The 178,526-nt window shown below is 69.2% G+C and carries 168 protein-coding genes, 1 tRNA gene, 4 pseudogenes and 3 riboswitches; of the genes and pseudogenes, 84 read left to right on the plus strand and 89 right to left on the minus strand.

What is annotated here, in order from left to right; translation table 11 throughout:
* From MET9862_RS29790 to argC, 8 genes and pseudogenes are all read right to left on the minus strand, one after another.
* Nucleotides 1-188: pseudogene (locus MET9862_RS29790) on the minus strand (RluA family pseudouridine synthase); the annotation flags it as partial.
* Between the two features lie 53 nt (nt 189-241).
* On the minus strand, nt 242-1,489 hold the full coding sequence (locus MET9862_RS00005; protein WP_142581060.1) for an Hsp70 family protein: 1,248 nt from the start codon (nt 1,487-1,489) through the stop codon (nt 242-244).
* A 98-nt stretch (nt 1,490-1,587) separates the two neighbouring features.
* Nucleotides 1,588-2,127: a tellurite resistance TerB family protein gene (locus tag MET9862_RS00010; protein ID WP_142581061.1), complete on the minus strand. Its 540-nt coding sequence runs from the start codon at nt 2,125-2,127 to the stop codon at nt 1,588-1,590.
* Nucleotides 2,128-2,236: 109 nt separating this feature from the next.
* Nucleotides 2,237-3,562, minus strand: coding sequence for a replication-associated recombination protein A (locus MET9862_RS00015; RefSeq protein WP_142581062.1), 1,326 nt, complete (start codon nt 3,560-3,562; stop codon nt 2,237-2,239).
* 48 nt (nt 3,563-3,610) lie between these two features.
* Nucleotides 3,611-5,095 (minus strand): Do family serine endopeptidase, encoded by a 1,485-nt coding sequence (locus tag MET9862_RS00020; RefSeq protein WP_142581063.1) that lies wholly within the window; start codon nt 5,093-5,095, stop codon nt 3,611-3,613.
* A 116-nt stretch (nt 5,096-5,211) separates the two neighbouring features.
* Nucleotides 5,212-6,039, minus strand: a complete 828-nt coding sequence (locus MET9862_RS00025) for an alpha/beta fold hydrolase (RefSeq protein ID WP_142581064.1) — start codon at nt 6,037-6,039, stop codon at nt 5,212-5,214.
* Nucleotides 6,040-6,142: 103 nt separating this feature from the next.
* Nucleotides 6,143-6,655, minus strand: a complete 513-nt coding sequence (locus tag MET9862_RS00030; RefSeq protein ID WP_142581065.1) for a Ros/MucR family transcriptional regulator — start codon at nt 6,653-6,655, stop codon at nt 6,143-6,145.
* Nucleotides 6,656-7,150: 495 nt separating this feature from the next.
* The gene (gene argC, locus MET9862_RS00035; RefSeq protein ID WP_142581066.1) at nt 7,151-8,101 is read right to left on the minus strand and encodes an N-acetyl-gamma-glutamyl-phosphate reductase; all 951 of its coding nucleotides are present in this window, start codon (nt 8,099-8,101) and stop codon (nt 7,151-7,153) included.
* Between the two features lie 213 nt (nt 8,102-8,314).
* On the opposite strand from argC, the gene MET9862_RS00040 reads away from it, so the two are divergent.
* Nucleotides 8,315-8,827, plus strand: coding sequence for a DUF5872 domain-containing protein (locus tag MET9862_RS00040; RefSeq protein ID WP_142581201.1), 513 nt, complete (start codon nt 8,315-8,317; stop codon nt 8,825-8,827).
* Nucleotides 8,828-8,931: 104 nt separating this feature from the next.
* Here the strand turns inward: MET9862_RS00040 and MET9862_RS00045 are convergent, their stop codons facing one another.
* The 3 genes from MET9862_RS00045 to MET9862_RS00055 form a co-directional block, all read right to left on the minus strand.
* On the minus strand, nt 8,932-9,687 hold the full coding sequence (locus tag MET9862_RS00045) for a lytic murein transglycosylase (protein ID WP_142581202.1): 756 nt from the start codon (nt 9,685-9,687) through the stop codon (nt 8,932-8,934).
* 224 nt (nt 9,688-9,911) lie between these two features.
* On the minus strand, nt 9,912-11,807 hold the full coding sequence (locus MET9862_RS00050; RefSeq protein ID WP_142581067.1) for a DEAD/DEAH box helicase: 1,896 nt from the start codon (nt 11,805-11,807) through the stop codon (nt 9,912-9,914).
* 75 nt (nt 11,808-11,882) lie between these two features.
* A complete protein-coding gene (locus MET9862_RS00055; RefSeq protein WP_142581068.1) occupies nt 11,883-13,367 on the minus strand; it encodes a DUF2252 domain-containing protein in 1,485 nt (494 codons plus the stop codon).
* 226 nt (nt 13,368-13,593) lie between these two features.
* Between MET9862_RS00055 and MET9862_RS00060 the strand changes: the two genes are divergently transcribed.
* Nucleotides 13,594-14,646 (plus strand): phosphatase PAP2 family protein, encoded by a 1,053-nt coding sequence (locus MET9862_RS00060; protein ID WP_142581069.1) that lies wholly within the window; start codon nt 13,594-13,596, stop codon nt 14,644-14,646.
* A gap of 134 nt (nt 14,647-14,780) precedes the next feature.
* Here the strand turns inward: MET9862_RS00060 and MET9862_RS00065 are convergent, their stop codons facing one another.
* A complete protein-coding gene (locus tag MET9862_RS00065; protein ID WP_142581070.1) occupies nt 14,781-15,059 on the minus strand; it encodes a hypothetical protein in 279 nt (92 codons plus the stop codon).
* 172 nt (nt 15,060-15,231) lie between these two features.
* Between MET9862_RS00065 and MET9862_RS00070 the strand changes: the two genes are divergently transcribed.
* Nucleotides 15,232-16,170, plus strand: coding sequence for a metal-dependent phosphohydrolase (locus MET9862_RS00070; RefSeq protein ID WP_244612492.1), 939 nt, complete (start codon nt 15,232-15,234; stop codon nt 16,168-16,170).
* A gap of 95 nt (nt 16,171-16,265) precedes the next feature.
* Here the strand turns inward: MET9862_RS00070 and rfbA are convergent, their stop codons facing one another.
* The 8 genes from rfbA to fliL form a co-directional block, all read right to left on the minus strand.
* Entirely contained in the window at nt 16,266-17,153 is an 888-nt protein-coding gene (gene rfbA, locus MET9862_RS00075; protein ID WP_142581071.1) for a glucose-1-phosphate thymidylyltransferase RfbA, read from the minus strand.
* A complete protein-coding gene (rfbD, locus tag MET9862_RS00080) occupies nt 17,150-18,049 on the minus strand; it encodes a dTDP-4-dehydrorhamnose reductase (RefSeq protein WP_142581072.1) in 900 nt (299 codons plus the stop codon). Before rfbD ends, rfbA begins: the two co-directional genes overlap by 4 nt.
* A 4-nt stretch (nt 18,050-18,053) precedes the next feature.
* Nucleotides 18,054-19,109 (minus strand): dTDP-glucose 4,6-dehydratase, encoded by a 1,056-nt coding sequence (rfbB, locus tag MET9862_RS00085; protein WP_142581073.1) that lies wholly within the window; start codon nt 19,107-19,109, stop codon nt 18,054-18,056.
* 113 nt (nt 19,110-19,222) lie between these two features.
* Nucleotides 19,223-19,774: a dTDP-4-dehydrorhamnose 3,5-epimerase gene (rfbC, locus tag MET9862_RS00090; RefSeq protein ID WP_142581074.1), complete on the minus strand. Its 552-nt coding sequence runs from the start codon at nt 19,772-19,774 to the stop codon at nt 19,223-19,225.
* 159 nt (nt 19,775-19,933) lie between these two features.
* A complete protein-coding gene (locus MET9862_RS00095) occupies nt 19,934-20,872 on the minus strand; it encodes a MotE family protein (protein WP_306438877.1) in 939 nt (312 codons plus the stop codon).
* Nucleotides 20,869-21,339 carry a DUF6468 domain-containing protein gene (locus tag MET9862_RS00100; RefSeq protein ID WP_142581075.1) on the minus strand — a complete coding sequence of 157 codons (471 nt, stop codon included), beginning with the start codon at nt 21,337-21,339 and terminating at the stop codon, nt 20,869-20,871. The genes MET9862_RS00095 and MET9862_RS00100 overlap by 4 nt, the downstream gene beginning before the upstream one ends.
* A gap of 6 nt (nt 21,340-21,345) precedes the next feature.
* On the minus strand, nt 21,346-22,560 hold the full coding sequence (fliM, locus tag MET9862_RS00105) for a flagellar motor switch protein FliM (protein ID WP_142581076.1): 1,215 nt from the start codon (nt 22,558-22,560) through the stop codon (nt 21,346-21,348).
* Nucleotides 22,561-22,637: 77 nt separating this feature from the next.
* A complete protein-coding gene (gene fliL, locus MET9862_RS00110; protein ID WP_142581077.1) occupies nt 22,638-23,141 on the minus strand; it encodes a flagellar basal body-associated protein FliL in 504 nt (167 codons plus the stop codon).
* 268 nt (nt 23,142-23,409) lie between these two features.
* Here fliL and flgF point away from each other — a divergent pair, with 268 nt between their 5' ends.
* The 8 genes from flgF (at nt 23,410) to MET9862_RS00150 (ending at nt 30,843) form a co-directional block, all read left to right on the plus strand.
* The gene (gene flgF / locus MET9862_RS00115; RefSeq protein WP_142581078.1) at nt 23,410-24,150 is read left to right on the plus strand and encodes a flagellar basal-body rod protein FlgF; all 741 of its coding nucleotides are present in this window, start codon (nt 23,410-23,412) and stop codon (nt 24,148-24,150) included.
* A 17-nt stretch (nt 24,151-24,167) separates the two neighbouring features.
* Nucleotides 24,168-24,959 (plus strand): flagellar basal-body rod protein FlgG, encoded by a 792-nt coding sequence (gene flgG / locus MET9862_RS00120; RefSeq protein WP_142581079.1) that lies wholly within the window; start codon nt 24,168-24,170, stop codon nt 24,957-24,959.
* Between the two features lie 8 nt (nt 24,960-24,967).
* Nucleotides 24,968-26,050, plus strand: coding sequence for a flagellar basal body P-ring formation chaperone FlgA (gene flgA / locus MET9862_RS00125; protein WP_244612493.1), 1,083 nt, complete (start codon nt 24,968-24,970; stop codon nt 26,048-26,050).
* Between the two features lie 14 nt (nt 26,051-26,064).
* Complete coding sequence (gene flgH / locus MET9862_RS00130) at nt 26,065-26,817, plus strand: flagellar basal body L-ring protein FlgH (RefSeq protein ID WP_142581080.1); 753 nt, start codon at nt 26,065-26,067, stop codon at nt 26,815-26,817.
* A gap of 116 nt (nt 26,818-26,933) precedes the next feature.
* On the plus strand, nt 26,934-27,995 hold the full coding sequence (locus tag MET9862_RS00135) for an NAD(P)H-dependent flavin oxidoreductase (RefSeq protein ID WP_142581081.1): 1,062 nt from the start codon (nt 26,934-26,936) through the stop codon (nt 27,993-27,995).
* A gap of 138 nt (nt 27,996-28,133) precedes the next feature.
* Nucleotides 28,134-28,970 carry an ABC transporter ATP-binding protein gene (locus MET9862_RS00140; protein ID WP_142581082.1) on the plus strand — a complete coding sequence of 279 codons (837 nt, stop codon included), beginning with the start codon at nt 28,134-28,136 and terminating at the stop codon, nt 28,968-28,970.
* Between the two features lie 12 nt (nt 28,971-28,982).
* Entirely contained in the window at nt 28,983-29,768 is a 786-nt protein-coding gene (locus MET9862_RS00145) for an ABC transporter permease (protein ID WP_142581083.1), read from the plus strand.
* A 73-nt stretch (nt 29,769-29,841) separates the two neighbouring features.
* A complete protein-coding gene (locus tag MET9862_RS00150) occupies nt 29,842-30,843 on the plus strand; it encodes an ABC transporter substrate-binding protein (protein WP_142581084.1) in 1,002 nt (333 codons plus the stop codon).
* 197 nt (nt 30,844-31,040) lie between these two features.
* Here the strand turns inward: MET9862_RS00150 and MET9862_RS00155 are convergent, their stop codons facing one another.
* The 9 genes from MET9862_RS00155 to purB all read right to left on the minus strand — a co-directional run bounded on the left by MET9862_RS00155 (nt 31,041) and on the right by purB (nt 40,878).
* Entirely contained in the window at nt 31,041-31,943 is a 903-nt protein-coding gene (locus MET9862_RS00155) for an ROK family protein (RefSeq protein ID WP_142581205.1), read from the minus strand.
* Between the two features lie 5 nt (nt 31,944-31,948).
* Nucleotides 31,949-33,331 carry a dicarboxylate/amino acid:cation symporter gene (locus MET9862_RS00160; protein WP_244612494.1) on the minus strand — a complete coding sequence of 461 codons (1,383 nt, stop codon included), beginning with the start codon at nt 33,329-33,331 and terminating at the stop codon, nt 31,949-31,951.
* 345 nt (nt 33,332-33,676) lie between these two features.
* Nucleotides 33,677-34,591: a hypothetical protein gene (locus MET9862_RS00165; RefSeq protein ID WP_142581086.1), complete on the minus strand. Its 915-nt coding sequence runs from the start codon at nt 34,589-34,591 to the stop codon at nt 33,677-33,679.
* A gap of 271 nt (nt 34,592-34,862) precedes the next feature.
* Complete coding sequence (msrB, locus tag MET9862_RS00170) at nt 34,863-35,270, minus strand: peptide-methionine (R)-S-oxide reductase MsrB (RefSeq protein ID WP_142581087.1); 408 nt, start codon at nt 35,268-35,270, stop codon at nt 34,863-34,865.
* A gap of 63 nt (nt 35,271-35,333) precedes the next feature.
* On the minus strand, nt 35,334-36,479 hold the full coding sequence (locus tag MET9862_RS00175; protein ID WP_142581088.1) for a YihY/virulence factor BrkB family protein: 1,146 nt from the start codon (nt 36,477-36,479) through the stop codon (nt 35,334-35,336).
* 102 nt (nt 36,480-36,581) lie between these two features.
* The gene (locus MET9862_RS00180; RefSeq protein WP_142581089.1) at nt 36,582-38,093 is read right to left on the minus strand and encodes a malonate--CoA ligase; all 1,512 of its coding nucleotides are present in this window, start codon (nt 38,091-38,093) and stop codon (nt 36,582-36,584) included.
* A gap of 82 nt (nt 38,094-38,175) precedes the next feature.
* A complete protein-coding gene (locus tag MET9862_RS00185; RefSeq protein WP_142581090.1) occupies nt 38,176-38,517 on the minus strand; it encodes a hypothetical protein in 342 nt (113 codons plus the stop codon).
* 137 nt (nt 38,518-38,654) lie between these two features.
* On the minus strand, nt 38,655-39,509 hold the full coding sequence (locus MET9862_RS00190) for a D-amino-acid transaminase (protein ID WP_280178942.1): 855 nt from the start codon (nt 39,507-39,509) through the stop codon (nt 38,655-38,657).
* 61 nt (nt 39,510-39,570) lie between these two features.
* Nucleotides 39,571-40,878: an adenylosuccinate lyase gene (purB, locus tag MET9862_RS00195; protein WP_142581091.1), complete on the minus strand. Its 1,308-nt coding sequence runs from the start codon at nt 40,876-40,878 to the stop codon at nt 39,571-39,573.
* A gap of 383 nt (nt 40,879-41,261) precedes the next feature.
* Here purB and MET9862_RS00200 point away from each other — a divergent pair, with 383 nt between their 5' ends.
* The gene (locus MET9862_RS00200; RefSeq protein WP_142581092.1) at nt 41,262-43,433 is read left to right on the plus strand and encodes a TonB-dependent receptor; all 2,172 of its coding nucleotides are present in this window, start codon (nt 41,262-41,264) and stop codon (nt 43,431-43,433) included.
* A 142-nt stretch (nt 43,434-43,575) separates the two neighbouring features.
* Here the strand turns inward: MET9862_RS00200 and MET9862_RS00205 are convergent, their stop codons facing one another.
* Together MET9862_RS00205 and carA are read right to left on the minus strand one after the other, a co-directional pair.
* A complete protein-coding gene (locus MET9862_RS00205; RefSeq protein WP_142581093.1) occupies nt 43,576-43,953 on the minus strand; it encodes a hypothetical protein in 378 nt (125 codons plus the stop codon).
* 125 nt (nt 43,954-44,078) lie between these two features.
* Nucleotides 44,079-45,317, minus strand: a complete 1,239-nt coding sequence (gene carA / locus MET9862_RS00210; RefSeq protein WP_142581094.1) for a glutamine-hydrolyzing carbamoyl-phosphate synthase small subunit — start codon at nt 45,315-45,317, stop codon at nt 44,079-44,081.
* 189 nt (nt 45,318-45,506) lie between these two features.
* On the opposite strand from carA, the gene MET9862_RS00215 reads away from it, so the two are divergent.
* The 3 genes from MET9862_RS00215 to rpoD all read left to right on the plus strand — a co-directional run bounded on the left by MET9862_RS00215 (nt 45,507) and on the right by rpoD (nt 50,203).
* Complete coding sequence (locus MET9862_RS00215; RefSeq protein ID WP_142581095.1) at nt 45,507-45,968, plus strand: GatB/YqeY domain-containing protein; 462 nt, start codon at nt 45,507-45,509, stop codon at nt 45,966-45,968.
* A 137-nt stretch (nt 45,969-46,105) separates the two neighbouring features.
* Nucleotides 46,106-48,013, plus strand: coding sequence for a DNA primase (gene dnaG / locus MET9862_RS00220; protein WP_142581096.1), 1,908 nt, complete (start codon nt 46,106-46,108; stop codon nt 48,011-48,013).
* A gap of 195 nt (nt 48,014-48,208) precedes the next feature.
* Nucleotides 48,209-50,203: an RNA polymerase sigma factor RpoD gene (rpoD, locus tag MET9862_RS00225; RefSeq protein WP_142581097.1), complete on the plus strand. Its 1,995-nt coding sequence runs from the start codon at nt 48,209-48,211 to the stop codon at nt 50,201-50,203.
* A gap of 6 nt (nt 50,204-50,209) precedes the next feature.
* On the opposite strand, the gene MET9862_RS00230 is transcribed toward rpoD, so the two are convergent.
* Together MET9862_RS00230 and MET9862_RS00235 are read right to left on the minus strand one after the other, a co-directional pair.
* Nucleotides 50,210-51,517 carry an MFS transporter gene (locus tag MET9862_RS00230; RefSeq protein ID WP_142581098.1) on the minus strand — a complete coding sequence of 436 codons (1,308 nt, stop codon included), beginning with the start codon at nt 51,515-51,517 and terminating at the stop codon, nt 50,210-50,212.
* 20 nt (nt 51,518-51,537) lie between these two features.
* The gene (locus MET9862_RS00235; protein WP_142581099.1) at nt 51,538-52,545 is read right to left on the minus strand and encodes a helix-turn-helix domain-containing protein; all 1,008 of its coding nucleotides are present in this window, start codon (nt 52,543-52,545) and stop codon (nt 51,538-51,540) included.
* A 336-nt stretch (nt 52,546-52,881) separates the two neighbouring features.
* Between MET9862_RS00235 and MET9862_RS00240 the strand changes: the two genes are divergently transcribed.
* The 5 genes from MET9862_RS00240 (at nt 52,882) to MET9862_RS00260 (ending at nt 57,392) form a co-directional block, all read left to right on the plus strand.
* Nucleotides 52,882-54,132: an adenylate/guanylate cyclase domain-containing protein gene (locus MET9862_RS00240; RefSeq protein ID WP_142581100.1), complete on the plus strand. Its 1,251-nt coding sequence runs from the start codon at nt 52,882-52,884 to the stop codon at nt 54,130-54,132.
* Nucleotides 54,133-54,160: 28 nt separating this feature from the next.
* A riboswitch (TPP riboswitch) is annotated at nt 54,161-54,288 on the plus strand.
* 66 nt (nt 54,289-54,354) lie between these two features.
* Nucleotides 54,355-55,581 (plus strand): glycine oxidase ThiO, encoded by a 1,227-nt coding sequence (gene thiO, locus MET9862_RS00245; protein WP_438616580.1) that lies wholly within the window; start codon nt 54,355-54,357, stop codon nt 55,579-55,581.
* Complete coding sequence (gene thiS, locus MET9862_RS00250) at nt 55,578-55,790, plus strand: sulfur carrier protein ThiS (protein ID WP_142581101.1); 213 nt, start codon at nt 55,578-55,580, stop codon at nt 55,788-55,790. The genes thiO and thiS overlap by 4 nt, the downstream gene beginning before the upstream one ends.
* A 3-nt stretch (nt 55,791-55,793) precedes the next feature.
* Nucleotides 55,794-56,612: a thiazole synthase gene (locus tag MET9862_RS00255; RefSeq protein WP_142581102.1), complete on the plus strand. Its 819-nt coding sequence runs from the start codon at nt 55,794-55,796 to the stop codon at nt 56,610-56,612.
* 114 nt (nt 56,613-56,726) lie between these two features.
* On the plus strand, nt 56,727-57,392 hold the full coding sequence (locus tag MET9862_RS00260; protein ID WP_142581103.1) for a thiamine phosphate synthase: 666 nt from the start codon (nt 56,727-56,729) through the stop codon (nt 57,390-57,392).
* A gap of 10 nt (nt 57,393-57,402) precedes the next feature.
* Here MET9862_RS00260 and MET9862_RS00265 read toward each other — a convergent pair whose 3' ends face one another.
* The 6 genes from MET9862_RS00265 to map form a co-directional block, all read right to left on the minus strand.
* Nucleotides 57,403-58,158, minus strand: a complete 756-nt coding sequence (locus MET9862_RS00265; RefSeq protein ID WP_142581104.1) for a proteasome-type protease — start codon at nt 58,156-58,158, stop codon at nt 57,403-57,405.
* Nucleotides 58,159-58,218: 60 nt separating this feature from the next.
* Nucleotides 58,219-59,046, minus strand: a complete 828-nt coding sequence (locus MET9862_RS00270) for a transglutaminase family protein (protein ID WP_142581105.1) — start codon at nt 59,044-59,046, stop codon at nt 58,219-58,221.
* A gap of 103 nt (nt 59,047-59,149) precedes the next feature.
* On the minus strand, nt 59,150-60,094 hold the full coding sequence (locus MET9862_RS00275; protein WP_142581106.1) for an alpha-E domain-containing protein: 945 nt from the start codon (nt 60,092-60,094) through the stop codon (nt 59,150-59,152).
* A 73-nt stretch (nt 60,095-60,167) separates the two neighbouring features.
* Nucleotides 60,168-61,607: a circularly permuted type 2 ATP-grasp protein gene (locus MET9862_RS00280; RefSeq protein WP_142581107.1), complete on the minus strand. Its 1,440-nt coding sequence runs from the start codon at nt 61,605-61,607 to the stop codon at nt 60,168-60,170.
* Nucleotides 61,608-61,699: 92 nt separating this feature from the next.
* Nucleotides 61,700-62,434, minus strand: coding sequence for a RadC family protein (gene radC, locus MET9862_RS00285; RefSeq protein WP_142581108.1), 735 nt, complete (start codon nt 62,432-62,434; stop codon nt 61,700-61,702).
* A 1-nt stretch (nt 62,435) separates the two neighbouring features.
* Nucleotides 62,436-63,269, minus strand: a complete 834-nt coding sequence (gene map, locus MET9862_RS00290; protein WP_142581109.1) for a type I methionyl aminopeptidase — start codon at nt 63,267-63,269, stop codon at nt 62,436-62,438.
* Between the two features lie 202 nt (nt 63,270-63,471).
* Here map and MET9862_RS00295 point away from each other — a divergent pair, with 202 nt between their 5' ends.
* The 4 genes from MET9862_RS00295 (at nt 63,472) to MET9862_RS00310 (ending at nt 65,523) form a co-directional block, all read left to right on the plus strand.
* Complete coding sequence (locus tag MET9862_RS00295) at nt 63,472-63,729, plus strand: zinc-finger domain-containing protein (RefSeq protein ID WP_142581110.1); 258 nt, start codon at nt 63,472-63,474, stop codon at nt 63,727-63,729.
* Nucleotides 63,730-63,747: 18 nt separating this feature from the next.
* A complete protein-coding gene (locus tag MET9862_RS00300; RefSeq protein WP_142581111.1) occupies nt 63,748-64,929 on the plus strand; it encodes an FAD-dependent monooxygenase in 1,182 nt (393 codons plus the stop codon).
* Between the two features lie 46 nt (nt 64,930-64,975).
* A tRNA-Leu gene (locus MET9862_RS00305) sits at nt 64,976-65,062 on the plus strand.
* A gap of 182 nt (nt 65,063-65,244) precedes the next feature.
* On the plus strand, nt 65,245-65,523 hold the full coding sequence (locus tag MET9862_RS00310; RefSeq protein WP_142581112.1) for a hypothetical protein: 279 nt from the start codon (nt 65,245-65,247) through the stop codon (nt 65,521-65,523).
* Between the two features lie 153 nt (nt 65,524-65,676).
* On the opposite strand, the gene mgtE is transcribed toward MET9862_RS00310, so the two are convergent.
* On the minus strand, nt 65,677-67,047 hold the full coding sequence (gene mgtE / locus MET9862_RS00315) for a magnesium transporter (RefSeq protein ID WP_142581113.1): 1,371 nt from the start codon (nt 67,045-67,047) through the stop codon (nt 65,677-65,679).
* Nucleotides 67,048-67,454: 407 nt separating this feature from the next.
* Here mgtE and pqqA (MET9862_RS00320) point away from each other — a divergent pair, with 407 nt between their 5' ends.
* Nucleotides 67,455-67,544 (plus strand): pyrroloquinoline quinone precursor peptide PqqA, encoded by a 90-nt coding sequence (gene pqqA, locus MET9862_RS00320; RefSeq protein ID WP_018042171.1) that lies wholly within the window; start codon nt 67,455-67,457, stop codon nt 67,542-67,544.
* A gap of 64 nt (nt 67,545-67,608) precedes the next feature.
* Complete coding sequence (pqqA, locus tag MET9862_RS00325) at nt 67,609-67,698, plus strand: pyrroloquinoline quinone precursor peptide PqqA (RefSeq protein ID WP_109951178.1); 90 nt, start codon at nt 67,609-67,611, stop codon at nt 67,696-67,698.
* 146 nt (nt 67,699-67,844) lie between these two features.
* On the opposite strand, the gene ldtR is transcribed toward pqqA (MET9862_RS00325), so the two are convergent.
* Both ldtR and MET9862_RS00335 read right to left on the minus strand, forming a co-directional pair.
* Nucleotides 67,845-68,357, minus strand: coding sequence for a transcriptional regulator LdtR (gene ldtR, locus MET9862_RS00330; RefSeq protein WP_142581114.1), 513 nt, complete (start codon nt 68,355-68,357; stop codon nt 67,845-67,847).
* 160 nt (nt 68,358-68,517) lie between these two features.
* Nucleotides 68,518-68,928: a DUF6163 family protein gene (locus MET9862_RS00335; RefSeq protein WP_244612495.1), complete on the minus strand. Its 411-nt coding sequence runs from the start codon at nt 68,926-68,928 to the stop codon at nt 68,518-68,520.
* 278 nt (nt 68,929-69,206) lie between these two features.
* Between MET9862_RS00335 and hemB the strand changes: the two genes are divergently transcribed.
* The 10 genes from hemB to MET9862_RS00385 all read left to right on the plus strand — a co-directional run bounded on the left by hemB (nt 69,207) and on the right by MET9862_RS00385 (nt 76,854).
* Nucleotides 69,207-70,262, plus strand: coding sequence for a porphobilinogen synthase (gene hemB, locus MET9862_RS00340; RefSeq protein ID WP_142581115.1), 1,056 nt, complete (start codon nt 69,207-69,209; stop codon nt 70,260-70,262).
* Entirely contained in the window at nt 70,259-70,633 is a 375-nt protein-coding gene (locus tag MET9862_RS00345) for a hypothetical protein (RefSeq protein ID WP_142581116.1), read from the plus strand. The genes hemB and MET9862_RS00345 overlap by 4 nt, the downstream gene beginning before the upstream one ends.
* A gap of 113 nt (nt 70,634-70,746) precedes the next feature.
* On the plus strand, nt 70,747-71,235 hold the full coding sequence (locus MET9862_RS00350; RefSeq protein WP_142581117.1) for an RDD family protein: 489 nt from the start codon (nt 70,747-70,749) through the stop codon (nt 71,233-71,235).
* 190 nt (nt 71,236-71,425) lie between these two features.
* Entirely contained in the window at nt 71,426-72,172 is a 747-nt protein-coding gene (locus MET9862_RS00355) for an arginyltransferase (RefSeq protein ID WP_142581118.1), read from the plus strand.
* A 116-nt stretch (nt 72,173-72,288) separates the two neighbouring features.
* A complete protein-coding gene (locus MET9862_RS00360; RefSeq protein ID WP_142581119.1) occupies nt 72,289-73,812 on the plus strand; it encodes a PAS domain S-box protein in 1,524 nt (507 codons plus the stop codon).
* Nucleotides 73,802-74,410, plus strand: a complete 609-nt coding sequence (gene fixJ, locus MET9862_RS00365) for a response regulator FixJ (RefSeq protein WP_142581120.1) — start codon at nt 73,802-73,804, stop codon at nt 74,408-74,410. The genes MET9862_RS00360 and fixJ overlap by 11 nt, the downstream gene beginning before the upstream one ends.
* Before the next feature lie 160 nt (nt 74,411-74,570).
* Entirely contained in the window at nt 74,571-74,963 is a 393-nt protein-coding gene (locus MET9862_RS00370) for a response regulator transcription factor (RefSeq protein WP_244612496.1), read from the plus strand.
* Nucleotides 74,964-75,036: 73 nt separating this feature from the next.
* On the plus strand, nt 75,037-75,756 hold the full coding sequence (locus MET9862_RS00375; RefSeq protein ID WP_244612497.1) for a helix-turn-helix domain-containing protein: 720 nt from the start codon (nt 75,037-75,039) through the stop codon (nt 75,754-75,756).
* Between the two features lie 95 nt (nt 75,757-75,851).
* Nucleotides 75,852-76,067, plus strand: a complete 216-nt coding sequence (locus MET9862_RS00380) for a hypothetical protein (RefSeq protein WP_142581121.1) — start codon at nt 75,852-75,854, stop codon at nt 76,065-76,067.
* A 94-nt stretch (nt 76,068-76,161) separates the two neighbouring features.
* A complete protein-coding gene (locus MET9862_RS00385; RefSeq protein WP_142581122.1) occupies nt 76,162-76,854 on the plus strand; it encodes an MgtC/SapB family protein in 693 nt (230 codons plus the stop codon).
* A 49-nt stretch (nt 76,855-76,903) separates the two neighbouring features.
* Here the strand turns inward: MET9862_RS00385 and MET9862_RS00390 are convergent, their stop codons facing one another.
* From MET9862_RS00390 to MET9862_RS00400, 3 genes are all read right to left on the minus strand, one after another.
* Nucleotides 76,904-78,379 (minus strand): methyl-accepting chemotaxis protein, encoded by a 1,476-nt coding sequence (locus MET9862_RS00390; protein ID WP_142581211.1) that lies wholly within the window; start codon nt 78,377-78,379, stop codon nt 76,904-76,906.
* Nucleotides 78,380-78,646: 267 nt separating this feature from the next.
* Nucleotides 78,647-80,674 (minus strand): threonine--tRNA ligase, encoded by a 2,028-nt coding sequence (gene thrS, locus MET9862_RS00395; RefSeq protein WP_142581123.1) that lies wholly within the window; start codon nt 80,672-80,674, stop codon nt 78,647-78,649.
* 134 nt (nt 80,675-80,808) lie between these two features.
* Complete coding sequence (locus MET9862_RS00400; protein WP_438616581.1) at nt 80,809-82,185, minus strand: RsmB/NOP family class I SAM-dependent RNA methyltransferase; 1,377 nt, start codon at nt 82,183-82,185, stop codon at nt 80,809-80,811.
* Nucleotides 82,186-82,256: 71 nt separating this feature from the next.
* On the opposite strand from MET9862_RS00400, the gene MET9862_RS00405 reads away from it, so the two are divergent.
* From MET9862_RS00405 to MET9862_RS00415, 3 genes are all read left to right on the plus strand, one after another.
* Complete coding sequence (locus MET9862_RS00405; protein WP_142581124.1) at nt 82,257-82,469, plus strand: DUF1674 domain-containing protein; 213 nt, start codon at nt 82,257-82,259, stop codon at nt 82,467-82,469.
* Between the two features lie 143 nt (nt 82,470-82,612).
* Nucleotides 82,613-83,890: a sulfite dehydrogenase gene (soxC, locus tag MET9862_RS00410; RefSeq protein ID WP_142581125.1), complete on the plus strand. Its 1,278-nt coding sequence runs from the start codon at nt 82,613-82,615 to the stop codon at nt 83,888-83,890.
* Nucleotides 83,871-84,422 (plus strand): c-type cytochrome, encoded by a 552-nt coding sequence (locus MET9862_RS00415; RefSeq protein ID WP_142581126.1) that lies wholly within the window; start codon nt 83,871-83,873, stop codon nt 84,420-84,422. Before soxC ends, MET9862_RS00415 begins: the two co-directional genes overlap by 20 nt.
* Nucleotides 84,423-84,456: 34 nt before the next feature.
* Here MET9862_RS00415 and MET9862_RS00420 read toward each other — a convergent pair whose 3' ends face one another.
* Together MET9862_RS00420 and MET9862_RS00425 are read right to left on the minus strand one after the other, a co-directional pair.
* Nucleotides 84,457-85,458 (minus strand): ABC transporter substrate-binding protein, encoded by a 1,002-nt coding sequence (locus tag MET9862_RS00420; protein WP_142581127.1) that lies wholly within the window; start codon nt 85,456-85,458, stop codon nt 84,457-84,459.
* Nucleotides 85,459-85,555: 97 nt separating this feature from the next.
* Nucleotides 85,556-87,172, minus strand: a complete 1,617-nt coding sequence (locus MET9862_RS00425; protein ID WP_142581128.1) for a thiamine pyrophosphate-binding protein — start codon at nt 87,170-87,172, stop codon at nt 85,556-85,558.
* A gap of 567 nt (nt 87,173-87,739) precedes the next feature.
* Here MET9862_RS00425 and MET9862_RS00430 point away from each other — a divergent pair.
* From MET9862_RS00430 to MET9862_RS00440, 3 genes are all read left to right on the plus strand, one after another.
* On the plus strand, nt 87,740-88,996 hold the full coding sequence (locus tag MET9862_RS00430; RefSeq protein WP_142581129.1) for an MFS transporter: 1,257 nt from the start codon (nt 87,740-87,742) through the stop codon (nt 88,994-88,996).
* A gap of 425 nt (nt 88,997-89,421) precedes the next feature.
* A complete protein-coding gene (locus tag MET9862_RS00435; RefSeq protein WP_142581130.1) occupies nt 89,422-91,467 on the plus strand; it encodes a bifunctional serine/threonine-protein kinase/formylglycine-generating enzyme family protein in 2,046 nt (681 codons plus the stop codon).
* Between the two features lie 58 nt (nt 91,468-91,525).
* Nucleotides 91,526-92,029, plus strand: coding sequence for a DUF4399 domain-containing protein (locus tag MET9862_RS00440; RefSeq protein WP_142581131.1), 504 nt, complete (start codon nt 91,526-91,528; stop codon nt 92,027-92,029).
* Nucleotides 92,030-92,212: 183 nt separating this feature from the next.
* On the opposite strand, the gene MET9862_RS00445 is transcribed toward MET9862_RS00440, so the two are convergent.
* Complete coding sequence (locus MET9862_RS00445) at nt 92,213-93,133, minus strand: adenylate/guanylate cyclase domain-containing protein (RefSeq protein ID WP_142581132.1); 921 nt, start codon at nt 93,131-93,133, stop codon at nt 92,213-92,215.
* A 231-nt stretch (nt 93,134-93,364) separates the two neighbouring features.
* Here MET9862_RS00445 and MET9862_RS00450 point away from each other — a divergent pair, with 231 nt between their 5' ends.
* Nucleotides 93,365-93,610: a hypothetical protein gene (locus MET9862_RS00450; protein WP_142581133.1), complete on the plus strand. Its 246-nt coding sequence runs from the start codon at nt 93,365-93,367 to the stop codon at nt 93,608-93,610.
* 72 nt (nt 93,611-93,682) lie between these two features.
* On the opposite strand, the gene MET9862_RS00455 is transcribed toward MET9862_RS00450, so the two are convergent.
* The 3 genes from MET9862_RS00455 to MET9862_RS30385 form a co-directional block, all read right to left on the minus strand.
* A complete protein-coding gene (locus MET9862_RS00455; protein WP_142581134.1) occupies nt 93,683-95,149 on the minus strand; it encodes a phosphatase PAP2 family protein in 1,467 nt (488 codons plus the stop codon).
* An 89-nt stretch (nt 95,150-95,238) separates the two neighbouring features.
* Complete coding sequence (locus tag MET9862_RS00460) at nt 95,239-95,562, minus strand: hypothetical protein (protein WP_142581135.1); 324 nt, start codon at nt 95,560-95,562, stop codon at nt 95,239-95,241.
* Nucleotides 95,563-95,579: 17 nt separating this feature from the next.
* Nucleotides 95,580-95,711 (minus strand): hypothetical protein, encoded by a 132-nt coding sequence (locus tag MET9862_RS30385; RefSeq protein WP_280178943.1) that lies wholly within the window; start codon nt 95,709-95,711, stop codon nt 95,580-95,582.
* Nucleotides 95,712-95,961: 250 nt separating this feature from the next.
* Between MET9862_RS30385 and MET9862_RS00465 the strand changes: the two genes are divergently transcribed.
* Both MET9862_RS00465 and ugpB read left to right on the plus strand, forming a co-directional pair.
* Nucleotides 95,962-98,397 (plus strand): sensor histidine kinase, encoded by a 2,436-nt coding sequence (locus MET9862_RS00465; RefSeq protein WP_244612499.1) that lies wholly within the window; start codon nt 95,962-95,964, stop codon nt 98,395-98,397.
* Between the two features lie 5 nt (nt 98,398-98,402).
* Complete coding sequence (gene ugpB, locus MET9862_RS00470; protein WP_142581136.1) at nt 98,403-99,755, plus strand: sn-glycerol-3-phosphate ABC transporter substrate-binding protein UgpB; 1,353 nt, start codon at nt 98,403-98,405, stop codon at nt 99,753-99,755.
* Nucleotides 99,756-99,943: 188 nt separating this feature from the next.
* Here the strand turns inward: ugpB and MET9862_RS29085 are convergent, their stop codons facing one another.
* The 3 genes from MET9862_RS29085 to MET9862_RS00485 all read right to left on the minus strand — a co-directional run bounded on the left by MET9862_RS29085 (nt 99,944) and on the right by MET9862_RS00485 (nt 102,344).
* Nucleotides 99,944-100,141, minus strand: coding sequence for a hypothetical protein (locus MET9862_RS29085; RefSeq protein ID WP_185156700.1), 198 nt, complete (start codon nt 100,139-100,141; stop codon nt 99,944-99,946).
* A gap of 10 nt (nt 100,142-100,151) precedes the next feature.
* Entirely contained in the window at nt 100,152-100,379 is a 228-nt protein-coding gene (locus tag MET9862_RS00480) for a hypothetical protein (RefSeq protein ID WP_142581138.1), read from the minus strand.
* 219 nt (nt 100,380-100,598) lie between these two features.
* Complete coding sequence (locus tag MET9862_RS00485; RefSeq protein ID WP_142581139.1) at nt 100,599-102,344, minus strand: ATP-binding response regulator; 1,746 nt, start codon at nt 102,342-102,344, stop codon at nt 100,599-100,601.
* Nucleotides 102,345-102,630: 286 nt separating this feature from the next.
* On the opposite strand from MET9862_RS00485, the gene MET9862_RS00490 reads away from it, so the two are divergent.
* On the plus strand, nt 102,631-103,368 hold the full coding sequence (locus MET9862_RS00490) for a response regulator (protein WP_142581140.1): 738 nt from the start codon (nt 102,631-102,633) through the stop codon (nt 103,366-103,368).
* 199 nt (nt 103,369-103,567) lie between these two features.
* On the opposite strand, the gene MET9862_RS00495 is transcribed toward MET9862_RS00490, so the two are convergent.
* A complete protein-coding gene (locus MET9862_RS00495) occupies nt 103,568-104,164 on the minus strand; it encodes a hypothetical protein (RefSeq protein WP_142581141.1) in 597 nt (198 codons plus the stop codon).
* A gap of 136 nt (nt 104,165-104,300) precedes the next feature.
* Between MET9862_RS00495 and MET9862_RS00500 the strand changes: the two genes are divergently transcribed.
* Together MET9862_RS00500 and MET9862_RS00505 are read left to right on the plus strand one after the other, a co-directional pair.
* On the plus strand, nt 104,301-104,771 hold the full coding sequence (locus MET9862_RS00500) for a (2Fe-2S)-binding protein (RefSeq protein WP_142581142.1): 471 nt from the start codon (nt 104,301-104,303) through the stop codon (nt 104,769-104,771).
* Nucleotides 104,772-104,785: 14 nt separating this feature from the next.
* Nucleotides 104,786-107,011, plus strand: coding sequence for a xanthine dehydrogenase family protein molybdopterin-binding subunit (locus MET9862_RS00505; protein ID WP_142581143.1), 2,226 nt, complete (start codon nt 104,786-104,788; stop codon nt 107,009-107,011).
* An 80-nt stretch (nt 107,012-107,091) separates the two neighbouring features.
* Here MET9862_RS00505 and MET9862_RS00510 read toward each other — a convergent pair whose 3' ends face one another.
* The 4 genes from MET9862_RS00510 to pcaB all read right to left on the minus strand — a co-directional run bounded on the left by MET9862_RS00510 (nt 107,092) and on the right by pcaB (nt 112,492).
* Nucleotides 107,092-107,949, minus strand: a complete 858-nt coding sequence (locus MET9862_RS00510) for a manganese catalase family protein (RefSeq protein ID WP_142581144.1) — start codon at nt 107,947-107,949, stop codon at nt 107,092-107,094.
* A 226-nt stretch (nt 107,950-108,175) separates the two neighbouring features.
* Nucleotides 108,176-109,591, minus strand: coding sequence for a class II fumarate hydratase (locus MET9862_RS00515; protein ID WP_142581145.1), 1,416 nt, complete (start codon nt 109,589-109,591; stop codon nt 108,176-108,178).
* Between the two features lie 72 nt (nt 109,592-109,663).
* Nucleotides 109,664-111,016, minus strand: a complete 1,353-nt coding sequence (locus MET9862_RS00520; RefSeq protein ID WP_142581146.1) for a cation:dicarboxylate symporter family transporter — start codon at nt 111,014-111,016, stop codon at nt 109,664-109,666.
* Nucleotides 111,017-111,118: 102 nt separating this feature from the next.
* Nucleotides 111,119-112,492 (minus strand): 3-carboxy-cis,cis-muconate cycloisomerase, encoded by a 1,374-nt coding sequence (pcaB, locus tag MET9862_RS00525; RefSeq protein ID WP_142581147.1) that lies wholly within the window; start codon nt 112,490-112,492, stop codon nt 111,119-111,121.
* Nucleotides 112,493-112,563: 71 nt separating this feature from the next.
* On the opposite strand from pcaB, the gene MET9862_RS00530 reads away from it, so the two are divergent.
* The 5 genes from MET9862_RS00530 to MET9862_RS00550 all read left to right on the plus strand — a co-directional run bounded on the left by MET9862_RS00530 (nt 112,564) and on the right by MET9862_RS00550 (nt 116,709).
* Nucleotides 112,564-113,403, plus strand: coding sequence for a GntR family transcriptional regulator (locus MET9862_RS00530; RefSeq protein ID WP_244612500.1), 840 nt, complete (start codon nt 112,564-112,566; stop codon nt 113,401-113,403).
* Nucleotides 113,404-113,765: 362 nt separating this feature from the next.
* On the plus strand, nt 113,766-114,500 hold the full coding sequence (locus tag MET9862_RS00535; RefSeq protein ID WP_142581149.1) for a response regulator: 735 nt from the start codon (nt 113,766-113,768) through the stop codon (nt 114,498-114,500).
* Nucleotides 114,501-114,529: 29 nt separating this feature from the next.
* The gene (locus MET9862_RS00540; RefSeq protein ID WP_244612501.1) at nt 114,530-115,873 is read left to right on the plus strand and encodes a HAMP domain-containing sensor histidine kinase; all 1,344 of its coding nucleotides are present in this window, start codon (nt 114,530-114,532) and stop codon (nt 115,871-115,873) included.
* A 176-nt stretch (nt 115,874-116,049) separates the two neighbouring features.
* Nucleotides 116,050-116,313 carry a GCG_CRPN prefix-to-repeats domain-containing protein gene (locus tag MET9862_RS00545; RefSeq protein WP_142581151.1) on the plus strand — a complete coding sequence of 88 codons (264 nt, stop codon included), beginning with the start codon at nt 116,050-116,052 and terminating at the stop codon, nt 116,311-116,313.
* 60 nt (nt 116,314-116,373) lie between these two features.
* Nucleotides 116,374-116,709 carry a GCG_CRPN prefix-to-repeats domain-containing protein gene (locus MET9862_RS00550; protein WP_142581152.1) on the plus strand — a complete coding sequence of 112 codons (336 nt, stop codon included), beginning with the start codon at nt 116,374-116,376 and terminating at the stop codon, nt 116,707-116,709.
* A gap of 538 nt (nt 116,710-117,247) precedes the next feature.
* On the opposite strand, the gene MET9862_RS00555 is transcribed toward MET9862_RS00550, so the two are convergent.
* Together MET9862_RS00555 and MET9862_RS00560 are read right to left on the minus strand one after the other, a co-directional pair.
* Entirely contained in the window at nt 117,248-118,129 is an 882-nt protein-coding gene (locus MET9862_RS00555; protein WP_185156701.1) for a transporter substrate-binding domain-containing protein, read from the minus strand.
* Nucleotides 118,130-118,201: 72 nt separating this feature from the next.
* Entirely contained in the window at nt 118,202-119,521 is a 1,320-nt protein-coding gene (locus MET9862_RS00560; RefSeq protein ID WP_142581153.1) for an aspartate aminotransferase family protein, read from the minus strand.
* Nucleotides 119,522-119,707: 186 nt separating this feature from the next.
* Here MET9862_RS00560 and MET9862_RS00565 point away from each other — a divergent pair, with 186 nt between their 5' ends.
* Nucleotides 119,708-120,640: a LysR substrate-binding domain-containing protein gene (locus MET9862_RS00565; protein WP_142581154.1), complete on the plus strand. Its 933-nt coding sequence runs from the start codon at nt 119,708-119,710 to the stop codon at nt 120,638-120,640.
* A gap of 212 nt (nt 120,641-120,852) precedes the next feature.
* Here the strand turns inward: MET9862_RS00565 and MET9862_RS00570 are convergent, their stop codons facing one another.
* The gene (locus MET9862_RS00570) at nt 120,853-121,236 is read right to left on the minus strand and encodes a nuclear transport factor 2 family protein (protein ID WP_142581155.1); all 384 of its coding nucleotides are present in this window, start codon (nt 121,234-121,236) and stop codon (nt 120,853-120,855) included.
* 466 nt (nt 121,237-121,702) lie between these two features.
* Here MET9862_RS00570 and MET9862_RS00575 point away from each other — a divergent pair, with 466 nt between their 5' ends.
* The 4 genes from MET9862_RS00575 (at nt 121,703) to MET9862_RS00590 (ending at nt 125,398) form a co-directional block, all read left to right on the plus strand.
* Complete coding sequence (locus MET9862_RS00575; RefSeq protein ID WP_185156703.1) at nt 121,703-123,733, plus strand: YgiQ family radical SAM protein; 2,031 nt, start codon at nt 121,703-121,705, stop codon at nt 123,731-123,733.
* Nucleotides 123,734-124,027: 294 nt separating this feature from the next.
* Nucleotides 124,028-124,522, plus strand: a complete 495-nt coding sequence (locus MET9862_RS00580) for a hypothetical protein (protein WP_244612502.1) — start codon at nt 124,028-124,030, stop codon at nt 124,520-124,522.
* Nucleotides 124,523-124,592: 70 nt separating this feature from the next.
* Nucleotides 124,593-124,973, plus strand: a complete 381-nt coding sequence (locus tag MET9862_RS29895) for a hypothetical protein (protein ID WP_244612503.1) — start codon at nt 124,593-124,595, stop codon at nt 124,971-124,973.
* A gap of 110 nt (nt 124,974-125,083) precedes the next feature.
* Nucleotides 125,084-125,398, plus strand: coding sequence for a hypothetical protein (locus tag MET9862_RS00590; RefSeq protein ID WP_244612504.1), 315 nt, complete (start codon nt 125,084-125,086; stop codon nt 125,396-125,398).
* 212 nt (nt 125,399-125,610) lie between these two features.
* Here MET9862_RS00590 and MET9862_RS00595 read toward each other — a convergent pair whose 3' ends face one another.
* Genes MET9862_RS00595 through MET9862_RS00615 form a run of 5 tightly spaced genes read right to left on the minus strand, consistent with a single transcriptional unit; the run spans nt 125,611 to nt 131,247 of the window.
* Complete coding sequence (locus MET9862_RS00595) at nt 125,611-126,576, minus strand: DUF6925 family protein (protein WP_142581157.1); 966 nt, start codon at nt 126,574-126,576, stop codon at nt 125,611-125,613.
* The gene (locus MET9862_RS00600; RefSeq protein ID WP_142581158.1) at nt 126,560-127,366 is read right to left on the minus strand and encodes an ABC transporter ATP-binding protein; all 807 of its coding nucleotides are present in this window, start codon (nt 127,364-127,366) and stop codon (nt 126,560-126,562) included. Before MET9862_RS00600 ends, MET9862_RS00595 begins: the two co-directional genes overlap by 17 nt.
* Nucleotides 127,363-128,409 carry a FecCD family ABC transporter permease gene (locus tag MET9862_RS00605; protein WP_142581159.1) on the minus strand — a complete coding sequence of 349 codons (1,047 nt, stop codon included), beginning with the start codon at nt 128,407-128,409 and terminating at the stop codon, nt 127,363-127,365. Before MET9862_RS00605 ends, MET9862_RS00600 begins: the two co-directional genes overlap by 4 nt.
* On the minus strand, nt 128,409-129,251 hold the full coding sequence (locus MET9862_RS00610) for an ABC transporter substrate-binding protein (RefSeq protein ID WP_142581160.1): 843 nt from the start codon (nt 129,249-129,251) through the stop codon (nt 128,409-128,411). Before MET9862_RS00610 ends, MET9862_RS00605 begins: the two co-directional genes overlap by 1 nt.
* A 7-nt stretch (nt 129,252-129,258) precedes the next feature.
* Nucleotides 129,259-131,247 (minus strand): TonB-dependent receptor plug domain-containing protein, encoded by a 1,989-nt coding sequence (locus MET9862_RS00615; RefSeq protein ID WP_142581161.1) that lies wholly within the window; start codon nt 131,245-131,247, stop codon nt 129,259-129,261.
* A 124-nt stretch (nt 131,248-131,371) separates the two neighbouring features.
* Nucleotides 131,372-131,565: riboswitch (cobalamin riboswitch) on the minus strand.
* 315 nt (nt 131,566-131,880) lie between these two features.
* A riboswitch (cobalamin riboswitch) is annotated at nt 131,881-132,086 on the plus strand.
* A gap of 167 nt (nt 132,087-132,253) precedes the next feature.
* On the opposite strand from MET9862_RS00615, the gene MET9862_RS00620 reads away from it, so the two are divergent.
* The 3 genes from MET9862_RS00620 to MET9862_RS00630 all read left to right on the plus strand — a co-directional run bounded on the left by MET9862_RS00620 (nt 132,254) and on the right by MET9862_RS00630 (nt 136,378).
* Nucleotides 132,254-134,323: a TonB-dependent siderophore receptor gene (locus MET9862_RS00620; protein WP_244612505.1), complete on the plus strand. Its 2,070-nt coding sequence runs from the start codon at nt 132,254-132,256 to the stop codon at nt 134,321-134,323.
* On the plus strand, nt 134,323-135,501 hold the full coding sequence (locus MET9862_RS00625) for an acetyltransferase domain-containing protein (protein ID WP_142581162.1): 1,179 nt from the start codon (nt 134,323-134,325) through the stop codon (nt 135,499-135,501). The genes MET9862_RS00620 and MET9862_RS00625 overlap by 1 nt, the downstream gene beginning before the upstream one ends.
* 349 nt (nt 135,502-135,850) lie before the next feature.
* On the plus strand, nt 135,851-136,378 hold the full coding sequence (locus tag MET9862_RS00630; RefSeq protein WP_142581163.1) for a cysteine dioxygenase family protein: 528 nt from the start codon (nt 135,851-135,853) through the stop codon (nt 136,376-136,378).
* Between the two features lie 16 nt (nt 136,379-136,394).
* Here MET9862_RS00630 and MET9862_RS00635 read toward each other — a convergent pair whose 3' ends face one another.
* Nucleotides 136,395-136,856, minus strand: a complete 462-nt coding sequence (locus MET9862_RS00635) for an Lrp/AsnC family transcriptional regulator (RefSeq protein ID WP_142581219.1) — start codon at nt 136,854-136,856, stop codon at nt 136,395-136,397.
* 412 nt (nt 136,857-137,268) lie between these two features.
* Between MET9862_RS00635 and MET9862_RS00640 the strand changes: the two genes are divergently transcribed.
* The 12 genes from MET9862_RS00640 to MET9862_RS00695 all read left to right on the plus strand — a co-directional run bounded on the left by MET9862_RS00640 (nt 137,269) and on the right by MET9862_RS00695 (nt 148,702).
* Complete coding sequence (locus tag MET9862_RS00640; RefSeq protein ID WP_142581164.1) at nt 137,269-138,030, plus strand: GntR family transcriptional regulator; 762 nt, start codon at nt 137,269-137,271, stop codon at nt 138,028-138,030.
* Nucleotides 138,027-138,788: an ABC transporter ATP-binding protein gene (locus MET9862_RS00645; protein WP_142581165.1), complete on the plus strand. Its 762-nt coding sequence runs from the start codon at nt 138,027-138,029 to the stop codon at nt 138,786-138,788. Before MET9862_RS00640 ends, MET9862_RS00645 begins: the two co-directional genes overlap by 4 nt.
* Nucleotides 138,788-139,606, plus strand: a complete 819-nt coding sequence (locus tag MET9862_RS00650) for an ABC transporter permease (RefSeq protein WP_142581166.1) — start codon at nt 138,788-138,790, stop codon at nt 139,604-139,606. The genes MET9862_RS00645 and MET9862_RS00650 overlap by 1 nt, the downstream gene beginning before the upstream one ends.
* Before the next feature lie 58 nt (nt 139,607-139,664).
* Nucleotides 139,665-140,651 carry an ABC transporter substrate-binding protein gene (locus MET9862_RS00655; RefSeq protein ID WP_244612506.1) on the plus strand — a complete coding sequence of 329 codons (987 nt, stop codon included), beginning with the start codon at nt 139,665-139,667 and terminating at the stop codon, nt 140,649-140,651.
* A gap of 67 nt (nt 140,652-140,718) precedes the next feature.
* Nucleotides 140,719-141,723 (plus strand): zinc-binding dehydrogenase, encoded by a 1,005-nt coding sequence (locus MET9862_RS00660; protein ID WP_210248078.1) that lies wholly within the window; start codon nt 140,719-140,721, stop codon nt 141,721-141,723.
* 12 nt (nt 141,724-141,735) lie between these two features.
* Entirely contained in the window at nt 141,736-142,155 is a 420-nt protein-coding gene (locus MET9862_RS00665) for a PaaI family thioesterase (protein ID WP_142581169.1), read from the plus strand.
* Nucleotides 142,152-142,967 (plus strand): VOC family protein, encoded by an 816-nt coding sequence (locus tag MET9862_RS00670; RefSeq protein WP_142581170.1) that lies wholly within the window; start codon nt 142,152-142,154, stop codon nt 142,965-142,967. The genes MET9862_RS00665 and MET9862_RS00670 overlap by 4 nt, the downstream gene beginning before the upstream one ends.
* The gene (locus MET9862_RS00675) at nt 142,964-144,475 is read left to right on the plus strand and encodes a class I adenylate-forming enzyme family protein (protein WP_142581171.1); all 1,512 of its coding nucleotides are present in this window, start codon (nt 142,964-142,966) and stop codon (nt 144,473-144,475) included. Before MET9862_RS00670 ends, MET9862_RS00675 begins: the two co-directional genes overlap by 4 nt.
* 74 nt (nt 144,476-144,549) lie before the next feature.
* Entirely contained in the window at nt 144,550-145,647 is a 1,098-nt protein-coding gene (locus MET9862_RS00680) for an ABC transporter substrate-binding protein (protein WP_142581172.1), read from the plus strand.
* A complete protein-coding gene (locus MET9862_RS00685) occupies nt 145,644-146,447 on the plus strand; it encodes an ABC transporter ATP-binding protein (protein WP_210248076.1) in 804 nt (267 codons plus the stop codon). Before MET9862_RS00680 ends, MET9862_RS00685 begins: the two co-directional genes overlap by 4 nt.
* Nucleotides 146,444-147,229 (plus strand): ABC transporter permease, encoded by a 786-nt coding sequence (locus MET9862_RS00690; RefSeq protein ID WP_142581174.1) that lies wholly within the window; start codon nt 146,444-146,446, stop codon nt 147,227-147,229. The genes MET9862_RS00685 and MET9862_RS00690 overlap by 4 nt, the downstream gene beginning before the upstream one ends.
* A 15-nt stretch (nt 147,230-147,244) precedes the next feature.
* Nucleotides 147,245-148,702: an amidase gene (locus tag MET9862_RS00695; protein WP_142581175.1), complete on the plus strand. Its 1,458-nt coding sequence runs from the start codon at nt 147,245-147,247 to the stop codon at nt 148,700-148,702.
* Nucleotides 148,703-148,820: 118 nt separating this feature from the next.
* Here the strand turns inward: MET9862_RS00695 and MET9862_RS00700 are convergent, their stop codons facing one another.
* The 5 genes from MET9862_RS00700 to MET9862_RS00720 all read right to left on the minus strand — a co-directional run bounded on the left by MET9862_RS00700 (nt 148,821) and on the right by MET9862_RS00720 (nt 152,989).
* A complete protein-coding gene (locus MET9862_RS00700; RefSeq protein WP_142581176.1) occupies nt 148,821-149,768 on the minus strand; it encodes a PDR/VanB family oxidoreductase in 948 nt (315 codons plus the stop codon).
* A 3-nt stretch (nt 149,769-149,771) separates the two neighbouring features.
* Nucleotides 149,772-150,341 carry an MOSC domain-containing protein gene (locus MET9862_RS00705; RefSeq protein ID WP_142581177.1) on the minus strand — a complete coding sequence of 190 codons (570 nt, stop codon included), beginning with the start codon at nt 150,339-150,341 and terminating at the stop codon, nt 149,772-149,774.
* A complete protein-coding gene (locus tag MET9862_RS00710) occupies nt 150,338-150,733 on the minus strand; it encodes a Rid family detoxifying hydrolase (protein ID WP_142581178.1) in 396 nt (131 codons plus the stop codon). The genes MET9862_RS00705 and MET9862_RS00710 overlap by 4 nt, the downstream gene beginning before the upstream one ends.
* 117 nt (nt 150,734-150,850) lie before the next feature.
* Entirely contained in the window at nt 150,851-152,113 is a 1,263-nt protein-coding gene (locus tag MET9862_RS00715) for an MFS transporter (RefSeq protein ID WP_142581179.1), read from the minus strand.
* A 264-nt stretch (nt 152,114-152,377) separates the two neighbouring features.
* The gene (locus MET9862_RS00720; protein ID WP_142581180.1) at nt 152,378-152,989 is read right to left on the minus strand and encodes a helix-turn-helix domain-containing protein; all 612 of its coding nucleotides are present in this window, start codon (nt 152,987-152,989) and stop codon (nt 152,378-152,380) included.
* A gap of 76 nt (nt 152,990-153,065) precedes the next feature.
* Between MET9862_RS00720 and MET9862_RS00725 the strand changes: the two genes are divergently transcribed.
* Nucleotides 153,066-153,728, plus strand: coding sequence for a DJ-1/PfpI family protein (locus MET9862_RS00725; protein WP_210248077.1), 663 nt, complete (start codon nt 153,066-153,068; stop codon nt 153,726-153,728).
* Between the two features lie 156 nt (nt 153,729-153,884).
* On the opposite strand, the gene MET9862_RS00730 is transcribed toward MET9862_RS00725, so the two are convergent.
* Together MET9862_RS00730 and MET9862_RS00735 are read right to left on the minus strand one after the other, a co-directional pair.
* Nucleotides 153,885-155,177 carry an MFS transporter gene (locus MET9862_RS00730; protein WP_142581181.1) on the minus strand — a complete coding sequence of 431 codons (1,293 nt, stop codon included), beginning with the start codon at nt 155,175-155,177 and terminating at the stop codon, nt 153,885-153,887.
* A 205-nt stretch (nt 155,178-155,382) separates the two neighbouring features.
* Nucleotides 155,383-156,456, minus strand: a complete 1,074-nt coding sequence (locus MET9862_RS00735) for an ABC transporter substrate-binding protein (protein ID WP_142581182.1) — start codon at nt 156,454-156,456, stop codon at nt 155,383-155,385.
* A gap of 109 nt (nt 156,457-156,565) precedes the next feature.
* Here MET9862_RS00735 and MET9862_RS00740 point away from each other — a divergent pair, with 109 nt between their 5' ends.
* Both MET9862_RS00740 and MET9862_RS00745 read left to right on the plus strand, forming a co-directional pair.
* Nucleotides 156,566-157,231: a response regulator gene (locus MET9862_RS00740; protein ID WP_142581183.1), complete on the plus strand. Its 666-nt coding sequence runs from the start codon at nt 156,566-156,568 to the stop codon at nt 157,229-157,231.
* 11 nt (nt 157,232-157,242) lie between these two features.
* On the plus strand, nt 157,243-158,628 hold the full coding sequence (locus MET9862_RS00745) for a sensor histidine kinase (protein ID WP_142581184.1): 1,386 nt from the start codon (nt 157,243-157,245) through the stop codon (nt 158,626-158,628).
* A gap of 364 nt (nt 158,629-158,992) precedes the next feature.
* Here the strand turns inward: MET9862_RS00745 and MET9862_RS00750 are convergent, their stop codons facing one another.
* From MET9862_RS00750 to MET9862_RS00805, 12 genes and pseudogenes are all read right to left on the minus strand, one after another.
* Nucleotides 158,993-159,922: a glycoside hydrolase 5 family protein gene (locus tag MET9862_RS00750; protein WP_142581185.1), complete on the minus strand. Its 930-nt coding sequence runs from the start codon at nt 159,920-159,922 to the stop codon at nt 158,993-158,995.
* A gap of 45 nt (nt 159,923-159,967) precedes the next feature.
* Nucleotides 159,968-160,285, minus strand: a pseudogene (locus tag MET9862_RS00755) (TIGR04290 family methyltransferase); the annotation flags it as partial.
* 26 nt (nt 160,286-160,311) lie between these two features.
* A complete protein-coding gene (locus MET9862_RS00760; RefSeq protein ID WP_142581187.1) occupies nt 160,312-160,917 on the minus strand; it encodes a histidine phosphatase family protein in 606 nt (201 codons plus the stop codon).
* Nucleotides 160,914-162,014, minus strand: a complete 1,101-nt coding sequence (locus tag MET9862_RS00765) for an inositol-3-phosphate synthase (protein ID WP_142581188.1) — start codon at nt 162,012-162,014, stop codon at nt 160,914-160,916. Before MET9862_RS00765 ends, MET9862_RS00760 begins: the two co-directional genes overlap by 4 nt.
* Nucleotides 162,014-163,132: a UDP-glucuronic acid decarboxylase family protein gene (locus MET9862_RS00770; protein ID WP_142581189.1), complete on the minus strand. Its 1,119-nt coding sequence runs from the start codon at nt 163,130-163,132 to the stop codon at nt 162,014-162,016. Before MET9862_RS00770 ends, MET9862_RS00765 begins: the two co-directional genes overlap by 1 nt.
* The gene (locus MET9862_RS00775; protein WP_142581190.1) at nt 163,129-164,337 is read right to left on the minus strand and encodes a CgeB family protein; all 1,209 of its coding nucleotides are present in this window, start codon (nt 164,335-164,337) and stop codon (nt 163,129-163,131) included. Before MET9862_RS00775 ends, MET9862_RS00770 begins: the two co-directional genes overlap by 4 nt.
* On the minus strand, nt 164,334-165,452 hold the full coding sequence (locus tag MET9862_RS00780) for a CgeB family protein (protein WP_142581221.1): 1,119 nt from the start codon (nt 165,450-165,452) through the stop codon (nt 164,334-164,336). Before MET9862_RS00780 ends, MET9862_RS00775 begins: the two co-directional genes overlap by 4 nt.
* A gap of 8 nt (nt 165,453-165,460) precedes the next feature.
* Complete coding sequence (locus MET9862_RS00785; RefSeq protein WP_142581222.1) at nt 165,461-166,573, minus strand: CgeB family protein; 1,113 nt, start codon at nt 166,571-166,573, stop codon at nt 165,461-165,463.
* Between the two features lie 20 nt (nt 166,574-166,593).
* Nucleotides 166,594-167,706, minus strand: a complete 1,113-nt coding sequence (locus tag MET9862_RS00790; protein ID WP_142581191.1) for a glycosyltransferase family 4 protein — start codon at nt 167,704-167,706, stop codon at nt 166,594-166,596.
* Entirely contained in the window at nt 167,697-169,004 is a 1,308-nt protein-coding gene (locus MET9862_RS00795) for a TIGR04295 family B12-binding domain-containing radical SAM protein (RefSeq protein WP_142581192.1), read from the minus strand. The genes MET9862_RS00790 and MET9862_RS00795 overlap by 10 nt, the downstream gene beginning before the upstream one ends.
* A complete protein-coding gene (locus MET9862_RS00800) occupies nt 169,004-170,089 on the minus strand; it encodes an SDR family NAD(P)-dependent oxidoreductase (RefSeq protein WP_142581223.1) in 1,086 nt (361 codons plus the stop codon). The genes MET9862_RS00795 and MET9862_RS00800 overlap by 1 nt, the downstream gene beginning before the upstream one ends.
* Nucleotides 170,090-170,103: 14 nt before the next feature.
* Nucleotides 170,104-171,216 (minus strand): NAD-dependent epimerase/dehydratase family protein, encoded by a 1,113-nt coding sequence (locus MET9862_RS00805; protein ID WP_142581193.1) that lies wholly within the window; start codon nt 171,214-171,216, stop codon nt 170,104-170,106.
* A 370-nt stretch (nt 171,217-171,586) separates the two neighbouring features.
* Here MET9862_RS00805 and MET9862_RS29090 point away from each other — a divergent pair, with 370 nt between their 5' ends.
* From MET9862_RS29090 to MET9862_RS00835, 7 genes are all read left to right on the plus strand, one after another.
* Nucleotides 171,587-171,724: a hypothetical protein gene (locus MET9862_RS29090; protein ID WP_185156704.1), complete on the plus strand. Its 138-nt coding sequence runs from the start codon at nt 171,587-171,589 to the stop codon at nt 171,722-171,724.
* A gap of 119 nt (nt 171,725-171,843) precedes the next feature.
* Complete coding sequence (locus MET9862_RS00810) at nt 171,844-172,059, plus strand: hypothetical protein (protein ID WP_142581194.1); 216 nt, start codon at nt 171,844-171,846, stop codon at nt 172,057-172,059.
* Between the two features lie 300 nt (nt 172,060-172,359).
* Complete coding sequence (locus MET9862_RS00815) at nt 172,360-173,868, plus strand: LuxR C-terminal-related transcriptional regulator (protein ID WP_142581195.1); 1,509 nt, start codon at nt 172,360-172,362, stop codon at nt 173,866-173,868.
* An 888-nt stretch (nt 173,869-174,756) separates the two neighbouring features.
* The gene (locus tag MET9862_RS00820) at nt 174,757-174,984 is read left to right on the plus strand and encodes a hypothetical protein (RefSeq protein WP_142581196.1); all 228 of its coding nucleotides are present in this window, start codon (nt 174,757-174,759) and stop codon (nt 174,982-174,984) included.
* A gap of 104 nt (nt 174,985-175,088) precedes the next feature.
* Complete coding sequence (locus MET9862_RS00825; protein ID WP_185156705.1) at nt 175,089-175,325, plus strand: DUF2171 domain-containing protein; 237 nt, start codon at nt 175,089-175,091, stop codon at nt 175,323-175,325.
* Nucleotides 175,326-175,607: 282 nt separating this feature from the next.
* The gene (locus tag MET9862_RS30725) at nt 175,608-175,928 is read left to right on the plus strand and encodes a ClpB D2-like domain containing protein (protein ID WP_244612507.1); all 321 of its coding nucleotides are present in this window, start codon (nt 175,608-175,610) and stop codon (nt 175,926-175,928) included.
* A 14-nt stretch (nt 175,929-175,942) separates the two neighbouring features.
* Nucleotides 175,943-177,040 (plus strand): NADH:flavin oxidoreductase, encoded by a 1,098-nt coding sequence (locus MET9862_RS00835; protein ID WP_142581199.1) that lies wholly within the window; start codon nt 175,943-175,945, stop codon nt 177,038-177,040.
* Between the two features lie 16 nt (nt 177,041-177,056).
* Here MET9862_RS00835 and MET9862_RS00840 read toward each other — a convergent pair whose 3' ends face one another.
* Together MET9862_RS00840 and MET9862_RS00845 are read right to left on the minus strand one after the other, a co-directional pair.
* Nucleotides 177,057-177,509, minus strand: a complete 453-nt coding sequence (locus MET9862_RS00840; protein ID WP_142581200.1) for a hypothetical protein — start codon at nt 177,507-177,509, stop codon at nt 177,057-177,059.
* A 417-nt stretch (nt 177,510-177,926) separates the two neighbouring features.
* Nucleotides 177,927-178,209 (minus strand): annotated as a pseudogene (locus MET9862_RS00845) (IS5-like element ISMra2 family transposase); the annotation flags it as partial.
* 66 nt (nt 178,210-178,275) lie between these two features.
* On the opposite strand from MET9862_RS00845, the pseudogene MET9862_RS00850 reads away from it, so the two are divergent.
* Nucleotides 178,276-178,526, plus strand: a pseudogene (locus MET9862_RS00850) (transposase); the annotation flags it as partial.

A 178,526-nucleotide genomic window follows, 5' to 3' on the forward strand; every position in this document is an offset into this window, starting at 1 on the left:
CGGGCCGCGCGCTGGGCCGCGTCGAGGGCGCTGGTGCGCGGGCCGGTTCGTGCGCGCTCCGGCCAGCCGCCGGGCTTCGGGCCGCGGGCTGCGCCGCGTCCTTTGCCGGCGCCCGCTGCCTTGCCCGGTGTCCTGCCCGGACCTTTGCCCTTGCCGGGCCCGCCGCGATGAGGTGGCTTCGTCGTCATGTCCGCGCTGCTATCACCCGGGCACGACGGCGACAATTCGGGGTGGCGCGACCCTAACCCGCCCGGCGCGCCGCCTCGACGGTGAGGCCGATGCCCACCGAGCCGAAGGTGTCGCCCTCCACCACCCGCGCCCGCGGCAAGCAGGCGGTGAGGCCGGCGCGCACATGCGGCAGGCCCGTCGAGCCGCCGGTGAGGAAGAGCGCGTCGATCCGGTCCGGACCGAGACCGGCCTGGGCGAGGCAGCGCCCGACCCGCTCGGCGATGCGGCTCGCCAGCGTGCCGGTCTGTGCGTCGAGGCTCGCGCGGTCGACGCTGGCCGTCAGGCCGCGCTCGACGAAGGTGAGATCGATCTCCGCGGCGCCCGTGTCGGAGGCCGCGATCTTCGCGCCTTCCACGGCGAGCGCCAGGCCGTGCCCGCGCTCGGCCTCGACGACCCCGTAGAGCCGGTCGATCAATTCCGGACGGGCGGCATCGCGGCGGGTCTCGTCGATCTCGCGCAGCGTCTTCGGGTTGTACAGCCGATTGATGCTCGACCACGTGGCGAGGTCGTGGAAATAGGCGTTGGGGACGGCGAGATCGCCGCGCCGCATCGGGCTGCCGAGGCCCATCAGCGGCATCACCGTGCCAAGGCTCAGCATCCGGTCGAAATCGGTGCCGCCGATGCGCACGCCGTCATTGGCGAGGATGTCCTCGGCACGCTCGGCGCGGGCGTGGCGCTCGGGCGAGAGCCGCACGATCGAGAAATCCGAGGTGCCGCCGCCGATATCGGCAATGAGCGCGATCTCCTCCTGGCTCACGCCCTGCTCGTAATCGAGGGCGGCAGCGATCGGCTCGTACTGGAAGGAAACCTGGCGGAAGCCGACGCTGGCCGCGATCTCCCGGAGCGTCTCCTCGGCACGGCGGTCGCCCTCCGGGTCACCGTCCACGAAATGGACCGGGCGGCCGTGCACCACCGTGTCGAATTCCGTATCGGCAGCGGATTCGGCCCGCGCCTTCACCGCGGCGAGGTAGCGGGCGATCACGTCGCGGAAGCGCAGGCGCTCGCGGCCGAGCGGCGTGGTCTCCTCGATCAGGCCGGTGCCAAGCACCGATTTGAGGCTGCGCATCAGGCGGCCGGGCACGCCTTCGACATAGGCCTCCATCGCCGCGCGGCCGATCACCGGCTCGCGGCCCGGCGCGAAGAAGATCGCGCTCGGCACGGTGCGATGGTGCCCTTCGAGGGGCAGCAGTTCCGGACGGCCGCCCGCGACGCGGCCGAGAGTGGTGTTCGAGGTGCCGAAATCGAGGCCGCAGGCCGCCATCAACGCTCTCCGGCGCAGGTTCGAGAATGGGTCACAAAGGGGCCGGCCGCTCTATAGGCCGCGCCGCGTCCGGTCCAGAGGCCGGGATGCAGCCCCGCTCAGCGCCGGGCGACGCGCCGGGGTGGCCCGGCGCACAGGCGATCCCGGAACCGTGCGAGTGCCGCGCGCTGGAGGTCGCTCGGCGGAGAGTGCGCGCCGGCCACCGCAATCAGCATCGCGATCAGGGCGTCGCGCTCGTCATCGGTCAGGCGCTCGCGCAGCAGCGGCAGCAACAGGTCGGCCGTCTGGTGGAACGGGCGCCGCGCGACCGCGTAGTCCATGGCTCGTTCGAGCATCGCCGCCGGATCCCGGATGTGCAGCGGATCGGCGAGGAAGCCGAGGATCCGGTCGCGCTCGGCTTGGGTCACCGGGCTGCCGGTGCGCACGATCTGCAGCATCAGGATCGCGGCGGCGAGGCGCACATCCCTGACCTGCCCCAGGCGCCAGCGGGCGCCGTCCAGACGCGTCACAGCCGTCCGATGAAGGAGACCATCGATGCCGCTCTCATTCAGATCCGGATCGAGTGGGACACGGTACCTCTGCACGATCCAATAGAGCATGGCGACGATGAGGGCCGCCGCGACGATCAGAGCGGGCATGCCGAAGCCTCCGAAGCCGAATCGACCGCAAGGATCGTCGGCATCGGCATAGGATGATAGTCTGAAAATTTAAGATTATAGAGCCCGCATCGCCTGCGGGCACAGGGCCTCAGTCCTCGCCGCGCCGTGCCCGGCGCAAGGCCTCCCAATGGGCGAGGCGGTCGCGGTAGCGGCTTTCCATGCCTCGCTCGGTCGGCGCGTAGAAGCGCTGTCGGCCGAGCCGCTCCGGCCAATAATCCTGTCCGGAGAAGGCGTCGGGCTCGTCGTGGTCGTAGCGGTAGCCCTCACCGTAGCCCATGCGCTTCATCAGCTTGGTCGGCGCGTTGAGGATAGTGCGCGGGGGCGGCAGCGAGCCGTTCGCCTTGGCGATGCGGGTGGCGGCCTTGTAGGCCTCGTAGACCGCGTTCGATTTGGGTGCGCAGGCGAGGTAGACCGTGACCTGGGCGAGCGCCAGCTCGCCTTCCGGCGACCCCAGGAAGTCGAACGCGTCCTTGGCAGCCGTGGCGACGACGAGGGCCTGCGGGTCGGCGAGCCCGATATCCTCCACGGCCATGCGCACGAGGCGGCGGGCGATGAACAGCCGGTCCTCGCCGCCGTCGAGCATGCGGCAGAGATAGTAGAGCGCCGCGTCCGGATCCGAGCCGCGCACGGTCTTATGCAGGGCACTGATGAGGTTGTAGTGGCCCTCCTGCGCCTTGTCGTAGATCGGGGCGCGGCGCTGCACGATCTCCTGCAGCACCTCCGCATCGAGGGTCTCGCCGGGCCTGGCCGAGCGCCAGACCTCCTCGGCCAGGGTGAGCGCGGCACGCCCGTCGCCGTCGGCCATGCGGACGAGGACGGCGCGGGCCTCCTCGGTCAGCGGCAGGGCTTGCCCGGTGAGATCTTCGGCGCGGGCCAGCAGCTTGGCCACCGCCGCATCGTCCAGGCTGCGGAACAGCAAGACGCGGGCGCGGGAGAGCAGCGCCGCGTTCAGCTCGAAGGAGGGGTTCTCGGTGGTGGCGCCGACGAGCGTCACCGTGCCGTCCTCCATCACCGGCAGGAAGGCGTCGAGCTGGGCGCGGTTGAATCGGTGGATCTCGTCCACGAAGAGCAGCGTGCCCTGCCCGGCCATCCGGCGCTTACGCGCCGCGTCGAAGACCTTGCGCAGGTCCGGCACGCCCGAGAAGATCGCCGAGATCTGCTCGAAATGCAGGTCGGTCTCGTTGGCGAGCAGCCGCGCCACCGTGGTCTTGCCGGTGCCGGGCGGCCCCCAGAACACCAGCGAGCCGAGGGTCTTCGCGCGCAGGAGCCGGGTCAGCGCCCCGTCCGGGCCGGTCAGGTGCTCCTGGCCGACCACCTCATCGAGACGGGCCGGGCGCAGCCGGTCGGCAAGCGGCCGGGGCGCGCCGGAATCGCGCTGGGGCTGCTGTTCGGTCGCGGCGAAGAGGTCGGACATCGGCGCATGAACACCGCATGGGCGCGGGCCGGCAAGCCCGGCCCTGCACTATCCCCCGAACACCGAGGTCAGCACCTCGCCCTTCCGGTTGATCGCCACCTCCCACATGTTGAGGGTGTTGCGAGTCAGCCGGTCGAGATCCTTGGTAGAGGTCACGGGCGCGCCGTTGATCGCGAGGACGAGGTCACCCTTCTGCAGGCCGGCGCGGGCCGCGATCGAGTTGTCGTCCACCGCCTGGACCGCGACGCCTTCTGAGGGGAAATCCACCTGCATCTCCTCGGCCACGGCGGGCGAGGTGTTGACGAAGGTGGCGCCGAGGAAGGGCGAGCGCGTCTTCACCTTCAGCACGTCGCGCGGACGCGTCTCCGGGGCGGGGGAGAGCTTTACCGGCACGGTGATGCGCCCCGTCCCGCGCAGGACGCCGAACTTGGTCTGGCCCTCGATGCCCTTGAGCGCGAAGCGGTAGCCGAACGCTTCCGGGTCGTCGACGGTCTGGCCGTCGACGCTCAGGATCAGGTCGCCGCGCTTCAGCCCCGCCTCGTCGGCCGGGCTCTTCGCGGCGAGACTCGCCACCAGCACGCCGGTCGGGTGGTCGAGGCCCATGCTCTCGGCGATGTCCGGCGTCACATTCTGCACGCGGGCGCCGAGCCAGGGCCGGCGCACGGTGCTGGCGCCGCCCTTGGCGGTGTCGACCACCGCCTTCACCATGCTCGCCGGGATGGCGAAGCCGATGCCGTGGCTGCCGCCGGATTGTGAGTAGATCGCCGTGTTGAGGCCGACGAGCCGGCCTTGCAGATCGACCAGGGCGCCGCCGGAATTGCCTGGATTGATGGCCGCGTCGGTCTGGATGAAGAACTGGTAGTCTGAGGAGCCGACCTGCGTGCGCGCCAGCGCCGAGACGATGCCCTGCGTCACCGTCTGCCCGACGCCGAACGGATTGCCGATCGCCATCACGAAGTCGCCGACCTCGAGCGCCTCCGAATCGCCGAAGGGCATCGGGATGACCCCGCCGGTCGGGTTCTTGATCCGGATGACCGCAAGGTCGGTCCGCGGATCGCGCAGCACGATCGAGGCCTCGAACTCGCGTCGGTCGGCAAGCGCCACCCGCACCTCGTTCATGTTGTCGATGACGTGATTGTTCGTGACGATGAGCCCGGTCTCGTCGACGATCACGCCGGAGCCCAGCGATTTCTGCGCCCGCTCGCCCCGCATGCCGCCGGGGCCACGCCCGCCATCCTCGCCGAAGAAGCGGCGCATGAACTCGTCCATGGCGCTGGCCCGGGCGTTCGAGCGCTTGTCCACATGCGAGGCGTAGACGTTGACCACGGAGGGGGCCGCCCGCTTCACAACGGGTGCGAAGGAGAGCTGCACCTCGCCCCGTCCCTGCGGGACGCTGTTGGCGGAGAAGCCCTCGCGGGCGGCATAGGGTTCGGGGGTCTTCTCGGGCGCCTTGGCCGGCTGCGCGGAGAGGGTGCCGAGGCCGACGAGAAGGGCAGCCACGGCGCCGAGGGCGGGTGGGAGAATGCGGGACATGCAGGGCTCCGGATCAGGACCGCGCGTCGCCGCCGGCGGCCCCGAGGGGCGCGGCCGGCGGCCGGATCGGCCGCGTGTCGCGCCTCTCTATCGCGGCTGATTGCGGCGCGCGAGAGTCAGCCGCGGCTCTGCAGGAAAGCGAGGAGATCGCCGGTCAGCCGCTCGGCATGGGTGAAGGGCACGGCGTGCGGCGCCCCCTCGTAGGCGACGAAGCGCGCGCCCGGGATCGCGGCCGCAGCGGCGCGGCCTGAGATGTCGACCGGGACGATCTGGTCGCCGTCCCCGTGAATCACGAGGGTCGGCACCCTGAAATGCCCGAGATCGGCGCGGAAATCGGTCTCGCCGAAGGCACGCACGCACGCGACCGTCGCCTTGGGCGAGGCGAGCATGGCGATCTGCCCGGTCCATTGGATCAGATCGGTCGAGGAAGGCGAGGAGAACACGCCGACGCCGAAGAAGCTCTTCGCGAAGTTCGACAGGAAATGCGGCCGGTCCGTCCGGAGACCGTCGATCATCCCCTCGAACACGGAAGGGTCGATCCCGTCCGGATTGTCGGAGGTCTTCAGCAGGTAGGGCGGCACCGCCGAGACGAGCACCGCCTGCGCAACGCGGGCGCCCCCATGGCGGGACATGTAGCGGGCGATCTCGCCGCCACCCATGGAGAAGCCGACGAGGGTGACATCCTGCAGGTCGAGGCGATCGAGCACCGCCTTCAGGTCGTCCGAGAAGGTGTCGTAGTCGTAGCCCGACCAGGGCTGGTCGGAACGGCCGAAGCCGCGCCGGTCGTAGGCGATCGTGCGGAAGCCGGCCTCGGCCAGAGCCGGCTGCTGATATTCCCACATATCGGCGTCGAGCGGCCAGCCGTGAATGAGCACGACCGGCCGTCCGCTACCCCAATCCTTGTAGAACAACCGCGTGCCGTCGCCGGTCTCGATCAGGGCCATGCGCCGTCTCCCGTTCCAGCAGGAAGGACCACCAGGGGAGAAGGCCCGGTCCCGCCAGCGGGGAATTCGGCGCAGCCGGGAACGTTCCGGCCGCGCCCGACCGTCAGGCGGTCTCCTTGCGGCGCGCGGCGCGGCGCGGCTTGGCAACCTCCTCGGCCGGGGCCTCCGGCTCGGGGGACGCGGCTTCCATCTCCGGCACCCGGCGCTGCTGACCGAGACCGAGGGCCTTGGCGAGCTGCGAGCGCTGCTCGGAATAGCTCTTGGCGGTCATCGGGTAGTCGACCGGCAGGCCCCACTTGGCACGGTAGGCCTCCGGCGTGAGACCGCGCAGGGTCAGGTGCCGGCGCAGCGTCTTGTAGGGCTTCCCGTCCTCGAAGCTGAGGAGGTGGTCGAAGGTGATCGAGCGCTTGATCTCCTGCGGCGTCGGCTTTGCCGGACCGGTATCGGCCGCCCCGGCCGCGCTGTCGAGAAGCCCGACGATTACCTCGTGCACGTCGACCAGAAGCTTCGGGAGTTCGGCACCCTGTACGTGGTTGTTGCTGACATAAGCCGCAACGATGTCCGCTGCGAGCTTCACAAAACGTGAACGATCAATTTGAGGTTCGGTCATATCCATCTTGCCGTGGTTGTCCTTCAGCCTCAACAGCGCAGGCTGAAAAATTTGCTGGCCCCGGTGTGGCGGATACAATCTCACCCGCGAGAAACGTCAAGAGATGAATGCAATTTTTCAATGTGATGTCTTCACTGGACGTGGAGCGATGCATTTTTGCTGGCCTATCTGAGCGAATTTTGCTCATTTTTGTATGCATTGTGCAAAGCCAAGTCCTAGAAATAGCTTGAAAAGTGTCTTCACAACCGGAAATTGCATGAGCGAATACCGCTCATTCTGCCTCCAGACTCGACCATGGGTAAGCCACGAATCAAAACGGCCGCCCAGGGGGAGCGGCCGTGATGGGACTCTAGGTGGTGAAGGCGGGACGAACGCCCGCTTAGAGTCGCTCCAGATCGTGTTGCAATCGAGAACGGCTCCAAGCCTTTAGTTCGATACGCCCTCATTCGCCGAACCGGCATCCTCTGCGGCAGAAAGCGCTCCAGCCGAGCTCCGCGGCCCTCAAGCGTCGAGGCCGAGCATCAAGCCGATATTCTGGACGGCGGCACCGGACGCGCCCTTGCCGAGATTGTCGAGGCGCGCCACGAGGACGGCCTGGCCGTGGCGGTCCGAGCCGAACACCCGCAATTCCAGCTTGTCGGTGTCGTTCAGAGCCTCCGGCTCGATCCGCTCGCGGTGCGCCCCTTCATTCGCCCCAGTGACCACCTCGACAAGGGGCCGGTTCGCGTACCACGCGACCAGCGCCGCCTCGAGATCGGCCGCAGAGGGCCGGCCCGGCAGAGTGTCAAGATGGAGCGGGATGCTCACGAGCATGCCCTGCCGGAAGTTGCCGACGGACGGAACGAAGATCGGACGGCGGGTCAAGCCGGAATAAGCCTGGGTCTCGGGCAGGTGCTTATGGCCGAAGCCGAGGCCGTAGAGTTCGAAGGCCGGTGCATCGCCCGCCTCGTAGCGCTCGATCAGGCCCTTGCCGCCACCGCTGTAGCCGCTGACCGCGTTGATGCTGATGGGGAAGTCGGCCGGGATCAGGCCGCCCTCCACCAGCGGGCGCAATAGGGCGATCGCGCCGGTCGGGTAGCAGCCGGGATTGGCGACGCGACGCGCGGCGGCGATCGTCCGTCCCTGCTCGGGGGTCAACTCCGCGAAGCCGTAGGCCCAGCCGGGAGCGACCCGGTGCGCGGTGCTGGCGTCAAGGATCTTCGGGCCGCCCCCGGGCAGCGCATCGGCCAGTGCCACGGTCTCCTTGGCCGCGTCGTCCGGCAGGCAGAGCACCACGAGGTCGACCTCGGCCAGCAGCGCCCGCTTGACGGAGATATCCTTGCGGCTCTCGTGCGGGATGCTGCGCAGCGCGATCCGCCCGTCGCGTTCCAGGCGCTCACGGATGCCGAGGCCGGTCGTGCCCGCCTCGCCATCGATGAACACCGTTCCCACCTGACCGCTCGCGTTCGCCATGATGCTCGGATTCCGGTTGCGCCACCCGGAGAGGGCGGATCGACTCGCGGCGCAGGTGGCCGCTCACGGGTCACGAGTCAATGCATCGTCCATGACGGGTTCATGAATTCAGGCCCCACCCCGTGCCGCGCGCTCCACAGGCTTCGCCGTGCCGCAGGAACGGCGGGCATGGGCAGCCTGTTGAGGCGGAAACCCGACGATGAGGTATCGACGATGTCCGAGACTGCGAAGAAGACCGATCCCAAGCTTTGGGACAGGGTCAAGAAGAAGGTCACCAGCTCGCCCAAGGGCGGGAAGCCTGGCCAATGGTCGGCCCGCAAGGCGCAGATGGCCACTCAGGAATACAAGAAGGCGGGCGGCGGTTACGCAGGGAAGAAATCGGACGACAATCACCTCACCCAGTGGACGGATGAGGAATGGGGTACGAAGTCCGGGCAGGAGAGCGGCAAGACGGGCGAGCGCTATCTGCCGAAGAAGGCCCGCGAACGGCTCTCCGACGACGAGTACGCCCGCTCGACCGCGAAGAAGCGCGCCGACAGCGCCAAGGGGCAGCAGTTCTCGAAACAGCCGAAGGACGTGGCCCGAAAAGCGGCCTCGGCGCGCGGAGGAACGGGATCGGCGAAGGAGCCGACCAAGGCGGAGCTGATGAAGAAGGCTCGGGCCCAGGGCGTCTCCGGCCGCTCAAGCATGTCGAAAGCCGAACTCGCGCGCGCCGTCCACGCCTGAGTTCCCATCCTATCAGACGCCCGTTCCATCTTCACGCCGAGGCGAAGGTGCGTCGATGGAACGGGCCGGACGCCGATCCGGGTCCCGCCCGGCCGGCTCGTCCCTCACTCGCCGTCGATGCGCCGGCCGATGATGGCGATGGCCTGCTGGTAGACGGAGGCCGAGTTCCAGCCCTGGATCGCGGCGAAGTTCGGCTGACCTGGCTGATAGCCGGCACCGGCACGCCAGCCGTGGCCCTTGAGGAAGTTCGCCGTGGAATTCAGCGCCGTGCCGACATTGTCGAGACTGCCGCCTGTGCCGTAGGTCAGCACGTTCTTCGGCAGGAACTGCGTGTGCCCGACCTCGCCATGTGCGGCCCCGCGTGTGCTCGCGGTGAGGATGCCGCGGTCGACGAGCTGCAGGGCCGCGTAGAGCTGGTCGGTGAAGTAGGCGGAGCGCCGGCAATCGTAGGCCAAGGTCGCCACCGCGGACAGCGTGTTGACGTTGCCTTTCACGGCGCCGAAGCCGGTCTCCATGCCCCAGATCGCGAGGAGGGGCCCGGGCGGGACGCCGTAGCGCTGCTCGATCGCGTCGAACAGGGCGGCGTTCTGCGCCTTCAGCGAGCGCCCGCGCGAGACGATGGCGTTGGCGCCGCGCTTGGCCATGAACTGGTCGAGGGAGAGCCGGAAGCTCTTCTGGCCCCGGTCGGCCGAGATGGTCGCGGTCGAGTAGGAGGTCCCCATCAGGACGGCGAGGCTCTGCGCGCTCGCCCGGCCGCGGGCCTCCTCGGCGAATTCGCGCTTCCAGGCCTCGAATCCGGCGGCGGTGTTGCCGCATTGCGCGGCTTGCGCCTGGCCGGCCACGCCCAGCCCTACGCCCATCAGCGCGGCACCGGCCAAGGCCGCGACGCCGACCCGTCGCTTGATCTCGCTCACACGTGACTCCTCTCGCAGATGGACCGCGCGCGGCCACCGGGAGCGTGTCCCGACGCGGGCACGCCGCCGGCCCGGAAACAGTGTCCGGGGCCAGCATATAGGGTCTGTCACGATGCCTGCCGAGCTTCAGCCGGCAACGTTGGTGGCGACCGTGCCCTCGCGAGCACGGTTCACGGTCTTGTGATGGCCAGTCGGCCGTCCGGGCCGCCGGCCTGACGCAACCCGCCGCCCCAACGACGGCGGCGCACGGACCAGGCGTAGCGGGCATCCCCGTCCAGCAGGTGGGCATGGTCGGAGAGGCGGTTGCGCTCGAGCCAGGCCAGAGCGGATTCGAGCTCGGCGAGGGTCATCGTCGCGCGCTCCTTGCCGACGACGCGCTTGAGCACGGCGTTGTAGCGGTGGGCGAGGTTCCCGCCGCGCGGGGCCTGCCAGGCGGCCTCGTCTTCCACGGCCTGGGCCGCGACCTGCGCGGTGATGCGCTGGCGCAGCACCCGCTCGGTGAGGGAGGGCGGCGCGTCGAGCGAGACGGCCGGGCCCTGCCGGGGCTTGGGCTGGGGCCCCTCCTCCGCGGGGCGCGGGCGCAGCATCGCGTAGCGCAGGCCGAGGGCGTTGCTCTCCAGCGGCGTGATGCCGGGCGGCGGCTCGTCGCGCCACGGCAGGGGACCGGTGCGGATCGCGGTGACTGCCGGCTTCTGGCGGGGCCGGCTGGCGCTGCCCTGCTCGGTCTCCAGTTCCTCGCGGAAGCGGGCGAACAGCGGGTCGTCCGGGTGGAAGACCAGCGCCTGCTGGTCGGCGTAGGCACCGGCCTGCGGATCGACCCGGGTGGCCCGGGCGAGCATCTGCTCCAGCCAGGGCCGCGAGCGGATATGGGTCAGGGCGGCCACCACCGCGACTTCGGGCGCGTCGAGCCCCTCATAGGCCATGGCCACCGTGACGAGCACGGCGGGCTCGGGCAGCAGGCGGAAGGCGGCGAGCGCCGCGTGCGAGTCCTGGATCGACGAGGTCGCGATGCGCACGTCGCGCTCGGCCTGGGGGCCCGGCATCCAGCCCTGCAGCGTCTCCAGATAGCGCCGCGCGCTCGCCTGATCGGGCGCGACGACGAGGAGCTTGCCGAGGCCCGGCGCGCTCGCACCGGCTTCGAGGCCGCGCTCCGCCCGTCGGAGGGCGCGGATGCGGCGCGTGGCGTGGAAGGCCTCGCCGAGAAGGTCGCGAGCGAAGCCCGTACGCAAGGCGGTGAACAGGGCGGGCCGCGTCGTCTCGCGCAGGCCGCCCGCGAGCCGGTGCGGGCCGACGCGGGGTGCCTCCCCCGCCGGCCGGCCGCCTTCAAGCCAGCTCGCCTCCCCGTCGAGCGCTCCGAAGCTCACCGGCAGCACCGCCCGCTCGGCGAGCGCCTGCGACCGGGAATAGCCGATGACGGCGAAGCCCGGCGCGTCGAGGTCGATCTCCGGCGCGCGGCCGGCGCCGCCGGGATGATAAGGCAGCCCGAGGATGCGCCGCCCGTCCGCCCGCTCCAGGGTGCCCGACAGGAACAGGCGCAGGCGCGCCGCCCGGAAGAGCGGCAGCATCGCCCGGCTCCAGGCGCCGGCCTCGGCCTCCTCATCCGGGGCTTCGGCGGTGCGGGACGAGCCCGGCACCGGCAGGTGGTGGACCTCGTCCACCACGAGGAGGGTCGCGTGGGCCCGCGCCTCGGCGAGGTGCAGGGCGGGGGCCGCCGCGACTGCCTGATAGGTGGTGACGTAGCCCGAGAGGCCGCGGCAGGGATCGGGCTCATTGTCGGCGGCGCGCACGCTGAGGCCGTGCCCGAGGGCGCTGCGCCAGGCCGGATCGGCGAAGGCCTCCTCCGCCTGAAGCCGGAGGGAGTCGCGCGGCACCACCCAGACCACGCGCTCGACCCGCCCCGCGGCGATCAACTCGGCGGCGGCGATGACCGGCAGCAGCGACTTGCCGCCACCCGGCGTGACCGCGGCGAGGATATCCGTGACCGCAGCGGCCTCGCCGCGGGCGATCGCCGCCACGAGGTCGCGCAGCGTGCGCTGGTGCGAGCGGAGCGGGCGTGTCTCGGTCAAGGAGCGGGGCGCGGCAACCGGCGGATCATGCCGGCACCGTGGCCCAAGCGGAACGTTTTGTGAATCCTTGCGACCTCAGAAATGCGGATCGTCCGCCGCCTCGAGCCGCCCTTCGCCGATCGCCGCGCGGAAGCGCTCGTAATCCGCCTCGTTGCGGTCGCCGTAGGCACGCGCCCAGTCGGCGAGCGCTTCCTTGAGGTCGGTGTTGCCGTCGCGCCCGCAATAGCCGCCGATCGCCGCCGCGTCGCCGGTGCGGGCATGGGCGCGGGCGAGCAGCGCGCCGTAGGCCCAGGAGAAGTACCGCAGCGGCTCGCCGCGCAGGCAGGAGACCGGGATGTCGCCCTTCATGTTCTTCATCTGGCGCACGTAGAAGGGCCGCCCATCGATGCTGGTCCAGCCGAGCAGCGGGTCGCCCACCGCCTGCAGCAGGCGCTGCCCGTAGATGACGCGCTCGCCCTCGTGGCTGGCATAGGGCTCGGGCATGCCCGGGAGGTAGGGTGCGTTGGCCGGGCGCACCGCCTCCTTCACTTGGAGGAAGAGCGCGTCCTGGTCGGAATTGCCGCAGAGCAGCGCCACATAGGCCCGGGTGCCGACGCTGCCGACCCCGACCACACGGTGGGCCACGTCCACCACATGGTAGCGGCTCAGCATGAAGCGGCGCTCGCGCGGCAGGGTCTCGGCATAATGCTCGAGCCCGGTGATCACCCCCTCGCGCACCTCCTCCGAGACGGGCGTGAGGATCGGCGGATCGTCGCGGAAGCGCCAGCCGCCATCGACCCGGCGCTCGCCGATCCGCTCGAGCAGGCTGCGGTTGTGGCGCTTCTTCGCCTTGGCCACGGCCTTCAGCACGACCTCCTGGGAATGGTCGTCGATATCGATGCCGGAGATGGCGAGCTGGTCGGCGCGGGTGGCCTGATACCAGACGTCGAGGGAGCCCTGTGGCGCCAGCTCCGTCATGGTGTGCTGGTAGCCGCCGACCGCGGCGAGCACCCCTGCCCGGCGCTCGCCCGGCGCCGTGCCGTCGTCGCGTCCGGCGATCTCGATGCTGGCGACGAGACGCTTGAGGTCCCATTCCCAAGGCCCGACCGTGACCTCGTCGAAATCGTTGAGATCGAGCACCACGTCGCGCTGCGGCGTGCCGAACAGGCCAAAATTCGCGATATGCGCATCGCCGTTCATGACCACGCCGATCTCGCTGTTCGGCGAGCGGGCGAGGTCCCAGGCCATCACCGGCGCGGCCCCGCGCAGGAAGGCGAAGGGCGAGGAGGCCATGCGGGCAACCCGCAAGGGGATCAGATGCGCCTGCCGTCCCTCATGCGCGGCCTCGATCAGGCTCACCGGATCGGGCCGGTCCTCCGGCAGGTCGAGCACGGCATGGGCCTGGTGCGGAACCGCCTCTCGCAGGCGCTTGCCGGCTGCGCGACGCTTCTCCCAGGGCTCGCCACTGCCGCGCAGGTCGATCTGCGGGTAGTCGGCGAGCGGCTCGAGGACGATCTCCTCCGGCGCCTCGTCCAGAGCCGCCTGGGTCGCCTCCAGCTCGAACGCCTGCTCTCGCTCCATCCCGACCGTCCCGCTCCACACGCGTCAGCTTAGACAACACCTATTCCCCGGCCTACGGGGATGAAGTCGCAGTCTCGCACGTATCACCACGATTTCCCGCCTCGCAGAACCAAGCGGCGGCCCGCGCGTATCCCCCGGGCTGTGCGATCCGAGCGCTCGGAAGCCCGTATGGTTTCCGGTACGGCGAAGACGCATCACGAACCGATATGTGGAGAATGGGGGGCGGATGCGTTCGGTCGAGGCAGGGCAGACCCGGCGGGCCGGGCTCGCGCGGCAGGACGATGTCAGGCCCCCACGACCGAACCTCCTTCACACCGCCCGGCGCTTCTCCGCGGGGGTGGCGGCTCCTCATCTCGTGCTCTGGCTCGCCGCCCTCCTGATCTGCGGCATCGATGCAATCTGGCTCGCGGCCTCCGGCATCGCCCTCGATCCGGCGACCCCGATCGCCCTGGCAGCCCTCGTCGCGGTGCTGCTCGTGGCCGCCGCCGGTCTCGGCGGGCTCAAATCCGAGCCGAGCCTGCGCGGGATGGCGCTCGCGAGCGCGGCCCTGATCGCCTTCACCGTGCCGGTCGCGATCCTCCATTACCTCGCAGCAACCCTCGCCCTGCCTCTCATCGACGCCGATCTCGCGCGGGCCGAGGCCGCGATCGGCTTCGACTGGCCCGCCTGGCTCGCCTTCCTCGAAGCCCATCCCGGACTGAACTGGTGGCTGTCGCTCGCCTATCATTCGAGTGGACCGCAGGTGGCGCTGGTCGTCATCGTGCTCGCCGCGACGCGCCGGCTCGGCCGGCTCTGGTCCTATGTCCGTCTGTTCTGTGCGACGCTCCTGGCCGTTGTGGCGGTTTCCGCGCTGTTGCCGGCGGCGGGCGCCTACGCGCATTACGCGCCCCGGGCGATGCCGAGCGAGGCGATCGAGACGATCGGCGCGCTCTGGCATCTCGACGCGCTGGAGCATCTGCGGACGGGCAGTTTCACGGTCTTGCGGATCAGCGAGATCCGCGGGCTCGCGACCTTTCCCTCCTTCCACGCCTGCCTCGCCATCCTGACGGCCTGGGCGCTGGCACCGGTCCGGGTGGTCGGCCCCGTCGCGGCCATGCTCAACGCAGCGATCACGCTGGCGGCGATCGCGTCCGGCGGCCATTACCTGCCGGACATCCTGGCTGGCGGCGCGCTCGCAGGCGCGGCACTCGCGCTCCGCCACCTCGCGCGCACCGCCGAGATCGCGGCGCGGCCCGAAACGCAAGAGGGCCAGCTCGTCGGCCGGCCCTCTCCATCATGACCTTCATCCTACCGGTTCGCACAGCATCACCGAGCCCATCCTGTCCCCTGATCCTGAAGCAGCCGCTTCGCTCGGCGGCATCGGCAGGAGATCCGGGATCGGCACGAGACGGATGCCGTCCGTCTCGCAGGCCCTCAGTAGGGATATCCGTAATAATGCCGGGGCGGCTGCACGCGGCGATAGCGCGGTGCCTCGTCGTAATCGTCCCCATAGCCGTAGGTCCGAAGATAGGGGTCGGTCCGCGGATTGCGGTAATTGCCGTTGTTCACCCCCGCCGAACGATCGTTGCCGTTGAGGGCCGAGTAGGGCGACAGGCCGCTTCCGGAATCGCTGTTGCCCCAGGCAAGCGCGGCGCCGGAACTGCCGGCCGCCAGCGCTCCGGCGAGAAGCGCGGTGGCGATGACCTGCTTCATGTGAATCTCCTGATCGTTGCCTTCGTCTCGTCCATGCGAACGGGAAGCGGCAGGCGATGTTCCGTGATCGCACCGCGCCGATCCAGGGGTCTCGGCACTCCTCCGCGACACGGCGCGCCTTACCTCTTCTTCGACCGGAGGCGCCCGGCGATCGCGCGCGAGGACCTGGGTGATGTTCGACGCCATGAAGATCCTCGCCGACGCCCTCGGCGCGCATCTCGCGCAGACCTATCTGCGCACCTTCGGACGGCGCGAGCCGCGCTACGCTGAGGTGATCGAGGAATCGGCACGGCTGACCGTCGAGCGCATCGTCGGAAGCGACGCGCTCTATCACGACGCGTACCACACCGCCCTCGTGACGCTGGTCGCGCAGGATATCCTGCGCGGCCGGTTCCTCAGTCAGGGAATCTCACCGGAGGATTGGCTGCATGCGATCGTCGCGGCCCTCTACCACGATATCGGCTTCGTGCGCGGCGTCTGCTCGGGGGACCGGGACGGCCATTTCATCATCGACGCCGCGGGTCATACGGTCGACCTGCCCCGCGGCGCCTCGGACGCGGCGCTCGGCCCCTATCATGTCGAGCGCTCGAAGATCGCCGTGCGTGAGCGCTTCCGCAACCATGACCTCGTCGATCCCGAGCGGGTGGCCCGCGCGATCGAGTTGACGCGTTTTCCCGTGCCGCTGGACGCGGACCACGCCGAGACGGCGACCGAGGCCGGCCTGATGCGTGCGGCCGACCTGATCGGGCAGCTCGGCGATCCGCTCTATCCCCGCAAGCTCAACGCCCTGTATCAGGAATTCGCCGAGGTCGGGCTGAACGCGCAGCTCGGCTACAGCAACCCCGCCGACGTGGCCGAATGCTACCCGGCCTTCTTCTGGTCGAAGGTCGAGCCGGTGATCGGCGACGGCATCCGCGCCCTGGACCTGACGGTGGATGGACGGCGCTGGGTCGCCAACCTCTACGCCCACGTCTTCGCCATGGAGCACGACCGCCGCCGGATGGGGCCGCATCCCGGGCTCAAAGCAGCGGCGCCCCACGATCTCTCGGAGCCTGTCCGCACGGACCGGCCGAGTATTCTTCCGGCCGACCCCTTCTCGACCTCATCCTGAGGCCCCGCCTTGCAGCCGACGCCTCAGGACCAGGCGGTCAAAGGGCAGTCGCGGAAGCTTCGAACGATGATCGGCCGATCGCGCCGACCAAGCTATCAGACCGGCGGTGCAGGATGATGCTCGCGGGCGAGGCGGAGCAGGTTCTGGCCGTATCCGGTCTTGGCGAACATCTCGCCGCGAGCGACCAGCTGCGCCTTGTCGATGAAGCCCTGCAGGAACGCGATCTCTTCGAGACACGCCACCTGAAGGCCTTGGCGATGCTGAATCGTGCGCACGAATTCCGAGGCCTCCAGCAGGCTGTCATGCGTGCCGGTATCGAGCCAGGCGTAGCCGCGGCTCATCCGCTCCACGTGGAGCTGGCCCCGCTCCAGATAGGCCTCATTCACGCTGGTGATCTCGAGCTCGCCCCGCGGTGAAGGCTTCACCGCGGCCGCGATGTCGAGGACTTGGTTGTCGTAGAAATACAGGCCGGTGACCGCCCAGGTCGATTCCGGCTCCTTTGGCTTCTCCACGAGCCGCGTCGCACGGCCCGCGGCGTCGAGGGTGACCACGCCGTAGGCCTGCGGGTTGTCGACATGATAGGCGAAGACCGTCGCGCCCTGCTTGCGGCTGGCCGCGCGGCCGAGCAGCTCGCCCATGCCGGCACCGAAGAACAGGTTGTCGCCGAGGATCAGCGCCACGTCGTCGTCACCGACGAAGTCGCGGCCGATGATGAAGGCCTGGGCCAGACCTTCCGGCCGCGGCTGCACCGCGTAGCTGAAGGACAACCCGAACTGTTCACCGGTCCCGAACAGGCGCTGATAATTGCCGAGATGCTCCGGCGAAGAGATGATCAGGATCTCGCGGATACCGGCGAGCATCAGCACCGAGACCGGATAGTAGATCATCGGCTTGTCGTAGACCGGCAGCAGCTGCTTGTTGATCGACAGCGTGGCGGGGTGCAGCCGCGTGCCGGAGCCGCCGGCCAGGACGATGCCCTTCATCGTGAAGTCTCCGCTGCGACCCGGCCCATGAGCCGGTCGAGGATGTCGTCGAGCGCCGCTTCCCACGGCCGTGGCACGACGCCGAAGGCGGCCGTCAGCGTGTCGGTCGAGAGGACCGAGTTGGCCGGGCGCTGCGCCGGGGTCGGATAGGAGGTGGTCGGGATGCCCTCGACCGGGATCGCGCGGCCGCCGCGACGGGCGGCTCCCGCGACGATGGCGCGGGCGAAGCCGCACCACGTGGTGGCGCCGGCATTCACGCAGTGAAAGGTGCCGGTCGGCGCGTCCGCGTCTTCAGCGAGGCGCAGGGCGATCGTCATCAGGGCGACGGCGAGATCGCCCGCGCTCGTCGGACAGCCGTGCTGGTCATCGACGACGGTGAGCTTGTCGCGCTCGCCGGCGAGCCGGAGCATCGTCTTGACGAAGTTGCCGCGGTGCGGGCTCACCACCCAGGCAGTGCGCACGACGGCATGACGCGGGTTGCCCGTGCGCACGGCGAGCTCTCCGCCCGCCTTGCTGGCGCCGTAGACGCTGCGCGGCGCGATCGGGTCGTCGGTCTGGTAGGGGCCCGCCTTCGTGCCGGCGAAGACGTAGTCGGTGGACACATGCACGAGCGGGATCGACCGCCGTGCCGTCTCGGCCGCCAGGATGGCCGGCGCCAGCGCGTTGAGGCGCCAGGCCTCGGCGATCTCGGATTCCGCCTTGTCGACCGCCGTGTAGGCGGCCGTGTTGATCACCGCGCCGTAGCTGCCCGCATCGAGGGCGGCGGCGACCGCAGCCGCGTCGGTGATGTCGAGCTCGGTGCGGCTCGGTGCGTGCAGGACGGTGCCGGCCGGCCAGGCGAGCGCCTGAAGCTCGGTGCCGACCTGGCCCGCCCCGCCGAGGATGAGGACGTTCATCGCCTCAGCCCGCGGTGCCGAGGCCGAGGCGCTCGCCCTTGTAGCGGCCCTCGCGGATCGGGCGCCACCACGCCTCGTTGTCGAGATACCAGCGGATGGTCGCCTCCAGGGCCTCCTCGAAGCTCTTGGTCGGCGCCCAGCCGAGTTCTCCTTCCGCCTTCGACGGGTCGATGGCGTAGCGCCGGTCGTGGCCCGGACGGTCGGCCACGAAGGTGATCAGGCGCTCGTGCGGGCCGCCCTCGGGACGCAGCCGGTCGAAGGCCGCGCACAGGGCCTTCACCACCGCGAGATTGTTGCGCACCGCCCGGCCGCCGAGCAGGTAGGTCTCGCCGAGCCGGCCCCGCTCCAGCACCGCCACGAGGCCGCGGGCGTGGTCCTCGACATGGATCCAGTCGCGCTCGTTCTGACCGTCGCCGTAGACCGGCAGCGGGCGCCCCTCCAGAGCGTTGAGGATCATCAGCGGGATCAGCTTCTCGGGGAAGTGGCGCGGCCCGTAATTGTTCGAGCAGTTCGTCACCAGGACCGGAAGCCCGTAGGTCTCGTGCCAAGCACGGGCGAGATGGTCCGAGGCGGCCTTCGAGGCGGAATAGGGCGAGCGCGGATCGTAGCGGCTCGTCTCCGTGAAGAATCCGCCCGGCGGCAGCGAGCCATAGACCTCGTCCGTGGAGACGTGGAGGAAGCGGAACCGCTCCTTCTCCGCGCCCGACAGGCTCTCGTAATGGCCGCGGGCCGCGTCGAGCATGACCTGCGTGCCGATCACGTTGGTGCGCACGAAGGCACCCGGATCGGTGATCGAGCGGTCGACATGGCTCTCGGCGGCCAGATGCATCACCGCTTCCGGGCGGAAGCTGCGGAAGGCCTCGAGGATCGCCGGCCGATCGCAGATGTCGGCCTCGATCAGGCGGTGGCGCGCATCGCCCTCGAGGCTGGCCAGCGAGACCGGGTTGGCGGCGTAGGTCAGCGCATCGACGGTCGCCACCTCGTGTCCGAGATCGTGCACGAGGTGCAGCACGAGCGCCGAGCCGATGAAGCCGCAGCCGCCGGTCACCAATATCCGCATCGCCAAGCCTTTCCGAAGAGGCGCGGCCTGTCCCGATGGGCTCAGGCCGGTTCGATCACGTCCCGAGGACCGACGCGATACGCGCAGGATCAAGGACTTGGACAGCCCCTGCCTTAGAATTGCGGCCCGATCTCGGCAAGGCGCGGCGCGCGGCGGTCCTTGTCGGAGAGGATCGCCTCCGCCTCGGCCAGCGGCCAGGCGATGCCGACATCCGGGTCGTTCCAGACCAGGGCCCGGTCATGGGCGGGGCTGTAATAGGCGTCCACCTTATAGGCGACCATCGTATCGGGGGTGAGCGTGCAGAAGCCGTGCGCGAAGCCGTGCGGCACCAGGAGCTGATCGCCGGCCTCGGCATCGAGCCTCACCGCGACGTGCCGGCCGAAGCTCGGCGAGCCCGCGCGCAGATCCACCGCCACGTCGAGGATGGCGCCGGCGAGCACGCGCACCAGCTTGGTCTGGGCCGCCGGCGCGAGCTGGAAGTGCAGACCCCGGATCGTGCCCTTGGGCGCCGAGAACGACTGGTTGTCCTGCACGAAGGCGATGTCGAGGCCCGCCCGTGCCAGAACGTCCGCCCGGTAGGTCTCACTGAACCAGCCGCGCGCGTCCCCGTGCCGCTTCGGTCGGACGAGCTTGACCGCCGGGATCTCCGTGTCGATCACTTCCATGGGATCCCCTCCTCAGGGACGCCCCCGCCGCACAACGTCGGCAGGAGGCGGAGAGCCGCAGCAAGACAGGCTATCGGCGCCGATATGCCCGCGGCATCCCGAGATTGCAGGCATCTGTCAAGTCACGGATCCCGGAGCCTGCCCGGAATGACAATCCGGTCAGCGCCCCGGACTTTCGATCGCCGGCAACTCATTCGGCGGCAGGCCGGCAGCGGCCTGTGCCTGCTGAGGCTGCACGCCGCGGGCACGATTGGCGAGCGCGACGGTCAGGCGCTCGGCCGCGTCCGGCTGCATCACGGCCAGGACCTCGGCCATCTTGCGCGGGTTCATGGCGAGCACGATCGGCACCAGCACCTCGTGGCCGAGCCGGTCGAAGACGCGCGCCGCATCCTTCGGCTTCATCGTCTCGTACATGGTGACGATGTTCTTCAGGCCCTGCCGGGCCGCATCCTCCCGCTGAGGCGCGCCGTCGGCCTTCTCCTCCGCCTTCTTGAGATCGCCGACGCCGGATTCGAGCTTGCGCTCGGCCTCGCCGAGGACGCGCTCGCGCAGCTCCAGCTCATCGGTCTTCTGCCGGAGGGCGTCGCGCCGCGCGGCCAGCTTCTCGAGCAGGGCCCGCTCGGTCGGCGACACCGGATCCGGCATCGGCGGCTGGGCGCGCGGCGGCGGTTCCGGCTCCTTCGGCTTCTCGGCCTCCTTGGGCGTCACCGAGCCGGTCGTCGCCGGGTCGGTCGGGACGTAGCCGCTGCGCGCCTCGGCAAGCACGCGGGCGAATTCCGGCAGCGCCCCGTTCGGCGGCGGATCGGACAGGGTCAGGGAGCCGAGCTTCAGAACCAGCAGGCCGCTCGCGGCGAGCGTCACCGCATCGATCAGGCGCAGGCGGAAGGGTCTCGCCGGCTTCAAGCGGGACCGGCGGAGGGCCGATGCCGCGTCGCGCGCGCGCCGCGCCAGGGCCGGCTTGGCCTGACGCGGCTTGACCCGACCCGGCTTGGTTTGAGCCAGCTGAGCTTGGGATAGTTGCGCCTGGGCCAGCCGGGCGTCGGCCGGTTTCGCGAGGGCCGGCTTGTTGGCTGGAGCCTGTTCGGGCGGGCCGCTCATGCGGCCCGGTTCCGCACGCGCTGCAGGGCACGCTCGGTCATGGCGAGGCTCGCCGCGGCCGCGGCACCGAGCCGATCGCTATGCGCCCCCTGGACGGGGGTGGGCGCGGGCGATGGCGGCGCGGCCGGGCGGGCGGCGCTGCGGGCCTCGCCGACGATGGCGCCGATCCGAGCCAGCACGGTTTCCCCGGCCGCGACCTGGGCGGCGATCCCCGCCGCGCAGGCGGAGGCCGTCTCCAGCCGCTCGGCCAGCATCCGGTCGGATTCGTCCACCGCCGACCGCAGCGAGCCGATCGCCCGCTCGGCGGAGCTGGTCGCGATCATCAGGTCGCCGATGGTCTGCCGGAGCGCCGCCTCGTCGCCCTTCAGCTGCGCGATACGCCGCGACAGCCGCACCGAGGTGGCGATCGTCGCGACGAGCAGGACCGCGACGAGGATGTCGGCGAGCAGAGTGATCAGGACGCTCATCGCAGCCTACCCGTCGTTGCGGTTGTTCATGGAGGCTTCGTAGGCCTGCAGCGTGGTGCGCGAGCGCCTGAGCGGACGCGTCACCTGCACGGCGATGTTGTCGTCGATCCGGCCGATCCGGCCCTGCGTCAGGGACCAGTCTCCGCAGCGCACGGTGATGAGGTCGGAGGGCTTGGCGTCGAACATCAGCGTGTCGCCGATCTTGAGCGCCATCACGCGCTTCAGAGGCAGCATCATCTCGTGGAGCACCGCCTCCATGGTCAGGTCCGCCTGCCAGATCTCGGTGGCGAGGTGCCCTTCCCAGATATGGTCGCGGCCGAGCTTCTCACCCATGAAGCTCTGCATGAGCAGTTCACGGATCGGCTCGATGGTCGCGTAGGGGAACAGGATCTGCAGCAGGCCGCCGCGCCCGTCCATGTCGAGGCGCAGGCCGATCAGGATGGCGGCGTTGCCGGGGCGGGTGATGGTGGCGAAGCGCGGATTGGTCTCGATGCGGTCGATCGCGAAGCGGACCGGCGAGAGCGGCTGGAAGGAGAGTTCGAGGTCGCCGAGGATGATCTCGACGAGGCGGCGCACGAGCTGCATCTCGATCGCCGTGAAGGGCCGTCCGTCGAGGCGGGAGGACGAGCCGCCGCGCTTGCCACCGAGCAGGAGGTCGAGGGTCGAGTAGGCGAGGTTCGACTCGACCGTGACGAGGCCGGAATTCTCCCAGGCATCGGCCCGGAACACGCCGAGCAGGGTCGGGAGCGGGATCGCGTTGACGTAGTCGCCGAAGCGGACCGAGGTGATGTTGTCGAGAGTGACCTCGACGTTGTCCTGGAAGAAGTTGCGCAGGCTCGTCGACAACAACCGGATCATCCGGTCGAAGACGATCTCCAGCATCGGCAGGCGCTCGTACTGGACGACGCCCGAATCGACGATGGCGCGCACGCCCCCGGCCCCGGAGGCCGAGAGCTCGCGCATGGAGAAGCCCAGGACCCCGTCGATCTCGTCCTGGGTGAGGATACGGTCGTTGCCGGCGAGCTCGGGGAGGTTGTCGCTCTCCCCGTCCTCGATCATCGTCGCCCATTCGGCGGCGACGTCGCTGGCGGCGCGCGTGGTGCCCTGCTCGGCGAGCGCGGCGCCCCACTCCTCGGCGAGCGACGCGTCACCGCCCTCGGCCCCCTGCTCCAGCAGGGCTGCGGCCCAATCGTCCTCGGCGTTCGGGTCGTCCGGTTCCATCCGCGCGGCCTAAAGCAGGGTTCGGTGAAGAGGGGCCGCAGCCCGCGGGCGAAGACCTGCGGCGCGGCGATCGGGGACTACTGAATGATCACGTCCTTGAAGAGCACCGCCTCGACCTTCGCGGGGTAGGTCGCGACGTTCACGCGCCGGAGCAATTCCTCGCGCAGCCGGTAGAGGCCGGCCGAACCGGACAGGTCGCTCGCGCGCAGCTCCCGCATGTAGACCTGCAACGTATCCTCCACGCGCGGCATCAGCGGCTTCACCTCGCTCTCGACCTTGGCGTCCTTGAGCTCCAGGGCGATGCGGATCTTGGCGAACTTGGCCTTGTCCTGGTTCGCTTCCGGCGTGAGGTTGAGGATCATCTCGCGCACGTCGAGGAAGACGACGGGCTTCTTCTCCTCGACCTGGGCGTGCTCGCCCTCGGCATGGGCGGCAGCGCGCTTCTTCATCACGAAGGCGCCTCCGCCGCCGAGCGCCAGCAGGGCGACGGCGCCGATGATGATGAGCTTCTTCTTGCTCTTCGGGGCTTCCGCCTCGGCGGCCTCGCCCTCGGCGGGCGCCTTCTTCGGCTTCTTGGCCATGAACGTCGCGTCCGGCGTTGATGATGACGTGCCGCCGTTCGGGCGCCAAGTCTGTGGTCCGGTATCGCGAAACGCAGTTAACGCGCCGTTAAGGAGGCAAATTGTGCCGGGTCGGCTTTGCCGCCGGGCGCTGACGGAAGAACCGAAAGCCGACCATCGTTAACCCTAAGACACTGAGAACACACGGCGTTCAGTTCCAGGCCCGGTTGGCACGGAGGATGCGCAGGGGATCCCGACCGTGCCTGCCGCACGTGCCGGACCTCAAGCGATGCAGAACGCCCTCTTCGTCGGTGTGTCGAGCCAGGTCGCGCTCCAGCGCGAGCTCGACGTCATCGCCAACAACATGGCCAACGTCGCCACCAACGGCTTCAAGGGCCGCGGCATTCGCTTCCAGGAATATCTGATGCCGGTGGCGAGCGCGGATTCGTTCCAGCGCTCGGACCGCCGCCTCTCCTACGTCATCGACCAGGGCACCGTGCTCGACCTCGCCCAGGGACCGGTGGAGCAGACGGGCAACCCGCTCCACGTGGCCCTGCGCGGGCCCGCCTTCCTGGCGGTCCAGACCCCGCAGGGCGAGCGCTACACCCGCAACGGCGCGCTGGAGGTGAATGCGCAGGGAACGCTGGTGACGAGCGACGGCCACGCCGTGCAGGGCGATGGCGGCCCGATCCAGATCAACGCCCAGGAGACCGGGCTGACCATCGGCACCGACGGCACCGTCTCCACCAATTTCGGCGTGCGCGGCAAGCTCAAGCTCGTCACCTTCGCCAACCCGCAGCGGCTCACCAGCGAAGGGGGCAACCTCTACGCCTCGCCCGATCCCGCCCAGCCCGCCGGCCTGCAGGGGCGCCTCGAATCCGGGGCGCTGGAGCGCTCCAACGTGCGGCCGGTCATCGAGATGACCCGGCTGATGGACGTGAACCGCAGCTACGCGATGATCTCCAGCGTGATCTCGCGTCTCGACGACATGCGCGGCACCGCGATCCGGCGCCTCGCCGACGTCGCCTAAGGCAAGGACCGCTCCCGATGCGCGCCCTCTACGCTGCCGCCACCGGCATGGCGGCCCAGGAACTCAACGTCCAGGTCATCTCGAACAACATCGCGAACCTGCGCACCACCGGCTACAAGCGCCAGCAGCCGCATTTCCAGGACCTGCTCTACCAGAACCTTCGCCGGGCCGGCTCCTCGACCTCGGAGCAGAACACGCAGCTCCCGGCCGGGCTCGCCATCGGCTCGGGCGTGAAGACGACCTCGACGGCCCGGGTGATGTCGCAGGGCACGCTCACCTCGACCGAGAAGGATTACGACGTCGCGATCCGCGGCGAGGGCCTGTTCCGGGTGACGATGCCGGACGGGCGCACCGCCTACACCCGCGACGGCTCGTTCGATCTCTCCGCGCAGGGACAGCTCGTCACCCGCGACGGATACCTCGTCGATCCGGGCATCACCGTGCCGAACACCGCGACCTCGGTGACGATCAGCGCCTCGGGCGCCGTGCAGGCGACTTTGCCGGGCCAGACCGCGCCGCAGCAGCTCGGCCAGTTCCAGCTCGCTCGCTTCGTCAACAAGGTCGGCCTCGAATCGATCGGCGACAACCTGTTCATCGAGACCGCGGCCTCGGGGCCGGCGATCAACGGCCTGCCCGGCGCGGAGGGCTTCGGCAACCTGCAGCAATCCTATCTCGAAGAAGCGAACGTGAACGCCGTCACCGAGATCTCGTCCCTGATCGCCGCGCAGCGCGCCTACGAGATGAACTCGAAGGTCGTCACTGCCGCCGACCAGATGCTCTCCACCACCTCGCAGATGTTCCGGAGCTGAGGCCGCCCATGAGCGCCCCCTTCGCAGACGCCGATCCGTTGCCCGATCTCTCCGACCTGACACCGATGGTCCGGCGCCTGCCGGCGCGCGCCGTGCCGATGCGCCTGTCCATCGTCCTGCGGGCCATCTTCTCCGTTCTGGCGCTCGGCGCGATCGGCATGTTCGCGAGTCCCGCGCGCGCCGAGGCGCCGATGCGGCTGCGCGGCGACGTGACCGCGCGGGGCGATGTGTTGACGCTCGGCGACCTCGTCGAGAACGCCCCGGATTCCGCGCGCGCGCGACCGTTGTTCCGCGCCCCGGCGCTCGGCGCCACCGGCACCATCCAGGCCCGGCGCATCGTCGAGGCGGTCGCCGCCGCAGGCCTGGGACCGGTGGAGACCGGCGGGCGCGGCCAGATCAGCGTGCTGCGGGCCGCGCGCCGGGTCGCCGCGCCCGAGATCGAGGCCGCCCTGAAGCGGTCCCTGGAGACCCCCTTCGCCATCGACGCGAAGCTCCGGGCTATCCGCCTCGACGGCGAGGCGCCGGTCCTGCTCGCCCCCCTCGACCTCGCCGGGCAGGCCACAGCCCTCGCCGTGAGCTACGATCCGCGCCCCCGCCGGGTTGCGGCGCTGATCAGCCTCGGCGAGCGGCAGGCGAGCCTGCGCGTCTCCGGCGTCGCGGTGGAACTGCGCGAGGTGGTCGTTCTCAATCGGGCGCTGGCGCGCGGCGACCGCGTCGCCGAGGCGGACCTCGCCCTGGAGCGCCGCCCGCGCGAGGGCACGCCGCCCGACGCCCTGACCGTGCCGAGCCCGGGCGAGGTGGCGCAGCGTTCGCTCTCCGCCGGCACGGTGCTGCGGGCCGGCGACACCGCGCCGCCCGAGCTCGTGGCGCGCGGCGAGATGGTGACCCTCGTCTACGACGCGCCCGGCATCAGCCTGTCGATGCGCGGCATCAGCAACGATGCCGGCCGTCTCGGGGCCACGGTCAGCGTCCTCAACGCCACCTCCAAGAAGGTGGTCCAGGGCACGGTCGTCGGGCCGGCCCGCGTCGCGGTCGGCCCGGCCGCGCCGCAGCGGCAGGCCAGCGCCGCCGCCAACCCGATGATCCGCTGAGACCAGGTCGAGCCATGTCCCGTCGCCTGCACCTGCCTTCCCTCGCCCTGCTCGCCCTCGCCTGCGGCGGCCTCGGCGCCTGCAACACGGTCGACCGCCTGTCGCAGATCGGCGCGCAGCCGGCCCTGTCGGCGATCGAGGACCCGACCTCGCAGCCCGGCTACAAGCCGGTTCGGATGCCGATGCCGGATGTGCAGCCGGTCTCCTACGCGCCGAACTCCCTGTGGCGTACCGGCTCGCGCGCCTTCTTCAAGGATCAGCGCGCCGCCCGGATCGGCGACCTCGTCACCGTGAAGGTCAACGTCACCGACAAGGCCAACCTCAACAACGAGACCAAGCGCTCACGGGCGAACACCGAAGGGCTGGGCCTGCCGAACGCCTTCGGCCTCGAGAACAGCGCCGCGGTCACCGCCGCCGGCATCACGCCCGACAAGCTCCTGACGCTCAACTCGAACACCTCGAGCGACGGGGCCGGCTCGGTTCAGCGGGCCGAGACGGTGACCACGAACATCGCGGCCGTGGTCACGCAGGTGCTGCCGAACGGCAATCTCGTGGTCGAGGGCAAGCAGGAGATCCGCGTCAATTTCGAGGTGCGTGAGCTGATCGTGGCCGGCGTGGTACGGCCGGAGGACATCGAGTCCGACAACACCATCGATTCGGCCAAGATCGCCCAGGCGCGCATCGCCTATGGCGGCCGTGGCCAGATCACGGATGTGCAGCAGCCGCGCTACGGCCAGCAGGTCATCGACGTGCTGCTGCCGTTCTGAGGATCGCTCGGGTTGAGGCCGGGCCCCTATCGTCAGCGGACGGGTCCCGGCATCCTTGCCGCGCCTGGCCATAAGATGCATTGAGTTTGCATCTTATGGAGCGGAAGGAGCGAGGCATGAGCAATCCGCGTGCGGCGTTCTGCGAGCGTTTCGGCCTCGAACTGCCGGTGATCCAGGCGCCGATGATCGGGCCGAAGCCCGCGCTCGCCTCCGCGGTGAGCGCGGCGGGCGGGCTCGGCTCGATCGCCTGCGCGGCGCTGACGCCGGACGGCGTGCGTGCCGAGGTCGAGCGTCTGCGCGCGCGGACCGACCGGCCCTTCGCCCTCAACTTCTTTGCCCATACCCGCCCCGCCCCCGACCCGGAGCGCGACGCGGCCTGGATGCGGCGGCTCGCCCCCTACTATGCCGAGTTCGGGCTCGATCCGGACGCGGTGGCGCCGGGGCCGGAGCGCGCGCCCTTCGACGCGGCGATGGCCGCAGTGGTGAGCGCGCTGCGCCCGCCGGTGGTGAGCTTCCATTTCGGCCTGCCGGACGCGGACCTGCTCGCCGAGGTCCGCGCGGCCGGCTGCCGCATCCTCGGCTGCGCGACCACGGTCGCCGAGGCGCGCTGGCTCGCCGCGCGCGGCGTCGACGCCATCGTCGCGCAAGGCTTCGAGGCCGGCGGCCATCGCGGCCTGTTCCTGTCGGCCGACATCGGCCGGCAAGTGGGCACGATCGCCTTGGTGCCGCAGGTGGTCGATGCAGTGAATGTTCCCGTCATTGCCGCGGGCGGAATCGCCGACGCTCGCGGCGTCGCGGCGGCCTTCGCGCTGGGAGCCGCCGCGGTGCAGGTCGGCACCGCCTACCTGTTCTGTGCGGAGGCCGGTCTCTCGGTCGTGCATCGGACGGCACTTTCGGAATCGAGCGATTCCGACACGGCCCTCACCACAGTGTTCACCGGCCGGCCCGCGCGCGGCATCCTCAACCGGGCGATGCGCGAACTCGGTCCAATCAGCCCGGACGCGCCCGCCTTCCCCCGCGCCGCGGCAGCATTGCAGCCCCTGCGGGCAGCGGCCGAGGCTCAAGGGTCCGGCGCCTTCAGCCCGCTCTGGTCCGGCCAGGCCGCTGCCCTCGCCCAGCCCTGCACGGCGGCGGAGCTGACCCGCACGCTCGCTTCCGGCGCCGAGCGGCTGCGCTGATCCCGCTCCGCGAGCGAAACATTCCCTTGGATGCAGGCTCTCTGTCGCGCCTGCGCGCTCACATTCGGTTGATCTCGGCCGCCCACTCCGGGAAAACGTCGCCGGCAACGCCGCATAGCCGGCGACGGGAGATGGCGCATGGGCGAGATCGGCCGGCAGCATGGGGGAGCCCAATCCGGCACGGATGCTGTGCGGCTGGAGGATATCGCCCTCGCCTTCAGTCTGAAGGGAGCCAAGCGCTACGTCGCAGTGGAGCATATCGACCTTGCGGTCCGGCCCGGCGAGTTCGTGGCCGTGGTCGGCCCCACGGGCTCCGGCAAATCTACCATCCTCAACGCCGCCGCGGGCCTGTTGAAGCCCGTCACCGGCCGCGTCTCCATCTTCGGCGACCCACTGCCCAGCCTCAACGCCCGCGCGGGCTATCTCTTCCAGGCCGATGCGCTGATGCCCTGGAAGACCGCCCTCGACAATGTGGCTGTCGCGCTCGAGCCCAAGGGTGTCGCCCGGAGCGAGGCCAGGGATAGGGCACGCGGCTGGCTCGGTCGGGTGGGCCTCTCCGCCTTCGTGGACCGCTACCCGCACATGCTCTCGGGTGGCCAGCGCAAGCGCGTCGCGCTCGCGCAGATGCTGATCCGCGATCCCGAGATCCTGCTGATGGATGAGCCCTTCGGGCCCCTGGATGCGCAAACCCGCCAGATCATGGGCAACCTGCTCCTCGACCTCTGGGCGGCCAACCGCAAGGCGGTGATCTTCGTGACCCACGACCTCGAAGAGGCGATCGCGCTGGCCGACCGGGTGGTCGTGCTCTCCGCCGGCCCCGCGGCGGGGATCGTCGGCGACTTCCCCGTCCCGCTGGCGCGGCCCCGCGACATCAGCGAGATCCGCCTGGAGCCGGCCTTCCACGACCTCTACAGGGAGATCTGGTCATGCCTGCGGGTCGAGGTCTCCCGCGCCTACGCCACCGGACCGGCTTGAGGGGATCCGCGCATGAACCGCCTCGGCCTCCTCGCCCTGCAGATCCTCGTCGGCCTCATCGGGTTGTCGATCTGGCACGTTCTGACTGTCTATCCGGTGCTTGGCAGCCCGAAGCAGATTCAGTTCTTCTTCTCGACGCCGGGCGCGGTCCTAGTCCGGACCTGGGCCGAGCTGACGACGCCCGACATCTGGGGCCATCTCTGGATCACCCTACAAGAGACGGTACTGGCCTTTCTGTTCGGCGCAGCCGGCGGCATCGCCTTCGGCTTCCTGTTCGCCCGCAACGCACTGCTCGCCGCCGTGTTCGATCCCTACATCAAGGCGGCCAATGCCCTGCCCCGGGTCGTACTCGCCCCCATCTTCGCCTTGTGGTTCGGGCTCGGCATCTGGTCGAAGGTGGCGCTCGGCTTCACGCTGGTCTTCTTCATCGTCTTCTTCAACGTCTACCAGGGCGTCCGCGAGGTGAGCCCGGTGGTGCTCAACAATGCCCGTATGCTGGGTTTGAGCGAGCGCGGCCTGCTGCGCCACGTGTACTGGCCCTCAGCGCTCACTTGGATGTTCTCCTCGCTGCACACGGCGGTGGGCTTCGCCCTCGTCGGCGCCGTGGTCGGCGAATATCTCGGGTCCTCCGCGGGCCTCGGCTACAAGATCCACGAGGCCGAGAGCGTGTTCGACGTGACCGGCGTCTTTGCCGGCATGCTGATCCTCACCGTCTTCGTCATCGTGATCGACGCGGTCGTCACACTGATCGAGAACCGGCTCCTGGTCTGGCGCCCGCAGGCGGGGGGACACGGTTGACCCGGTCGGGGCGCCGCCGTTGAATACAAAATGCGGCATGCCCGCAAAGAAGAAGCTTGGGAGAGGGACGATCATGGAACGCCGCAGCTTCCTCGCCGGCGCCGCCGCAGCGCTGGCCGTCGGCTCGACCGCTAGAGCCGACACTGTGAAGGTCCGCATCGGTGTCGGCGGCAAGCCGCTGCTCTATTACCTTCCGCTGACGGTGGCTGAGCAGAAGGGCTACTTCAAGGACGAGGGCATCGAGGCAGAGATCAACGATTTCGGCGGTGGCGCCCGCTCGCTCCAGGCGCTGATCGGCGGCTCCGTCGACGTGGTGACGGGCGCCTACGAGCACACGCTGCGCATGCAGGCGAAGGGACAGGACGTGCGTGCCGTGTGCGAACTCGGCCGGTTGCCCGCCATCGTGATCGGCGTGCGCAAGGATCTCGCCGATAAGGTGAAGTCGGTGGCAGACCTCAAGGGCCGCAAGATCGGTGTGACCGCTCCTGGCTCCTCGACCGCGCTGGCTTTCCAGTACGCGATGATCAAGGCCGGCCTCAAAGCCAGCGACGCCCCCCTCATCGGCATCGGCGGCGGCGCAGGCGCCATCGCGGCGATGAAGAAGGGCGAGATCGACGCCGTCTCCCATCTCGACCCAGTCATCGCCAAGCTCGAGGCCGACGGCGACATCCAGATCCTCGTGGACACCCGCACCGAGGCCGGCACCCGTGCACTCTTCGGAGGCCCGAACCCGGCGGCCGTGGTCTACACCAAGCAGGACTGGATCGAGCATCACGGCGCGGCGATGCAGAAGGTGGTCAACGCGTTCGCTAAATCGCTGAAATGGCTGGCCACCGCCAAGCCGGAGGATGTCACAGCCCTGGTGCCACCCACCTACCATTTCGGCGACAAGGCGCTCTACACACAGGCCGTGAGAAACTCCCTTGAGAGCTATTCCCGCACTGGCCTGCCGACACCGGAGGGCATGGCGAGCGTACTTGAACTGGTGCGCACTCTCGATCCGGAGCTTCAGGGCGCCCAGATCGACCTGTCGAAGACCTTCGAAGACCGCTTCGTCAAACGCGCCATGGGCTGAAGGGAAGCCCAGCTTACAGCGGAGACTAGCCCATTCGCGCGATGACTCCCGAAGGAGGGGCGGATCCCCTCTCCCGAACGGGAGAGGCGGCACGCCGGCGACCTGCGGCACGCTGAGCGCCAAGCCTCGCAGGGGTGATGTGAGTAGCCGTAGGCCCACTCAGAAGAGTTGACCGCTTCCTCTGCGACCGGGGAGACTCAGCCGGTCTCGCTCCACAGCCACGCCGCACCGCGCACGCCCGAGGCGTCGCCGTGGAGGCTCGCCCGGATCGGCGTGTCGAAAGTATCAGAGAAGACGTGGGGCGCGGTCGCGGCGGGCAGGCCGTCGATCAGCTCGGGCAGGCGCGACAGACCGCCGCCGACAACGATCATATCCGGGTCCAGGATGTTCACCACGTAAGCGACGCTGCGCCCGAGCCTGTCGAGATAAGCCGCGAAGGTCGCCTGCGCGTCCGCGTCGCCCGCGCGCATCGCTGCGACGATCGCCTCGCCGCCCGCGACGGCACCGGTGCGGCGGAGATGGTCGGCGGCGAGGCCAGGGCCCGAGACCCAGGTCTCGATGCAGCCGGAGCGGCCGCAATAGCAGGGCGGTCCCGGCCGCTCGGCATCGATCGGGCGCGGCAGCGGATTGTGGCCCCATTCCCCGGCGATGCGGTCTCGTCCCGAGAGGGCTCGCCCGCGTAGCGCGATGCCGGAGCCGACGCCCGTGCCGAGGATGATCGCCCAGACGATCCCGGCCCCCGCCCCAGCCCCGTCGACCGCCTCGGAGACGGCGAGGCAGTTGGCGTCGTTCTCGGCGCGCACCGGCCGGTCGAGCACCGCCTCGAGATCGCTCAGGAAGGGCTGGCCATTGAGCCAGGTCGAATTCGCGTTTTTGACGAGGCCGGTCTGCGACGAGATCGCGCCCGGCATCCCGAGGCCGACGCTGCAACGTCCACCGACCTCGCTCTCCAGCTGCGCCACCAGGTCCGCGATGGCCTGTAGAGTCCCGGCATAGTCGCCACGCGGAGTCGCCACGCGCGCCTCTGCCCGCACCCTGCCCTCAGTGTCGAGGATGATCCCGGCAATCTTCGTACCGCCGAGATCGATGCCGAGGCGCAGCGCGCTCACTCGGCGGCGGCGACCTTGCTGGGCGTGCCGGTCTCGGTCGCCATCGGCTCAGGGCTCTCATCGGAGATGTGCGTGCCGATCGTGACCGGATGCGACATCACCTCGTTGAGCTTGGCCATGTCGAGCTCCCCTTCCCAGCGGCTAACCACCACGCAGGCGACGCCGTTGCCGACGAGGTTGGTGAGCGCCCGGCACTCGGACATGAACTTGTCGATGCCGAGCACCAGGGTCATCGCGGCGACCGGGACCGGGTTGTTCGGGATGGCGGCGAGCGTCGCGGCGAGCGTGATGAAGCCTGCGCCCGTCACACCGGAGGCGCCCTTCGAGGTCAGCATGGCCACGACGATGATCGTAGCGTACTGGCCGATCGACAGGTCCGCGCCCACCGCCTGCGCCAGGAACAGCGTCGCCAGCGTCATATAGATGTTGGTGCCGTCGAGATTGAACGAGTAGCCGGTCGGGATGACGAGGCCGACCACCGAGTCGGAAGCGCCAAGGCGGCGCATCTTGGTCATCATGTGCGGCAGCACGGTCTCGGAGGAGGACGTGCCGAGCACGATGAGCAGTTCGTCCTTGATGTAGGCGAGGAAGCGGAAGATCGAGAACCCTGCGAAGCGCGCGATGCCGCCAAGCACGAGGACGATGAACAGGAAGGCGGTGACGTAGAAGGTCCCCACCAGCCAAGCCAGGTCCACGACCTTGCCGATGCCGTACTCGCCGATCGTGAAGGCCATTGCGCCGAAAGCACCGAGCGGGGCGAGCTTCACGATCATGCCGATGATGCGGAAGAAGATCTGCCCGGCGGTGTCGATCGCGTGGGAGATGCCTTCAGCCTTCGCGCCCATGCCGGTGACGACGACGCCGGTGAGGATCGAGATCAGCAGCACCTGCAGCAAGTCGCCGGTGGCGAAGGCATCGAAGAAGGACTTCGGGATGATCGCCATGATGTGGGCGATGGTCGAATCGGCCGCCGCCTTCTGAGCATAGCCTGCGACCTTGCTCGCATCGAGCTTCGACGGGTCGGCGTGGAAGCCGGCGCCGGGCTGGATAATCTCGCCGACGATGATGCCAATCAGAAGCGCGATCGTGGAGACCACCTCGAAGTAGATCAGTGCCTTGAGGCCCACGCGGCCGACCTTTTTCAGGTCGCCGATCGAAGCGATACCGTGCACGATTGTGCAGAAGATGATCGGCGCAATCATCATCTTGATGAGCGCCACGAAGGCGTCGCCGAGCCATTTGAGCGACTTGCCGAAATCCGGATACAGATACCCGACCGCCACGCCGAGGGCGATCGCAATCAGCACCTGGATGTAGAGGACCTTGTACCACGGCTCCGACGGAGCGACCGCGGCATGCGTCGCGGCGGGTTGGGGCATCTGGGCCATTCGCGTCACCCGTGCACGCGCGGTGCGTGCATCCTCCGTCCCCGGCCGGATTGGCCCGGCACGGCGTCTGATTTTTTTCGACTGTGCCGGATTAACCGGGCTTGCAAGCCGGTCTAGCGGCTTTGCGACAGCGCCTCAACGGCGGACGCGCCCAGGGCGGATCCGGTTCGGTGACAAAATCCTGTCGATGGGCAAAAAGCCACGTCTCGGCACAGCGTGCGCAAGTACGCGCCGCGCGGGCGAACCTGCGCAGTGTTGGATTTAGTGTCGATCAGGCAAAGTCGTGCCGTATCGACGCCGGCAGAAGCGCCGACGTCGATACGGATTGCGCGACGATCAGCTCTGCGGCTGCGTGCGGCGCGGCCGTACGGTCCAGCGCTCGAAGGCGGCGGCCGGATCCTCGGAACCGGTTGCCGGCTCCTGCGGCTGCTGGATCGCAGCGCCGAGCGCTTGCGACAGGCTCTCGATCACATCGTCGATGCGCGCGTCGGTGGATGGCTTGTCAGTCGCGGGCGGTGTCGGCGGCGGGGCTTCCGGTGCCTCTGCCTGAAGCGCTTCGGGGGCCGGCTCACGCGGAGCCTCGGGCGCGGCGGCAACAGCGGCCGCGCCGACACCGCCCGCACCGCCCGCGATGCGGCGGAGCGTGTTCACCACGCCGTCGTCGCCCTCGGGCCGGCCCTCCGGCGCGCGCGGCGGGGCGCTGGCGCCACCGTATCGGCCGAAGCCGAAACGTGGCTCGATCAGATCGAGCACGGCGTCGAGGGCCGCGTTGCTGAGGCTAGTCTCGCCGGCCTGGGGGGCGCCCTGAAGGGCGACGGACTGCCGCTCATAGGCCGAATCCGCCGTCACCTCCTGCCCGAACCAGGGCGGAGCCGAGAAGGCGTTGGCATCGCTCTCGCTGTCGAATGCGACGCTGATTAGGTCGAGGCTGCCGGGGCTGACATAGCGGTCTATCAGAACCTCGCGGCCTGCGACCGTCAGGGTCGTGCGGTCATAGGCTGCCTTACCAGGGCAGACGTCGAGGAGAGCGTCACCGTGAGCCCGCGGCACCTCGGTGCGCTCCTCTGACAAACCGCCATCGGCGGCTTTAGCCACCAGCACGAGATGGCATTGCTGGCCATCGACGCGCACGAAGGAAGTCCGCCCGCCCTGGGGCGCGAAGTAACCCTCGGTGATGCGCGCGCCGCCGCGCTCCTTGCGGATCAGGCGCACCAGCGAGGGCGCCACGAGGAATCGCCGGACAACGCTCATACACTCTCCTCCCATCAGGGGCCTTCCAGCGGTCCGACGACCGGAGGATGGACGCTTCGGGCCACTCGGGGTCTCCGACCGGCGATCTCGCGCACGAACTGGCAGGAGACCCGATCTCGAGATGGGTACCTGAACGGCGCTCAACCACTGGTCGATAGATCCGCAGCAGCCTCTCGTCCTTCAGGGACTACGCGGAAAGGCAGCGAAATCAAGACCGTGCCTGGCCGGAACCCACGATGGAGGTGCCTCGTCCCCACGGAACGCGGTGTTTTCAGGCAGCAGGCTCGAAGATCATCGCGGCGCCGTTCATGCAGTAGCGCAGGCCGGTCGGAGCCGGGCCATCGTCGAAGACATGGCCGAGATGGCCCTTGCAGCGAGCGCAATGCACTTCGGTGCGCACCATCCAGTGGCTGCGATCGGTCTCGGTCTCCACCGCGCCCGCCAGGGGCTCAAAGAAGCTCGGCCACCCCGTGCCCGATTCGTACTTGGTGCCGGAGGCGAAGAGCGGGGTGCCGCAGCCGGCGCATGCGAAGGTGCCCGGTCGCTTCTCGGCCAGCAGGCAGCTCGTGCCGGCGCGCTCGGTGCCGTGCTCCCGCAGGACCCGATACTGCTCGGGCGTGAGTGCCTCGCGCCACTCGGCCTCGGTGCGCGTCTCGGCCTCAGCGTCACGCGTGCTCATTCGTCGTCCTCCATGCGGGGCTCAACACCCAATATGGGGAGGGGACGCCGCCCGGTCAGCCGGTCACGCTGCCGCGCCCAAGGTATCGGCCATGCGGGCTTGGCGCAGGCCCATCGGCAGCGGCGGCCCCGTCGTCGTGTCGGTCGCGGTCTGATGCTCGATCTCGGCGTTGATCTCCCCGCCGAGCAGCACGATCGTGGACGAGATCCAGATCCATGTCATGAAGCCGATCACGGCGCCGAGCGAGCCATACGTCTCGTTGTAATTGCCGAAATTGGCGACGTACCACGAGAAGAGGAGCGAAGCCGCGAGCCAGAGCAGACAGGCGACGATGCTGCCGACACCGACCCAGCGCCAGCGCGCCTGCTCGCGGCTCGGGCCGTATCGGTAGAGCAGCGACAGGCCGGCGAGGAGCACAACGAGGAGCGCCGGCCAGCGCAAGGCCGCGATCAGCCAAGCGGAGTCGCTGATCCCGACAAAGCTGAACACCACCGGCAGGATCACGATCGAGGTCAGCGCCAGAATGGTGAAGACGAGGGCGCCCGCGGTGAAAGTGAGCGAGCGCAAATTCAACATGACGAAGCTTCTCTTCTCCTCCTCTTCGTAGACCACATTGAGGGCGTCGAACATCGCCTTCATGGCCGCATTGGCGCTCCACAGGGAAAGCAGAAGGCTCGTGAAGAAGGTCAGGCCCAGCGTGCCGCCGCCCTTGGCTGCGATGCGCTTGACCTGATCGCCGACGATCTCGATTGCCCCGGAGGGCAGCACGCCCTGCATAGCGGCAAGGTGGTCGTTGATGACGTTCACGTCCGCGAACAGGCCGTAGCAGGTGACCAGCGCGGCGACCGCGGGGAACAGGGAGAGCAGCGTGTAGAAGGTGACACCCGCCGCCACAGAGAGCACACGGTCCTTGTTAAATTCGAGATAGACGCGGTACGCGATGTCCTTCCAGCCTCGGTGCGGGATCTCCTCCGGACTCCCTGCCAAGCGCCCGCGCTCGGGCTGGGTGGCGGCGACCCGGCGGGCCGCGCGCCCGGCATAGGACACGGCTCCGGATCCGTTCCGCTCCGGCGGCGCGTCCTCTTCCGTCGTCTCGGACCGGCGCGGCGCCGCCGCGAGGGCGACGAGAGCGATGCCGAGGAGAAAGGTCCAGAGGAGCGAGGCGGTCTCAGGCGACGGCGTCGGGCGCGCGGATCTGGGCGAGGTCATCGGGTCGAGGGCACCGGCACGCGGGAGTCCGCGCACACGGCCAAACGCCAGCGCGGCCGTCGCGTTCCGCGCCGGCCGTCAGCACGCCGCGCTCGGGAAGGATCAGCTTCTGTAAAGCCCCGTATGCGCATCGCGCAGGAGGTTCTTCTGGACCTTGCCCATCGCATTGCGCGGCAATTCGGCAGCGAAGAGCACCCGTTTCGGGCATTTGAACTTGGCGAGTCGGCCTTCGAGATGCGCGAGCACCGCCGCCTCGTCCGGCGCCCCCTCGCCCGGCACGACCACCGCCGTCACACCCTCGCCGAAATCGGCGTGCGGCAGGCCGATCACCGCCGATTCGACGACGCCCGGCATGGCGTCGATCTCGGTCTCGACCTCCTTGGGATAGACGTTGAAACCGCCGGTGATGATGAGGTCCTTGCCACGGCCGACGATATGGACGTAGCCGCGGGGATCGACCTTGCCGAGATCGCCGGTGATGAAGAACCCGTCCGCCTTGAACTCGGCCGCCGTCTTCTCCGGCATGCGCCAGTAGCCCTTGAACACGTTGGGCCCGCGGACTTCGATCATGCCCACCTCGTCATCGGGCAGCACCGTCCCGCTCTCGGGATCGACCACGCGCAGCGCCACGCCCGGAAGCGGCATGCCGACCGTACCCGCCACCCGGTCCCCCTCGTAGGGGTTGGAGGTGCTCATATTGGTCTCTGTCATGCCGTAGCGCTCGAGGATGGCGTGCCCGGTGCGGGCCTGCCATTCCCGATGGGTCTCGGCGAGCAGCGGGGCGGAGCCCGACACGAAGAGGCGCATCCCGGCGACCGCCTCGCGGCCGAGACCGGGCTCCTTGAGAAGGCGCGTGTAGAAGGTCGGCACGCCCATCATCGCGGTCGCCCGCGGCATCAGGGACAGGATCAGCTTCGCGTCCAGCCGGGGCAGGAACAGCATGGAGCCGCCGGAGGCGAGGACCGTGTTGGTCGCCACGAACAGACCATGCGTGTGGAACACCGGCAGAGCGTGGATCAGCACGTCGTCGGGCGTGAAGCGCCAAGCCTCCGCCAGGGTACGGGCGTTCGAAGCGAGGTTGTCGTGGCTGAGCATGGCGCCCTTGGAGCGCCCGGTCGTGCCCGAGGTGTAGAGGATCGCGGCGAGATCCTCGGGGCCGCGCTCCACGTCCGTGAAGGCTTCGGTCTCGCGGTCGGCGGCCTCGCTGGCGCTGCCGCGGCCCGCGGCGTCGAGCGTCAGGACATGCGGGACCGCCTGGGTGACGGCGGCCAGCGCCTCCCGCCGGGCCGGATCGCAGACGAAGACCACCGGCTCGGCATCGCCCAGGAAATAGCCGATCTCGGCGGGCGTGTAGGCGGTGTTGAGGGGCAGGAAGACCGCACCGGCCCGGACGGCGCCGAGATAGAGGAACAGGATCTCGGCGCTCTTCTCGACCTGCGCGGCGACGCGGTCGCCGGGCTTCACGCCGAGGGCGACGAGCGCGCCGGCATAGGCGCCGGAGCGCACCAGCAGATCGCCGTAGCTGTAGCGGTGCCCGTCCGCCGTCTCGATGAAGGTCTTGTTCGGATCGGCGGGGAGGCGTTCCCGCACCAGCGCGAAGAGGTGGTTCGTCATGGAACGATCCCCTAGAACATGATGCGGGCGAGTGGAATCCGGATTTCCGACCGCGCCGCGTCGTCCAAGGGGATCGCGCCGCCTACTTCGCCTCGGTGCCGGGCTGCCGGCCGGGAAGGTCGCCGGGCTTGATCACCGGCATGGACCCGGTGCTCGAATCCGGCGGCTTCACGACCATGCCCTCGGCGGCGTTGCCGGGCGGCTTGATGACGCCGTCATTCTTCTTGAGCGTATCGCTCAGGTTCGAATCCTTCGGCGGCGCATCCGCCTCGGGCCGAACCCGGTCCGGCGGCGTCTGGCTCTGCGGCGGCAGCGCGGGGTCGCTGTCGCGGTTCTTCAGGGGCGCGTCGGGGTTCTGGGCGAGAGCCGTCGCCGCGACCAAGCCGATGGCGGCTGCGGCGAGCCCGGTGAGAATCCTCTGCATCTCTGGCCTCCCTCACGGGTTGCGGGGTGCAGCATTCTCTTCACGCGAACTCGGCATCCACGTCCCTCGAAAATGCTTCGCGCGTCAGCGCGTCGAGCGAGGGGAACGAGGGGAGGTGGAATCCGTTCCTGCACGCCTCAGCTTGCGCGGGCCATCTCCACATAAAGCTCGCGCAGGCGGCGGGTGAGCGGGCCGGGCCGTCCCTCGCCGATCGGCCGCCCGTCGATCTCGACCACCGGCATCACGAAGGCGGAGGCGCTGGTGTAGAACGCTTCCTGCGCCGCATGAGCCTCCGCGACGGAGAACAGACGCTCCTCGACGCGCAGATCCGCTTCCGCCGCGAGCCTCAGCACGGCGGCCCGGGTGATGCCGGGCAGGAGCGCCGTGGAGAGCGGGCGGGTGACGAGCGTCTGCTCCTGCGTGACGATGAAGGCGGTGGAGGACGACCCCTCGGTGACGGCGCCATCCTCGACCATCCAGGCCTCAGCGACGCCGGCCTGGGCCGCCGCCTGCTTGGCGAGCACCTGGGCCAGCAGCGCCACCGACTTGATGTCGCGCCGCTTCCAGCGGATGTCCTCGACGGTGACGACCCTGGCTCCGGTCTCGACGAGCGGGTTCGCCGAGACCTTCTTGGCTTGGGTGAACATCACCACGGTCGGGGCGACATCGGCCGGCGGAAAGGCGAAGTCGCGCTCGTACACGCCGCGGGTCACCTGCATGTAGACCAGCCCCTCGCTCAGCCCGTTGCGGGCGACGAGATCCGTCTCCAGGCGCTCCCATTCCGCAAGGCTGTGGGGGTTGCGGATGCCGATCTCGCCGAGCGAGCGGTCGAGCCGGGCGAGATGGGCGGCGTTGTCGACGAGCTTGCCGTCGAGCACGGCGGAGACCTCGTAGATCCCGTCCGCGAACAGGAAGCCGCGATCCATCACCGGGATCTTCGCCTCGGCGAAGGGCATGAACTCGCCGTTGAGGTAGACGATGCGGTCGGTCACGGCGCGCGGGCCTTTCGTTGCGGTTCGGTCGAGGGGCGAAGCAGGTTTCGTGCAGGCTCGGTCAGACTGCGCCGAACACCCGCTCGAAAATCGTGTCCACGTGCTTGAGGTGGTAGCCGAGGTCGAAGCACTCCTCGATCTGCTCCGGCTTCAGCGCCGCCGTCACCTCCGGATCGGCTTTGAGCAGGGTGAGGAAGTCGCCCTCGCCGCGCCAGACCGGCATGGCGTTGCGCTGGACGAGGCGGTAGGCGTCCTCACGGGAGACGCCGGCCTGGGTCAGCGCCAGCAGGACGCGCTGCGAGTGAACGAGGCCACCGAGCCGATCGAGGTTCTTCTGCATGTTGGCCGGGTAGACCAGCAGCTTGTCGATCACCCCGGTCATGCGGGCCAGGGCGAAATCGAGGGTCACGGTGGCGTCCGGGCCGATCATGCGCTCCACCGAGGAGTGCGAGATGTCCCGCTCGTGCCAGAGCGCCACGTTCTCCATGGCCGGGGTCACGTAGCCGCGCACCATGCGGGCGAGGCCGGTGATGTTCTCGGTCAGCACCGGGTTGCGCTTGTGCGGCATTGCCGACGAGCCCTTCTGCCCTTCCGAGAAGAACTCCTCCGCCTCCAGCACCTCCGTGCGCTGCAGGTGGCGCACCTCGATGGCGAGGCGCTCCAGGGACGAGGCGACGACGCCGAGCGTCGCGAAGAACATGGCGTGCCGGTCGCGCGGGATGACCTGCGTCGAGACCGGCTCCGGCTTCAGGCCCATCTGCGCGGCGACGTAGTCCTCGACGCGCGGATCGATGTTGGCGAAGGTGCCGACCGCGCCGGAGATCGCGCAGGTCGCGACCTCCTCGCGTGCCGCGACCAGGCGGGCGCGGTTGCGCGCGAACTCGGCATAGGCCTGGGCGAGCTTGAGTCCGAAGGTGACCGGCTCGGCGTGGATGCCGTGCGAGCGGCCGATGGTCGGCGTCGCCTTGTGCTCGAAGGCGCGGCGCTTCAGGGCCGCCAGCAGCGCGTCGACATCCTCGATCAGGATGTCGGCGGCGCGCACGAGCTGCACGTTGAGGCAGGTGTCGAGCACGTCCGACGAGGTCATGCCCTGGTGCACGAACCGGGCATCCGGCCCGACGATCTCGGCGAGATGGGTGAGGAAGGCGATCACGTCGTGCTTTGTCACCGCCTCGATCGCGTCGATGCGGGCCACGTCGAAGACCGCGTCACGGCCCTTCTCCCAGACGGTCGCGGCGGCCGATTCCGGCACCACGCCGATCTGGCTGAGCGCGGTCGTCGCGTGCGCCTCGATCTCGAACCAGATCCGGAAGCGCGTCTCCGGCGACCAGATCGCGCTCATCGCGGGACGGCTGTAGCGGGGGATCATCGGGCGCCTCGAATCCAGTGCATACGGGGCCGCGCCCCCCTGGGACGCCGCCTGCACGGGCGCCTAGCATGCAGGGGCGCCCTGCTCAACGCGGGGCCACGCAGGGCTGGGTCGCCAGCGTTGCCGCCCCGCAACAGTCCGATACATTCGGAAATGCCGGCGCGGATCCGGCGGATTAAATCGCGTCCGGGAATTTTGTCTGCATGAACAGCTTAGCTCTACTTCTCAAGTGCTTCTTAGAATAAATTAAAAGTAACGTGTGGTATAGTATTCCAACACCGCCTTGTACCTTTGCGAGCGGAGGATATGGCCTCTCCACGATACCGGTCCGCAGAGGCCGGATCGGAATACCGACGACAACTTAGGATCTTCGGGGCCAGGCCATGAGAGTACGATGTGATCACGCGCTCGCCAGCGCATTGCTGGCGAGCACTGCGCTGGCCGGCTCGGCCCAGTCTCAGGTCCTCGTGCCGGCCGCGAGCGAGGCCGTGACCCTCGGTGAGCTCAGCGTGCAAGGTGCCAGCGGCATCCCCGGCCCCCAGGGCGGCGTGACCGTCGGCTACCTGACCAAACAGACCCGCAGCGCGACCAAGACCAACACGCCACTCATCGACACGCCCCAGTCGGTGACGGTGGTGACCCGCGAGCAGATCACCGATCAGAACTTCCAGAACCTGACCGACCAGCTCCGCTACGTCCCCGGCATCATCCCGGCTCAGGGCGAAGGCAATCGCGACCAGGCGATCATCCGCGGTCAGTCGACCAGCGCCGACTTCTTCGTCAACGGCGTGCGCGACGACGTTCAGTACTATCGCGACCTCTACAACATCGAGCGCGTCGAGGTGCTGAAGGGACCCGATTCGCTGATCTTCGGCCGTGGCGGCGGCGGCGGCGTCATCAACCGCGTGCTGAAGGAGGCCAACGGTCTGCGCGTCCGCGAGGTCACGGCGGGCGGCGGCCAGTTCGGCGACAAGCGCGTCACCGTCGATGTCGGCGACCGCGTCAGCGACAGCGCCTTCTTCCGCCTGAACGGCGTGTTCGAGGATTCGGGCACCTACCGGCAGTTCGGTGAGCTGACCCGCTATGGCGTGAACCCGACCATGACTTTCCTGCTCGGGCCGCAGACGACGCTGAAGCTCTCCTATGAGTACTTCCACGACGACCGCTTCCCGGACCGCGGCATCCCTTCGCAATTCGGCCGCGCCTACAACTATCGCAACAATATCCGGACCTTCTTCGGCAACCCGGATGTGAATTTCACCAAGGTCGACGCCCACATCGCGACCGCGACGCTCGATCATCGGTTCGATTCGGGCGTGGAGCTGCACAGCCAGCTCCGCTTCGCCGACTACGACCGCTATTACCGCAACACGCTGCCCGGCGGCGCCGTCAATGCGGCTGGCACCACCGTCACAATCACCGGATATCGCAACGAGACGGACCGGACGAACTACTTCAGCCAGAACGACTTCACCTACAAATTCCTCACCGGCGACATCAAGCACACCCTGCTCGGCGGGTTCGAGCTCGGCTACCAGGAAGGTCTGGCCTTCCGTCAGAGCGGATTGTTCGGCTTCGGCAACACCCTCGTCTCGAGCGTGACCGTGAACCCGCTGAGCCCGATCACCCGCGTGCCGGTGACCTTCCGCAACAACGGAGGCTCGGATGCCAACGCGCGCTACGATCTCGGCCTCGCCGCGGTCTATGCCCAGGACCAGATCGAACTGAACCCTTACGTGCAGATCGTCGGCGGCCTGCGCTACGACCACTTCGACTTCGCGGCGCGCAACCAGAACACCGGCATCACCTACGGCCGAATCGACGATCTCGTGTCGCCCCGCGCCGGCCTCGTGATCAAGCCGCTGCCGAACCTCGCCTTCTACGGAAGCTACAGCGTCTCCTACCTGCCGAGCTCGGGCGACCAGATCGGCAACTTCACGCCCGGTCTCGTGATCGCGCAGCCGGAGCGGTTCCAGAACCTTGAGGTGGGCGCGAAATACGACGTCAACCCGACCTTCCAACTCACGGCCGCTGCCTACAACCTCGATCGCGAGAACCAGCGTCTGAACGATCCGAACAATCCCGGCTTCTTCATCCTGGCGGGCAAGACCAACACGCAGGGTTTTGAAATCGGCGCGAACGGCTACGTCACCGATTGGTGGCAGATCGCCGGCGGTTACAGCTTCACCGACGCGCGCATCGTCAAGGGCTTCACGTCAGGCTCGACGAATATCGCTCCCGGCAACACCGTCGGCCTCGTGCCGTTCAACGCGGTCTCGCTGTGGAACAAGTTTGCCGTGACGCCGGAATTCTCGATCGGCGTCGGCTACATCTACCAGACGCACACCTTCGCCTCGTCGGACGATTCGGTGCGGCTGCCGGGCTACTCGCGCTTCGACCTGGGATTGTTCTACCAGATCAACGAATGGACCCGGGCGCAGGTGAATATCGAGAACCTGTTCGACCGGCGCTACATCTACACGGCCGACAACAACAACAACCTGACCCCGGGCGCACCGCGCACGATCCGGGCGCAGGTCATCGTCCGGTTCTGACGATCAGAGCCGTTCCCATCGCGTTGCGATCGGGAACGGCCCCCTGTCTTCGCTGTGACGCGCGCTCGTCCGCCGGGCCGGCGACCGCTTCATCGGAGAGCACTTGAGGCAGAGGCGGCCGACGGCCACCTCTCCGCAGGCGTCAGAGCCCGATATAGAGGGCGGCCACCGCCCGGTCGATCGAGAGGTAGAACAGGCCGAAGGCCACCACCGCCGCCGTGGCGAACTCCACCGCGACGCTGCCGAGGGTCTGCGAGCGGCGCAGGACCTCACGGCCGAAGAAGACGGTCAGCCACGCCACCAGCAGCACGGCGGGCATCACGAACAGGAAGGACAGGGTGCTCTCCACCCGGTCGATGCCGGCCGCGGGATCGAGAAGCGGGCGAATGTTGCGCACCCACGGCGCGTAGACCGACGCGTAGAGCGCCGTCATCCACGACAATCCGACCGCCACGCCGAGGTGGAAGGTGAACAGACGGTGCAGGCGCGCGAAGTCGTCGCTGGTGTCGTCGATGGTCATCGGGCCCCCGAGAACAAAGGTTTCCGTCCGCCGATGATCGTCATAGGTCATCGTTAACGGACCGTTGTCCTCGGGATGCCAGCCGATTCGGCGTTTTCTGTGGCCTGTTCCCGGTCGGCCCTGCCCTATTTGCCGTCCGCGATCTCGGGCTCGGGCTTGCCCGCCCGCATCAGGGTGACGAAGCGGTCGAACAGGTAGTGGCTGTCGCGGGGACCGGGCGAGGCCTCCGGGTGGTGCTGCACCGAGAAGGCCGGCCGATCCGTCAGGGTCAGGCCGCAATTCGAGCCGTCGAAGAGCGAGACGTGGGTCTCCACCGCCGTGTCCGGCAGGCTGCCCGGATCGACCGCGAAGCCGTGGTTCATCGACACGATCTCGACCTTGCCGGTGGTCTTGTCCTTCACCGGATGGTTCGCGCCGTGATGGCCCTGCGCCATCTTCACGGTGCGGCCGCCCAAGGCCAGACCCATGAGCTGGTGGCCGAGGCAGATGCCGAAGGTCGGCACCTTCTCGTCCAGGAGCTTGCGGATCACCGGAACGGCGTAGGCGCCGGTCGCGGCCGGATCGCCGGGGCCGTTCGAGAGGAAGACGCCGTCCGGCTTCAGCGCCAGGATCTCCTCGGCGCTGGTGGTGGCGGGCACCACGGTGACGTCGCAGCCCGCCTGGGCGAGCAGGCGCAGGATGTTGCGCTTCACCCCGTAATCGATCGCCACGACCTTGTAGCCGTCGCCGGCCGTGCGCCGGCCGTAGCCGCCCGACACCGCCCAGACGGTCTCGCTCCAGTCGGAGCGCTCGCGGCTCGTCACCGGCGGCACGAGATCGAGCCCTTCCATGGGGGCGAGCGCCGCTGCGCGCGCCTTCAGGGCCTCGCGGTCGAAGCTGCCGCTCGGATCGTTGGCGATCACCGCGTTCTGCATGCCGTTGTCGCGGATGCGGGCGGTGAGCGCCCGGGTGTCGACGCCGGTGATGCCGACGATGCCGCGCGCCTTCAGCCAGCCGTCGAGATGGCTCGACGAGCGCCAGTTCGATGGCTTCGTCACCGCCGATGCGATCACGGCGCCGCGCACGCCGGAGGCCGGTGCCGCGTCGAGGCTCTCGAGGTCCTCGTCGTTGGTGCCGACATTGCCGATATGCGGGAAGGTGAAGGTCACGATCTGCCCGGCATAGGACGGGTCGGTCAGGATCTCCTGATAGCCCGTCATCGCGGTGTTGAAGCAGACCTCGCCGTCGGCAACCCCGGTCTGGCCGATGCCGAAGCCTTCGAGCACCGTGCCATCGGCGAGCACGAGCAGAGCGGTGGCGACCGGCTCGCTCCAGGGCTCGGGCGCGGTTCGGGGTTGCGCGGGGGCGCCCTCGTCTTGCAGCATCGGCGTGATCTCGCTTATGTCCGGGCCGGACCCGGCGCCCGATGACAGGCGCGACGGGCGGCGTGGCTCGTGCGGGCGCTCTTAGCGAGCGGTCCGCATCGGGGTCAATGTGGCGTGCCCGCCCTCCCCGCTCAACACCCGCTTCGTGCAGAGCCGGCACCCGTTTTCGCTGGGACAGGAGAGAGTTCGATGCTGCGCGCGCGCTTCACCGCCGAGATGAAGGAGGCCATGAAGGCCGGCGAGAAGGACCGGCTCGCCACCATCCGCATGATCCAGGCGGCGCTCAAGGACCGCGACATCGAGGCCCGCGGCCTCGGCAAGGAGGCGATCTCCGACGACGAGATCCTGGCGCTCCTGCAGAAGATGGTGAAGCAGCGCACCGAATCGGCCGGCGTCTACGAGCAGGGCGGCCGTCCGGAACTCGCGGCCAACGAGCGCGCCGAGATCGCGGTGATCCAGACCTTCCTGCCGCAGGCGATGGACGCGGCCGAGACGAAGGCCGCGGTCGAGGCCGCCATCGCCGAGACCGGGGCGGCCGGCCCGAAGGACATGGGCAAGGTGATCGGCGTCCTGAAGGGGAAGTATGCCGGCCGCATGGATTTCGGACAGGTCAGCGGCCTGGTGAAGGACGCCCTCGCCGCGAAGGGCTGACCGCCCCAGGAGCCGCCGCGCCGAGTTCTGCCCGCTTTCCCCTGCAACCACGGCGGGGGAGAACCGGTCGCGGGACTCCGCCGGCCGGCCTGCGGTATAGATGACGGTCCGGCATCCGGCTCAGCAGACCCCCGTCCGTGCGCTACCCGCCCCACATCCTCGAAGAGATCCGCAGCCGCCTGCCGGCCTCCGAGGTGGTCGGGCGGCGCGTGAAGCTGAAGAAGGCCGGCCGCGAATGGCGCGGCCTGTCGCCGTTCAACGCCGAGAAGACACCCTCCTTCTACGTGAACGACCAGAAGCAGTTCTACCACTGCTTCTCATCGGGCAAGCACGGCGACGTGTTCAGGTTCCTGATGGAGACGGAGGGCTTGAGCTTCCCCGAGGCCGTCGAGCGGCTGGCGGGCGAGGCGGGCGTGGTCCTGCCGGCCCCGTCCGCCGACACCATGGCCCTCGAATCGAAGCGGCGGGGCGCCGTCGAGGTGATGGAGATGGCGGCCCTCTGGTTCGAGGAGCGGCTCCGGTCGAGCGTCGGCGCCAATGCCCGCGCCTATCTCGATCGGCGCGGTTTGATGGGCGAGACGGTCGCGCGCTTCCGCATCGGCTACGCGCCGGCCGAGCGCTTCGGCCTGCGCGACCACCTGGCGGGCAAGGATGTCGACAGGGATCTGATGGCCGAGCTCGGCCTTCTGGTCACGGGCGAGGATATCGCCGTCCCCTACGATCGCTTCCGCGACCGAATCATGTTCCCGATCTGCGATGCGCGCGGCCGGGTCATCGCCTTCGGCGGCCGGGCGATGCAGGCGGATGCCAAGGCCAAGTACCTGAACTCGCCCGAGACCCCGCTCTTCCACAAGGGGCAGGGCCTGTACAACCTGCACCAGGCCCGGAAGCCCGCGCATGATCGCGGCACGATCATCACCGTCGAGGGCTATGTCGACGCCATCGCGATGACGCTCGCGGGGCATCCGAACACCGTGGCCCAGCTCGGCACCGCGCTGACCGAGGAGCAGATCACCCTGCTCTGGCGGCATGCCGACGAACCGATCCTCTGCTTCGACGGCGACGGAGCCGGCCAGCGCGCCGCCCACCGCACCCTCGACGTGGCCCTGCCGATGCTGTCGCCCGGCAAGTCGCTGCGCTTCGCCGTGCTGCCCGAGGGCCAGGACCCGGACGATCTGCTCCGCTCGGAAGGGTCGGCGGCGATCGACCGCGTGCTCGCCGCCGCCAAGCCGCTGGTCGAGGTGTTCTGGACCCGGGCCCTCGAATCGGGGCCGGCCGACACGCCGGAGCGGCGGGCACGGCTCGCGTCCACCCTGCGCGAGACGGTGAATGGCATCCGCGACGAGACGGTGCGCCGCTACTACCGCGACGAGATCGAGGAGCGCCTGCGCGGCCTCTCCCCCCGGGCCGGCGGGCGCGGCAGCCAAGCTGCGGGCGCGCCCCGGCCCGGCGGGTTCCAGCGCCGGGGCCGCTTCGCCGAGGCGGCCCCCTCCCCGCGCCTGCGCTCGACTCCGAGCGCCTCGGTGACGGCGTCGGCGGGCTTCGCGGGGGCGGCGCCGGTGCGCGAGGCCGTGATCGCGGCCCTGCTCCTCGTGCATCCGCAGATGATCGGCACCTTTGCCGACGAATTGATGATCCTCGAATTCGAGCATCCCGACGCGCGTGCCGTCCTCTCCCTCCTGCTCGACTGCGCAGCGGAGACTGGCGACCCGGATCGGGCAGTGGTAGAGGCGCGCTTGGGCCGATCGGGCCTCGCTGAGTCGGCCGAACGCCTTGTCGCGATGGCGCGGGCCCGGGACCGCAAGACGCTGGAGCCGCATGCGGATCCTGCGCTCTGCGAAGACGCGCTCCGGCAAGCCATGATCTTGCACCGCAAGGCAGGCGCGCTACATAGCGAACTCCGTCAGGCAGAGCGGGCCTTCGCTGAAGAGCCGACCGAGGCGAACTGGTCCTGGCTCTGTCAGGCCAAGGAGGGGCTGGCGATCGTCATAGCAGCGGAGGCGGAGGCTGACCTGCCGGACACGACCGACTCGACTGTGCCCTGATGCTCGTGCAAAGGCACGAGCGCGCCGCATTCGTGCGGCATGGTTAACAATCGGTCAAGCGTCAGGCTTGCATACAGGACGGTGGGACGGGTGCTGCCGGAGGGTCCGGAAGCGCTACATGCATCGCGGCGTGGTTGACGCGGAGCGGCCTCGAGCCCCCGTCGGCCGGGCTGCCGGACAAACAATAGGCTGATCATGGCGACGAAGGCAACGGAACGGGATGAGGCGGACACCGCTCCGGAGCAGCAGACGGATGGACCGCTCCTCGACCTGACCGACGCGTCGGTCAAGCGGATGGTGAAGCTCGCCAAGAAGCGCGGCTACATCACCTACGAGGAGGTCAACGAGGTCCTGCCCGACGGTCAGTCGGATCCGGACCAGATCGAGGACGTCCTCGCCCAGCTCTCGGAGATGGGCATCAACGTCGTCGAGGCCGAGGAGACCGACGAGGCGGCCGGCGAGAAGGCTGCCAACGGCGAGGCCGCCGACGACGAGGAAGGCGCAGAGGGCACGGAGGTCGCCGAGGTCGCGCCGGCCCGCGCCGTTGCGGTGACGACCACGACGCGCGAGCCGACCGACCGCACGGACGACCCCGTGCGCATGTATCTGCGCGAGATGGGCTCGGTCGAGCTGCTGTCGCGCGAGGGCGAGATCGCCATCGCGAAGCGCATCGAGGCCGGCCGTGAAGCGATGATCGCCGGCCTCTGCGAGAGCCCGCTGACCTTCCAGGCCATCATCATCTGGCGCGACGAGCTCGTCGACGGCAAGGTGCTGCTGCGCGACATCATCGACCTCGAGGCGACCTATGCCGGCCCGGACGGCCGCAACGGCCCGCAGCTCACCGAGGGCGACGAGTCCGAGGACGGCGACGGCGAGGCCACGCCTCCGGAAGGCGCGGACGACGAAGACGACATGGAGAACAACGTCTCCCTCGCGGCGATGGAGGCGGAGATCAAGCCGCGGGTCCTGGAGACCTTCGACGCGATTGCCAACAACTACCGCAAGCTGCGCCGCCTGCAGAACGAGGGCGCCGAGCGCCGCGCCTCCGGGACCGCCGCCACCGAGGCGCAGGAGAAGGCGCAGGGCGAACTGAAGGACACCGTCGTCGCCGACGTGAAGTCGCTCTCGCTCAACAACAACCGCATCGAGGCGCTGGTCGAGCAGCTCTACGGCATCAACAAGCAGCTCATCAGCCACGAGGGCCGACTGATGCGCTACGCCGAGAGCCACGGCGTCGCGCGCGACGAGTTCCTGCGCCACTACCAGGGCTACGAGCTCGATCCGAACTGGATGGAGCGCGTCGCCACGCTCGGCGGCAAGGGCTGGAAGAACCTCGTCGAGAAGGGCGGGCGCCAGGTCCGGGACCTGCGCGAGCAGATCGTCAACCTCGCCTCCGAGACCGGCCTGGAGATCGGCGAGTACCGCCGCATCGTCAACATGGTCCAGAAGGGCGAGCGCGAGGCGCGCCAGGCCAAGAAGGAGATGATCGAGGCCAATCTCCGCCTCGTGATCTCGATCGCCAAGAAGTACACCAACCGCGGCCTGCAGTTCCTCGATCTGATTCAGGAAGGCAATATCGGCCTGATGAAGGCGGTCGACAAATTCGAGTACCGCCGCGGTTACAAGTTCTCGACCTACGCCACGTGGTGGATCCGGCAGGCGATCACCCGCTCGATCGCCGACCAAGCGCGCACCATCCGCATTCCGGTGCACATGATCGAGACGATCAACAAGATCGTCCGCACCTCGCGCCAGATGCTGCACGAGATCGGGCGCGAGCCGACACCGGAGGAGTTGGCCGAGAAGCTGGCCATGCCGCTGGAGAAGGTGCGCAAGGTCCTCAAGATCGCCAAAGAGCCGATCTCCCTCGAGACGCCGATCGGCGACGAGGAGGACAGCCATCTCGGCGACTTCATCGAGGACAAGAACGTCGTTCTGCCGATCGACGCGGCGATCCAGTCGAACCTGCGCGAGACCACGACGCGCGTGCTCGCCTCGCTCACGCCGCGCGAGGAGCGCGTGCTGCGCATGCGCTTCGGCATCGGCATGAACACCGACCACACCCTCGAGGAGGTCGGCCAGCAGTTCTCGGTGACCCGCGAGCGCATCCGCCAGATCGAGGCGAAGGCGCTGCGGAAGCTCAAGCATCCGAGCCGGTCGCGGAAGCTCAGAAGCTTCCTCGACAACTGATCGCGCTCAGCCGGCCGTCCCTCGGGGCGGCCGGTTCCGTTTCGGGGCCGGTGCGCGCCAGCGGCGGTGCGCCCGGATCGCCGCCAGAGCTCCGAGCGCTCCCGTCACGGTGAAGACCGCGACCAAGGCCCGGCCGACCCCCGACTCGCCGAAGACCCGATCGTTGAGGAGCCCGACGAGGAACGGTCCAGTGCCGATTCCGATAAGAGTCGTGGCCGCCAGGAACAGGGCGCTGACTCGGCCCCGCAGCCGCCGCGGCGTCAGGACCTGGATCCCGGCAAGGCCAGGCGGCCCGGTGAAGCCGAGCGTCGCCACGAGCACGGCGAACCCGGCGGAGGAGAGAGCGAGACTCGGCGCCAGGGCCGTCAGCGCGGTTGCCGGCACGGCCAGGCACAATCCGGATCCGAGCAGCAGGGGCGCTGCCGCCTCTCGCCCGCGCCGGCGCAGCCGGTCGAGGAGGCCGCCCCCGGCCAGATGTCCGAGCGGCGCCGCCACGAGAACGAGCAGGCCGAGACGCAGGCCGCTCTCGGCTGGGCTCAGTCCGAAAACCCGGACGTAGAAGGTCGGCGCCCAGGCGGTCAGCGTCTGGGACATCAGGACGGAGGCGATTGCCGCCGCCGCGTGCGGCAGGTAGGCGGCCCGCCGACGCACGAGCCAGGCGACCGCGGCACCGGACGGGCCCGCGACCCGGACCGGGCTCGGCGGCACGCGCAGCAGCAGAACGGCGATCAGGGCGTTCGGCAGCACGGCGAGCACGAACAGCGCCTGCCACGGGGCGAGCGGCCTCAGCCCGGGCAGGACGATGCCGCCCCGGGCCCCGAGCCAGGCGAGAGCCGCACCACCGAGCAGCAGCGCGAAGCTGCGGCCGAGGGTTGCGCCGGCCGTCAGCAGAGAGACCGCTCTGCCGAGCCGCGCACGCTCGAGCCGCGTCGCCATCACGGAGAGCGCAGCCGGCCCCACCACAGCCTGTCCGAGGCCGAGGACGGCGCGCGCCGCAAACAGGGCCGCGAAGCCGCCGACGAGGCCGCAGGCCAGCGTCGCCCCGCTCCACAGCGCGACGCCGGCAAGCAGCAATCCGCGTTGGCCGCCACGATCGGACAACACGCCGACGATGGGCAGCGCCAGTGCGTAGGGTAGCGCGAAGGCCGAGCCCTGCAGCAGGCCAAGCTCGGCGTCGCTCAGGGCAAAGGCCTGTTTGAGCGGCGTCGCCACCAGGGTCAGCAGGAAGCGGTCGCTGAAGGCGAGGAGTTGCGTCGCGGCGAGCAGGGCTGCCAGCGACCAGCCCGAGGCCGCGCGGATGCGGATCGCGCGCATCGGGACGCCGATGCGGTCGCTCAGGCCAGGGCCCGCGACCAGGCGGCGAGCATCGCCCCCGTCTCGGAGGCCAGCGCGCTCCCCGTTCCGGTGACCCGGAGCCGCTCCATCTCGCTGCGATATCGGCCGGGCGGCATGCCGAAGGCCGCGCGGAAGGCCCTGCTGCAATGGCTCTCGCTGGTGAAGCCGTGATCGTAGGTCAGTGTCGTGACCGAGCGCGTCTCGCTCGGCCGTCCGAGCGCGGATCTCAGCCGCTCGAGGCGGCGCGTCAGGATATGGCGGGCGACGCCGCCCGATTGCGCGAACAGGCCGTAGAGCGTTGTGCGCGAGAGAGCGAGCGCGTCGGCGACGCGCTCCGGATCGAGGCGCGGATCGTGCAGATGCGCCTCGATATAGGTTTCCGCGCGTTGGCGGCGCAGGTCGGCCGCGGCGTCGTGGGCACATTCGGCGAGCGCGTCCGGCGCTCCGAACGCCCCCGCGAGCAATTCGGCAAGCGCGCGCGAAGTCCGGCCGGCTGTCTCGGGCGACAGCGAACCGGCGCGGCGGGCGAGAGACTCCATCAGATCCGCGAGGAGCCCAGCGGCTGCGGCGGGCAGGATCTCGCCGTGCAGGCGGCGTGCATCGGGCAAGACGGCTTCGATCAGATCACGCGCGAGGCTGACGGTGACGAAATGCGCTCCGTCCGCGCGGGTGCGCTGCGGACAGGTCATGTCGAACAGGATCACCTCGCCCGGATCGAGCAGGCGCTCGCTGCCCAGGCTGCCGCCATGGAACCGACCGCTGCGTAGGAGCTGGATGGTGAAATGGTCGAACCCATCACGTCGGACGCGGCCGCCATCCCGGCTGTGCATCACGCCGCCGAGCCGCCGGTCGAACACGATCATGCGGCCGAGCCGGTGGGCGTCCACGCGGGCGCGGAAGCGCTCGCCGGTCGCCGACACGTCCGAGCCACCGGCATAGAGGGACCGGTATCCCTCGAAGGTGCCGTCCTCCTCGCTGGAGTCGAAGATAAAGGATTGGATCGCCACTGATCAAACCCGAACGCGTGATGCCCCAGATCCCGGCGGGTTGAAGCTCGACGTTCGGGCTTATCGACGTCTCACAATTGGCATGCAAGCGTTCTCACGCGGACGTGACTTCAACGCTCCGACGCCTCGCCGCGTCGAAGACTCGGATCGCACGGTCCGCGGAAAACCGAGCGGTCGGGCTGGTCCGCTGCCGCGCAGGCGCCTAGACTCAGGTGTTCGACCGGGCTGTTCGATCCTGCCGACGTGTCGGCCGTCGTCCCGCCCAACTTCTGCGCGATAGCTTGGCCATGCAGGGCCAAGCCTTGCTTTGCCCCGCCGAGAACCCACCTTCGACCGATGCTCGACGAGGACGCTCCGCGATCGCCACCGACCGCGCTGGCCGACGGGTCGGAGGCGGACGATGTCCCCTTCGGCGCGCTGCAACCCTGCGTCGCGATCCGCGACTGGCTGCTCAGCGAAGGCGCGCGGCTGCCGCAAGCCAACGATCTGCTCTCCGGCCTCGCGCAACGGCTCAACGCGATCGGCGTGCCGGTCGACCGCGCCTCGACCGCGATCGACACGCTGCATTCCGAGTATTCCGGCATCGGCCGCGTCTGGACCGCGGAATCCGGCTCGACCGTGCGGCTATTCCCGCACGGGGAAGTCTCCGAGAAGGCCTACCGGGCGAGCCCGTTCTTCACGGTGCACGAGAGCGGCGCATGGCTGCTCCTCGATCTCGCCGAGACGCCCGACGACACCTATGCGATCATCCCCGAGCTGAAGGCCGACGGCTACACGCATTATGTGGTCGCGCCCCTCTTCTTCACCAACGGCACCCGCAACGGCATCACCTTCGCCACCCGCGCAGCCGATGGATTCCGCGACGAGGACATCGCGATCCTGCGCTTCGTCATGCCGGCGCTGGCCGCCGTGATGGAGATGCGCCTCGTCAACAAGCAGCTCGACCATGTGCTGCGCATCTATGTCGGCGACGAGCCGCACCGGGCGATCCTGTCGGGCGATATCCGGCGCGGCCAAGTCAAGCGAATCCGCTCGGCGATCCTGTTCGCCGACATGCGCGACTACACGCGGATCTCCGCCGACATGACGCCGGAGGAGGCGGTCGATCTCCTCAACGTCTTCTTCGATTGCCTCGTGCCGCCCATCGAGCGCGAGGGCGGCGAGGTGCTGAAATATCTCGGCGACGGCCTGCTCGCGATCTTCCGCGAGCCCGGCGACGATCTCGGCGGTGCGGCCAAGGGCGCGCTGACGGCCGCCGAGACGGCGCTGGCGGCGCTCGAGGAAGCCAACGCACTCCACCAGTTCACCGTGCCGGTGGCGGCGGGCATCGCGCTGCACCACGGCGAGGCGGCCTACGGCAATGTCGGCTCGGGCGCGCGCCTCGACTTCACGGTGATCGGCCGCGACGTGAATCTCGCGAGCCGCCTCGCCCGGCTCAACCGCCTGCTCGGTGAGCCTCTCCTGATGTCGAAGCCGTTCGTGGACTTCCTCTGGGGCGATCCCGTTCTCATCGGCGAGCATACGCTGGACGGGTTCCGCGAGCCGATGCCGGTCTATCGTCCGCGCCCGCGCAGCCCGGCGTCTTGACCTCGCGGCCGGGCGGGTCCACATCTCGGCCTGTTCCAGGGAGATCCCCGGCAAGGGGCTGAGAAACCGCTGGCACGCTCTTCGAGCATGCGGCGCGGAAATCCTTCGAACCTGATCCGGCTCATACCGGCGTAGGGATTGGACCGCGGGCTCCGCAACGGAGCCACAGCTTCTCAGAAGCAAGGCCATCGATCCCTGCGGGCAGACGCGGAGATCTCGAGCGTGGCAACGAGCGCGGCATCCTGGCCCGCCTCCCCCATCGGACACAGGCGCGGCCTTGGCGCGACAGCGGACGGCCCGACCCTTCCTCAGCGCGCGGATGTGGCGATCGTCGGCGGCGGCCTGATCGGCCTCGCCGCCGCGTGGCGCCTCGCCCAGGCCGGGCTTTCGGTCGTCGTTGTGGAGCGCGACACGATCGGCGCGGGCGCGAGCCTCGCCGCCACCGGCATGCTGGCGCCGGCGGCCGAGCACGAGCCGGGCTCCGACCTGCTCCTGCCCCTCGCCCTCGACTCGCTGCGGCGCTGGCCGGGCTTCCGCGACGACCTCCAGGCCGCGTCCGGCATCGACATCGATTACCGCGAGGACGGCACGCTGGTCCTCGCCATCGGCCGCGACGAGGTCGACCGCCTGCGCTTCCGCTACGATCTGCAACGGCGCTCGGGCGTCGCCGCGGAATGGCTGTCGGGCACCGAGGTCCGCCGCCGCGAGCCGACGCTCCGCCCCTCCGTCACCGCGGGGGTGCTCTGCCCGCTCGATCATCAGGTCGACCCGCGCCTCGTGATGGCGGCGCTCGCCGCCGCCTGTCGCGCGGCAGGCGTCGCGATCATCGAGGCCTGCGCCGCGACGGGGCTCCTCTGGACCAACGGACGGGTCACCGGCCTGCACACGGCGCGCGGCACCATCGCGGCGGGCACCACCGTGCTGGCGAGCGGCGCCTGGAGCGGCGAGAGCGGCCTGCTGCCCGAGCACCTCGCCCTGCCGGTCCGCCCGCTGAAGGGCCAGTCGATCGCCCTGCGCACCACACGACAGACGGGCACGCTGTCGCAGATGGTCTGGACCGAGCAGGTGCACATGGCGCCGAAAGGCGACGGGCATCTCATCGTCGGGGCGACGGTGGAGGATTGCGGCTTCCGGCCCGGCGTCACCGCGGGCGGGCTCTATGCCCTGCTCGAAGGCGCGCGCCGGGTTCTGCCCGGCATCGAGGAGATGGCGGTCGAGGCTGTGTGGAGCGGCTACCGCCCCACCTCGGACGACGACGCCCCGATCATCGACACGCTGGCGCCGGGCCTCGTCGCCGCGACGGGACACCACCGCAATGGGTACCTGCTGGCCCCGGTCACCGCGGACGCGGTGGCGGCGCTGCTGACCGCGGGCGCGCTCCCCGACGTGGCGCGCCCCTTCACCGTGGCACGCTTCGGGCGCACGGAGACCGTGAGGGCCTTCGCATGAACCTGCTGATCAACGGCGAGCCCCGGACTGCCGAGGCTGACACCGTCGAGGCCGTTTTCCGGGCCGAAGCCGAGGAGACCGGCATCGAGAGCCCGGAGGGCATCGCTATCGCCCTCAACGGGCGCGTCGTGCGCCGTCGCGACTGGGCGGGCACGCCCGTCAGCGAGGGCGACCGCATCGAGATCGTCCGCGCCATGCAGGGAGGCTGAAGCATGAGCGACCCCCAGACCGTCACGCCGCTGCGCCAGGGCACCGGCCCGGACAGCGACGACGCCCTTGTGATCGCGGGCGTGCGCCTCGCCTCGCGCCTGTTCATCGGCAGCGCCGGCTATCCGAGCCAAGCGATCCTGCGCGACGCCGTCGAGGCGAGCGGCGCGGACATCGTCACCGCCTCGATCCGCCGGGTCTCGCTGCAGGGCCACGGCTCCGACACGGTGCGGATCCTCAAGGGCAAGCGTTTCCTGCCGAACACCGCCGGCTGCGAGACCGCCCGCGATGCCATCGTCACGGCCGAGCTCGCCCGCGAGGCGCTCGACACCAACTGGATCAAGGTCGAGGTGATCGGCGACCGCGAGACGCTCTACCCGGACGTCGCGGAGCTGATCGAGGCCTGCCGCCACCTCGTGGATGACGGCTTCGTGGTGCTGCCCTACTGCAACGACGACCCGATAGTCTGCCAGCGGCTGGAGGATATCGGCTGCGCCGCGGTGATGCCGATGGGTTCGCTGATTGGCTCTGGGATGGGAGTGGCAAACCCGGCCAATCTCGAACTGATCTGCCGCCGGGCCAAGGTGCCCGTCGTGGTCGATGCCGGGATCGGCACCGCCTCGGACGCAGTGATCGCCATGGAACTCGGCGCGTCCGCCTGCCTGATCAACACCGCGGTCGCCAAGGCCGACGATCCCGTCCGTATGGCGCGCGCCATGCGCCACGCGGTGGAAGCCGGCCGCGACGCGCATCGCGCCGGGCGCATCCCGCGGCGCGGCCGGGCCGAGCCGTCGAGCCCGCAACTCGGTCTGGTCGGCTCCTAACCGGACGAGAAAGCTGTCCGGACAAGGACTTGACGTTATAGCCGTCGGCGTAACGATCGGTTAGGCCTCCTTGGCGACGTGCGCCGAGGGGGATGCCGGTTCGTGAAGGAGAGCGTGCCAGACCCGTCGCCGGATTCCGCGGCCCGTGCCGGGCCGCGTTCCCGCCTTCCCGGGCCTCTCCTCCTCGTCACCGACCGGCTCGGGGCCACCCGGCCGCTCACCGAGACGGTGGCGGCCTTCCTCGGGGCCGGCGGCTCCTGGGTCTGGTTCCGCGACCGCGACCTGCCTCGCGACGAGCGCCGCCGCCTGGCGGAACGGGTCGCCGAGCGCGTGTTCGCGGAGGGCGGCACGCTCACGATCGGGTCCGATCTCGACCTCGCCGCGGAACTCGGCGCGGACGGCGTGCATCTCGGTGGCGGACACGGCGACCGGATCGGTGCGGCTCGAAACCGGCTCGGGACGCGGGCCCTGATCGGCCTCTCAGCCCATAGCTCCACCGAGACCGCCGAGGCCGCCGCGCGGGGGGCCGACTACGCCACCCTGAGCCCGATCTTCCCGAGCGCGAGCAAACCGGGCTACGGCCCCGCCCTCGGTCCGGACGCCATCCGGACGGCACCCGGCCTTCCCATCGTGGCGCTCGGCGGCGTCACCGCCGATACGGTCGGGGCCTGCCGGGCGGCGGGCGCAGCCGCCTGCGCCGTGATGGGAGCGGTCATGTCCGCCCCCGATCCCGGCACCGCGACCCGGCGCTTGCTGGAGGCCTGGAACCGGGCGCAGTGAGGCGTCGCGCCTATTTGGCCGGTGCCGGGGGGCCGTAGGGCGGCCGCGGGATCGCCCGATGGGCAGCCCGAAGTGCGGCGGACCAGCGCTCGCGCAGGTCGTGAAAATAGGTCTCGCCCGCCTCGATCCGGTGATTGACCTCGAGGTCGAGGGCGCCGCGGCGCGCCACCGCGATGTCGATGGGCAGGCCGACGCCGAGATTCGAGCGCATGGTCGAATCCATCGAGACGAGGCCGATCTTGAGCGCGTCGTACAGGTCGGTCTCGAACTTCACCGCGCGGTCGAGGATCGGCTTGCCGTATTTGTGCTCGCCGATCTGCAGGAAGGGCGCGTCGGTCGAGCACTCGATGAAATTGCCGGCGGAGTAGATCAGGTAGAGCTTCATCGGCTCGGTGCCGATCTGGCCGCCGAAGAGCAGCGAGATCGAGAAGCGGATCTGCGCCGCATCGAACCCGGCCTGCTCGATCGACCGGACCCGGCGGATCGCCCGACCGATGAGCTGCGCCGCCTGGAACATGGTCGGCGCCTCGATCAGCTTCTGTGCGGGCTCGTCCTCCTCGCCGGGGACGCCCTCCGAGAGCAGGCTCAGCACCGATTGCGTGATCGAGAGGTTGCCGGCCGAAGCCAGCAGCATCACGCGCTCGCCGGGCACGCTGAAATGGTGCAGCTTGCGGTAGGTCGAGATGTCGTCGAGCCCCGCATTCGTGCGGGTATCGGCGACCATCACGAGCCCGTCCTCGACGAGCAGGCCGACGCAGTAGGTCATCGAACGAACGCCCCCGCCCGCTGGCTCAACCCCCGGGCCGCGGGCTCTTGGTTTCGAGAATCAGGATTGTCTGGCGGCCTGGGATTGCTCCACCTTGAGGCGCACGTCCAGCGTCTCCGTGCCGCCGCCCGTGCGGCTGCCGCGGATCGGGGCGGCGCCGAGGTAGTCGAGGCCGCAGGCGACACGCACATAGTTCTCCGAGGTGCCGGCGCCGTGGGCCGGGTCGAAGGCGACCCAGCCGAGATCGGGCACCAGTGCCTCGGCCCAGCCATGCGGCGCCTCACCGTCCTCCGCCTCGTCCTCGCGCTTGCGGTAGCCCGAGACGTAGCGCGCCGGGATCTGCAGGTGGCGCGCGGCGGCGATGAAGACATGGGCGACGTCCTGGCAATTGCCGGTCCCGGCCGCGAAGGCCTTGGGGGCGGGCACCGCCTGGCCGGCGGGCGCACGCACGAAGGCGACCTTCTCGTGCACCGCGGCAAGCAGCCGGTGCAGGATCGGCAGCTCCGCCCGGTCGCCCGCCGCAGCCACCGTCTCGGCGAAAGCCTGGATCTCGGCATCGGGAACGCAGAGATCGCTCTCGCGCAGATAGAACAGATCGGGCAGGCGCTCGACAGCGCCGCGCACGATGCCGTGCGTCTCGAAGGTGTCGACCTCGCCGGCCACGCGGATGGTCAGCGAATCGGCCGGCTCGTCCGGCGTGAACCAGTGCACGATATTGCCGAAACCGTCCTCGCGCTCGGTCAGGCGCCCGTCGACGGAGGTGTCGATGCGCCAGCGGCGGACATATTGCCCGTCATGGTCGCGGGGCGTCAGGCGCAGGACCTGGATCAGGCCGCGGGCCGGCTGCTCGTAGGTGTAGAGGGTCTCGTGGACCACACAGATGCGCATGCGGGTGTCTATCCCAGAGTGCTCCGCGCCGAACGGGCGGCCGGTTTGGCGCGGAACGATGCGCCGTGGCAGGGGCCTCGGCGCAACCCGGCCCAGCGATCCGTCAGACCAGGTACTGCTCGGCGATCGCCGCGCCGACCCGGTTGTTCTCCCCGATGAAGCCGGTGACGAACTCGTGCAGGCCCGAGGCGAAGATGCGGTCGATATTGTCACCCTCGAGCTTGGCCAGCATGTTGCTGGCAAGCCTCTGGCTCGGACCGCGTCGGCCATAGGCGTCGGCGATCAGGTCGAGATGCTCCACCAGCATGCCGTAGCAGCTCGCGAACGAGCGCGGCATCTGCCGGTTGAGGATGAGCAGGTCAGCGACGAGGAGCGGCTTGATGCTCTCGCGGTAGACCCAGTGATAGGCCGTGAAGGCGGAGACCTCGCGCAGGATCGTGGTCCACTGGAAGTAGTCGAGGCTGCCGCCGACCTTCTCGCTGGCCGGCAGCAGGATCTGGTACTTCACATCGAGGATGCGGGCGGTGTTGTCGGCCCGCTCGAGCGCGGTTCCGAGGCGGGTGAACCAGTAGGCGTCGTTCCGGAGCATGGTGCGGTAGGCCGAGCCATCGAAGGTCAGCGAGATGCCCTTCACCCAATCGAGGAAGCGCGAGAACTCGTCGCGCGTCAGATCACGGCCCTCGTAGGAGCGCAGCTCCAGCCAGGCCCCGTTGATCGTGTCCCACATCTCCGTGGTGAGTGCCGTGCGCACGGCGCGGGCATTCTCGCGTGCCGTCTCGATGCAGGTTCGGATCGAGGACGGGTTCTTTGGACTGAAGGCGAGGAAGTCGCAGACCGTGTGGCTGTTGATTCCATCGTAATGGGCCTTGAACGCCTCCGGATCACCGGCGGACGCCAGCGCCGAGGCCCATTCGTTGGTCTCGCCGCCGCCGTAGTTCGTCGGCAGCGAGGCGAGGCGGTGCGCGGCGTCGAGGATGCGCGCCACGAACTCGGCGCGCTCGACGTAGCGCGAGAGCCAGTAGAGGTTGTCGGCGGTCCTAGACAGCATGGGTACTTCGCTGGGTTGATCCCGGGCCGGCCCGGGACCGCGTTGAAGGATAGGTCTCAGGTCGCGCGGCGCGTCAGGCGTCGAGAACCCAGGTGTCCTTGGTGCCGCCGCCCTGGCTGGAATTCACCACGAGCGAACCCTCCTTCAGGGCGACGCGGGTCAGGCCACCCGGCACGATGCGGATCTCGTCCGCGCCGCAGAGCACGAAGGGCCGGAGATCGACATGGCGGGGGGCGACCCCCGAGGCAACGAAGGTCGGGCAGGTCGAGAGCGAGAGGGTCGGCTGGGCGATGAACCCGTCGGGCGCGTGGCGCAGGCGCCGCCCGAACTCGTCGATCTCACGCTTGGTGGCGTGCGGACCCACCAGCATGCCGTAGCCGCCCGATCCGTTGACCTCCTTCACGACGAGGTCCTTGAGGTTGTCCATCACGTAGGCGAAGGCCTCCTTCTCGCGGCAGCGCCAGGTCGGCACGTTGTGCAGGATGGGCTCCTCGCCGGTGAAGAACTTCACGATCTCCGGCATGTAGCTGTAGACCGCCTTGTCGTCGGCGACGCCGGTGCCGACCGCGTTGGCGAGCGTGACGGTCCCGCGCTCGTAGGCGTTCATGAGGCCCGGCACGCCGAGCACCGAATCCGGCCGGAACACGAGCGGGTCGAGGAAGTCGTCGTCGAGGCGGCGATAGATCACGTCGACCCGGCGCGGCCCCTCGGTGGTGCGCATGTAGACGACGTCGTCCTTGGTGAAGAGGTCGGACGCCTCCACCAGTTCGACGCCGAGCTTGTCCGCCAGGAAGGAGTGCTCGTAGAAGGCCGAGTTATAGCGGCCCGGGGTCAGCAGCACGCAGGTCGGATCGCGAGTCGCGGTCGTCGGCGCGAGGCTGCGCAGCGTCGCCAGCAGCGCGTCCGGATAGTTCTCGACCGGCGCCACCCGGTGGCGCGAGAACAGGTCCGGGAACAGGCGCAGCATCACCTCCCGGTTCTCCAGCATGTAGGACACGCCCGAGGGGATGCGCGCATTGTCCTCCAGCACGAAGAAATCGTTCTCGCCGGTGCGGACGATGTCGATCCCGGCGATGTGGACGTAGAGGTCGTGCGGCACGCGGAAGCCCCGCATCTCCATGCGGTAATGCGCGTTCCGGTAGACGAGGTCGGCGGGGATGATGCCCGCCTTGATGCATTCCTGCGCCCCGTACACGTCTTTCAGGAAGGCGTTGATCGCGGTGACGCGCTGCTTCAGCCCGCGCTCCAGGAAGCTCCATTCCGGCTTGGTGAGCACCCGCGGGATGATGTCGAACGGAATCAGCCGCTCGGTCGATTCGTTGTCGCCGTAGACCGCGAAGGTGATGCCGATGCGCCGGAACAGCAGCTCCGCCTGGCTGCGCCGGGTGTTGAAGTGCTCGGACGGCGTCGCGTCCAGCCAGGCCCGGAGCTGCCCGTAGGCCTCGCGGACCTCGGCGGCGCTCACCGCCGGGCCATCCAGCCCGGTCATCTCATCGAACGCCACGCCCGCCATACAGGTGCCTCCCAGATACCCCACGCTAGAGGCAAGAGGCGCGCCATGCCAAGCCGGCGCGGTCTCCCGCCACGGGCTGGCTTGAGACAGCCTCAGATCAATTTCAGACCTTTGAGGCTGGCATGTCCCCCCCGGCCGAGGATGATGTGGTCGTGGACGACGATTCCAAGGGGTTCGAGAACCGAGATCACGTCGCGCGTCATGCGCACATCGGCCGCCGAGGGGGCCGGATCGCCCGAGGGATGGTTGTGGGCGAGGATGATCGCGGTGGCCGACAGTTCGAGAGCCCGGCGCGCCACCTCGCGGGGATAGACCGGCGTGTGGTCGACGGTGCCGCGGCCCTGCACCTCGTCGGCGATCAGGTGGTTGCGCTTGTCGAGGAAGAGCACGCGGAACTCCTCGCGCGTGCAGAAGGCCATGGTGGCGCGGCAATAGTCGAGCACGGCCGACCACGACGACAGGAGCGGTCGCTCCAGGATGGCGCCGCGGGCGAGCCGCCGTCCGGCCGCCTCGATCAGCTTGAGATCGGCGATCACGCCGGCGCTGACGCCCTCGACCTCGGAGAGGCGGGCGGGCTCGGCGCCGAGCACCTCCGCGAAGCTGCCGAACCGGCTGACCAGCGCCTTGGCGAGCGGCTTCACGTCCCGCCGCGGGATCGCCCGGAAGAGCACGAGCTCCAGGAGTTCGTAATCGGCGAGCGCGTCGGCACCGCCTTGCGCGAACCGGGCGCGCAGACGCTCGCGGTGGCCGTGATAATGCGGCTCCGCGGGCTCCGGCGCGGCTTCCGCGAGCCCGGGCTCCACGGCGTCGCGCGGCCGGCGGCCCATATCAGGTGCCGGCGGGATTGACGGGCTGGTGCAGGCCTTTGGGCGAGGCCGTGAAGATCTCGACGCCGGTCTCGGTCACGGCGACCGTGTGCTCGAACTGGGCCGAGAGCGAGCGGTCGCGGGTGACCGCGGTCCAGCCGTCTGAGAGCACCTTCACGGCGGGGCGGCCGAGATTGATCATCGGCTCGATGGTGAAGAACTGCCCCGGCTTGAGGGGCACGTCGTAGCTCGCCTCGACATAGTGCAGGATGGTCGGAGCGTCGTGGTAGGTGCGGCCGAGCCCGTGGCCGCAGAAGTCGCGCACCACCGAGCAGCGCTCGGCTTCCGCGAAGGTCTGGATCGCGCGGCCGATATCGTTGGTCGAGCCACCCGGCTTCACCGCGGCCACACCCCGCATCAGGGCCTCGTAGGTGATCTCGCACAGACGCGCCGCCTTGCGCGGCACCTCGCCGACGAAGGCCATCCGGCTCGAATCGCCGTGCCAGCCGTCGAGGATCAGGCAGATGTCGAGGTTGACGATGTCGCCCTCGCGCAGCGGCTTGTCGTTGGGGATGCCGTGGCAGACCACATGGTTGATCGAGGTGCAGATCGACTTCGGATAGCCCCGGTAGAGCAGCGAGGCCGGATAGGCGCCGTGGTCCATCGCGAACTCGTAGGCGAGCCGGTCGAGCGCCTCGGTGGTGACGCCGGGCTGCGTCGCCTCCATCAGGAGGTCGAGCGCCTCGGCGGTGAGCCGCCCGGCCCTGCGCATGCCCGCGAACCCCTCGGGGCCGTGGATCGGCGGTTCCCGCGCGCGGCGCGCCCCCCGCGCGCTGGCTTCATCGTGCTGAGTCATGAAGAGCTGATCTGAAAGACGTCCGCCGCCTATGTACGGCGCGGGGACCGGCGCGCCAAGCGCGCATCGAGCCGGCATCCTCCGTGCGGCCCTCGCCTCGCGGCGACGAGGCTTGCGCCGGGCGCGAGGCTGGCGGCATAAGCGGGGCACGATCGGGATCGGGGCGCGTCGTCAGCGCCGCCGCGAGGAGCAGGGCGCCAGGATGGCTGACAAGGCGGTTCCGCACTTCCACAACGACCTGGGCGTGCCTGTCATCCATGTCGGCGCGCGGGAATTCATGTGCATCGGGGCGAAGCCCCCGTTCGACCACCCGCACGTTTTCCTCGACATGGGTGCCGACAACGAGATCATCTGCCAGTACTGCTCGACGCTCTACCGCTACCGCCCTGGGCTGAAGGCGACGGAATCCGATCCGGCCGCCTGCCTGTGGGAGGACAGCGCCCGGGCGGCGGCGGAGTAGGCGGGGCCGCCCCCCGCCGTGGCCGCCCTCGACATCGCCATCGTCGGCGCCGGGATCGGCGGCCTGACGGCGGCGCTCACCCTGCACGATGCCGGGCATACGGTTCGGGTGATCGAGCGCCGCACCGCCTTCAGCGAGGTCGGCGCCGGGCTCCAGCTCTCGCCGAATGCCAGCCGGGTGCTCGGCGGGCTTGGCCTGTCGGCGGCCCTGCGCCGCGCCGCGACCGAGCCGCCGGGCGTCTGTGTGCGCGATCTGCGCGCCGGGCGCGAGATCGGGGCCGTGGCGCTCGGGCAGGCCGCGCGCGCCCGCTACGGCGCGCCCTATTACGTCATCCACCGGGCCGACCTGCAGACCCTGCTCCTCGACGCGGTGCGGGCCCGGCCGAACATCCGTCTCCTCGTCGGGCGCGACGTGACGGGTCTCGCCGAGACCGCGGATGGCGTGCGCCTGACCTGCGCGGGCGAGGCGCGCGACGAGACGCTCGAGGCCGATCTCGTCATCGGCGCGGACGGATTGCGCTCGCGCCTGCGCGGCCATCTCGACGGCGCCCCCCTGCGCCAGGGCCGGATGGCGGCCTGGCGGGCGATCGTGCCGCGCGACGGCTTGCCGGACGCGATCGCGGGCGAGCGCACCGGTCTCTGGCTCGGTCCTGGCCGCCACGTGGTGCACTACCCGATCCGGGGCGGGCGCGACCTCAACGTCGTGGCGATCGTGCCGGAGCGTCAGGGCGACGAGGATTGGGGTCGGCTCGGCGAGCCGGCCGTGTTGCGCGCCCATTTTCGCGATGCCGCCCCGCCCTTGCGCGACCTGCTCGCGCGGCCCGATTCCTGGCTCGTCTGGTCGCTTGCCGAACGGTCGGTGGCCCGTCCCATCGCCCAGGGCCGCGTCGCCCTCCTCGGCGATGCCGCTCACCCGGTCCTGCCCTTCCTGGCCCAGGGTGCCGCGCTGGCGGTCGAAGATGCGGCCGTCCTCGCCCGCTGCCTCACGGAGGCCGCCGTACCACAGGCCCTCCACCGCTACGCGGCACTGCGGACGGAGCGCGCCCGACGGGTGCAGCGGGCCGCCCGCGCCAATGGGCGCAGCTACCATGCCGGCGCGCTGACCGGCCTTGCCCGCGACCTCGTGATGCGTCGCCTCGGTCCGGACCGGATGCGCGACCGCTACGGCTGGCTCTACGGATGGTCCGCGGACGCCGGATGACGGGCCGCTTGATCTCACAGGCCGCCCCCGCTACCGCTCTGGCCGCGCGGACGTGGCGGAACCGGTAGACGCACGAGACTTAAAATCTTGCGGCCGCAAGGCCGTGCGGGTTCGAGTCCCGCCGTCCGCACCACCGCCCTCGCTTCTTCCAACAGGACAGGGGTGCAGCGCGGCCCTGCGATCGATCCTGCGTTGCACGCCTGCAACAGCCAGCCCGAAACCGCGCAGGCCACACATATGTGGCGGTCCCGGCCTTACTGCCCGCACAATGACTTGGCACCCGTCGCTCGAGCCATCACAGCACGGAGCCGAACAGTGAGTGAGCGTCATCGGTCATCCGAGAATGCGGCGGTCGTCGCCTTTCCGACCCGGGTCTCCGCAGAGCCCGACGAAACCATCGCCTCGGTCATCGAGGTCCTTCAGGACCAGCTCGCCCTGGCGCGCGAGGGCAAGCTGCGCTCGGTCGCGGTGGTCACTGTCTCGGCTGACGGCGAGGCGGTCGGAACGCAGTGGTCGTGCAAGCACACCGACATCACCGGCCTGATCGGCAAGCTCACTGTTCTGACTCACGACCTGATGGCCTCGCGCAAGTAGCGCAGTCTCGCGCGAGCGCTGCCGCATCCTTCGGCATTCGGGCCAGTCAGGCGTCACCTCGACCGTCTGATAAGGTGATGCCACCTGCCGATTGCATTGTTATGCAGCAGGCTGCCCGTGGAGTAGGCAGACTGCAAATGATGCGGTGGCTCGCTAGAGGAGCGTTCCACGCAGGATCAGCAGCGCCACCGAGAAATAGATCACGAGGCCCGTGACATCGACGAGCGTCGCCACGAACGGTGCCGACGCGGTCGCAGGATCGAAACCGACGCGCTGGAGCAGGAACGGCAGCATCGAGCCGGCGAGCGAGCCGAACGTGACGATGCCGACGAGGGCCGCCCCGACCGTCGCCGCGACCAGGGGCCAATGCGTGCCGTAATCGTAGAGCCCCGTCTCCTGCCAGATCGCGATGCGCGCCACCGCGATCAGCCCCAGGATCGAGCCGAGCACGATGCCGGTGGGAAATTCGCGCAGCGCCACCTTCCACCAGTCACGCAGGCGGATCTGCTGCAGCGCGAGCGCGCGGATCAGCAGCGAGGTCGCCTGAGAGCCAGAATTGCCCCCCGAACTCATGATCAGGGGGATGAAGAGCGTCAGGACGATCGCCTTCTCGAGTTCGCCCTCGAAGCCCTGCATGGCGGAGGCCGTCAGCATCTCGGAGAGGAACAGGGCGCAGAGCCAGCCCGCGCGCTTGCGGATCATCGTGAGGAAGCCGATGTCCATATAGGGCTCGGGCAGCGCCTCCATGCCGCCGAAGCGCTGCACGTCCTGCGTCTGCTTCGCCACCATCGCGTCGATCATGTCGTCGACGGTGACGATCCCGATCACATGGCCGACCGCATCGATGACCGGCAGGGCCAGCAGATCGTATTTCGAGATGAGCCGTGCCGCCTCCTCGCGGCTCGCAGTCGGAGAGACGGCCAGCGGGCGCCGCCCGGGTGCCACCGAGAGCACGTTATCCTCCGGATCGCCCGAGATCAGCCGACGCAGGGGGACGGCCTTGGTCAGCGCTCGGGTGCGCGGGTCGAGCACGAAGATCGCGTAGATGGTCTCGCGGGTCTTCTCGACCTGCCGGACGTGGTCGAGGGTCTGCGCCACCGTCCAGTTCGCCGGCACGGTGACGAACTCGGTCGTCATCAGCGAGCCGACCGTCTCCTCACCGTAGCCGATAAGGCGGTCGACGGCGCCTAACGTCTCGGCATCGAGACGCGCGCGCAGATCCGAGCGGCCGGGCTCCTCGATCTCGCGGAAGATGTCGGTGACCCGGTCGGCCGACATCCCCGAGAGGTAGCCCGCGACGCGGTCGCGCGGCAGCATCTCGATGATGTCGGCGGCGCAGTCGAGTTCGGGCTGGTCGAGCACCTCGACCGCGCGCTCGTGCGGCAGGCCGAGCAGGATTGCGGCGGCGACCTCGGGCGCCTCCTCGTTGAGGGCTTCCACGATGTCCGGCGCGCGCTCGTCCGACAGGCGCGCGGCGAGCACGGAGGGATCGACCCGGGTGTCGAAGGGGGCGCTCTCGTTCATCGGCCTCGCCTCGTCTTCGAGGCAACGGCTCCCGCGCGTCCGGCCGAGCCCGGGCGCGCGGCGTCCCCGCACAGGGTCTCAGGCGGGTGGGCGCGTCACGGGTCTCGGCAGAATCGGTCGGTCGGGTCCGTCGCTCGGCATCGCTGGAATGGGTTCAGGCATCGCCGGCCTCGACCGGCGCGCGACCCGTTGCGCCTCGGCGCCTGAGCCGTCAAGCGGACGCGCGGCCTGCGCGCGTTGAAATCCTCGCGCATCGGCACCATATCGTTGATCTCGCAGGCGATTCGGCTCCAGAGCCCAGTCCGCGCCAGCGCGGCGGGCTCCTGTGAGAAATATAAGTCTAGGGCCCGCTTGTATTGCGCCCAACGCATCGCCTATCTTCTGCCCATCGACAGAGGAGAAACGCCATGACCTGGTCTGCCCCGATCGTTCAGGAAGTCTGCGTCGGCATGGAAGTCACCAGCTACGAGTCGGCTGAGATCGACACCTTCAACTGAGCGGAAGCGGTCGCAAGGCCGGCTGAACTTTCCTTCCTAGTCACATCATATCAGGAGAAACGCCATGAAGTGGTCCGCCCCCATCGTCCAGGAAGTCTGCGTCGGCATGGAAGTCACCAGCTACGAGTCGGCTGAGATCGACACCTTCAACTGAGCCGACGGTCGCTTCCGCGACCTGACCGGGCGCCGCTTCGTGAGAGGCGGCGCCTTTTTCATGCGCCGGGCGATCCGCCCCAACGCGAGAGGGCCGGACCGCTCCATGGCGGTCCGGCCCTCTCGCGTTGGGACATCGCGTTTCACTCAGAGGCGGTAGCGGATCTGATCGGTCCAGAAGCGCTCGAGGCGGCCGAGCGCTTGGTTCAGCCGGCCGAAATCGTCCTCGGAGATGCCGCCGATCGGCGCGATGGTCCGGGCGTGCTTGTCGTAGAGGCCCTGGATGATGTTGTGCACGTCCCGGCCCTTGTCGGTCAGGCTGATCCGCACCGAGCGGCGGTCGGTCTTCGAGCGGGCGTGGTGGAGATAGCCCGCCTCGACCAGCTTCTTCACGTTGTACGAGACGTTGGAGCCGAGATAGTAGCCCTTGGTGCGCAGCTCACTCGCCGTCAGCTCCTTGTCGCCGATGTTGTAGAGCAGCAGAGCCTGGACGCTGTTGACGTCCTCGCGGCCGCGGCGCTCGAACTCGTCCTTGATCACGTCGAGCAGGCGGCGGTGCAGCCGCTCCACGAGGTGCAGGGCCTCGAGATAGGGGGTCGCGATCGGGGCGGCCTCGGGAGCGGTGGCGGCCGGGACGACCTTCGTTGCCTGGGACTTCATCGTGTGCCTCGCCTGATTCTTCGTCTCGGTCACCGTTGTCGGCGCCGCTTATGAGACGAAGCTACGGGGCGGGAATGAAAAGCGTTTTAAGCGACAGGATGAATTCGCGATTTACCTCTGTCGGTAAATGCAAAATGAAACGAACGCGACAACCTTCTGTTTACCGCAGCTCGCGCGCCGCAAACCAAGACAACAAGAAGTAAATCAGCACAATACTCACCTCGGCCGCGATGATCGGCATCTGCGTCGGCACGAGCTGGGGAACCACGAGCGCGAGCGTCACCGCGGAGGTCACCGCGAGCAGCCAGAGCACGCCGCCCCAGGCGCTGGTGAGCCAGAGGCCGACCGCGGCGGTGGCGTCGATCACCGCGAAGTAGACGAGCGCCGCTTGCCGCCCGAAGGGCTCGCTCTCGAAGGGCCGCGCGCTCGGCAGCGCGTCGAGGATGGTCATCCAGGACAGAACGCTCTTGGCGAGCCAGGCGAGCGCGGTGAGGCGCATCAGCCAGATCAGGGCCGTGTCCCAGTTGGTCTTCGATCCCTGCGCGTTCCGCTCGATGCGGTCGCCGGTCATGCCCCCATCTCGCATCGCGTCGCGACGCCTCTTCACGTCGGAGTCCGGACGTGGACCGGGCAGCGCCGCGCGCGAGGCCGCGACGACGTCGCGCTCCGCCGCCCCTCGAATCGAATTCCGTCCCGTCCCGGATGCGGCTGGCTCACGCGATCTCCCTCATGCCGGCCGGTTAGATGCCGCCGGGCAGGGTCGCGTCAACCGCAACACGCCGGGCGTCGCCCATCGGCGGTGGATGTGCTAGGCCCCGGCCTTTCAACGCGTCCGGTGATCCTGAGCTGATGCCCTCCGATACGCCCGAGCCCCGCCCGCTCGCCGTCGAGGCGGCCCGCGCCACGGCCTGCGAAGGCCTCTCCATCACGCAGCGCCCGCGCCGCAACCGCAAGGCGGCCTGGTCGCGCCGTCTGATGCGCGAGCACACGCTCACCGTGGACGACCTGATCTGGCCGCTCTTCGTCATCGAGGGCGAGGGCCGGCGCGAGCCGATCGCCTCGATGCCGGGGGTCGAGCGCCTGAGCGTAGACGAGGTGGTGCGCGACGCCGAGAAGGCCGCCCGCCTCGGCATCCCGGCCATCTCCTTCTTCCCCTATACCGAGGCGGCCCTGCGCGATCCCGAGGGCTCCGAGGCCCTGAACCGCGACAATCTGGTCTGCCGGGCCGTCCGGGCCGTGAAGCGGGCCGTGCCCGAGATCGGCGTGATGACGGATGTCGCCCTCGATCCCTATACGAGCCACGGGCATGACGGGCTCCTGCAGGACGGGGCGATCCTCAACGACGAGACCGTGGCCCTGCTGGTGGAGCAGAGCCTGATCCAGGCCGAGGCAGGCACCGACATCATCGCTCCCTCCGACATGATGGACGGACGCGTCGGGGCGATCCGCACCGGCCTCGACCGGGCGGGCTTTCGCGACGTCCAGATCATGGCCTACGCGGCCAAGTACGCCAGCGCCTTCTACGGGCCGTTCCGCGACGCGATCGGCACCAAGGCGGCGCTCGTCGGCGACAAGCGCACCTACCAGATGGATCCGGGCAATTCCGACGAGGCCCTGCGCGAGGTCGCTCTCGACCTCGCCGAGGGCGCCGACTCCGTCATGGTGAAGCCGGGCCTGCCCTATCTCGACATCATCCGCCGGGTGAAGGACGAGTTCGGCGTTCCGACCTTCGCCTATCAGGTGTCCGGCGAGTACGCGATGCTGGAGGGCGCGGCCCGCAATGGCTGGATCGACGGCGAGCGGGCGATGCTGGAGAGCCTGCTCTCCTTCAAGCGGGCCGGCGCGGACGGCGTGCTGACCTATTACGCGCCCCGCGTGGCCGAGCACCTGCGCGCCGGGGCGTGAGCCGGAAAGCCCGCCGCTGGGTGGTGGCCGGGGGAGCGCTCGTCGGATTCTTCGGCGGCCTGGCCGCCTGCGAGAACACGGTACAGCGCCAGCGCGCCGCGATCTGCCGACGCGCGCTTCCCGCCATCGCCGAGACGGAGACGCCCCTGCGTCTCCTGCGGGCCGGCACCGGCTCATCCGCCGACACCATCCGGGTGGACTATCTCGCCGGCCGCCGCCAGCACTGGGCCCTGTGCCGCTTCGGGATGGGAACCGAGCTCGTCGGCGTCAGCACCGACCGCACGAACCTGACCGGCGCCTCGCTCTACATGCTGAAGCGCTTCTACCTCGATACGCCCGACGCGGCGGAGGCCGATCCGGCAGCGCCTTGAGGGGAGCACTCCGGGACAGGCTTCTTGCACGGCCTGCGGAGCGACATCTTGAGCCGGTGCGGTGCGGTCCCCACCTTGTGCGCGACGACCTTTGCCGCACGAGGAGCGGTCCCATGCAGAGCCCCCGCCCCGGATACGCCGAGCGCTTCGACGCCCCCGGCTACCTGCCGCCCGTGCCCGTCCCCCTGGCGCGCGGGAGCCTGGGCGGCCGTTTCATGGCCTACCTGCTCGACATCGTCTTCATCTTCGGCTTCTCGATCCTGCTCTGGCTGGCAATCGCCTTCATCGGTCTCGTCACCTTCGGGCTCGGCTGGACCCTGTTCGCTGTGCTGCCGGCGAGCGGCATCCTCTACAGCGCGATCACGGTCGGCGGACATCGCCAGAGCACGCTGGGCATGCGCATGATGGGCCTGCGCGTGGTCGCACCCGAGAGCGGTCGCCCCGTCGACCTGCTGACGGCCGCCGTGCACGCGCTCCTGTTCTACGTCGCCCTCTCGACCTTCCTGCTCTGGTTCGTCGACATGGTGTTCGGGTTGATGCGCAGCGACCGGCGCCTCGGCCATGATCTTCTGCTCGGCCTCGCCGTCGTGCGGGCGGCGTGATGCCCAGCCCGAGAGGCCTCCGCTCGTCGCCCACCCGGCGGCGGCCCTCGGCCGCGGAGCGGGATTAAACCAGGGGTTGCACCAAAAATGTTTGCCGCGACGCTCATCCGCCCCATTGAGCGGCGCCGCCGCGGCGCTACACTCGAAGCTTAGCCCGGTTCCGCTGAGCCGGCTGAGGCGACCGACGAGCGTGACGAGCCACCCGCGCGACACTCCGCAATTCTATCTCACGGCCCCCTCCCCCTGTCCCTATCTGCCGGGCCAGGAGGAACGGAAGGTCTTCACACACCTCGTCGGGCGGCGTGCCCGCGATCTCAACGAGATCCTGACACAGGGCGGCTTCCGCCGCTCGCAGACCATCGCCTACCGCCCGGCCTGCGAGACCTGCCGGGCCTGCGTCTCGGTGCGGGTGGTGGTCGACGAGTTCGAGCCCTCGGCAAGCCAGCGCCGCATCGTCGCCCGCAACGACGACCTCGTCGGCACCGCCGAGCCGAACCGGCCGGCCTCGGAGCAGTACGCCCTGTTCCGGCGCTATCTCGACGCTCGCCACGGCGATGGCGGCATGGTCGACATGACCGTGCTCGACTACGCCATGATGATCGAGGACAGCCACGTCGACACCCATCTCGTGGCCTATCGCCGCCGCGGTCCCGACACCGCGATCCACGGCCGCGGCATCGGAGATCCGGTCGCCTTCTGCCTGACCGACGTGCTCGCGGACGGCCTGTCGATGGTCTACTCGTTCTACGATCCCGAGGCGCAGGCCCGCTCCCTCGGGACCTTCATGATCCTGGACCATATTCGCCGGGCGAAGACCCTGGGGCTGCCGTATCTGTATCTCGGCTATTGGGTCGAGGGCTCGCGCAAGATGGACTACAAGGCGAAGTTCCGTCCGCAGCAGCGGCTGATGGGCCAGGGCTGGGTGCGCGTGCCCTGACCGACCTCGCGCGGGCGGATCGCCGCGCGAACCGCCCGGAGGGGCGCCCTGCCCTCGTTGTGGTGCCTGCGCTCCCCGCGGTAGGATGTGGGCTGGGCCAGACGGGGAGCGGGCGGTTGGACGAGGGGGCCTGGACGGAGGGCGAGAACGGCCCTGACGCGGGCAGGCCAACCGGCGCGTCCGAGGTCGCCGTCATCACCCTCGATCGCGACGGGCGCGTCACGGGCTGGAACCGGGACGCGGCGTCCGCGCCCATCGATCCGACGGTGATCGGTCGTCCGCTCGCGGATTTCCTGCCTCCCGAGGACGTGGCCGCAGGCAAGCCCGCCCGGATCTTGGAACGCGCCCGCGAGACCGGATTCTACGAGGAGCGCGGGATGCGCCTGGGGCTGAGCGGCGAGCCCGATCTCGCGCGGGTGCTGGTCGTGCCACTGCGCGATGCCTCGGGCGTGCTCGCCGGCTACACCACGGTGGTCTGGCCGCTCTCGGATCTCCTGGCCGCCGAGGAAGCGCTGCGGGCGCGAGAAGCGCATCTGCGCTCGATCCTCGAGACCGTGCCCGACGCCATGGTCGTCATCGACGAGCAGGCTCGGATCAAATCCTTCAGCGCCGCCGCCGTACGCCAGTTCGGCTACACGGAAGCGGAGGTGACGGGGCGCAACGTCAGTCTCCTGATGCCCGAGCCCTACCGCACCCAGCACGACGCCTACATGGCCCGCTACCGCAAAACGGGCGAGCGCCGGATCATCGGCATCGGCCGGGTCGTCGTCGGCCAGCGCAAGGACGGTTCGACCTTCCCGATGGAATTGTCGGTGGGCGAGATGCGCTCCGGCGGCGTGCGCTACTTCACCGGCTTCATCCGCGACCTGACCGAACGGAACCTGACCGAGAGGCGCCTGCAGCAGCTCCAGTCCGAGCTGGTCCACATGTCCCGCTTCACCGCCCTCGGGGAGATGGCCTCGACGCTGGCCCACGAGATCAACCAGCCGCTCACCGCGATCGCCAGCTACCTCAAGGGCTGCCGACGCATCCTCGGTCGCATGGAAGGGGCAGAGGTGCCGCTCCTGACCGATGCCGTGAACCAAGCCGCCGAACAGGCGCTGCGCGCGGGACAAGTGATCCGGCACCTGCGCGAATTCGTGGCGCGCGGCGAGAGCGAGCGGCACATCGAAGGCCTGCCCAAGCTGGTGGAGGAGGCCAGCGCGCTTGCCCTGGTCGGCGCCAAGGAGAAGGGCGTGCGCGTGCATTTCGATCTCGACCCGGAGGCGGGCCTCGTGCTTGCCGACCGGATCCAGGTCCAGCAGGTCCTGCTCAACCTGATGCGCAACGCCATCGAGGCGATGCAGGGGACGGAGCGGCGCGACCTCGTCGTCGCGACGAAGCCCCTGCCCGCCGAGGGGCTGATCGCGGTGCACGTATCCGATACCGGAAGCGGTATCGCGCCCGAGATCGCGTCCCAGCTCTTTCAGCCCTTCGTGACGACGAAGCCGCATGGGATGGGTGTCGGCCTCTCGATCTGCCGCACCATCGTTGAGTCGCATGGCGGCAGGATCTGGCTGGAACCGCGGGCGGGCGGCGGGACTGAGTTCCGGTTCACGCTGCGGGCGGTTGACCGGAAGGAGCTGGCCGATGTCGGGTGAGGCGGTGGTGCATGTCGTGGACGACGACGCCGCGGTGCGCCGGGCGCTCGGCTTCCTCATCGCCTCGGACGGGCTGCCGGTGCGGCTGCACGAATCGGCGCTCGCCTTCTTGGACGCCGTCCCCGAGGCGGCGGGCTGTATCGTCACCGATGTGCGCATGCCGGGCCTCGACGGCATCGCCTTCCTGCGCCGCCTGCGCGAGCGCGGCAACGCGCCCCCGGTGATCGTGATGACCGGCCACGCCGATGTGCCGATGGCGGTCGAAGCCATGAAGCAGGGGGCCGTGGACTTCATCGAGAAGCCCTTCGATGACGAGATCTTTCTCGCCGCGGTGCGGGCCGCCCTCGACTGCGCGGGCCGCGCCGCCGCGCAGGGTGCGCTCGCCGCCGCCGTGCGCACCCGCCGCGCCTCCCTCACCGAGCGGGAGCGTCAGGTCCTCGACGGGCTCGTGGCGGGCAAGGCCAACAAGGTGATCGGACTCGACCTCGGCATCAGCCCGCGCACGGTGGAGATCTATCGCGCCAACGTGATGACCAAGATGCAGGCGGAGAGCCTCTCCGAGCTGGTGCGGATGGCGATCTCGGTCGCTCAGCCCTGACGGCGCTTGCGCCAGATCAAGGCGCCGCCGCGACGGCGGCCCTAGCGTGAGAGCCCTGCCCGATGCCGCTGGATCGGGACATGCCCCTCAGTCCATGCTCTGACGCGCTCGTTGTCACCGAAGCGGGATCCCCGTCGGCGGCGGGCGCGTCGAGCATCCGATGCAGCCCAGAGCCGCCATGCCCGCGCCGCCGGGACCCGTCCTCGTGGTCGATGACGACGAGGCGGTCCGCGCCTCCCTCAAGTTCCTGCTGGAACTCGAAGGCCTCGACGTGCGCCTCTTCCGGGACGGTGCCGGGCTCCTCCAGGAAGCGCTGCCCGAGCGCGGCTGCCTGGTGGTCGACTACCACATGCCGGGCCTGAACGGCCTGGAACTCGTCGCCCACCTGCGCGGCCGGAAGATCGGCCTGCCCGCCCTCCTGATCACCGGGCGCGGGACCGACGATCTCCGGGCGCGCGCCGCACAGGCGGGCTTCCACGCGGTGCTGGAGAAGCCTTTCCACGAGGCCTCGCTCATCGAGGGGATCCAGGCGGCTCTCGCTGCGGGGCGATGACGGGTCTTCGTCCGCCTCGGGACGGTCCTACGCAGAATCCCTTAGCGATCGGCCGGAATGGAGCGGGTGCCCGGTGAAGCGTAGCCAGGTTCGCGAGGTCGCCGACCTCGTCCGACCCTCCGAGGCTCCCATGCAGATCGCCCTCGCCCCTGCTCCGTACGCCTCCGGCACGCCGAGCCTGCGGATCGGGACCACCCCGCATCCGGAGACGCAGCGCAGCTTCGGCGCAGGCGAGGAGATCTTCGCAGAAGGCGACCGCGCCCGCTTCTTCTACCGAGTCGTCTCGGGCACCGTCCGCACCTGCCGGATCCTGCCGGACGGCCGGCGCCAGATCGACGCCTTTCACCTGGCCGGCGACATCTTCGGGGTCGAGGCGGGCACCGAGCACCGCTTCGGGGCCGAGGCCGTGGGTGAGGTCCGAGTGATCGCCTACCGCCGCGAGCGCATGCTGCTGACCGGCGACGATGGCGCCCTCGCCCAGGAAGTCGCCGCCGCGACGCTGCGCGCGCTGGCCCGCGCGCAGGAGCAGATGATGCGGCTCGGCCGAAAATCCGCCCGCGAGCGAATCGCGAGCTTCCTCCTCGACCTGGCCGATCGGATGACGGACGGGATGGCCGGCTCCCTACGGCTGCCGATGTCACGCACCGACATCGCCGATCATCTCGGCCTCACGGTCGAGAGCGTGTCGCGCTGCGTGACGCAGCTCGAGCGCGATGGCCTCATCGCGCTCTCCCCCGACCGTCACTCGGTCCGCCTGCGCGACCGGGCGGCCCTCCGCCATCTCGACGCCTGAGCCGCTCCCCGGCGGCGAGCGCCTTGCTCTCGATCAAGGCGCCGCAGGTCCGATGGCAGCCGTATCGGGCGGTCCACAGATCAGGACTGCGCGCCATGCTGAAATTCCTCGTCCGGTTCTACAAGCGCGTCTCCGACGACACCGGCCACGAGCACGACATCCTCCAGCGGCAGACGCTGGTCTGTGCCCGATCCGAAGTCTCCGCCCTCTACGAGGCCAAGGCGCGGTTCTGCGAGACCCTGCAGATCAGCGACTGGCGTCTGCGCGCCGATTCCTGCGAAATCGTCGACGTCACCAGCCTTGCCGCCTGAGGACGCCGCGCGCCGGGCCTCCGATCCGGCGCCGTTCGGGAACCGAAGCCGCCTCGTGCGGACTCCTCTCCCGGAACCTCCGTCCAGACGGCTCATGAGCACGGATCTCGGCCTCGACACCCTCCTCGTCCGCCTCGCCCTCAGCCTCGCTGCGGGGGCGCTGCTCGGCTGGAACCGGGAGGAACTCGGCCACCCCGCCGGCCTGCGCACGATGGTGCTGATCTGCCTCGCCGCCTGCACGGCGATGCTGCTCGCCAACTGGCTTCTGGCGCATACGGTCACGCCCGACACGACCGTGCTGCGCCTCGACCTGATGCGCCTCGCGCAAGGGGTGCTCGCAGGGATCGGCTTCATCGGCGCCGGCACGATCCTGAAGCAGGGCAACATCGTGCGCGGCGTCACCACCGCCGCGGCGGTCTGGCTCGCCACGGTGGTCGGGCTGTGCTTCGGCGCGGGCGCCTGGCCCCTGGGCACGGCCGCGACGGTGGGCGGGCTTCTGGTGCTGCAGGGCCTGAAATGGGTCGAGACGATCCTGCGCCGCCGCAGCTACGGCAGCGTCACGGTCGAGTTCGACGCGGGCCGGACCTCGCACGCGGCCATCCTGGCCGTGCTCGAGGCGCACGGCCTCGGCCTGAGTTCCGTGACCATCGAGCAGGCCGGCAGCACGGGGCGCGTGATCGGCCTCGGCGCCCACCGGGCCCGCGGATCGGCCTGGTCGCTTGCCTTGCTCGCCGCCCTGCATGAAACGCCGGGCGTGGAGCGCGTCGTCTGGGAGGAGGCGGCCTGAGACCCGGTTTCGCGGGCCGGATCTCGCGATCCGCCTCAGCCCCGCCGGATCAGGCCGCCATGCTGCGCGAGGCGTCGCGGACCTGGTGGGTCGCGGTCTCGATCGACTGGGTCGAGGCGGCGATGGTCCCAATGCTTTGGCTGATCTCGGAGACGGCGCTCGTCATCGCCTGCATGTTGGCCGACATCTCCTGGGCCACGGCCGCCTGCTGCTCGACAGAAGCGGAGATCGCGGCCGAGATCTCGTTCACCTGCCCGATCGTCTCGGCGATGCCGGCGATCGCCGCCGCCGCCTCGTTGGCGGCCGACTGGGTGGCGCTGATCTGGTTGCTGATGTTCTCGGTCGCCTTGGTGGTCTGGCTCGCAAGATCCTTCACCTCGGCCGCGACCACGGCGAAGCCCTTGCCGGCCTCGCCCGCGCGGGCCGCCTCGATCGTGGCGTTGAGGGCGAGCAGGTTGGTCTGCGCGGCGATGCGGTCGATCAGCTCGACCACCTCGCCGATGCGCTGGGCTGCCGCGGCGAGCCCGCCGACCACCGTCGAGGTGGCGGTGGCCTGATCCACCGCGCGGCGGGTGATCTGCAGGGCGCGGGCGACCTGGGCGCTGATCTCGCCGACCGAGGCCGCGAGCTCCTCCGCACCCGCGGCGACCCCCTGCACATTGCCCGAAGCCTGCTGCGAGGCGCTCGCGGCACTCGTCGTCTGTTGCGAGGCCTGCGAGACCGAGTTCGCGATGTCGTCAAGGTCGCGGTCGACGCCGCGCTGCAGCTCGAGGCGCCGGTGCCGATCCTCGACCGCCGGCGTGATGTCGGTGGCGAACTTGACGACCTTCACGAGCCGACCGGCCGCGTCGCGCACGGGATTGTAGGTCGCTTGGATCCAAACGGCACGGCCGCCCTTGCCGATGCGCTTGTACTCGGCCTGCTGGAACTCGCCCTTCCGCAGCGCCTCCCAGAAGGCGCGGTAGGCCGGCGTCTCGCGCTCCGCCGGATCGACGAACAGGGAGTGGTGCTTGCCTTGCACCTCGGCGAGGCCGTAGCCGACGACAGCGAGGAAATTCGCGTTGGCGGTGATCACGGTCCCATCGAGTTCGAACTCGATGATGCCCTGCGAGCGGTCGAGGGCCTGCAGCTTGCCCTCGAAATCCGCATTGCGCAGCTTCTGCTCGGTCACGTCCGTCGCGCATTTCAGCACGCCGTAGGGCTTTCCGGACCGGTCGAGCAGCGGGTTGTAGCTGCCCTGGATCCAGACCTCGCGGCCGCCTTTGCCGATGCGCCGGAACTCGGCGATCTGCGCCTCGCCTCGGCGGAGTGCGTCCCAGAAGGCGCGGTAGGCCGGGGTCTCCCGCTCGGCGGCGTCGACGAACAGGCTGTGATGCTGGCCCTTGATCTCGTCGAGCCGGTAGCCCAACGCCTGCAGGAAGTTCGCGTTCGCGTCCAGGATGCGGCCTTGCAGATCGAACTCGATCACGGCCTGCGCTGCCCCGATCGCCTTGAGCTTGGCTCGCTCACTGTTGGCGCCGAACATCATGGCTGTTTCACCTCATCTCGCGGCTCAGGCGCCGCCGTGAGGCATGTTCATAATTGACGATTCCTGACGGTTTCTGAATTCAAACCGGATCCGGAGAAATTTTTGCGCTCCGTTTCAATCACAATTGATCATTTCGGAGCGAACGACGCGTCTGGCGGGCGAAAAATAGGAATTTACATGCCCGTGCCCAGTCAATAAAGATCGGGCACGACGCCAATTCATGGTTGCATCGCGAAGTAGATGCACGCCCTCGCCGAAGATAGCCTACGGCGCGGCCTGCACCGGATGCTGCGCGTCGAGCGTGACATCCGCGCTCGGGCGCGTCTCGGCGACCGCCTCGGCGCGGCGGATATCCGGCGAGGTCGCCTCGGCCACGAAGGCCGCGAGCGCCTCGGCCAGCGGCAGGGTCTGGGTCTTCTGGCTGCCGAGCCGGCGGATCGAGACGGTGCGCTCCTCGGCCTCGCGCCGCCCCAGCGCCAGGAGCACCGGGACCTTGGCCAGGGAGTGCTCACGGACCTTGTAGTTGATCTTCTCGTTGCGCAGGTCCGCCTCGACGCGCAGGCCCGCGCGGCTGAGCGTGCGCACCACCTCCTCGGCATAGGGGTCGGCCTCGCCGGTAATCGTCGCGACGACGACCTGAACGGGCGCGAGCCAGAGCGGGAAATGCCCGGCGAAATGCTCGATCAGGATGCCGGTGAAGCGCTCCATCGAGCCGCAGATGGCGCGGTGGACCATGACCGGCGGCTTCTTCTGGCTGTCGGCATCGACGTAGAAGGCGCCGAACCGTTCCGGCAGGTTGAAGTCCACCTGCGTCGTGCCGCACTGCCAGTCGCGGCCGATGGCGTCGCGCAGGACGTACTCGAACTTCGGCCCGTAGAAGGCGCCCTCCCCCGGATTGACCGCGGTCTTGATGCGCCCGCCCGACTGCGCCTCGATCTCTCCGAGCACGCGCGTCATCACCGCCTCGGCATGGTCCCAGAGCGCATCCGAGCCGACGCGCTTCTCAGGGCGCGTCGAGAGCTTCACCACGATCTCGTCGAAGCCGAAATCGGCGTAGGTCGAGAGGATCAGGTCGTTGATCTTCAGACACTCGTCGGCGAGCTGGTCCTCGGTGCAGAAGATATGGGCGTCGTCCTGGGTGAAGCCGCGCACGCGCATCAGCCCGTGCATGGCGCCCGATGGCTCGTAGCGGTGCACGACGCCGAACTCGGCCATGCGCAGGGGCAGGTCACGGTAGGACTTCAGCCCGTGCTTGAAGATCTGAACGTGGCCCGGGCAGTTCATCGGCTTGAGCGCGAACCAGCGCTTGTCCTCGGCCTCCTCGCCGGCGGATTGGGCCGCGAACATGTTCTCGCGATACCAGCCCCAGTGGCCGGAGGTCTCCCACAGGGCCTTGTCGAGGATCTGCGGCGCGTTCACCTCGGCGTAGTCCTGCCTCAGGCGGCGGCGCATATAGGCGATCAGCTCCTGGAAGATCGTCCAGCCCTTGGCGTGCCAGAACACCACGCCGGGCCCCTCCTCCTGGAAGTGGAAGAGATCCATCTCGCGGCCGAGGCGACGGTGGTCGCGGCGCTCGGCCTCCTCCAGGCGGTGGAGATAGGCGTCGAGATCCTCCTTCGTGGCCCAGGCGGTCCCGTAGATGCGCGTCAGCATCGGGTTGTTGGAATCGCCCCGCCAATAGGCGCCCGCGACCTTCATCAGCTTGAAGGCGGTGCCGACCTTGCCCGTCGAGGTCATGTGCGGACCGCGGCACAGGTCGAACCACGCGCCCTGCCGGTAGATCTTCAGGTCCTCACCGGGAGGGATGGCGTCGACCAGCTCGACCTTGTAGCCCTCGCCCTTGTCGGCGAAGAGCTGCCGGACCTCGTCGCGCTTCCAGACCTCCTTGGTGAAAGGCGCGTCACGCGCGATGATCTCGCGCATCTTCGCCTCGATCTTGGGGAAGTCCTCGGGCGTGAAGGGCTCGGGACGCGCGAAATCGTAGTAGAACCCGTTCTCGATCACGGGACCGATCGTCACCTGCGTGTCGGGCCACAGCTCCTGCACGGCCTCGGCCAGCACGTGGGCGCAATCGTGCCGGATCAGCTCGAGCGCGCGCGGGTCCGTGCGGTCGAGGAACTCGATCCGGACGTCGTGCTCGATCCGGTCGTCGAGATCGGCGACCACGCCGTCGAGAGCCATGGCGACAGTGCGCTTGGCGAGCGACTTGGCGATGCCCTCGACCACGGTACGGCCAGTCACCGCCGCGTCGTAGGCGCGCGTGTTGCCGTCGGGGAACGTCAGGATGGGCATCGTCTGGGGTCTCCTGGCTCACTCCTGCGAACGCGGCAGGTAAGCGGGGGATCTGGGCTCCCGCGCCCGGCGCGGGAGCGGCCGTTTAGACCGATTTTCGTTCGGAAGAAACGGCCGGCGCGCTCACGCCCGCCTCACGCCTTCTTGCGCAGGCGGCTCGCGAAGAAGCCGTCGAGTCCGCCGCGCACATCCGTGCCGCCGCCGAGATGGCAGGGGAGCGTCCGCAGATCACCGTTGGCGTCGATCAGCTCGGACAGGCCGCCGACCTCGGCGGGTTCGACCGGCACCCGTTCGAAGGCCGGATAGGCCGCGAGGAAGTCCGAGATCTGGCGCTCGCCCTCCTGCGGCTCCAGCGAGCAGGTGCAGTAGACGAGCCGACCGCCGGGCTTCACGAGCGCGGCGGCCTTGTCGAGGAGCTTGGCCTGCAGGATCGTGAGCCGGGTGATGTCCTGCGGCGCCTTGGTCCAGGCCACGTCCGGGTGGCGCCGGATGGTGCCGGTGGCCGAGCAGGGTGCATCGAGGAGCACGGCGTCGAATTCACCCGCGCGGTCGAGGCTCAGCGCATCTCCGGTCACGATCTCGGCGGTTAGGCCGAGGCGGTCGAGGTTGCGCTGCAAGCGCTCCAGGCGCGGAGCGGAGCGGTCGATCGCCGTCACCTGAGCACCCGCGGCGGCGAGCTGCGCGGTCTTGCCCCCCGGTGCGGCACAGAGATCGGCGACGCGCTCGCCGGGCCGCGCCTCGAGAAGCCGGGCGGGGAGAGCGGCGGCGGCGTCCTGGACCCACCACGCGCCGGCTTCAAACCCGTCGAGGCTCGGCACGGGCGCGGTCTCGGCCGGCAGGCGAAGCGAGCCGGTCGGTAGCAGCGCCGCCCCGAGCCGGGCGGCCCAGAGCTCCGGATCGGCCTTCACGGTGATGTCGACGGTGGCGCCCGCGAGATGCGCCCGGGCGATGGCCTCGGCGCGCTCCGGCCCGTAGGTCTCCTGCCAGTGCTCGGCCAGCCAGTCTGGCGCCCCGTCGGCGAGGGGGGCAGTTCCGGCGAGGATCTCGTCCCGCTCGCGGGCGATCCGGCGCAGCACCGCGTTGACGAGCCCGGCCAGATGCTGCGTGCGCTGGTCGGCCTTGGCGAGTCGCACGGCGAGATCGACCGCAGCGTGGTCGGGCACTGCGAGGTCGAGGATCTGGGCCGCACCCGTCGCGAGCAGGGCCAGCAGCACCGGCTGATGCTCGGGCAGGCCGCGCTCGAGCCGCGCGTCTAGGGTGCGCCGGATCAGGCCGAGACGGCGGAACGTGGTGGTGGCGATGGCCCGCGCAAGGCCGGCATCGGCGGGGGCGAGGCTGCGGACATGCTGGGCCAGCGCGTCCTCAAGGGCGAGCGCCCGGTTCTGCCCGAGCAGCTCGGCGACGGCGCGGGCGGCGGCGGCGCGGGCGGGCAGCCCGGCCGCCTCTGGGAGCGCCGCGTCCTGCGCGGGGTCGGCTTTGCGTCCGTTGCGGGGCGTCCGTCTCAATGCCACTTTAATCGATCACTTTCCTGGATGTCCGGTCCGGCTGTGCCGGCCCTTGCCCTTTCATCCGAGCGAGCCCGATGCAAGACGAAACACCGAAGGATCCGGAATCGACCCCGCGCGCGCTCAGCCCCGCAGCCCGGCGCGCACTGGCGGAAGCCGCCGAGCGCCGCGCCGCGGTCGATGCGCGCGCGGCCGAGATCGCGGCCAAGCCTGAGCACCAGGGCCGCGGCGGCCTGGAGCCGGTGCGTTACCAGGACTGGGAGGTGAAAGGCCTCGCTGTCGACTTCTGATCCCTGTCGGCAGACCCGAGGCGGCGACGCCCGCGGTTCCGCCGAGCCGGATTGTCATCCCGCGGTGAATCCTGCAGGCTCGTGCCGCCGCGCGACCGACGGATGCCAGCCCGGACCGCGCTGGCTTCGGAGGGAACCGCTCCATGAGCGACGCACGCAAGGATCGCGCCGGCCTCGCGAGCCCGCACCGGCGGCGCCTCCTCGGACAGGGCGCGGCCCTCGTCGGTGGCGCCCTGGCCGGAAGCACGGCGCGAGCCGTCGCGGCCGACGATGCGAACGCCCCGCCGAGCATCCCGGACTGGATGCGGGCGCCGGGCGCTGATGTGGGCAGCGAACCCTATGGGACGCCCTCGCGGTACGAGCGCCGCCTCATCCGGAACATCCCGAAGAACCTGCCGCAATACATCTCGGCCTCCAGCCGCACGCCCCTGCAGGATCTCGACGGCATCATCACGCCCAACGGGCTGTTCTACGAGCGCCATCACGGCGGCATCCCGGAGATCGATCCGAGCCAGCACCGGCTGATGATCCACGGCCTCGTGGAAACGCCGCTGATCCTGTCCATGGACGAGATCCGGCGCTTCCCGTCCGAGTCGCAGATCTACTTCCTCGAATGCTCCGGCAATCCGGGCTTCGAGGCGATGTCGGGGCGCACGGCCTCGGATCTGGTCGGGCTCGTGAGCTGCTCGGAATGGACAGGCGTTCGGCTACGGACCGTGCTCGAAGAAGCCGGCCTCAAATCCGAGGCGCGCTGGGTCGTCGCGGAAGGGGCAGATGCGGCCGCGATGACCCGCAGCCTCCCGATCGCGAAGTGCCTCGACGACGCGATGCTCGTCTACAGCCAGAACGGCGAGCGGCTGCGCCCGCAACAGGGCTACCCGCTCCGGGTGCTGCTGCCGGGCTACGAAGGCAACATGAGCGTGAAGTGGCTGCGCCGCCTCAACGTCACGGCCGAACCCGCCTATTCCCGCGAGGAGACCTCGAAATACACCGACCTGATGCCCGACGGCACGGCGCGGCAATTCACCTTCGTCATGGAGGCGAAATCGATCATCACCCGGCCGTCCGGCACGCAGCGGATCGCCCGGGGCTTCAACGAGATCACCGGCCTCGCCTGGAGCGGCCACGGACGCATCCGGACGGTCGAGGTCTCGGTGGATGACGGGCGCAGCTGGACGGAGGCGCAGTTGCAGGCCCCCGTCCTCACCCGGGCCCTCACCCGCTTCCGCCTGCCCTGGACCTGGGACGGCACGCCGACAACGATCCTCAGCCGCGCGACCGACGAGACCGGCTACGTGCAGCCGTATTTCGCGGACCTGACTGCGATCCGCGGCACGAAGTCGTTCTACCACAACAATGCGATCATCCCCTGGCGGATCGCGGCGAGCGGGGAGGTCACGAATGGCTTCGTCAAAGCGTAGGGTCATCGCGCTCGTGATGGCCTTGCCCCTGCTCGCCGCCGCGGCCGAGGCTGGCCCACGCTACGGGCTCGGTCGGCCCGCGACCCAGGCCGAGATCGCCGCCTGGGACATCGACATCGATCGCGACGGGCGCAAGCTGCCGCCCGGGAGCGGCAGCGTCGCCCAGGGCCGCACCCTCTTCGCCGCGCAATGCGCGGGCTGTCACGGCGCGAAGGGTGAAGGCGGCAGCGGTGAGCGGCTCGTCGGCGGTGGGGGCAGTCTCGCCTCGGGCAAGCCGGTCAAGACCGTCGGCAGCTTCTGGCCCTACGCGCCGACGCTGTTCGACTATATCCGCCGCGCGATGCCGCTGAATGCCCCGCAATCGCTGACGAATGCGGAGGTCTACGCGGTCTCGGCCTATGTGCTGCACCTGAACGGCCTCGTGCCGGACGATGCGGTGCTGGATGCGGCCGCACTCGCCGCGATCCGCATGCCGAACCGCGACGGCTTCGTGCCGGATCCGCGGCCCGACGTGCAGCGCGCGAGCCGATAGGCCGGACCGGGCGGCGGCCGCGCCGGATTCCGCCTCAGCTCCCCGCCTTGTCGTGGACGTTCGCGAAGAACAGGTCCGTCCAACGCTCCGCCCCACGGCGGATCGTGCCGGCGCGGGCCATGAAGTCCGCGTATTTCTGGATCGCCCGGGGTGTCGTCGTGAAGCTGACCTGGGGGTCGGCGAGGATCTCGCCGATCAGCCCGGCATCGCTGGAATCGCGGGCGAGACGGACATAGGCCTGCGCGGCAGCCGCCTTGTCGGCGTTGATCGCGGCCACCGCCTCGTCGAGGGCGGCCGTGAAGGCCGCGTAGAGCTGGGGGTTGGCCTGGGTGAAGGCGGTTGAGGCCCAGACCACGTTGAAGGTCGATGGCTCGCCGAGGATGTCGAAGGTGTTGAGCACGGTGCGGATGCCGGGGCGGCGCAGCTCCAGCTCCTGGATCGGCGCGGCGGTGAAATGGGCGGTGATCTCGTTGCCGGCGAGCAGGGCCGCCATCCCGTCCGGATGCGAGAGCGTCACGGTGAGCCGGTCGAGTTCCGTGCGGCGCGCCTCGCCGAGCGCCTTCTCCGCCGCCATCTGCAGGAACATCGCCTGGACCGAGACCTTGACGGCGGGCAGCGCGATCTTGTCCCGGTCGGTGAGGTCGGCGATCGAGCGCACCTTCGGATTGTTGGTGTTCATCAGGAGCGGCATGCTGTTCATCGCCGCCACACCCTTCACGGCGAGCGGCGTCCCGGCGGTCTTCGACCAGAGCAGGACGAGCGGAGGAACGCCGCCGGCCGCGAACTGGATCTGGCCGGAGAGCAGCGCGTCGTTCATCGCGGCCCCGCCCGCGAGGGTGACGTACTGGACCTGCAGCCCGGCGACGCCGCGGGCGGCGGCAGCCTTCTGAAGGAGCCCCTGCTCCTCCATCAGCATCAGCGGCAGGTGGCCGAGGCTCGGCTGGCGGGCGATGCGCACGCTGCCCGTCTCGGCCCCGGCGCGGCCGAGCCCCGCGACCCAGGCCGCCGCCCCCGCCAGAACGTCCCGTCTGCGCATGTCACTCTCCCTGGCGCCGCGCTCGGGGATCCGGGCGAGCCGGTCTCCGCTCCGCGCGGGCGCCGGCGTCGGAGCGGATCCTCTCCGAGAACGGGATTCAGGCCGGCCGACGGATCGCCGGGGCCGGCACGCTCTCGATCATCACGTTGATGCAGGCGGGCTTTCCGCTCGCCCGCGCCGCCTCCAGGGCCGGCCCGAGCTCCTCGGGCCGCGTGACCAGGGCGCCGAATCCGCCGAGCGCGCTCACGACCGCGTCGTAGCGGGTGGGCAGCAGATCGCAGTGGCGCGCCCGCTCGGCGCCGTAGCTGCGCAGCTGGATCTGGTGCTCGGCGTTCCAGCGAGCGTCGTTGCCGACGACCGCGATGATCGGCGCGCCGTAGCGCAGGGCGGTGTCGAACTCGGCCATGTGGAAGCCGAAGGTGCCGTCGCCGAGCACGGCCACCACGGGTGCCCCCGGCCGCTCCATCTGCGCGGCGATGGCGAAGGGGATCGAGGCGCCGATCGTGCCCGAGACCCCGTTGACGAGGCGCCGCCCGGCCCGGACCAGCGCCTGCGGCCATTGCCCGATCTCGCCGCCGTCGCAGATCAGCGTGGCCTCCGGATGCACGCTCAGGAAGGCATCGACGCCGCGGCACAGCTCGACCGGATGCAGGCTAGCCGGCCCGCCCGCGAGATCCGCCCAGGCGGGCGGGCGATAGGCCAGCGCCTCACGGGCCTCCCGGGCCCAGGCGTCGTGCCGCGGCGTCCCGCCGCGCGCCGCGAGGGCGTCGAGGGTGGCGCCGGGATCGGCGATGCCCGAGGCGACGAGGCGATCCGCCGGCGCGCGGGCGATCAGGACGGGATCGGGATCGACCACGGCGATCCGGCAATCCGGCGCCAGCGCGCCCCCGAATTTCAGCGTGAAGTCGAGAGGCTTGGCCAGAAGCACGAGGAGGTCGGCCCGGCCGAGCACGTCGGACAGGCACCCGAGAGACGGATCGTTGATCCCCCGGGGGCTTTCCACCCCGATCACCGGCAGGCCGAGCCGCTCGGCGGCGTCGGCCATCGCGGCGCGCCCGGACCCGCCGCACAGGGCGGGTCCGCAGACGACAAGAGGGCGTTCCGCCCGGCCGATCTCCGCCGAGAGGTCGTCGACCAGGGCGGCGTCGGGCTCGGCCACGCGGATGCGGGCGGCCTCCGGACCCGGGATCCGAACGCTGCCGGCGGGGACGCGCGCCTCGAGCAGGTCGACGGGCAGGCTGAGATGGACGGGCCCCGGCCGGCCCTCGCGGGCGATGCGGACGGCGCGCACGAGATCGGAGCCCAGGGTCGCGGCGGCGGTCGCGGTCCAGGACGCCTTGGTCATCGGCCGCGCGATGGCCGCCTGGTCCATCTCCTGGAAGGCGCCGCGGCCCAGCTCGCTCAACGGCGCATGGCCCGAGAGCAGCAGCACCGGCGACTCGGCGGCGAGCGCCGTGAACAGGGCCGCCGCCCCGTTCGAGTGTCCCTGACCGCCCGTGACCAGCGCGACGGCGACCTCGCCCGTCAGGCGGCCCCAGGCATCGGCCATGTGCACGCAGGCGGCCTCATGGCGGACATGCACGATCGCGATGCCGGTCTCCAGAAGCGCATCGAAGATCGGCATGATGTGGTTGCCGGACAGGGTGAAGACGCGGCGGACGCCGAGCGCCTCCAGGGTCTGCGCGACGATGTCCGCCCCACGCAACGAAGCCATCTCTCCTCCCTGTGCCGATCCTGACCTGCGCCCGCGCCCCGAGGACGGGGTGAGCCGGCTCTCGGACCGGGGTCGCTCCGATTCGAAGGGTTTGCAAGGTTAGCCCCCGGCGGATCTCACGATGCCGATCCGCAAGACTGGCACCGCTTCGGGAACACCTGTGCAAGGCAGCCAGTAGTCTCTCCGATCGGCGAACAGGAAGCCGTCGGATTAGAATTTAAGCAAGTAAATTCTCAATCACTTCAGAATTATTCAACTTGCCTTCGATAGCGCGAAAGCTGCGCCGGGTCCGTCCGCGCCTGTCACCCTTCGGATTCCCGATCTCCTCATCGCGACGCCGGGCCGGCTCGATACGGACGGTGTGGCCGCCGGCGCATCCAGGGCCCGGGGGCCCTGTCCTCCGCGCAATCCGGCCATGTGCGTCTTCCGGTGCGCGAGGCGCCCGATATCCGCAACGATTGCTGCACCGCACTGTTGAGACAGCCGCGCCTCTGAGGCGCCGGCCATCGCCGACACGTCGCCTTCCACGAGCGGTCCCCCGGCGGATCGCCCCGTCAGAGCTGCCCGATGACCCTTGTCGACCTGCCCGAGACCGAGCCCCGCGACGTGGAGCCGACGATCGTTGCGACGGCCGCGCCCGCTCCGGGGGCCCATCCGGCCCTGGTCCTCGCCGCGCTGGCGATGGGCGGCTTCGCCATCGGCACGACGGAATTCGCCGCGATGAGCCTGGTGCCGGCCTTCGCGCCCGAACTCGGGATTGATGCGCCGACGGCAGGGCATGTCATCAGCGCCTACGCCCTCGGCGTGGTGGTCGGCGCACCGGTCATCGCGGTGCTTGCGGCGCGGATCGCCCGGCGCACATTGCTGGTCGGCCTGATGGTGTTGTTCGCCCTCGGCAACGGCCTCTCGGCGCTGGCACCGAGCTATGGCTGGATGCTCGCCTTCCGCTTCCTGGCCGGGCTGCCGCATGGCGCCTATTTCGGCGTCGCGGCCCTGGTCGCCGCCTCCCTGGTGCCACGGGCCCGGCGCTCGCAAGCGGTCTCGCGGGTGATCGCGGGGCTGACCATCGCCACGGTCGTCGGCGTGCCGCTCGCCAACGCCATCGGCCAGCTCGTCGGCTGGCGCTGGAGCTTCGGCCTCGTGGCGCTGCTCGCCCTGACCACCGCGACGCTGGTGCGGCTCTTCGCTCCCCACGGCGCGCCTGCGGCCGGCGCCAGTGCCCTGCGGGAGCTCGGCGCCCTGCGCCGGGGTCAGGTCTGGCTGACCCTGGCCACCGGGGCCATCGGGTTCGGCGGCCTGTTCTCGGTCTACACCTATCTGGCTTCGACGATGCTGGAGGTCACCCAGGCACCTGCCGCCAGCATTCCGCCGATCCTGGCCGTGTTCGGCCTCGGCCTCACCCTCGGCAACCTCGCCTGCGCCTGGGCGGCCGACCGGGCGCTGATGCCGGCGGCGGGGGCGACGCTGCTCTGGAGCGCCGGCGCGCTCGCCCTCTACCCGTTCGCGACGGCAAGCCTGTGGACGCTCGCCCCCGTCGTGTTCCTCATCGGCTGCGGCGGTGGCCTCGCCACCATCCTGCAGACCCGGCTGATGGACGTGGCCGAGGATGCGCAGACGCTGGCGGCAGCCCTCAACCACTCCGCCTTCAACGTCGCGAACGCGCTGGGGCCCTGGCTCGCCGGCCTCGCCCTCGCGGCCGGGCTCGGCCTGCCCGCGACCGGCTGGGTCGGCGTGGTCCTGGCGCTCGGTGGGCTCGCCATCTGGGCGGCGTCGCTTCTCGCGGAGCGCCGCACCCGTCCGGCCCGGCTGCGACCGGCGGCCTGACGATCGGGTCGCACGGGACGGAGCGTATCCGCGAGCGATCCTTGCCGGTCTCGTCCGCGACCGCGCCGAGCGGGGCCATGCGGGCTGCTGCCGCGACCGCAGCGGAGCCGGCGCGGACAAGCGCCTCCTGAGACTGCGGTCTGATCAGAAGAATTTCGATGCCTCTGCGCGGAAAAGCAGCCCATGGGGAACCGCGCCGATTCAGAAAGATCACAATTGCTCTCTGACTTGACGCGGCCTACCATTGATTAGGCCGCGCAGGTACCGAGCCAGTTCGATGGCGTTCGCTAAATCTGAGCGGCACAGTTTCACCCGCGTCGATCATGGCAAAGGGATTACAGTCCTTGAGGGACAGTGCGTCCGAGCACTGTCTTGCATGCAAATGATGTCGTAGAGAGAGTCTCGACCAGGCGAGCCGCGTCTCGATGAAAACAGTCGTACCCTTGCACCCGATCGACTCGGTCTTCCTGCCGAAGGGGACGCGACTCAATGGTATCTTCGAGATCGAGGAGATGATCGGCCAGGGCGGGATGGCGCAAGTCTACCGCGCCCGCACGTTGGAGGCCGACGACGCGGTCGCCATCAAAGTCGTCAAGCCGGAGATCGCCCGCGACCAGAGCCTGATGGGCCTCCTGAGGAAGGAAGCCCAGACGCTCAGCAAGATCTCGCACGAGGCCATCGTCAAGCATCTGCTGTTCTCGGTCGACCCGCAGCTCGGGCGCCCCTACCTCGCCATGGAATTGGTGCGCGGGCCCTCCCTCGCCGACCTGATCAAGGATGGTCCGCTCAGCGTGGAGGCCGTCTTCGTCCTGCTGAACCGGATCGGCAGCGGCCTCGACGTGGCGCACAGGCTCGGGATCACGCACCGGGACATCTCGCCGGACAACATCATCCTGCCGCGCTCCGATCCCGGTCGCGCGAAGCTCATCGATTTCGGGATCGCCCGCAATCTCAACGAGGATGAGACCATCATCGCGGATCGGTTCGCCGGGAAGCTGAAATTCGCATCGCCCGAGCATCTCGGCCTGAATGGTGGCAAGGTCACACCGAAATCGGACATCTACAGTTTCGGCCTGACCCTCGCGGCGGCCCTGATCGGGGCGCCGCTGGATCTCGGCGGCACGCAGGTCGAGATGATCCGCCGCCGCCAGAGCGTCCCGGATCTCGGCAAGATCGATCCGCGCATCCGCAAGATCCTGCTCCGCATGCTCCAGCCGGACCCGGCCGAGCGCCCGGATACCATCGCCGACCTGATCGAGACCCAGGAAAGCGGCAGTGTCGTGCAGGCGCGTCGGGCACCCGTCCTGGCGCGGCCCAAGCCGCGGCGGGCGCCCGTCATCGCCACCGCCCTCGGCCTCGTGCTGGTCGGGGGCGGCCTGGCCGGCTGGTACGGCCTGAGGCGGAGCGGCAGCCCGGAGCCGGCCCCCGCCGCGTCAGCCGAGAAGAGCCGCCCCGCCGACCCGAACCCGTTGCTGGCCGATCGACCGGCGGAGACGGTCGGGCCGGGGATCGGGCGGACGGAGGAGCCGCCAGCTCGACCTGCCCCGCAGCAGGAGGCCCGGCGCGAGACTCCGGCCGCCGAACCGTCCTCATCCCAGCAGGGGCTGCCCCAAGGGGTGGCTCCAGGGACGCCTCAGGGTTCGGAGGCGCGTGCGCCCGTCCCGCCCGCGGCCCCGACCGCCAGAGAGACCGAGCCGCCCCCACCCCAGGCGCTCGCTGCCCCTCCGACGCCAGCCCCCGTCGCGACACCCGCCTCCGATCAGCCCCTGGCCCTCGGCCGGAGCAAGCGCGATTGCAGCACCTGCCCGCCCCTCGTCGAGGTACCAGCCGGGAGCTTCAGCATGGGCGGCACCGCCGATCCGAGCGAGAGGCCGGCGCACCATGTCCGCATCCCGGCCTTCCTGATGAGCCGCGGTCCGGTCACGGTGGCGGAGTGGAATGCTTGCCACGCCGCCGGCCGCTGCGAGTTCAGGGCCGAGGGCGCACCGAACCAGCCCGCTGCCAATCTCAGCTGGGACGACGCGCAGCAATATGTCCGCTGGATCTCGGGCGTGACGCAGAAGGCCTACCGGCTGCCAAGTGAGGCGGAGTGGGAATATGCGGCGCGCGGCGGTACGCGCACGCGCTTCTGGTGGGGCGACCAGTTCCGCGGCGAGATGGCGCCCTGCCGCAGCGCCGGCGGCATCCCGCCGGACGCCGCACCAGCGGCCGCCGACTTTCCCGAGAACCCCTACGGCCTGCTCGGTACGACCTGCATCGTCGCGCAGTGGGTCTCCGATTGCTGGCACCGGAACTACCGCGGCGCGCCGGGCGACGGCAGCGCCTGGGGCGCTCCCAACTGCAAGCAGCGCGTGCTCCGGGGCGGCACCTGGCGGAGCCGGGCCGAGACCGAGCGCGTGACGAGCCGCGACTTCTACGACCCGGGCGTGCGCTATCCCGGCAACGGGATCCGCATCGCCCGCGACCTCTGAGCGGGGCGCGAGGGCACAGATCGAGCCTCTGATCCGAGGCCCGTGGAGGAGACGAGCGATGAGAATCCGGGCGGCAGTTTCAGCCGGGTTGCTGGTAATCCTGGGCGGGCCGGCCTCGGCCCAGACGGCGCCCGAGAAGGCGCCGCCCCCTCCCCCGGTGGCGGCCCCGCCGGACGCGGCCCTCTACATCATCGCACCCAAGCCCGGCGCACGGGTGACGAGCCCGGTGACGGTCCAGTTCGGCCTGCGCAACATGGGCGTCACCCAGGCCGGGAGCAGCGCCAAGAATGCCGGCCACCATCACCTGCTCGTGGATGTGAAGGAGCCGGTCGCGGGCGGCGAGCCGCTCCCGGCGGACAAGAACCACCTGCATTTCGGCGGCGGCCAGACCGAGACCCGCCTGGACCTGCCCAACGGCCCGCACACCCTGCAACTCGTCCTGGGCGACGCGCTGCACCGGCCCTTCGTGCCTTCCGTCCAGTCGCAGAAGATCCAGATCACCGTCGTCTCCGCGCAGGCGCTGCGGAAGAAGCGGCGCCCCCTGCGCCACCGGCGGGCCTGACGCGACGAGAACCGTTCGGCTGGACCCGATTCCGTCCTGCCGAACGGCCCCTCACAGCCTGTTTGAGCCGATCGAGCCGGTGTTGATCCGGCTTAGCCCCGCCTCGCACCTCAGGATGAGGCGGATGGGTGGGACGAGCCGGATCTCTGCAGGAGGGTCAGTCGATCCAGCTCGAACAGGCTCTCAATGGTCGGAGATCAGCACGAAATCGACGTCCGCGCCGCCGCTGCCCTTCGACGAGCGACCGAAGCTCAGACTTCCGGCCGCCCGGAGGATCACCTCCTCGCGGCAGATGCGGAATTCGGCGATGCCGGCAGGCCTGACGAAGGTGCCGTTGGTGCTGTGATCGATCAGGATCCACTTGTCCCAGCGTCGCTCGATCGTCGCGTGGCGGCGGGAGGCGAACTCGCCCGGGATCACGACCGAGTTCTCGGCGTGGCGGCCCAGCGTGACGCTCTCGCATTCGGGCCCGAACACCCAGCGCCGGCCGTCGCTGATGATCTTCAGGACACCGGCCGACTCGAACGAGCGCGCCGTGCCGGGCAGATGAAAGATCACCGTCTCGCTGTCCGTATGGGAATGCCAGACGACTTCGACCACGTTGACGTCGTCCCCGAGCCCGCGCGCATGGGCAGGGATGGGGCGCGTCGTCGCACGCCGCAGCGTGTCGAGGTGCTCGATCGCCGAATCGGTGGTGATGATCTGATCGGCCTTGGCCAGCGAGGCGAGGCGGGCTGCGATATTCACCGTGGTTCCGAAGGCGTCCCCATCGCAGATGACGACGGATCCACAATGGAATCCGATGCGGAAATGGACCTCGTCCTTCCTGTCGCTCGACATCCGGCCGACTTCGACGCTGCGGTCTCGCTGAATGGCCACGGCCGCATCGTATGTCGCGAGGGCATCGGGGAAGATTGCCATGATCTCATCGCCGATCGTCTTGATGATACGACCATTGACGGCGGAAATCTTCGCGCTGATCCCGGCCAAGCAGGTCGCTATGACCGCGTGCGCATCGTCGTCGCCGAGATCGCGATAGAGTCGCGTGCTCCCGACCACGTCGCAGAACAGGATGCCGGGCGACGCCTGGGTGTCGATACCCATCTCTCACCCTCGCCATACGTGCAGTGCGGCATAGCTGACGCTGTTTTGCATGGCATTGCAACTGGGACGATCCCTACGGAAGGCGCGATGCAATCCCCAGCTGGCCTGCGATCCGAGCTTTACGGATCCGACGGTTGTCCGGAAATCACTTTTCCTGTGTCGTGGGTTGCGGCAGCGGGCCGCGATCGGCGCTAGACTGATGTCCGGACATCTCGCCTGAGGGCTGTGGGTATGGTTGCCTCCTCACCGCCGCCTTCCTGCCGCTTCATCCGCGAGCTGCTCGAGATCCTCGCCGACGACATCGGCGGTCCCGGCCAGAGACGCGACGAGCGACTGTTCCGCGACCTCGCCGACCTGGAGATGGACGCCGAGCGCTTCGGCGCGGACGAGGCCAGTTGTCGCGTCATCGGGCGGATCCGACAACTCGCAGGCCTGAGCGCCATCGGCGGCCGCATCCTGCCGCCGGAGGTGTCCTGATCCGTCGCGAGCCTCGTCCCAACGGCGCCCCGGCCCCGTCGAGGTCGACACCCGTGGATGTCGGGGCGCGGCTCAGCGTGTCGGCTGGAGCAACGTCTGCTTTCGGCCCGCCGCGGCGGCGGCCTTACCGGCCGCCGCGTAGAGATTCAGGCGGGCATAGACGCCGAAGGCCGAGCCGTCGTTGAGGAAGCCCCCTCCGGGTCCCTGCGTCTCCGTCAGGATCGCGTTGGCCTCTTCCAGGCTCAGCGCGGGAAACGCGGCCGTCAGAAGGTAGCCCGCCTCCGGGGCGAGCCGCCCAACATCCTCGACCGTTCTTGCGGTCTGCGGATGCACGACCGGCAGGCCATAGGTCTGCGTGGCGTTGTAGAGAGCTTCGTTGGCGGCGGGATCGCGGAAGCGCCCGCCATCCGCGGCGGCGCAGGCCGCAACCGCGTCGCCGCAGCCATCCCGCAGGAAGGCGGCGAGGTCGGCGCGCGCGGCCTTCAGCGCCGCTTGGTAGTCGGCGACGGCGACGGCCTCGTTCGTGCCGTGGCTCATCTCGTTGATCACCGCCGGATTCTTGCGGACTTGGCCCACATAGGCCGGGTCGTTGGCGAGCAGGTGGGCGACCGCGTGGAGGGCGACCGCTCGGCCGCCGAGGACATCCATCGCGTAGTGCGCTCCGACGACGATGCGGTTGTTGCCGTACTCGGCGGCCCGCGCGATCATCTGCTGGTAGCGCTCCGGCACCAGGATCGCGAGGATCACGGCCTCGGTATAGCCGTAGGTGGTGTGGCCGCTCGGATAGGAGGGGCTGTCGGTCAGGTTCTGGTTCGGTCCGTGCAGCCAGTCCAGACTGTGGGAGCCGCGGCCGAAATAGTCGTCGCCGCGATAGGCGAACAGCGTCGGCAGGGTCTGGAACGGGCGCGCATTGCCGAAGGCATCGGAGCCCTGGCTGCCGGCCGGCCGACCGTACGCCCTGCCGAACACGTCGGTCACGCCGCCGCGCTCGGTCAGGATCGCCATCGCGGCGTCGGAGACCGGCGCCTTGCCGTTCGTGGTGGCGTTGGCGAAGAAGTACTTGCCGGCATTCGAATCGGACTTGGCGACGTTGTTGGTGTAGCCGAGCAGGTCTTCGACCGATTGCGCCACGTTCGTGAAGGTTTTCGGATCCGTGTACCGGGCCCTGGCCTGATAGATGGCGCCGAGCTTGCTGCCGAGCCCGTCGGCGAGTTCCGCCGCGTTCCCGTCGGTGATGAAAGCGTCGCGCAGGGCGAGTTGGCGCTGTGCCTCCAGAGGCAGCAGGAGCGGCTGAGCCGCCGCGCCGGACTGGATGTCCCCGGTGATCTTGAGGTTGGCGTCGAGGGCGGCGCGCCCGGCCTCGCCGGCCGCCAGAACGCTCACGGGCGCGAGGCCGCGCAAGGCCGTCAGGTTCGGGGCCGACTGGGCCAGGGCCGGAAGCGGCGCGAGCAGGCAGAGGGCGAGCGCCGCGTAGCCAGCGCGCACGCCGCCGATGCGGACCGCGGCGGCGTCCCGCGCGGCTCCCGGTGTCTTCGACATCACGTCCCTCCCTGGATGCGGCAGCGAATTCCGCTCAACAGACCGTGGTCCGGGCGCCGCGTCCAGCCCGAATCCGGAGCCGGACCGCGCTAAGCGCTGAGCTTGTGCGGCGTCGCGCCCGGACCGGTCCGCATCCCGTCGAGTCGGTCGCGCAGCTGCTCGAACTTCGCGCGGGCGTCGAGCCGAAGGGCGAAGACAGGCGCGGCCTCCCGCTCCGCCGCCAGCCGCAGGGAGCTCTCGACCGCCTCGGCCAGGATGCGGCGCGACTTCGCGCCCATGGCCACGGAATTGCCGATGACGAGGGCGGCGCGCCGCGAGGACGGGCCGAGGGCGGCCGCGGATCCGGCTTCCGCTGCGGCCAGGGCCTGCCCCCAGCCCCGGATCGCTCGGGTCAGAAGTGCGTGCTGGTCCATGGTCGGCGACGCACCCGTCAGACGAAGTGGGCGGGCAGCACGGCCGCCTCGGCAGAGCGGAGAAGCGCGGCCACGAGGCCCGCCATCATGGCCCAGGCCAGGATGCGGTCGGTCGCCGTCATGCCCCGGAGCGTCGTCTGCGTCGCCATCGTCCATCCCCGCGTCGTGGCAGCCGTGTTTCGGTCCTGCCGTGAGGACGGCTTATGGGCGGGCGTCATGTCAGGGTGATTGCGCCGATTGTTGCGTCTGCCTCCGCCGACCTGCCGGGCCACGACGCGTCTCCGCCGCGTTGGCCCGACGTCCAGGCAAGAATAGAGCGCGATCCAACGTCGGTGTGGACGGGCACTGCGACGTTACGATAGGCAGTGTTCCTGCAGGGTTGATAGGAAACGCACGAATTTGCCGGACTACATGCGCTCGGCTGGCATCGCGCAACGTGTCTTCGTCGTCGGCGCTATTCCTGTCGCGATCGCGATCCTGATCGCTTTCGCCGCTTGGGCCCTTCTGGTCGAAGCCGAGCGGGCGCGGGACGGGACTGTACTCTCCAGCGAGACGTTTCATACGTTCACGTCGCTCAACAAGGCGCGCGACGATTATATCGGCCGGATCGTCATCGATCGCGAGGCGGCGCGCACGCGCTTCGATCGTCTCGCATCGGCTGCCTCGCGTCAGCTCGATCAGCTCGCGCAGATGGCGCGCACGACAGATCAGGCCCGTCGCATCGGAACCGTCCGGCAGGACCTTGAGGCCCTGACCGATCAGATGCGAGCGCTGGTGCTTCTCGACGGCACGCTCGGCGCGTCCGCCGGCCGGATGGCGAGCCGAGCCGAGACGCTCGTCGCGCTGACCGATGCCGAGCGGCAGCGGCAGCAGGGCGAGAACGGCAGCCTGGTCACGGTGCTGACGAGCAAGGACGCGGCGCTTGAGAAGAACCAGGTTCTGGTCAGCGCGTTGCGCGACCTTCGGGAGGCGATCTCTGCCGTCGAGCTGAACAAGACGCGGATCGGGCGACCGGTCTTCCAGATCGAGTTCGACGAGCTCGACGCCGATATCCGCCAGCTCAATGAGGCCGGGACGCGCCTGCAGGAGGTTCTGCAGAAGCAGGCGCGCAACCCGGAGGCCACCGAGCTGGCGGCCCTCCTGCATGCCTACCGCACCAAGAGCGAGACCGCGGCCGGCCTGAGCCGCGTCATCGCGGAGGGCTTCGAGCTGACCCGGGCCACGCAATCGGGCAACGACCTGATCCTGTGGTGCGACCGGCTGATCCGGGACAACCGGGCCCAGCAGCATCTCCTGCAGACCGAGGTCGGAAGCCTGATCCGCAACTCGGTCTCGTCGAACGAGGCGGAGCTCACGGCGCAGAATCTGGCCCTCGCGGCCCTGCGTCTCGCCCAGCAATCGACCTCGGCGCTCGCCCGGCGCAGCATCTCGGAGGCATCGGCCGCCATCCAGGAGGGGGCCGATCTCGCCCGCCGGGCCCAGACCCTCGCGATGCCGGCGAGCATCCGCGGCGGCATGAGTTCGGCGATCGAAGGCTGGCGCGAGCAGCTCGCGGTAACGGTCGCCAAGCTCGGCGAGCAGAACGCGCTGATCGCCGACATGGACCGCCGCGCCATGCTCATCAGCGACAATGCGCGGGCGCTCAGCCGCGCCTTCATCGACGATGCCGACCGGTTCGGCACATCGATCCGCCGGCTGCTCCTGGCGGGGACCGCCGGGGCCCTGCTCATCGGCACCGGCGCGGTGATCGCCGTCGCCCGCTCCATCACCCAGCCGCTGCGCAGCCTTCAGGCCACGCTGGTCCGGGCGACCACGGACCCGGCAATCGGGCATGTCGCCCTCGCCACCCGGCGGGACGAGCTCGGCGACATCGCGCGCGCCTCGAACGCGTTCCTCGCCGAGCTGAGACGCCGGGAGGAAGGCTGGCGCGACGCGGCCGAGCGGGCCGACGAGGCCTTGACCAAGCTGCGCCAGACACAGGACGACCTCATCCGCGCCGAGAAGCTGGCCTCGCTCGGGCAGCTCGTCGCCGGGGTGTCCCATGAGATCAGCACGCCGCTGGGCATCGCGCTCACCACCTCGACGCAGGTCGAGGCCGATTCGGCGAGCTTCGCGCAGCTTGTCGACGAGAACCGGCTCTCGCGCTCGCGCCTCGTCCACTATGCGGACCGGATGCGGGAGGGGGCCCGTCTGCTGACCGCGAATCTGATGCGGGCCTCCGATCTGCTCTACAGCTTCAAGCAGGTTGCCGCCGACCAGGTGCTGGAAGAGCGGCGGGAGATCGATCTCGGCGCCTGGATCGAGGAACTCCTGAAGAGCCTGCGCGCCCTCGCCCGGCCGGGCCGGCACGAGATCCTCGCGGTCTGTCCCGCCGGCACGATGCTCGACACCTATCCCGGCATCCTCGCCCAGGTTCTGACCAACGCGATCAAGAACGCGATCGACCATGGCCTGCGCGACCGTCAGGGCGGCCGCGTCACGGTGACGGTGACGCCGGGGCGGGAGCGGCTGACCATCGACGTCAGCGACGACGGAGCCGGGATCGAGCCCGACCATCTCGACCGTGTCTTCGATCCCTTCTTCACCACGGCCCGTGCGCGCGGCGGGACCGGCCTCGGGCTTCACATCGTCCACAATCTCGTCGTGAGCCGGCTGGAGGGCAGCGTCGCCATGCAGAGCCATGTCGGGGACGGGAGCCGCCTGCGCCTGCAACTCCCGAGAGCGCTCTCCGCCGAAGCGGAGGCCGGTTCGGCGCAAGAGAGCGCGTCACAACAACGGTTGAGAGCCGTTCCCGGTCGCAACGCGATCGGGAACGGCTCGAGGCATCTCGGCTGATGGCGATGTCCCAGAGGGGCCGCGGCATCCCCGCGCGCGCCCACCGCCTCCTCTCCGGTCTCCTGCTCGGCCTCGCGCTGGCGGCGATGCCGGGCATCGCACGGGCCGCCACCGAGCTTCAGCTCTGGCATTCGCTGGACGGGGCGAACGGCGCGCTGGTGGCGCGCATCGCGGAGGATTTCAACGCCTCGCAGAGCGCCTACCGGGTCGTGACGATCTACAAGGGGCCCTATGCCGAGACGATCAACGGCGGCATCGCCGCCTATCGGGCCGGCGAGGGTCCGCACCTGCTGCAGGTCTTCGAGGTCGGCAACGGCACCATGGCGGCCGCGGTCGGGGCGGTGAAACCCGTCTCCGAGGTGATGCAGGAAGCGGGGCGGGCGATTTCACCGGACGCCTTCCTGCCGGTGATCGCGAGCAACTACCTCGCCCGCGACGGCAGCATGCTGTCCCTGCCCTTCAACATCTCCGCGATGGTGATGTGGATCAACCGTGACCGCTTCCGCCAAGCGGGCCTCGATCCGGACCAGCTGCCGGAGACCTGGCCTCAGGTCTTCGAGGCCGCCCGCGCCCTCAAGCGGGCGGATCCGTCCGGCTGCGCCCTCTCGACCGCCTGGCCCACCTGGGCTCATATCGAGCAGCTCTCGGTCTGGCACGACCGGCCGATCGCGACGCGCTCGAACGGCCTCGACGGCTTCGACACCGAACTCGTCTTCAACCGCGCCCTGCAGGTGGGCCACCTCCAGAACCTCGTCGATCTGCATCGCGCCGGCGTGTTCGAATATGCGGGCCGGACCAACCGCGGCGAGGCCCGCTTCATCGCCGGCGAGTGCGCGATCTTTCTGACCTCCTCGAGCATGTATGGCTCGATCGTGGCCCGTGGCCGGTTCGATTGGACGATCCGTCCGATGCCCTACTATCCGGACATCGTCGACGGGCCGCAGAACGCCATTCTCGGCGGCGGCTCGCTCTACGTGATGCAGGGGAAGACCGCCCAGGAATACGACGGCGTGGCCGCGTTCCTGGCCTTCGTGCTGAGTTTTCCCGAGCAGGCGCTGCTCTATCGCAACTCCGGCTACGTGCCGGTGACCCGAGCCGCCTACGAGGATGCGTGCCGGACCGGATTCTACGAGCGGAATCCGAAGCTGCAGGTCGCGGTCCGGGCGATCATGAACCGCGAGCCCACCCGCAATTCGGCCGGGCTGCGCCTCGGGAACATGCTGCAGATCCGCGACCTCTGGGCGGAGGAGATCGAGGCCGCCCTCGACGGATCGAAATCAGCCCAGCAGGCTCTCGACGACGCCGTCTCCCGCGGCAACGCGGTGCTCCGCCTGTTCCAGCGCCGGACCGCGCGCTGAGGGCTGGACGACGGGAGGGCCTGCGAGCCGCGCTCGGCTGCCGGTCGAGGCGAGCGTATGCCTGATCGGCTGATACGGACTCCGCTTGATCAGAGCGGGCTCCGTATCACCGAGCCCGCGCGGCGTCTGAGCGACGCCCAAATCCGCCATCCCGAAGGGATCAACCGGATTGGGTATGAAACAGGGTCTCAGGATTTCGCCGGGATCGTCCGGCGTGCCCGCTCGGTTGGCGCCTCCGGACGGTTGGGCTCGGACGGCGGGACGCCGAAACGCTCTTGGAGCGTCGGAGTCGGGCGGTCGACGGCGGAGCGGGCACCGGTCCGCAGCACGGCCCGGAGCAGGACGAGATCCTCGGGCTCGGCGAGGCCATCGCGGGAGATGTGCATGCCGGCCTCCTCAGCGCAGGGCCGGCGGGAGGGCGCCGTAGCGGCCGTCGATGGGGATCGAACGGATCGCGCGGGCCGGAGACGCCGCGACGGGTGCCGTGACGGGTGCGGTGAGTTGGGCCTGTGCCGGGCGCAAAGCCGACGCCGCGGGTGCGGGCGCCGCATCGAGGCTCACCAGCAGGCCGAGGGCCGTGGTGAGCGCCGCGCTTGCCGAAGCCAAACCGAGAATGCGGCCCATGGACCCCTCCGACGGACAGACCTTCGCGGGGGCTCCTCCCGAGCCGCCCTCTCCGGAGGCGGGGTGTAAGCGGCCGAGGTCGCGGCCGTGTTGCGTCGGGCCCGATCACACGCGGATCCGAACTGGGAAGTGTTTCGTCGCGGCGAGACCGACGCAACAATCCGGTCCCCGGCTTTGTCCAACGGCGACCGCAATGGTGCCGGCACCCCGATCCTGCGCTCAGAGCAGGGCGACGGCCTCGTGCGGGAATCGGATCGAGAAGGTGCTGCCCAGCCCCGGCCCTTCGCTCGCGGCCTCGGCACGCCCGCGATGCAGTTCGGCGATGCGCTTCACGATCGACAGGCCGAGCCCGGTCGATCCCTCTCCCCCCGTGGGCTTGGCCGAGAGGCGCTGGAAGCGGCCGAACAGGCGCGCGGCGTCCTCGGGCGAGAGGCCGGGCCCGTCATCCGTCACCGCGCAGACCATCTCCCCAGCCTCGCTGCTGACGCGGATCGTGATGGTGCCGCCGACGAAGCTGTACTTGACGGCGTTCGAGACCAGGTTGTCGACGGCCTCGCGCAGGCGCTCGGCATCGCCGCAGAGATACGCCTCGTCCGGCAGGTCGAGGGTCAGGACCTGGCTCTTGGAATCGGCGAGCGGCCTGTTCGCCTCGCAGACTTCCCGGGCGAGGGCGGCCAGGTCGACCGGCTCCCGGCGCAGGGTGATGTCGAGCGCGTCGTTCATCGCGTCCGCCATCAGGCTGTCGATCATCTCGATGAGACGGGTCGCCGAGGTCCGGATATGGGCGACCTGCGTGGCGAGCTGGGTCTTCGGCGCGCTGTCGAAGGCGATCAGGTCCGTCAGCATCTCGGAGCGCCCGAGGATGACCGACAGCGGGTTCTTCAGGTCGTGCGCCACGGTGCCGAGAATCTCGGTCTTGAGGCTGTTGGCGCGGCGCAGGTCCGAGCGCTGCGCGGCAAGGCGCCGGTTGGCGCGGATCAGCTCGGCGGTCCGCTCGACCACCCGCTGCTCCAGGGTGACGTTCGCCCGCTGCAATTGCTCGTAGAGGATGACGTTGTCGAAGGCGATCGAGAGCCGGCTGGTCAGGAGCGCGATGAGTGCCCGGTCGGTATCCGAGAGGGGCCGGTCGGTGTCGATCAGCGCGACGATCTCGCTGCCGCTCGCGGTCTGCACGTAGAGGGTGGACCAATGGTCGCCGAAGCTGTTGCGTCGCTCCTGAAAGGCCACCTCGACGATCGGCTGGATCTTCGGGTCCAGCGGCCAGGGCGGCGTCCGGCCGACATGGTCGCCGTAGAGGCCGGAGCCGGCGAGCACCGAGAAGCGCTGCGCCGGGACATCGTTCTCGCGCAGGACCAGGATCCCCGCGCAGGCCACGTTGAGGAGGGAGGCGACCTGCGTGAGCACGCCCTCCGACAGGCGCTGGAGCGACTTGTGGTCGAGCAGCATCGGGGCGGCGTCGATGATGATCTCCAGGCCGCGCCGGGTATCGTCGAGGCGCTTGAGCTGCTGGTAGGCGCGCAAGGCCGCGGTCAGGCTGGTGAAGAGCTTGTCGGCGGTGAGCTCGATCTTCGCCTTGTAGTCGTTGATGTCGTAGTCGACGATCACCCGGCGCTCCGGCGCCTGGCCCGGCTGGCCCGTCCGCAGGATGATCCGCGCAGTCTCGTCGCCGAGGTCCCGGCGGATGTGCTCGACGAGGCGCAGGCCGGCATCGTCCGTCTCCATCACGACGTCGAGCAGGATCACGGCGATGTCGCGCCGCGCTCCGAGCAGAGCCCGCGCCTCGGCGGCGGAATGCGCCGACAGGATCTCGAGGCCGCGGCCGTCGAGCTCGTAGCCGGCGAGCGCGTAGCGGGTCCCGTCATGCACGGCGGGATCGTCGTCGACGACGGCGATCGTCCAGGGGCCGGCGCGGGGCGCCGTCTCGTCGATCTCGTCCGAAATCAGATGGAGGATATCGTCGTCCATGCTTCCCGCACGCATTCACGATGCAGTCGTCTGTCTGTGAACGGGGATGTTGGTGAAAGATTGACCCCGTGCCGCGGTGTTCAGCAACCTTCAAACAAGAGCGTGTCCGATCCGAGCTGAAGGGTTCGGTGGCGCACGATCTCGCTGCGGACAGCGCGACCATGGCCTGTATCGGCGGCTTGGCTTACTTGGGGCATGCTGTATACCCGATGCGGCTGGTCAGTCCGTGCGCGGTCTCACACCCGCAGTGACGATCGAGCCGAGTCGCGGAGCGTCGACGGCCCGGATGAGTACAGGGACAGCCCACATCTGCGTCGTCGACGACGAGCCCGACGCCCGCGCGATGGTCGGCGACTACCTCAGGATGCATGGCTTCGCGGTCACCCTGTGCGACGGCGGGCAAGCCCTGCGGGCCGCCATCGCGCTGCGGGCGCCGGATCTCGTGGTGCTCGACCTCAACATGCCGGAGGAGGACGGGCTCTCGATCGTGCGCGATCTGAAGGCGCGCTCGACCATCCCGATCATCATGCTGACCGCGACCGCGAGCACCATCGACCGCGTGGTCGGCCTCGAACTCGGCGCCGACGACTACCTGCCGAAACCGTGCGAATTGCGCGAGCTCGTCGCGCGCGTGCGCTCCGTCTTGAGGCGCGCGCACGGCCGAATTCCCGCAGGCGTCGAGCCGCAAGTGCCTGACGCGACAGCGCCCGCACGCCGCATCCGCATCGGCACGAAATGGCTAGACCTCCAAGCCCTCCGCCTGCAAGATGACTACGGTAAAGAGCAAATATTAACGCGATCTGAATTCGATCTTCTCAAAGCATTTACCGATAATCCTAAGCGTGCCATGTCGCGCGAGCGCCTTCTTGATCTTGCGGATGCACGCGATCCCGATGCCTTCGACCGTGCGATCGACGTGCGGATCAATCGCATCCGCAAGAAGATCGAGCCTGATCCGGCCAATCCACGATTTATCCGCACCGTACGGGGATTGGGATACATATTTCGACCGGATGGAGATTAGAGCCGCTCCCGATCCGGCATCCATTTCGGCGGAGAGCGCCCCAGAGTGGCGAAGATCGCTTGTGAACCGGCCCTTCCGTGCGCATTCGGACCTGCATCGCGGGCCGCTCAACGGCGATACCAAGAAAAGCCGTCCTCAACCATTGGTCTGACGCGCGGTCTTCCGCTGCGACGGCAAACCCGTCGGATTCGGTGCGCGCTTATGGAGTACGGCCGGGCGGCAATATCATCGCCGTGTCCGGGTCGGAGACGTCACCCTCCTGCTGTTGGTCGAGCATGAGCTTGGCCGCCATCTCCGGCATCCGCCCGTTCTTGAGATCCTGCGCGGCTGAAACCTGCTTCTCGCGCGCCTGCTCCGAGGTCAGTTCGCCGCGGACAACCGCACGGGCGAGATTCAGGCTCAGCACGTTCTCAGGCTCGCTCGCGCCGTAGGCGGTGAGCGTGCCCCGGGTCCGGTCCGGAATCACGCTGCCGTTGAAGGTCGCAATCGCACTGTAGAAATTGAGGGGCACCTTGTAGGGCAGGCTCTGCTCCAGCACATCGCTATGCTTGGCCGGAAAGTCGTGCTCGGCTCCGACCTTGTGCACGACGGTGCGGATCCACGGTCCGGTGCGGTGCCAGATCAGCAGGGTCGCCGTCTGCTCCTGGGGCGGCCCGTAGCGGTCGCTGATGTCCGCGGCAGCTGCGCGGGAAGGTTCCGGCCAGCCCAGCACGGCGAGTTCGGCAGCGCCCACCTGGGTGGCGGCCAGTACCGAAGCGAGCACGAGGGCGGGACGGCTGCGGCTGGGCGCGAACATGGGACCTCCCTGCTGGTGCCCGAGGGCGGCACCATGGCCTGCGGTGAACCAGGGCCCGCTGTCACACCGTCGCGTTGCCCCGGCTCTGCGCGGGGTATAGGCCCAGTACAGAAGAATAGTTCCAGGGAGACGACCCATGGCACAGCAGATGTCGCTGGACGTGAATGGGCATGCCGCACGCGTCACCGTCGACGATCCCGAAACGCCCCTTCTCTATGTGCTGCGCGACGACCTCGGCCTGCACGGCCCGCGCTTCGGATGCGGGCTCGGCCAATGCGGCTCCTGCACAGTTCATGTCGATGGTCAGGCAGTGCGTTCCTGCATCACCCCGGTCTCCGGCCTGAAGCCGGGCGCCAGGATCGTCACGCTGGAGGGCCTCGGCAGCCCGGACAAGCCGCATCCGGTCCAGGACGCCTTCATCGCGGAACAGGCCGCGCAATGCGGCTACTGCATCAACGGCATGATCATGCAGTCGGCCGCTCTCCTCAACGAGACCCCGAAGCCCGACGAGGCCGCGATCCGGCAAGCGCTGGCGCAGAACCTCTGCCGCTGCGGCACTCATCTGCGGATCGTGCGCGCCGTCCAGCGCGCCGCAGGCACGCTTTGACGGAGGCCGATCTCATGAATGCGCCCCATCTATCTCGCCGCAGCCTGCTCCTTCAGGGCAGTGCCCTCGTAGTCGGGTTCTCGCTCGCCGGCCGGAACGCCGCCGCGCAGACCTTCGCGCCGGTCGCGACCAACGGTTTCGCGAAGCCGGTCGCGCCGGATCAGGTCGACAGCTTTCTTGCCCTTGGTGCAGATGGCCGCGCGACGATCTTCTCGGGCAAGGTCGATCTCGGCACCGGCATTCGCACGGCGATGGCGCAGATCGCGGCCGAGGAGCTCGACCTGCCCATCGACCGCGTCACGGTGGTGCAGGGCGACACGGCGCTCACGCCGGACCAGGGCCCCACCTATGGTAGCCTTTCGATCCAGAAAGGCGGCGTCGAGATCCGCCAGGCGGCAGCGACCGCCCGCATCCGCCTGGTGCAGCTCGCGAGCGAGCGGCTCGGCGTGCCGGCCAATGGGCTGGTGACCGAGAACGGCACCGTGCGGCCGAAGGCCGGCGGTCAGGGCATCACCTACGCCGAACTCGTGAAGGACGGCCGCCTGGACCTGAAGGTCGACCCGGCGGTCGCGACCAAGGATCCGGCTGCTTTCGCCCTCGTCGGCAAGTCGGTGGCTCGGCTCGATATTCCTGAGAAGATGACGGGCCGCTTCACCTACATGCAGGATTATCGCGTGCCCGGCATGGTGCATGCCCGCGTGGTCCGTCCGCCGGCGATCGGCGCGACGCTGGAAAGCCTCGACGAGACATCGGTCGCGCATATTCCGGGCCTGATCCAGGTGGTGCGTCAGGGCAACTTCCTGGCCATCGTGGCGGAGAAGGAATGGGCGGCGGTGAAGGCCGCCGGGCAGATCAAGGCGGTCTGGTCGAAATGGGAAGGGCTGCCAGAGCAGGACAAGCTCTGGCAGCACGTGCGGTCCACGAAGGTCACGAAGGACGACGTGACGAGCAGCACGGGCGATGCCGAGGCGGCGCTCGGCCAGACGGCGCGCACGCTCGAGGCGAGCTACGACTTCGCCATCCACACCCATGGCTCGATCGGGCCCTCCTGTGCGATCGCGGAGTTCAAGGACGGCCTGCTCACCTGCTGGACGGCCTCGCAGATGACGCACGCTCTGCGCAAGCAACTCGCGGCAATGACCGGGCTCGCTCCGGAATCGGTGCGCTGCATCTATGTCGAGGGGTCCGGCTGCTACGGCCGCAACGGCCACGAAGATGCCGCGGGCGACGCGGCGCTCCTCGCACGCGTTGTGGGCCGGCCCGTGCGAGTGCAGTGGTCGCGCGCCGACGAGCACGGCTGGGACCCGAAGGGCCCTCCCACCCTGATCGACCTGAAGGCTGGACTCGACGCGCAGGGCAATGTCGCCGCCTGGGTATCGCAGTTTCACGTGCCGGAGGGGGCGGCCGGGAACGTGCCGCTGGTGGCGGCGGATCTCGCGGGTCTTCCGCACGAGACCGCCATGGCGCCCGGCAACGTCATCCAGAATTCGGCGCTGCCCTACGCCTTCCCGAACGTCCGCACGGTCTGCCACCGACTGGCCTCGACGCCGTTCCGACCTTCTTGGATCCGGACGCCGGGCCGGATGCAGAACACCTTCGCCAACGAGGCTTTCCTCGACGAGTGCGCGGCGGCAGCCGGCGCAGACCCGTTGGAGTATCGCCTGCGCGCTCTCAAGGATCCGCGCGGTATCGAGGTGCTGCGGCGCATCTCCGAGATCGCGCAATGGCAGGCCCGGCCCTCGCCCGCGAAGGAGGATGCCTCGGGCGACGTGCTGCGTGGGCGCGGCCTCTCCTATGTGAAGTACGAGCTGAACCGCACCTATGTGGCCGGCGTGGCCGAGGTTGAGGTCAACCGCAGGACCGGGCAAGTCCGGGTGCCGCGCTTCTTCGTGGCCCAGGATTGCGGCCAGATCATCAATCCGGACGGTGTCCGAAACCAGCTCGACGGCAATATCATCCAGACCGTAAGTCGGGTGCTGATGGAAGAAGTCACGTTCGATCGAGGCGCCGTCACCAGTCTCGACTGGGCGAGTTACCCGATTCTGACCTTCCCCGACGTGCCGGTGGTGGTGACGGCGCTGATCGACCGGCCCACCGAGAAGCCTTGGGGGGCCGGCGAGCCATCCGCGGCCATCGTGCCGGCGGCGGTCTCGAACGCGATCTTCGATGCGACGGGCGCCCGCCTCCGGTCTGTCCCGTTCACGCCGGCCAAGGTAAAGGCGGCGCTTCAGGGAACGTGACGCGCCTCGAAGGCTTCGTGTGCGACCATGGTGCTGGGATGGTGTGAGCCCCTGTCACCAGAGGCCCACCGTCTCGATTATCAGCCGATCTGCTCTTTCTGGGCGCCGCTGTCGGGGCGCGCCGGGCCGAGCACCGGCTCCTCACCCATCGGCTCGTTCTGGACCACGCTGTACTCGCCCTTCCCGTCGAGGGAGGGCCCGCTCGTCCAGCGGCCTGCGGGCGGCGGCGTGCCGTCCCGGGCCGTGGCAAAGAAGTTGTAGCTGAACTTCTGATGCTCCTCGCTTTGCGGGAAGCTGTTCGGGATCGGCAGCGTGCCCTGATGACCGCCGAGTTCCTCGATCACCGCGAGCCATTGCTGCTGATGCATCGTGTCGCGGGCGATCAGGAAGCTCCACATATCCTTCATGCCCAGATCGTTCGTGGCATTCGACAGGCGCACGGCGAGCACGCGACCCGTGCTCTCCGCAGCGACATTGCAGTACATGTCGGCCGCAATGTTGCCGCTGGCATAGATGTGGCTCATGTCGAAGGGCAGGCCATCGGCATTGCCGGGGAAGGCCGACAGACCGGTCGAGAGTAGCGTCTTGTGCAGCATGCCTTCGGCGATGTGGCGCGGGTTCTCGCCACCCATCACAGCGCCGACCAGCGCGTCAGCGGCACCGGCTTCCTGGACCTTCGTCGGAGCATTCTCGAGGTTCATCGCGACGGCGGTCGCGAGCATCTCGATATGGCCGATCTCCTCCGTGGCCGTATTGAGGAGCATGTCACGATATTTGGTCGTGGGGGCGCGGTTGCCCCAGGCCTGAAAGAAATACTGGAAACAGACGCGGATTTCACCTTCGATTCCGCCAATCGCCTGCTGAAGCATGCGGGCGTAGATCGGGTCCGGGCTCTCGACCCGGACAGGATATTGCAGGCGCTTGTCGTGGAAATACATAGGCGGGCGTCCTTGCCGAACGGGGAGCGAGACACGCTCACGGGAGGGATTGGGCCAGCCACCGCAGTGAGGGGTGGGCCGTCCTTCCCCGCCAACCGACGCTCTTTCGAGAACTTTCCAAGATATACAGCACTTTAAGATATGTTATTCCTCATATTGCCCTAGGTTAAATCTTGTCGTCTCCCAGCGTGGCTCGTGATCCCATCACGGTGCAGGAACAATTTTGTCAGCGATCCTCGGGAGTCTTAGGTGTGGTCATGGCGGCCGGATCGACAATGCGGTCGTACTGCTCACCCGTCATGACGCCTAGCGCGATCGCTGCCGCGCGCGGTGTCAGCCCCTCGGCCATCGCCTTTCGCGTGATCGTGGCCACACAATCGTAGCCGAGAATAGGATTGAGCACCGTGGCGAGGAGAAGCGCCTTCGAGACGTTTTCGGCCAGACGGTCCCGATCGACAGCGAGGTCCCGCACGAGCTTTCCGGCAAAGACGTAGGACCCGTCCGCCAGAAGCCGGATCGATTGCAGCAGGTTGTGGATGAGGACAGGCTTGGCGACATTCAACTCGAAGGTCCCCGATGCGCCCGCAGCCGAGATCGTCGCGTGGTTGCCCATGACCTGAAAGGCGGCCTGCACCAGAGCTTCGGCGATCGTCGGATTGCGCTTGCCCGGCATGATGGACGAAGACAGCCCGTCGTCGGGGATCACAAGTTCGCCGAGGCCGCAGCGCGGCCCGGAGCCGAGCAGACGGATATCGTTGGCGATCTTGATCAGCGACGCCGCAAGCACGTTGAGCGAACCCGAGACCTCGATGAGAGCGTCGTGGGCGCCCATGCCCTCGAACTTGCACGGGTTCGGGACGACCGGCAGTCCGGACAGGGCCACGACCTCGTCGCAGAAGGCTTGGTCGAAACCGACCGGAGCGTTGAGGCCCGAGCCGACCGCCGTGCCGCCCTGCGCCAGCCGATACAGGCGCGGAGCCGTGGCCTCGATCCGCTCGATCCCGTGGCCGATCTGGCTGGCGAAGGCTCCAAACGCCTGTCCCACCGTCATCGGCACCGCATCCATGAGGTGCGTCCGGCCGATCTTAACGACGTCGTCGAACTCGGCCGCCTTGGCGGCCAGGGTGTCGCGCAGCCATGCGAGCGCGGGCAGCAGCCGATCCCGCAGTTCCAGGCCGGTGCAGAGGTGCATCACTGTCGGGAAGCTGTCGTTCGAGGATTGCGAGCAATTCACGTGGTCGTTGGGATGAATCGGACGGCGTGATCCCAGTGGCTGTCCGAGGCTCTCGTTCGCCCGGTTCGCGATGACCTCGTTGGCGTTCATGTTGGTCTGGGTCCCGGAGCCGGTCTGCCAGACGCGCAAGGGGAAGTGATCGTCGAACCGTCCTTCCCAGACTTCGCGGGCGGCCGCTTCGATGGCGGCGGCGAGAATTCGGTCCAGGGCGCCGAGGCGGCGGTTGGCGCGGGCCGCAGCCAGCTTCTGCAGGCCGAAGGCACGGATGAGGCTCGAGGGAAAGCGTTCCTCGCCGATCTCGAATACGCCGAGCGCGCGCTGTGTCTGCGCACCCCAGTAACGGTCGGCCGGGATCTCGATCGGACCGAAGGCGTCATGCTCGATCCGCACGTTCGACGGCTCATGCATCGGCGTGGTCCTCCGCAGGATCTCGGCATTCGTCTCTATCAAGACCGGGAGCCCGCGGGCTCTCCGGCCGCCTCACGCCGCGGCGGCGCGATCCGCACGCAGGCGGGCCATCGCGTCCTGCGCCATGCCGGCGTCGAATTCCCCGGCGAGCTTGGCCGTCACCACTGTGGCCACGCTGTTGCCGATGACGTTCGTCGTGGCGATGGCGATCGACATGAAGCGGTAGACCCCGAACAGGATCGGCAAGCCTTCGAGCGGCAGCACGCCGGTCGCGGCCACGGTCGCCGCGAAGACCACGAAACTGCCGCCCGACACCGTCGCGGCGCCCTTCGAGGTCAGGAGCATGATCGCCAGGATGCCGAGCTGCTGTCCCAGATCGAGGGGCACATGGTAGGCGTTGGCCAGGAAGATCACGCCCATCGACATGTAGATCGACGTGCCGTCGAGGTTGAACGCGTAGCCGGTCGGCAGCACGAGACCCACCGACTGGCGCGAGCAACCGTAGGTCGGCAGCTTCTCCAGGAGACGCGGCAGCACGCTCTCGGAGGAGGCCGTGCCCAGCACGATATAGATCTCCTCGCGGATGAAATTCAAGAATTGGAACAGGTTGATCTTGAACGCCGTCGAGATCGCGCCGAGAACCACGACGATGAAGACGATCACCACCGCATAGAAGCTCATAATCAGGTAGATCAGCGAAAGGAGAACATTGGCGCCGCTCGATCCGACCGCGAAGGCGACAGCCCCGAACGTACCGATCGGCGCGGTCAGCATGATCAGGTGAATGAACTCGAAGAAGGCGTCCGAGATCCGGTTCAGGCCGCTCTCGATCGGCTGGCGCTTCTCGGGCGACAGGTGCAGAAGCGCCGCTCCGAAGATCAGGGCGATGACGAGCACCTGCAGCAATTCGCCCTTGGCGAAGGCGCCGATGAAGTTGTCGGGAAAGACGTTGAGAATGAAGTCGAGCGTCGAGTGCGGAGCGGCGGCGCCCGACGGGGCCTTGCCCTGCGCAAGCCCGGCCCGCGTCGCGTCCGCCATGCCCTTGCCGACCCCGAGCAGGTTGCCGGCGACGAGGCCGACTGCCAGCGCAATGGTCGAGACGACCTCGAAGTAGAGCATCGCGATCAGGCCGACCCTGCCGACCCGCTTGAAGTCGCCCGCGGAGGTCACACCGACCACGACGCAAAGGAAGACCAGCGGCGCCACCGCCGTCTTGATCAGGCGCAGGAAAATGTCGCCGAGGACCTTCAACGGGACGGCGACCTCGGGAACGAGGAAGCCGGTGGCGGCGCCGAGCACCATCGCAACCACGATCTGGAAGCCGAGATTCGTCCAGATCGACGGTCTCTTCGACGTCGCAGAGGCCGGCGTCGGCGGCGTCGGTGTTCCTGGGATAGCGGTCGGATCGCTCGTGGTCGTGTGCATGGCTTCCTCCTGGGGATGTCGAGGCGCGCGCACTCTCATTGCCGACGGGGAAAGCCCGGCAGTCCGGTGCGACGACGCGTGGGGCAGATCGGTGGGCGGTGCTCAGCCGCCGCGGGCGACGGAAGCGAGAACCCGATCGACCATCTCGGGTGCAGCACCGAGGTAGTTGGCGGGATCGGTCAGGTGATCGATCGCAGCGCGGTCGAAATGGGCCGAGACCTCGGGGATGGCGGCCAGCGCCTCGGCCAGCGTCCCGCCCTGCTCGTTGACGACGCGGCAGGCGGCGTAGACGAGGTCATGCGCCTGCTGCCGACCCGTATGGAGCGCGAGCGCCATCATCGCCGCCTCGGCGACGATCAGACCGCGGCTGATCCCGAGATTCTCGCGCATCCGCGCCGCATCGACGATCAGTCCGCCGAGGGCGAATTTTGCCTGATGCAGGGCACCTGCCGTCAGAACGAAACTCTCGGGCACCGCCATCCACTCGGCGTGCCAGGGACCGGTTGCCCGCTCGAAGTCTTGGACCATCGCGTCGAGCATCAGCCCGGCATGCTGGCGCACGCCCTTGGCGGCGGCGAGCATCAGCTCGGACGAGATCGGATTGCGCTTCTGCGGCATGGTCGAGGAGGCACCGCGCCCCGTGACGAAGGGCTCGTACACCTCTGCGAATTCGGTCGAGGCCATGATCATGATGTCGAGGGCGATCTTGCCGAGCGAGCCAGTGATCAGCGCCAGAAGGTTGACTGTCTCGGCAAAGCCGTCGCGGGCGACGTGCCAGGTCGAGGCCGGCTGCCCGAGCCCGAGTTCCCGGCAGAACGCTTCCTGCACCCGCAGCCCGTCCTTGCCGAGGGACGCCAACGTGCCGGCTGCACCGGCGAACTCGCCGACCAGCACACGGGGCTTCAGCTGCTCCAGGCGCTCCGCGTGGCGGTCGACCATGGCAAGCCAGATCGCAGTCTTGTACCCGAAGGTCACTGGCAGCGCCTGCTGGAGATGGGTGCGCCCAGCCATCGGGGTGTCGCGGTGCCGCCTCGACAGTCCGGCCAGGATCGCGCACAGCTCGCCGATGTCGGCCGCGACAATCTCCAGGCCGGCGCGGATCTGGAGCACGCTGGCCGTGTCCATGATGTCCTGGGTGGTGGCGCCCCAGTGGACGTAGCGACCGGCCTCGCCGCATTGATGCACGAGCTGGTGTACGAGCGGCAGGATCGGGTAGCCGACATTGTCGGTCTCCCGGCGCAGAAGATCGAAGTCGAGGGCTTCGAACGAGCAGTTTGCTGCGATCTGGTCGGCCGCCTCGGCGGGAATGACGCCGCACGCCGCTTCGGCCTTCGCCAGCGCGATTTCGACCTCGATATAGCGCTGGATCAGGGCATGATCGGAGAATACCGCACGCATCGACGGCGTGCCGAAGGCGTCGCGGAACAGGAGCGAATCGATGGCGGTGGTGGCGGTCGGGGGGAGCTGGCGGCTCACGGTTTCCTCCTAGAGGACACGCCCGACTCGTTTATGTTCGGACAATATCAGGTAGGTCATGTCCGGACATTATGTCAATCGACGTGGAAGATGCAGGGGTGGGTCCGTGGATCGGTGTGATGGGTGAGACGCTCTGGGCGCAGGTGGCGCAGGATCTGACGGCCGGAATCGCCTCAGGCCGCTTCCCGGTCGGCTCGCTTCTGCCGACGGAGTTGGATCTCTGCGCGCATTACGGGACGAGCCGGCACACCGTGCGGACCGCGATCCGGCAACTGCAGGAGCAGGGACTGGTCACACGCAACAAGAAGGCCGGTACCCGGGTCGAGGCCTCAGTGCCGACCAGCGGCTACCGTCAGGCCCTGGCCTCGCTGGAGGATCTGATCCAGTTCGGCGAGGCCCACATCCGCGAGGTTCAGGCGACCGGCGCGGTGACGGCCGATGCCGATCTTGCCGCGGAACTGGGATGCGCGACGGGGACGCGGTGGTTCCGGATCTCCAGCCTGCGGCTTGACGGCAGGCCGGGCAGCGCTCCGATCGGCTGGACAGACGTCTATATCGACCCAGCCTATGCCGATCTCGGCGAGATCGTCCGCGCATCGCCCGACCGGCTGGTCATCACCCTGATCGAGCAGCGGCACGGCCAGCGTTGCGCCGAGATCCGTCAGGACATGGAAGCAGTCGTCCTGCCCGCATCGCATGCGGCGGCCCTTGCCGCACAACCTGGCACGCCCGCCCTTCGTGTCGTCCGGCATTACCTGGATCAGGCGGGCAAGGTGATCGAGATCTCATCGACCCTTCATCCCGCCGGGCGGTTCGCCGTCTCGCAGCGCATGCACCGGATGGTGAACGTGCCGGCTGCGGAGCCGGACACCGAGGCCGGCGCACATCCGGCGAGCAGGCGAACGTCGTAGTCACGCATCCCCGGCCCGGGTCCCGTGACCTCCAGCGCGGCAGCCTCACTGAAGGCTGGAGAATAGGCGGAACAGGGCCGTCGCGGCGACCTGCTGCGTCGTAGGGCCGGGCTGCCGTAGATGGCCCTCGCTCCCGCAACAGCGAGCGCGGCGATGGCGTGTCACATCGGTGAACGCGAGATAGGGTGCCGCGATGTGCCTCTTGCCTCTGGTCGTCACGGCTCGTTGGAGCTCGGCTGCGATGCGACGATCATCGCGGCCGCTCCGCTCGTCAGCGTGACAGGAGGCCGATAGCATGTAACGTTTTGTGACGGCGGCGTTTTACGCGTTGCCGCTCTGACGCGCCGGCTTATCCTCGCGGCATGGCCGACAGTACCACCATCGCCATCGTCGAGGACGACGACGACATCCGCACCCAACTCGCCGCTTACCTCGAGGGCGAGGGCTTTCGTGTGATGAGCCTCGATGGCGGTGCCCACCTCGACCAGCTGCTCGCCGTTGGACCGGCACCGGACCTGATCGTACTCGACTGGATGCTGCCCGGCGAGGACGGGCTCTCGATCTGCCGCCGCCTGCGCGAGGTGGGCGGGCCGCCCGTCGTCATGCTGACCGCCAAGGACGAGGACATCGACCGGGTGCTCGGCCTGGAGATGGGGGCCGACGACTACGTCTCGAAGCCGTTCAGCCCCCGTGTGCTGCTCGCCCGAATCCGCGCCGTCCTGCGTCGCGCGAGCGGAGCGGGCGCCACGACAGCCTGTACCGGCACGGAGCGTCTGGCCGTGGCCGATCTCGTCGTGGATCTTGCAGCACGCACCGTGACCATCTGTGGGCCGGCGACCGAGATCCCGCTCACCAGTGCAGAGTACGACCTGCTGCACTGCTTCGTCACGCGGCCGCAGCGGGTCCTCTCGCGCGACCAGCTCCTCGACTGGACCCGCGGCCGCGTTGCTTATGCCTTCGACCGGACCATCGACGTGCAGGTCAGCCGCCTGCGGCACAAGCTCGACGCGGCCGGCAGCCAGGCGGCGGGCCAGATCAAGACGGTGCGCAACGCCGGCTACATCCTGGCGGCGCCCGTGAAGGCCGTGGCATCCTGATGGGGCGCGTTGGGCTCTTCGGCCGCATCATGTTGCTCCTGCTGGGAGCGCTCTCGCTGCTCGTCCTCGCCACCGTCGCTCTGGATCACTGGCAGCGGGCCCAAGAACGCTCGCCCTACGCCTCCCGCTTCCCCCGCGTCGACCAAGCTGCCAACATCATGGCGCTACTGCGGGATGCCGACCCTGCGCAGCGCCCGGCCATCCTGAGGGCGGTGAGCGGCGAGGCCCTGAAGGCGGAGATCGTCGATCAGTCCCCGGACGAGACCGGCCTGATCCGCGAGCCGCGGCTCGAAGCCCGCCTGTGCCGGGTGACCGGCGCGCCAGCCGACCGCGTCCAGGCCTTCACCGACGCCGCCATGCTGCACCGAGGCGTCGATCCGGCCGACGTCGCGAACCCGGAGCGCCGCGGACCCATCGGTCGACTGGCGGCTGCGACCTACCGGCTGCCGGATGGGCGGTTTTTGGTGGTTACGGCCATTGAGGCGCACCGTTCGCGGATGCCCTGGCTGCTGGGCCAGCCGCTTAGCCTGTGGGTGGCTGTCCTCGGTGTGGCCGTGACCGTCCTCGTCACCGTTGGGGCGCGGCACGAACTCGCACCGCTCCGGCGCCTGACGGAGGCGGTCTCCCGGTTCGACGGGCGCGCGCCCGGGCCTCCCCTCGCCGCGCGGGGCGCGCCGGAGATCCGGCGCCTCGCCCAGGCCGTCCAGGCCATGCAGGAGCGCATCGTCGGCCTGATGGGGGAGCGCTCGCTGCTGATCGGCGCCATCTCGCACGACCTCAAGACCTACCTGACGCGCATGCGCCTGCGGGCCGAGGGCGTTGCCGAGCCCGAGCGCCGGGTGCGGCTCATCGAGGATCTCGACGCGATGCGCGCGCTGATCGAGACCGCGCTCGGCTACGCCCGCGGCACCGCCGCCGAGGTCGGGCGCACGCCCGTGGACCTCGCCGACATCGTGGCGGTCGAGGTCGCCGAGCACGCCGCGCAGGGAGCCGCCATCACCCTGTCGGGCGAAGACGTGCGGGACGCGACCGTGGCCGGCGATGCGGTCGCCCTGCGCCGGGTCGTCGCCAACCTGATCGGCAACGCCGTCAAGTTCGGACGCGCGTCGGTCGCGGTCGCGGTCCGGCGCACGGGCACGGCCTGCCAGATCGTGGTCGAGGATGACGGGCCCGGCATCCCCGAGGCGGAGCGATCGGCGGTGTTCAGCCCGTACTACCGGGTCGAGCGATCCCGGAGCCGTCGAACCGGCGGGACCGGGCTGGGGCTCGCCATCGCCCGCCAGATCGCCGAGGCGCATGGCGGCACCATCGTGGCGGAAGCCGCCGCGCTCGGCGGCGCACGCCTCGTGGTGACCCTGCCGGCCCTCGCCTGAGCGCAGGCAACCGCACGCAAGCGCCTGTCACACAACGTTACGCCCCGGCGCGAACCCGTCACATCCGGGCAGAGCGCGCGGGCGAACCTTCGCTCGACCCGCCGCGGCGAGACCGCCGCCGGGACCCGGGACGGGACGGCATCGGGCCGGCTCGTCCGAGCAGAAGGAGTCCATCGATGCTGAAGGTTCTCGCCCCCGTCATGCTGCTGGCCGCCTGCGCGGTTCCCGCCTCGGCGCTGCCGCTGGTCCAGGACGCGGTGTCGACCGGGTCCGGCGGCGTGCCCATCATCCGGGTCTATGACGGCTGCGGCCCGTACGGCCATCGCGGCCCCTACGGCTACTGCCGCACGGGCGGCCAGTGGGGCGGGTATGTCCGCGGCGCCTCCTGCCCGGCCGGCTATCACATCGGTCCCTACGGCCGCCGCTGCTGGCCGAACTGACCTCCCCTGCCCCGAAACCCGACCCATCCGGCCGCGTGCCGGATGCCTATGGAGCGCGTCATGATCCGCAAGCTCGTCATGTCCCTCGCCCTCGTCTCGGGCGTGCTGCTCGCCGCGCCGGCCGCAGAGGCCCGGGATGGGTGCGGCCCCGGCTTCCACCGCGGCTTTTACGGCTGGTGCCGGCCCAATTGGCGGCCCTACTTCTACCGCCCCTTCGTCTATGCCCCGGCCTACCGGCGATTCGGCTACCACCGCTGGGGCGGCTACCGCTGGCATGCCGGCTATCACGTCCATTGGCGCCGCTTCGCCTGGCACGGCGGCGGTCGCCGCTGGGGCGGCTACCACCACGCCGGGTGGCATGGCGGGCGCGGCTGGGGCTGGCACCGGCGCTGGTGACCTCTGACCAAGCGGACCGGCCGATCCTTCAGGACGCCACGCTCTCGGCCGGTGCGGGACGGTCACGGACCGCCCTGCATCGCCGAAGGCCTGTCGGGTCCGCTCGATCCCGGCATGATGCGTGTCCGCGCGGACGCGGTTTTCGACCTGCAGGCGCTTTGGCGGAGCGATTCGCAGACCGGATCCAATTCGGACTGCGGTCGACCATCGGACTGCATGTGCCGTAGGCTGCCTCCCGGGACCAAGACCCGATCAGCTTGCCCCTGAGAAGGGCCGCTGTGGGTGGGATGCGGAAGTTGACCGACCGCTCGCAAGCGGACGTTCCGCCTGCGACCCAACCCGGTCATGCTGACGCCCCCCGAGGCTTCCCAAAAGCTGCCGTACAGCGCTGCCTCGAACGGTTGCGTCGCACTTCACGCCACCGTCGTGGCCACCGTACCCAAAGCTCGATGCATCAGAACGGTATCGAGCCACTCTCCAGAGAACGGACAGGATGCGGCCGCAAGCGCTTACGCTTGAATGGACACCAATCTGATACTCAGCGAGCTTGGGCGCGACTCGGCTCGCCGATGCGTATCCGTAGCGCCTCGCTCATCGGTAGATCCAGGTTTAGCCCCTTAGGTGGAATGGGATTGAGAAACCATTTTTCGTAGAGCCTCTTGAAGGCGCCGGAGGCCATCTCGGCTTTCAAGGTGCCGTCGACGAGCGCTTTGAACTCCGGATCGTCGCGCCTCAGCATGAGGCCGTACTCATCATCGGTCTGCGCCGCTGCCGGCAGGAATATGAGAGCCGCAGAGTCTGGTGCCGTCGACCTTGCGCCGGCAAGTAGGACCTCGTCCTCGTACCACGCTGCTGCACGTCCGGTGCGTAGCATCAGCAGCGACTCTGCATGGTCGCGCGCCTGGAGGATCGTCAATCCGAGCCCCTCGGCAGTGTTCTGCTTCTGCGCCAGAACCATGTTCAACGAGCCTTGCGTGATCACCACGGTGTGCCCGCGCAAGCCCTTCAAGTCGGCGATCCCCGACGTGTGCGTGGTCAGCCAGCGCGGCTGGCTGACGAAGGTTGCGATGGAGAAGGCGACCTGCTTCTGCCGCTCAGGTGTGTTCGTCGTGCTGCCGCACTCGATGTCGACCGTCCCGTTCTGGATGAGCGGGATTCGGTTCGAGGCATTCACTGCGACGTAGGCGACCTTCAATGCCGGCAGGTTGAGGTCGATCCTGATCCGCTCCGCGACTCCGGCGCATAGATCGAGAGCCATCCCCACAGGCTGCTGGTCGGTCCCGAGATAGGAGAACGGGATCGATGTCTCGCGGTAGCCCAGCGTGAGCGTGCCCGACGAACGGATCTTGTCTAGCGTCGGGCTGGCAGCCCGCACTGCGTCGAGGCCGGCGACAATCCCCGCGGCCGCGAGGGCCGCCATTAGAACACCCCTGCGCCCAGGCATCATGACTGCGTCTCCCGAAAACGAGCGGCAGATGACGGTTGTCGACGGTCAGGCCGCCTGTACGCCCGTGGTCTCGTGAAGGCTCTCCCTCAAGGCGGCCTCCAAGATATCGACGGCTTGGTCGATCTCGTCGGTCGAGACGGTCAGGGGCGGCGCGATGCGCCAGACCGAGCCACGTTCGGGGCGGCGGCGGATGTTCATGCTCAGGCCCTTCTCGAAGCACTTGCGCGTCGTGAGGGCCCCAAGGGCGTGCGCCGGCGAGCGCGATTCCCGGTCCGTCACCAATTCGACGCCGAGGAGAAGGCCAAGGCCACGCACGTCGCCGATCACGTCATAGCGCTGCTGCAGCCCCTCCAGGCGGCCACGAAGATAGGCACCCATCTCGTTGGCGCGCGCGACGAGGTTCTCACGCGCGATCACCTCCAATACGGCGAGACCCACCTCCGCAGTGAGCGGATCGGAGACGTGGCTGGTGTAGTAGGTGAAGTGCTTGGCGTGGATGTCTTCCTCAATCGCCGCGGTGGTGGACACCGCTGCGAGCGGCAGGCCGCCGCCCAGCGTCTTCGACATCGTCATGATGTCGGGCACGACGTCGAAGTACTCGGCCCCCGTTCGCGTGCCGATCCGACCGAAGGCGGTCTGCGCCTCGTCGAAGATCAGGAGCATACCGCGCGCGTCAGCGGCCTCCCGCAAGGCCTGCATGAAGGCGCGCGGCGGCACCAGCACGCCGCCCGCGCTGATCACCGGCTCGACAATGATCGCCGCGCCCTTGCCAGCCGACTGCATGTCGTAGAGCTTCAGGGCGAGATCGAGGTTGGCAAGCGCCGCCGCTTCCTCATCGAGGCCTGGGAAGTACGGCCGGTATGGGTTCGGCTCGGGGATCACGAACACGCCGGGTGCGGGCACGCCGTAGCCCTTGCGGTCGCTGGCCATCGACACGGAGCTCGCTCCGCCTGTGATGCCGTGCCAGGAGCCGCCGAGTGCCAAGACCTCGTAGCCGCCGGTGTACATCTTGGCCATGCGAAGGGCGACCTCAGTCGCCTCCGAGCCGGTGTTGATGAAGATCGTCTTGCTGAGATCGCCGGGCAGCCAGTCGTCGGCTAGCACCTGCGCAAGTTCGGCAACCGACTCCGGGATCATCCCGCTGAAGAAGTGGAACGCCTTCTCGCCAGCCCGGTGAACCGCCGCTACGATCGCGGGATGGTTGTGGCCGATCGTGGCGCACATCTGGCCGGATGTGAAATCGAGATACTCCCGTCCACTGCTGTCAGTGACGACGGTGCCCTTGGCCTTCGTGAACAGGTTCGGGAAAGCGTCCCCGCCGTAGCGCACCAGATGGTCCTCGGCTGCCTTGAGGAATGCGCTCATCGTCCGCTCCATCAGAGGATGCCAAGGTCAGTCTCGACTGGTGCGCCGCTCGTGAGGGGCGCCGCACCGGCATCGGCGTTGCGTGGTGTCGAGAGCAGGGGTAGTCCTGGGATGCCGATGAGCGCCAATTCAAAGAATTCACCGGGTGGTGAGGCAGGCTCATCACCCGGCCGGAGCCTGCCCCGGATGCCGCCTCTGCGAGCGCTGGCGGCGTTCAAGGCTGCCGCACAGCACGCCAGCTTCGCGAAAGGCGCGGCGGAACTCGGCGTGACCCCGTCGGCGATCAGCCACCAGATCCAGCAACTGGAGGACTTTCTTGGAGTGGTCCTGTTTCGCCGGCAGGCGGGTCGGGCCGTTCTGACCGCAGCTGGCAGAACCTACGCGGGCGAGATCGAGCAGGCATTTAGCGCCATCGCTGCGGCGACGGAACGGGTCGCCCCCCAATCCCAGCGCGAGCATCTCGTCGTAGCCTCGAGCCCGAGCTTTGCTGTCAAGTGGCTGCAGCCACGGATGCAGAGCTTCCTGCGGTCACATCCAGAGGCGCGCATCCGCATCTCCACCTTGTCGGAACGGGACGATATCGAGAGCGAGCGCTTCGACCTCGCGATCACCTACGGCCGACCGGCCCATACGGCGATGAGCATCGAGCCATTCCTGTTGGAGTGCCTGCGCCCGTTGTGCAGCCCTGAACTCGCCGCCTCGATAGGATTGCGAACACCGCGGGATCTGGCACGCACGACCCTGATCCATTCCGTCAACGCGCTGACCTGGGCAGACTATCTGCGTCGTGTCGGAGAGGCGGCCTTGCGCCCGCGCAACGAACTCTGGCTCGACCGCTCTCTGATGGCGGTTGAAGCGGCTGTATCCAGCCTGGGCGTAGTCTTGGAGAGCGAGGTTCTGGCGGCTGATGAACTGCGCGACGGCCGGCTTATCGCTCCCTTTGCCGAGCAGGGGTTTGCAGTAGAGACGACCTCATACTTCCTGATCCGACCGCTCGGCGTCAGCCGCGGATCGTTGGCCAGAGCGTTCGAGGCATGGTTGCTGGAGACGATAACGGCCGAGAATCTGGCGAAAGCGACGGCTGGCCAGCCTACAGGGCGTTCAGCGAAAACGTCGTAGATTCCGCGATCTGGGCGGTCGATCGGGGTTGGTCGCGAGAGCGGAGACGGCGTCCGCTTGGAGACCTTGTCGTGCGAAAGCGGACCGTGTTGAAACCACCCAACCCGGTCGTAGGTCTTTGCCTCATATAGCAGCCCGCAAGCGGACGCTCCCGACATCTGCAAAGGGTCGGAAGCCCCCACTCGTTCGACCAAGCCGATGAGGCTTCGCCCCTAGAACATGCCATTCCCGTTGGCCGAGGTCTCGGGCAGGACCTGCAGCACGTCCCAGTGCTCGACGATCTTGCCGTCGTCGTCGAGCCGGAAGATATCGATGGCCGCGTAGTCCCGGTCACCCGGCCAGTGCTGAAGGCAGTGCAGGATGACGAGGTCGCCTTCGGCCACCGCGCGCTTCACCTCGACCCGCTTGCCCGGCCACGCGCGCGCCATCCGCTCGAAATATGCGATGAAGCCGTCCTTGCCGGTCGCTACGTGCGGGTTGTGCTGGATGTACTCGGCGCCGACGTAACGCTCGACGGCCTCGCGCGGTCGGCACTCGTTGAACATCAGTTCGTAGAAGGCCGTCACGTTCGCCTTGTTGCGTGCGAGGTCAGCCATGCTGTCTCCGTATCGTCGGCGGGCCGCCCGATGCCCCTGGAACCTGAACGGCGCGCGTTCAAGAGAATTGCTCAGTACATTCCGGCACTGGCCGAGTCCGGGAACGGCCGGACACGTCATCGAGGCGGGCGTGGGCCGCGAGCGGCTCCGCGGCGCCAGCCGGCCGCGCACCGTCCGTAAGGAGCGCGGGCGACACGGATGCTGGCGGCGACCGGATCGGTCCTGTCGGCCCGATGGCGCCTCCCGGTGTCTGTCCGTCCCATTCAGCGAGCTTGGCGAAGGTCTTTGGCCGGCGCAACCCGGACCGGCAGGCCGGATTCCGGCGATGTCCGCCGGCCGGCCCGAGCCCGAGCATCGCGTCCGGCACAGGGTGGAGGACCGGCTCGGCCGCTCCGCACCAGGGGCGACGGCCGCATCGCGGGCCCTTCGTTGAGCTCGCGGGCCCGACGGCCTATGCATGGACCCCATGGAACTCCCAGTCTCTGCCCAACGACCCGTGGCGCCCCTCGCCTGCAAGCCGCCTGCCGGACAGGCGGCGCCGTTCCTGCCGATGAGCCGCGCCGAGATGGCGGCGCTCGGCTGGGACGCCTGCGACATCGTGCTGGTGACCGGCGACGCCTATGTGGATCATCCCAGCTTCGGCATGGCCATCATCGGCCGGCTGCTCGAGGCGCAGGGGTTCCGGGTCGGCATCATCGCGCAGCCCGACTGGCACTCGGCGGAGCCGTTCAAGGCCTTGGGCAAGCCGACCCTGTTCTTCGGCGTCACCGGCGGCAATCTCGATTCGATGGTGAACCGCTACACCGCGGACCGCCGCCTGCGCCACGACGACGCCTACACGGCCGGCGGGGAAGGCGGGCGGCGCCCGGACCGCTGCACCATCGTCTACACGCAACGCTGCCGCGAGGCGTACAAGGACGTGCCCGTCGTGCTGGGCGGCATCGAGGCGTCGCTGCGCCGCATCGCCCATTACGATTACTGGTCGGACAAGGTGCGCCGCTCGATCCTGGCGGACGCCAAGGCGGATCTGCTCCTCTACGGCAACGCGGAGCGGGCCGTCGTCGAGGTGGCGAACCGCCTTGCGGCCGGCGAGGCGCCGCACGAACTCGACTCGGTCCGGGGCGTCGCCCTGTTCCGGCGCGTGCCGGCCCACTACACCGAATTGCCCGCCGACGATCTCGATTCGGCCGACGAGGCCGCCGCCCGCCGCCCCGGCGAGACCGTGATCCGGCTCCCCGCCTACGACGAGGTCAAGGACGACAAGGAGGCCTATGCCCGCGCCTCGCGCGTGCTGCACCGGGAGGCCAATCCCGGCAATGCGCGCCCGCTCGTGCAGCGCCATGGCGACCGCGACCTCTGGCTGAACCCGCCGCCGATCCCGCTCTCCAGCGACGAGATGGATGCGGTCTACGACCTGCCCTATGCCCGCGCGCCGCATCCCTCCTACGGCGACGCGAAGATCCCCGCCTGGGACATGATCAAGTTCTCGGTGACGATCATGCGCGGCTGCTTCGGCGGCTGCACCTTCTGCTCCATCACCGAGCACGAGGGCCGCGTCATCCAGAACCGCTCGGAGGGCTCGATCCTGCGCGAGATCGAGCGGATCCGCGACAAGACGCCGGGCTTCACCGGCGTGATCTCGGATGTCGGCGGGCCGACCGCGAACATGTACCGGATGGCCTGCAAGGATCCGAAGATCGAGGCGGCGTGCCGGCTGCCGTCCTGCGTCTTCCCGGACATCTGCCCGAACCTGAACACCTCGCACGACGACCTGATCCGGCTCTATCGCAAGGTCCGCGAGGTGAAGGGCGTCAAGAAGGTGATGGTCGCCTCCGGTGTGCGCTACGACCTCGCGGTCCGGAGCCCCGAATATGTCAAGGAACTCGTGACCCATCACGTCGGCGGCCGGTTGAAGATCGCGCCCGAGCACACCGAGCGCGGGCCTCTCGACAAGATGATGAAGCCGGGCATCGGCACCTACGACCGCTTCAAGGAGATGTTCGACGCCGCTGCCAAGCAGGCCGGCAAGAAGTATTATCTGATCCCGTATTTCATCGCGGCTCATCCGGGCACGACCGACGAGGACATGATGCACCTCGCGCTCTGGCTCAAGAAGAACGACTATCGTGCCGACCAGGTGCAGACCTTCCTGCCCTCTCCGATGGCGACCGCGACGGCCATGTATCACACCGAGATCAACCCGTTGCGGGGCGTGCGGCGCGGCAGCAGCGAGCAGGTCGAGGCGATCAAGGGGCTGCGGCAGAGGCGGCTGCACAAGGCGTTCCTGCGCTACCACGACCCGGAGAACTGGCCCCTGCTGCGCGAGGCGCTGCGGGAGATGGGCCGCGCGGATCTCATCGGGCCGAGGCCGGACCAGCTCGTGCCGTTCTCGCAGCCGCCGGGAACGGGCTCGGGCAAGGCGGGAGACCGGCCGCGCCCCATGCGCCACCCGGGCGCGCCGCGCTTCACCACGAAAGGCGTGCCGCTGAGGAAGTGAGGCTGTCGCGCGTCCGTCGCGGAGCCAGATCCTCGCATCGCCAGCGTTCCGCCTGTCGGACGCGGCCCCGTGAGCGACCCGCCTTCCTTATCGGTGGCTTATGAGAATTGCCAAATATTCCATTCCGTCCATCCGATGATCTGGCAAGTCAGCGACGGCATTTGTCCAGATCTGCTCCAATCTTACCCTGAATGCATCGCGCCTCTTCCAGTCAGCATGTCTTCCTGTTAGCTGACGGATCAATACATTCTGGCGCTCCCAGGACGCGCGTGCCGCATCTCGCGGCCGGCGGGGGTGGCCGCGGGCCGTGAGGTGCGCGTGGGCGGGAACAGGCGCGGTCGATCCTGCGATCGGAGTCGCGAACCGATTGCGAGCCGACGCGTCGGCCCATCGAGAGCTCTGCTGATCCTTCTGGTGATCTGCGCATCGGCATTCGTCGTCGGACGGCCGAGCGATGGACGCGCGCAGAGCGTGGAGGACGGATCCGATGCCGGCATCGGTCCGGCCGGCACGCGGACGATTCTCGATCTGGTCGGCCGTCATCTGAAGAGCCCCGACGCGAAGGTCTCGGACCTCCGCCGAAGCGACGGTGCGGCGATCTGCGGCTCGGTCGACGTGAAGAACCGCGAGGGGCTGTATACCGGCCCGCGCGGCTTCGTGGTCGATCTGGTCAGCGGCTCCTTCGACCGCGTCCCGGACGGGCCGGAGCTTCTCAGCGCCAGGCGCGGCAGCGACTACGAGGTGCTGGAGCGGCAGCGGCAACGCTATTTCAGACTGTGCCTGAATTAGAGACCAACACGGCGGCAGCACACGCACGACCAATTCCTTCCGCGGGTCGATATGCGATCGCAAACCACGAATGGGCCGCAGCCGCTGCGTTTTATGCGGCTCGATTCAGATTGAAGATCAGAAGCTCACCCGAGTATCGAGGAAAGACATGCGGATCATATCTCTTGCTCTTGCCGTGCTTCTGGCAGCATTTCCATCGGCACCTTTCGCGGCGACCAAGCTCAAGATGGATGACAAGGCCAGTCTTTGGCCGAGGGCCGACCGGAGCGCGAAGATGGACTTCACCCAGCGCATGGGCAAGGCCATGACGCAGCTGTCGCCAGACCTCACGAATGAGTACTTTCTGCGCTGCCTGGAAGAGACGGCCAATATCGGCGACACCAAGGACCTGACCCTCGGCGATCTCGTCAAGACCTGCATCTCCATGCGTGTCGGACAATCATCCGAATGAGCGGGATCCGAACGAAAGCCGACAGGCGTCGCATCCCGCTCCTGCCAACGCTCGCACTGGCCGCCAGCGTCCTCCTTCCATCGGGTGCGCCTTCGCGAGCCCAGGCGATCGTGGACGGATCCGAGAGGGTCCTGCATCCGGAGCAGACGCGCGACCTCACGGCCCGGCTCGCTCAGCATCTGCGGAGTCCCGATCCGCGCATCGCCAACCTGCACCTGGGACGGGCCGGCGCCCTGTGCGGGACCGTCGAGATCCGAAACCGCATGGGCGACTTTACCGGGCCGAGGCCCTTCGTCGCCGACCTCTCGGATGGCTTCGTCGGCCGGTTGCCGGAGGGACCCGAACGGCGGAATCCGGCCAGTGTCGCCGACTATCGCGCCATGGAGCGTGCCACGGCGCTCTTCGCAGCCAATTGCACGCACTGATCCAGTTTTGGGATCGACGCAGCCTTCGAGGGACGACCGATCTTGGCCTACGGCTTGACGATCACGCCCGAGGGCCGACGATCGACAGCAGCCGAGCGCACGTCGTCGTTCAGGCTCAGCCTCTCCCCGGGACTGCGTTCGCCTTCCCGCCGCGCCAACACACGCTGAAGGCGATGGTGGCCGGCGCGTCGGGCAGCCGGCGGCCGGCCAAATCAGCTCTCGTCGGCGACGGCCTCGTTCTCGTCGGCCTCGGGATCGACCACGATGACCTCACCCCGCAGGTAGCGGGCCTGGACCTCGGCCACGCGTCGGGCCGCCTGTGCGTGACGGCCAGAGACGGAGCTATCCGGATCGAGGGCGCTGCCCCGCTTGGCCGCGAGCAGAGCCGGGTCGCCCCACCGGTCGAGCAGGATCTGGAAAGCCTCGTAGCGGGCGGCATCGAAGGCGATCCGCCGGCCCATCATGTCCTTGTACGGATGGGCCGGATGGAGGCCGGCGCAGGGCACCCAGCCCGCCGGGATCGGGGTCGTCGCCGCGTGCGTGCGGCCGCTCCGCAGGAGCTTCGGGAGGACGTGGGTGTGTGGGCCCTCGGGGCTTGTGCCGCCCGGCCCCGGGATCGGGGCGTAGACCTCGACGCGACCGAGCCGGGCGAGGAACACGCGGTGCGGGCTCAACGCGACGAGCTGCCGCCCGATCGGGTTGGCCGGGTCGAACAGGGGCTGCCCCACGCCCGACCGAAGACAGGCGATGGCCTCGGGGTCGCTCGTGCGCAGGCAGGCATCCACCGCGAGCAGGTCGAGGCCGAGGTCGAACAGGATGGCGTCGCGGTCCTGTTCACGGGCCGCATCCCGGTCGGGGCCGAGCTCCGTCACCACGCTCCGCCGGCTCATGGCGCAGGCCGTCTCCGGCAGGCACAGGGCGATGGCGTGGTTCCAGCCGGACGCGACCGAGGTCTCGTAGGCCACCGGGCGCAGGTCGGGGCAAGCCGTCAGGGCGATGGCGCCGCGGGCGGTGGCCAGCCCCAAGCGGTCGTCCGGCAGGGCTGAGACCGCTTCGTCCGGGTCCCGCATGAACTCGGCGATGGCGCCGAAGCTGCCGAGGCCCCAAGCAGAGCCCGGATCGGCCAGGGCTTCGCGCAGCAGCGCGGTGACCGCCTCGGCGTCACGTGATGGCGTCATCGCTGTCCTCCAAGCTTCCGGACCGCCCCCAGGGCAGGATGTATCGGGTTCCGTCCGCGGCGCAGGCGCGCTCCACCGTCACGCCGAACACGCGGGCGAGCAAGGCATCGGTCAGCGCGTCCTCCGGCCGCCCGTCCGCGACGAGCCGTCCCCCGGCGAGGACGACGATACGGTCACAGAACCGGGCCGCGAGGGCGAGGTCGTGCAGGACGGCGACCACGCCGGCCCCGTCGCGCGAGACGGCGCGCAGCAGCGCCATGGCGTCGAGCTGGTGAGCCGGGTCGAGCGCCGTGACCGGCTCGTCGGCGAGGAGCCACTCCGCCCCGACGGCGAGGGCCCGGGCGAGCAGCGCACGCATGCGCTCGCCCGAGGACAGGGTCGGCTCCGTCCTGTCGGCGAGGTGCCCGATATCGGTGCGCGCCATCGCTCGGGCGATCGCGGCCTCGTCGGCGCCCGAAAGGCCCGCGAAGGCGCGGCGGTGCGGCAGCCGGCCGAGCGCCACGATCTCGCGCACCGTCATGGGCCAGCCGATGCCGGCGCCCTGGAAGAGGGCCGCGATGCGGCGGGCCCGCGCGTCGCGGCTCATGCCGGAGAGCGCGTGGCCGTCGAGCGTGACGCGGCCCTGCCTCGGCGCGACCAGGGCGGCCAGGATCCGCAGGAGCGTGGTCTTGCCGGCGCCGTTCGGGCCGACGAGCCCGACGAAATGTCCGCGCTCCAGGGTGAGGCCGATATCCGACAGGATCGTCCGACCCTCCAGCACCACCCGGACATCGTGTGCGGCGAGGCTCATGCCCGCCCTCCGCGATTGCGCAGCAGGAGCGCGATCAGGAACGGCGCCCCGACCAGCGCGGTCACCACGCCGAGCTTGAGCTCGGGCCGGGTGGCGAGCAAGCGAACGCCGAGATCCGCTGCGAGCACCAGCACCGCACCCGCCAGGCCGCTCGGCAGCAGGTTCGCGCCGGGACGCGCTCCGACGAGCGGCCGCATCAGGTGCGGCACCACGAGGCCGACGAAACCGATGGCGCCGGAGACCGCGACCCCGCTGCCGACCGCGAGCGCCGCACCGGTCACGAGACGCACCCGCACCGAGACGAGACCGACTCCGAGGCTCGCGGCGGTGTCCTCGCCCAGGGTCAGCGCGTCGAGAGCAGGCGCGATCGAGAGCATCAGGCCCCAGCCGACGAGCATCAGCGGCAGGCAGAGCAGGACGTGGTCCAGGCTGCGGTCACTGAGCGAGCCCATCAGCCAGAACACGATCTCCAGGGCCGCGTAGGGGTTCGGCGACAGGTTGAGCGCGAGCGCGGTCAGGGCACCGGCGAGGCTCGACAGGCCGATTCCGGCCAGGATCAGACCGAGCGTGCTGCTGCCGCGGGCGGCGAGCGCGTTGAGAAGCAGCGCCGCCACGCCCGCCCCGGCGATGCCGCCGAGCGGCAGGGCGAGGCTCAAGGACGCGGCGAGGCCGCCGTAGAACACGATCACGGCGCCCAAGGCGGCAGCCGAGGAGATGCCGAGGATGCCGGGATCGGCGAGCGGGTTGCGCAGGTAGCCCTGCATTGCCGCGCCGGTCAGGCCGAGGCTGAACCCGACGAGGCCGCCGAGGAGCGCCCGTGGGACGCGCAGCTCCCACAGCACCAGGGCCGGCAGCGTGGTCCGGCCCGCGACGAGGTCCGCGGCGGCGGCCGGCACGTCGACGGGCGCGTAGCCGATGGCGACCGAGGCGAGCATCAGGGCGAGGACGATGAGGGCGAGCAGGGCGATGACCACCCGGCGGGCGCGCATTGTGCCGAGGCGCCGCGCGGCAGAGGGGGCGAGGGTCGTGACGGGCGCGTTCATCACCGGGCGGCCCGCGCGTTCGCCGCTGCCGCCAGCCGCGCCACAACTTCGGCGATCTGGGGCCCCGGACAGGTCCAGAAGCGGTTCGGGATGGCGACCGTCCGGTGGGCGCGCGCGAGCGCCCGGAAGACGGGATGGTGCAGCAGCGTGTCGGCGAGCGAGGGCAGGCCCGGCGCACCCGCGTCGACCACGATGAGGTCCGCATCCGCCAGCGCCGCGGCTTCGAGCGGCACCTGCCCGAAGCGGTCGCGCCCGATCTCGGCCGCCACGTTGACGAGGCCGGCGGCGCGGATGAGCGCGTCGCCGAGGCCGCCGGGCGCGACGGTGAAGGCGTTCGGACGCATGACGAGGACCCGCAGGGGCCGGCGGGACGGCGTGATGGCGGCGAGCCTGGCATCGAGCGCCGCAACCATCGCCTCCCCCCGCTCAGGGTGGCCCAAGGCCGCCGCCACCTGCCGCACTTGCGCGCGCACGCCGTCGAGATCCGCCGGCACGCCGAGTTCGAGCACGGGCGCGCCGACGCGCTTGAGCATGCCCACCGTCGCGCGCGTGGTGAAGGCGCCCGCAATGACGAGGTCGGGCCGCAGCGCGACCACCTCCTCCGTGAGGCCGCGCGTCACCGGCAGGCCATCGGCCTCGGCCGCGACCGTCGAGCCGCGCGGATCCCGGGCGAGATCGGTGACCGCCAGAACCTGATCGCGGTCGGCCAGCCGCAGGACGAGCTCGTCCGCGCACAGGTTCATCGAGACCACCCGCACGGGCGCTCCCGCCGCGCCGGCGGCGTGAGCCGCGGGCGCGGCGGCCAGACAGGCCGAGAGGAGAAGCGCGCCGCGCCCGGGCATCGTCACCTCAGAACGCGGTCAGGCGCACGCCGCCATAGACCGCCAGTCCCGGGCCGAGAAACCCGGTCGGGTTCTCGTAGCGCCGATCGAACAGGTTATCGATCCGGCCGAACACGCTCACGCTCTCCGAGACGTCGTAGGTGACCGCGAGATTGACCAGCGTGAAGCCCGGGTTCTTCAGGCGCGGCACCGAGAAGTCGCGGTTGCCGTCCACGAAATGTCCCAGCACGATCACCGTTCCGCTGACGGTCAGGCCGGGAAGTGGCGTCCAGAGAGCCGTGGCGCTGCCCTTGTGGCGCGGACGGCGCAGCAATTCCTGATTGGTGATCTCGTTCTTCGTGACCGTGTTGGTGTAGTCGATCCGCCCCGACAGGGTGTCCGTGAGACGCACCGAGACGAACGCCTCCGCGCCGTAGGAGACCGCTCTGCCGACGTTCTCGTTGGAGGTGTAGCTCGCATTGGTGTTGATGAGGTTGGTGAAGTCGTTGTGATAGTAGGTCGCCCCGACGAGCACGCGCTCGCCGAGCGGCTGTTCGAAGCCGGCATCGTAGCCGAGGCTCTCCTCGGGCTTCAGGTTCGGATTCGCGAAGAAGTTGAACGCCGGAAAGCTCTGATAGAGCTGGCTCAAGGTCGGAGCCTTGAAGCCGCTGCCGACGCTGCCTTTGATCCGCGTCTCGGTGAAGGGCAGGATGTAGCTCGGCGCGACCCGGAAGGTGGTGGCCGGGCCGAACTGGTCGTTCTCGTCGTGACGGATGTTGGCGACGAGGAAGGCCCGGTCGAAGGGGGTCAGTTGCGCCTCGCCGTAGCCGGCCGTGTTGCCGTTGCGCGCCCTCAGGAAGGCTGGAACCGAGCCCGGAGAGGTCGTGAACAGGCTCTCCTCGTCGCGCTGCGCGCCGAACAGCAGCAGGTTTCCGGGCGAGAGCAGGTAGTCGCCGCGGTATTCGTAGCGCGTGCGCTCACCGAGCCCCGTCGTCGCGTCCGGCGTGGCGAGGGGATCGAGCGGACCCTGCTGGCGATTGAACAAATTCGAATAGTTGATGGCGAAGACGTTGTGGAAGCCGGGCAACGGCGTCCACTCGGCCTCGTTGCGCGTGAAGATCTGCTGCACGTCCGCGGCACTGCGGAACGCGGCCGGCAGGGCCGGAAAGGTGCTGAAATCGTCGCCCGTGAAGAGCAGGCGTGAATTGATGAATCGCGTGATCGCGTTGAGACGGAACGCCTCGGTGAACTGGTAGCCGAACCGCGCCGAGACCGTCTCGTTGTCGTAGAAGTTCGGGTGGATCGGACGGCCGAACGGCACGAGCTGGGGCGGCGTCACCGGCGTGGCGGCGGCCCGGACATGCTGCACGGAGACAGAGTAATCGAAGCCGTTCTCGGATCCGCTGATGCGGCCGGATTGATTGAAGGTGCCGTAGGAGCCGCCCTCGATCCGGGCCGTGGCGCGGGCGGGCCCCTCGCCGCGTTTCGTTGTGAAGGAGATCACGCCGCCGATGGCATCCGAGCCGTAGAGGCCGCTCTGCGGACCGCGGAGCACTTCGATGCGGGAGAGATCCTCCGTGAGAAGCTGCCCGAAATCGAACGATCCATTGCCGTTGGACGGGTCCGTCGCGTCGATGCCGTCGATCAGCACCTTGACGTGGTTGGAGTTCGAGCCGCGGATGAAGACGGAGGTCTGGCCGCCCGGTCCACCGCTCTGGACCACGTTGAGACCGGGCACCTGCTGCAGGGCATCCGGCGCCGTCCTGCGCTGCTGGGCTTCCAGCAGGTCGGCCGTCAGAACGGAGACGCTGGAACCCGTCTGCACCGTCGGTATCGGCACGCCGGTGGCCGAGACCGAGATCTCGGAGAGTGAGACGGCGTCCTCGCCGCCTCGTGGGGCATTGGCGAAGGGCGCGGCGACCTGCTGCGCATGGGCGGCGGCTGGCGCGAGCAGGGCCGACCCGGCACAGGACAGCAGACATGCGGTCCGGCGGATGAATCTGTTGGACTGGGACACGGGAGGCGAGCCTCGGGCGACGGCAGTGGCACGTCACCGCGAACGAGGCCGAGTGGGCCGCATCCTCGCAGGATCAGCGACCGCCTCGACAACCCATCGGTGCACCCCGCCCGACGCGCCTCGCGTGTGACCACGGCTGACGGCAGGTCTCCTGGCTCGCGGGTCGCTGCCCTCGCACCGTCTTCCCGGGCTGGAGCCCAGTGACATGGTGGTGGAGGGCTCGCCGCTCACAGTTGCGGGGGCAGCCGCGGATTCGGCTCGCGCCTCACCGCATTCCCTTTCTCGTCCCCGAAGGGAACCGTCATGACAATCGTCTCATCGCGGCCAAGCCGGGTCAATCGCGTGTCTGTCGGATGCGATACCCTGTTGCTTCACCGCCGCACTGGGCGCAGCGCGGGAGCGGGTTCATCGATGGACTGACAGCGTCGATCGTCTCCACAAACATCTTCCGCGGGCTGTGAACGAAAGACGTCCGTGCGTATCGGCCGCCGAAGCCCCGGCAGCGGTCAGGCGATCTCGGTCGTCGGATCTCGCCAGCCCGGCCGTCCTTTCCATCCTTGAGGCGCCGCCTGTGGGATGCGGCGGATCGGTTCTCGAGTGTTGCCCTTGGGTAACGGACTGTTTCGGACGGCTGGCTACAAGGCGGGCGACGGTTCCCCACGGGATGAAATGGGAACGCGGTGCGTCCAGGACGCGTCCTGGGCAATGCCGCGGCTGCCCCCGCAACTGTGAGCGGCGAGCCTTCCGCCACCTGTGTCACTGGATGAGCCTCATCCGGGAAGACGGCGAGAAGGCAGCGACCCGCGAGCCAGGAGACCTGCCGTCAGCCGTGGTCACACGCGAAACGCGTCGGGCGGGGTGTCCTGACGGGTGCGGAGGTGCCGTCATTCCCGCGTAGGAAGACGGCAGCCCTCGGCTTCGTTCGCGGTGACGTGCCACTGCCGTTGCCCCGAGGCTGCTCGTCCCCGTGCCGATCTCACATCGTTCCAAAGTCCTGGCGCCGCTGGTGTCATCCTGCCTGCTGGCATCCTCCGCGCAGGCCCAGGTCGCCCGCACGCACGAGGTTTCGGTGGTCCTCGACCCGCTCACCGTCGAGGGCCGATTCACCGCGACGCCTACCTATCGGGTCGAGGACCTCTATAGCGGCACCAAGACCGTGACGCCGCGGCGGGACGTGCCGCAGCAGGTCGACGTCGTCCCCCAGGAAGTCCTGCGCGATACCGCGGCCACCCGCGTCGAGCGCGCCCTCGACTACGTGCCGGGCGTCGGCAAGCAGAACGACTTCGGCGCCCAGAACCTCGCTCTCTACGCGGTGCGCGGCTTCGCCACCCAGGACATCTTCCTGAACGGCTTCAACATCGCTCGCGGCTACAACGGCGCGCCCGACACGCAGAACGTCCAGTCCATCGAGGTGCTGAAAGGCCCGAGCGGGGCGCTCTACGGCCGCAGCGATCCGGGCGGCACGGTCAACATCCTCACCAAGCAGCCCGTCGCGTTGCCCTTCGTGGAGATGGGCACCCTGTTCGGCAGCTTCGGCACGGCCCGGACCACGCTCGATGCCGGCGGCCCCGTGAGCGAGGACGGCAGCGTCCTCTACCGCTTCAACGGTGCCCTCGCCCGCCAGGACAGCTTTCGCGATCATGTCGATGGCGACCGTGTGCTGGCCGCGCCCGTGGTGCGCTGGCAGATCAGCCCCGACACCGCGCTGACGGTCGAGGCGCAGTACCTGCGCAACCGCCAGACCTTCGATCGCGGCACCGTCGCGGTGAACAACCGCCTCGGCCTCGTCCCGCGCTCGCGCTTCTTCGGCGAGCCGGGCGACGACTCGGTGTCGGAGAGCGGGCTCGTGCAGCTGCGGCTGGAGCACGCCTTCAACACCGATTGGCACCTTCGGGTCGCCGGTCACGTCAACACGGGGAGCCTGACCGGCCTGCAGACCGGTGCCACCGGCCTGCTCGACGATGGCCGGACCCTGCTCCGCGAGTTCCGCCGCCATGATTTCACCTGGGGCGTGGCCATCGCCCAGGCCGAGCTTGTCGGGCGCTTCGACACCGGCCCGTTCGCACACACGCTGCTGCTTGGCCTGGAGCACGAGCGCACCAACAGCACCGAGACCCTGCTGCGCTCGACCCCGCGGCTGGACCCCTTCGCGCTCGACCTCTTCAACCCTGTCTACGGCCAGCCCAAGCCGCCGTTCACGCGCTCCTACAGCGCCAGCGAGAATGTCGGGAACACGGCCGTGTACCTGCAGGACCAGATTGCGCTGAGCCCGGAGTGGAAGCTCCTCCTCGGCAACCGCACCGACTTCTACAACCAGACCTTCCGTGACAAGGTCGGCGGCGAGCGCACGGAGCAGGACCGCACCGGCTTCTCGCCGCGCGCGGGCCTCGTCTACCAGCCGCTCTCCTTCCTCTCGCTCTACGGGAACGTGGCCGCCTCCTTCCGCCCGAATACCGGCTTCGACAGCGCGGCGCGCCCCTTCGCACCGGAGACGGGCTTCGGTTACGAGGTCGGGGTCAAGCTCGACCTCCTCGCCGGGCTCAGCGTGACCGGCGCAGCCTTCCATATCGAGAAGGAGAACGTCCTCACCACCGACCCGAAGGATTTCTTCTTCCAGATCGCCGCCGGCGCCGTGCGCAGCCAGGGCTTCGACCTGAGCGTCGTCGGGCAGGTGACGCCCGAGTTCCGGGTAATCGGCGGCTACGCCTTCATCGATGCCGCGGTGACGCGCGACGAGGTTCTGCGCGTCGGCTCGCCCCTCCTCAACATCCCGCGCCACTCGGGCAGCCTGCTCGGCGTCTACGAGGTCCAGTCCGGCGACTGGAAGGGCTTCGGGATCGGCGGCGGCGTCAGGGCCGTCGGCGCGCGCCTGGGAGATAGCGGGAACGAACGGTTCCGGCTGCCGGGCTACGTTCTCGCCGACGCGCTCATCTATTACCGCTACGAGAATCTGCGCGTCGGCCTGAACGTCGATAACATCTTCGACACGACCTATTACGAGCGCTCCTACAACGCGTTCTGGGTCGGCGTCGGCGAGCCCCGGCGCGTGACCATCAGCATGACGGCGCGCTTCTGATGGGCGGGCATCCAGCGACGCCTGCGGCGTCGGCAGGCGCGCCGGCCGCCTCCGGACGCATCGGTTCCATCGATGCGCTCCGCGGCCTGGTGATGGTGCTGATGCTCGTCGACCACGTGCGGGAGTTCTTCTACCTGCACGCGCAGGTGCGGGACCCGATGGACCTTGCCGCGACGCCGACGGACTTGGTCCTGACGCGTGCGGCCTCGCATCTCTGCGCGCCGGTCTTCATCCTGCTTACCGGCCTCTCGGCGAGCCTCTACGGGCAGCGGCACGGCAAACGCGAGGCCGCCGCGTTCCTGCTCAAGCGCGGGCTCCTCCTGATCCTCCTGGAGGCGACGCTCGTGAACCTCGCCTGGACCCGCAGCCTGTTCCCGCCGATCCTCTACCTGCAGGTGATCTGGGCGATCGGGCTCAGCATGGTGGCTCTCGCCGGCCTGCTCGCCCTGCCGCGCACGCTCCTCGCGGGCCTCGCCCTGCTGATCATGCTCGGACACAACCTGCTCGACGGTCTGGTCCTGCACACCGGCGAGCCCGGCTACGTCCTGTGGTCGATCCTGCACCAGCGCGGGATGATCGGCCTGCCCTGGGGCGGCGTCGCGCGCACCTCCTACCCGGTCCTGCCCTGGATCGGCGTGATCGCGGCCGGCTACGTGCTCGGATCGCTCTTCAGCGACGGCGTCCGGCCCGAGCGGCGTCAACGCAGCCTCGCGGCGCTCGGACTCAGCGCCCTCTGCGCATTCCTGATCCTGCGCGCCGTGAACGGCTACGGCGAGCCGGTGCCGTGGCAGCCCGGCCTCGGACCGCTCGCCACGATGCTGTCCTTCATCAACCTGACCAAGTACCCGCCCTCAGCCGACTTCCTGCTGCTGACGCTCGGGCTCGGCCTCTGCCTGCTCGCGCTGTTCGAACGCGTGCCGGCCCGCATGCTCGTCTGGCTGCGCGTGTTCGGCGGCGCGCCGATGTTCTTCTACCTGCTCCATCTCGCGCTCCTGCGCCTTCTGCACGACGGAGCCCAGGCGTTCGGCCTGGCCGGAGCCTCGGGCCGGATCGAGGCGGGCTCGCCGGCCGATCTCTGGTTGATCGCGGCCGGTTTGAGCATGCCTCTCTGGCTGGCATGCCGCTGGATGGTCGCGCTGAAGCGTCGAACGCCCGCGCCCGTCTTGCGCTACCTCTGAGTGTCGATTCCTCCAGCGCACTCTTCTGGAGAATCGGGCGGGAGCAGAGATTCGGCGCGGGCGCCGGGACTGTCGGCATCGGCTCGCTTCGACACCGTCTCCGGAAGCGCGCCAAGCCTCCGCCTGAACCGCCAGCCAAGCCTGGAGCGGCCGTTCCGCTTCCGGCCAGTGCGGCCGCCATGGCGAGACCGCCCTGCATTCGGTCGGCGGAATCGGATTTCGCGAAAGGACCGGCGGGCGCAGCCGGATTGCGCATTCCGGCCGATTTTGCGGAAAGAAAGAGAAATCCGTGCGCCGAGTTCGGGCCAGTCTCTTCGGGCAATCCGAGACCGCTTGGTCGGGAACCCCGATGACGACACTCGCCCAGCCGAACCGCGCCCGCGCCGCGGACCTCTTCGCCGCGCTGCCTCGCTCGGCGAGCGGCACCCCTGCCGCCTATCTGGACGCCGCGCGCCGGACCCTGGAAGCACTGATGCGGCGGCCCGATCTGCTCGACGGCTTGACGCTCGAGCGGCGCCCCGGCGGCTATGCGCGCAACCTGCTGTTCGGTCAGGGCCAGATCAGCGTCTGGGCCATGGTCTGGAGCCCGGGCGCGCGGACCTCGGTGCACGATCACCACTGCTCATGCTGCTTCGGCGTCTGGAAGGGTGCGATCCAGGAGGTCTGGTTTCGCCCGATCAATGCACACGAGGCCGTCGCGACCGCCGAGGCGACGCGCGAGCGCGGCTATGTCGCCTGCATGATGCCGACGGGCCCGAACCTGCACCAGATCGCCAATCCGGGCTCGGAAGAAGCGATCTCGATCCACGTCTACGGCTTCGACCATGCGGTTCATGCCTCCTCGGTCCGCACCGAGTACCGGATGGCCGCAGTCTGAGGGCCGCCCAGCCAGCTCACTTCATGTAGATCGTCGGCACCGCCGTGGTGAACTTCATCTCCTCCATGGCGATCGAGGCCGACAGGTTGGAGAATTCCAGCCGCGCGATCAGGCGCTGGTAGACCGCGTCGTAGGTCTCGATATCCGGCACGACGATGCGCAGCAGGTAGTCGATCTCGCCGGTGAGGCGCCAGGCCTCGACGATCTCCGGAAACCCCTCGACGACCCGGCGGAAGGCCTCGGACCACTCGGCCGCGTGCCGCGCCGCCTTGACGGCGACGAAGACGGTCGTCGGGACATTGACCTTGCGCCGGTCCACCAGCGCGACGCGTCGCGTGATGACGCCGCTCGCCTCCAGCTTCCGGATCCGCCGCCAGCACGGGGCCGGACTCAGGCCCACACGCTCCGCGATCGCCGCGACAGGAAGGGTCGCGTCCTGCTGCAGCACATCCAGGATCCTGCGATCCACCCCGTCGATCACGTCCATATCCCCTCTCCCGACCGCCGCTCCCGGCCCACGGCCCGGACCCTTTTCTGCTGCCTATCGAAGATCACGGCTGCGCGCATAACGGGCAGGACGTGCGCGGATCACGACCAGCAAGACGGAAGATATCTCCCACCCGCCCAGCGTATCGGAGAGATAAATGCCTGGGATCGCGCACAAAAAGACATAGGATCCTATTTATCGCCCCACTGCCGTGATCTATAAAAATCGCGCTGAGCCGCCCACCAGGAGCGGTGAGCGAACCAAGTTCCGTGCCGCTCAGGCCTCCCCGGAGCCCGGGCGGTTCGGTGGATCCGAGGACGCAACCGCGACGAATCTGGCACGGCTCGTGCTGGTGAGCTGCTCACACAGCATGGTGAAAACCTCAATAGAGGAGCGCGATCCCATGGTCAGGAGCGATGGTCACTCGGCAGGCAGGCCCACCCTCGGCACAGTCGTGGCGGTCCCCGACGCGACGCTGAAGGGCAACCAAGCCTACGACATCCTGCGGCGGGAGATCGTCTCCTGCCGCCTGCTGCCCGGGACCCGCTTCACGGAAGCCGAGGTCATGGAGCGGTTCGAGCTCGGCAAGGCGAGCTGCCGGATCGCCCTGCAGCGCCTGACCCAGGACGGATTCGTGACCTCGATGCCGCGACACGGCTACCGGATCGTGCCCGTCACCGTGAAGGATGTCGACGAGGTCTTCTCGCTGCGTGTGGAGCTGGAGCCTCTGGCCGCCCGGGGCGCCGCCGGCCGCGTGAACCGCGCCCAGCTCGAGCGCCTGGAGCAGGCCTGCCGCCGACGCATCACGGTCGATGTCGGCAATCAGATCGATTTCTTTCTGGAGGCCAACCGCAGCTTCCACATGGCGATCGCGGTCGCGGCGGGGAACCAGCGCCTGTGCCGGATGCTGTCCGGGCTCCTCGACGAGATGACCCGGCTCGTCGCCCTCGGCTTCGGCGTGCAGGGCGTGCGGCCGAACATCGAGCACGACCACACCGCGCTGATCGAGCATCTGGTCGCGGGCGACGCCGAGAGCGCGGCCCTGGTGGCGCGCCGGCACGTCGAGACCTTCCGGGAGATGACCATGGAGAAGGTCATCGCGAGCCTGCGCGATGCCGCGGTGGTGCCGGTCGGCCTGATCCGCCGCGAGGGAGGCGACCGGTGAACGCGGTCGAGCTCGATCGGGTCAGCAAATGGTTCGGCCGGCGCGACGGCGCGCCCCTCCACGTGCTCGATGCGATCGAGATCGCGATCCCGGAGCACGCCATCGTCGCGATCCTCGGCTCGTCGGGCTGCGGCAAGAGCACGCTGCTCAACATGATCGCGGGTCTCGTCGAGCCGGATGACGGCGCCGTGCTCCTCAACGGCATCCCGTCCCATGCCTTCCGGGACTGGCGGTCGATGACCTACATGTTCCAGGAAGACAGGCTCCTGCCCTGGCGCACGGCCGCCCAGAACGTGTCCTTCGGTCTCGAAGCCGGAAGCCTCGGCCGGATCGAGCGGGAGCGCAGGGTCGAGGAGACCCTCTCCCTCGTCGGGCTCGCGGGCTTCCGGGATGCCTATCCGCACGAATTGTCCGGCGGCATGCGCAGCCGCGTGGCGCTCGCGCGCAGCCTCGTCACCGAACCGAAGATCCTGCTGCTCGACGAGCCCTTCTCCAAGCTCGACCCCGCCATCCGCGCGCAGATGCACGCCGAGCTTCTGCGCATCGCCGAGTTGCGGGCAATGACCCTGGTCTTCGTCACCCACGACGTGGAGGAGGCGGTGGTGCTCGCTAACCGCGTGGTGGTCCTGCACCCGCGGCCCGGCCGGATCGCGGAGATCTGTGACATCGCGCTGCCCTATCCGCGCGATCCCCTGTCCGAGGCGGTGACCGAAGCGGTGCGTCGCCTCCGGATCAGCCTGTCGTCCGCGAGGGGCTGATGCTGGTGCGAACGCCCGCGACCCTGATCCATGAGCCGCGGCGGCCGGCCGTCTGGCGGGGCCGTGCCGGCATCGTGGTGCAGCGGCTCGCCCTCCTCGCCCTGGCGCTTGCCGTCTGGCAGCTCGGCGCGCTCCACGCGCCGAGCTTCGTCCTGCCGAGCCCGGCCCGGGTCTGGTCCGCCTGGACCGGTCTCGTGGCCCAGCCGAGCTTCGGCCGGGACCTCGGCATCACCCTCGGGCGCATCGGCGCGGGCTTCCTGCTCGCCGCCCTCGTCGGCCTGCCGCTCGGCATCATACTTGGCGCGAGCCGGAGGCTCGGGAGCTTCTTCGAGCCGACCCTGACGGTGATCAACACCGTCTCCTCCTCGATCTGGGCGATCTTCGCCCTGATCTGGTTCGGTCTGTCCAACTGGACGACGATCTTCGTGGTCTTCATGACGGCGATGCCGCTGATCCTGACCAATGTCTGGCAGGGCACGCGGACCGTGAGCGCCGAGCATCTGGAACTCGCCCGCACCTTCCGCATGCCGCGCCGGAAGGTGCTGACCAAGATCTACCTGCCGACGATCCTGCCGACCTTCTTCTCCGGCGCGCGGCTCGCCTTCGGCTTCGGCGCCCGCGTCAGCCTCGTGGCGGAATCCCTCGGGGCGAGCAGCGGCGTCGGCTATCGGCTCCGGCAGGCCGCGGACCTCGTTCAGACGGACCAGGTCTTCGCCTGGACGCTGACGCTCGTCACCCTGATGATCTGCCTCGAGAGCTTCGCCCTGAAGCCGCTCGAACAGCACCTCTTTGCCTGGAAGAAGAAAGCCCAGCCGTAGCAACGGCTGGCCCGAGGATATGCGCCCGTCCAAAGCCCTGACAATTCGGGAGACGAACGTGAGACGGTACCGTCGATACGCGGCAGGCTTCGCCGCAATGCTTGCCCTGACCCTGGCCGGCCGGGCCGATGCCGAGACCGTGCGGATCGGATACTGGAGCTCCGGCGTCAGCCTCGGCTTCGGCGCGGTCCTCGAGACCGGCCGATACATGGAGAAGGAGGGGCTCACCGTCGAGTACGTGAAGTTCCCCGACGTGAACGCGCCCACCAAGGCGATGGCCGCGGGCGCGATCGACTTCGCGATCGGCGCCAGCGCCGGCACCGCCTTCAGCGTGATCGCTGACGGGCTTCCGCTCAGCATCGTCCTGGCGAGCCAGGTCGCCGACCTCGACTTCGTCGTGCCCGCGGACTCGCCCCTGCGGACGATGGCCGACCTGAGGGGGAAGAAGATCGGCACCTCGCCGGCCGGAAGCGCCACGGCGGTCATCACCGCGGCGATCCTCGAGACGAATTACGGGATCAAGGCCGCCGACTATCAGGGCGTGCCGGGCAACGACCCGCGCCTCGCGCAGTTCCTGGCGCAGAAGGATATCGACGCGGCGGCCCTGCGCACCGTCACCATCGCGCTCCTGCCCGACATGAAGCTGCGCAAGCTCGGCAGCTTCCGCGAGGAATGGCGCAAGATCACGAAATCCGACGCGCCGCCCGTCCTCGGCGTCGGCCTCATGCGCAACGCCTGGATGACGGAGAATCCGGCCGGGCCGGCCAAGGTGGTGGCGGCCATGCGCAAGGCCTACGCGTTCGGCAAGGCCGACAAGCCGGCCGTCGCCAAGGCGCTGCGGGATGCGGCCAACCTGAGCGAGGCGGACGCCAAGGCCTACGCCGCCCTCTGGGACGACATCTACACCGTCCGAATGGAACCGGCCGACGTCGCCTCCATCCGCCAGGCCTTCGAGGTCTACAAGACCGTCGGCGCGGTGAAGGGCGACCTGCCGGCATCCGCCCTCGTCACGGCCCCCTACGAAGCTGCGAAGGCGGTCCGCTGACCAACCCCGTTCGCATCCGTCGAACGTCCAAATCGATCAGGAGAGGAAACACGTCATGGCGCGTACGATGAGAGCCCTCGTACTGGAGCAGCACGGCGATATCGGCGACCTCAAAGTCGTCGAGGACCATCCCCGTCCCGAGGCCGGCCCCGGCGAGGTCCTGATCCGGGTCGGCGCCTCCTCGTTCAACTATCACGACGTGTTCACCGTGAAGGGCATGCCCGGCATCAAGGTGCCGATGCCGGTGGTGATCGGCCTCGACATGGCGGGCCAGATCGTCGCGCTCGGCGAGGGCGTCACCGGCTGGCACGAAGGCGACCGGGTGCTCGTGAATCCGCTCAACAAGGCCAAGGGCCTGATGGGCGAGATGCTCGACGGCGGCATGGCCGAGTATTGCCGCGTCTCCGCCGACCAGCTCATCGCGATGCCGCCGGACGTGAGCTACGTGGACGCGGCCTCGCTTCCGGTCGCCTACGGCACGGCGCACCGCATGCTGATCACCCACAACACGGTGAAGGCCGGCGACCGGGTGCTGATCCTCGGCGCCAGCGGCGGCGTCGGCACGGGCTGCGTGATGCTCGCCAAGCAGCTCGGCGCCGAGGTGATCGCCTGCGCCGGCAGCGACGAGAAGGCCCAGCGCCTGAAAGAGCTCGGCGCCGACCACGTGGTGAACTACCGCGAGACCGATTTCTCGAAATGGGCGATCCAGCACTACGGCAAGCCCCAGCGCCGGACCTACGAGGGCGGCGTCGACGTGGTGATCAACTTCACCGGCGGCGATACCTGGGTCCCCTCGCTGAGATGTCTCAAGCGGGGCGGCACGCTGCTCGTCTGCGGCGCCACCGCCGGCCACGATCCGAAGGAGGATCTGCGCTACATCTGGAGCTTCGAGCTGAAGGTGATCGGCTCGAACAGCTTCTACCACGACAACCTGTCGGCGCTGATGGACATGATCCAGGCCGGCACGCTGAAGCCCACCATCGACAAGGTCCTGCCCCTCGATGAGGCGGCCGAGGGCCTGCGCCTCATCCGCGACCGGGAGGTCATGGGCAAGATCGTGGTCACCCCCTGAGGAATTGAAACGATGTCCGACACACCCCTCACCAAGGAGCAGGTGGAGGCCCTCCTCCTGCGCGGCCCCTTCCACCAGTGGCTCGGCCTCTCCGTCGTCTCGGTCGGCGAGGGCGAGATCGAACTCAAGGCCACCTGGCGCCCGGAATGGGTGGTCAATGCCGAGCGCGGCTACACCCATGGCGGCATCCTGGCGACGCTCGTCGACCTCACCGCCGACTGGGCGCTCGTCTCGAAGACCGGACGTGGCGTGCCGACCGTCGACCTGCGCGTCGACTACCACCGGGCGGCGATGCAGGGCGACCTGACCTGCCGCGGCACGGTCGTGAAGTTCGGCGGCCAGATCTCGGTGGCCGAGGCCCGGATCCTCGACGCCGAGGGCCGTCTGCTCGCGAGCGGGCGCGGCGTCTACATGACCGCGCCGGCCAAATGAGCCCTGCCTCCACGGGAGCGGCGCCGATCGGCGCCGCCCTCGACCACGTGGTGATCAACGTCCTGCACCGCATGGACGAGGCCGCCGCCTGCTTCACCGCGCTCGGCTTCCAGCTCACGCCGCGCGGGCACCATTCCCTCGGCTCCATCAACCACCTGATGATGGTGCCGGGGCCCTATCTGGAGCTGGTCGGGCTGCCCGAGACCGGCCCGCAGCGTCAGGACGTCCGCGACAGCCCGTTCGGCCTCAACGGTCTCGTCCTGCAGAGCGCCGATGCCGACGCCACACGAGGCCGCCTTGCGGCGGCGGGCCTGGAGGTCGGGCCGCCCGTCGCCTTCTCGCGGCCGGTGACCGTCGATGGCGCGACGGCCGAGGCCCGCTTCCGCACCGTGCGCCTGCCCGCCACCCTGTTTCCCGCGGGCCGCCTCTATCATTGCGAGCACCTCACCCCGGACCTCGTCTGGCGGCAGGAATGGTTCGCCCACCCGAACGGGTTCGTCGGCATCGATGCCCTCACGGTCGAGAGTCCCGATCCGGCCGGCGAGGCCGGCCGCTACGCCGTGGCCTGCGGCGCACCCGCCGAGCGGGCGGACGGGGCGTGGCAGATCCGCCTCGGCGCCATGACGGTCGCGATCGTTCCGGGGGAGCGCGCGCGCTTCCGCGATCTCGGGCTCGCCTTCACCGGCCTGGACACGCTCGCGGCCCGCGCCGCGTCCGTCGCGGGTGCCGACTGGAACCGGCTCGGCCCGGATATGGGCGCGCTCACGCTGCCCGCCCTCGATCTTCGTCTCCTGTGCAGGGTCCGCTCATGACGGCTGCGACCAATCTCGGTGACCTCGTCGACCGGGCCGGCGATCCCGCCCGCCCCGTGATCATCGGCGTCCGGCCCGGTGCCGAGCCCGAGGTGATGACCCGCGCCCAGCTCGACGCCCTCGCGGACGCCTTCGCCCGCGGTCTCCTGCGCGGCGGGATCCGGCGCGGCGAGCGGATCGCGATTCTTGCCGCCAACCGGCCCGATTCCATCGCCGCACTGCTCGGCGCGATGCGGGCCGGCGTGGTGCCGGTGCCAGTGAACCACAAGTTCCCGCCGGCCACGATCGCGCAGGTGCTGGCCGATTGCGGCGCCCGTCTGGTCCTCTGCGACGCCCCCCGCCGGGCGCAGCTCGACGGGCCGGCGCCGGACCTGCGCGTTGCCGTGTTCGATGCCGACGGCGCGGAGGGCTTCGCGGCCTGGCTCGACCCCGGCCCCTTCGTGCCGATCGCGCCCGAGCCGGACGAGGCGGCGCTGTTCCTCTACACCTCCGGATCCACCGGCCGGCCGAAGGGCGTGCGGCTCTCGCATGCGAGCCATCTCTGGGTCGCCTGCACCCGCATGGCCGAGACCGACCTGCGCGCGGACCGCGTGCTGATCGCCGCGCCGCTCTACCACATGAACGCGCTGGCCCTGGCGCTCCTCGTCTGCGCAGCCGGCGCGACCGCGGTGCTGCTGCCGCAATTCGAGGCCCGGGCCTATATCGACGCGATCAGCCGCTACCGCTGCACCTGGCTCACCGCCGTCCCGCCGATGATCGCGATGATGCTGCGGGAGAAGGAGGCGCTCGAAGGGGCCGACCTGACGGGCGTGCGTGCGGTGCGGATGGGGTCCGCCCCGGTCAACGATGCTCTGGCCCGCCAGATCCGCGCGCTGCTGCCGAATGCGCGCATCCTCAATGCCTACGGCACCACGGAAGGCGGCCCGATCGTCTTCACCGAGCATCCGGCGGGCCTGCCCACGCCGGTCGGCTCGGTCGGCTATCCCCATCCCGCGGTCTCGGTGCGCCTCGTCGGCCCGGACGCGCCGGAGATGGGCGTCCTGCAGTTGCGCAGCCCCGCCCTGATGCTCGGCTACCACAACAGGCCGGACATGCGCACGCCGATCACGGAGGACGGCTACTACGACACCGGCGACGTGTTCCGCCGCGATGCCGACGGCTTCCACTACGTCCTCGGACGCACCGACGACATGTTCGTATCGGGCGGAGAGAACATCTTCCCCGGCGAGGTCGAGCTGATGCTCGAGCGCCATCCCGACGTGCTCCAGGCCAGCGTCGTCCCGGTCGAGGATGCGATCAAGGGCACCAAGCCCGTTGCCTTTGTGGTGCGCCGGCCCGGGGCCGCCCTCGACGAGGCGGCGGTGAAGGCCCATGCCCTGGCCAACGCGCCCGCCTACCAGCATCCGCGCCGGGTCTGGTTCCTCGACGCGATGCCGCTCGCCTCCACCAACAAGATCGACCGCACCATCCTGCGCGCGCGGGCCGAGGCGTTGCTGGGCTCCGCCTGATCGTCCCCCCTGCCCGCCCGCAGGGGACGCCCTCCTGTTTCCGACGCCCGCCCCCGGTCCGACCGAGGAGAATCATGTCACAACCGTCGTCGCGCTTCCGGCTCCTCGTCCGAGCCACCCTCGCCGGGCTCCTGGGCGTGCATCTCGCCTGTGCGCAAGCGCAGGCGCAGGACCGGGTGAAGGTTGGTCTGGCGATCCCACCCTCGGTCACGGAGGGGAGCGTTCAGGCGATCGCCGAGGAGCTGCATCTCTTCGGCGACGAGAACCTGCAGGTGGACTACGTCGTCCTGCCGGGTGCCGGTGCCCTGCTCCCGCAGCTTCTCCAGCGCAACATCACCTTCGCCCTGCCGCTGCCCGAGACTCTGCTCTCTGCCCATAAGGCCGGGGAGGCCCCGCTCCCGGTGAGCTACGTGTACAATGCCGGGCCCCGCAACACGCTCGAGATCGCCGTCAAGGCGGATTCCGGCATCAAGACCCTCGCCGACCTGCGCGGCGCCGCCATCGGGGTCGGGGCCCTGACCTGGGGGACGATCCCGCAGACGCGCGCGCTGCTGCGCTCGGTGGGCCTGCAGCCCGGCAAGGATGTCCAGATCGTGGCGGTCGGCGTCCTCGGCTCGGGATTCCACGCGCTGCGGGAGAACCGCGTCCAGGCGCTCAACTTCAACAGCACATGGATCGACCTTCTCGAGGGCGAGGGCACGGCTGCCCGGCGGCTGGAATTCCCGCCGGTCTTCCGCCGGATGATCGTCAACGGATTCCTCGCGCACCGTACGACGCTGGAGAGCGATCCGGGCCTGATCGAGCGGTTCGGACGTGCCTGGACCAAGGCGCTCGTCGTCTGTGACGTGAACCCGCGCGCCTGCATCGAAGCGTTTTGGCGCCGCAACCCGGGCGCACGGCCGCAGGGCGACACGGCAGGTCCGCTCGCGGCGAACGTCCGCCTGCTGCAACGCTGGATCGAGCCGCTGCTGCGCGACGAGACGGGGCAAGCGCGGGTTCCCGGCGCCTACGACCTCGGGATCATCAAGGCGTACATCGCCGCGATGCGGGCCAACGGCGAGTTCGCGGCCGACGACATCCCGGTCGAGTCCTACTTCACGAACGCCCTGGTGCCGGCCTACGCGAAATTCGACCGCGATGCCCTGATCGCCCGCGCCCGGGCCCTGCCGTGAGCGTCGCCCGCGCGATCGTGCCGGAGCAGCCGGTGCTCTGTCTGTCCGAACTCCGGTTCGCCTATCGCGGTGCGGAGCCTCCGATCCTCGACGCCCTCTCGCTCGACGTGGCCGCAGGCGCCTTCGTGGCAATCCTCGGCCCATCGGGCGGGGGCAAGTCGACCTTGCTGAAGCTGCTGGCCGGTCTCGAGCGGCCGCAATCCGGCACCATGACGCTCGCAGGCACGCCGATCCGGGGCCCGCGGCGCGAGATCGGCATGGTCTTCCAGAAGCCGACGCTGCTGCCCTGGCGGACGGTGCGCGACAACGTTCTCCTCCCGGCCGCCTTCGCGTCGCGCGCGAGCGAGGCCGAACGCGCCCGGGCCGACCACCTGATCGAGACCGTGGGCCTGTCGCATGCGGCAGCCCTCTATCCGGGCGCGCTGAGCGGCGGCATGGCGCAGCGCGTCGGCCTCGCGCGGATGCTGATGCACCGGCCGCAGCTCCTGCTCCTCGACGAGCCGTTCTCGGCCCTCGACGCGATGACCCGCGAGCGGCTCTCACTGGAACTGCAGCGGATCTGGATGGAGGAGCGCTCGACGGCTCTCTTCGTGACCCACTCGATCCCCGAGGCCCTGTTTCTCGCCGACCGGATCGTGGTGCTGGCGGGCCGACCGGGCCGGATCCTGGCGGACATGGACGTTCCGCTTCCGCGACCCAGGACCCTGGACAGCCTCGGCGCGCCCGAGTTCGCGAGGCTCGCGAGCGAGCTGAGGCGTCTCTTCGACAGCTCCGTCGCCGCCGGGGACGCGGTCCGATGAGGCGCCTCCTCGACCTCCTGCCGCCAGCCGCGACCTTCCTGGCGATCTGGGCCGCGTGGAGCTACGCGACCGGCCCCGGCGGCCTGCCGTCCTACCTGTTGCCGCCCCCGGGCGCGGTGGCGCGCTCCCTCTGGGATGGGCTCGCCAGCGGCGAGTTCTGGCCGCATATCGAGTTCACCCTGACGGCGACGCTGAGCGGATATCTCCTGGGCTCCCTCGCGGCGGTGATCACCGGGATCCTGGTTGCCGAGAGCCGGCTCTTCGAGCGGTTCGTGTTCCCCTACATCGTGGCGGTCCAGGCGATGCCCAAGGTGGCGCTCGCGCCCCTGATCCTCGTTTGGTTCGGCTTCGGCCTCGCCTCGAAGGTCGTGCTCGTCGGCCTGATCTGCTTCTTCCCGCTCCTCGTGAACACGATCGGGGGCATCCGGCGGGCCGATCCCGACCTGATCGCGATGGCGCGGGCCTTCTCGCGACCGGGCTGGTGGATCTTCCTGCACATCAAGCTGCCGGCGGCCGCGAGCGCGATCTTCGCGGGTCTCGAGATCGGCATCGTGCTCGCCCTGATCGGGGCGGTGGTCGGCGAGTTCGTCGCCTCGGAGCGTGGCGTCGGCTACCTGATCGGATCGGCGACCGTGAACATGAACGTGGCCGTGATGTTCGCGGGCGTCGTCATCCTCGCGGCCTTCGGCGTGCTCGGCAGCAGCCTGATGCGCGCCCTCCAGCGGCGTGTCGTGTTCTGGGAAGGCGACCGCAACGACCTGCCCCCCGCCGGGCGCACCTGAACCGTGAGACCTGCGATGCGCACCCTGCCGGAAGACCTCGCCTTCGCGCCGGCCGTGACGATGCTCGATCGTCTCGCCCGGCGGGACGTGTCGGCGCGAGCTCTGCTCGAACTGCACCTCGCGCGGATCGCCCGATTCCCGCAGATCAACGCGGTGATCTTCGCCGATCCCGACGCGGCCCGGGCCCGCGCGGACGCCGCCGACGCCGCGCTGGCCCGCGGCGAGCGGTGGGGGCCCCTGCATGGCCTGCCGATGACCGTGAAGGAGACCAACAACGTTGCCGGATGGCCGACGACCTACGGCGACCCGGCCTTCGCGAGCCAGGTTCCTGCCCACAGCGCTGTCGCGGTCGAGCGGCTCCTGGCGGCAGGCGCGATCATCTTCGGCAAGACGAACGTGCCGATCAACGCGCTCGACTGGCAGAGCTACAACGCCCTGCACGGCACGACGCGCAATCCGTGGGATCTCACGCGGACGCCGGGGGGCTCGTCCGGTGGGGCGACGGCCGCGCTTGCCGCCGGTCTCGTACCGCTGGAACTCGGGAGCGATGCCGGCGGCTCGATCCGCCTGCCTGCGCATTTCTGCGGCGTGTTCGGCCACAAGCCGACTCCGGGGGTGGTGCCGAATCTCGGAAACGAGCGTCCCGGCAGCCTTCTCGACAACGACCTCGTGGTCAGCGGCCCGCTGGCACGATCCGTCGCCGATCTGATGCTCGCCCTCGACGTGCTCGCCGGGCCCGCGGGACCCGATGCGGCCGCGTGGCGGCTCGCGCTTCCGCCCCCGCGGATCACGGGCCTGCGCGGGGCGCGCGTCGCTCTGATCTCCGATTCGCCCATGGCCGAGGTCGATGGACGATACCGCGCGGTGATCCGCGACCTCGGCCAGCGCCTTCGCGCCGAGGGGGCGGAGGTCGTCCAGGACGCGCTGCCGTTCGACGATCACGAGCGGCACCACGCGACCTATCTTCAGCTGCTGCGCGGGGCGGCCTCCGGACGACTTCCGCAGGCGGCGTTCGACGACGCCGTGCGGCGCTCGGCGGCCGGGGACCCGGACGCGAGCCCCTACGTCTCCCGGACCGTCACCGCCTACGCGCAACGGCACCGGGACTGGATCGCCGCCTCCGAGATCCGTGCGGGGCTGAAGCGCGACTGGAGCGCCTTCTTTACCCGGTTCGATGTCGTCGTCGCGCCCGCGGGCGTCGGCCCTGCCTTTCCCGTGGACGAAGAGCGTCCGCGTGAGGAGCGGACGCTGACGGTCAACGGGCACCAGACCGACTACAACGATCAGCTCTTCTGGGCAGGGCTCGCCACGCTTGCCTCGCTTCCCGCAACGGCCGCACCCGTCGGATCGATCGACGGCCTTCCGGTCGGCGTCCAGATCATCGGTGCTTACCTCGAGGATCGGACCACCCTGGCGTTTGCCGCCGAACTTGAGCGACTGAACCCTTTCACGCCGCCGACCGGCTTTACCTAGACGGTTGGATGTCGGCACGAGACGCCATGGTCGTGATGCCTGCAGCTCTCACAGGGCGGGACATTCGCCGTCGACGATCAGCTGATCAGCCTGCGCGCCGTCTCGGCCCAAGTTGGATCTACAGCGCCAGCGTCAGACTGACCCGCGCGCGGGACACGCATGGCATCATTCGATCCTGGCGCTTCGAAAGCGGCAGCGATGCGTCGCGGTGCAGGACCACGCCATCGCTGTAGCCGCATTCACAGGAGCCGCAGACACCCATCTCGCAGGAGGATGGCATGGAGAATCCGTTCTCGCGCAGCACATCCAGGAGGGAGCGGTCTGCCGGCACATGGAGCATTTGACCGGTCGATGCGATCCGCGCCTCGAAGGGTTCCGGCTTGAAGTTCTCGTCGAGCGTGGCCGCGAAGCGCTCGATGTGGATCTGCTCGCTCGGCCAGCCGGTTTCCGCGAGTGCCGTCGTCAAGGAACTCACGAGGCGCTCGGGTCCGCAGGCATAGACATGCGTCCCCTCAGCCGGAGCACCCAGCGCAGCGGTATCGAAGCGTCTCGCCTCCGACGAGAACCAGCAGTGGAGACGCTCGCCGCATTGCTCCCGCAGACGATCCAGCAAGGGAGCGTCCGCCGCCGATCGGGCGCACAGGTGGAGGTCGAAGTCCTGACCCTCACTGGCAAGCGCTCGGGTCATCGCGACGAACGGCGTCACCCCGATCCCGCCGGCGACGAAAACATGTCGCCGCGCATGCTGCACCAGCGGAAAGTTGTTGCGGGGCGCCGAGACATGGACGGTGCTCCCTTCCCTGACCTGCCTGTGGATCCAGCTCGACCCTCCGCGACCGTCATCCTCGCGTTTGACCGCGATCTCGTATCGCATTCTGTCGGTCGGGTCCCCGCAGAGCGAATATTGACGGATCTTCCCGTCCGGCAGCCGGAGATCGACATGCGCGCCCGGCGTCCACTCCGGCAATTGCGGACGAAGCGGATGGACCAGGCTGATATGCGCGACCTCGGGCGTCGTCGCGCGCACGCTTTCGACCAGCAGCTTCATGATGATGCGTGCAGTCATCGCCTAATCCACCAGCTCGATCGCGTCGCCGGGGCGGATCACGCCGCCCCGCTCGATCGCGCAGTTCAGGCCGGAGCGGTTGTAGAGCGGGAGGTAGACCGGCATCCCGAGCAATTCCTCCAGGTACTTGCAGGGAAAGTTGAGCCGGCCGCCCCGCAGGATCACCGCGCCGATTCGGAAGCGCCGTCCGACGAGATGGTTGAGGGGCACACCCCGAACCGTCAGGTTACGGCGGTGGTCGCCGGGAGTGAGGTGGATGGGGCCGCCCTGAAGGGGTGGGTCGTTGCGGTTCAACGCGTCGAGCGCCTCCTGCTCGATCAGGGTCACCTCGCGGGTGTCCGGCTTCGGGGAATAGGTGCCGGTCCCATGGAAGTAGCGGTCGCCCTCGATGCCGCGGCCCGCCACGCAGTGCGCCTGCTGGAGCTCCTCCATCTCGTAGCTCGCGGCGGGCGCGATGTGGATGTTCAGGAGCAACCCCTTCCATCCGGTGGCGCCGCCGGGAACGGTGCGGGCGACGGAGCCGGCAGGATGGTCGAAAGCCTCGATCATCCGCGGCGGCGGGATCTCGCTCATGATGCGGCGTCTCCGCTGGCAAGCGCGATGGCCTCGATCTCGACGAGAGCGTCCCGGGGGAGACGCGCGACCTCGATGGTCGACCGCGCCGGAGCGTCCCCCGGGAAGTGCTCGGCATAGACCGCGTTCATGGCCGCGAAGTCGTTCATATCCTTCAGGAAGACAGTGGTCTTGGCGATCGTCGCGAGGCTGGCGCCGCCGGCTTCCAGAACGGCGGCGAGATTGGCGAGCGATTGGCGGGTCGGCCCCTCCACGCCCTCCGGGAAGGCGTTCGTCGTCGGGTCGATCGGAAATTGGCGGGACGCGAAGACGAAACCGCCGATCCGGGTCGCCTGCGCGTAGGGTCCGACGGCTGGGGCCGCGGCATCCGTCTTGATGATCGTCCGTTTCATCGAGGTCCTTTCAGATCCGACTGCGACCAGCCACAGCGACACCATAAGATAGAAAAATTTCTACGATGATGGAATAGGCTGGTCGCAGGAGGACGGGTCTTTGTCGCTATCGCGGGATCAGGTTCGCGTGATGTCGAGGTCGCGCGTCTCCTTCGCCGCCCATGCGGCCGCGAACGTGATGGTCGCAAGTCCGAGCAGGAGGAAGGAGATCGACAGGGTCGTTCCGGTCCAGGCCAGGAGGGCCGAGGCGAGGATCGGTGAGAAGCCGCCGGACAGCGCAGCCGCGACCTGGCATCCGAGCGACGCCCCGGAATAGCGGACCCGCGTCCCGAACAGTTCCGGCATGAAGGCACCCTGCGGACCGAACATCGAGGCGTGGGTCAGGCTCATCACGATCGCGATCGACACGGTGATGATCGTCGGGTCGCGCGTGTCGAGAAGGCCGAAGACGACGAAGGCGCAGAGGCCGCTGATCAGAGCGCCGGCGAGGTAGATCGGACGTCGTCCGACCGTGTCGGACAACCAGCCGAAGAACGGCATGGTGACGAGTTCGAGCAGTGCCGCGCAGAGGATCGCATCGAGAATGAGACGCTTCGGAAGGCCGAGCGTGCCGGTGACGTACGCGATCGAGAAGACGGTGAGGATGTAGACCCAGGCGACCTCCGAGACCTTCAGGCCGACGGCGATGAAGAAGGTCCGGGGCTGTCCGACGAGCACCTCCAGGAACGGCAGGCGGGCGACTGCCTGTTCGTCCTTGACCCGTTGAAAGGCAGGGGTCTCCACCAGTCTGAGACGGACGAACAGCCCGACGGCGATCAGCAGCGCGCTCAAGAGGAAGGGGATACGCCACCCCCAGCTCAGGAAGTCGGCCTCCGGAAGGCTCGAGAGAGCGATGAAGGTGGCGGTGGAAGCCGCGATGCCGGCCGGAAAGCCGACCTGGACGAGGCTTCCGTAGAAGCCCCGGCGCTTGGCCGGCGCATGCTCGATGACCATCAGGACCGCGCCACCCCATTCGCCGCCGACCCCGATCCCCTGCAGGAGGCGCAGAGCCACGAGGAGCGCCGGCGCCCACAACCCGATCTGCGCATAGGTCGGTAGGCAGCCGATCAGGAACGTGCCGATCCCCATGATGAGCATGGTCAGCGTCAGCATGGCCTTGCGGCCGATGCGGTCCCCGAAATGCCCGAAGATCACCCCGCCGAGCGGCCGGGCCACGAAGCCGACCGCGTAGGATCCGAACGCGGCGAGGGTGCCGGCCAGCGGATCGAGGGTCGGGAAGAAGATCTTGTTGAACACCAGGGCGGCGGCCGTGCCGTAGATCAGGAAGTCGTACCACTCGACTGCGGTGCCCAGGACGCTGGCCCAGACGACGCGCCGCATGTCGCGGTCGTCGATCGAGCCATCGTGTTCGCGTGCCGGTGACGTCCTGAAGGGTGCGGGACCTATCGCGTCGGCGCTTGATGCCGTCATCTGCCTGCTCCTCTCGCCAAGTGGACCAAAATCCACTATCGGAGAGGCAAGCGGTGTGCCAAATTGGGCGGACCGGTTCCGCCTCGACCTGTGTTCCGTCAGATTGGCCGCGCGGAGGCGCCGCGGAGATCGATTACAGCGACGGAGAGGGCGAGGCGATTACAGTTTATGCACTCAGCGCATCCGCGAGGCATCGATAACGAGAAAATATTGGCAGTCCTCGGTGCCGAGATTCGTGAAGGCGTGACCCGTGTCGGCTTCGAAGTACAGGCTGTCGCCTTCCTCGACGACGAACCATCGTTCCCCGACCGAAGCCCGTAGCCGTCCTTTCAGGACGTAGATGTACTCGGAGACGCCGCGACGATGCGCAACGAATTCGCCAGTGGTCGCGCCCGCGGGCAGCGTGTTGAGCACCCAGTCGATGCCGCGCCCCGGAAGGACGGGCGAAATGCAGCGGCGAAGGAAGCCCGACGCCTCGTCACGCAGAACCGGCTGACGGCTGGCCGGGATCAGAAGCACCTCTCGCTCGGTGGCTGGCGCCATCAACCGGGAAAAGGTCACGCCCAGCGCTTCGGCCAGACGCGACAGCACCATGGTGGACGGCACGGCCTCGGCACGCTCGATCTTCGAGATCATGGACCGACTGACACCGGACAGCGTCGCGAGTTGTTCGAGGGAGAGGTCGCGCTCCTTCCGGCGACTGCGGACCTCCGCCGCCAGCACGTCGATCTGCGAGCGTGCTTCGGCCTCCACCTGATCCCTCTTCACCGTCGTCCTGATCGTCATCTGCAACCTGTCGCGTCGGCCGACTGCACCACGATACCTGACGCAACCCCATCTCCCGCACAATGGAGGATATCCCGTGAAAGGCCGTGATGCTCATGCCTGCCTGGCGGTCGTCCTCTATGAGGGCGTCGAGCCGATCGACGTCGGCGGGACGATCGGCGTCATCTCGATGGCGCGCCGCGTGCTCCCCAACCTGTCGGATGTCGTCGTCGCGCAGACAGCGGGTCCCGTCAGGCTCGCCGGCGGCTTGGTCGTCTGGGCCTCTCACGGTTTCGACGACGCTCCCGAGACCGATGCGACGATCGTCTGCGGCGGGCCTGGGTGGAATGCGGCCGCCCGGGAGCCGGCGATGACGCGGTTCCTGAACGGGCGGACGTCCGGCACGCTCGCTTCGGTCTGTACGGGAGCGATGATCCTGGCGGAGGCCGGCTGCCTCGACGGTCGGAAGGCGACGACCCGGCGTGCGCGCGCCGGCGCGGAGCCGATCTCCCCCCTCGCGGTGATGGCATCGGATCACACGCGGATTTCGGCTTTGACCGCGCTAGTCGTGGATGACGGTGTGGTGACGGGCGGTGGCGTCTCGCTCGCGATCGACCTGACCTTGTATCTGATCGGCACGATCTACGGAGACGACGCCCGCGACGAGATCGCGACGATGATCGAGTACGACCGCGCTTTCGCCGCCAACCGCGCAGCCTTGGGCATCATCAGGGGACAATCGGGCGCGGTGACCGCCTGAACGTGCCGCGCCGCGCCCCTCGTTCAGGCAGCGATGGGCCCGAACGTGGGACGCGGGTGCCAAGGCGCTGGTCGCGCCGAGCGACGCCGGCTTCCTGCCTGTGCCGCTGATGGCACGATGGATGTGGGCCGGGAACGCGCCGTCCCCGGCCCAGGATCACGCGGCGCTGGCGAGTGCGGCAGGCTGGGCGGCGCGCCGGTAAATCAGGAGCGTCGCGACCACGCCGCAGGCGCCGCCGAAGGCCATCCATAGCCCGGGCGCTGCGCGGTTGCCCGTCGCCTCGATCAGCCAGGTCGAGACGAGGGGCGTGAAGCCGCCGAGGAGGGCGGTCGCGAGCGAGTAGGCGAGCGAGAAGCCGGCGGTGCGCACGCTCGCCGGCACCACCTCGGTCAACGCGACCACCATCGCACCGTTGTAGCTGCCGTACAGGAACGAGAGCCACAGGAGCGCGATCAGCATGTTGCCGAAGCTCGCATGGCCGACCAGCCAGACTAGCACCGGATAGGCCGTGAGCAGGGTGAGCGCCGAGAACAGGAGCAGGATCGGCTTGCGCCCGACCCGATCGGACAGCGCGCCCATCACGGGCAGCCAGAACAGGTTCGACAAGGCGGTGCAGAACGTGACCAAGAGGCTGTCGGTATCGGACAGCTTGAGGACGCTCTTGCCGAAGGTCGGCGTGTAGACCGTGATCGTATAGAACGAGATCGTGGTCATGCCGACGAGCAGCATGCCGAGAAGCACGATCTGCCAATTGTGCGCGAGCGAGCCGAACACCTCCCTCATGGAGGGACGGTGCTTGCGCTTCAGGAACTCCTCGGTCTCCTCCAGCGAGCGCCGGATATAGAACAGGAACGGCACGATCGCGCAGCCGATGAAGAACGGGATCCGCCAGCCCCAATCGTTCATCTCGGCCGGCAGCAGCGCGTGGTTCAGGGCGTAGCCGATCACGGCCGCGAACATGACGGCGACCTGTTGGCTGCCGGATTGCCAGGACACGTAGAAGCCCTTGTTGCCGGGCGTCGCCATCTCGGCGAGATACACGGACACGCCGCCGAGCTCGACGCCGGCCGAGAAACCCTGCAGGAGGCGACCGATCAGGACCAGGAACGGCGCCAGCAGGCCGATCGTGCCGTAGCCGGGGACGAAGGCGATCAGGATCGTGCCGGCGGCCATGATGCCGAGCGTCACGATCAGGCCCTTCCGGCGCCCGATGCTGTCCACGTAGGCGCCGAGGAAGATGGCGCCGAGCGGGCGCATCAGGAACCCCGCCCCGAAGGTCATGAAGGTCAGCATCAACGATGCGAACTCGTTGCCGACGGGGAAGAAGGTCTTCGAGATGTACGTGGCGTAGAAGCCGAACAGGAAGAAGTCGAACATCTCGAGAAAGTTGCCGCTGGTCACACGAAGAACCGTGGCGACTTTCGAACGCGATGGATTGTCCTGTATCATGGTTGCCTCCCTCAGGCGCTCAGGCGGTGGCGACCGCACGAGGGGAGCGTCGGTTCGACAGCGGCGACGGCCGCCTGCGGCGGCCCGGCCGCGGCCGTGGTCCGATCCTCCCGTTTTGGGCGCCGATCGTGCGGCGCTCGCGGCGGGTATACCGGCAACAACCTGTCACGAAGCTGTCACGGCGGGGACGCGTCGGTCGCGGCGCTCACCGCCCCTCCATGGCCCGGCGCCACTGCCGCAGCATGCGGGCGCGCCGGATCTGATCGAGATTGGCCAGGAGCTCGGGCCCGACCGAGACCGGCCGCAGCGCCGTCACGGCCGTGACCGGATCGTCCGCGCGTCGCGCGTCCGGGCGGGCCGGCGTGAGCGACCGCGAGGCGAGGCGGGACTGGCCCTCGTGAGACAGCATGTAGTCGAGGAAGAGGCGGGCGGCGGCGGGATGGCGCGCGTCCTTCGGCACGAAGGCGATCCGCGAGACGAGCAGGGTGTAATCGCCGAGCAGAACGACGCCGATCGTCGCGTCCTGCTTCGCCCGTTCGAGCGCGTAGGCGCCGAAGACACCGTAGGCGAGCAGAGTCTCGCCGGAGGCGATCCGGTCCAGCATCGTCTCGGTCGTGGTGTAGAGCTTGACGCCGACTTGTCCCAGGGCGGCGACGAGATCCCAGGTGCGGCGCGTGAGCTCGATGTCCTGCGCGAGGATGAGGGATCCGACCCCGCTGCGTTCCGGGTCGTAGGCCGCCACCTTCCCCTTCCACTCCTCGGGCCGCTCGGACAGGGATCGGATCAGATCGGCCCGGGTGTGCGGGACGCTCTCCCGCGGCAGCAGCGTCCTGTTGTAGGCGATCGCGATCGGCTCCGCCGTGACGCCGAACGCCTCGTTCCGCCACACCGCCCAGGCGGGTAGGGCCGCGGCTTCGGGCGAGACGTAGCGGACGGCGTAGCCGTCGTTCACGAGCTTGATCTGGAGATCCATGGCCGAGCTCCAGACGATGTCGGCCGTGCCCTTCCCGGCGGCGGCCTCCTCCACGAAGCTGTCATAGAGGCGCCCGGAATTCATCTTGGTGTAGGACACCGCCAGGTCGGGATGCGCCTGGCGGAATCCGGCCAGGAGGTCGATGACCTCCGCCTCGTCGGTGGTGCCGCGCACGACGACGGCCTCTCCCGCGGGAACCGCGCTGGGCCTCGGGTCGGGCTGCGGGGTCAATTCGCCCTGGGCCTGCCCCCGGCCGAACCCGGTCGCCACGAGCACGAGGACGGCAACGGCAAAGCTCAGCCTCATGGAGGTCCCTGTCGTCTGCCCGCGATGTCCTGCGCACGGACCGTGCAGAGGATCGGCACAAATGCTAGGGAAAAGTTCGCCGCCCCGGCCGATCCGTCACGGGAGGAGCATGCGCGTTCTGGTCGTCGAGGACGACGCCGCCCTGGCACGCGGCCTGGTTGCCGCCCTGAGGCAGGGCGGTTACGCGGTCGATCACGAGCCGGATGGGGCGGACGCGGTGCGGCTCGCGACGAGCGAGCCCTACAGCCTCGTCGTGCTCGATCTGGGGCTGCCGGGCCTGCCGGGCTTCGAGGTTCTGAAGGCCGTGCGGGCGGCCGGCTCGACGGTGCCGGTGATGGTGCTGACCGCCCGCGACGCGATCGCGGACCGGGTTCGCGGGCTCGATCTCGGAGCGGACGACTACCTGTTGAAGCCCTTCGATCTGGCCGAGTTCGAGGCCCGCGTGCGCGCTCTCGTCCGGCGGGGCCAGGCGGTGCCGAACCCGGTCCTGCACTGCGGCGCGCTGGCGCTCGACCGCGCGACGGCGACGGTCACGCTCGACGGGGTGCCGGTGGCGCTGCGACGCCGGGAACTCGCCGTGCTCACCGTCCTGATGGCGAAGGCCGGCAAGCCCGTCGCGAAGGAGCGGCTCAGCGCCGAGATCTTCGGCTTCGACGAGCCGGTGGCCCCGAACGCCCTCGAACTCTACGTCGCCCGCCTGCGCAAGAAGCTCCAGCCCAACGGCCCGGAGATCCGGACCATCCGCGGCCTCGGCTACCTCCTGATGCCCGGGTGAGCGCGGCCCGGATGCCCTCCCTCCGGCGGCGCCTGCTGATCCGCATGCTGCTGCCGGTTCTGGCGCTCGCCTCCGTGCTCGGCCTTGCCGGCGCCCTCGTCATCCAGAACGTCGTCGAGGCGACTCACGACCGTCTGCTCGACGGATCCGTCCTGGCGATCGCCGAGCGGCTGACGGTCGAGGAGGGCGAGGTCACGGTCGACCTGCCGCGCGTCGCCCTGGGGATGCTCGAGAGCCAGGCACAGGACCGGATCTACTACAGCGTCACCTATGGCGGCGCGCTCGTCACGGGCTACCGTGATCTCGCGGTCACCGATGTCGGGGCCCTCACGCCCGGGGTGACGACCCATCGCGACGGCACGATGCGCGGTGCGAGCGTCCGGATCGCCGCCCAGGCGCGGCGGGTCTACGGGAAGCCGGACCCGGTGCTCGTCCAGGTCGCCGAGACGCGTGAGGCGCGTCAGAGCCTGGAACGCCGCCTGCTGGCCGGCCTGGCCTTCGCCGAACTGGGGCTGCTCGGCCTGGTTGCCACGCTGTCATGGTACAGCATCGACAGCGGATTGAGGCCGCTCGCGCGGCTCAGCGACGAGATCGGCCGCCGGGCCGTCCCGGGCGCGATCAACCTGCGGCCGCTCGATATCGCGGGCGTGCCCCGCGAAGCGATGGCGCCGGTCCTTGCGCTCAACACGCTGCTCCACCGCCTCGAGCAATCGATCGAGGGCGAGCGCACCTTCACATCCGATGCCTCCCATCAGCTGAGGACGCCGCTCGCCGTGCTGAGGATGCACGTGGAGCTGCTGCGCCGTACCCAATCCCGGGACGCCCAGACCGCAGCGATCGACGACATCGACGGTGCCGCGCGGCGCCTGGAGCGTCTCCTCTCGCAACTGATCGCCCTGGCCCGCGCCGACGAGGGCTCCGGCCCCGGGCCGGCCGCGGATGCGATCACCGATCTGAACGCGGTCGCGACCCGCGTCGTCGCGGAGCAGGTGCCTCATGCCCTCACGCGCATGACCGAGATCGTGCTCGATCGCCCGGACGGCGCCGTGCCCGTGATCGGCGCGGCGTTCATCCTCGGCGAGATCCTCACCAACCTCGTCGACAACGCGATCCGCTACAATCGCGCCGGCGGGACGACCACCGTCCGGGTCAGGCGGACGGGCTCCGGTGCCTGCGTCGAGGTGCAGGACGAGGGCCCGGGCATTCCCGCCGAGGAGCGCGAGAAGGTGTTCGAGCGCTTCTACCGCGTCGCCTCGCGGGATGGGCCGGACGGCAGCGGCCTCGGGCTCGCCATCGTTCGGACCCTGGCCGATCGGGTCGGAGGCGCTGTCACGCTCGAGGCCCGCGCCGACCGCGCAGGATTGGTCGCGCGGGCCGATTTCCGTGCACCCCAATAGAAAGCTCCGGAAGCGTCCGGCCCCTGCGGGAACAGGCTGACGGTCATCCGGGGCACGCAATCGATGATGGGGCGGAGCGGCACGAACGCGCCCGGCGGTTCCCGGCTGCCCGGGCGATACGGCAGTAAAACCTTCTTCAGCAAAAGCGATTCTCGGTGCTGCTCCGGGCTGGCGCCGAGTTTTTCAAGATAATCGGCCCGGTCCGGACCTTGCGCACCATGGCGATGATCCGCTGCCCATCGTTCGGGGCTCAATCCAGGACGGCCGCTCTTTTGCCTTCGCTCTGGCGAAGCAAAGACTTTTGCCAATGCAGCGGCGTCAGTGCTGAACGAACAATCGTCGAATTCCGCTTCCTTCCTGACCGTCAAGCCGTCGGCAGGAGGGCTGATGCCGCAATCCGCCCGCGGGCCGGCGCGTAGCGGCGCACCATTGCAGCGCAGAATTCCGCAAATTCCTCGCGCACCAGCGGCGGGCTGGTGTGATGGGGGCTGATCCCCCGGTGCTCGGGCGTGAAGCAGAACGTCACGGTCACCGCGAAATCCTGGAGTGCCGCCATCTGGCGGTCGAACCAGCCGAGGGCGTCCGGCCGGAAGCTGTCGGCCCAGGACAGCCCGGTGCGCAGATGGGTGACGTGGAGGCGCTTCAGCCAGGCCACGGCGTCGTCGAGCCGGTGATCGTCGTAGTGAAACCACTGGCAGATGCCGAGATCGGGGGTATGCCGGGCAAACGTCTCCAGAGCCAGCTTCGGTGTGCCGTCCTGACGAAGAAGCCCCATGTGGAAATGCCGGTAGTAGGAGGAGCCCTCCGCCTCCTTGTGCCGGGTGGTCGCCTCCCATTCCCGCGGCAAGTCGTAGAGGCTGTACCAGTGGATGCGCGGCGCCTCGCCCTTCAGGAGCTCCGCCGTGCGGGCGCAGCCCCAGGCCTGCACCTCCTCGGCGCCGAAGCTCGACACCCCGACCTCCGAGACCCAGACCGGCAGGTGGGTCAGCGCCCGAATCTCGGCGACCTTGCTCGGCCAGTCGTGGATCTGCCAGAGGTTCCAGTCGAGGGGAAAGCCGTGCACCGCGACCGCGTCGAGGCCATCCAGCACGCCCTGTCCGATCATCGTGCGCATGAAGTGCGGGTCGATCGGCGAGATGCCGCCCAGCACCTGGGGCAGGTCCGGGTTCTCGGTGCGGATTGCGCGGCTCGCCCCCTTCACCATCTCGGCAAACAGGAACCAGTCGGGGTCGAGGGCGAGATCCCAGTGCGACTTGTTGTTGGGCTCGTTCCAGAGCATCACGGCTTCGATCATCGGCCCTCCCCTCGGCCCGGCCACTCGAATCAATCGCGCCCGGCCTCAGAGAGGCGGCGCGCGGCGGCAGAGATAGACCTCCACGTCAGGCCGGCTCTCGATCGCGAAGGCGCTGGCGCGCGGCATCGCCTCGATCGCGGCGCGGTTGGGGATCCACCAGTTGGCCCAGCCATGCGCGGATGCGCGCCCGACGACGTGCAGGCGCAGAGATCCGCGCCGCTCGAACCGATCCCTGTCCCGGCAGTCGGACACCTCCGCCACCGGCTCGACCGCGGTCGAGCCGCGCGGCATCGACTGGAACACGGGGAGGTCGCGCGCGGCCAGCTCGCGGATCAGGTCGAGGGCCGGCAGCGGGTGGCGCAGCTCATCCGCGCTGATGGCGTCTGAATTCATGGGGCGGCCCGCTCGTTCAGGGAGACGACGCGCCCGCCGCCCGGCCAGAGGTCCAGCTCGCTCCACGAGGCGGGGCCGACCACGATGCGGTCGTAGGCGTCGAGGGGAAGGCCGAGCAGGTGGAGGATTGCGCCGCGGATCACGTCGCCGTGGCTGACGAGGATCGCGGGCGGAGCCTCCTCGCGGGCCAGCCGGTCGAGGCGGGCTCCGATGCGAGCCTGGACCTCGCCCATGCTCTCGCCGCCGGGGGGCCGGCTCGACCCGCGCCGCGCGTTCCAGGCATCCCAGCCGTCGTCCCCGGCGAGGTCGGCGAGCCGCCGCCCGGTCCAGGCGCCGAAATCGATCTCGTCGATGGCTGCATCGGTCCCGACCGCGAGGCCGAGCACATCGGCGATCGCAGCGGCCGTCTCCTGCGTGCGCTCGCGAGGGCTTGCCACCAGCACGACGCCCTCCCCGGAGCCGAGGCGGCGGCCCAGAGCCGCGGCCGTCGCCCGCGCCTCGGCCCGACCCGCCTCGCTCAAGGACACGCCGGGCATGCGCCCGCACAAGATGCGCCCGAGCCGGTCGTGGCTGCCGTGGCGGACGAGGACAACGCGCCTCATTCGGCACATCCGGCAAACGTCGCATCGGTCTCGCCCGCGATGAAACGCAGGGTGCTGGCATGGGCCTCGGCGTCGGTGCGCTGGGTCGGCGGCGACTTCATGTACCAGCTCGACGGCCCAAGGAGCGCGCCGCCCACGCCCCGGTCGAGGGCGAGCCGTGCGCAGCGCACGGCATCGATCACGATGCCGGCGGAGTTGGGCGAGTCCCAGACCTCAAGCTTCAGCTCGATGTTGAGCGGCACGCCCCCAAAGGCGGTGCCCTCCAGGCGGATATGCGCCCATTTGCGGTCGGTGAGCCAGGGCACGTGGTCGCTCGGGCCGACATGGATGTTCCCGGCCTCCAGCGGCACGTCGAGCTGGCTCGTCACGGCGCGGGTCTTCGAGAGCTTCTTCGATTCGAGCCTCTCGCGCTCCAGCATGTTCAGGAAGTCGGCGTTGCCGCCGAAGTTGAGCTGGTAGGTCCGCTCCAGCCTGATCCCGCGCTCGCGCAGGAGGTTGGTCAGCACACGGTGCACGATGGTGGCGCCGACCTGGCTCTTGATGTCGTCGCCGATAACCGGCAGCCGCGCGGCCGCGAAGCGCGCGCGCCAGTCGGCGTTCGAGGCGATGAAGACGGGGATGCAGTTCACGAAGGCGCAGCCCGCCTCCAGCGCGCAGGTGGCGTAGAAGGCGCTGGCCTGCTCCGAGCCGACCGGGAGGTAGGAGACGAGGACCTGCGTGCCGGTGCGTCGGAGTTCCGTCACCACGTCTGCGGCGGGCTCGGGCGCTTCGGGGATCGCCTCGCGCAGGAAGCGGCCGATCCCGTCGAGGGTCGGTCCGCGGGCCACGACGACGCCGCTCTCCGGCACGACGGCGAAGACCTCGGTGTTGTTGGGCGCGGCCAGGATCGCCTCGGCGAGGTCCCGGCCGACCTTGGCGGCCGAGACGTCGAAGGCCGAGACGACCACGACGTCGCGCACCCGGTAGCCGCCGAGGTCGGGCGTCATCAGGCCGGGCGCGGCGCCGTCCGCGTCCCGGTAGTGGTGGAGGCCCTGCACGAAGGATGAGGCGCAGTTGCCCACCCCCACCAGCCCGACCCGGATCGGCGGCGCGCCCATTACACGCCCTGTCGGGCGAGGCCCGGCACGAGGCCGGGAAGGCCATGTGCCGGCTCGGGGCGCCGCAGCGCCCGGCCGCCCACGGCCCGGTCTGACGGGATCCCGGAGGCGCAATCCTTGGCGCGGGCGGCGGCCTCGGCACCGATCTCCTGGTCGACCTTCTGGCCGATCTCCTGCGCGAACCAAGCGATCGTGGCCTCGAGGCCCGCCTCCAGCGCGACCGTCGGCTGCCAATCGAGAAGGCCCTGCGCGCGGGCGATGTCGGGCCGGCGGCGCTGGGGATCGTCCACCGGCAATGGCCGGCGCACCACCGGCGAGCGCGTGCCCGTCATCCGGCTGACGAGGCCGACGAGCGCGGCCACCGTGATCTCGCGCGGATTGCCGAGGTTGACCGGCCCGGGCGGTGTCTCGGGACGCTCCATCAGGCGCAGCAGGCCCTCGACGAGGTCGTCCACGTAGCAGAAGGAGCGGGTCTGCTCGCCGTCGCCGTACACGGTGATCGGCAGGTTCGCGAGTGCCTGGCAGACGACGTTCGAGACCACGCGTCCATCGTCGGCGCGCATGCGCGGCCCGTAGGTGTTGAAGATGCGCGCGACGCGGACATCAAGCCCGTGCACACGGCGCGCGTCGAAGGCCAGCGTCTCGGCGGCGCGCTTGCCCTCGTCGTAGCAGGCGCGCGGCCCGATCGGGTTCACGTTCCCCCAGTAGGTCTCACGCTGCGGATGCACCTCGGGATCGCCGTAGACCTCGCTCGTCGAGGCCTGGAGGAAGCAGCCGCCGCCGGCACGGGCGAGTTCGAGAAGGTGGTGGGTTCCGAGCACGCAGGTCATCAGCGTGTGCTGCGGATCGGCCTGATAATGCGGCGGCGAGGCCGCACAGGCGAGATTGTAGACCCGATCGAAGCGGCCGAGCGCGGGCAGGGGCTCGGCGACGTCAGCCTCGACGAGGTCGAAGCGCGGCTCCCGGGCGAGATGGGCGAGGTTGACATGGCGCCCCGTCAGGAAGCTGTCGAGGCAGGTGACGCGCGCGCCCCGCGCCACCAGGGCGTCGATCAGGTGCGAGCCGATGAAGCCGGCCCCTCCCGCGACGAGCACCCGGCCAGCTGTCTCATTCGTCATTGCTCGCTCCCACACTCGCTGACCTCCGCAAGGATCGGCCCTCCGGTGGCGAGGACGCCGACCACGTCTCCCGCCTCCGATCCGGGTCCCGGTGCGCCCCACTCCCCCGGACCGGCAACCCGGCGAGACCGCCGCCGCGTGGCGCCTTCCCGCAGACACGCCTCCAGCTCGGCGGCCCGGATCTCCGCCGCGTGGCGCGCGAGCACCGCCTGCCGCGCCGCCGCGCCGAGCCGGACACGCTCGGCCTCTGGCAGGTCGCGGAGGATCGCCAGGACCTCGTCCGAATTCGTGGGGCAGAGGATGTCGCGGCCCGGCGCCAGGATGGTGTCGAGGCCGGCCCAGGAATCGCTGATCAGCGGCGTGCCGCAGGCGCCGGCCTCGAACAGGCGCACGCTCGGGCTGAATCCCGCCGCGATCATATCGGCGCGGGTGACGTTCAGGGTGTAGCGGCTGCCCGCGAAGAAATCCGGGTGGGCCTGCGGAGGCAGGTGCTCGATGCGCGCGACGTTGCCGGGCCAGTCGATCTCCGCCGGGTACTGGGGACCGGCAACTGCGAAGTGCAGGTCGGGCGCGCGGCGCGCCGGCTCGATCAGCAGCCGCTCCAGGGTCGGCTGCCGGTCGGGGCTGTAGGTGCCGAGATAGCTGAGGTCGTACAGCACGGGCCGCGCCCGCGGCGCGTAGGCCTGCACATCGACCGCGCAGTAGAGCGCGCGCGCGGCGGGCGCGCCGTAGCGCCGCTCGAGGCGCCGCAGGGTCGGACCGCCCGTGAAGGAGAGATAGAGGTCGTAGGCCCCGATCTGGCGCGGCGCGAGATAGGCGCAGTCGCCCGCATCCAGCGCGCCGAGCGTCACGGGTGTGTCGATGTCGTAGAAGGCCCGCGTGCCGCGCGCCCAGGCGAGCACCCGGTCGCCGACCGCGACGCCCTCCGGCACGTAGGAGCCGACGATCACGGCGTCCGCCTCCGCGATCGCGGCGTGGTGGGCCTCAAGGCCGGCTAGGTCGGCGTAAAGGGCGAAGCGGCAGAAGTCCGGATTGGGCAGGTCGCGGTGGTCGGCGTACCAGGGCACGTCGCGCTCCAGGAACAGCACGTCGTGGCCGCGGCCCGCGAACGCCTTCAGGAGGGCGCGGTAGGTGGTGGCGTGGCCGTTGCCCCAGGACGAGGACAGGGAGAGGCCGAGCACCACGAGGCGAAGCGGCGCGCTCATACGACGCTCCGGGTGAGGACGGGCCCGACCGTCTCGGCGATCTTCTCGGCAGCGGCGCGTGCGAGGATCGCGTCCACCTCCGCGCCGCGGCGGGCATAGGTGTGCTCGGCCGCGATCCGCGCGCGCGCGGCGGCCCCGATGGCGCGGGCGCGCTCCGGCGTCAGGGCTGCCACGTGCTCGGCCACGTCCCGCCCGTCGCGGGCGACGAGCACCTCCTCGCCCTCCTTCAGGAAGAACTCGAGCCCCTCCCAGGCATCGGTGATCAGGCAGGCCCCCGCGCCCGCCGCCTCGAAGACCCGGGTGGCCGGGGAGAAGCCCACCGTCGCCATGCTGTCGCGGGCGATGTTGAGCACGGCGCGCGGGCTCGCGTTGAAGGCGTTGTGGTCGCGCGTGTAGACGTGGCCGACATGGGTCACGTTGGCGGGCAGGCCGCGGCCCTCCCAGCCGCTGCCGCCGATGAGGAAGCGGCGCTCGGGCAGTCGCGCGGCGGCGACCAGGAAGAACTGCTCGACGCGGGCCTCGCGGTCGGGCAGCCGGTTGCCCAGGAAGGCGAGGTCGGCCGAGAAGCGCGGATCCGGCGGCACGGGATGGTGCGTCTGCGGATCGAGGGCGTTGTAGACCGGGATGCAGGCGCGCGCGCCGAAGCCCTCGTAGGCCGCGACCACCGGCGGGCCGCCGCCATAGGTGAGGACGAGGTCGAGGGCCGGCATGGCCCGGTGCAGGGCGTGGCCCGCATCGGCCCGCATCTCGGCAAGCGTGGCCGGCGCGTCCACGTCCCAGAAGATGCGGATCGCTTCCGGCCGCGAGGCGGCGATCACACCCGCCAGAAGGTCGTCGTCGAACACGCCGACGCCGCTCGCCTTGACCACCACGTCGGCGGCCGCCGCCTCGGCCACGACGGCGCGCATCGCGTCCTCGGTCGCGGGGTAGACGCGAACCTCGGCGTAGGGCGGAGTTTCGATGTCGCGGTGCTGCTGCCGGTCGAAGGCATCGGGCTCGTAGAAGGTGATGCGGTGGCCGCGCCGCGCGAGATCGGCGAGGAGGCCCCGATAGTAGGTCGCCGCCCCGTTCCAGTAGGAGGAGAGCAGGGAGGAGCCGTAGAAGGCGATTCGCAACGGGCGCGTCACGGGGAGGCCTCCACAGGCTCGGGCGCGCGCAGCCTCTGGGCGATGGCGAGAAGCTCCTCGGCCCGGTGGCGGCAGGTGTGGCGGGCGCGGATCGTGGCGAGGCCCTGGCGGCCGAGCGCCGCGCGCAGGTCCGGATCCTCCCTGAGCGCCCGCATGTGGCGCTCCATGGCGGCGCCGGTGGCCGCGACGAGGTAGTCGCTCCCTGGGGTGAACAGCCCCTCCGCATCCTCCCACGGCGCGCAGATCAGCGGGATGCCGCAGGCGAGCGCCTCGAAGACGCGGATGGTCGGGATGCCGGGCAGCTGTCCTGCATAGAAGCGGCGCGGCACATGCACGGTGGCGAGCGCCCGGGCGAACAGGGCCGGTGCGGCGCCGTTCGCGACCCAGCCGTGGTAGCGCGCACCGTAGCGGGCGAGCGTCGCCAGCGCGTCGTCGGGGTAGCGCACGCCGTAGACGTCGAGAGGCAGCCCGGCCGCGCGGGCCGGGCGGAACAGGAAGGTCTCCAATTCCTGCGTGCGCTCGCCGTCGCCCCAGTTGCCGATCCAGACGAGGCCGGAGCGCGCGACGGGCTCAGCGGGCGGGCGGAACAGGACGGTGTCGGCCGCCTCGTGCCAGACGAAGGCGCGCGCGCCCCAGCCCAGACGGCAGTAGACCTGGGCGAGCGCCTCCCCGAAGGCGAGGACGCCGTCATAGGCCGAGAGGTCGAAGGCCGCCATCTCGTGGGCTGCGCTCACCGCGCGATGGTGGGTGTCGTGGAACAGCAGGAGCCGGCTCTCGCCCCGGGCCCGGGCGCGGCCGAGGGCGGCGATCAGCGCCGGCTCGTTCCACTCGTGGACGAGGACGAGGTCGGCGCCGGCGGCCCGCTCCACCGCCTCGGCGGGGGAGGCGAATGTCTGCGACGACAGTTCGGGATAGGCGGCGCGGAAGGGCTCCAGCCCGGACGGCCCGTGGTCGCGCAGCAGGTTCTCCAGGCTCCAGGCGCCGGCCGGCTCGTAGACCTCGACCCGGTGGCCCGCCGCGATCAGGGATCGCAGCACGCCGCGCAGGAAATGCGCGTTGCCGTGGTTCCAGCACGAGGCCAGGGAATGCGTCAGGTAGACGATCCGCATCGGGGGCCGAGCCAGGGATCTCATGCCGCGACCTCGCGGTGCCCGGATGCGAGGAGGGCGCGGTGGACCGCGCGCACGCCCTCGACCATCGCGCCGACGCCGTAGCCTTCGGCCCGGGCCCGGGCCGCGGTGCCCAGCGCCCGGCGCCGCTCGGGGCTCAGCGCGAGGCTCTCGACGGCGCGGGCCGCGGCCGCGTCGTCCTCGGGGTCGACGAAGAGCGCGACACCCTCCCAGAGTTCCCGGAAGGTCGGGATGTCGGAGAGGACGAGGGCGCAGGCCGCCGAGGCCGCCTCCAGGACGGCGAGGCCGAAGGGCTCGTAGAGGGCGAGTGAGACGAAGATCGGCCGGTCGGCGAGCTCGGCCGTCATGCCGGCCTCGTCGAGGCAGCCGAGAAGCCGCAGGTTCGCGGCCGCGAAGCGCGCGCCGTGGGGCCCGACCACCGGGCCCGCGGCTTGGACGGGCAGGCGGAGGCGGGCGGCCATCCGGTCGAGGGCGGCAGCGTTCTTGGCGCGATCCCAGAGCCGGCCGGCACCGAAGATGCGGGCCGCCGGCGTCCCCTCAAAGGGGGTGAGGACAGCGTCGCGGCCGTTGCGCACAACCAGGGGGGCCTCGGGCAGGCTGTAGGCCGCGCGGGTCGCCTCCGCGAAAGCGTGGGTCGGGGCGAGCAGCCGGTCGGCGGCAGCGCAGCCGCGCGCGGCGAGGTCCGACCGCCAGGCAAGATCCAGGGGCAAGGGGCCAGACTCGACCGCGGCCCACCACGTTGCCACGCAGGAGTGGCAGACCGCCACGACCGGGCCGGGGAAGCGCGCCAGCGCCAGCGCCGGGGCGTGCAGGTGGACGAGGTCGGCCCCCTCGCTGCAGGCGAGCCAGGCTAGCGCCGCGGCGGCTGCGCGCACGGCCTCCGGGGTGTCGGCCGTCCAGTCGAGGGGCAGGCCGGTCGCGAGGATGCGGGCGCCGGTCGCGGCCTCGGCGGCGGCGATCCGCTCGGGCGCGGGTGCCGGCCCCATCAGCGCGACCGTCACGGCGGCGCCCTCGCGGGTCAGCCCGGCAGCGAGGTCCAGCGTGTAGGGCCAGACGCCGCCCAGCGCGTCGGCGCTCATCAGAACGTGCGGAGGCGCGGGTCTCAGGGGCATCCGCAGGCCACCTCCAAGGTCGGGAGCGGCAGCGGGCGCTCTTCCTGAATGTCGCTGAAGCGCTCGAACTGGCCGAGATAGTGCGCGTGCGCGCGCTCCCAGGCGACGTCGTCCGGCTCGCCCCAGAGGCGCCGGTAATCCGGCGAACTCGGATAGGGGTAGAGGGGCACCGGATCGTTCGCCCAAACACCCTGGCCGCGCAAATGGTCGCGCCAAGCGGCAACGAGGGCGGGATCGTCGCCCGCCACCGCGATCAGGTTGGCCTGCACGAACGGCACCGAGCGGCGTGCGTGAATCAGGCGCTCGGCGAGATCGTCGGTGGAGGCGCGGCAGTTCTTGTCGAGCTTCGCCCGGCCGGCCTCGGTCAGGCTCTCGACACCGGCCTCGATCGAGACGCAGCCCGCACCACCCAGGAGTTCCAGCATGTCGGGCTTCCAGAGGTCGATCCGGGTCTGGATCCCGAACTGGACGCGCCGCGCCGTGAGCGCCTCCAGGAGAGGCTTCTGGGGCAGAAAGATCTCGTCGATGAAGTAGAGATAGGTCGCGCCCTGGACGATCAGGCCGTCGATCTCCTCGAGCAGGAGGCCAAGGTCGCGGCGGCGGTACTTGTCGCGGAAATCGATCTTCGCGCAGAAGCTGCAGGCGTAGGGGCAGCCGCGCGAGGCCTCGACCTCGGCGCCTGGCCCCATCGCCTCGGCGTCGAAGCGGTGGTGGTGGTGCCGGCAACGGGCGATCCAGGCCTCGGGCCAGCGCAGGGCCGGCAGGTCGGTGAAGCGCCCTGCATGGGGCGGGCCCGTGACCACGACATCGACGCCGTCGCGGAAGGCGATAGCCGGCACCTGCGCGAGGGGCGCCCCGGTGAGGTCCCCCGCCTCGGCGAGCCGGGCGACGATCTCCTCGCACTCGCCGCGCACCGCGATGTCGCAGCCGAGCTTCGTCAGCGTCGGGCGCGGCGTCGCCGAGCCGTGCGGCCCGACCGCCACCGTGCGCCCGCCGCGCCCGCCCAAGGCGTCCAAGAAGGCGCGCGGCACGCGCAGTTCCGGCGGGGCGCAGCGCCAAAACAGGTAGGTCGGAGCGGTGGCGATCACCGTCATAGCCGGCGCGAAGGCGGCGACGCGATCCGCCGCGGCCGCGGCGCTCAGGCCCTCGAGATGCGCGTCGACGATCAGCGGCCGGTGCCCGGCCCGGGTCAGGAGCGCGGCGGCATAGGCGAGCTCGAGCGGCAGGTGCGGCGCCCGGCAGCCGAAATAGATGCTGTTGCGATAGTCCCAGGGCGGGTTGACGAGGGCGACGCGCATCAGGCGGGCTCCTCGATCCGGGACGGAGCGTGGACCTGCTCCGGCTGCGCGAGCGAGGCGCGCAGCCAAGCGGCGAGCGAGGCCACGCCCTCGCGCCAGGGCCGAGCAGGGGGAAGGTCCAGGGCCTCGCCGACGCGGCGGGCGTCGGAGACGTAGTAGCGCTGGTCGCCCGGGCGCCAGTCGCCGGCCAGCACCTCGACCGGCCGCCCGGTCAGGGCGCCGAGATGGGCGATCAGCCCGCGCAGGCTGACCGCGTTGGCCGGTCCCCCACCGAGGTTGAAGGCCCGGCCCGCGATGGCGTCGATCTGGGCCCAGGCCGCGCGATAGGCCGTGACCGCGTCGGCCACGTGGAGGATGTCGCGCACCTGGCAGCCATCGCCGTAGAGGGTGATCGGCTGGCCCCGCAGCGCGCGGATCAGGAAGTGAGCGACCCAGCCCTGGTCCTCGTTCCCCATCTGGCGCGGGCCGTAGATGCAGCTCATCCGCATCACGCAGGTCCGCAGTCCGTAGCTGCGGGCATAGTCGAGCACGTACTGGTCGGCCGCGCCCTTGGAACAGCCGTACGGCGTGTGAAAGACGAGCGGCCGGTCCTCACTGACGCCGCGGGCGCGCAGGCCCGCATCCTCCGGCAGGTAGGCGTCGCCCTCGAGCCGGAGCGCAAGGTCGGGCAGGTTGCCGTAGACCTTGTTGGTCGAGGCGAAGAGCAGGGGGACGGGCCCGCCGACGCGCGCGCGGAGGGCCTCCAGCAGGTTCAGGGTTCCGAGGACGTTGACCTCCATGTCGGCGCGGGGATCTGCGAGGCTCGTGGTCACCGCGACCTGGGCGGCGAAGTGGAATACCGCCTGCGCCTCGGCCATCGCTTGAGCGAGCGCGGCCGCGTCGCGGATGTCGGCGATCACCGGCACGATGCGCGGCCCGTGCCGGGCCTGAAGCCAAGCGAGGTTCGCCTCGACGCCCGGGCGCACCAGCGCGTCGTACAGGATGACGGTGTGCCCCTCTGCCGCGAGCGCGTCGGCAAGATTGGCGCCCACGAAGCCCGCGCCCCCTGTGACGAGAACGGGACGGCCGACGGCCGGCCCTGAGATCGCGGCCGGAGCGCTCACGCGACGAGCCCCCGCGCTTCGAGTTCGCGCCGCGCCTCGGCGACCCGGTCGACGGCCCTCTGCTCGGCGACCCAGGCGGCAAGTTCCGCAAGGCCCTCCGAGAAGTCGCGCCGCGGCGCGTAGCCGAGTTCGCGCCCGATCTTGCCGATATCGGCGATGCAGTGCCGGATGTCGCCGGCCCGGGCCTGCCCGGTGATCTCGGGGACAATGTCTTCGCGGCCCATGGCGCGGGCGAGAAGCGCGGCGACCTCCCTCACCGTGCGGTCCTGCCCACTGCCGACATTGTAGACCTGGCCGGCGGCGGCCGGGTGCTCCAGGGCCAGCACGAAGGCCTGGGCCACGTCCTCCACGTGGACGAAGTCGCGCCGCTGTAGACCATCCTCGAAGATCATCGGCGGCTGGCCGTTGAGGAGGCGGCCGGCGAAGATCGCGAGCACGCCTGTGTACGGGTTCGAGAGCGCCTGGCTTGGCCCGTAGACGTTCCAGAGGCGCAAGCCGACGCCCTCCATGCCGTAGGCGGGGGCGAGCATCAGGGTCAGGCGCTCCTGCATGTACTTGGTCAGCGCGTAGACGGAAGCCAGCGCCGGCTGCTTGCTCTCCGGGGTCGGCGCAGGGACGAGTGGCCGGCCCGCCTCGTCGAGCGGGTCCCAGGGCTCACCGGGGCGGTGGGGCTTGCGCAGCGCGTCCTCGACGATGTCGCCGTCCGCCGTTTGGTAGAGGCCCTCGCCATAAATGCTCATCGAGGAGGCGACGACGACGCGCTGCACCGGCGCCTCGATCAGCGCCTGGAACAGGGCGGCGGTGCCGCAATCGTTGACCGAGACGTACCGCTCGACGGCGTACATGCTCTGGCCGACGCCGACTTCCGCCGCGAGGTGGACGACGTGGGTCGCCCCCGCGAGCGCCCGCGCTGTGGCCTGTCCGTCCCGCACGTCGCCGACCATGAACTCGACCGCCGGGTCGAGGCCCTCCGGGACGGTGCGGCCGCCGTGGACCTGCTCGATCAGGCTGTCGAGGACGCGCACGCGATAGCCCTGGGCGAGCAGCGCGCGCGCTAGGTGCCGACCGATGAATCCGGCACCGCCTGTAATAAGAGCAAGCTTCTTCATGCGCTCCCGGCCCACCCTGCTAAGATGGAGATGCACTATCAAAAGTTATTCTGTCCGAATTTCACGCAACTTATGTTATAATCGCCGGACAATTTTCTTGATATATCGTGCCGACCAATTGATTTTCTGTCCGGGCAATCTTGGTTCAGGATCTTTGTTCCCGGATCAATCGGGAGACTCCTGGTCGTCGAGCGGATCCGGATGGTAGACCAAGGTCGGTTCCCAGGGTCGCTGCGACGGGTCCTCGTCTGGCAGGAACAATGCCCCGGCCCCTCTCTTGCCCGGTCGAGCCGGGCGCCGCCCCTTTGATCCACCCCCATTGAGGTGGTCCGCCCTGTGGGATGGCTTTAGAGCCTGGAGGACGGACGACATGGCCCAGCACCGGAAGCCCGAGGAGATCGCCGCCGAGCTCCAGCAGGCGGATGTGCTGATCTCCCAGGGCCGGAGCGTCACCGACGCCATCCGCGCCATCGGCGTGAATTCAGTGTCGTGCGACCGGTGGCGGTGAGAGTTTGGCGGCCGGAAGAGCGAACCGGCATCTCACTTAGGCGGGATCCCGCTATCACACGGAACAGCGAGCACCATCTGAGCTCACCTTGTAGAGGCAGACTGGGATGGGAGGGATCTATGTCGGATACCGGGCAAGCGAAGCCAGCTGCCTTCGACGGCCTTGCGAAGCGCGTCTCGAACCGTGGCGACCCCGACCGTGCCGCAGATGCGGCCCCGGGGCCCCGCATACCCAACGAGGATTTGGAGAAGCGCCAGGACCAGTTGCTCGACGAAGCCGTCGAAGAGACCTTCCCGGCGAGCGACCCGATCGCGCCGAAGCGCATCACAAGATAGGCGCCTGATTTTGAAATCCGACGTGAAGTCTCGGCTTTCCGGCGATCTTATCGAGCCTGAGCAACCGCCCCTGATCGCCACGGGACGCCCGGTGTCGTGCACACCACTGGGCTAGAGCCGCTCTCGTTCGCCGAACCGGCCTCCACTTCGGCTTAAGAGCGCTCTCGGTCGACGTCGCTCAGCCGCCGTGAACCCAAGATCGGCTTGCGGTGTTCTCACATGTGGGTGAGGTGCTCTGCCGTGTCCAAGCCACGGTTCTTCGCCGACGAGCGCCTCATTGCTCCGCGCCGGGGAACACCGATGCCCAGCCAAGAGCAGATGATGAAGCGCCAGCAGGTTCTGGCCGACTTCGGCGAGTTCGTCCTGCGCAGCGAGAACCTCGACGAGGTGCTGACCGAAGCCTGCCGTCTCGTCGCCGAGGCTTGCTGCATCACCCGCGCCAAGATCCTGGAGATCCAGGAGGATGGACAAGTGGTCTTCGTGCGGGCCGGCGTCGGCTGGGCTCCGGGCATCGTTGGTCGGCTGCGCTTACCCATGAGGGAGCGCTCCTCCGAGACCTTCGCGATCAAGCAAGGCAGGCCGATCATTACGCAGGACATCCGCCAGGAGGAGCGCTTCGATGTCCCCGCCTTCATGAAGGAGGCCGGGGTCAGGGCATTCGCCAACGTGCCGATCTTTGTGCCGGGCCGGAAGGTCTACGGCCTGCTGGAGGTGGACGCGACCGAACCGCGCGACTTCGCTCAGGAGGACACCGAGTTCCTGCGCACCTACGCCATCATCCTAGGACCGGTGATCGACCGCCTGCAGAAGGTGAGTGCTTTGCGCTTGACCGAGGAGCGCTTCCGGCGCTTCGCCGAGCATTCGGCCAACGTACTCTGGCTCGCCGACCTGGAGAGTGGACGGCTCGATTATCTCAGCCCGGCCTTCGCGCAGATCTGGGGCATGCCTGCCGAGGACATGCCGGACCTCGCGCGTTGGCTCGCCAGCGTCCACCCGGAGGACCGCGACGCTGCAGCACAAGCAATGGAGCGGGTCAGCGGAGGCGAGACACTCGTGTTGGAGTACCGCATCCTGCGCGCCTCGGATAACGCAGTGCGCCGCATCCGCGACACCTTCTTCTCGATCCCAGGCATTGACGGACGGAGCCGGTCAGCGGGCGGGATCGCGCAGGACGTCACAGTCGATACCGGCCTGCGCGCCTACGTGATCGCGGGCGGGGACGATGCCCGGCGCGGCCTCGTCGATGCCCTGCAGTCCGGTGGGTACGAGGTGCAAGCCTTTGAGAGCGGTCAGGCCCTCCTCAAGATGATAGGCGCGCTGAGGCCGGGCTGCGTCGTGTTCAACCTGAAGGAAGCCGGCGACATCGTCGTCGCAAGTGAATTGAAGGCGGCTCGTGCGCACCTGCCCATGGTGGCAGTTGGCGCGAGCAGGGGCGATGTCGGCCTCGGGGTCCGCTACATGAAGGCGGGAGCGGTCGATTTCCTCGAAGCCCCCTGCGCACCGCAGGCTCTGCTGTTCGCCGTCAAGACGGCGCTCGCCGGGATCCACGCCGAGGCGGATCGGGCGCACGGGAGCAACGAAGCTCGGAGCCGGATCGTGGCGCTTTCCCCGCGCGAGCGCGCGGTGCTGGAGGGATTGCTCGCTGGCGGGACCAACAAGACCATCGCTCGTACGCTGGGCCTGAGCCCACGCACGGTGGAGATCCACCGTGCCCGGGTCATGGAGGCGCTGGGTGTCCGCACCTTGCCCGAGGCCGTTCTCATCGCGACGGCCGCCGGTGTGCGTCCCGCCCAACACGACGATGACTAAGTCGTGCAGCCCGGCACCTACGAGGGAACCGGGCTGCGAGATCAGGCTGTCACGCCGTTGTCGCCCTCAGCTTTGCCGTCATGCTCATCGGAGATCCAGAAGGCGCGCGGGAGAAGAGATCCACCGCATGCCAGAAGGCGGCGGGCGTCAGGCGGCTCGGGACGATCCAGATCTCGGCCATTGCGGGACGGGACAGGGACCAAGACCATCGGGCGTGAAGGGCCTGAGAACCGTCCAGATCATACTCCGCAGATGTCGGGTTCTCCCTGGATTTGAGCACGGTGCTGCCATCGGCAATGCGGACGGCTCCTAGGTCAAGACCCTGAACGACTTGCCCGTCCGGCATCTGACTTAGGATCGATCCGGATGCCGCGGCGGCGCAAGGCCCCCATCTGACTTCGACGCGAAGGCAGGGAGGCGCAGCATGGGTGCGAGTGACCTGGATGCGGCACGAGGCGATCGGGCCCGGACAGCAAGCGGCGTGGCCTGTGCTGGGAGCCAGGCTGCGGGCGGTGCGTGATCCTGGGACGCTGGCGCTCGCGGCTCATCGTGGCGCGCAGCGCCCGCTCCGCATCGGCGGCGCCTCTCACAATCGGTGACATGCGCGGGGCCCATGCGTCAGGGCTACAAAGGCCGGTCCCGTTGCAGGTCAGGGGCACGCGCAGAGCCGACACGGTATCCTGGCTAGCGATTGCCGCAGCAGCGGATCATCAGAACCTTCCTCCACCCGGCGATACAGAATCTCCCTGACATTGTTCATTTTGCTATGAAACACCGACCTAGCGCAATAGATCATCAAAAACTGAGTAGGTGAATTCCGCGGCCCTAGACTGCCATTCTAAATGTATTCCTGTGAACATACCGGACGACAGGCCGGAGAATTCAACGATGCAGTCAGAGATAGCACGTGAGATCCTGGCATATTTGCGCAGTACGCATCGGCTGCCCGGTGCACGCCTGCGCATCACGACGCTGGATGAACGGTTTGGGACCGACCCCGCAGTTGCGGCAGCGGTCTCGGAACTCGCGCGCACCGGATATGTCGCCACGCCGGACGCCGGCACGGTCGAACTGACCCCGCGTGGATATGAGGCGCTGTTGAGTAACAAGTTCTGATCTCAATGCAAGCAATCGTTCATGCAACTGGAGTGCAAAACATGTCGATGAATGGACAGGATCGCGCGGGAGGGCGTCCACTGCTCGCTCTGATCAGCAGAGGCATGGCCGTCGTCGATAGCGACGGAACTCGGATCGGAACTGTCGACAAGCTCGAAGGTGGTCATCTCAAGATCTCTCGTGTCGACCAGAAGCCTCGAAACCAGCACCAATACGTCACCCCGGATTGGATCGCTGCCGTGGATGACCGGGTCACACTGAATCGGACATTCGACGAGGCAAAACGCGTTTGGGCGAGCGAGCCCTACGCGAAGCGCCACCATCTTGAGCGCGCGATCTGACACCGGCATTGCGCGGAGGTCTACCGGCACGGACGTGCCCTCGAGGTCTTCAAGGAGGCTGACGGTTCAGGCCGAGCCGGACCACGCCCGATCTGCCAGCGCGACCCGGCGAAGCGGATCAGATCCTGGCTGATCCATCACGCTCGAGCCCTATATTCAGGGAGCCCAGCATGAGCGACGGAATCTGCGACATCTGTTGGGTGCGACCGGCCACCGTACGGGCTCAGGTGGTCAGCAACAACCAGCGCCGGACCATGGAATTGTGCGACGTCGATTACCGGCGTGTCGCCCGCCAGCAGGGCCGCTCCAGCTCCCCCCTCGGATCGCTGTTCGATCGACGAGATCATCGTCTTCCACGCATTGGGTCAGAGCGAGATCCGCTCGATCGTCGAGCTGCAGCCGGAGCGTGTCCGACGCACAGCACAGGGGCAGGGTGTCGAGCTCGTGACGGACCAGAGCCTCGTCGACCATCGCGCGGCGGCAGGGTTCCGACCGGAATTCGGCGCGCGCGAATTGCGGCGCCTGATCCGTATAGCGGCCCACTTCGACAAAGCCGCGCAATGGTTTTCCGTCCCGGCTGATCGTCCGGGGCGGACGCGCTGATCCTGGAGCGTGCCATGAGCCTCGACACCTTGTTCCGCCCCTTCGAATACAAGTCGCTCCGGTTGAAGAATCGCATCGTCATGGCGCCGATGACGCGTTCGTTCTCTCCCGGCGGCGTCCCGACGCCCGCAGTGGCCAGCTATTACCGGCGACGTGCTCCCGAGGCTGGACTGATTATCTCGGAAGGCACCGTCGTCGACCGGCCAGCGTCGTCGAACGATCCCGCAATTCCTCATTTCCATGGCGAACAGGCGCTTGCAGGGTGGAAGCACGTCATCGACGATGTGCATGCCGCCGGAGGCGCGATGGCGCCGCAGATCTGGCACATGGGCATCGTGGCGCCCCACGCGTCGGGATGGAAGCCGCCTACCCCGATGGAAGGCCCGTCCGGCTTCGTCCTCCCCGGCGAGGCCGGCGGCGTCGCGATGTCAGAGTGCGATATTGCCGATACGATCACGGCGTTCGGCCGTGCCGCCGCGGAGACCAAGCGCCTCGGCTTCGACGCGGTCGAGATTCACGGCGCACACGGCTACCTGATTGATCAGTTCTTCTGGGCCGGCGTGAACAAGCGACAAGACCGCTATGGCGGCGCGACCCTGCCGGAGCGGAGTCGCTTCGCCATCGAGGTCGTGCGCGCGGTTCGCTCTGCGGTCGGCGAGGACTTCGCCGTGATCCTGCGCCTCTCACAGTGGAAGCAGCAAGATTTTGCGGTGAAGCTCGCCCGAACACCCGACGAAATCGCTGCGTGGCTCAACCCGTTCGCCGAAGCGGGCGTCGATATCTTCCACTGCTCGCAGCGGCGTTTCTGGCAGCCGGAGTTTGAAGGCTCGGACCTGAATTTCGCGGGCTGGGCAAAGAAGCTGACGGGGAAGCCCTCGATTACGGTCGGCTCGGTCGGACTCTCGGGCGAGTTCATTGCCGCCTTCCAGGGCGAGAGCTCACGTCCGGACCCGCTGGACGAACTCATCCGCCGTCTCACGCGCGGCGATTTCGACCTCGTGGCCGTCGGCCGGGCCATGTTGTCCGACCCGCATTGGGTGAGCAAGATCCGCGAGGGACGGCACGAGCACCTGAAGGATTTTACCCGCGAAGCACTCGCCACGCTCTCCTGAAGATCGGGGCTCGCGATCAGGCGGGCCGAATGACCGACGACATGAAGCCGCCTGCGATCATCAGCGCCAGACCCAAGACGAAGAAAATCCCCGCGCTCGTCAAGGCATTGGCGGCAAACCTGCTCAGCCGCCTCGACTTCCGGGGTGGCCGCACTTCACTCTGTCCCCAGAGCATGTAGCGCGCGGAGTTCCAACTGAAAGCCATCGAGATGCCGCACAACGTAATAGCCAAAAGCAAAAGCGCCCATGATGCAAGCAAGACATACTTGTAGGACGGCGGAGAGTTTTGGATACCCCCAAGCTTGTCGGAGAAATTGACCGAAAATAAAAGGATGCCGCTGATTATGCCGATCGATTGCTTCGCCAGCTCGATGGGCTCTCGATAATTATAATTAAGAAAATCTTCCCGCTCCGCAATATCCTCTTTCTCACTCGTGCGCCCTCGATCAGTGTCTCCGGCATCTGTCATCGTACGCCCGACCTCGATCTTTCCGTCGCGACAAGTGGCATGACCTGATCGGCTGAAGGCAGGATGGCCTGTTCCTGATGCCCGTAAAACCCGGACTTATCTGGCGAAACTTCGCTTCTCCGTCAGCTTGAGTCAATCATTTCCCCTGACGCAGACGCTCTTCTCGGGCTCTCCGTGGTCCGCGTCTATGGATATGCGCCGGAGACGCTCGCGTCGGCGCAAGCTGGCAGGCAAACGATCACGATGCCAAGCTGAGAGATTTGCTTCGTCTGACCGTGCGATCACCGAATCGTCGTCGCGCGCTCGTGCCGATAATCGCCATTGAGCACTCTGACATCCGCCCGGCACCTGGGTCAGTCCTTAGGGCGAAACCTTATAGGCGCCCGTCAGTCCACGCCGATAGATCATGAGGCTGAGGGCGGCGTAGCCCCGATCTCCCGCCGTCCGGCGCGGATGCAAGCGCCGACGGCCGCCTCCTCAGCGCCGCACGGCGCCTTTGTCCATCAACACGTCCAGGGCGAACTGTTCGTGCCGCTCGACCGCCGTCACCACTGCGGTGATCGGCTTGCCGCCGCCCTCCGTGCGCAGATGCAGCTTGGTCGAGAAGCCGCCCTGCTTGCGCCCGAGCGCCTCGCCCACACCCTCGACCGTGCCCTCACCCCTCGATGGCGCCGGACCGGCGTGCGCCGGCAGCGTGCTGTGACCTGACCGGCTGGCTTTGGACCGGGCTGATTGAGAGGATCAGCCAGGACCGGAGGAGTCGGACATGCGGCGAGGTCAGAAGACGAGCGCGGAGCAGGTCGTGCTGATGCTGCGCCAGATCGAGGTGCAGACAGTCCAGGGCAAGAACTTGGCGCTGGCTCAGCTAAGGAGGCGGAGATCTCCGAGCAGAGCTACTACCGCTGGCGCAAGGAGTACGGTGGCCGATCTATCTTTGGAGAAGCAGGTGCTGGCGGACGTTGCCGCGGGAAACTTGTAGCCCCCGAGCGACGCCGGCAGGCGGTCGATGGCATCCGG

The organism is Methylobacterium symbioticum (assembly GCF_902141845.1).
GTDB lineage: Bacteria > Pseudomonadota > Alphaproteobacteria > Rhizobiales > Beijerinckiaceae > Methylobacterium > Methylobacterium symbioticum.

What these genes read in the sequence shown, in the direction of transcription:
- MET9862_RS00005 (WP_142581060.1), bottom strand. Translation starts at nt 1,489, where the DNA reads ATGGCGGCCTGCGGCCTCGATTTCGGCACCTCGAACACCACTCTCGGC.
- MET9862_RS00010 (WP_142581061.1), bottom strand. Translation starts at nt 2,127, where the DNA reads ATGCCCGCTCTGATCGTCGCGGCGGCCCTCATCGTCGCCATGCTCTAT.
- MET9862_RS00015 (WP_142581062.1), bottom strand. Translation starts at nt 3,562, where the DNA reads ATGTCCGACCTCTTCGCCGCGACCGAACAGCAGCCCCAGCGCGATTCC.
- MET9862_RS00020 (WP_142581063.1), bottom strand. Translation starts at nt 5,095, where the DNA reads ATGTCCCGCATTCTCCCACCCGCCCTCGGCGCCGTGGCTGCCCTTCTC.
- MET9862_RS00025 (WP_142581064.1), bottom strand. Translation starts at nt 6,039, where the DNA reads ATGGCCCTGATCGAGACCGGCGACGGCACGCGGTTGTTCTACAAGGAT.
- MET9862_RS00030 (WP_142581065.1), bottom strand. Translation starts at nt 6,655, where the DNA reads ATGGATATGACCGAACCTCAAATTGATCGTTCACGTTTTGTGAAGCTC.
- argC (WP_142581066.1), bottom strand. Translation starts at nt 8,101, where the DNA reads ATGGCGAACGCGAGCGGTCAGGTGGGAACGGTGTTCATCGATGGCGAG.
- MET9862_RS00040 (WP_142581201.1), top strand. Translation starts at nt 8,315, where the DNA reads ATGTCCGAGACTGCGAAGAAGACCGATCCCAAGCTTTGGGACAGGGTC.
- MET9862_RS00045 (WP_142581202.1), bottom strand. Translation starts at nt 9,687, where the DNA reads ATGGGCGTAGGGCTGGGCGTGGCCGGCCAGGCGCAAGCCGCGCAATGC.
- MET9862_RS00055 (WP_142581068.1), bottom strand. Translation starts at nt 13,367, where the DNA reads ATGGAGCGAGAGCAGGCGTTCGAGCTGGAGGCGACCCAGGCGGCTCTG.
- MET9862_RS00060 (WP_142581069.1), top strand. Translation starts at nt 13,594, where the DNA reads ATGCGTTCGGTCGAGGCAGGGCAGACCCGGCGGGCCGGGCTCGCGCGG.
- MET9862_RS00065 (WP_142581070.1), bottom strand. Translation starts at nt 15,059, where the DNA reads ATGAAGCAGGTCATCGCCACCGCGCTTCTCGCCGGAGCGCTGGCGGCC.
- MET9862_RS00070 (WP_244612492.1), top strand. Translation starts at nt 15,232, where the DNA reads ATGTTCGACGCCATGAAGATCCTCGCCGACGCCCTCGGCGCGCATCTC.
- rfbA (WP_142581071.1), bottom strand. Translation starts at nt 17,153, where the DNA reads ATGAAGGGCATCGTCCTGGCCGGCGGCTCCGGCACGCGGCTGCACCCC.
- rfbD (WP_142581072.1), bottom strand. Translation starts at nt 18,049, where the DNA reads ATGAACGTCCTCATCCTCGGCGGGGCGGGCCAGGTCGGCACCGAGCTT.
- rfbB (WP_142581073.1), bottom strand. Translation starts at nt 19,109, where the DNA reads ATGCGGATATTGGTGACCGGCGGCTGCGGCTTCATCGGCTCGGCGCTC.
- rfbC (WP_142581074.1), bottom strand. Translation starts at nt 19,774, where the DNA reads ATGGAAGTGATCGACACGGAGATCCCGGCGGTCAAGCTCGTCCGACCG.
- MET9862_RS00095 (WP_306438877.1), bottom strand. Translation starts at nt 20,872, where the DNA reads ATGAGCGGCCCGCCCGAACAGGCTCCAGCCAACAAGCCGGCCCTCGCG.
- MET9862_RS00100 (WP_142581075.1), bottom strand. Translation starts at nt 21,339, where the DNA reads ATGAGCGTCCTGATCACTCTGCTCGCCGACATCCTCGTCGCGGTCCTG.
- fliM (WP_142581076.1), bottom strand. Translation starts at nt 22,560, where the DNA reads ATGGAACCGGACGACCCGAACGCCGAGGACGATTGGGCCGCAGCCCTG.
- fliL (WP_142581077.1), bottom strand. Translation starts at nt 23,141, where the DNA reads ATGGCCAAGAAGCCGAAGAAGGCGCCCGCCGAGGGCGAGGCCGCCGAG.
- flgF (WP_142581078.1), top strand. Translation starts at nt 23,410, where the DNA reads ATGCAGAACGCCCTCTTCGTCGGTGTGTCGAGCCAGGTCGCGCTCCAG.
- flgG (WP_142581079.1), top strand. Translation starts at nt 24,168, where the DNA reads ATGCGCGCCCTCTACGCTGCCGCCACCGGCATGGCGGCCCAGGAACTC.
- flgA (WP_244612493.1), top strand. Translation starts at nt 24,968, where the DNA reads ATGAGCGCCCCCTTCGCAGACGCCGATCCGTTGCCCGATCTCTCCGAC.
- flgH (WP_142581080.1), top strand. Translation starts at nt 26,065, where the DNA reads ATGTCCCGTCGCCTGCACCTGCCTTCCCTCGCCCTGCTCGCCCTCGCC.
- MET9862_RS00135 (WP_142581081.1), top strand. Translation starts at nt 26,934, where the DNA reads ATGAGCAATCCGCGTGCGGCGTTCTGCGAGCGTTTCGGCCTCGAACTG.
- MET9862_RS00140 (WP_142581082.1), top strand. Translation starts at nt 28,134, where the DNA reads ATGGGCGAGATCGGCCGGCAGCATGGGGGAGCCCAATCCGGCACGGAT.
- MET9862_RS00145 (WP_142581083.1), top strand. Translation starts at nt 28,983, where the DNA reads ATGAACCGCCTCGGCCTCCTCGCCCTGCAGATCCTCGTCGGCCTCATC.
- MET9862_RS00150 (WP_142581084.1), top strand. Translation starts at nt 29,842, where the DNA reads ATGGAACGCCGCAGCTTCCTCGCCGGCGCCGCCGCAGCGCTGGCCGTC.
- MET9862_RS00160 (WP_244612494.1), bottom strand. Translation starts at nt 33,331, where the DNA reads ATGCCCCAACCCGCCGCGACGCATGCCGCGGTCGCTCCGTCGGAGCCG.
- MET9862_RS00165 (WP_142581086.1), bottom strand. Translation starts at nt 34,591, where the DNA reads ATGAGCGTTGTCCGGCGATTCCTCGTGGCGCCCTCGCTGGTGCGCCTG.
- msrB (WP_142581087.1), bottom strand. Translation starts at nt 35,270, where the DNA reads ATGAGCACGCGTGACGCTGAGGCCGAGACGCGCACCGAGGCCGAGTGG.
- MET9862_RS00175 (WP_142581088.1), bottom strand. Translation starts at nt 36,479, where the DNA reads ATGACCTCGCCCAGATCCGCGCGCCCGACGCCGTCGCCTGAGACCGCC.
- MET9862_RS00180 (WP_142581089.1), bottom strand. Translation starts at nt 38,093, where the DNA reads ATGACGAACCACCTCTTCGCGCTGGTGCGGGAACGCCTCCCCGCCGAT.
- MET9862_RS00185 (WP_142581090.1), bottom strand. Translation starts at nt 38,517, where the DNA reads ATGCAGAGGATTCTCACCGGGCTCGCCGCAGCCGCCATCGGCTTGGTC.
- purB (WP_142581091.1), bottom strand. Translation starts at nt 40,878, where the DNA reads ATGATCCCCCGCTACAGCCGTCCCGCGATGAGCGCGATCTGGTCGCCG.
- MET9862_RS00200 (WP_142581092.1), top strand. Translation starts at nt 41,262, where the DNA reads ATGAGAGTACGATGTGATCACGCGCTCGCCAGCGCATTGCTGGCGAGC.
- MET9862_RS00205 (WP_142581093.1), bottom strand. Translation starts at nt 43,953, where the DNA reads ATGACCATCGACGACACCAGCGACGACTTCGCGCGCCTGCACCGTCTG.
- carA (WP_142581094.1), bottom strand. Translation starts at nt 45,317, where the DNA reads ATGCTGCAAGACGAGGGCGCCCCCGCGCAACCCCGAACCGCGCCCGAG.
- MET9862_RS00215 (WP_142581095.1), top strand. Translation starts at nt 45,507, where the DNA reads ATGCTGCGCGCGCGCTTCACCGCCGAGATGAAGGAGGCCATGAAGGCC.
- rpoD (WP_142581097.1), top strand. Translation starts at nt 48,209, where the DNA reads ATGGCGACGAAGGCAACGGAACGGGATGAGGCGGACACCGCTCCGGAG.
- MET9862_RS00230 (WP_142581098.1), bottom strand. Translation starts at nt 51,517, where the DNA reads ATGCGCGCGATCCGCATCCGCGCGGCCTCGGGCTGGTCGCTGGCAGCC.
- MET9862_RS00240 (WP_142581100.1), top strand. Translation starts at nt 52,882, where the DNA reads ATGCTCGACGAGGACGCTCCGCGATCGCCACCGACCGCGCTGGCCGAC.
- thiS (WP_142581101.1), top strand. Translation starts at nt 55,578, where the DNA reads ATGAACCTGCTGATCAACGGCGAGCCCCGGACTGCCGAGGCTGACACC.
- MET9862_RS00255 (WP_142581102.1), top strand. Translation starts at nt 55,794, where the DNA reads ATGAGCGACCCCCAGACCGTCACGCCGCTGCGCCAGGGCACCGGCCCG.
- MET9862_RS00265 (WP_142581104.1), bottom strand. Translation starts at nt 58,158, where the DNA reads ATGACCTACTGCGTCGGCCTGCTCGTCGAGGACGGGCTCGTGATGGTC.
- MET9862_RS00270 (WP_142581105.1), bottom strand. Translation starts at nt 59,046, where the DNA reads ATGCGCATCTGTGTGGTCCACGAGACCCTCTACACCTACGAGCAGCCG.
- MET9862_RS00275 (WP_142581106.1), bottom strand. Translation starts at nt 60,094, where the DNA reads ATGCTGTCTAGGACCGCCGACAACCTCTACTGGCTCTCGCGCTACGTC.
- MET9862_RS00280 (WP_142581107.1), bottom strand. Translation starts at nt 61,607, where the DNA reads ATGGCGGGCGTGGCGTTCGATGAGATGACCGGGCTGGATGGCCCGGCG.
- radC (WP_142581108.1), bottom strand. Translation starts at nt 62,434, where the DNA reads ATGGGCCGCCGGCCGCGCGACGCCGTGGAGCCCGGGCTCGCGGAAGCC.
- map (WP_142581109.1), bottom strand. Translation starts at nt 63,269, where the DNA reads ATGACTCAGCACGATGAAGCCAGCGCGCGGGGGGCGCGCCGCGCGCGG.
- MET9862_RS00295 (WP_142581110.1), top strand. Translation starts at nt 63,472, where the DNA reads ATGGCTGACAAGGCGGTTCCGCACTTCCACAACGACCTGGGCGTGCCT.
- mgtE (WP_142581113.1), bottom strand. Translation starts at nt 67,047, where the DNA reads ATGAACGAGAGCGCCCCCTTCGACACCCGGGTCGATCCCTCCGTGCTC.
- pqqA (WP_018042171.1), top strand. Translation starts at nt 67,455, where the DNA reads ATGACCTGGTCTGCCCCGATCGTTCAGGAAGTCTGCGTCGGCATGGAA.
- pqqA (WP_109951178.1), top strand. Translation starts at nt 67,609, where the DNA reads ATGAAGTGGTCCGCCCCCATCGTCCAGGAAGTCTGCGTCGGCATGGAA.
- ldtR (WP_142581114.1), bottom strand. Translation starts at nt 68,357, where the DNA reads ATGAAGTCCCAGGCAACGAAGGTCGTCCCGGCCGCCACCGCTCCCGAG.
- MET9862_RS00335 (WP_244612495.1), bottom strand. Translation starts at nt 68,928, where the DNA reads ATGACCGGCGACCGCATCGAGCGGAACGCGCAGGGATCGAAGACCAAC.
- hemB (WP_142581115.1), top strand. Translation starts at nt 69,207, where the DNA reads ATGCCCTCCGATACGCCCGAGCCCCGCCCGCTCGCCGTCGAGGCGGCC.
- MET9862_RS00350 (WP_142581117.1), top strand. Translation starts at nt 70,747, where the DNA reads ATGCAGAGCCCCCGCCCCGGATACGCCGAGCGCTTCGACGCCCCCGGC.
- fixJ (WP_142581120.1), top strand. Translation starts at nt 73,802, where the DNA reads ATGTCGGGTGAGGCGGTGGTGCATGTCGTGGACGACGACGCCGCGGTG.
- MET9862_RS00370 (WP_244612496.1), top strand. Translation starts at nt 74,571, where the DNA reads ATGCAGCCCAGAGCCGCCATGCCCGCGCCGCCGGGACCCGTCCTCGTG.
- MET9862_RS00380 (WP_142581121.1), top strand. Translation starts at nt 75,852, where the DNA reads ATGCTGAAATTCCTCGTCCGGTTCTACAAGCGCGTCTCCGACGACACC.
- MET9862_RS00385 (WP_142581122.1), top strand. Translation starts at nt 76,162, where the DNA reads ATGAGCACGGATCTCGGCCTCGACACCCTCCTCGTCCGCCTCGCCCTC.
- MET9862_RS00390 (WP_142581211.1), bottom strand. Translation starts at nt 78,379, where the DNA reads ATGTTCGGCGCCAACAGTGAGCGAGCCAAGCTCAAGGCGATCGGGGCA.
- thrS (WP_142581123.1), bottom strand. Translation starts at nt 80,674, where the DNA reads ATGCCCATCCTGACGTTCCCCGACGGCAACACGCGCGCCTACGACGCG.
- MET9862_RS00405 (WP_142581124.1), top strand. Translation starts at nt 82,257, where the DNA reads ATGCAAGACGAAACACCGAAGGATCCGGAATCGACCCCGCGCGCGCTC.
- soxC (WP_142581125.1), top strand. Translation starts at nt 82,613, where the DNA reads ATGAGCGACGCACGCAAGGATCGCGCCGGCCTCGCGAGCCCGCACCGG.
- MET9862_RS00415 (WP_142581126.1), top strand. Translation starts at nt 83,871, where the DNA reads ATGGCTTCGTCAAAGCGTAGGGTCATCGCGCTCGTGATGGCCTTGCCC.
- MET9862_RS00420 (WP_142581127.1), bottom strand. Translation starts at nt 85,458, where the DNA reads ATGCGCAGACGGGACGTTCTGGCGGGGGCGGCGGCCTGGGTCGCGGGG.
- MET9862_RS00425 (WP_142581128.1), bottom strand. Translation starts at nt 87,172, where the DNA reads ATGGCTTCGTTGCGTGGGGCGGACATCGTCGCGCAGACCCTGGAGGCG.
- MET9862_RS00430 (WP_142581129.1), top strand. Translation starts at nt 87,740, where the DNA reads ATGACCCTTGTCGACCTGCCCGAGACCGAGCCCCGCGACGTGGAGCCG.
- MET9862_RS00435 (WP_142581130.1), top strand. Translation starts at nt 89,422, where the DNA reads ATGAAAACAGTCGTACCCTTGCACCCGATCGACTCGGTCTTCCTGCCG.
- MET9862_RS00440 (WP_142581131.1), top strand. Translation starts at nt 91,526, where the DNA reads ATGAGAATCCGGGCGGCAGTTTCAGCCGGGTTGCTGGTAATCCTGGGC.
- MET9862_RS00445 (WP_142581132.1), bottom strand. Translation starts at nt 93,133, where the DNA reads ATGGGTATCGACACCCAGGCGTCGCCCGGCATCCTGTTCTGCGACGTG.
- MET9862_RS00450 (WP_142581133.1), top strand. Translation starts at nt 93,365, where the DNA reads ATGGTTGCCTCCTCACCGCCGCCTTCCTGCCGCTTCATCCGCGAGCTG.
- MET9862_RS00455 (WP_142581134.1), bottom strand. Translation starts at nt 95,149, where the DNA reads ATGTCGAAGACACCGGGAGCCGCGCGGGACGCCGCCGCGGTCCGCATC.
- MET9862_RS00460 (WP_142581135.1), bottom strand. Translation starts at nt 95,562, where the DNA reads ATGGACCAGCACGCACTTCTGACCCGAGCGATCCGGGGCTGGGGGCAG.
- MET9862_RS30385 (WP_280178943.1), bottom strand. Translation starts at nt 95,711, where the DNA reads ATGGCGACGCAGACGACGCTCCGGGGCATGACGGCGACCGACCGCATC.
- ugpB (WP_142581136.1), top strand. Translation starts at nt 98,403, where the DNA reads ATGTCCCAGAGGGGCCGCGGCATCCCCGCGCGCGCCCACCGCCTCCTC.
- MET9862_RS29085 (WP_185156700.1), bottom strand. Translation starts at nt 100,141, where the DNA reads ATGCACATCTCCCGCGATGGCCTCGCCGAGCCCGAGGATCTCGTCCTG.
- MET9862_RS00480 (WP_142581138.1), bottom strand. Translation starts at nt 100,379, where the DNA reads ATGGGCCGCATTCTCGGTTTGGCTTCGGCAAGCGCGGCGCTCACCACG.
- MET9862_RS00485 (WP_142581139.1), bottom strand. Translation starts at nt 102,344, where the DNA reads ATGGACGACGATATCCTCCATCTGATTTCGGACGAGATCGACGAGACG.
- MET9862_RS00490 (WP_142581140.1), top strand. Translation starts at nt 102,631, where the DNA reads ATGAGTACAGGGACAGCCCACATCTGCGTCGTCGACGACGAGCCCGAC.
- MET9862_RS00495 (WP_142581141.1), bottom strand. Translation starts at nt 104,164, where the DNA reads ATGTTCGCGCCCAGCCGCAGCCGTCCCGCCCTCGTGCTCGCTTCGGTA.
- MET9862_RS00500 (WP_142581142.1), top strand. Translation starts at nt 104,301, where the DNA reads ATGGCACAGCAGATGTCGCTGGACGTGAATGGGCATGCCGCACGCGTC.
- MET9862_RS00505 (WP_142581143.1), top strand. Translation starts at nt 104,786, where the DNA reads ATGAATGCGCCCCATCTATCTCGCCGCAGCCTGCTCCTTCAGGGCAGT.
- MET9862_RS00510 (WP_142581144.1), bottom strand. Translation starts at nt 107,949, where the DNA reads ATGTATTTCCACGACAAGCGCCTGCAATATCCTGTCCGGGTCGAGAGC.
- MET9862_RS00515 (WP_142581145.1), bottom strand. Translation starts at nt 109,591, where the DNA reads ATGCATGAGCCGTCGAACGTGCGGATCGAGCATGACGCCTTCGGTCCG.
- MET9862_RS00520 (WP_142581146.1), bottom strand. Translation starts at nt 111,016, where the DNA reads ATGCACACGACCACGAGCGATCCGACCGCTATCCCAGGAACACCGACG.
- MET9862_RS00530 (WP_244612500.1), top strand. Translation starts at nt 112,564, where the DNA reads ATGTCAATCGACGTGGAAGATGCAGGGGTGGGTCCGTGGATCGGTGTG.
- MET9862_RS00535 (WP_142581149.1), top strand. Translation starts at nt 113,766, where the DNA reads ATGGCCGACAGTACCACCATCGCCATCGTCGAGGACGACGACGACATC.
- MET9862_RS00540 (WP_244612501.1), top strand. Translation starts at nt 114,530, where the DNA reads ATGTTGCTCCTGCTGGGAGCGCTCTCGCTGCTCGTCCTCGCCACCGTC.
- MET9862_RS00545 (WP_142581151.1), top strand. Translation starts at nt 116,050, where the DNA reads ATGCTGAAGGTTCTCGCCCCCGTCATGCTGCTGGCCGCCTGCGCGGTT.
- MET9862_RS00550 (WP_142581152.1), top strand. Translation starts at nt 116,374, where the DNA reads ATGATCCGCAAGCTCGTCATGTCCCTCGCCCTCGTCTCGGGCGTGCTG.
- MET9862_RS00555 (WP_185156701.1), bottom strand. Translation starts at nt 118,129, where the DNA reads ATGGCGGCCCTCGCGGCCGCGGGGATTGTCGCCGGCCTCGACGCAGTG.
- MET9862_RS00560 (WP_142581153.1), bottom strand. Translation starts at nt 119,521, where the DNA reads ATGAGCGCATTCCTCAAGGCAGCCGAGGACCATCTGGTGCGCTACGGC.
- MET9862_RS00565 (WP_142581154.1), top strand. Translation starts at nt 119,708, where the DNA reads ATGCCGCCTCTGCGAGCGCTGGCGGCGTTCAAGGCTGCCGCACAGCAC.
- MET9862_RS00570 (WP_142581155.1), bottom strand. Translation starts at nt 121,236, where the DNA reads ATGGCTGACCTCGCACGCAACAAGGCGAACGTGACGGCCTTCTACGAA.
- MET9862_RS00575 (WP_185156703.1), top strand. Translation starts at nt 121,703, where the DNA reads ATGGAACTCCCAGTCTCTGCCCAACGACCCGTGGCGCCCCTCGCCTGC.
- MET9862_RS29895 (WP_244612503.1), top strand. Translation starts at nt 124,593, where the DNA reads ATGGGCCGCAGCCGCTGCGTTTTATGCGGCTCGATTCAGATTGAAGAT.
- MET9862_RS00595 (WP_142581157.1), bottom strand. Translation starts at nt 126,576, where the DNA reads ATGACGCCATCACGTGACGCCGAGGCGGTCACCGCGCTGCTGCGCGAA.
- MET9862_RS00600 (WP_142581158.1), bottom strand. Translation starts at nt 127,366, where the DNA reads ATGAGCCTCGCCGCACACGATGTCCGGGTGGTGCTGGAGGGTCGGACG.
- MET9862_RS00605 (WP_142581159.1), bottom strand. Translation starts at nt 128,409, where the DNA reads ATGAACGCGCCCGTCACGACCCTCGCCCCCTCTGCCGCGCGGCGCCTC.
- MET9862_RS00610 (WP_142581160.1), bottom strand. Translation starts at nt 129,251, where the DNA reads ATGCCCGGGCGCGGCGCGCTTCTCCTCTCGGCCTGTCTGGCCGCCGCG.
- MET9862_RS00625 (WP_142581162.1), top strand. Translation starts at nt 134,323, where the DNA reads ATGGGCGGGCATCCAGCGACGCCTGCGGCGTCGGCAGGCGCGCCGGCC.
- MET9862_RS00630 (WP_142581163.1), top strand. Translation starts at nt 135,851, where the DNA reads ATGACGACACTCGCCCAGCCGAACCGCGCCCGCGCCGCGGACCTCTTC.
- MET9862_RS00640 (WP_142581164.1), top strand. Translation starts at nt 137,269, where the DNA reads ATGGTCAGGAGCGATGGTCACTCGGCAGGCAGGCCCACCCTCGGCACA.
- MET9862_RS00650 (WP_142581166.1), top strand. Translation starts at nt 138,788, where the DNA reads ATGCTGGTGCGAACGCCCGCGACCCTGATCCATGAGCCGCGGCGGCCG.
- MET9862_RS00660 (WP_210248078.1), top strand. Translation starts at nt 140,719, where the DNA reads ATGAGAGCCCTCGTACTGGAGCAGCACGGCGATATCGGCGACCTCAAA.
- MET9862_RS00665 (WP_142581169.1), top strand. Translation starts at nt 141,736, where the DNA reads ATGTCCGACACACCCCTCACCAAGGAGCAGGTGGAGGCCCTCCTCCTG.
- MET9862_RS00670 (WP_142581170.1), top strand. Translation starts at nt 142,152, where the DNA reads ATGAGCCCTGCCTCCACGGGAGCGGCGCCGATCGGCGCCGCCCTCGAC.
- MET9862_RS00675 (WP_142581171.1), top strand. Translation starts at nt 142,964, where the DNA reads ATGACGGCTGCGACCAATCTCGGTGACCTCGTCGACCGGGCCGGCGAT.
- MET9862_RS00680 (WP_142581172.1), top strand. Translation starts at nt 144,550, where the DNA reads ATGTCACAACCGTCGTCGCGCTTCCGGCTCCTCGTCCGAGCCACCCTC.
- MET9862_RS00690 (WP_142581174.1), top strand. Translation starts at nt 146,444, where the DNA reads ATGAGGCGCCTCCTCGACCTCCTGCCGCCAGCCGCGACCTTCCTGGCG.
- MET9862_RS00695 (WP_142581175.1), top strand. Translation starts at nt 147,245, where the DNA reads ATGCGCACCCTGCCGGAAGACCTCGCCTTCGCGCCGGCCGTGACGATG.
- MET9862_RS00700 (WP_142581176.1), bottom strand. Translation starts at nt 149,768, where the DNA reads ATGACTGCACGCATCATCATGAAGCTGCTGGTCGAAAGCGTGCGCGCG.
- MET9862_RS00705 (WP_142581177.1), bottom strand. Translation starts at nt 150,341, where the DNA reads ATGAGCGAGATCCCGCCGCCGCGGATGATCGAGGCTTTCGACCATCCT.
- MET9862_RS00710 (WP_142581178.1), bottom strand. Translation starts at nt 150,733, where the DNA reads ATGAAACGGACGATCATCAAGACGGATGCCGCGGCCCCAGCCGTCGGA.
- MET9862_RS00715 (WP_142581179.1), bottom strand. Translation starts at nt 152,113, where the DNA reads ATGCGGCGCGTCGTCTGGGCCAGCGTCCTGGGCACCGCAGTCGAGTGG.
- MET9862_RS00720 (WP_142581180.1), bottom strand. Translation starts at nt 152,989, where the DNA reads ATGACGATCAGGACGACGGTGAAGAGGGATCAGGTGGAGGCCGAAGCA.
- MET9862_RS00730 (WP_142581181.1), bottom strand. Translation starts at nt 155,177, where the DNA reads ATGATACAGGACAATCCATCGCGTTCGAAAGTCGCCACGGTTCTTCGT.
- MET9862_RS00735 (WP_142581182.1), bottom strand. Translation starts at nt 156,456, where the DNA reads ATGAGGCTGAGCTTTGCCGTTGCCGTCCTCGTGCTCGTGGCGACCGGG.
- MET9862_RS00740 (WP_142581183.1), top strand. Translation starts at nt 156,566, where the DNA reads ATGCGCGTTCTGGTCGTCGAGGACGACGCCGCCCTGGCACGCGGCCTG.
- MET9862_RS00745 (WP_142581184.1), top strand. Translation starts at nt 157,243, where the DNA reads ATGCCCTCCCTCCGGCGGCGCCTGCTGATCCGCATGCTGCTGCCGGTT.
- MET9862_RS00750 (WP_142581185.1), bottom strand. Translation starts at nt 159,922, where the DNA reads ATGATCGAAGCCGTGATGCTCTGGAACGAGCCCAACAACAAGTCGCAC.
- MET9862_RS00760 (WP_142581187.1), bottom strand. Translation starts at nt 160,917, where the DNA reads ATGAGGCGCGTTGTCCTCGTCCGCCACGGCAGCCACGACCGGCTCGGG.
- MET9862_RS00765 (WP_142581188.1), bottom strand. Translation starts at nt 162,014, where the DNA reads ATGGGCGCGCCGCCGATCCGGGTCGGGCTGGTGGGGGTGGGCAACTGC.
- MET9862_RS00770 (WP_142581189.1), bottom strand. Translation starts at nt 163,132, where the DNA reads ATGACGAATGAGACAGCTGGCCGGGTGCTCGTCGCGGGAGGGGCCGGC.
- MET9862_RS00775 (WP_142581190.1), bottom strand. Translation starts at nt 164,337, where the DNA reads ATGAGCGCGCCGCTTCGCCTCGTGGTGCTCGGCCTCTCCCTGTCCTCG.
- MET9862_RS00785 (WP_142581222.1), bottom strand. Translation starts at nt 166,573, where the DNA reads ATGCGGATCGTCTACCTGACGCATTCCCTGGCCTCGTGCTGGAACCAC.
- MET9862_RS00790 (WP_142581191.1), bottom strand. Translation starts at nt 167,706, where the DNA reads ATGCCCCTGAGACCCGCGCCTCCGCACGTTCTGATGAGCGCCGACGCG.
- MET9862_RS00795 (WP_142581192.1), bottom strand. Translation starts at nt 169,004, where the DNA reads ATGCGCGTCGCCCTCGTCAACCCGCCCTGGGACTATCGCAACAGCATC.
- MET9862_RS00805 (WP_142581193.1), bottom strand. Translation starts at nt 171,216, where the DNA reads ATGAAGAAGCTTGCTCTTATTACAGGCGGTGCCGGATTCATCGGTCGG.
- MET9862_RS29090 (WP_185156704.1), top strand. Translation starts at nt 171,587, where the DNA reads ATGGCCCAGCACCGGAAGCCCGAGGAGATCGCCGCCGAGCTCCAGCAG.
- MET9862_RS00810 (WP_142581194.1), top strand. Translation starts at nt 171,844, where the DNA reads ATGTCGGATACCGGGCAAGCGAAGCCAGCTGCCTTCGACGGCCTTGCG.
- MET9862_RS00815 (WP_142581195.1), top strand. Translation starts at nt 172,360, where the DNA reads ATGCCCAGCCAAGAGCAGATGATGAAGCGCCAGCAGGTTCTGGCCGAC.
- MET9862_RS00820 (WP_142581196.1), top strand. Translation starts at nt 174,757, where the DNA reads ATGCAGTCAGAGATAGCACGTGAGATCCTGGCATATTTGCGCAGTACG.
- MET9862_RS00825 (WP_185156705.1), top strand. Translation starts at nt 175,089, where the DNA reads ATGGCCGTCGTCGATAGCGACGGAACTCGGATCGGAACTGTCGACAAG.
- MET9862_RS00835 (WP_142581199.1), top strand. Translation starts at nt 175,943, where the DNA reads ATGAGCCTCGACACCTTGTTCCGCCCCTTCGAATACAAGTCGCTCCGG.
- MET9862_RS00840 (WP_142581200.1), bottom strand. Translation starts at nt 177,509, where the DNA reads ATGACAGATGCCGGAGACACTGATCGAGGGCGCACGAGTGAGAAAGAG.